The organism is Erwinia sp. SLM-02 (assembly GCF_037450285.1).
GTDB lineage: Bacteria > Pseudomonadota > Gammaproteobacteria > Enterobacterales > Enterobacteriaceae > Erwinia.
In genome coordinates, this window is sequence record NZ_JAQISN010000001.1 from 567,151 (window position 1) to 797,836 (window position 230,686).

General features: G+C 56.0%; 209 protein-coding genes and 5 tRNA genes (2 of these 214 running past the window's edge). 116 read left to right on the forward strand and 98 right to left on the reverse strand.

Going from position 1 to position 230,686, the window contains the following annotated elements; genetic code table 11:
- Positions 1-487 carry the 3' portion of an isopentenyl-diphosphate Delta-isomerase gene (idi, locus tag PGH32_RS02740; RefSeq protein WP_337893117.1) on the forward strand. It extends 71 nt beyond the left edge of the window, so only the last 487 of its 558 coding nucleotides appear in the window; its start codon lies off the left edge, out of view; the stop codon is at positions 485-487.
- Between the two features lie 10 nt (positions 488-497).
- On the opposite strand, the gene PGH32_RS02745 is transcribed toward idi, so the two are convergent.
- The 3 genes from PGH32_RS02745 to PGH32_RS02755 all read right to left on the reverse strand — a co-directional run bounded on the left by PGH32_RS02745 (position 498) and on the right by PGH32_RS02755 (position 3,059).
- The gene (locus PGH32_RS02745) at positions 498-1,979 is read right to left on the reverse strand and encodes an MFS transporter (protein WP_337893118.1); all 1,482 of its coding nucleotides are present in this window, start codon (positions 1,977-1,979) and stop codon (positions 498-500) included.
- 145 nt (positions 1,980-2,124) lie between these two features.
- Positions 2,125-2,232: a protein YohO gene (locus tag PGH32_RS02750; protein WP_123332295.1), complete on the reverse strand. Its 108-nt coding sequence runs from the start codon at positions 2,230-2,232 to the stop codon at positions 2,125-2,127.
- A 77-nt stretch (positions 2,233-2,309) separates the two neighbouring features.
- Positions 2,310-3,059, reverse strand: a complete 750-nt coding sequence (locus PGH32_RS02755) for a MerR family transcriptional regulator (protein WP_337893119.1) — start codon at positions 3,057-3,059, stop codon at positions 2,310-2,312.
- 146 nt (positions 3,060-3,205) lie between these two features.
- On the opposite strand from PGH32_RS02755, the gene PGH32_RS02760 reads away from it, so the two are divergent.
- The 4 genes from PGH32_RS02760 to ybiB all read left to right on the forward strand — a co-directional run bounded on the left by PGH32_RS02760 (position 3,206) and on the right by ybiB (position 7,564).
- Entirely contained in the window at positions 3,206-3,769 is a 564-nt protein-coding gene (locus tag PGH32_RS02760; RefSeq protein ID WP_337893120.1) for a helix-turn-helix domain-containing protein, read from the forward strand.
- On the forward strand, positions 3,766-4,284 hold the full coding sequence (locus PGH32_RS02765; RefSeq protein WP_314419996.1) for a GNAT family N-acetyltransferase: 519 nt from the start codon (positions 3,766-3,768) through the stop codon (positions 4,282-4,284). The genes PGH32_RS02760 and PGH32_RS02765 overlap by 4 nt, the downstream gene beginning before the upstream one ends.
- Before the next feature lie 124 nt (positions 4,285-4,408).
- Positions 4,409-6,571, forward strand: a complete 2,163-nt coding sequence (gene dinG, locus PGH32_RS02770; protein ID WP_314419994.1) for an ATP-dependent DNA helicase DinG — start codon at positions 4,409-4,411, stop codon at positions 6,569-6,571.
- A gap of 21 nt (positions 6,572-6,592) precedes the next feature.
- Positions 6,593-7,564 (forward strand): DNA-binding protein YbiB, encoded by a 972-nt coding sequence (ybiB, locus tag PGH32_RS02775; protein WP_337893121.1) that lies wholly within the window; start codon positions 6,593-6,595, stop codon positions 7,562-7,564.
- Between the two features lie 280 nt (positions 7,565-7,844).
- Here ybiB and PGH32_RS02780 read toward each other — a convergent pair whose 3' ends face one another.
- Positions 7,845-8,102: a hypothetical protein gene (locus tag PGH32_RS02780; protein WP_337893122.1), complete on the reverse strand. Its 258-nt coding sequence runs from the start codon at positions 8,100-8,102 to the stop codon at positions 7,845-7,847.
- Positions 8,103-8,373: 271 nt separating this feature from the next.
- Between PGH32_RS02780 and PGH32_RS02785 the strand changes: the two genes are divergently transcribed.
- Positions 8,374-8,901 (forward strand): lipocalin family protein, encoded by a 528-nt coding sequence (locus tag PGH32_RS02785; RefSeq protein ID WP_314419989.1) that lies wholly within the window; start codon positions 8,374-8,376, stop codon positions 8,899-8,901.
- Positions 8,902-9,042: 141 nt separating this feature from the next.
- On the opposite strand, the gene PGH32_RS02790 is transcribed toward PGH32_RS02785, so the two are convergent.
- The 3 genes from PGH32_RS02790 to hutH form a co-directional block, all read right to left on the reverse strand.
- The gene (locus tag PGH32_RS02790; protein WP_337893123.1) at positions 9,043-10,200 is read right to left on the reverse strand and encodes a M20 aminoacylase family protein; all 1,158 of its coding nucleotides are present in this window, start codon (positions 10,198-10,200) and stop codon (positions 9,043-9,045) included.
- 113 nt (positions 10,201-10,313) lie between these two features.
- Positions 10,314-11,999, reverse strand: a complete 1,686-nt coding sequence (gene hutU, locus PGH32_RS02795) for a urocanate hydratase (RefSeq protein ID WP_337893124.1) — start codon at positions 11,997-11,999, stop codon at positions 10,314-10,316.
- Positions 12,000-12,024: 25 nt separating this feature from the next.
- The gene (gene hutH, locus PGH32_RS02800) at positions 12,025-13,569 is read right to left on the reverse strand and encodes a histidine ammonia-lyase (RefSeq protein WP_337893125.1); all 1,545 of its coding nucleotides are present in this window, start codon (positions 13,567-13,569) and stop codon (positions 12,025-12,027) included.
- 275 nt (positions 13,570-13,844) lie between these two features.
- Here hutH and hutC point away from each other — a divergent pair, with 275 nt between their 5' ends.
- Entirely contained in the window at positions 13,845-14,600 is a 756-nt protein-coding gene (gene hutC / locus PGH32_RS02805; RefSeq protein ID WP_123332317.1) for a histidine utilization repressor, read from the forward strand.
- On the opposite strand, the gene PGH32_RS02810 is transcribed toward hutC, so the two are convergent.
- Together PGH32_RS02810 and PGH32_RS02815 are read right to left on the reverse strand one after the other, a co-directional pair.
- Positions 14,584-15,144 carry a HutD/Ves family protein gene (locus PGH32_RS02810; protein ID WP_337893126.1) on the reverse strand — a complete coding sequence of 187 codons (561 nt, stop codon included), beginning with the start codon at positions 15,142-15,144 and terminating at the stop codon, positions 14,584-14,586. The two genes, hutC and PGH32_RS02810, sit on opposite strands and share 17 nt — an antisense overlap.
- Positions 15,141-16,496, reverse strand: coding sequence for a formimidoylglutamate deiminase (locus tag PGH32_RS02815; RefSeq protein ID WP_337893127.1), 1,356 nt, complete (start codon positions 16,494-16,496; stop codon positions 15,141-15,143). The genes PGH32_RS02810 and PGH32_RS02815 overlap by 4 nt, the downstream gene beginning before the upstream one ends.
- An 82-nt stretch (positions 16,497-16,578) precedes the next feature.
- Between PGH32_RS02815 and hutI the strand changes: the two genes are divergently transcribed.
- Positions 16,579-17,796, forward strand: a complete 1,218-nt coding sequence (gene hutI, locus PGH32_RS02820) for an imidazolonepropionase (protein WP_337893128.1) — start codon at positions 16,579-16,581, stop codon at positions 17,794-17,796.
- Positions 17,793-18,581, forward strand: coding sequence for an N-formylglutamate deformylase (gene hutG, locus PGH32_RS02825; protein WP_337893129.1), 789 nt, complete (start codon positions 17,793-17,795; stop codon positions 18,579-18,581). Before hutI ends, hutG begins: the two co-directional genes overlap by 4 nt.
- Positions 18,582-18,748: 167 nt before the next feature.
- On the opposite strand, the gene PGH32_RS02830 is transcribed toward hutG, so the two are convergent.
- Complete coding sequence (locus PGH32_RS02830) at positions 18,749-19,270, reverse strand: 5' nucleotidase, NT5C type (protein WP_314419979.1); 522 nt, start codon at positions 19,268-19,270, stop codon at positions 18,749-18,751.
- 482 nt (positions 19,271-19,752) lie between these two features.
- On the opposite strand from PGH32_RS02830, the gene PGH32_RS02835 reads away from it, so the two are divergent.
- The gene (locus PGH32_RS02835) at positions 19,753-22,050 is read left to right on the forward strand and encodes a TonB-dependent siderophore receptor (protein ID WP_337893130.1); all 2,298 of its coding nucleotides are present in this window, start codon (positions 19,753-19,755) and stop codon (positions 22,048-22,050) included.
- A 1,305-nt stretch (positions 22,051-23,355) separates the two neighbouring features.
- Here the strand turns inward: PGH32_RS02835 and PGH32_RS02840 are convergent.
- The 5 genes from PGH32_RS02840 to PGH32_RS02860 form a co-directional block, all read right to left on the reverse strand.
- Positions 23,356-24,723, reverse strand: coding sequence for an efflux transporter outer membrane subunit (locus PGH32_RS02840; protein WP_314420044.1), 1,368 nt, complete (start codon positions 24,721-24,723; stop codon positions 23,356-23,358).
- Positions 24,724-24,725: 2 nt separating this feature from the next.
- A complete protein-coding gene (locus PGH32_RS02845) occupies positions 24,726-27,830 on the reverse strand; it encodes an efflux RND transporter permease subunit (protein WP_337893131.1) in 3,105 nt (1,034 codons plus the stop codon).
- The gene (locus tag PGH32_RS02850) at positions 27,830-28,951 is read right to left on the reverse strand and encodes an efflux RND transporter periplasmic adaptor subunit (RefSeq protein WP_337893132.1); all 1,122 of its coding nucleotides are present in this window, start codon (positions 28,949-28,951) and stop codon (positions 27,830-27,832) included. Before PGH32_RS02850 ends, PGH32_RS02845 begins: the two co-directional genes overlap by 1 nt.
- Positions 28,952-29,378: 427 nt before the next feature.
- Entirely contained in the window at positions 29,379-29,918 is a 540-nt protein-coding gene (locus PGH32_RS02855; protein WP_314419971.1) for a PadR family transcriptional regulator, read from the reverse strand.
- A 114-nt stretch (positions 29,919-30,032) separates the two neighbouring features.
- Entirely contained in the window at positions 30,033-30,665 is a 633-nt protein-coding gene (locus PGH32_RS02860; RefSeq protein WP_337893133.1) for a flavin reductase family protein, read from the reverse strand.
- A 93-nt stretch (positions 30,666-30,758) separates the two neighbouring features.
- Between PGH32_RS02860 and rlmF the strand changes: the two genes are divergently transcribed.
- The gene (rlmF, locus tag PGH32_RS02865) at positions 30,759-31,688 is read left to right on the forward strand and encodes a 23S rRNA (adenine(1618)-N(6))-methyltransferase RlmF (RefSeq protein ID WP_314419969.1); all 930 of its coding nucleotides are present in this window, start codon (positions 30,759-30,761) and stop codon (positions 31,686-31,688) included.
- A gap of 80 nt (positions 31,689-31,768) precedes the next feature.
- Here the strand turns inward: rlmF and ybiO are convergent, their stop codons facing one another.
- The 6 genes from ybiO to rhtA all read right to left on the reverse strand — a co-directional run bounded on the left by ybiO (position 31,769) and on the right by rhtA (position 38,543).
- Positions 31,769-34,039 (reverse strand): mechanosensitive channel protein, encoded by a 2,271-nt coding sequence (ybiO, locus tag PGH32_RS02870; protein WP_337893134.1) that lies wholly within the window; start codon positions 34,037-34,039, stop codon positions 31,769-31,771.
- 132 nt (positions 34,040-34,171) lie between these two features.
- Positions 34,172-34,894: a glutamine ABC transporter ATP-binding protein GlnQ gene (gene glnQ, locus PGH32_RS02875; protein ID WP_123332347.1), complete on the reverse strand. Its 723-nt coding sequence runs from the start codon at positions 34,892-34,894 to the stop codon at positions 34,172-34,174.
- Positions 34,891-35,550 (reverse strand): glutamine ABC transporter permease GlnP, encoded by a 660-nt coding sequence (glnP, locus tag PGH32_RS02880; RefSeq protein WP_314419965.1) that lies wholly within the window; start codon positions 35,548-35,550, stop codon positions 34,891-34,893. Before glnP ends, glnQ begins: the two co-directional genes overlap by 4 nt.
- 90 nt (positions 35,551-35,640) lie before the next feature.
- Positions 35,641-36,387 (reverse strand): glutamine ABC transporter substrate-binding protein GlnH, encoded by a 747-nt coding sequence (gene glnH, locus PGH32_RS02885; protein WP_314419964.1) that lies wholly within the window; start codon positions 36,385-36,387, stop codon positions 35,641-35,643.
- Between the two features lie 401 nt (positions 36,388-36,788).
- Positions 36,789-37,292 carry a DNA starvation/stationary phase protection protein Dps gene (dps, locus tag PGH32_RS02890; protein WP_314419963.1) on the reverse strand — a complete coding sequence of 168 codons (504 nt, stop codon included), beginning with the start codon at positions 37,290-37,292 and terminating at the stop codon, positions 36,789-36,791.
- A gap of 354 nt (positions 37,293-37,646) precedes the next feature.
- On the reverse strand, positions 37,647-38,543 hold the full coding sequence (rhtA, locus tag PGH32_RS02895) for a threonine/homoserine exporter RhtA (protein ID WP_314419962.1): 897 nt from the start codon (positions 38,541-38,543) through the stop codon (positions 37,647-37,649).
- Positions 38,544-38,907: 364 nt separating this feature from the next.
- On the opposite strand from rhtA, the gene ompX reads away from it, so the two are divergent.
- A complete protein-coding gene (ompX, locus tag PGH32_RS02900; protein WP_105593511.1) occupies positions 38,908-39,417 on the forward strand; it encodes an outer membrane protein OmpX in 510 nt (169 codons plus the stop codon).
- Between the two features lie 74 nt (positions 39,418-39,491).
- On the opposite strand, the gene PGH32_RS02905 is transcribed toward ompX, so the two are convergent.
- Entirely contained in the window at positions 39,492-41,072 is a 1,581-nt protein-coding gene (locus PGH32_RS02905) for a phosphoethanolamine transferase (protein ID WP_337893135.1), read from the reverse strand.
- Between the two features lie 517 nt (positions 41,073-41,589).
- Here PGH32_RS02905 and mntR point away from each other — a divergent pair.
- The 7 genes from mntR (at position 41,590) to PGH32_RS02940 (ending at position 51,336) form a co-directional block, all read left to right on the forward strand.
- Complete coding sequence (mntR, locus tag PGH32_RS02910) at positions 41,590-42,042, forward strand: manganese-binding transcriptional regulator MntR (protein ID WP_314419957.1); 453 nt, start codon at positions 41,590-41,592, stop codon at positions 42,040-42,042.
- Between the two features lie 24 nt (positions 42,043-42,066).
- Positions 42,067-43,182, forward strand: a complete 1,116-nt coding sequence (locus PGH32_RS02915) for an SLC13 family permease (RefSeq protein WP_337893136.1) — start codon at positions 42,067-42,069, stop codon at positions 43,180-43,182.
- 110 nt (positions 43,183-43,292) lie between these two features.
- Complete coding sequence (locus tag PGH32_RS02920; RefSeq protein WP_443112763.1) at positions 43,293-44,432, forward strand: HlyD family secretion protein; 1,140 nt, start codon at positions 43,293-43,295, stop codon at positions 44,430-44,432.
- Positions 44,429-45,997, forward strand: a complete 1,569-nt coding sequence (locus tag PGH32_RS02925; RefSeq protein WP_337893138.1) for a DHA2 family efflux MFS transporter permease subunit — start codon at positions 44,429-44,431, stop codon at positions 45,995-45,997. The genes PGH32_RS02920 and PGH32_RS02925 overlap by 4 nt, the downstream gene beginning before the upstream one ends.
- Before the next feature lies 1 nt (position 45,998).
- Complete coding sequence (locus PGH32_RS02930) at positions 45,999-47,549, forward strand: efflux transporter outer membrane subunit (protein ID WP_337893139.1); 1,551 nt, start codon at positions 45,999-46,001, stop codon at positions 47,547-47,549.
- A gap of 554 nt (positions 47,550-48,103) precedes the next feature.
- On the forward strand, positions 48,104-49,594 hold the full coding sequence (locus PGH32_RS02935) for a sugar porter family MFS transporter (RefSeq protein ID WP_314419949.1): 1,491 nt from the start codon (positions 48,104-48,106) through the stop codon (positions 49,592-49,594).
- 149 nt (positions 49,595-49,743) lie between these two features.
- On the forward strand, positions 49,744-51,336 hold the full coding sequence (locus PGH32_RS02940) for an ABC-F family ATPase (protein ID WP_314419947.1): 1,593 nt from the start codon (positions 49,744-49,746) through the stop codon (positions 51,334-51,336).
- 35 nt (positions 51,337-51,371) lie between these two features.
- On the opposite strand, the gene PGH32_RS02945 is transcribed toward PGH32_RS02940, so the two are convergent.
- The 3 genes from PGH32_RS02945 to moeA all read right to left on the reverse strand — a co-directional run bounded on the left by PGH32_RS02945 (position 51,372) and on the right by moeA (position 55,021).
- Positions 51,372-52,922 (reverse strand): sensor domain-containing diguanylate cyclase, encoded by a 1,551-nt coding sequence (locus PGH32_RS02945; RefSeq protein ID WP_337893140.1) that lies wholly within the window; start codon positions 52,920-52,922, stop codon positions 51,372-51,374.
- Positions 52,923-53,019: 97 nt separating this feature from the next.
- Positions 53,020-53,784 carry a molybdopterin-synthase adenylyltransferase MoeB gene (moeB, locus tag PGH32_RS02950; protein ID WP_337893141.1) on the reverse strand — a complete coding sequence of 255 codons (765 nt, stop codon included), beginning with the start codon at positions 53,782-53,784 and terminating at the stop codon, positions 53,020-53,022.
- A 1-nt stretch (position 53,785) separates the two neighbouring features.
- Positions 53,786-55,021 (reverse strand): molybdopterin molybdotransferase MoeA, encoded by a 1,236-nt coding sequence (gene moeA / locus PGH32_RS02955; protein WP_337893142.1) that lies wholly within the window; start codon positions 55,019-55,021, stop codon positions 53,786-53,788.
- Between the two features lie 268 nt (positions 55,022-55,289).
- On the opposite strand from moeA, the gene PGH32_RS02960 reads away from it, so the two are divergent.
- Genes PGH32_RS02960 through gsiD form a run of 5 tightly spaced genes read left to right on the forward strand, consistent with a single transcriptional unit; the run spans position 55,290 to position 61,551 of the window.
- Positions 55,290-56,246, forward strand: coding sequence for an isoaspartyl peptidase/L-asparaginase (locus PGH32_RS02960; protein WP_337893143.1), 957 nt, complete (start codon positions 55,290-55,292; stop codon positions 56,244-56,246).
- Complete coding sequence (gsiA, locus tag PGH32_RS02965; RefSeq protein WP_314419939.1) at positions 56,246-58,096, forward strand: glutathione ABC transporter ATP-binding protein GsiA; 1,851 nt, start codon at positions 56,246-56,248, stop codon at positions 58,094-58,096. Before PGH32_RS02960 ends, gsiA begins: the two co-directional genes overlap by 1 nt.
- Positions 58,097-58,129: 33 nt before the next feature.
- Positions 58,130-59,668 (forward strand): glutathione ABC transporter substrate-binding protein GsiB, encoded by a 1,539-nt coding sequence (gene gsiB / locus PGH32_RS02970; RefSeq protein ID WP_314419938.1) that lies wholly within the window; start codon positions 58,130-58,132, stop codon positions 59,666-59,668.
- A 47-nt stretch (positions 59,669-59,715) separates the two neighbouring features.
- Positions 59,716-60,636: a glutathione ABC transporter permease GsiC gene (gene gsiC, locus PGH32_RS02975; RefSeq protein ID WP_314419937.1), complete on the forward strand. Its 921-nt coding sequence runs from the start codon at positions 59,716-59,718 to the stop codon at positions 60,634-60,636.
- A gap of 9 nt (positions 60,637-60,645) precedes the next feature.
- Positions 60,646-61,551, forward strand: a complete 906-nt coding sequence (gsiD, locus tag PGH32_RS02980; RefSeq protein WP_314419936.1) for a glutathione ABC transporter permease GsiD — start codon at positions 60,646-60,648, stop codon at positions 61,549-61,551.
- A 136-nt stretch (positions 61,552-61,687) separates the two neighbouring features.
- Here gsiD and PGH32_RS02985 read toward each other — a convergent pair whose 3' ends face one another.
- Positions 61,688-62,554 (reverse strand): permease, encoded by an 867-nt coding sequence (locus tag PGH32_RS02985; protein WP_314419934.1) that lies wholly within the window; start codon positions 62,552-62,554, stop codon positions 61,688-61,690.
- Between the two features lie 205 nt (positions 62,555-62,759).
- Between PGH32_RS02985 and PGH32_RS02990 the strand changes: the two genes are divergently transcribed.
- Positions 62,760-63,428, forward strand: coding sequence for a DUF3313 domain-containing protein (locus tag PGH32_RS02990; protein WP_443112734.1), 669 nt, complete (start codon positions 62,760-62,762; stop codon positions 63,426-63,428).
- A 396-nt stretch (positions 63,429-63,824) separates the two neighbouring features.
- Positions 63,825-64,937, forward strand: coding sequence for a PQQ-dependent sugar dehydrogenase (locus PGH32_RS02995; RefSeq protein WP_337893144.1), 1,113 nt, complete (start codon positions 63,825-63,827; stop codon positions 64,935-64,937).
- A 12-nt stretch (positions 64,938-64,949) separates the two neighbouring features.
- Here PGH32_RS02995 and PGH32_RS03000 read toward each other — a convergent pair whose 3' ends face one another.
- Positions 64,950-65,606 carry an HAD family hydrolase gene (locus PGH32_RS03000; RefSeq protein WP_314420038.1) on the reverse strand — a complete coding sequence of 219 codons (657 nt, stop codon included), beginning with the start codon at positions 65,604-65,606 and terminating at the stop codon, positions 64,950-64,952.
- Between the two features lie 275 nt (positions 65,607-65,881).
- On the opposite strand from PGH32_RS03000, the gene PGH32_RS03005 reads away from it, so the two are divergent.
- Positions 65,882-67,072, forward strand: a complete 1,191-nt coding sequence (locus PGH32_RS03005; RefSeq protein ID WP_314419931.1) for a serine hydrolase — start codon at positions 65,882-65,884, stop codon at positions 67,070-67,072.
- A 66-nt stretch (positions 67,073-67,138) separates the two neighbouring features.
- Here the strand turns inward: PGH32_RS03005 and PGH32_RS03010 are convergent, their stop codons facing one another.
- From PGH32_RS03010 to PGH32_RS03025, 4 genes are all read right to left on the reverse strand, one after another.
- Positions 67,139-68,422, reverse strand: coding sequence for an HAAAP family serine/threonine permease (locus tag PGH32_RS03010; RefSeq protein WP_314419927.1), 1,284 nt, complete (start codon positions 68,420-68,422; stop codon positions 67,139-67,141).
- 524 nt (positions 68,423-68,946) lie between these two features.
- Entirely contained in the window at positions 68,947-69,552 is a 606-nt protein-coding gene (gene ybjG, locus PGH32_RS03015) for an undecaprenyl-diphosphate phosphatase (protein WP_314420034.1), read from the reverse strand.
- 8 nt (positions 69,553-69,560) lie between these two features.
- Positions 69,561-70,295: a phosphatase PAP2 family protein gene (locus PGH32_RS03020; RefSeq protein ID WP_314420033.1), complete on the reverse strand. Its 735-nt coding sequence runs from the start codon at positions 70,293-70,295 to the stop codon at positions 69,561-69,563.
- Between the two features lie 229 nt (positions 70,296-70,524).
- On the reverse strand, positions 70,525-72,210 hold the full coding sequence (locus tag PGH32_RS03025) for an aspartate:alanine antiporter (RefSeq protein WP_123332398.1): 1,686 nt from the start codon (positions 72,208-72,210) through the stop codon (positions 70,525-70,527).
- A 289-nt stretch (positions 72,211-72,499) separates the two neighbouring features.
- On the opposite strand from PGH32_RS03025, the gene ybjM reads away from it, so the two are divergent.
- Positions 72,500-72,883, forward strand: a complete 384-nt coding sequence (gene ybjM / locus PGH32_RS03030) for an inner membrane protein YbjM (protein ID WP_314419924.1) — start codon at positions 72,500-72,502, stop codon at positions 72,881-72,883.
- A gap of 60 nt (positions 72,884-72,943) precedes the next feature.
- Here ybjM and PGH32_RS03035 read toward each other — a convergent pair whose 3' ends face one another.
- Positions 72,944-73,210, reverse strand: a complete 267-nt coding sequence (locus tag PGH32_RS03035; protein WP_314419921.1) for a GrxA family glutaredoxin — start codon at positions 73,208-73,210, stop codon at positions 72,944-72,946.
- 226 nt (positions 73,211-73,436) lie between these two features.
- Here PGH32_RS03035 and PGH32_RS03040 point away from each other — a divergent pair, with 226 nt between their 5' ends.
- The 11 genes from PGH32_RS03040 to rlmC all read left to right on the forward strand — a co-directional run bounded on the left by PGH32_RS03040 (position 73,437) and on the right by rlmC (position 83,700).
- Entirely contained in the window at positions 73,437-73,721 is a 285-nt protein-coding gene (locus PGH32_RS03040) for a YbjC family protein (RefSeq protein WP_314420032.1), read from the forward strand.
- The gene (gene nfsA / locus PGH32_RS03045) at positions 73,705-74,427 is read left to right on the forward strand and encodes an oxygen-insensitive NADPH nitroreductase (RefSeq protein WP_314419919.1); all 723 of its coding nucleotides are present in this window, start codon (positions 73,705-73,707) and stop codon (positions 74,425-74,427) included. Before PGH32_RS03040 ends, nfsA begins: the two co-directional genes overlap by 17 nt.
- Positions 74,428-74,451: 24 nt before the next feature.
- Positions 74,452-75,354 (forward strand): 30S ribosomal protein S6--L-glutamate ligase, encoded by a 903-nt coding sequence (rimK, locus tag PGH32_RS03050; protein ID WP_337893145.1) that lies wholly within the window; start codon positions 74,452-74,454, stop codon positions 75,352-75,354.
- Between the two features lie 86 nt (positions 75,355-75,440).
- Complete coding sequence (locus tag PGH32_RS03055; protein ID WP_314419917.1) at positions 75,441-75,920, forward strand: YbjN domain-containing protein; 480 nt, start codon at positions 75,441-75,443, stop codon at positions 75,918-75,920.
- 441 nt (positions 75,921-76,361) lie between these two features.
- Entirely contained in the window at positions 76,362-77,471 is a 1,110-nt protein-coding gene (potF, locus tag PGH32_RS03060) for a spermidine/putrescine ABC transporter substrate-binding protein PotF (protein ID WP_314419915.1), read from the forward strand.
- A gap of 119 nt (positions 77,472-77,590) precedes the next feature.
- On the forward strand, positions 77,591-78,724 hold the full coding sequence (gene potG / locus PGH32_RS03065; protein ID WP_314420030.1) for a putrescine ABC transporter ATP-binding subunit PotG: 1,134 nt from the start codon (positions 77,591-77,593) through the stop codon (positions 78,722-78,724).
- A 12-nt stretch (positions 78,725-78,736) separates the two neighbouring features.
- Positions 78,737-79,696: a putrescine ABC transporter permease PotH gene (potH, locus tag PGH32_RS03070; RefSeq protein ID WP_337893146.1), complete on the forward strand. Its 960-nt coding sequence runs from the start codon at positions 78,737-78,739 to the stop codon at positions 79,694-79,696.
- Positions 79,693-80,538 carry a putrescine ABC transporter permease PotI gene (gene potI / locus PGH32_RS03075; protein ID WP_337893147.1) on the forward strand — a complete coding sequence of 282 codons (846 nt, stop codon included), beginning with the start codon at positions 79,693-79,695 and terminating at the stop codon, positions 80,536-80,538. Before potH ends, potI begins: the two co-directional genes overlap by 4 nt.
- An 838-nt stretch (positions 80,539-81,376) precedes the next feature.
- The gene (locus PGH32_RS24680; protein WP_443112764.1) at positions 81,377-81,502 is read left to right on the forward strand and encodes a hypothetical protein; all 126 of its coding nucleotides are present in this window, start codon (positions 81,377-81,379) and stop codon (positions 81,500-81,502) included.
- 505 nt (positions 81,503-82,007) lie between these two features.
- Positions 82,008-82,481 (forward strand): YbjO family protein, encoded by a 474-nt coding sequence (locus PGH32_RS03080; RefSeq protein ID WP_337893148.1) that lies wholly within the window; start codon positions 82,008-82,010, stop codon positions 82,479-82,481.
- 88 nt (positions 82,482-82,569) lie between these two features.
- Positions 82,570-83,700 carry a 23S rRNA (uracil(747)-C(5))-methyltransferase RlmC gene (gene rlmC / locus PGH32_RS03085; RefSeq protein WP_337893149.1) on the forward strand — a complete coding sequence of 377 codons (1,131 nt, stop codon included), beginning with the start codon at positions 82,570-82,572 and terminating at the stop codon, positions 83,698-83,700.
- 42 nt (positions 83,701-83,742) lie between these two features.
- On the opposite strand, the gene artJ (PGH32_RS03090) is transcribed toward rlmC, so the two are convergent.
- From artJ (PGH32_RS03090) to PGH32_RS03115, 6 genes are all read right to left on the reverse strand, one after another.
- On the reverse strand, positions 83,743-84,474 hold the full coding sequence (artJ, locus tag PGH32_RS03090; RefSeq protein WP_314419904.1) for an arginine ABC transporter substrate-binding protein: 732 nt from the start codon (positions 84,472-84,474) through the stop codon (positions 83,743-83,745).
- A 31-nt stretch (positions 84,475-84,505) separates the two neighbouring features.
- Complete coding sequence (gene artM, locus PGH32_RS03095; protein WP_314419901.1) at positions 84,506-85,174, reverse strand: arginine ABC transporter permease ArtM; 669 nt, start codon at positions 85,172-85,174, stop codon at positions 84,506-84,508.
- Complete coding sequence (gene artQ / locus PGH32_RS03100; protein ID WP_337893150.1) at positions 85,174-85,890, reverse strand: arginine ABC transporter permease ArtQ; 717 nt, start codon at positions 85,888-85,890, stop codon at positions 85,174-85,176. Before artQ ends, artM begins: the two co-directional genes overlap by 1 nt.
- Positions 85,891-85,893: 3 nt before the next feature.
- Positions 85,894-86,625, reverse strand: coding sequence for an arginine ABC transporter substrate-binding protein (gene artJ / locus PGH32_RS03105; RefSeq protein ID WP_314419897.1), 732 nt, complete (start codon positions 86,623-86,625; stop codon positions 85,894-85,896).
- Between the two features lie 14 nt (positions 86,626-86,639).
- A complete protein-coding gene (gene artP, locus PGH32_RS03110) occupies positions 86,640-87,368 on the reverse strand; it encodes an arginine ABC transporter ATP-binding protein ArtP (protein WP_314419895.1) in 729 nt (242 codons plus the stop codon).
- A 215-nt stretch (positions 87,369-87,583) separates the two neighbouring features.
- Positions 87,584-88,120 (reverse strand): lipoprotein, encoded by a 537-nt coding sequence (locus tag PGH32_RS03115; RefSeq protein ID WP_337893151.1) that lies wholly within the window; start codon positions 88,118-88,120, stop codon positions 87,584-87,586.
- A 96-nt stretch (positions 88,121-88,216) separates the two neighbouring features.
- Here PGH32_RS03115 and PGH32_RS03120 point away from each other — a divergent pair, with 96 nt between their 5' ends.
- Entirely contained in the window at positions 88,217-88,540 is a 324-nt protein-coding gene (locus PGH32_RS03120) for a heavy metal-binding domain-containing protein (RefSeq protein ID WP_337893152.1), read from the forward strand.
- Positions 88,537-89,385 carry an N-acetylmuramoyl-L-alanine amidase gene (locus PGH32_RS03125; protein ID WP_337893153.1) on the forward strand — a complete coding sequence of 283 codons (849 nt, stop codon included), beginning with the start codon at positions 88,537-88,539 and terminating at the stop codon, positions 89,383-89,385. Before PGH32_RS03120 ends, PGH32_RS03125 begins: the two co-directional genes overlap by 4 nt.
- Positions 89,386-89,429: 44 nt before the next feature.
- Here the strand turns inward: PGH32_RS03125 and ltaE are convergent, their stop codons facing one another.
- From ltaE to hcp, 4 genes are all read right to left on the reverse strand, one after another.
- On the reverse strand, positions 89,430-90,434 hold the full coding sequence (gene ltaE / locus PGH32_RS03130) for a low-specificity L-threonine aldolase (protein WP_314419890.1): 1,005 nt from the start codon (positions 90,432-90,434) through the stop codon (positions 89,430-89,432).
- A gap of 62 nt (positions 90,435-90,496) precedes the next feature.
- On the reverse strand, positions 90,497-92,218 hold the full coding sequence (gene poxB, locus PGH32_RS03135) for a ubiquinone-dependent pyruvate dehydrogenase (protein ID WP_337893154.1): 1,722 nt from the start codon (positions 92,216-92,218) through the stop codon (positions 90,497-90,499).
- A gap of 121 nt (positions 92,219-92,339) precedes the next feature.
- Positions 92,340-93,338 carry an NADH oxidoreductase gene (hcr, locus tag PGH32_RS03140; RefSeq protein WP_337893155.1) on the reverse strand — a complete coding sequence of 333 codons (999 nt, stop codon included), beginning with the start codon at positions 93,336-93,338 and terminating at the stop codon, positions 92,340-92,342.
- A 3-nt stretch (positions 93,339-93,341) separates the two neighbouring features.
- Positions 93,342-94,994, reverse strand: a complete 1,653-nt coding sequence (hcp, locus tag PGH32_RS03145) for a hydroxylamine reductase (RefSeq protein WP_337893156.1) — start codon at positions 94,992-94,994, stop codon at positions 93,342-93,344.
- A gap of 207 nt (positions 94,995-95,201) precedes the next feature.
- On the opposite strand from hcp, the gene PGH32_RS03150 reads away from it, so the two are divergent.
- On the forward strand, positions 95,202-96,866 hold the full coding sequence (locus PGH32_RS03150) for an ATP-dependent endonuclease (RefSeq protein WP_337893157.1): 1,665 nt from the start codon (positions 95,202-95,204) through the stop codon (positions 96,864-96,866).
- A 136-nt stretch (positions 96,867-97,002) separates the two neighbouring features.
- On the opposite strand, the gene cspD is transcribed toward PGH32_RS03150, so the two are convergent.
- Entirely contained in the window at positions 97,003-97,230 is a 228-nt protein-coding gene (cspD, locus tag PGH32_RS03155) for a cold shock-like protein CspD (protein ID WP_105593464.1), read from the reverse strand.
- 324 nt (positions 97,231-97,554) lie between these two features.
- On the opposite strand from cspD, the gene clpS reads away from it, so the two are divergent.
- Both clpS and clpA read left to right on the forward strand, forming a co-directional pair.
- Entirely contained in the window at positions 97,555-97,875 is a 321-nt protein-coding gene (gene clpS, locus PGH32_RS03160) for an ATP-dependent Clp protease adapter ClpS (RefSeq protein ID WP_314419884.1), read from the forward strand.
- Positions 97,876-97,903: 28 nt separating this feature from the next.
- On the forward strand, positions 97,904-100,180 hold the full coding sequence (clpA, locus tag PGH32_RS03165) for an ATP-dependent Clp protease ATP-binding subunit ClpA (RefSeq protein ID WP_314419882.1): 2,277 nt from the start codon (positions 97,904-97,906) through the stop codon (positions 100,178-100,180).
- A 96-nt stretch (positions 100,181-100,276) separates the two neighbouring features.
- On the opposite strand, the gene infA is transcribed toward clpA, so the two are convergent.
- The 5 genes from infA to trxB all read right to left on the reverse strand — a co-directional run bounded on the left by infA (position 100,277) and on the right by trxB (position 106,191).
- Positions 100,277-100,495 (reverse strand): translation initiation factor IF-1, encoded by a 219-nt coding sequence (gene infA, locus PGH32_RS03170; RefSeq protein WP_002211347.1) that lies wholly within the window; start codon positions 100,493-100,495, stop codon positions 100,277-100,279.
- Between the two features lie 346 nt (positions 100,496-100,841).
- On the reverse strand, positions 100,842-101,546 hold the full coding sequence (gene aat, locus PGH32_RS03175; protein ID WP_337893158.1) for a leucyl/phenylalanyl-tRNA--protein transferase: 705 nt from the start codon (positions 101,544-101,546) through the stop codon (positions 100,842-100,844).
- A gap of 31 nt (positions 101,547-101,577) precedes the next feature.
- Complete coding sequence (gene cydC / locus PGH32_RS03180) at positions 101,578-103,308, reverse strand: heme ABC transporter ATP-binding protein/permease CydC (protein WP_337893159.1); 1,731 nt, start codon at positions 103,306-103,308, stop codon at positions 101,578-101,580.
- Complete coding sequence (cydD, locus tag PGH32_RS03185) at positions 103,305-105,074, reverse strand: heme ABC transporter permease/ATP-binding protein CydD (protein WP_337893160.1); 1,770 nt, start codon at positions 105,072-105,074, stop codon at positions 103,305-103,307. Before cydD ends, cydC begins: the two co-directional genes overlap by 4 nt.
- 148 nt (positions 105,075-105,222) lie before the next feature.
- Positions 105,223-106,191, reverse strand: a complete 969-nt coding sequence (gene trxB / locus PGH32_RS03190; RefSeq protein ID WP_314419871.1) for a thioredoxin-disulfide reductase — start codon at positions 106,189-106,191, stop codon at positions 105,223-105,225.
- A 523-nt stretch (positions 106,192-106,714) separates the two neighbouring features.
- Here trxB and lrp point away from each other — a divergent pair.
- The 6 genes from lrp to PGH32_RS03220 all read left to right on the forward strand — a co-directional run bounded on the left by lrp (position 106,715) and on the right by PGH32_RS03220 (position 115,880).
- Entirely contained in the window at positions 106,715-107,209 is a 495-nt protein-coding gene (gene lrp / locus PGH32_RS03195; RefSeq protein WP_006118610.1) for a leucine-responsive transcriptional regulator Lrp, read from the forward strand.
- 120 nt (positions 107,210-107,329) lie between these two features.
- Entirely contained in the window at positions 107,330-111,004 is a 3,675-nt protein-coding gene (locus tag PGH32_RS03200; protein ID WP_337893161.1) for a DNA translocase FtsK 4TM domain-containing protein, read from the forward strand.
- Positions 111,005-111,069: 65 nt separating this feature from the next.
- Positions 111,070-111,681, forward strand: coding sequence for an outer membrane lipoprotein chaperone LolA (gene lolA / locus PGH32_RS03205; protein WP_123332462.1), 612 nt, complete (start codon positions 111,070-111,072; stop codon positions 111,679-111,681).
- A gap of 7 nt (positions 111,682-111,688) precedes the next feature.
- Positions 111,689-113,032 carry a replication-associated recombination protein A gene (locus PGH32_RS03210; RefSeq protein WP_314419865.1) on the forward strand — a complete coding sequence of 448 codons (1,344 nt, stop codon included), beginning with the start codon at positions 111,689-111,691 and terminating at the stop codon, positions 113,030-113,032.
- A gap of 96 nt (positions 113,033-113,128) precedes the next feature.
- Complete coding sequence (gene serS / locus PGH32_RS03215) at positions 113,129-114,421, forward strand: serine--tRNA ligase (protein ID WP_314419864.1); 1,293 nt, start codon at positions 113,129-113,131, stop codon at positions 114,419-114,421.
- Positions 114,422-114,722: 301 nt separating this feature from the next.
- Positions 114,723-115,880: an MFS transporter gene (locus PGH32_RS03220; protein ID WP_314419861.1), complete on the forward strand. Its 1,158-nt coding sequence runs from the start codon at positions 114,723-114,725 to the stop codon at positions 115,878-115,880.
- Positions 115,881-116,018: 138 nt separating this feature from the next.
- On the opposite strand, the gene pflA is transcribed toward PGH32_RS03220, so the two are convergent.
- The 4 genes from pflA to ycaO all read right to left on the reverse strand — a co-directional run bounded on the left by pflA (position 116,019) and on the right by ycaO (position 122,233).
- Positions 116,019-116,759 (reverse strand): pyruvate formate lyase 1-activating protein, encoded by a 741-nt coding sequence (gene pflA, locus PGH32_RS03225; protein ID WP_314419860.1) that lies wholly within the window; start codon positions 116,757-116,759, stop codon positions 116,019-116,021.
- 129 nt (positions 116,760-116,888) lie between these two features.
- Positions 116,889-119,171, reverse strand: coding sequence for a formate C-acetyltransferase (gene pflB, locus PGH32_RS03230; protein WP_314419858.1), 2,283 nt, complete (start codon positions 119,169-119,171; stop codon positions 116,889-116,891).
- A 90-nt stretch (positions 119,172-119,261) separates the two neighbouring features.
- Positions 119,262-120,119 (reverse strand): formate transporter FocA, encoded by an 858-nt coding sequence (gene focA, locus PGH32_RS03235; RefSeq protein ID WP_314419857.1) that lies wholly within the window; start codon positions 120,117-120,119, stop codon positions 119,262-119,264.
- Between the two features lie 356 nt (positions 120,120-120,475).
- Positions 120,476-122,233: a 30S ribosomal protein S12 methylthiotransferase accessory factor YcaO gene (ycaO, locus tag PGH32_RS03240; RefSeq protein WP_337893162.1), complete on the reverse strand. Its 1,758-nt coding sequence runs from the start codon at positions 122,231-122,233 to the stop codon at positions 120,476-120,478.
- A 309-nt stretch (positions 122,234-122,542) separates the two neighbouring features.
- Here ycaO and serC point away from each other — a divergent pair, with 309 nt between their 5' ends.
- From serC to PGH32_RS03300, 12 genes are all read left to right on the forward strand, one after another.
- A complete protein-coding gene (gene serC / locus PGH32_RS03245; RefSeq protein ID WP_314419853.1) occupies positions 122,543-123,628 on the forward strand; it encodes a 3-phosphoserine/phosphohydroxythreonine transaminase in 1,086 nt (361 codons plus the stop codon).
- Positions 123,629-123,715: 87 nt separating this feature from the next.
- Positions 123,716-125,002: a 3-phosphoshikimate 1-carboxyvinyltransferase gene (aroA, locus tag PGH32_RS03250; protein WP_337893163.1), complete on the forward strand. Its 1,287-nt coding sequence runs from the start codon at positions 123,716-123,718 to the stop codon at positions 125,000-125,002.
- Between the two features lie 208 nt (positions 125,003-125,210).
- Positions 125,211-125,894 carry a (d)CMP kinase gene (gene cmk, locus PGH32_RS03255; protein ID WP_314419852.1) on the forward strand — a complete coding sequence of 228 codons (684 nt, stop codon included), beginning with the start codon at positions 125,211-125,213 and terminating at the stop codon, positions 125,892-125,894.
- Between the two features lie 151 nt (positions 125,895-126,045).
- Positions 126,046-127,719 carry a 30S ribosomal protein S1 gene (rpsA, locus tag PGH32_RS03260; protein ID WP_123332483.1) on the forward strand — a complete coding sequence of 558 codons (1,674 nt, stop codon included), beginning with the start codon at positions 126,046-126,048 and terminating at the stop codon, positions 127,717-127,719.
- Positions 127,720-127,803: 84 nt separating this feature from the next.
- Positions 127,804-128,091, forward strand: a complete 288-nt coding sequence (ihfB, locus tag PGH32_RS03265) for an integration host factor subunit beta (RefSeq protein WP_105593444.1) — start codon at positions 127,804-127,806, stop codon at positions 128,089-128,091.
- A gap of 214 nt (positions 128,092-128,305) precedes the next feature.
- Positions 128,306-130,570 carry a ComEC family protein gene (locus PGH32_RS03270; RefSeq protein ID WP_337893164.1) on the forward strand — a complete coding sequence of 755 codons (2,265 nt, stop codon included), beginning with the start codon at positions 128,306-128,308 and terminating at the stop codon, positions 130,568-130,570.
- Positions 130,571-130,605: 35 nt separating this feature from the next.
- A complete protein-coding gene (gene msbA, locus PGH32_RS03275; RefSeq protein ID WP_337893165.1) occupies positions 130,606-132,354 on the forward strand; it encodes a lipid A ABC transporter ATP-binding protein/permease MsbA in 1,749 nt (582 codons plus the stop codon).
- Positions 132,351-133,325 (forward strand): tetraacyldisaccharide 4'-kinase, encoded by a 975-nt coding sequence (gene lpxK, locus PGH32_RS03280; RefSeq protein WP_337893166.1) that lies wholly within the window; start codon positions 132,351-132,353, stop codon positions 133,323-133,325. The genes msbA and lpxK overlap by 4 nt, the downstream gene beginning before the upstream one ends.
- 63 nt (positions 133,326-133,388) lie before the next feature.
- Positions 133,389-134,606 carry a winged helix-turn-helix domain-containing protein gene (locus tag PGH32_RS03285; RefSeq protein ID WP_337893167.1) on the forward strand — a complete coding sequence of 406 codons (1,218 nt, stop codon included), beginning with the start codon at positions 133,389-133,391 and terminating at the stop codon, positions 134,604-134,606.
- Positions 134,607-134,690: 84 nt separating this feature from the next.
- Positions 134,691-134,873, forward strand: coding sequence for a Trm112 family protein (locus PGH32_RS03290; protein ID WP_105593439.1), 183 nt, complete (start codon positions 134,691-134,693; stop codon positions 134,871-134,873).
- Positions 134,870-135,616: a 3-deoxy-manno-octulosonate cytidylyltransferase gene (kdsB, locus tag PGH32_RS03295; protein ID WP_314419844.1), complete on the forward strand. Its 747-nt coding sequence runs from the start codon at positions 134,870-134,872 to the stop codon at positions 135,614-135,616. The genes PGH32_RS03290 and kdsB overlap by 4 nt, the downstream gene beginning before the upstream one ends.
- 137 nt (positions 135,617-135,753) lie before the next feature.
- The gene (locus tag PGH32_RS03300; protein ID WP_314419842.1) at positions 135,754-136,647 is read left to right on the forward strand and encodes a YcbJ family phosphotransferase; all 894 of its coding nucleotides are present in this window, start codon (positions 135,754-135,756) and stop codon (positions 136,645-136,647) included.
- On the opposite strand, the gene elyC is transcribed toward PGH32_RS03300, so the two are convergent.
- On the reverse strand, positions 136,624-137,412 hold the full coding sequence (elyC, locus tag PGH32_RS03305) for an envelope biogenesis factor ElyC (RefSeq protein WP_337893168.1): 789 nt from the start codon (positions 137,410-137,412) through the stop codon (positions 136,624-136,626). The two genes, PGH32_RS03300 and elyC, sit on opposite strands and share 24 nt — an antisense overlap.
- Before the next feature lie 126 nt (positions 137,413-137,538).
- Here elyC and cmoM point away from each other — a divergent pair, with 126 nt between their 5' ends.
- The 7 genes from cmoM to PGH32_RS03340 all read left to right on the forward strand — a co-directional run bounded on the left by cmoM (position 137,539) and on the right by PGH32_RS03340 (position 148,225).
- Positions 137,539-138,324, forward strand: a complete 786-nt coding sequence (gene cmoM, locus PGH32_RS03310) for a tRNA uridine 5-oxyacetic acid(34) methyltransferase CmoM (protein ID WP_337893169.1) — start codon at positions 137,539-137,541, stop codon at positions 138,322-138,324.
- Positions 138,321-139,643 carry a chromosome partition protein MukF gene (mukF, locus tag PGH32_RS03315; protein ID WP_314419835.1) on the forward strand — a complete coding sequence of 441 codons (1,323 nt, stop codon included), beginning with the start codon at positions 138,321-138,323 and terminating at the stop codon, positions 139,641-139,643. The genes cmoM and mukF overlap by 4 nt, the downstream gene beginning before the upstream one ends.
- Positions 139,624-140,343, forward strand: a complete 720-nt coding sequence (mukE, locus tag PGH32_RS03320; protein WP_314419833.1) for a chromosome partition protein MukE — start codon at positions 139,624-139,626, stop codon at positions 140,341-140,343. The genes mukF and mukE overlap by 20 nt, the downstream gene beginning before the upstream one ends.
- The gene (gene mukB / locus PGH32_RS03325; protein ID WP_314419831.1) at positions 140,344-144,801 is read left to right on the forward strand and encodes a chromosome partition protein MukB; all 4,458 of its coding nucleotides are present in this window, start codon (positions 140,344-140,346) and stop codon (positions 144,799-144,801) included. It abuts the gene before it with no gap.
- 163 nt (positions 144,802-144,964) lie between these two features.
- Positions 144,965-146,818, forward strand: a complete 1,854-nt coding sequence (gene ldtD / locus PGH32_RS03330) for a L,D-transpeptidase (protein ID WP_314419830.1) — start codon at positions 144,965-144,967, stop codon at positions 146,816-146,818.
- Positions 146,819-147,004: 186 nt separating this feature from the next.
- Entirely contained in the window at positions 147,005-147,553 is a 549-nt protein-coding gene (locus PGH32_RS03335) for a YcbK family protein (RefSeq protein WP_314419828.1), read from the forward strand.
- 42 nt (positions 147,554-147,595) lie between these two features.
- On the forward strand, positions 147,596-148,225 hold the full coding sequence (locus PGH32_RS03340; protein ID WP_337893170.1) for an MBL fold metallo-hydrolase: 630 nt from the start codon (positions 147,596-147,598) through the stop codon (positions 148,223-148,225).
- 47 nt (positions 148,226-148,272) lie between these two features.
- On the opposite strand, the gene PGH32_RS03345 is transcribed toward PGH32_RS03340, so the two are convergent.
- The 5 genes from PGH32_RS03345 to pncB all read right to left on the reverse strand — a co-directional run bounded on the left by PGH32_RS03345 (position 148,273) and on the right by pncB (position 154,259).
- Positions 148,273-149,463, reverse strand: a complete 1,191-nt coding sequence (locus PGH32_RS03345; RefSeq protein ID WP_337893171.1) for an amino acid aminotransferase — start codon at positions 149,461-149,463, stop codon at positions 148,273-148,275.
- A 111-nt stretch (positions 149,464-149,574) separates the two neighbouring features.
- Positions 149,575-149,844: a hypothetical protein gene (locus PGH32_RS03350; RefSeq protein ID WP_337893172.1), complete on the reverse strand. Its 270-nt coding sequence runs from the start codon at positions 149,842-149,844 to the stop codon at positions 149,575-149,577.
- A gap of 225 nt (positions 149,845-150,069) precedes the next feature.
- The gene (gene ompC, locus PGH32_RS03355) at positions 150,070-151,188 is read right to left on the reverse strand and encodes a porin OmpC (RefSeq protein WP_337893173.1); all 1,119 of its coding nucleotides are present in this window, start codon (positions 151,186-151,188) and stop codon (positions 150,070-150,072) included.
- A gap of 298 nt (positions 151,189-151,486) precedes the next feature.
- On the reverse strand, positions 151,487-152,887 hold the full coding sequence (gene asnS, locus PGH32_RS03360; RefSeq protein WP_337893174.1) for an asparagine--tRNA ligase: 1,401 nt from the start codon (positions 152,885-152,887) through the stop codon (positions 151,487-151,489).
- Between the two features lie 166 nt (positions 152,888-153,053).
- Entirely contained in the window at positions 153,054-154,259 is a 1,206-nt protein-coding gene (pncB, locus tag PGH32_RS03365; protein ID WP_337893175.1) for a nicotinate phosphoribosyltransferase, read from the reverse strand.
- Between the two features lie 262 nt (positions 154,260-154,521).
- Here pncB and pepN point away from each other — a divergent pair, with 262 nt between their 5' ends.
- The gene (pepN, locus tag PGH32_RS03370; protein ID WP_337893176.1) at positions 154,522-157,137 is read left to right on the forward strand and encodes an aminopeptidase N; all 2,616 of its coding nucleotides are present in this window, start codon (positions 154,522-154,524) and stop codon (positions 157,135-157,137) included.
- A 51-nt stretch (positions 157,138-157,188) separates the two neighbouring features.
- Here pepN and ssuB read toward each other — a convergent pair whose 3' ends face one another.
- The 4 genes from ssuB to ssuE form a co-directional block, all read right to left on the reverse strand.
- Positions 157,189-157,977 (reverse strand): aliphatic sulfonates ABC transporter ATP-binding protein, encoded by a 789-nt coding sequence (gene ssuB, locus PGH32_RS03375; protein ID WP_337893177.1) that lies wholly within the window; start codon positions 157,975-157,977, stop codon positions 157,189-157,191.
- Positions 157,974-158,765: an aliphatic sulfonate ABC transporter permease SsuC gene (ssuC, locus tag PGH32_RS03380; RefSeq protein ID WP_314419813.1), complete on the reverse strand. Its 792-nt coding sequence runs from the start codon at positions 158,763-158,765 to the stop codon at positions 157,974-157,976. The genes ssuB and ssuC overlap by 4 nt, the downstream gene beginning before the upstream one ends.
- Positions 158,766-158,838: 73 nt before the next feature.
- Complete coding sequence (gene ssuD, locus PGH32_RS03385) at positions 158,839-159,984, reverse strand: FMNH2-dependent alkanesulfonate monooxygenase (protein WP_337893178.1); 1,146 nt, start codon at positions 159,982-159,984, stop codon at positions 158,839-158,841.
- A gap of 72 nt (positions 159,985-160,056) precedes the next feature.
- Positions 160,057-160,608 (reverse strand): NADPH-dependent FMN reductase, encoded by a 552-nt coding sequence (gene ssuE, locus PGH32_RS03390; RefSeq protein ID WP_314419809.1) that lies wholly within the window; start codon positions 160,606-160,608, stop codon positions 160,057-160,059.
- Between the two features lie 257 nt (positions 160,609-160,865).
- On the opposite strand from ssuE, the gene pyrD reads away from it, so the two are divergent.
- Both pyrD and PGH32_RS03400 read left to right on the forward strand, forming a co-directional pair.
- Positions 160,866-161,876, forward strand: a complete 1,011-nt coding sequence (pyrD, locus tag PGH32_RS03395; RefSeq protein ID WP_314419806.1) for a quinone-dependent dihydroorotate dehydrogenase — start codon at positions 160,866-160,868, stop codon at positions 161,874-161,876.
- A 173-nt stretch (positions 161,877-162,049) separates the two neighbouring features.
- Positions 162,050-162,595 (forward strand): cell division protein ZapC, encoded by a 546-nt coding sequence (locus tag PGH32_RS03400; RefSeq protein ID WP_314419804.1) that lies wholly within the window; start codon positions 162,050-162,052, stop codon positions 162,593-162,595.
- A gap of 18 nt (positions 162,596-162,613) precedes the next feature.
- On the opposite strand, the gene PGH32_RS03405 is transcribed toward PGH32_RS03400, so the two are convergent.
- Positions 162,614-163,723, reverse strand: coding sequence for a YcbX family protein (locus PGH32_RS03405; protein ID WP_337893179.1), 1,110 nt, complete (start codon positions 163,721-163,723; stop codon positions 162,614-162,616).
- A 136-nt stretch (positions 163,724-163,859) separates the two neighbouring features.
- On the opposite strand from PGH32_RS03405, the gene rlmKL reads away from it, so the two are divergent.
- The 6 genes from rlmKL to rmf all read left to right on the forward strand — a co-directional run bounded on the left by rlmKL (position 163,860) and on the right by rmf (position 171,823).
- On the forward strand, positions 163,860-165,977 hold the full coding sequence (rlmKL, locus tag PGH32_RS03410; protein WP_314420028.1) for a bifunctional 23S rRNA (guanine(2069)-N(7))-methyltransferase RlmK/23S rRNA (guanine(2445)-N(2))-methyltransferase RlmL: 2,118 nt from the start codon (positions 163,860-163,862) through the stop codon (positions 165,975-165,977).
- A 6-nt stretch (positions 165,978-165,983) separates the two neighbouring features.
- Positions 165,984-167,897 (forward strand): ABC transporter ATP-binding protein, encoded by a 1,914-nt coding sequence (locus tag PGH32_RS03415; protein ID WP_337893180.1) that lies wholly within the window; start codon positions 165,984-165,986, stop codon positions 167,895-167,897.
- 18 nt (positions 167,898-167,915) lie between these two features.
- The gene (gene pqiA, locus PGH32_RS03420; RefSeq protein ID WP_314419798.1) at positions 167,916-169,190 is read left to right on the forward strand and encodes a membrane integrity-associated transporter subunit PqiA; all 1,275 of its coding nucleotides are present in this window, start codon (positions 167,916-167,918) and stop codon (positions 169,188-169,190) included.
- Positions 169,177-170,817, forward strand: coding sequence for an intermembrane transport protein PqiB (gene pqiB / locus PGH32_RS03425; protein WP_314419796.1), 1,641 nt, complete (start codon positions 169,177-169,179; stop codon positions 170,815-170,817). Before pqiA ends, pqiB begins: the two co-directional genes overlap by 14 nt.
- Complete coding sequence (pqiC, locus tag PGH32_RS03430; protein ID WP_337893181.1) at positions 170,817-171,377, forward strand: membrane integrity-associated transporter subunit PqiC; 561 nt, start codon at positions 170,817-170,819, stop codon at positions 171,375-171,377. The genes pqiB and pqiC overlap by 1 nt, the downstream gene beginning before the upstream one ends.
- 278 nt (positions 171,378-171,655) lie before the next feature.
- Positions 171,656-171,823: a ribosome modulation factor gene (gene rmf, locus PGH32_RS03435; protein WP_123332543.1), complete on the forward strand. Its 168-nt coding sequence runs from the start codon at positions 171,656-171,658 to the stop codon at positions 171,821-171,823.
- Between the two features lie 89 nt (positions 171,824-171,912).
- Here rmf and fabA read toward each other — a convergent pair whose 3' ends face one another.
- Entirely contained in the window at positions 171,913-172,431 is a 519-nt protein-coding gene (gene fabA / locus PGH32_RS03440) for a bifunctional 3-hydroxydecanoyl-ACP dehydratase/trans-2-decenoyl-ACP isomerase (protein ID WP_314419787.1), read from the reverse strand.
- Between the two features lie 68 nt (positions 172,432-172,499).
- Positions 172,500-174,269 carry a Lon protease family protein gene (locus tag PGH32_RS03445; RefSeq protein WP_337893182.1) on the reverse strand — a complete coding sequence of 590 codons (1,770 nt, stop codon included), beginning with the start codon at positions 174,267-174,269 and terminating at the stop codon, positions 172,500-172,502.
- A 185-nt stretch (positions 174,270-174,454) separates the two neighbouring features.
- Between PGH32_RS03445 and matP the strand changes: the two genes are divergently transcribed.
- Positions 174,455-174,910 carry a macrodomain Ter protein MatP gene (gene matP, locus PGH32_RS03450; protein ID WP_314419781.1) on the forward strand — a complete coding sequence of 152 codons (456 nt, stop codon included), beginning with the start codon at positions 174,455-174,457 and terminating at the stop codon, positions 174,908-174,910.
- A gap of 89 nt (positions 174,911-174,999) precedes the next feature.
- On the opposite strand, the gene ompA is transcribed toward matP, so the two are convergent.
- Positions 175,000-176,070 (reverse strand): porin OmpA, encoded by a 1,071-nt coding sequence (gene ompA, locus PGH32_RS03455; RefSeq protein ID WP_314419779.1) that lies wholly within the window; start codon positions 176,068-176,070, stop codon positions 175,000-175,002.
- A 349-nt stretch (positions 176,071-176,419) separates the two neighbouring features.
- Positions 176,420-176,932 carry an SOS-induced cell division inhibitor SulA gene (gene sulA / locus PGH32_RS03460; protein ID WP_314419777.1) on the reverse strand — a complete coding sequence of 171 codons (513 nt, stop codon included), beginning with the start codon at positions 176,930-176,932 and terminating at the stop codon, positions 176,420-176,422.
- A gap of 214 nt (positions 176,933-177,146) precedes the next feature.
- On the opposite strand from sulA, the gene PGH32_RS03465 reads away from it, so the two are divergent.
- Positions 177,147-177,755: a TfoX/Sxy family DNA transformation protein gene (locus PGH32_RS03465; protein WP_314419775.1), complete on the forward strand. Its 609-nt coding sequence runs from the start codon at positions 177,147-177,149 to the stop codon at positions 177,753-177,755.
- 14 nt (positions 177,756-177,769) lie between these two features.
- Here PGH32_RS03465 and yccS read toward each other — a convergent pair whose 3' ends face one another.
- Complete coding sequence (gene yccS, locus PGH32_RS03470; RefSeq protein ID WP_337893183.1) at positions 177,770-179,917, reverse strand: YccS family putative transporter; 2,148 nt, start codon at positions 179,915-179,917, stop codon at positions 177,770-177,772.
- 8 nt (positions 179,918-179,925) lie between these two features.
- Positions 179,926-180,372: a YccF domain-containing protein gene (locus tag PGH32_RS03475; protein ID WP_314419772.1), complete on the reverse strand. Its 447-nt coding sequence runs from the start codon at positions 180,370-180,372 to the stop codon at positions 179,926-179,928.
- A gap of 135 nt (positions 180,373-180,507) precedes the next feature.
- Here PGH32_RS03475 and helD point away from each other — a divergent pair, with 135 nt between their 5' ends.
- A complete protein-coding gene (helD, locus tag PGH32_RS03480) occupies positions 180,508-182,562 on the forward strand; it encodes a DNA helicase IV (RefSeq protein WP_337893184.1) in 2,055 nt (684 codons plus the stop codon).
- A 12-nt stretch (positions 182,563-182,574) separates the two neighbouring features.
- Here the strand turns inward: helD and PGH32_RS03485 are convergent, their stop codons facing one another.
- Positions 182,575-183,033 (reverse strand): methylglyoxal synthase, encoded by a 459-nt coding sequence (locus tag PGH32_RS03485; RefSeq protein ID WP_314419767.1) that lies wholly within the window; start codon positions 183,031-183,033, stop codon positions 182,575-182,577.
- Positions 183,034-183,115: 82 nt separating this feature from the next.
- Complete coding sequence (locus tag PGH32_RS03490) at positions 183,116-183,760, reverse strand: YccT family protein (RefSeq protein ID WP_337893185.1); 645 nt, start codon at positions 183,758-183,760, stop codon at positions 183,116-183,118.
- 188 nt (positions 183,761-183,948) lie between these two features.
- Here PGH32_RS03490 and PGH32_RS03495 point away from each other — a divergent pair, with 188 nt between their 5' ends.
- Entirely contained in the window at positions 183,949-184,368 is a 420-nt protein-coding gene (locus PGH32_RS03495; protein ID WP_314419764.1) for a CoA-binding protein, read from the forward strand.
- Positions 184,369-184,395: 27 nt separating this feature from the next.
- Here the strand turns inward: PGH32_RS03495 and hspQ are convergent, their stop codons facing one another.
- The gene (hspQ, locus tag PGH32_RS03500) at positions 184,396-184,713 is read right to left on the reverse strand and encodes a heat shock protein HspQ (protein WP_314419762.1); all 318 of its coding nucleotides are present in this window, start codon (positions 184,711-184,713) and stop codon (positions 184,396-184,398) included.
- A gap of 63 nt (positions 184,714-184,776) precedes the next feature.
- Positions 184,777-185,967, reverse strand: coding sequence for a 23S rRNA (cytosine(1962)-C(5))-methyltransferase RlmI (gene rlmI / locus PGH32_RS03505; protein ID WP_337893186.1), 1,191 nt, complete (start codon positions 185,965-185,967; stop codon positions 184,777-184,779).
- Positions 185,968-186,056: 89 nt separating this feature from the next.
- Between rlmI and yccX the strand changes: the two genes are divergently transcribed.
- A complete protein-coding gene (yccX, locus tag PGH32_RS03510; RefSeq protein ID WP_314419759.1) occupies positions 186,057-186,335 on the forward strand; it encodes an acylphosphatase in 279 nt (92 codons plus the stop codon).
- A 3-nt stretch (positions 186,336-186,338) separates the two neighbouring features.
- On the opposite strand, the gene tusE is transcribed toward yccX, so the two are convergent.
- Complete coding sequence (gene tusE / locus PGH32_RS03515; protein ID WP_337893187.1) at positions 186,339-186,665, reverse strand: sulfurtransferase TusE; 327 nt, start codon at positions 186,663-186,665, stop codon at positions 186,339-186,341.
- Between the two features lie 109 nt (positions 186,666-186,774).
- Entirely contained in the window at positions 186,775-187,431 is a 657-nt protein-coding gene (gene yccA / locus PGH32_RS03520; protein WP_105593393.1) for an FtsH protease modulator YccA, read from the reverse strand.
- Positions 187,432-187,647: 216 nt separating this feature from the next.
- Here yccA and PGH32_RS03525 point away from each other — a divergent pair.
- Both PGH32_RS03525 and PGH32_RS03530 read left to right on the forward strand, forming a co-directional pair.
- Positions 187,648-187,735, forward strand: a tRNA-Ser gene (locus PGH32_RS03525).
- A 341-nt stretch (positions 187,736-188,076) separates the two neighbouring features.
- Positions 188,077-188,164, forward strand: a tRNA-Ser gene (locus PGH32_RS03530).
- A 44-nt stretch (positions 188,165-188,208) separates the two neighbouring features.
- Here PGH32_RS03530 and PGH32_RS03535 read toward each other — a convergent pair.
- Positions 188,209-189,060: a hypothetical protein gene (locus PGH32_RS03535; RefSeq protein ID WP_314419757.1), complete on the reverse strand. Its 852-nt coding sequence runs from the start codon at positions 189,058-189,060 to the stop codon at positions 188,209-188,211.
- Positions 189,061-189,361: 301 nt separating this feature from the next.
- On the opposite strand from PGH32_RS03535, the gene PGH32_RS03540 reads away from it, so the two are divergent.
- The 9 genes from PGH32_RS03540 (at position 189,362) to agp (ending at position 198,422) form a co-directional block, all read left to right on the forward strand.
- Positions 189,362-189,889: a fimbrial protein gene (locus tag PGH32_RS03540; RefSeq protein WP_314419756.1), complete on the forward strand. Its 528-nt coding sequence runs from the start codon at positions 189,362-189,364 to the stop codon at positions 189,887-189,889.
- Positions 189,890-190,085: 196 nt separating this feature from the next.
- A complete protein-coding gene (locus PGH32_RS03545) occupies positions 190,086-192,611 on the forward strand; it encodes an outer membrane usher protein (protein ID WP_337893188.1) in 2,526 nt (841 codons plus the stop codon).
- A gap of 2 nt (positions 192,612-192,613) precedes the next feature.
- On the forward strand, positions 192,614-193,366 hold the full coding sequence (locus PGH32_RS03550) for a fimbria/pilus periplasmic chaperone (RefSeq protein ID WP_337893189.1): 753 nt from the start codon (positions 192,614-192,616) through the stop codon (positions 193,364-193,366).
- A gap of 19 nt (positions 193,367-193,385) precedes the next feature.
- The gene (locus tag PGH32_RS03555) at positions 193,386-194,342 is read left to right on the forward strand and encodes a fimbrial protein (RefSeq protein ID WP_314419750.1); all 957 of its coding nucleotides are present in this window, start codon (positions 193,386-193,388) and stop codon (positions 194,340-194,342) included.
- Between the two features lie 43 nt (positions 194,343-194,385).
- Entirely contained in the window at positions 194,386-194,892 is a 507-nt protein-coding gene (locus PGH32_RS03560; RefSeq protein ID WP_337893190.1) for a fimbrial protein, read from the forward strand.
- A gap of 27 nt (positions 194,893-194,919) precedes the next feature.
- Positions 194,920-195,318: a hypothetical protein gene (locus PGH32_RS03565; protein ID WP_337893191.1), complete on the forward strand. Its 399-nt coding sequence runs from the start codon at positions 194,920-194,922 to the stop codon at positions 195,316-195,318.
- A complete protein-coding gene (locus tag PGH32_RS03570; RefSeq protein ID WP_337893192.1) occupies positions 195,315-196,451 on the forward strand; it encodes an FKBP-type peptidyl-prolyl cis-trans isomerase N-terminal domain-containing protein in 1,137 nt (378 codons plus the stop codon). The genes PGH32_RS03565 and PGH32_RS03570 overlap by 4 nt, the downstream gene beginning before the upstream one ends.
- 25 nt (positions 196,452-196,476) lie before the next feature.
- Positions 196,477-196,749 (forward strand): hypothetical protein, encoded by a 273-nt coding sequence (locus PGH32_RS03575; protein WP_337893193.1) that lies wholly within the window; start codon positions 196,477-196,479, stop codon positions 196,747-196,749.
- Between the two features lie 20 nt (positions 196,750-196,769).
- A complete protein-coding gene (agp, locus tag PGH32_RS03580; protein WP_337893194.1) occupies positions 196,770-198,422 on the forward strand; it encodes a bifunctional glucose-1-phosphatase/inositol phosphatase in 1,653 nt (550 codons plus the stop codon).
- 78 nt (positions 198,423-198,500) lie between these two features.
- Here the strand turns inward: agp and PGH32_RS03585 are convergent, their stop codons facing one another.
- The 3 genes from PGH32_RS03585 to wrbA form a co-directional block, all read right to left on the reverse strand.
- Positions 198,501-199,871, reverse strand: coding sequence for an NAD-dependent succinate-semialdehyde dehydrogenase (locus tag PGH32_RS03585; protein WP_337893195.1), 1,371 nt, complete (start codon positions 199,869-199,871; stop codon positions 198,501-198,503).
- Positions 199,872-200,018: 147 nt separating this feature from the next.
- Positions 200,019-200,249 (reverse strand): YccJ family protein, encoded by a 231-nt coding sequence (locus PGH32_RS03590; protein WP_314419740.1) that lies wholly within the window; start codon positions 200,247-200,249, stop codon positions 200,019-200,021.
- A gap of 17 nt (positions 200,250-200,266) precedes the next feature.
- Complete coding sequence (gene wrbA, locus PGH32_RS03595) at positions 200,267-200,866, reverse strand: NAD(P)H:quinone oxidoreductase (protein WP_314419738.1); 600 nt, start codon at positions 200,864-200,866, stop codon at positions 200,267-200,269.
- Between the two features lie 256 nt (positions 200,867-201,122).
- Here wrbA and PGH32_RS03600 point away from each other — a divergent pair, with 256 nt between their 5' ends.
- Entirely contained in the window at positions 201,123-202,049 is a 927-nt protein-coding gene (locus tag PGH32_RS03600; RefSeq protein WP_337893196.1) for a DMT family transporter, read from the forward strand.
- On the opposite strand, the gene rutG is transcribed toward PGH32_RS03600, so the two are convergent.
- The 6 genes from rutG to rutA form a co-directional block, all read right to left on the reverse strand.
- Positions 202,046-203,371, reverse strand: coding sequence for a pyrimidine utilization transport protein G (gene rutG / locus PGH32_RS03605; RefSeq protein ID WP_337893197.1), 1,326 nt, complete (start codon positions 203,369-203,371; stop codon positions 202,046-202,048). The two genes, PGH32_RS03600 and rutG, sit on opposite strands and share 4 nt — an antisense overlap.
- A gap of 93 nt (positions 203,372-203,464) precedes the next feature.
- A complete protein-coding gene (rutF, locus tag PGH32_RS03610) occupies positions 203,465-203,977 on the reverse strand; it encodes an NADH-dependent FMN reductase RutF (protein WP_337893198.1) in 513 nt (170 codons plus the stop codon).
- Complete coding sequence (rutD, locus tag PGH32_RS03615) at positions 203,962-204,786, reverse strand: pyrimidine utilization protein D (RefSeq protein ID WP_337893199.1); 825 nt, start codon at positions 204,784-204,786, stop codon at positions 203,962-203,964. The genes rutF and rutD overlap by 16 nt, the downstream gene beginning before the upstream one ends.
- A 12-nt stretch (positions 204,787-204,798) precedes the next feature.
- Positions 204,799-205,185, reverse strand: coding sequence for a pyrimidine utilization protein C (gene rutC / locus PGH32_RS03620; protein WP_314419730.1), 387 nt, complete (start codon positions 205,183-205,185; stop codon positions 204,799-204,801).
- Positions 205,186-205,212: 27 nt separating this feature from the next.
- Entirely contained in the window at positions 205,213-205,959 is a 747-nt protein-coding gene (gene rutB, locus PGH32_RS03625) for a pyrimidine utilization protein B (RefSeq protein ID WP_314419728.1), read from the reverse strand.
- A complete protein-coding gene (gene rutA, locus PGH32_RS03630; protein WP_314419726.1) occupies positions 205,959-207,050 on the reverse strand; it encodes a pyrimidine utilization protein A in 1,092 nt (363 codons plus the stop codon). Before rutA ends, rutB begins: the two co-directional genes overlap by 1 nt.
- Before the next feature lie 291 nt (positions 207,051-207,341).
- Between rutA and rutR the strand changes: the two genes are divergently transcribed.
- Entirely contained in the window at positions 207,342-208,007 is a 666-nt protein-coding gene (rutR, locus tag PGH32_RS03635) for an HTH-type transcriptional regulator RutR (RefSeq protein ID WP_314419725.1), read from the forward strand.
- A 58-nt stretch (positions 208,008-208,065) separates the two neighbouring features.
- Here rutR and cycA read toward each other — a convergent pair whose 3' ends face one another.
- Positions 208,066-209,460 carry a D-serine/D-alanine/glycine transporter gene (gene cycA, locus PGH32_RS03640; protein ID WP_205065200.1) on the reverse strand — a complete coding sequence of 465 codons (1,395 nt, stop codon included), beginning with the start codon at positions 209,458-209,460 and terminating at the stop codon, positions 208,066-208,068.
- A gap of 813 nt (positions 209,461-210,273) precedes the next feature.
- Here cycA and sdiA point away from each other — a divergent pair.
- The gene (gene sdiA / locus PGH32_RS03645; RefSeq protein ID WP_314419719.1) at positions 210,274-210,996 is read left to right on the forward strand and encodes a transcriptional regulator SdiA; all 723 of its coding nucleotides are present in this window, start codon (positions 210,274-210,276) and stop codon (positions 210,994-210,996) included.
- Positions 210,997-211,125: 129 nt separating this feature from the next.
- Positions 211,126-211,749: a GNAT family N-acyltransferase gene (locus PGH32_RS03650; RefSeq protein WP_314419716.1), complete on the forward strand. Its 624-nt coding sequence runs from the start codon at positions 211,126-211,128 to the stop codon at positions 211,747-211,749.
- On the opposite strand, the gene PGH32_RS03655 is transcribed toward PGH32_RS03650, so the two are convergent.
- Both PGH32_RS03655 and PGH32_RS03660 read right to left on the reverse strand, forming a co-directional pair.
- Positions 211,746-212,084: a GlpM family protein gene (locus PGH32_RS03655; RefSeq protein WP_314419715.1), complete on the reverse strand. Its 339-nt coding sequence runs from the start codon at positions 212,082-212,084 to the stop codon at positions 211,746-211,748. The genes PGH32_RS03650 and PGH32_RS03655 overlap by 4 nt on opposite strands.
- A gap of 138 nt (positions 212,085-212,222) precedes the next feature.
- The gene (locus PGH32_RS03660; protein WP_314419714.1) at positions 212,223-212,447 is read right to left on the reverse strand and encodes a DUF2594 family protein; all 225 of its coding nucleotides are present in this window, start codon (positions 212,445-212,447) and stop codon (positions 212,223-212,225) included.
- 526 nt (positions 212,448-212,973) lie between these two features.
- Between PGH32_RS03660 and uvrY the strand changes: the two genes are divergently transcribed.
- The 6 genes from uvrY (at position 212,974) to PGH32_RS03690 (ending at position 216,544) form a co-directional block, all read left to right on the forward strand.
- The gene (uvrY, locus tag PGH32_RS03665; RefSeq protein WP_314419712.1) at positions 212,974-213,630 is read left to right on the forward strand and encodes a UvrY/SirA/GacA family response regulator transcription factor; all 657 of its coding nucleotides are present in this window, start codon (positions 212,974-212,976) and stop codon (positions 213,628-213,630) included.
- A 1-nt stretch (position 213,631) separates the two neighbouring features.
- Positions 213,632-215,458 carry an excinuclease ABC subunit UvrC gene (gene uvrC / locus PGH32_RS03670; protein WP_337893200.1) on the forward strand — a complete coding sequence of 609 codons (1,827 nt, stop codon included), beginning with the start codon at positions 213,632-213,634 and terminating at the stop codon, positions 215,456-215,458.
- 71 nt (positions 215,459-215,529) lie between these two features.
- Complete coding sequence (gene pgsA, locus PGH32_RS03675; RefSeq protein WP_105593373.1) at positions 215,530-216,078, forward strand: CDP-diacylglycerol--glycerol-3-phosphate 3-phosphatidyltransferase; 549 nt, start codon at positions 215,530-215,532, stop codon at positions 216,076-216,078.
- 173 nt (positions 216,079-216,251) lie between these two features.
- Positions 216,252-216,327: transfer RNA gene (locus PGH32_RS03680), tRNA-Gly, on the forward strand.
- 44 nt (positions 216,328-216,371) lie between these two features.
- Positions 216,372-216,445, forward strand: a tRNA-Cys gene (locus PGH32_RS03685).
- A gap of 13 nt (positions 216,446-216,458) precedes the next feature.
- A tRNA-Leu gene (locus tag PGH32_RS03690) sits at positions 216,459-216,544 on the forward strand.
- Positions 216,545-216,660: 116 nt separating this feature from the next.
- Here the strand turns inward: PGH32_RS03690 and PGH32_RS03695 are convergent.
- From PGH32_RS03695 to PGH32_RS03735, 9 genes are all read right to left on the reverse strand, one after another.
- Complete coding sequence (locus PGH32_RS03695) at positions 216,661-217,683, reverse strand: phage integrase central domain-containing protein (protein ID WP_337893201.1); 1,023 nt, start codon at positions 217,681-217,683, stop codon at positions 216,661-216,663.
- Positions 217,683-217,928 carry a DUF4224 domain-containing protein gene (locus tag PGH32_RS03700; protein ID WP_337893202.1) on the reverse strand — a complete coding sequence of 82 codons (246 nt, stop codon included), beginning with the start codon at positions 217,926-217,928 and terminating at the stop codon, positions 217,683-217,685. The genes PGH32_RS03695 and PGH32_RS03700 overlap by 1 nt, the downstream gene beginning before the upstream one ends.
- Before the next feature lie 70 nt (positions 217,929-217,998).
- The gene (locus PGH32_RS03705; protein ID WP_337893203.1) at positions 217,999-218,268 is read right to left on the reverse strand and encodes a hypothetical protein; all 270 of its coding nucleotides are present in this window, start codon (positions 218,266-218,268) and stop codon (positions 217,999-218,001) included.
- A gap of 53 nt (positions 218,269-218,321) precedes the next feature.
- Positions 218,322-218,762, reverse strand: coding sequence for a hypothetical protein (locus PGH32_RS03710; RefSeq protein WP_337893204.1), 441 nt, complete (start codon positions 218,760-218,762; stop codon positions 218,322-218,324).
- Positions 218,759-219,397, reverse strand: coding sequence for a hypothetical protein (locus PGH32_RS03715; RefSeq protein ID WP_337893205.1), 639 nt, complete (start codon positions 219,395-219,397; stop codon positions 218,759-218,761). The genes PGH32_RS03710 and PGH32_RS03715 overlap by 4 nt, the downstream gene beginning before the upstream one ends.
- Positions 219,397-219,873, reverse strand: a complete 477-nt coding sequence (locus tag PGH32_RS03720) for a hypothetical protein (protein WP_337893206.1) — start codon at positions 219,871-219,873, stop codon at positions 219,397-219,399. The genes PGH32_RS03715 and PGH32_RS03720 overlap by 1 nt, the downstream gene beginning before the upstream one ends.
- Positions 219,866-220,546, reverse strand: a complete 681-nt coding sequence (locus PGH32_RS03725; protein ID WP_337893207.1) for a hypothetical protein — start codon at positions 220,544-220,546, stop codon at positions 219,866-219,868. Before PGH32_RS03725 ends, PGH32_RS03720 begins: the two co-directional genes overlap by 8 nt.
- On the reverse strand, positions 220,546-221,115 hold the full coding sequence (locus PGH32_RS03730; protein ID WP_337893208.1) for a 3'-5' exonuclease: 570 nt from the start codon (positions 221,113-221,115) through the stop codon (positions 220,546-220,548). The genes PGH32_RS03725 and PGH32_RS03730 overlap by 1 nt, the downstream gene beginning before the upstream one ends.
- A gap of 871 nt (positions 221,116-221,986) precedes the next feature.
- Positions 221,987-222,646, reverse strand: coding sequence for a LexA family protein (locus tag PGH32_RS03735; protein ID WP_337894253.1), 660 nt, complete (start codon positions 222,644-222,646; stop codon positions 221,987-221,989).
- Positions 222,647-222,738: 92 nt separating this feature from the next.
- Between PGH32_RS03735 and PGH32_RS03740 the strand changes: the two genes are divergently transcribed.
- The 12 genes from PGH32_RS03740 to PGH32_RS03795 all read left to right on the forward strand — a co-directional run bounded on the left by PGH32_RS03740 (position 222,739) and on the right by PGH32_RS03795 (position 230,293).
- Positions 222,739-222,936, forward strand: coding sequence for a Cro/CI family transcriptional regulator (locus tag PGH32_RS03740; RefSeq protein WP_337893209.1), 198 nt, complete (start codon positions 222,739-222,741; stop codon positions 222,934-222,936).
- 28 nt (positions 222,937-222,964) lie between these two features.
- On the forward strand, positions 222,965-223,489 hold the full coding sequence (locus PGH32_RS03745) for a YmfL family putative regulatory protein (protein WP_337893210.1): 525 nt from the start codon (positions 222,965-222,967) through the stop codon (positions 223,487-223,489).
- A 17-nt stretch (positions 223,490-223,506) separates the two neighbouring features.
- Positions 223,507-223,701 (forward strand): hypothetical protein, encoded by a 195-nt coding sequence (locus tag PGH32_RS03750; RefSeq protein WP_337893211.1) that lies wholly within the window; start codon positions 223,507-223,509, stop codon positions 223,699-223,701.
- Complete coding sequence (locus PGH32_RS03755; RefSeq protein ID WP_337893212.1) at positions 223,698-223,874, forward strand: DUF4222 domain-containing protein; 177 nt, start codon at positions 223,698-223,700, stop codon at positions 223,872-223,874. The genes PGH32_RS03750 and PGH32_RS03755 overlap by 4 nt, the downstream gene beginning before the upstream one ends.
- A complete protein-coding gene (locus PGH32_RS03760; protein ID WP_337893213.1) occupies positions 223,871-224,932 on the forward strand; it encodes a conserved phage C-terminal domain-containing protein in 1,062 nt (353 codons plus the stop codon). The genes PGH32_RS03755 and PGH32_RS03760 overlap by 4 nt, the downstream gene beginning before the upstream one ends.
- Positions 224,929-225,378, forward strand: a complete 450-nt coding sequence (locus tag PGH32_RS03765) for a PerC family transcriptional regulator (RefSeq protein WP_337893214.1) — start codon at positions 224,929-224,931, stop codon at positions 225,376-225,378. Before PGH32_RS03760 ends, PGH32_RS03765 begins: the two co-directional genes overlap by 4 nt.
- Positions 225,379-225,439: 61 nt before the next feature.
- Positions 225,440-226,795, forward strand: coding sequence for a chromosome partitioning protein ParB (locus tag PGH32_RS03770; RefSeq protein WP_337893215.1), 1,356 nt, complete (start codon positions 225,440-225,442; stop codon positions 226,793-226,795).
- Positions 226,788-227,621, forward strand: coding sequence for a DNA adenine methylase (locus tag PGH32_RS03775; protein WP_337893216.1), 834 nt, complete (start codon positions 226,788-226,790; stop codon positions 227,619-227,621). The genes PGH32_RS03770 and PGH32_RS03775 overlap by 8 nt, the downstream gene beginning before the upstream one ends.
- Entirely contained in the window at positions 227,618-227,974 is a 357-nt protein-coding gene (locus PGH32_RS03780) for a RusA family crossover junction endodeoxyribonuclease (protein WP_337893217.1), read from the forward strand. Before PGH32_RS03775 ends, PGH32_RS03780 begins: the two co-directional genes overlap by 4 nt.
- Positions 227,975-228,079: 105 nt before the next feature.
- A complete protein-coding gene (locus PGH32_RS03785) occupies positions 228,080-228,898 on the forward strand; it encodes a KilA-N domain-containing protein (protein ID WP_337893218.1) in 819 nt (272 codons plus the stop codon).
- On the forward strand, positions 228,895-229,938 hold the full coding sequence (locus PGH32_RS03790; RefSeq protein ID WP_337893219.1) for a DUF968 domain-containing protein: 1,044 nt from the start codon (positions 228,895-228,897) through the stop codon (positions 229,936-229,938). Before PGH32_RS03785 ends, PGH32_RS03790 begins: the two co-directional genes overlap by 4 nt.
- Positions 229,931-230,293 (forward strand): antiterminator Q family protein, encoded by a 363-nt coding sequence (locus PGH32_RS03795; RefSeq protein WP_337893220.1) that lies wholly within the window; start codon positions 229,931-229,933, stop codon positions 230,291-230,293. Before PGH32_RS03790 ends, PGH32_RS03795 begins: the two co-directional genes overlap by 8 nt.
- Before the next feature lie 15 nt (positions 230,294-230,308).
- Here PGH32_RS03795 and PGH32_RS03800 read toward each other — a convergent pair whose 3' ends face one another.
- Positions 230,309-230,686: the 3' portion of a hypothetical protein gene (locus tag PGH32_RS03800; RefSeq protein ID WP_337893221.1), read on the reverse strand. The gene runs 132 nt beyond the window's last position; only the last 378 of its 510 coding nucleotides appear in the window; its start codon lies beyond the right edge, outside the window; the stop codon is at positions 230,309-230,311.

Genomic DNA, 230,686 nt, shown 5'->3' on the forward strand with positions numbered 1-230,686 from the left:
ACATGAAAAAGGATTACTGCATCGCGCGGTAACCGTTTATGTCTTTAACTCCAGCCACCAGCTGCTGTTGCAGCAGCGCGCCAGCGGCAAATATCACTGCGGCGGCCTGTGGAGTAATACCACCTGTGGTCATCCCTATCCGCAGGAGTCAACGCGCCATGCCGCCGAGCGACGGCTGTATGAAGAAATGGGCATGCGGCTGACGCTGCAGCCGGTTTTTGAGCTGAGCTACAATTTGCCCCTGAGCAACGGCCTGACCGAGCATGAGTACGGCCACGTCTATTTCACCATCAGCGATGAGCAACCGCAGCTTAATCCCGAAGAGGCCGATGCCTGGCGCTACGCTTCTCTGGCGGAGGTTCAGGCGGAAATGCAGCAGGAGCCTGAGCGTTTTACGCCCTGGTTCCTGCACACTTTTTCCCGTATTCCGGATGAGTTGACGCGCTTTATGGGCAGGGCGCATGCTCCGCTGACCAGCGATGCCTGATGTCTGGCAATTATTTGCCGTTCAGCGCGAAATCTTCCGCATCAACATCGTACCCTGACGGTTCCCAGCGGATCGCCAGCAGCGCCAGCAGGCCGACAATCGGGGCCAGCGCAATCACCCAGAACACATTCGTGCTCAGCGCTGCCGCCAGTACCGGGAACAGGAACAGCGAGGCGGTAGAGCTGGCGCGCACCATCATCTGATTAAAGCCGACGCCCACGCCGCGCAGCGAGGTAGGATAGCTCAGCGATGCGTAGGTCATGGTGTGTGCCCCCGGGCCAAAGCCCTGACCCAGCAGGAACAGCGCCAGCATGGCGACCGAAATCGCCGCCTGATGGCCGTCTTCCGGCCGGCCGACCAGCGCCAGGCCCAGCAGTGCGGTAATCTGGCAGAGATAGCCCAGCGTCATCATTTTCCATGCGCCAAAGCGCGGCACCAGCCGGACGGCAAGGATACCGCCGGTAAAGGCAAACAGCAGGTTCAGCGCCAGCGACAACAGAATGGTGGTCAGCATCGACTGCGCCAGGAAGCTGGAAATGATCACCGGCAGGCCGAAGGCCACGGCGTTATAGGCAAACGGCGAAACGATCGAGGTGACGGTGGCCAGCGTGGTGCGCCTGAGGTAAACACCTTTAAACAGCGCACCGTAGTTGCCCCAGCTGGCGCGACGCACCGGGCGGGCAGGTGTTAAATCCGCATCCTTCGCCACGTGGGCGTTGATGCCGTAGGAATTTCGCAGGATAGCGGCGGCACCGTGCAGATCGCCCTGATTCGCCGCCCAGATTGGCGATTCGCTCATGTATTTGCTGCGGATGGCGATAATAATCAGCGCCGGAATGGCCCCGAATCCGAGAATAATACGCCACATCCAGTCGCTGTGGCTTTCCGGCAGCACCGACCAGAAGAACAATACCAGCAGGTAAGACACCGAGATCGCGGCGTACCAGGTCGGGCACCACATGGCAATGCTGGCCGCTTTGTTACCGCGCCCTTTTAATTTCGAAAACTCCGCCAGGAACGCCATCGCCACCGGCAGATCGATACCGATGCCCATTCCCATCACAAATCTTGCTCCGGCGAGCACATACTCATTGGGCGCAAACGCGCAGGCCAGCGCGGCAAAAACGAAGAAGAACATATCCGCCATAAAGACGCGATAGCGGCCGATTTTATCCGTCAGATAGCCGCCAATCAGCGCGCCAACGATTGCGCCGAGGGTAATTGCTGAGGCAATCATCCCCGCTCCGGAAGGCGAAAGGCCAAACTCGCGCGTCACATCCTTCATGCCGAAGGCCAGCGCACCGAGGTCGTAGGCATCGAGGAACACGCCGCCGAGGGCGATGCCGATAACAATGCGGGCATTGCTGCGTGAACTGTCGCTGTTATTAACCAGTTGAGAGACATCCGCCGCGCGGTGGATAGTGACTGCTGCGCCGGTGGGCGCATTCCCTGCCTGCGCAACGTGCGCTGAAGAGGTGATGAGATCGGTCATGATGTTTTATAGGTCTTTTTGGAATAAACCCAGAGCATAACCAGCCCGGCTGGCGGAGTTAAATTCCAGCTGGTTATAAGATAAAACAAAAAGTTACAAAAAGGAGAGGAGCGGCAGAAAATGCCGCCTGGTGAGCAAAAGGGGGTTATTTCGAATGGAGGATCAGGGTATAGCCAGTCAGCATCACGCCGCCAATTCCACCCAAAGCCATCAGCAGAAAGATAAAGACCACACCAATTTTTTGCCAGTTCATAACGTAACCCGTTTTCTCAAAGGAAGGCGGATTATAGCGCCTTCGCTTGAGATTATTAAACCAAAGAGTGGTTTTTCTTACTCCTCATCGACCCTGTCGCCGTCGTGTGCGATAACCGTGAACCCCTGCTCCTGCCAGTGCGCCAGCTGTTCCTGCTGACGTCGGGTCAGTGCTTTGCCGGTGTAAACGAAAATTTTCTGACCGGGAAACAGCTCCGGGCGCGGCTGATCCAGCGGTTCAGCCAGCACATCAATGCGCCAGCCCTGCTGCGAAAGCCGCCAGGCCTCAAGCCACAGTCGGGTACGATCCTCATTGCCCCAGCCGATGAGCAGTGCATCCTTGCCCGCTTTTTTACGGGAGCCGGTCAGGCAGAAGGCCACGTAGTCGATCAGCGCGCCGTCCAGCAGGCTGCACATTGCGCGGGCGGTGGTCTGGTCCAGGTTCAGCCGCTGGCGAATCGGCAGAAATACGTGGTCGATCAGCGCCCCGGCCGGATTCTCACGGCCAATCGTGGCGATTTTCGCTCTCAGCTTCGACGGGCGAACGTGGCGCAGCACGTTCATCATCTCTTCCTGCAGGGTAATCCAGCCGTCGTGGATCTCGATGTTCTCGCCTTCCAGCAGCGCTTTCACTTTTCCGACCGGCACGCCGGTACTCATCCAGCGCTTAATTTCTTCAATTCGCAGAATATCGTCTTCATCAAACAGGCGGTGACCGCCCTCGGTTCTTTGAGGCTTTAACAGGCCATAGCGGCGCTGCCAGGCGCGCAGGGTTACCGGATTGATCCCGCAGCGTTCAGCAACATCACCAATGCTGTACAACGTCATTTCTCACCTCATTCACTCTCGGGCCTGATTTAACCGTATTCAATAATAGCATGCTGTACAAATAATTTGTCAGTGTACAACTTGATCTGAGCGGCGCGATGCGGTAGATCTCATATATGAGATTATTTCCCATTAATGAGAATGTCATGGATCTGGATTATACCGAGCAACGCCTGGCCCAGCGGCTGGCCGATTTGAGAATTGAACAGGGGTGGTCGCTGGAAACGCTGGCGGAGATGACCGGCATCAGCCGTGCATCGCTGTCGCGTATTGAACGCGGAGAGAGCAGCCCGACCGCCGCGCTGCTGAACCGGCTGTGCAGCGCCTATGGGCTGACCATGTCCCGCTTACTCAGTGACGTGGAGCAAAACGGCCCGCAACATCTGCGGCCGCCGCAGCAGAACGTCTGGCGTGACGCCAGCAGCGGTTATCTGCGGCGCAGCGTGTCCCCGCCCGCGCAGGCGTTTCACGCCGAACTGGTGGAGGCGCAGCTGGAACAGGGCGCGCTGATTGAGTACGACCTGCCGCCGCTCGCCGGGCTGGAGCAGCATATCTGGATGCTGGACGGCGTGCTGATTTTCCGCATGAATGATCAGCAGTGGCGGCTGGAGAAGGGCGACTGCCTGCGCTTTCATCTGTTTGGCCGCACGTCATTCAGCGCGCCGGAAGCCGGAGGCGCACGCTATGCGCTGGTGGTGGCACGCCCATGAACCAGATTGAATACGAATGGCTAAACGCGCAGCAGGCGCGTGATGAGCTTCCGGCACTGTGCCGGGTGCTGAACGGCTGCGTTGCGCAGGGCGCCAGCGTCGGCTTTGTGGACTGCGATCCGCAGACTTTCAGCCGCTTCTGGCAGGATGTGGTGTTCAGTCTGGCCTGTGGCGATAAAACGCTGCTGGTTGCCAGGCTGGCGGACCGCATAGTGGCGACGGTGATGGTGGTGCTGGCCATGCCGCCGAACGGTGCGCACCGCGCCGAGGTGATCAAGCTGCTGGTGCATCCCGATGCGCGTCGGCGGGGGATCGCCCGGGAACTGATGCTGAGAGCGGAAGCCCGCGCCAGAGAGGCGGGCCGAACGCTGCTGGTGCTTGATACCCGCAGCGGCGACGTGGCGGAACCGCTCTATCGCTCGCTGGGCTGGCAGGTGGCGGGGGAAATTCCGCACTACGCCTGCTCCACAGAAGGCGTACTGGATGCCACCACGCTGATGTACAAACGATGCTGACCCGCGCCGTGCCGCTGGATAAAGGCTGAGCGGCACGACTTTCCTGGCGGGATCCGCATCCTCAGGCTGACGCCGGCGCGATACTGTGTAAAAATACAGCCCTGATTTTTTGGTAAGGGTTGTCATGGCGTTAACTGCGGCGTTAAAAGCGCAAATTGCCGGGTGGTATAAAGCCCTGCAACAGCAAGTCCCCGATTTTATTCCGCGCGCACCGCAGCGGCAGATGATTGCTGAAGTGGCGAAAACGCTGTCGGGTGAAGAGGGACGCCATCTGGCTATTGAAGCACCGACCGGCGTAGGGAAAACCCTCTCCTACCTGATCCCCGGCATCGCGGTCAGCCGCGCGGAGGAAAAGCCGCTGGTGGTCAGCACCGCCAACGTGGCGCTGCAGGATCAGATTTACAGCAAAGATCTGCCGCTGCTGAAGAAAATCATTCCCGACCTGACCTTTACCGCAGCGTTTGGCCGTGGGCGCTACGTCTGCCCGCGCAATCTGTCGGCGTTGGCTACCGATGAGGAGAAGCAGGGCGATCTGCTGCTGTTTCTGGACGATGATATGACCGCCAGCAAGGCGGAGCGGGCGATCTGCTGCGAGCTGGAAAAAGCGTTAAATCGTTACGAATGGGACGGCCTGCGCGATCACTGCAAGGACAACATCGAAGACTCTCTCTGGCAGCGCATCAGCACCGATAAGGCCAACTGTCTCGGCAGCAACTGTCACTGGTTTCGTGAATGCCCGTTTTACGTTGCGCGCCGCGAAATCGAAAACGCCGACGTGGTGGTGGCTAACCATGCGCTGGTGATGGCGGCGCTGGAAACAGAATCCGTACTGCCGCCGCCGAAGCACCTGCTGCTGGTGCTGGATGAAGGTCATCATCTGCCCGACGTGGCGCGTGACGCGCTGGAAATGAGCGGCGAAATAACGCCCGGCTGGAATACGCTGCAGCTCGATCTGTTTGGCCGGCTGGTTGAGCAGTGTATGGCGCAGTTCAGGCCGAAACGTCCGCCGCCGCTGGCGAACCCGGACCGCCTGAAGGAACACTGTGAAGAGGTGCGCGAACAGCTGCAAATGCTGTCGCAGATCCTCGGGCTTTATTTACCGCCGGACGGGCAGGAGGGGGAGTACCGTTTTGAGATGGGGCTGCTGCCGGAGGAGGTAATGACCCTCTGCGGCAGGCTGTTCAAGCTCTGCGATGCGCTGCGCGGGCTGGCGGAAGGACTGGTTAACGATCTCAGTGAGAAAAGCGGGCAGTACGACGTGGTGCGCCTGCACCGAACCCTGCTGCAGATGAACCGCGCGCTGGGCTGGTTTGAAGCCAGCAGCAAGCTGTGGCGGCTGGCGGCGCTGGAACAGACGTCCGGCGCGCCGGTGTCGAAGTGGGTCACCCGCGAGCTGCGCGAGGGTAACGTTCACCTGATGCTGCACTGTGCGGGGATCCGCGTCAGCGATCAGCTGGAGAAGCTGCTGTGGCGTAAAATCCCCCACGTGGTGCTGACCTCCGCGACCCTGCGTTCGCTGAACAGCTTCCAGCGACTGCAGGAGATGTCCGGCCTGAGCGAAAAGGCGGACGACCGTTTTGTTGCGCTGGACTCGCCGTTTAATCACGTGGAACAGGGCAAACTGGTTATTCCGCAGATGCAGCACGAGCCGCTGCTGGCCAACGAGGTGGCGCATCTTGCCGAAATGGCCCATTTCTTCCGCCATCAGATAAAGCTGGCGCAGCATAAGGGGCTGCTGGTGCTGTTCGCCAGCAACCGGGCGATGCAGCAGTTTATTGCTTACCTGCCCGAGCTGCGGTTAATGATGCTGGTTCAGGGCGACAAACCGCGCCCGGCGCTGGTGGCGCTGCATCGTCAGCGCGTAGAGCGCGGGGAAACCAGCGTGCTGGTCGGCTTGCAGTCCTTTGCGGAGGGGCTGGATTTGAAAGGCGCGCTGCTTTCTCAGGTCCATATTCATAAAATCGCTTTCCCCCCGGTGGACAGTCCGGTTATTTTGACCGAGGGCGAATGGCTGAAAAGCCTGAAGCGTTATCCTTTTGAGGTGCAGAGTCTGCCCAGCGCCTCGTTTAATCTTATCCAACAGGTGGGAAGGCTGATCCGTAGCCACGACTGCTTCGGTGAGATTGTGATTTACGACCGGCGGCTGTTAAGCAAAAGCTACGGCGCGCGTTTGCTGGGAGCACTGCCGGTGTTTCCCATCGAACAGCCGCCGATGCCGGAAGGCGAGCTGCCCAGGGCCGTCAGCCCGCCAACGAAAAAAAGAGTGCCGCCGCGCCGCAGGCGTTAACCTTATTCAGTGAGCAAACGCATGGAACTTAACAAGATTATTAAAGAGATCGGGCGCGGTAAAAACCATGCCCGGGATATTGATATTGACAGCGCGCGTGGGCTTTACCGCCGTATGCTGGCGGGCGACGTGCCGGACCTCGAACTCGGGGCGATCCTGATTGCGTTGCGTATTAAAGGGGAAGGCGAAGAGGAGATGCTGGGCTTCTATCAGGCGATGCAGGAGCAGATGCCACGCCTGACGCCCCCCGGCGGGTTACCGATGCCGATCGTCATCCCCAGCTATAACGGTGCGCGGCGGCAGGGGAATCTGACCCCGCTGCTGGCGCTGCTGCTGAGCCGCCTCGGTTTCCCGGTTCTGGTTCACGGGGTCAGTGACGATCCCACGCGCATCACCAGCGAAGCGGTGTTCCAGGCGCTGGGCGTGCCGGCCTCGCTGACGCCGGCGGAAGCCCAGAGCAGGCTGGACGCGGGGGAAGCGGTGTTTATCACCATCGGTCAGCTGTGTGAACCGATGGAGCACCAGCTGGCAATGCGCTGGCGCATGGGCGTGCGCAACAGTGCGCATACGCTGGCCAAGCTGGCAACGCCGTTTGCCGAAGACGCGGCGCTGCGGCTGGCCAGCGTCTCGCACCCGGAATATATCCCAAAGGTTGGCAAATTCTTCAGTGATATTGGCGGTCGCGGCCTGCTGCTTAACGGCACCGAGGGCGAAGTGTATGCCAGCCCGCAGCGCTGCCCGTCAATCAGCCTGATCCACGGTGAAGAACCGCGGGTGCTGCTGGCGCGCCAGGAGGAGGTATCATTTGCCCCGGGCGAACTGCCGGAAGCGAAAGATGCGGCCACCACCGCAGCCTGGATCCACCGCTGTCTTAATCGTGAAGTGGCGGTCCCCCAATCGCTGCGTTTGCAAATCGCCTGCTGCTATGTGGCAACGGGAAGGGCACAGACGATGGAAGCGGCGCTGAGTGAGATTGAGCAAGCGGGATACTGAAGCAGGCTGTCGAAGGCTGATAAGGCGGTTGGCGTAGTTTACCGGCGATGAATCCACAGCGGCCTTGAACGGATGCGGTTTAGTCAGGATTAAATCAGGGACGGTTGATTCAGGGGCGAATGGCAACAGCCCTGGTGAATTAGTATTACCAGACTATTCAGTATTACGATCCCGAAGCCACACCGATCCCCAATAAAAAATGCGCCAGATGGCGCATTTTTAATAAATTAAACGGGTGCATCAGCGATTAAACGGGTGCATCAGCGCGGGGAATTAAGCGCTAGGCGGCCGTCTTATTGACCAGAATTTCAATATCGGCAATCGAGGCTTCCACCTCGTCATGCAGCTTGCCCTGGGCATTCAGCAGTGAATCAATTTTCCCTGCCAGTTCTTTATCTTTAAACTCACCGGAGTCAAAGGCAAGCCACTGTGCGGAAAGGGTTTCCGTATTGCTTTTCGCGTAGTGGCGAATCTCTTTAAGCTGAGAAAGCACGTCATTAATATAGTCATCTTTCGTTTTAGTTTCGATGTCAGCCATGATGAGATGTTTCCTTCTTCTGAGTTAGAAATTCAGTTTAAGCTTGGTTGAGATCGTTGGTTTTATCTCTAAGAATAATCGTAATATGTCCAGGAGGCTAAATTTCCCGCTGATTCATCCGCTGGCTGAAATAGTGATGCGTGAGCGTTCGCCCTCAGAAATATTATCCCTGACGGATAATTACCCCCTGTTTACCGGCCGGCTGGTGGCCTGATAAGAGGGGTGTACTACACTTTCATTTGCTGATAATGATGCGATTAAAGGAGCAAGTATGAAGCTGTGGCCCGTTCTTACCGGGGTGGTACTGTCACTGGGTCTGGTGGCCTGTAAATCCCCGACGCCGCCAAAAGGCGTTACGCCGATTAACGGCTTTGATGCCGGTCGCTATCTGGGCAAATGGTATGAGGTCGCCCGGCTGGAAAACCGCTTCGAGCGTGGGCTGGAGAAGGTCACCGCCACCTACGGCAAACGCAGCGATGGCGGAATATCCGTGCTTAATCGTGGCTACGATCCGGCAAAAGGACGCTGGAAAGAGAGTGAAGGGCGTGCCTACTTTACCGGTGCGCAATCCACTGCGGCGCTGAAGGTGTCGTTCTTTGGTCCGTTTTACGGTGGTTATAACGTTATTGCTCTGGATGACGACTATCGCTATGCGCTGGTCAGCGGCCCGAATCGTGATTACCTGTGGATATTGTCGCGAACGCCGCAGATCCCGGAGAGCGTTAAGCAGAACTATCTGGCAATCGCCCGCGGGCTGAATTTCCCGGTGGATAAACTGCTGTGGGTGAATCAGGGATAATTCGCTACTGGAATTGTCCTGCTTTGCGGCTGTGAGGATCGTAAAAGCAGTGTTTCAGAATGGGAAAGCCGTACAAGGTAGTTGGCCCCGTGAGGGGCCATAGAACGGTGTGATCGATGGTTGTGGTCAGGTGAATATCAATCAGCCGCGCGGCAGCAGCTGCTCAACCAGCGCGGTCCACAGCGCAATGCCGGGTGCGATCAGCTCATCGTTAAAATCATAGTTGGCGTTGTGCAGCGGCCGTGACGGCGTCTCCCCGTCAGCGCCGATCCAGAAGTACGCGCCCGGGCAGTGTTCCAGCATGCAGGCAAAATCTTCAGAGGCCATCGACGGGCTGACGTTCCAGTGCACCTTTTCTGCGGGCAGCAGCGTCAGCGCGCAGTCGCGAATTTTCGCGGCTTCGGCGGCGTGATTCATGGTCACCGGATAGTCGCCCTGGTACTCAATACTGCCCTCGATCCCCATCGGTGCGGTAAACGAGGTCACGAACTCATTGATCATCTGTTTTACCCGGTTGCGCACGTCCGCCTGCAGACAGCGCAGTGTACCGCGCAGCACCACATTTTCCGGGATGACGTTAATCGCTTCACCGCCGTTGATCTGGGTAATGCTGACCACCGCAGACGCCAGCGGCGACAGGCGGCGGGCCGGAATAGTTTGCAGCGCCATAATTAACTGGGCGGCGGCAACAATCGGATCCGCGCCGTTTTCCGGCATGGCGGCGTGACAGCTGCGGCCGCGCAGGGTGATTTCAAAGGAGTCCAGCGAGGCCATCATCGCCCCTTCATTGACGGCAACTTCACCGGCGGGCAGCCCCGGCCAGTTGTGCATGCCGTAGATGGCATCCATCGGGAACAGGGTAAACAGCCCGTCTTCCACCATGCGGCGCGCCCCGCCGAGGTTTTCCTCCGCGGGCTGGAAGACAAAATGCAGCGTTCCGCTGAAGCGGCGGGTCGTGCTCAGATGCTTTGCCACCGCCAGCAGAATGGCCGTGTGACCGTCATGCCCACAGGCGTGCATCACGCCCGGAGTCGTGGAGCGGTGGGGCGGATTGCTCAGCTCGGTAATCGGCAGTGCATCCATATCAGCGCGTAACCCGATAACCGGTCCGGGGCCGTTTTCCAGCGTTCCGACCACGCCGGTGCCTGCCAGGCCACGGTGAACCTGCAGGCCAAAGGCTTCCAGCTGCCCGGCAACCAGCTGTGACGTATGGTGCTCCTGATATCCCAGTTCAGGGCGGGCGTGCAGGGCTCTGCGCCAGCCGGTGGCTTCTTCAATCAGCGAAACGGGAACGGTCATTCAGTACTTCTCCTGTGCAGGGTTACGCGCAGAAACAAGGTAGCATAAATCGGGGGAGGAAGAAGCGGGTTGCGGGGAAGAAAACAGGCCGGTAATACCGGCCTGGATAACGCTTAATCGATCATTGGCAGATTCAGCTCGTGCTTCGCAGCACAGGCTTTCGCTACCTCATATCCGGCATCAGCATGACGCATCACGCCGGTAGCCGGATCGTTCCACAAGACGCGGCCCAGGCGTTTATCGGCCTCGGCGCTGCCGTCGGCAACGATCACTACACCCGCGTGCTGCGAGAAGCCCATGCCGACGCCGCCGCCGTGATGCAGGCTGACCCAGGTCGCGCCGCCTGCGGTGTTCAGCAGGGCATTGAGCAGCGGCCAGTCGGATACCGCATCCGATCCGTCGCGCATCGCTTCGGTTTCGCGGTTAGGGGAGGCCACGGAGCCGCAGTCGAGGTGATCGCGACCGATCACTACCGGTGCTTTCAGCTCACCGTTGCGCACCATTTCGTTAAACGCCAGCCCGGCCAGATGGCGCTCGCCCAGACCCAGCCAGCAGATTCGCGCGGGCAGACCCTGGAACGCGATCCGCTCCTGAGCCATATCCAGCCAGCGGTGCAGGTTGGTATGGTCCGGGAACAGTTCTTTCAGTTTGGCATCGGTACGGTAGATGTCCTCCGGATCGCCGGACAGGGCGACCCAGCGGAACGGACCTTTACCTTCACAGAACAGCGGACGGATATAGGCCGGCACAAAGCCCGGGAAGTCGAACGCGTTAGTCACGCCTTCTTCCAGCGCCACCTGGCGAATATTGTTACCGTAATCGACGGTAGGAATGCCCATATGGCAGAAGTCGAGCATGGCCTGCACGTGGACCGCCATTGAGGCGCGGGCGGCTTTCTCAACGGATTTCGGATCGCTGCGGCGGGCCTCTTCCCAGCGTTCAACGGACCAGCCCTGTGGCAGATAGCCGTTGATCGGGTCGTGAGCGGAGGTCTGGTCGGTGACGATATCCGGCTTCATGCCGCCCGCTTTCGCCCGTTTCACCAGCTCCGGCAGGATATCTGCGGCGTTGCCGAGCAGCCCGACGGAAATGGCGCGTTTCTCTTTGTTTGCCTGTTCTATCATCGCCAGCGCGTCGTCAAGGGTGTCGGCGCGGTAATCGACGTAGCGGGTGCGCAGGCGGAAGTCGATGCGCGAAGACTGGCACTCAACGGCCAGCACGGAGGCACCGGCCAGCACGCCCGCCAGCGGCTGCGCGCCGCCCATGCCGCCCAGCCCGGCGGTGAGGATCCATTTGCCGCTCAGATCGCCGTTATAGTGCTGGCGACCGGCTTCGGCGAAGGTTTCAAAAGTCCCCTGCACGATGCCCTGCGCGCCGATGTAGATCCAGGATCCGGCGGTCATCTGGCCGTACATCATCAGCCCGGCTTTATCGAGCTTGTTAAAGTGATCCCAGTTGGCCCAGTGCGGGACCAGGTTGGAGTTGGCAATCAGCACGCGTGGCGCATCGGCGTGGGTGCGGAAAACCCCAACCGGCTTACCGGACTGAACCAGCAGGGTTTCTTCCGGCTGCAGCGCCTGCAGCGAACGCAGGATCTGCTCAAAGCACTCCCAGTTACGGGCGGCTTTACCAATACCGCCGTACACCACTAAATCTTCCGGGCGCTCGGCAACGTCCGGGTCCAGATTGTTCTGGATCATGCGGTAAGCGGCTTCAATCAGCCAGTTGGCACAGTGCAGCGTGTCGCCGTGGGGAGCGCGAATGGTACGGGCAACGGCCTTGCTTACGGACTCAGTCATGGTTGTTTTCCTTATCGGTATTCGCTTAGTGGGCGCGTGCAGGCAGCAGCGCAGCAATCATTTCCGGCCAGCTGTCGCCAGCGGCCCATAAACGCATTTGTTCGATATCCGGTGCCATCAGGCGGTCTTTATCGAGGTAGGCGACCTTCTGCCGGATAGTGCTCATCACTTCTTCAAGCTGAGGTGAGCTTTGCAGCGGGCGATGGAAGTCGATCCCCTGGGCGGCGGCCATCGCTTCAATGCCCACCACCGCGGCGGTGTTGAAACACATGGCTCCCAGACGGCGGGCGGCATAGGTGGCCATCGAGACGTGATCCTCCTGATTGGCGGAGGTTGGCAGGCTGTCAACGCTGCCCGGATGCGCCAGCGATTTGTTTTCCGACGCCAGCGCGGCGGCGGTCACCTGGGCTATCATAAATCCGGAGTTCACCCCGCCGTCGTTGACCAGGAACGGCGGCAGGCCGGAAAGGCCGGTATCCAGCAACAGCGCCAGACGGCGTTCGGAGATGGCACCGATTTCCGCCACGGCCAGCGCGATAATATCGGCGGCGAACGCGACAGGCTCGGCATGGAAGTTTCCGCCGGAAATCACTTCGCCGGTATCGGTAAACACCAGCGGGTTATCGGACGCGGCGTTGGCTTCAATTTGCAGCACGCGCGCGGCGTGATTGAGATTATCCAGGCAGGCACCCATCACCTGCGGCACGCAGCGGATCGAGTAAGGATCCTGTACCCGTCCGCAGTTGACGTGGGAATTCAGGATAATACTGCCTTCCAGCAGGCTGGAAACGGCGGCCGCTACGGCGATTTGCCCCTGCTGGCCGCGGGCTTCATGGATGCGGTGGTCAAACGGTTTCACCGAGCCTTTAATCGCCTCCAGCGACAGCGCACCGGATACCAGCCCGGCGGCGAAGACGTTCTCGGCTTCGAACAGGCCGCGCAGTGCCAGGGCGGTGGACACCTGGGTGCCGTTCAGCAGTGCCAGACCCTCTTTTGGTCCGAGGACAATCGGTTCCAGCCCGACCAGCGCAAGTCCGTCACGAGCGGGCATCAGCTCGCCTTTCACCCGAACTTCACCTTCCCCCAGCAGCATCAGGGAGAGATGTGCCAGCGGCGCTAAATCGCCGGATGCCCCCACGGAGCCTTTTTCCGGAATGCACGGCATTACGCCGGCATTAAACAGGGCGATCAGCGCATCGACCAGCTCAATTCTGATCCCGGAGTGACCGCGGGCCAGGCTGATAATCTTGGTTGCCATCACCAGGCGTACCACGTCGTCGGGTAGCAGATCGCCTAAGCCGACGCTGTGCGACAGCACCAGATTACGCTGCAGTTCGGCCAGCCGCTCTGCCGGTATGGAGGTCTGAGCCAGTTTGCCAAAGCCGGTATTAATGCCGTAGGTCACTTTGCCTTCGCTGACAATGGCTTCGACCGTATCGCGCGCCTGCTGGATGCGGCTGCGTGCCTGCTCGTCCAGCGCCAGCGTTACGCCACCGCGATAAAGGGTTTTCAGCGTGGCAAGATCGACCTTACCCGGCGTCAGTAAGCAGTGGGTCTGAGTCAGTGGCATAGTATACTCCTGTATAGACAACTGGGTGGACAACAAGCTGTATTACGGGTGGAAGCCCCGGCAGATTGTTTAAGGGTTAAATTTCGGTCTGAACTGAGTGAATCACAAACGTATAGTCTTGTCTATACAACCAAAGTAACTTGTCTTGCTGCGATCACAAAAAAGGGGGATGAAGGGGGGGAGTGGAACTGTGCTTCCAGTGGAAAAGTTAACATGTATATACATTTAGAATATTAGCCAGTAAACTGATTTTCCCACTGTTATAAGGATTCGGTATGGCCAGGCAGAGTGCAATTTCTCAACTTTCCGCTGCAATGAGCGATCAGCCTGCACCGATTTACCAGCGGGTGAAGCAGGCGATTATCAGCCAGATCAGCGAAGGCGTCTGGCAGCCAAATCAGCGCGTGCCGTCTGAAAGCGAACTGGTTAACGAGCTTGGCGTCAGCCGGATGACCATTAACCGCGCACTGCGCGAGCTGACCAGCGAAGGCTATCTGATGCGGATGCAGGGCGTGGGCACGTTCGTCGCGGAAGCCAAAGGCTATACCGCGATGATGGAAGTCCACAATATCGCGGAAGAGATAGCCCAGCGCGGCCATCGCCACAGCTGTAAAATTCTGGCGTTTGGCGAGAGCAAAGCCGATGCGGAACAGGCCGCGCTGCTCGGGTTAACCAGCGGCCAGAAACTGTTTCACTCGCTGATGATCCACTATGAGAACGATCAGCCGGTGCAGCTGGAAGATCGCCTGGTCAATCCGCAGATGGCACCGGACTACCTGCTGCAGGATTACACCGAGCAGACGCCCTATACCTATCTGATGCGGGTCGCTCCATTAACCGCCGGTGAGCACGTGGTGGAAGCGGTTCTGCCCGACGCGCGACAGTGCCGCCATCTGGCGATTGACGCGCAGGAGCCCTGCCTGCTGATCCGCCGCCAGACCTGGAGCGATAATAAGATCGTTACCTACGCGCGACTATTGTATCCCGGATCGCGCTATAAGCTGATGGGGCGCTTCAAAGGCCATGGTTAAAGCTCGGTAGCAGCGTGCCCCACAGCAGCAGGGCATCGTTTGACAGCGGCAGAAAACGCCCCCCCTGATTTTCCCACCAGGCCCCCTGGCCGGCCGCCAGCAGCGTTTGTCCGTGCTGCCACTGGCCGCCAATGACCATGACCACGCCAGCCGCCTCCACCGGGGGAAAAAATGCCGCCGTGGTGGTGCCCGCCGCGGGCACATAATGTCCCCGCCGGGCCATGATATTGAAGTCGTGGCTCGCCCCTGCGGGCAGCCGGGCACTGATGCGGTCCTCTCCCCGAAACGAATAGGGTTGATTCACGCTCAGACGCTGTCGCAGCCGGTCGTCGCTGTACAGCTCTACCTCTCCATCCAGCAGGGTAATAATACGGTCGATGCCGGGGAACGCCGAAAACTCACCGTCTGCGGCGATGGTGGCGATACTGATGCGCCAGTCAAATTCGGCTTCCCCTGGCGGATAACTGACGATCTCCCGCGTTTCCCCGCCGCCGTTGCGCCAGCGGCTGATGGGCAGGCTGGCGCTGTTAAATAAGTGGATCATCGCAGCGCCTCCAGCACCTGACGGAACTCAGCGTCAATCGACTCCTGCTCTGCGTGCCGGCCGTGTCTGATGCGCTGCACGCCCGCCACGAACACGTCGTGGATCTGCCCGCGATGCCCGGCAAACAGCCAGCGGTTGAGCAGGGAGTCATCCCCGGTTGCACCCAGTAGCGCGTCATCATTCAACACCAGCCAGTCGGCGCGATAGCCGGTTTGCAGGCTGCCGGTTTTGACTCCGCAGGCCTGCGCGCCACCCGCCAGCGCCTGCCGGTAAAGCAGATCGCCCACCGACGGCTGATTGGCGGTAACAATACGGTTGCGGCGGCGGTCGCGCAGCCGTTGGGCATACTCCAGCCAGCGCAGTTCTTCCACCACGTCCAGCGACACGTGGCTGTCCGATCCAATGCCCCAGCGGCCACCCCGGGCGATATACTCGGTGGCCGGGAAGATGCCGTCGCCGAGGTTGGCTTCGGTGGTCGGGCAAAGGCCGGCCACCGCCCGGCTCGCTGCGAGGCGTGAAATCTCGCTGTCGTCCAGATGGGTGGCGTGGATCAGGCACCAGCGCTGGTCCACCTGGAAACGGTCCAGCAGCCAGCTGACCGGGCGTTCTCCGCTCCACGCCAGAGAATCGTTGACCTCTTTTTCCTGCTCGGCGACGTGCAGATGCACCGGCAGATGGGCCGGGCTGGCCGCCAGCACCTCGCGCATTTGCGGCTCACTGACCGCCCGCAGGGAGTGGAAACACAGGCCGTGGTTAATCAGCGGCTTGCCGTCAATCAGCTTCGCCAGGCGCTGCTGCTGAGCGAGATAGGCGGCGGTGTCCTGAATAAAGCGCTTCTGCCCGGGCTGCGCGGGCTGGCTGCCGAATCCGGCGTAGCTGTAGAGCACCGGCAGCATTGTCTGGCCGATGCCGCTGCGCCCGGCGGCGGCAATCAGCTCAACCAGCATCTCATCCTGCGCATAGGGCTGACCGTCCGGCTGGTGGTGCAGATAGTGAAACTCCGCCACCTGGCAATACCCGCCCTTGAGCATCTCAACATAAAGCGCTGCCGCAACCGCGCCCACCTGCTTTGGCGTCAGGCGCTGCACCATGCGGTACATCAGATCGCGCCAGGTCCAGAAGCTGTCCTGCGGATCGCCCGCCACTTCGGCCAGCCCGGCCATTGCGCGTTGAAATGCATGCGAGTGCAAATTCGCCATGGCCGGTACGACAATACCCTCCAGGCGCTGTGCATCCTGCGGCTGGCTGTTGGCGGTGAGAGAGGCGATTGTGCCCTGGCTGTCGACGTCAATCAGTACGTTGTGCTGCCAGCCATCTGCAAGCAGGGCGCGGGGCGCAAAATAGCGAGTCATCGGTTGCTTCCTGTACGTTGAGGTTGTATATACATATACATACTTATAGAAGTTCAGTAAAGCACACAACGTGGGAGAGGTGATGGAGCAGCAACGCAACTGTGAGCATTTGTGGTACGGTGCCGATATCGTCACCATGCGTGACGGCCAGTACAACCTCATCAAAAACGGCGCGATTGCCGTTGACGGTCAGCAGATCGTCTGGGTCGGGCCGTATCAGGAGGCCGGGCACTTTACTCCGCAACGGACCACCGATTTCGGTGGCGGCATCGTGACTCCCGGGCTGGTGGATTGCCATACGCACCTGGTGTTTGGCGGCGATCGCAGCCACGAATTTGAGCAGCGCCTGAACGGCGTCAGCTACAGCGAGATTGCCGCCGCAGGGGGAGGGATCCTCTCTACCGTTCGCGCCACGCGGGAATCCTCACTGGCGCAGCTGGTCAGCAGCGCCCGTCATCGGCTTGACGTACTGCTGGCGGAAGGCGTGACCACCGTGGAAATCAAGTCCGGCTACGGCCTGGAGATTGCCAGCGAACTGCGGATGCTGCAGGCGATTCGCCAGCTCGGTCAGCAGGTTCCGGCGCAAATCAAAGCCACCTGCCTGGCCGCGCACGCGGTGCCGCCGGAGTATAAGCAAACGCCGGACGAGTGGGTGGAGGTGATTTGCCGTGAGCTGCTGCCGCAGGTGGCCGCCGGACAGCTGGCGGATGCGGTGGATGCGTTCTGCGAATATCTGGCGTTTACCCCCGCGCAGGTTGATAAGGTGTTCAACGCCGCGCAGCAGCTGGGCCTGCCGGTCAAACTGCATGCCGAGCAGCTGTCATCGCTGGGCGGCGCTGCGCTGGCCGCCCGATTTAACGCGCTGTCGGCGGATCATCTGGAATACGCCACCGAAAGTGACGTTGCGGCAATGGCGCAGAGCGGCACGGTTGCGGTGCTGCTGCCGGGCGCTTTCTATCTGCTGCGGGAAACCCAGCGGCCGCCGGTGGCGCTGTTCCGTCAGTACGGCGTGCCGATGGCGCTTGCCAGCGATGCCAATCCGGGTACGTCTCCGGCCCTGTCGCTGCGGCTGATGTTGAATATGGGCTGTACGCTGTTTGGGATGACGCCGGAAGAAGCGCTGGCCGGCGTTACGCTTCACGGTGCGCGGGCGCTGGGCCTGGCCGACACTCAGGGGTCGCTGGAGGCAGGCAAACTGGCAGATTTTGTTCACTGGCCGCTGGAACGCCCGGCGGAGCTGGTTTACTGGCTTGGCGGGCAGCTGCCCTGCCGGGTTATTTTCCGAGGAGAAGAACGATGAACGCTTTTGAGTTTCACGCCGGTAAGCTTCCGCTGCTGCTGAGTATTCCCCACGCCGGTACGTTACTGACGCCGGAAGTGAAGGCCGGGCTGAGCGATGCGGCGAAAGGATTGCCGGATACCGACTGGCATATCCCGCAGCTGTACAAATTTGCCCGTGAAATGGGTGCCAGCGTGCTGGTCGGCAACTATTCGCGTTTTGTGATTGACCTGAATCGCCCGCCGGATAACCAGGCGCTGTACACCACCGCGACCACCGGGCTGTATCCGGAAACGCTGTTTGACGGCACGCCAACCTTTAAGCCGGGAATGACCCCGACGGCGGCACAGCGGGCGGGCTATCTGCAAAACATCTGGCAGCCGTATCATGACCAGATCCGCCTGGAACTGGCGCGCATCCGCCGCCAGTTTGGCTATGCACTGCTGTTTGATGCGCATTCCATCGCTTCACGGGTGCCGCGACTGTTTGAAGGCCAGCTGCCGGACCTGAATCTGGGCACCAATGACGGGGCGAGCTGCAGCCCGGAGATTGCGGCGCATCTTACGGCCGTCTGTGATGACCAGTCTCGCTTCAGCTGGGTGATCAACGGTCGATTCAAGGGCGGATACATTACCCGCGCCTACGGTAAACCGGCGGAGAATCAGCATGCGGTACAGCTGGAGCTGGCGCAGTGTAACTATATGGATGAGCGGCCGCCGTTTGCCTGGCGAGGTGATAAAGCCCAGCATTTACAGGTGGTGCTGAAGCAGATTGTCGATACGCTATTGCGTGAAGGTAAACAGTAATCCCGTCTGGCCGGTTTGCAGGAGATTCTAAAGGGGATTTTTTAGCCGGCCAAATTGTGAAACACCGCCGCATGGATATGTGGCGGTACACTTCCGTTCTGCCGCCACGGATTATTCGGTTCTTTCACGTCCGAATCCTGATGAGCAGTAGAAACATTTATCTTTAACTACAGCAGCAGCGCTTCAATATCGCGCCAGCTGTCCACCCGACGATAGCCGGTGACATGCCGGTTGTGTGGGGCGGTGTAGAGAATGCCTTCTCCGCAAAAATCGACGAAATTAATCGCGTTATCATCAATCATATAGTCGGCATTGATGATGCTTTTATTTCCGCAGAACACAATATGGCTGGGTTTGATAGCCGGGAAGTGCGTATTCAGCCAGCGGAATTTCGCATTGAATGACGCGGGTACCTGCATCGCGGCGGTGGTAATAAAAATCTCATAGTGCTTGCTGAGACTGGCAATAACGCGCTGACTGTCGGGGATCACCGCCAGGTCGGCAAAAAAATCCGGATGCCCGGCCAGTTCGAAGATCTCTTCCAGCTTTTCCGGATCGTCCTGATGCAGGTCAAAGAGGTTCAGTTCTTCAGGCGTGAGCTCCTGGGAGAAATGGCGGTTCCAGGTAAGCAGGATTTTAGAATGAAAGTCAGCGATAACCTCATCCATATCAATAGCAATGCGTTTCATAATCACTCCATGATGGTTTAAACGCCTAGCATATCAAAAAAAAGCCAGAAGCAGGGCTTCTGGCTAAAAAAGACTCAGGTACGGTCAGGAGGGTAATTTCGCAGTGTTCCTGCCGTGACGCCATCATACGCGGGCGTGGAAAAGAGAAAACCGCATAAGCTTGATGAAGACCTTCAAAAAATATGATGGATATCACCGCGAAACCCTCATTTTGATTGTGCCTGACTCCAATCACAGCCCAACTCACCGCCCTGTCATTTCGCCAACGCCGTCATCCTTTTGAAATATTTGCACACATCTATTTCCCTTTTTTTACTTAACCACCCCGAGATTTGGTCCCGGAAATTTGCTGCAATATTTAGTCGTAAGTGATAATCATTATTATTGTCTTTCTCTTTTCGTTTACAGGCGATGCAAATGAATTTTTACTTATAAAACAATAAGTAATTTCAAAAAAGAAAATAGGGCATTAAGGGATGAGTATGGAATTCTACAGTAGAAGATTGAGCCTTATCAGTATCGCTGTCGGCATTGCACTGCTGCCGCTGAAGGGCTTTTCAGCAGAAGCTACCGCCGCAGATGCGCAGCAAACCAGCGATAGCGCTGAGGCAAACACCAGCAAAAAAACCGAAAAAGATGCGGCATCCGGCGAGCAGTCCATGGTGGTTACCGCGCGGGTACAGACCTTACAGGCACCCGGCGTTTCCACTATTAATGCGGAAGAAATCAAAAAGCATCCCCCCGAGCGCGACGTTTCCGAACTGATCCGCACGATGCCGGGCGTAAACCTGACCGGCAACTCCACCAGCGGCCAGCGCGGTAACAACCGGCAGGTTGATATTCGTGGTATGGGTCCGGAAAATACCCTGATTTTGATCGACGGTATGCCGGTATCCAGCAAGAACTCGGTGCGCTACGGCTGGCGCGGCGAGCGTGATTCCCGCGGCGATACCGCGTGGGTTCCACCGGAAATGATTGAACGCATTGATGTCCTGCGCGGCCCGGCTGCGGCGCTGTACGGCAGCGGCGCGGCGGGCGGGGTGGTCAATATCATCACCAAACCGGCGACCAAAGACTGGCACGGCAGTTTTAACACCTACTACAACGTCCCGGAGCACAAAGCGGAAGGGGCCACGCGCCGCTTTAACGGCAGCCTGGCCGGTGAGCTGGCGGATAACCTGACCTTCAAGCTGTACGGCGGCTGGGCGAAAACCCAGGCCGATGCGCAGTATATTAACGCCGGGCATGAAGCGCAGCGCACCGGAGCCTATATTGGCAGCGTACCGTCCGGACGCGAAGGGGTGAAAAACGAAGATATCAACGGCTCGCTGCGCTGGGAATTTATTCCGGGACAGGCGCTGGAGCTGGGTGCCGGATTTAGTCGTCAGGGCAACATTTACGCCGGCGATACGCAAAATACCAACACCAACACGCTGGTACAGAAGTACTACGGTAAAGAAACCAATATTCTGTATCGCCAGAACGTCAGCCTGAAGCACACCGGTGCCTGGGATAACGGCGTGACCACCACCAACTACATTCAGTACGAGCGCACGCGCAATACCCGTCTGAATGAAGGCCTGGCAGGGGGAACGGAAGGGATCTTTAATACCACCGATGAAGGCTTCTCCACCATTAATCTGGCGGATACCAACGCGCATACCGAGTTTAACGTGCCGCTGGACCTGCTATTCCAGCAGACGCTGACTCTGGGCGGAGAATGGAACCATCAGCAGATGAAGGATCCGACCTCGAACACGCAGAATGCCGCCACGGCGGGCAGCGTCGAGGGTGTTTCCGCCACCGGCCGCAGCGTTTACAGCTCAGCGGATCTCTACTCGCTGTTTGCCGACGATAATATTGAGCTGACCGAGACCACGATCCTGACGCCGGGTATTCGCTTTAACTACCATTCGATTACCGGCAGCAACTTCAGCCCGTCGCTGAACCTGTCACAGGAACTGGGCAACGACTTTACCCTGAAAATGGGTATTGCCCGCGCCTACAAGGCACCGAACCTGTATCAGACCAACCCGAACTATATCCTGTACAGCAACGGCCAGGGCTGCTACGCCAGCGCCGCCGCCTGTTACCTGCAGGGTAATGACGATCTGAAGGCGGAAACCAGCATCAATAAAGAGATCGGGCTGGAATACCATCACGACGATTATCAGGCGGGCCTGACCTACTTCCACAACGATTATCGCAACAAGATCGAAGCGGGTTATGCGTCGGAATACAGCGTCGGTACGACCGATGTGTATAAGTGGGAGAACGTGCCGCGCGCGCTGATCCAGGGTCTGGAAGGTACGCTGAACTTCCCGATTACCGACAGCGTCTCAATGAAGAATAACTTCACCTATATCATTGAGAACAAGAACAAGAAAACCGGCGATTATCTGTCGATTATTCCAGAGTACACCATCAACTCTACGCTGGAGTGGCAGGCGATGAACGATCTGTCCCTGCGTGGCACCATGGCCTGGTACGGCGTGCAGAAGCCGAAGAAGTACAACTACAAGGGCGTGGCAGCAACGGGTAGCGAAACCAACGAGCTGAGTCCGTATGCGCTGTTTGGTCTGAGCGCGACCTATACCGTCAATAAGTATGTGGATGTGACTGCGGGGATTGATAACCTGCTGGATAAACGCCACTACCGTGCGGGTAATGCGTCGACTACCGGTAATGCGACGACCGGTGCATATCTGTATGGTGCGGGTGCTGAGACGTATAACGAGTCGGGCAGAACTTACTTTATGTCGTTGAATACGCACTTCTGATAACAGCGGTGGGCGAGGGTATCTCGTTCGCTGGTTGTGTGTGATAAGGCCGCTATCCGTTTGGATGGCGGTTTTTTTTCGATTGCGCTGTGGCGGAGTTTGTCGCCCAGCCTCTGCGGCTGCTTGGTGATTCTCGTGCCTGATGGCGTTTGCAACAGTTGTGTTTTTCGCTGGCTGGCTGTTCCCCTGCCCGGACGGTCCTCGCGCCGCTTTGCGGTCCCTTCACTTCGTTCGTCAGCCTGTCGGACCGCCACAGACGCGCGTCCTGCGCGGCTGTGCCTTTCGTCCACTTCCCTGTGGCCGAATCCTGGCTTCCTCTCTACGTTCAGCGCTGCGGATTATCCGGGCAGGGGAACAGCCAGCCTGCTGTATAACTTCGGAGTGATATGCAGCATACCCGGCAGCCTCAGAGGCTGGGCGACCGCTAATGACAGCGCTCGCTGTTTTGAATCATTGAATGAGATAAAGAAATGCAACGGGATTGAGGAGTGATGCATCGGATATTGTCGCCCACCCTCTGCGGTTGCCGGGCGGTCCTCGCGCCGCTTTGCGGTCCCTTCACTTCGTGCGTCAGCCTGTCGGACCGGCTCAGACGGCACATCCGTGTGCCGACCGAGCCTTGCGCCCGCGTCCTGCGGGCTTATCCTGGCTTCCTTTCTCCGTTCAGCGCTGCGGATTACCCGGCAACCGCAGAGGTTGGGCGACCGCTAACGACAGCGCTCGCTGTTTTGAATCATCGAATACTACGAAGAAGCCGATTTAGACAAGAGATCGTTAAGCAGTTTTTTTAGACAGGTAACTCAATGATTAACTCACAAACTGGTGGCTTCCCCGATTGTGAAATCCACCGCGCGGAGTGAAGGAAGGGAGTCAATATTTAACGGCAATGCAAGGTTAGTGCGACTCACCACGATTGTGGTTCAAAGCAGCCGAACGAAAAAACAATCGATTGAAGAAATGTTTTAAACAGGCAACACAATGATTAACCAGCAGACTGGCGGCTTCCCCGATTGGGCAATCCACAGCGCTGAACGAAGAAAGGAAAGCCAGGATTCTCCAGCAGGGAAGCTGGAGAAAGGTGCAGCCGGGCCATGGAGGGCCCGTCTGCACCGGTCCGACGGGCTGGCCGTCGTAGTGAAGGTATCGCGAAGCGACGCGAGGACCGCCCGAGCGGGGAAGCCGCCAGTCAGCGCAATCACCGCGCTGACAGCAACCACAGCAATCACCTTAGCTGCAGGCAACCCTAAACAACAGTCACTAAACCCGCAGAACATCCCCAGCCAGCTTTACCCGACCAGGGCGCGATCAGCTCCCGCCCCCCAGCGACTGCCACAGCGTAATCCGGTTATCGTAATCCGTTTGCTGTAGCGCAATCAGCTCCAGCTGCGCCGACCACAGCGTACGCTGATTGGTCAGAACGGTCAGATAATCCCCGCTGCCGGCCTGATAACCGTGCAGTGACAAATCCACACTGCGCTGCGCTGCCGCCACGTACTCGCGCTGCGCATCCATCTGCTCACTCAGTGTGGCTCGGCGCGCCAGCGCATCGGCGACATCTTTAAACCCGCTCTGAATCGCCTTCTCGTAAGCTGCAATCAGCCCCTGCTTCTCCGCTTCGGCATATTTCAGCGCCGCTGCGTTGGCACCACCGGCAAACAGCGGCAGCGACAGGCTCGGTGCAAACGACCAGACGTTGGCGCCGTGGCTGAACAGGCTGGAAAGCGAACCGCTCGCCACGCCCGCACTGGACGTCAGCGACAGGCTGGGGAAGAAGTTAGCGCGCGCGGCACCGATATCCGCATTGGCGCTCTTCAGGCTGTGCTCGGCTTCCTGCACGTCGGGACGGCGCAGCAGCAGCGAAGAAGATAGCCCCGCGGGCACCAGGGCCACCGCATTCTCTGTCAACTTATCCAGCGGACCGGGCAGCAGCGAATCCGGCAGGCTTTCACCCGCCAGCAGCGTCAGGGCGTTACGATCCTGGGCCACCAGTGTCTGATAGCTGGCCACGCTGGCGCGCGCCGACTGATAAACGGTCATCGCTTCGTTCATATCCGTGCCGTCCGCCACCCCGGCAGCCTGGCGTCGCTGGGTGATCTCCAGCGTTTTACCGGCGCTGGCCATCGTTTCCTGCGCAAGCTGCAGGTTGCTGTTATCCGCCGCCAGCGTAATCCAGGCCGTGGCGGTTTCAGCAATCAGCGTCAGCCGCGTATTCTGCGCGGTGAACTCACTGGCCAGCCAGGTCTCTTTGGCCGCCCGGCTCAGGCTGCGGTTGTGGCCAAACAGATCGATCTCGAAGCTGCTGACGCTGCCGCTGGCCTCCGCGCTGCCGGTCACGCCCGCATCGGTGGTCCGGCTACGGGTGCTGGTCAGCCCGGCATTCAGCGTCGGGAACAGGCTGGCGCGCTCTTCGCCGTACAGCGCCTTCGCCTGCTCGATATCGCTGATCGCCTTGCGCAGATCGCGGTTGCTGGCCAGGGCGCGGGCAACCACGGCTTTCAGCCGGCTGTCGCCCATCACCTGCTGCCAGTTACTGAGCACGGCCGGTGCGCTGCCGTCCGCATTCTGCCCCGGCCAGGTGGCCGGAACCGGCGCGGCGGGGCGCTGGTAATCGGGATCGAGAGACAGACAGCCCGCCAGCATCATCGACAGGGCTATCACGCTAATTCGGTACATCATTATTTACTCCCGTGGCGTGAGGTGAACAGATGCTTCACCAGCACAAAGAACAGCGGTACAAAGAAAATCGCCAGAATGGTCGCGGCCAGCGTCCCGCCGATAATCCCGGTACCAATCGCAATGCGGCTGTTGGCTCCGGCCCCGGTCGCCACCGCCAGCGGCAGCACCCCGGCAATAAACGCCAGCGAGGTCATAATAATGGGACGCAGGCGGATACGGGCCGCAGAAATCGCCGCCGCGCTCAGCGAACTCCCCTGTTTCAGCGCCGCTTCAGCGAACTCGACGATCAGGATGGCGTTCTTCGCCGACAGCCCGATGGTGGTCAGCAGGGCAACCTGGAAGTAGATATCGTTGCTCAGCCCGCGCAGGCTGGCGGCCAGCGCGGCACCGAAGATACCGAGAGGGATAACCAGCAGCACCGAGAACGGCACCGACCAGCTCTCATACAGCGCTGCCAGGCAGAGGAACACCACCAGAATCGAGATGGCATACAGGCTCATGGCCTGGCCGCTGGCGAGTTTTTCCTGCAGCGACAGGCCGCTCCATGCCCAGCTGGAACCCGGTGCCAGCTGATTAGCCAGCTCTTCCATTTTGTCCATCGCCGCACCCGAGCTGTAGCCCGCGCTGTTTTCACCGGCGATTTCAAACGCGGCCGAGCCGTTATAGCGGGCGAGGCTTTCCGGACCGTAAATCCAGTGCGTGGTGGCAAAGGCGGAGAACGGCGTCATGCTGCTGTCGCTGCCGCGGACAAACCACTTCGCCAGGTCTTCCGGCTTCGAGCGGAACTGGCTGTCGCCTTCGATGTAGACCTCTTTCACCCTGCCGCGGTCGATAAAGTCGTTCACGTAGGTGCCGCCCCACGCGCTGCTCAGCGTGTCGGTCACGTCGGAGAGCGACAGGCCGAGTGCCACCGCTTTGTTATTGTCGATATCCACCTGCAGCTGCGGCATCTGGGGCAGATCGCTGGCGCGCACCGATTGCAGCTCCGGGCTGCTGTTCGCCGCTTTCAGCAGATCGCTGCGCAGCTTCAGCAGGGTGTTACGGTCGGTTGCACCGCTGGCCAGTAGCTCAAAGGTAAAGCCGTTGCTTTGCCCCAGCCCCTGCACCGACGGCGGAGTCATGGCGAAAACTTTCGCGTCGCGAATATCCCCCAGCGCCGCCATGGCTTCGCGGGCGATACCCTGCGCGCTGTTTTTCTCGCCGGCGCGCTGGCTCCAGTCTTTCAGCGAAACGAAGGCCATCCCGGCATTCTGGCCGCTGCCGCTGAAGTTAAAACCGTTAACGGTGAAGATAACGTTGGTGTTGTCCTTTTGCTGGTTAAGGAACCAGTCGGTCACGCGTTTGTTCACCGCGTCGGTTCGGCTGATAGTGGCCCCGGCGGGCAGGGTATACTGCACCATGATTTCGCCCTGGTCCTCTTCCGGCAGGAAGCTGCCCGGCAGACGCCACAGCAGCAGCGCCATCAGTCCGGCAAACACGGCGTAAACCAGCATCAGCCGCACCGGTCGGCCAAGAAGCCACAGTACGCGTTTGCGATAGCGCTTCTCGCCGTTCTGATACAGGCGGTTAAAACGCGCAAAGAAGCCGCGCTGCGGAGGCTGGCTGTGCTTGAGCAGCATGCCGCACAGCGCCGGGGTCAGCGTCAGCGCCACAACGACCGACAGCATCATGGCGGCGATAATCGTCACCGAGAACTGGCGGTAAATCACCCCGGTGGATCCGCCGAAGAAGGCCATCGGCAGAAATACCGCCGACAGTACCAGCGCAATCGCCACCAGCGCGCCGGCGATTTCACCCATCGATTTCTCGGTGGCTTCACGGGCGTTCAGCCCTTCATTGCGCATGATGCGCTCGACGTTTTCCACCACCACAATGGCGTCATCCACCAGCAGCCCGATGGCCAGCACCATGGCAAACAGCGTCAGGGTATTGATCGAGTAACCGAACAGCGCCAGCACGCCAAAGGTGCCGAGCAGCACGACCGGCACCGCCAGCGCGGGGATCAGCGTGGCGCGCAGGTTTTGCAGGAACAGCATCATCACCGTCACCACCAGCACAATGGCGATCAGCAGGGTTTCAATCACATCCTGTACCGAGATTTTAATAAACTCGGTGCTGTCCTTCGGATAGGCAATCTCATAGCCCGCAGGCATGTTGTGGTGATATTCCTCAATTTTCGCCTTCACCAGGCTGGCGGTATCCAGCGCGTTGGAGCCGGGAGCCAGCATTACCGCGACGCCCGCCGCCGGATGGCCGTTCAGTTTTGAGCTGGCGTTGTAGTCTTCGCTGCCCATTTCCACGCGCGCGACGTCGCCGATGCGCACCACGGCACCGCCGGTGGCGCTTTTAATGATGATATTGCGGAACTGCTCGACGGTTTGCAGGCGCGACTGCGCGCGCACCGTGGCCGTCAGCTGCTGATCGCCGGCGGCGGGCAGGGCACCGAGTTTACCGGCGGTCACCTGCACGTTCTGTGCTTCAATCGCGCTCTGTACGTCCGACGGCATCAGGCTGTAGGAGGCGAGTTTGGCGGGATCGAGCCAGATGCGCATGGCGTATTCAGCACCGAAAACCTGCAGGCTGCCGACGCCGCTGACGCGGGCCAGCGGATCCTGCAGGTTGCTCACCAGCCAGTCGGCGATATCGGAGCTGCTGGCGCGGTCGTTGCTGTCGTACAGCGCCATAATCAGCAGGAAGTTGGACTGCGTTTTGGTGACGGTAATGCCGGCGCTTTGTACCTCGCTCGGCAGGCGGGACTCGGCCTGCTGCACCTTATTCTGCACCTGCACCTGTGCGGTATCCGGGTCGGTCCCCTGCTGGAAGGTGACGTTGATATCCACCGAACCGTCCGAGCTGCTGGACGAGGTGAAGTAGAGCAGGTTATCCAGGCCGGTCATCTGCTGTTCGATCACCTGGGTCACGCTGTTTTCCAGCGTTTCCGCCGAAGCACCGGTATATGTGGCTTTAATCTTGATCGACGGCGGAGCGACGTCGGGGTACTGGGCCACCGGCAGGGTGCGGATCGCCATAATCCCCGCCAGCATAATCAGAATCGCAATCACCCAGGCAAACACCGGGCGGCGAACAAAGAAACGCGAAAACATCAGTTCGCTCCTTCGCTGCGGGTGACTTCAACCGGCTTCACGCTGTCGCCGGCGGCGACTTTATCGCTGCCTTCAACCAGCAGGCGGTCGCCCGCCTGCAGGCCTTTCTCGATCAGCCAGCTTGTGCCGGTTGCGTCGGCGGTGACCACGTCGCGCTGTTCGACTTTGTTCTCTGCGTTCACGACCAGCGCGGTGGCGTTGCCTTTGGCATCGCGGGTAATGCCCTGCTGCGGCGCGAGAAGGGCGTTTTCCAGCACGCCTTCATCCACCAGGGCATGAACGAACATGCCCGGCAGCAGAACGTGATTTGGATTCGGGAACACGGCGCGCAGCGTGACCGAGCCGGTGGCTTCATCCACCGCCACTTCGGTCAGTTCCAGCCGGCCTTTTTCCGGGTAGGTGGTGCCGTCTTCCAGCGTCAGGGTCACGTTAAGCGTGTTGCCATCGCTGGCCAGCGCGCGCTTGCGCAGATTGAGCAGCTCTACGCTGGAGCGGGTCAGGTCTACGTACATGCTGTCGAGGCTGCGGATGGTCGCCAGCACCGTGTCCTGCCCGGCGGTGACTAGTGCACCCGGCGTCACGGCGGAAATACCGATGCGGCCCGCGATGGGGGCGGTGACGGTGGTCCAGTCGAGGTTAACGCGCGCGCTGTCCAGCGCCGCCTTTTTTTCCGCCACGCTGGCGCGATCCTGGTCGCAGGTGGATTGCGCATCGTCGGCATCCTGCTGTGATACCCCCTGATACTGCACCAGTCCGGCATAGCGTTTGGCTTTCTGGCAGTCGCTAATGACCAGCGCCTGAGCGCTTTTCAGCGCGGCGGCAGCCTGTTGCCAGGTGGCTTTATAGCTGGCGGCGTCGATCTGATACAGCGCCTGTCCGGCTTTCACTTCCGCCCCTTCGGTGAACAGGCGCTTCTGGATAAGCCCACCCACCTGCGGTCTGACTTCTGCCGTCTGGGTGGCGGTGGTGCGCCCGGTCAGGTCGCTGGTCAGGGTAAAGCGGGTGGCTTTCAGCGTGACGACTCCGACTTCGGTCACACCGGGGGCAGGGGCACTGGAGGTGACATTATCGCAGCCGGCCAGGCAAAAAAGGGTCAGCAGCGAGACTATGCGTAATTGCATATGGCTATTCCACTCAAATTAAAAAAAGAAAATGGCACATCGGCGAGCCATCATTATTTAGCAATGGCTCAGGATACGTTTAATAACATTTAGGTACTGCTGTTAATCGGTAAAGTAATCGCAATGAAATCGTTTTGATGATTGCGAAGCGTGTTGCCACCTTCACGTTATCGTCAATATTTATAAAATAAGACGGCTAAGAAGCGTCTCATTACTCGGGCATTTGCGGTCGATTCTGCCTGCCTGTTCCCTGTGCGGTGCGGCTTCAGGCCGGGTTGGTGTAAAGTTTTGTCGTCATGTCTACATTAAATCGAAAGAAACCCGTCCGTTAATGACAACCCCGATCTCCGCAGGGGTTAATTAATTACCCTGACGGCAGGATTTATTATTACGGCATGCCGGCATGCAGGTTATCCGCTCAGGTTTTTTATATTCGCCGTATTTTTTCGCTGGCTTCAATAATCGCCGCAACAATCGCCGCACGCTCGTCGGTGTTAATGGTTCTGTTTGTTGTCAGCGTGCGCAGGCTGAATTTCAGCTTTTCAAACGCCTCTTCAATCAGCGGGTCTTTCTGCGTCTGGCTGACCACCAGCTTTTTCATTTTTATCAGCGTGTCGCGCAGCGCCTCATGATGCCGGGCGAGAAACGCTTCGCCCGCATCGGTCAGAGAATACTGCTTTTTACCGCCGCCGCTCTCAATGGTCGTGGCATATTTCTCATCTTCAATCGAGGTCAGAATCGGGTAGATGACGCCGGGGCTGGGACGGTATACGCCCTGCGAGTAGTCCCTGATCGAGGTGATCACTTCATATCCGTGCGTCGGATTCAGTCGTATCAAATGCAGTACCAGCAGGACCAGTTCCGTGCGGGTAAAGGCCTTGCCGCGGCGAACCTGATTTTTGCCGACGTCGCTCCCCTTTTTTGACTCATCGACGTTTAATTCAGTGGGATGAAGTCTCTCTTTCATGGTGACATTGCAGGTTAGTGGCTGACCAAAATAAGATATATCTTGAGCAATAAAGTCATCAAGATATATCTTGAGAGGATTCCGCCAGCAAAGAGTAAAAGTTTCGTTAAGACCCTACTTCACGCGTGCATCGGGGCGGAAGAGGTCAAATCGCTGCGCATCGCTGATGCCGTAATACGCGCTGGGGCCACCGGCGCGCAGGATCGGTTCTGCGCGGGCGGTCTGGTAGATGCCGTTGTCCAGCAGGTCACTGTCGATGTGAATGGCGATGGCTTCCCCCAGCACCAGCCAGCTGTCCAGCAGCCCGCCCTGCGCGTCCTGCAGCTGGATGCACTGGGTGAGCCTGCACTCGAAGTTGACCGGGCTTTCCGCCACCATGCTGACGTTGACCCGGGTGCCGGGCAGGGCGGTCAGCCCGGCGTGGATGAACTCATCTTCCCCACGCGGCAGCGAGGCCGAGCTTTCATTCATCGCCTCTGCCAGCGATCGCGTGGCCAGATTCCAGACAAATTCGCCGGTTTCAACGATGTTTGCCACGCTGTCTTTCCAGCCGCTGCTGGCAAAGCCGATAATCGGCGGCCGGTAGCTGAAACAGTTAAAGAAGCTGTACGGTGCGAGGTTGCGCTGCCCGGCGGCATTCTGCGAGCTGATCCAGCCGATCGGGCGCGGGCCGATAATGGCATTCAGCGGGTCGTGGGGCAGACCGTGCCCCTGTTCCGGCCGGTAAGAATGGCGTGATCGTGACATAAATCGTCCTTATGAAGAGTAAAGTCAGCGGGAAATGTTTACCATTAATAGCACAGAGGGTATCTTACGCCGCTGCTGACAAGAGAGTTACTGATGAAAACCCCTGCCGAGAAAAATGTTCTCCACCCGCGTAACCGCCACCGCGGACGCTATGATTTCGCTGCGCTGATCGCCTGTCATCCGGCGCTGGCGCAGTTTGTTGCCGTGAATAACTGGGGCAGCGAGTCGATTGATTTCGCCAACCCGGAAGCGGTGAAAACCCTGAACCAGGCGCTGCTGCACCATTTCTACGGGCTGGCCCACTGGGATATTCCGGAAGGCTTCCTCTGCCCGCCGGTGCCGGGCCGCGCGGACTATGTTCACCATCTGGCCGACCTGCTGGCGGAAGATAACCAGCGCGCGGTGCCGCGTGAAATCAACGTGCTGGATATCGGCTGCGGGGCTAACCTGATCTATCCGATTATCGGCCACAGCGAGTATCAGTGGCGCTTTACCGGCACCGAGGTCAACCCGCAGGCGATGAGCGCTGCCAACGGCATTATCGCGGCAAACCCGGGCCTGAACCGCGCCATTCGTCTGCGTCGTCAGAAGGACAGTTCGACGATCTTCGGCGGTATTATTCATAAAAATGAGCTGTATCACGCCACAATGTGTAACCCACCGTTCCACGCCTCCGCCGCCGACGCGCGCGAAGGCAGCCAGCGCAAGCTGCGTAATCTGGGGCTGGACCGCAATGCGCCGCTGAACTTCGGCGGGCAGCAGGATGAGCTGTGGTGTGAGGGCGGTGAAAAGGCGTTTATTGGCCGGATGATCGCGGAAAGCGCTGATTTCGCCCGCCAGTGCATCTGGTTCACCTCGCTGGTTTCCCGCCGTGAGAACCTGCCGGAGCTGTGGCGCGCGCTGGAAGAGGCCGACGTGGCCGCCGTGCGCACCATCGATATGGCCCAGGGTCAAAAGCAAAGCCGCTTTATCGCCTGGAGCTTTATGGAACAGCCACAGCGCACGCGCCTGCTGGGCAAGTAAGCTGACTGTGGCTGCGCTGCACACTCTGCCCCGGCGTTTTTTATCCGGTGCAGAGTGCAGGATAGATTGATTTCACTGGTCTACTCCGGAGCGGGCAGCGCCGCCTGTACGCCCGCGGCCCCGGCGACATCGTTGCCGCTCTGCATCACCTGCACCGTCTGGTAAGGCACTTTGATCCCAGCGGCATCGAAGTGCTTTTTCACCATGCCGTCCAGCGCGAATCGCACCGTCCACTGCTTCAGCGGCTGGGTGGTGAACGACACGCGCACGGTAAACGCCTGATTGGTTAAGCCGACCAGCCCGGCAAACGACGGTTCGCCGATCACCATCCCGCGAATGGTTTTATCCTCCAGCAGCTCCCTGACCGCCGCCTGCAGCGTGGCGTTGACCCGATCGGTATCCTCGCGCCGGTCCACGTCGTAGTTCGCCACGAACGAGCCGATACCGCGCACGAAGTTGGCAAAGGTGGTGATCGAAGACCACGGAATAATGTGGTAGGCCCCGGTATCCTGACGGACGCCGACGGAACGAATCGACATCCTTTCCACCGTGCCGGTAATTGGCCCAATCGTCACCAGATCCCCGGTATTCATGCCGTTTTCAAACTGGATAAACACGCCGGTAATAATATCTTTGACCAGCGTTTGCGAACCGAAGGACACCGCCAGCCCCAGCGCCCCGGCACCGGCCAGCAGCGGGGCGATATTGACGCCGATCTCAGACAGCACAATCATAATGGTGATGGTGCTGATGACCACCGCCAGCGCGTTACGGAACAGCGTCAGCAGGGTGCGGGTCCGCGCGCTGGGCATTGGCCTGCCGTGGGAATCCGAGGCCAGCCGGCTCTCAATCAGGCTGGCGAGCAGCGTCCAGCCTACCGCAGAGAAGAACAGGATCACCACGATGCGGATCAGAATATCGACCAGCTTTTCGCCCGCCCCCACGGTGAGCCAGTGCCAGAGGTCGAACAGGTGCCAGGCATTCAGCAGCATCAGCGTGACGGCAAACACGCTGATCACCCGCGCCAGTTTGAGCATCGCCGACAGCCAGCCGTTAACCCGCTGCTGAAGTTCGGGATAGTTACGGCGGAGTTCGGGGGAAAGCACCACGGTTTTATTGATCCAGCGGGTCAGCATGCCGGAAACCAGCGCGCCGATGGCGATGATTGCCAGCGATCGCACGCTGGCGGACATCATAAACTTCAGGCTGTTGCCGGGGTCGAACAGGGAAAACAGGAACAGGGCGATAAAGTAGGCGCTGGCCAGCCAGTGCCACACCAGCGCAAAGGCGCGAATAAAAAATGCGAAAAAGGCCAGCGAGCGATCCGCCAGCCGCGTCAGCTCCAGCTGGATGTTGCGACGGTTGTGGAAAATCAGATAGAGCGCCCACACCGTCACCAGCCCCATGACCAGCACGTTGATCACCGCGCCGACCTGCACATTCACCTGGTTCGAGACGATTGGCACAATCACCAGCAGGCCGTAGCCGATCAGGCCACTCAGCCAGCTGATGCGGGTGCTCCAGTAGATGGCGCGGTCGTCGGTAAGATGGAAAAAGCGCAGCTGGGGAAAACGCGGGCAGAACATCAGCCGCAGCACGGCCTTAAAGAACTCAACCAGGGCAAAGGCGTTCAGAAACAGTCCCTGCTGGTAGGCAATCGTGCGGCTGCCGGCGTTCATGTTGTCGCTGAGTATCTGCCCGACGAACAGCGCCAGCGCCAGCAGCAGCAGATCGATGACAAAGGCCCCGGCGATCATCGCGGGCAGATGCAGCCAGCTGGTCCGTTCGCTGTTCTTACGGCGTCCCCATGCCCCCATCCGCCGGTACAGCGGAGATGCCGCCCAGCGCGTCAGCCAGTAAAAGGCGAACAGCGCGGCTGCCAGCATGGCAAAGTGGCTGAGCGCGTTGAAAAAGGTCTGCTGATTAAACGGCTTGTGGGGGGCATCGACGATATTGCGCTGCAGGGTTTGCAGCCGGGAGGCGAACTCACCGCCGAACTGGCGGCTGACGTCGGTGACGCTCTGCAGGACGGTTTTATCTTCCTCTTCTTCCGGCGGCGTCAGGACCGGGTCGGCGGGGGCTGCCGGGGGTTCTGATGCTTTGCGCAGCTGTTCTATCAGCTGCTGGCGCGACTGGTCGTTATCCAGAATATTGGCCAGTGCGGCCCACGCGGCGCGCTTTTCATCCGCATCAGGCGGCGCGGTTTCTGCGGCGGTTGTCGTCTGCTGCGACTGGGCGGCGACGGCAGCGGCGGGCAGGGTCACGGCGTGGCCTGCTGACAGAAACGTGCTGCAGACCATCAGCAGCAAAGCCTGTAACAGATAGCGCAGTGGGGAAGTGAGTCCGGGCATCCTGTTCTCCTGTTGTGGCACCAGCTTCAGCGGCAACAGAGAAGTATAGACGCCAGCCTCGGGGGCAGCGGGTCATTAGCGGGTTTTTAGGAATCAGACGAAAGCGGGGCGGCGGACGCCGCCCCGGCAGGATCACGAGACGTGCTGCAGGAACTCGCGCAGGCGGGCACTCGGCGGGTTGCTGATCAACTCGTCCGGGTTGCCGTCTTCGGCGATGCGGCCCTTATCGATAAAGATCAGGCGTGAAGCCACCTTCTGGGCGAAACCGACTTCGTGGGTGACGATAACCATGGTCATGCCTTCTTCCGCCAGATCCTGCATCACTTTCAGCACTTCGTGACGCAGTTCCGGGTCAAGGGCGGAGGTGGGCTCATCAAACAGCATCATCTTCGGCTTCACCGCCAGCGCACGGGCGATGGCCACGCGCTGCTGCTGTCCACCGGACAGCTCGGAAGGGAAGTGGTTCGCGCGCTCGGCGAGGCCCACTTTGCTCAGCAGCTCTTTTGCCAGGCGGTGAGCATCGGCTTTCTTCGCACCGCGTACGCGGATCGGACCAAAGGCCACGTTGTCCAGCGCGCTCATCTGCGGGAACAGATGGAACTGCTGGAATACCATGCCGGCTTCCTGGCGGATCAGGCGGTCGTCGACTTTCGGGTCGTTAACCTTCAGGCCGTCAACGATCAGCTCGCCGCTGGTGATCTCTTCCAGCTTGTTGATGCAGCGCAGCAGGGTGGACTTACCGGAACCGGATGGGCCGATAATCACCACCACTTCGCCTTTTTCGATCTTCAGGTCGATATCGTGCAGTACCTGAGTCGCACCGAAGTGCTTGGAAACGTTCTTAAATTCAATCACAGGATTTTCATCCTTTTCTCAATGCGACGCAGAACAAAGCTCAGCACCAGCGTAATAATCAGATAGATAACGGCAACGGCGCTCCAGATTTCCAGCGCGCGGAAGTTACCGGCAATAATTTCCTGCCCCTGGCGGGTCAGTTCGGCCACGCCGATGACGATAAACAGGGAGGTGTCCTTGATGCTGACAATCCACTGGTTACCCAGCGGCGGCAGCATACGGCGCAGCGCCAGCGGCATAATCACGTAGCGCAGCGTCTCGCGGCTGGACAAGCCCAGCGCCAGACCGGCTTCACGGAAGCCGCGGTTAATCGACAGCACCGCACCACGGGTGATTTCGGCGATATAGGCACCGGAGTTGATGATGATAGTGACCACGGCCGCGCTGAACGGGTCGATCCGCAGATCGTTAAACGCCATGGGCAGAGCAAAGTAGATGAACATCACCTGCACCACGATTGGGGTGCCGCGAATCAGTTCGATGAAAACCAGCGCGATGTTGCGTGACAGCCAGCCGCCGTAGGCGCGGGCAAAACCGGCAACGAGGCCGATTATCACACCGCCAACCAGGCCCAGGACCGAAATCCACAGGGTCAGCTTGGCACCTTCAAGCAGGATTGGAATAGCAGGCCAGATGGCGCTCCAGTCAAACTGCATGTTTATTCTCCGGATCTAAAACCATTTTTGTTGATGTGGAAAAATGCGGGAACAATCGTTCCCGCATTAAGTACAGCCGTTCGACTCTTATTATTTAGGTTCGCTGCCGAACCATTTTTTGTACAGCGTGTTGTAAGTTCCGTTCTCTTTCAGCGTTTTCAGCGCGCCGTTCACTTTTTCACGCAGGTCGTCGCTGCCTTTCGGGAAGGCAATGCCGTACTGCTGAGCTTCAACCGGCTCGCCTACCGCTTTAAACTGGCCTTTGCCAGCGGTATGGATGAAGTACAGGATGTTTGGCGTGTCGTGCAGCACGGCGTCAGCACGGTTGGTGCCAAGCTCCATGTAGGCGTTATCGATGTTCGGGAACTGGCGCAGATCTTTGGTTTTGATGTGCTCTTTCGCGTAGTCCACGGAACCGGTGCCGCTCTTCACTGCCACCACTTTGCCGTTCAGGTCTTCAATACCCTTCACGCTGTCGTTGTTGGCTTTCACCATCACCTGCAGGCCGCTTTTGTAGTAGCCGTCAGAGAATTCAATCGCTTTCTTACGCTCGTCGGTAATCGTGATACCGGCCAGTGCCAGATCGATATTACGCGTCTGCAGCGCAGGGATGATACCGGCGAAATCCATCGGTTTCAGGGTGTATTCAAGATTCAGTTGTTTTGCAATTGCATCCCACAGGTCGATGTCGAAGCCGACATATTTATCACCCTGTTTGAATTCGAAAGGAACAAAAGCGGTATCTGTTGCGACGATCAGTTTCTTATCTGCAGCTGTGGAAGACACGGCGAACGCCATGGTCAGCGCAGCCAGAGTGACCTTAAAAATTGACTTCATCATTTTATCCTTATCGCTTCCCGGAACGTCTTTCCCGGTTAAATGCCAGCAGCCCTATGAAAGAATCATGCCAGGTTTGCAATGGTATGGAAAACAGCGGGTTAAATGCGAGTTTTCCGAAAGGTGCTGACACGATACAGTGTGTTGCACTATTCTGGGGCGTCATTTTGGTGCATCTCGTCCAGTGTGGTGCAATGGGTCGCCCGACTAGCATTAGCAGTTGTAGCAAATTGCCGGATAAAAACAACAGATAGTGTCGTAGGGGATTAATTTATTGCCAGTGGGCTCTGATTTTTTGGGGGAATAGCGTGGGGTGTGCGCTGAAGTGCAGGATAAAAAAAGAGCAGATGGCGGGGCCATCTGCTCAGTTGTGGTGAATGCGTCAGATTAACGCAGCGGGTTTATTCGATGTTGGACTCGATAAACCACAGGAATTTATCCAGATCGCGGGAAGCCGCGGTGAAGATGTCGGCGCTGTCTTCATCAGACACTTCGCTGATAGCTTTGCGGACATCGTTGGCCACCACCGCGTAGCGGTCGGCCAGCGCTTTCAGGTGTTCCTGTACGCTGTGAATGTTCAGCGGATAGCTTTTCAGCGGCGTTCTGTCGTTAACAATCTGCGTGGTGCCGAGTGCAACGCCGCCCAGCTGAACCACACGCTCAGCAATCGTATCCTGGTGGTCGGTAATCGCGGTGCGGAATCCATCCAGCATTTCATGTACGGCAATGAAGTTAGCGCCGCGCATGTTCCAGTGTGCCTGCTTGGTGATCAGGGACAGGTCGATGAATTCGGTAACCAGACGATTAAGCACCTCAATGGTGGCTTTTTTATCGTCTTCAGCCACATCGTTACGGGTGTAAATCAGATCAGAAGATTTTGCTTTAACCAGTTTAGCGGTACTCATCATTAATATCCTCTTGATGGTCAGGTTGTCCTGTTAAATTACGGAAATAAGTATAGCACCGTTTTTTAAACCTGCAGTAACGGTGGTGCCTATTGCTTTAATAGCGTGCGATGAGTTGATTTAGCAGGTGTTTATTTGTTTTTTTTCGATTTCGGAAATATTAACAAGAATGATTTTTATTTTCGATAATTAGCCATGGCGTTGAATTATATCAATGTTTTAATTTCAGGGTGAAAATCGACTTACTCTGTAAGTAATAATTAACGATTGTTGCCATGTTAATTTATTGTTACTGCATAAAATAATAAACCGAGGACTTTCCCGCTCCGTTCAGGCGAAGCGGGAAGGCGTGCGTTATTCCCGACTCTCGTTGACCGGCACGATTTTCGTCTTTGCCGGACGTAACGTCATGGTGGAACCGGCAGACGCCACGATGATTGCCAGCAGCGCCAGCCACTGTACCAGGCTCAGCACCTCGCCGAGGAAAAGCATGCCGGAGATTGCTGCCATCGCCGGTTCCAGGCTCATCAGGGTGCCGAAGGTCCGCGCGGGCATCCGGGTCAGCGCGACCATTTCAAGAGAATAGGGCAGTGCGCTGGAAAGAACGGCAATCGCCAGGCCAATCGGGATCAGCGACAGCGCCCAGCCGCCGCTGTTAGCAAACGTCACGCCCAGTGGAACAAACACCAGTGCGCCAATCAGCGAGCCCATTGCCGCGGTGGCCGGCCCGTGCTGGCTGCCGGCACGCTTGCCGGTGATGATATACACCGCCCACAGCGCGCCTGCGCCCAGGGCAAGCAGCGCGCCAACGGGATCGACGCTGCTGATGTTCTCGCCAAGCGGCAGCAGAAACAGCAGCCCCAGCAGTGCCAGCACCACCCAGAGGAAATCCAGCGGACGGCGCGAACTGGCCAGCGCCAGCGCCAGCGGTCCGGTAAACTCCAGCGCGACCGCTATGCCGAGTGGCACCGTGCGGATCGATAAGTAAAACAGATAGTTCATCCCGCCCAGCGACAGGCCGTAAATAATCAGCGGCAGGATTTGGCTGCGATGAAAGCGCAGACGCCAGGGTTTAAACACGATGCAGAGGATCAGCGTGCCCAGCCCGAGGCGCAGGGCGGTAATGCCCGGCGCGCCCACCAGTGGGAAAAGCGATTTAGCCAGCGCTGCGCCACCCTGTATTGACGTCATGGCAATCAGCAAGAGCAGCACGGGAAGCCAGACGGCATTTTTTAACTGTTGAGCGGACATCCTTTATCTCAATCCTTATGTTCCGTTGTTAACGTAAGTCGCTATTCAGTCTACTTGAACGGAGACGGAAATCTCAGCGTGTCGCGCTAAAAAATAAACGGAAGCTAAAGAAAACAAAAGAGTTAGGTAAAGAACTGTCAGGTTTCAATTAGGATTACTCTCAATGAACCTTTTTTTACATGGCCTAAAATAGCGAGTGATGTCGCATAAATATAAGAAAAATGAATAACATATAAACTTCCATTAACTTTCTGTTACACCAAATATTTCGTTAGACAATGAAAATAGGGCGGAGTTTCCCACTATATTTTGTTATATTTTTAGCGTTGTCAGGATAGAAGTACTTTTTACATTTGAGGTGGTTATGAAAAAAATTGCATGTCTTTCAGCACTGGCTTGCGTTCTGGCAGTTTCTGCTGGTTCAGCAATGGCACAAAGCACCGTTACCGCTGGTTATGCGCAGAGCGACTACCAGGGAATTGCTAACAAAGCTAACGGCTTCAACCTGAAATATCGTTACGAAAACGGTAGCGATCCACTGGGCTGGATTGGTTCTTTCACCTACACCGAGAAAGATCGTACTGACGCAGGCGATTACATCAAGGGCCAGTACTACGGCTTCACCGGTGGTCCTGCTTACCGTCTGAACGACTGGGCGAGCATCTACGGCGTTGTGGGTATCGGCTACGGTAAATACCAGTACAACGAACCAAATCGTGAAAAATATGACTCCAGCGACGTAGGCTTCTCCTACGGTGCAGGTCTGCAGTTCAACCCAATCCAGAACGTTGCTCTGGACGTGGGCTACGAGCAGAGCCGTATCCGCAGCGTTGACGTGGGTACCTGGACTGCTGGCGTAGGCTACAGCTTCTAAGTTGCCTGTGCCCGGTTCGCATCTGCGAATCTGCGCTGATAAATCCGCCCTTCGGGGCGGATTTTTTTTGGCCGTTACTTAGCGAAAGGATCCTGCCCGAGCTGGCTGAACGGCAGACGCTTCAGGGCAAAGTTGGTGACCTGAATCGCCGGGCCCTTATCGTTTGAGACAAAACGGTAGGTGGGATTAATCTCTCTGGCGCGGATGCCGGTCCACTGCGAAAACAGCAGTAAAAAGTCATTGGCGGAACGCGGCTGGGTCATCATCTGATGGCGACTGTCGTTGCTGGAGCTGATAAACATCGGCACCTCGAAGTTCTGACGATACTTGTCGTCGTGAGTCAGATACTCGTTGCGCGTGCCTTTTTCCTTAAAAGCCAGCCCGTGGTCGGAGAAATACATCAAAGAATAACTCAGCCCGCTACCGTGCAGCTGCTGCCACAGCTGGTTGAGGAAGCCGTCGGTTTGCGTAATGCTGTAAAGATAGCAGGAGGTTTCGCTGGAGTGAAGGTGCTCAACGAAGCGCCCGCGGGTGCGATCGCAGGCTTTTGGATGCGACCCCACCAGGTGATACACCAGCAGGCGCGGTTTTTCCACCGGCCTGGCCAGCGCCGCTGCGGTAAAGCCCAGCAGATCTTCATCCCGCGTGTTTTTATCCGCTTCAAAATCGCCCTGCTTGAGGAAATGCACCGTCTTCGCGCGGCGGGCGATGCTGGCAATCGGCGTATCAAACTGCCCAATCTGCCCCTGATTCGACAGCCACCAGGTATCAAAGCCCGCGCGGTTCGCAAGGCTGATAATATTGTTCTGGTACTGCGGCTGGCCGTTAATGACCTGGTTCAGCGTCAGGCCCAGTGATTTCTGGGTGGAGGAGGCTGCCGAGGTGTACTGGCTGAAAAACTGGCCGCTGAGCTGGCTGGCAAACGGGGTATTATCCCAGCGCCCCCCAAAAGCGCCCATCGCGTCACGGCGTGCGCTTTCACCGATCACAATGACGTAAACCTGCCGATCGGGTTTGACGCTGAGCAGGTGCCAGTCATCCTGCAGCGTGGCAAGCTGGTTCATGCGGTCGATCTCTTTATCCACCGACACTTTACTTTCAACCGTATCCTTCACGAAGCGCACCAGCGGATAACCGGCATCTTTCAGATTGAACACGCCGCCGGTGAGCTGATTCAGCACCGGCTGGGTGAGCCAGGCCACCACGACGAAAGCCAGACAGGCGCTTTCACGATGCCCCCACTTTGTTTTTGGCTCGGGTTTGCGCCTCAGCGACAGTAAACCGGCGGCGATAATCGCCAGGCCAATGGCATAGTCGTGCAGCGGAAAAATCATCAGCACCTCGCTGGCTTCTTCCGCATTGGTGGCGTGCAAAGCAAGCAGGGTGTTGAAATTGGGCGGGCCATAAACCTGACCAAAGGGATAATAGAAACCGGCAATCAGCGTGGTCAGTACCAGCAGGGCTTTTTGCCCCTTCGGCAGCACGCGGGCGAGCAGCATCAATAGCGCCGTAAAGGCCAGAAGATAAAGCCATTCCAGAACGTAGCCAAATGCCTGGTTAATCATAAAAGAAAGCAGCAAATACAGCCCGGTATACGGGCTCAGCCAGCCACGGTAACGGCTTACCGAAGCGGTTTTCAGTAGGGTCAGGTTCATACTCAATTCTTTTAGAAAATGCTATAGCTCACCGCTTCAGCTTGACTGAAGTGGCAGACCGCCTGATACAGCTCGTCAGAAATGGGGGGGCTGGGGAAGGGAGGGACCCGATCGGCCTGCATTCTTTACGAAAGGCTGGGAAGATAGTCGTTGTTTTGGCGGAAGGCAACCAGCAATATGAATAAGTTATGTGAAGCAGTATACAAAATGAATACGGACGGGGCAGGGTTTAAGAGGCCGGGGTTGCCGGCCTGTTATTCAGCAGCATTTCAAGCAGCATCAGCCGCAGGGTAAACGGAGAACGACAGAGCAGTTTCAACAGTAATGGTACTCTCATGTTAAGCCCCTCCAACAGTCAGGGTATGAACGAATTATCAACAGATATAGCACAGGCTATATCCCATAGCCAGAGCTAATACGCTAAATTTTGTGCTTCTTTGAGCTTCGTTTACAATGTCAGTCGAACAGACCGCTGCACGCTGTTAAAAAGCAGGGGTTGATAATAAGAGGAAGCTGAATGAGTCGTCGCGCAAAAGTAGCAGTGCCCGCGCCACTGAAAGATATTGAAGAGCATGTCGAAGGCTTCCGCCAGGTACGTGAAGCCCATCGCCGTGAATTAATCGATGACTATGTTGAGCTGATTTCCGATCTGATCCGCGAGTTCGGTGAGGCGCGGCAGGTTGATATGGCTGCCCGTCTTGGGGTTTCACAGCCAACGGTGGCAAAAATGTTAAAGCGCCTGGCAACCGCAGGTCTGGTGGAGCAGGTGCCCTATCGTGGCGTCTTCCTGACCCCGGAAGGCGAAACGCTGGCGGAACAGAGCCGTGAACGTCACCACATCGTTGAGACATTCCTGCTGGCGTTAGGTATCAGCCCGGATACCGCCCGCCGCGATGCCGAAGGCATTGAGCATCACGTCAGCGATGAGACGTTGGCTATTTTCCAGAAGTTCAGTGAAAGCCGTCAGTAATCTACTCCAACTCTGCGAGCCAGCATGACAACCCTGCTCAGGCCTTTTTTGCACGATCGTTTTCTGCATCTGTTAGTGGTTCTGGGCCTGTTGCTGGCCTGCTTTGTTCCTTTCTCCCTGGCCGAACTGCCCCGAGCGGTTGACTGGCCGACGATGATCACCCTGTGTGGCCTGTTAATGCTGACCAAAGGCATTGAGGCCAGCGGCTATTTCGATGCGCTGGGCCGTCGCCTGGTGCAGGGCTTTCACCATCAGCGCCAGCTGGCGCTGTTCCTGGTGGCCGCCGCCGCGCTGCTGTCGACGTTCCTGACCAATGATGTGGCGCTGTTTATCCTCGTGCCCCTGACGCTTTCGCTGCGGAAATATTCGGCGCTGCCGATTGCGCGGCTGATTATCTTTGAAGCGCTGGCGGTGAATGCGGGATCGCTGCTGACCCCGATCGGCAATCCACAAAATATTCTGCTGTGGCGTCACGGCGATCTGGGCTTCGGCGGGTTTATCTGGCAGATGCTGCCGCTGGCGGTGCTGATGCTGGTGAGTCTGCTGCTGCTGACCGTCTGTTGCTTTCCCGCCCGGCCGATTGAACGCCATCAGCATGAGGAGGAGCCCCGCTGGCAGCGGCCTCTGCTGATCGTCAGCGCGCTGCTTTATGCGCTGTTTATTGCGGCGCTGGAACAGGATCTGGCGATCTGGGGATTAGGCCTGGTGTTTGTCGTCTTCCTGCTGATGGCCCGGCGTATTCTGCTGACCATCGACTGGAGCCTGCTGGTGGTGTTTATCGCCATGTTTGTCGACGTGTTTTTGCTGACCCGGCTCCCGGTTCTGCAGTCCTCCCTGCACGCCGTCGGCCAGCTGCCGCAGCTGGGGCAGTTTCTGCTGGCGGCGGGCCTGTCGCAGATTATCAGCAATGTCCCCACGACCATCCTGCTGCTGAGCAGCCTGCCGCCTTCGGCGCTGCTGGCCTGGGCGGTGAATATCGGCGGTTTCGGTTTATTACCGGGTTCGCTGGCTAACCTTATCGCGCTGAGAATGGCGAAAGATCGCCGCATCTGGTGGCATTTCCATCTTTATTCCGTGCCGATGCTGCTGTGGGCGCTGGTCAGCGGCTGGATCCTTCTTTTGATTATTCGTGCTGCCTGAACCCCGGGCAGCCTGGTTTCGTCAAGAAAGCCTGGTAATTGTCAATTTACGCTTTATGTTTAAATCAGACTGACTCATTGCGACTTAATTTTGAGTGCACCTTCTGATTGATGGGAACTATGGCTAATCAAACGACTTCAGCATCGACTGATGAGACCGCTCATCAGCACGACCAGCAATCCCCGAACCACGATGACAACGACACTCCCCGCAAACGGCCCGGCAAAAAACCGCTGATTATCCTCGCGATAGTGGTGGTGGTGATGCTGGTGATTGCGCTGTGGTTCTGGCTGACTACCCGTAATATTGAAACCACCGATGACGCCTTTACCGAGGCGGACGCCGTGACTATCTCACCGAAAACCTCAGGCTATGTGACCGAGCTCAGGGTGAAAGACAACCAGCGGGTGAAGAAGGGCGATCTGCTGGTGGTGATCGATCCGCGCGATACCACCGCACAGCAGGCGCAGGCGCAGGCACAGCTCAGTCTGGCCCAGGCTCAGCTGCATCAGGCCCAGGCGCAGCTCAGCCTGGCGAAGGTGCAGTATCCGGCGCAAAAAGATCAGGCGCTGGCGCAGCAGGCACGCGCAGAGGCCAACTATGTCAATGCGCTGTCTGACGATAAACGTCAGCGTAACGTCGATCCGCGCGCCACCTCGCAGCGCAATATTGATTCTGCCAGCGCCCAGCTGCGATCCGCGAAAGCGGAGCTGGAAAATGCCAAAGCGCAGGTGGAAGTGGCCTCGCAGGTGGCTCTGCAAATTCGCCAGCAGGAGACCAACGTTGAAGCCCGCCAGAGCCAGGTTGAACAGGCGCAGGCGCAGCTCAACGTGGCCAATCTGAATCTCTCATACACCGAAGTGCGCGCGCCGTACGATGGCTTTGTCACCAAGCGTAATGTGCAGGTGGGCACGCTGGTGCAGGCGGGATCCTCACTGTTCTCGCTGGTGTCGCCGGAGGTGTGGATCGTCGCTAACTTTAAAGAGTCGCAGCTGCGGCGCATGAAGCCGGGCGATAAGGTGGAAATCGGCGTGGATGCGTGGCCGGATCTGAAGCTTGAAGGGCACGTCGACAGCGTGCAGATGGGTTCCGGTTCCCGCTTCTCGGCCTTCCCGTCGGAAAACGCCACCGGTAACTATGTGAAAATCGTGCAGCGCGTTCCGGTTAAAATCGTTATCGACAGGGGGCTGGATCCGAATCACCCGCTGCCGATTGGCCTCTCCGTTGAGCCGAAGGTGACGGTGGAATGACCCCCGGCCAGAGCTGGAAGCCGTCCAGTAACCCCTGGCTGGTGGCCATGACGGTCACGCTGGCGGTATTCATGGAAATCCTGGATACCACCATCGTCAACGTGGCCCTGCCGCACGTGGCGGGCTCGCTCTCAGCCAGCTATGACGAATCCACCTGGGTGCTGACCTCGTACCTGGTGGCCAACGGCATCGTGCTGCCGATTTCTGCCTTCCTCAGCCGCCTGCTGGGGCGCAAGCAGTTCTTCCTGATCTGTATTGTGATGTTCACCGTCTGTTCGTTCCTTTGCGGCATTGCCACCGAACTGTGGCAAATCATTCTGTTTCGTGTGATGCAGGGCTTCTTTGGCGGTGGCCTTCAGCCGGTGCAGCAGTCGGTGCTGCTGGATTATTTCAAACCGGAAGATCGCGGCAAAGCGTTCGGCCTCTCTTCCATCGCGGTGATCGTCGCACCGGTCATGGGCCCGACGCTGGGGGGCTGGATCACCGACAACTACAGCTGGCGCTGGGTGTTCTTTATCAATATCCCGGTGGGGATCCTCAGCGTGCTGGCGATTTATCAGCTGCTGGAAGATCCGCCGTGGGAGCGCAAGTGGGCGAAGGGCAAACTGCGCGTGGACTATATCGGCATCAGCCTGATTACCCTTGGGCTGGGCTGCCTGCAGGTAATGATGGATCGCGGTGAAGATGAAGACTGGTTCAACTCCAGCTTTATCGTCACCTTTGGTCTGCTGGCGCTGACCGGTATTGTTGGCGCGATCTACTGGCTGCTGTATGCCAAAAAACCGGTGGTCGATCTGCACGTGCTGAAGGACCGTAACTTTGCGGTGGCGGGGCTGCTGATGGCCGGAATGGCGGCGATACTCTACGGCAGTTCGGTGGTGATCCCCCAACTGGCGCAGCAGGATCTGGGCTATACCGCCACGCTTTCCGGCCTGGTACTGTCGCCGGGGGCGGTGCTGATCGTGCTGTCGATCCCGCTGGTGCTGAAGCTGATGCCGCTGATACAGACCCGGCTGATTATCGCCTTCGGCTTCACGCTGCTGATGCTGTCGTTTATCTATTCGGCCACGCTGACCCCGGATATCGACTTCACCACGCTGGTGATGATGCGCAGCGCGCAAACCATCGGGCTGGGCTTCCTGTTTGTGCCGCTGACTACCATTGCGTTCGTCACTATCCCGCAGCGGCTCAACGCCGACGCCTCGGCGCTGTTTACCATGTTCCGTAACGTGGCCGGTTCCATCGGTATTTCGCTGTCCACGGCGATGATAACCGAGCGAACCCAGGCGCGGAGCGCGGAGATGGTGCACAACATGACGCCGCTCAACGAGCCGTTCAATCTTGCCGTAGAGCGCTGGGCGCAGGGCGTGCGCGACTTTGTCCATATGGCGGGCGATCCCATCACCATTGCAACCGGGCAGCTCTACCAGCAGATGATCGTGCAGGCGAGGTTCCTCGCCTATATTGACGTCTTTATGGGCCTGAGCATTGTGGCCCTGATCCTGATTCCATTTTGTCTATTGCTGTCGCCGATTAAGAGCGAAGGCAGTGCGGGAGCACACTGAGATGCACGTTTATTTCCCTCCGGCCCGTTCGCGAACGGCAGCGCTGGTGGCCGCAGTGCTGGCGCTGAGCGCCTGTGCCGTTGGCCCTGATTATCAGGTTCCCAAACCCACCACGCCGGCCAGCTTTAACAGCATGCAGTCGGGCAGCGCATCGCGCCCGCAGGCGACGGCGGTGAACGCCAGCTGGTGGAAATCCTTTAACGATCCGCAGCTGGACAGCCTGATTGAGCGGGCGATTGCCGGCAATCTGTCGCTGCAGCAGGCGGTACTGCGCATTGCCGGCGCGCGCCAGCAGCTGAGCCAGGCGCGCGGTGCCTGGGCACCCTCGGTTAACGGCAACGCCAGATTTACCCGGCAGCAGCTAGGCATCAAGGGCGAGCTGGAATCCGAAGGGGCCTACGATCGCCTGGATCAGGTTGATACCGACACTGACCTGAAACCGGTGCTGGACAGCCTGTCTAAACCCGTTGGCCTCTACCAGGGCAGCTTTGATGCCTCCTGGGAGCTGGATATGTGGGGTAAAGTCCGCCGTCAGGTCGAAATGGCCGGCGCGCAGCAGCAGCAGTCGATAGAAAACCGCAATGACGCGCTGGTGTCGCTGGAGGCGGAAGTGGCCAGGGCCTATCTGCAGCTGCGCGGCGCGCAGGCGATCACCGCGACGCTGGAAACGCAGATTGCCGTGGCGCAGCAGACGCTGGAGCTGACCCAGAGCCAGCAGCGCAACGGGCTGGCACCGCAGACCAACGTGGAGAACGCTCGTGCCCAGTACAACCTGCTGCGCTCCCAGCTGCCGCAGTATCAGGCGCAGATCCATCAGGCGATGAACGGCCTGGCGGTGCTGACCGGGCGGGTGCCCGGCGCGCTGGATGGTGAACTGGCGGCCAGCAAAGCGTTCCCTGCGCTGCCGCAGGTGGTGCCGGTCGGTATCCCTGCCACGCTGGCCCGTCGCCGCCCTGATGTCCGCGAGGCGGAAGCCAGTCTGCACGCCGCTACGGCGAATATCGGCGTGTCGGTGGCCGAACTGTTCCCGAGCGTGTCGCTGACCGGCCAGTTTGGCATGCGCAACAGCGATGCCAGCTACCTGGACAACTGGAGCAGCCACTTCTACAGCTACGGCCCGTCCGTCTCTATCCCGATATTCCAGGGAGGGCGGCTGGTATCCAGCGTGAAAGTGGCGCGTGCGCAGCAGGCCAGCGCCGCGCTGGGCTACCGGCAGACGGTGCTGACCGCGCTGCAGGATGTGGAAAACGCGCTGGTCAGCTACCGCAGCGATCAGCAGCAGGTGGTCGGGCTGGATGAAACGGTGAAGGCGCAGCAGTCGGCGTTCAATCTGGCCAGCGACAGCTATCGACAGGGGATTTCTTCGTTTATTGAAGCGCTCGACGCCCAGCGCCAGCTGGCGCAGGCGCAGCAGCAGGCCGAGCAGGCGAGGGTGCAGACCGGGCTGGACCTGGTGGCGCTGTATAAAGCGCTGGGCGGCGGCTGGGAGAATTATCAGGATGTCACCCTGCCGGAATATTCCGTATTTGGCCCGGCGGAAACCCCGCAGTAATATCGCTTTTGCCGAGCCTCCATTCGGGGGCTCACTCCTCTTCGTACTACGCCATTCCCGATGCCGCTTCCTCAATGTTTATCACCCGGCAGATTTACCCCCTGTATTAACTCCGGTTATCTATCGCAACGCTCACCCGGATGGATAACGATGAGAGCGATGATGATGTAATGATAAATAAAACATCATTAGCATAACGTATTGATTTTAAGGTTTTTTAAATCTATTTTGGCTGGGATTTAAATGAATGCCTGAATGATAGATAGCTATCATGGATATTATTTATGAAATTTAAATTCTCTTTTTTCATGATATGAAATGAAACGGCAGGCATATTACCTCACCAGTTCAACCCTGAAAGCGAATTAATGAGTCTTGCGTCACAAAATAAAGGGAGTAATGAGATCGCTGCCTCAAAATTTAATTTTCATTGTTAATAAAAATGAAAAAAATGATCTAAATTGGTCATGCAGGCGGTTGTTGTTAAAACAAGGTTGAGTTTTTCCGCTCTGTCCCCTTACCAACCAGGTCGTTAAGAGGTCTTTGTAGTCACTATGGCAAAAGAACAATATATAAGCGCTAACCGGGCATCAGGTCCCAATAGCAACACCAAAACGGAACCCCTCGTGAAAGTGATTGCCGCCATCGCTACGCTTGGTGGCCTGCTGTTTGGCTATGACACCGGCGTTATTTCCGGCGCCCTGCTGTTTATGGGCGACGAGTTACACCTTACTCCCTTCACTACCGGACTGGTCACCAGCTCACTGCTGTTTGGTGCGGCGTTTGGCGCACTGTTCTCCGGTCATTTCGCCGCCGCGGTCGGGCGCAGAAAGATCATCATCACCCTGGCGATAATCTTCGCGATGGGTTCGATCGGCACCTCGCTGGCCCCTGACGTGGAGTGGATGATCTTCTTCCGCGTGGTGCTGGGCGTTGCCGTCGGCGGCGCGTCGGCAACCGTACCGGTTTATATCGCGGAAATTGCGCCCGCCAACAAGCGTGGGCAGTTGGTGACGATCCAGGAGCTGATGATCGTTTCCGGTCAGATGCTGGCCTACATCTCCAACGCCGGGTTTAACGCGGCCTGGGGCGGGCATGATACCTGGCGCTGGATGCTGTTCGTTGCCACGGTTCCCGCGGTGCTGCTGTGGTTTGGCATGATGTTTATGCCGGACACGCCGCGCTGGTACGCGATGCAAGGGCGGCTGGCCGAAGCACGTAAGGTGCTGGAGCGCACGCGTGCGAAGGAAGACGTGGAGTGGGAGCTGGAGGAGATTACCGAAACGCTGGAAGAAGAGGACCGCCAGCAAACGCGCTCCAGCGTCCGCGAGCTGAAAAAGCCCTGGCTGTTTAAGCTGTTTCTGATCGGCGTGGGCATTGCCGTTATTCAGCAAACGTCGGGCGTGAACACCATCATGTACTACGCGCCGACCATGCTGAAAGCGGTGGGCATGAGCACCGACGCCGCGCTGTTCGCCACTATTGCCAACGGCGCTATCTCGGTGCTGATGACCTTTGTTGGCATCTGGCTGCTGGGGCGTCTTGGCCGCCGCACGCTGGTGAAAATCGGCCAGTTTGGCTGCACCGCCTGCCTGTTCTTTATCGGCGCGGTCAGCTATTTCATGCCGGAAACCCTCAATGGTGAAGTGGATGTTCTGCGCAGTTACATGGTGCTGCTGGGCATGCTGATGTTTTTAAGCTTCCAGCAGGGGGCGCTGTCTCCGGTGACCTGGCTGCTGCTATCTGAAATCTTCCCGACCCGCCTGCGCGGCGTCTTTATGGGCGGTGCGGTGTTCGCGATGTGGATTGCCAACTTCCTTATTTCACTCGCTTTCCCGCTGCTGCTGGCAAGCGTGGGCCTTTCCGGCGCTTTCTTTATTTTCGGTCTGATTGGCGTCTGCGGTGCGCTGTTCGTGATTAAATGCGTGCCGGAAACCCGTAACCGCAGCCTGGAGCAGATTGAACATTATCTGCACGACTGGCTGAGTAAAGAGGATGAGGCCGCAACGCCGGCCCCGGCAAAGAACAAAGCGGAAAGCCACTAAGCTTCCGGCCGGGCAATCGCCCGGCCTTTTTACGCCCTCAACGTGATGACCTCTGCCGCCTGCCGCACCAGCGCACTGTATTCGCCGCGCCGTTTTTGGCATAATGCGCGCTGACTCACATCCTCACTACGTAAAATAAAGGCTATCCTGTGCTAGTTTCCAGCAACGTCACCATGCAGTTTGGCAGTAAGCCGCTGTTCGAAAACATTTCTGTCAAATTCGGCGGCGGCAACCGCTACGGTCTGATCGGTGCCAACGGCAGCGGTAAGTCCACCTTTATGAAAATTCTTGGTAGCGATCTGGTGCCTTCTGCCGGTAACGTCTCCATCGATCCGAACGAACGTATCGGTAAGCTGCGCCAGGATCAATTCGCCTTCGAGCAGTATTCCGTGCTGGATACGGTGATCATGGGCCACGGTGAACTGTGGGCGGTGAAGGAAGAGCGTGATGCTATTTATGCGCTGCCGGAAATGAGCGAGGAAGATGGCTATAAGGTCGCCGACCTCGAAGAGCAGTACGGCGAAATGGACGGTTACACCGCGGAAGCGCGCGCCGGTGAACTGCTGCTGGGCGTGGGTATTCCGCTGGAGCAGCATTACGGCCCGATGAGCGAAGTAGCACCCGGCTGGAAGCTGCGCGTATTGCTGGCGCAGGCGCTGTTCTCTAACCCGGAAATCCTGCTGCTTGACGAACCGACGAACAACCTGGACATCGATACCATTCGCTGGCTGGAGCAGGTGCTGAACGAGCGTAACAGTACCATGATTATTATCTCGCACGACCGTCACTTCCTGAATATGGTCTGCACGCATATGGCCGATCTGGACTACGGTGAACTGCGCGTTTATCCGGGCAACTACGACGAATATATGACGGCCGCCACCCAGGCGCGTGAACGTCTGCTGTCGGATAACGCCAAGAAAAAGGCGCAGATCAATGAACTGCAGTCCTTCGTCAGCCGCTTCAGCGCCAACGCCTCGAAATCCCGTCAGGCAACCTCTCGCGCCAAGCAGATTGATAAAATCAAGCTGGATGAAGTGAAAGCGTCCAGCCGCCAGAACCCGTTTATCCGCTTTGAGCAGGATAAAAAGCTGTTCCGTAACGCGCTGACCCTTGAAGCCGTGACCAAAGGTTTCGACAACGGTCCGCTGTTTAAAAACCTGAACGCGCTGCTGGAAGTCGGTGAGAAGCTGGCGATCATTGGGCCGAACGGTATCGGTAAAACCACCCTGCTGAAAACGCTGGTCGGCGAGCTGACTCCGGATTCCGGAACCGTTAAATGGTCTGAAAACGCGCAGATTGGCTATTATGCGCAGGACCATGCTCATGACTTCAGCGACAATCTCACCGTGTTTGACTGGATGAGCCAGTGGATGCAGGAAGGGGACGACGAGCAGGCAGTACGCAGCATCCTCGGCCGTCTGCTGTTCAGCCAGGACGACATCAAGAAGCCTGCTAAAGTGCTTTCCGGTGGGGAAAAGGGTCGTATGCTGTTCGGTAAGCTGATGATGCAGAAACCGAATATCCTGATTATGGATGAACCAACCAACCACCTGGATATGGAATCCATCGAAGCGCTGAATATGGCGCTGGAAATGTACGAAGGAACGCTGATCTTCGTTTCTCACGACCGTGAGTTCGTCAGCTCGCTGGCAACCCGCGTGATTGATATGTCTCCGGGCAAGCTCACCGACTTTACCGGCAACTACGAAGATTACCTGCGCAGCCAGGGCATCGTCTAACGTGCTTTCGTGGGCCAGATGCTTCTGGCCCACGCCTAATTGTTCTCCGCCACCCGATTTTTCCCCGCATTTTTCGCCGCGTATAGCGCGCGATCCGCCCCGGCAATTAACGCCTGCGGCGACAGCGCCTGATTTTCCTGCGTCATCACATGCAGCCCAACGCTGACCGAGACCGCCTGCTGGCCACCGCTGTTGTGCTGATGAGGAATGTTCAGCGCGGTAATCGCCTCAAGCGCCTGCTGGGCGAAACGATAGGCCATATCGCGATCGCAGCCGGGCAGAATAATCGCAAACTCTTCACCGCCGTAGCGGGCGACCAGATTATCCGGCCGGTGGGGCAGGTGGGCCAGCGCGTCGGCGATTTTCCTCAGGCAGTCGTCGCCTGCCGGATGGCCGTAAGTATCGTTAAATGCCTTAAACGCGTCGACGTCAATCATCAGCAGCGCGAGCGGGACCTGTAATTTGTTCGCCCGATCGATACTGTGCTGCAGATAGAGATCGAACTGACGCCGGTTAGCCAGCCCGGTCAGGCCGTCAACCAGCGCCAGGGTCTGCAGCGTCCGGTTCATGGCGGTTAGCCGGTCGCGCACGGCGGCCAGCTCCTGCTGGTTTTTCAGGTTCAGGCTGATATGCCGCAGCACCAGCATGCCCAGCAGGAAAATCACCAGCAGCAGAATGGTACAAAGCGCAATATAGACGCTCAGCGTGGAGAACCAGCCGCGCATCAGCTGCCTTTTATCATAGCCGGCGACGGTGACCAGCGAATATCGCTGCAGGGCCGAGTAGCCGAAGACCCGCTCTTTACCGTCCAGCGCGGATTTGTATACGGCGGTGCCGCTGGAGGCGTTTTTCAGCAGGGTAGTGAACAGCGGACTGTCGGAGATATTGCGGTTGATTGCGCTCTCAATGTAGGGGCGCAGATAGAGGATCGTGCCGTCGCTGAGCATCAGGGCCAGCACGTTATGACGGCCGAGATTGTAGTAGCCGTAGACGGTTTTAAAAAAACTGAGATTCACCGATGCCAGCAGAATGCCGCGGAAAGAACCATCGCTGTTATTCAGGCGTAATGAAACCGGGATCACCAGATCGCCGGTCGCACGGCTGCGGATCACCTTGCCAATATGCACCCGGGCGTCGTTGTGGGTCTGGTGATAGCGGAAGTATTCCCGATCGCTGTTATTAATCTGCCTGGGGATATTGCCCTTTGACGTGACCAGCCAGTTACCCTGCGCATCATAAATGGCCATGCCGTTAAGCTGCGGTAACGAATCGGTGCGTGAGCTGAGCAACTCGCGCAGATAGCCGTGCTGTTCCTGATTAAGCCCGATCAGCGAGATACGGTCGCTGACGTCCTGCAGCGTCAGGTCCACCTGCAGGAAGGTGTCTTCCGCCTGTCGTGAGAGTGACTGTGAAAGATTGTGCGCGTCATCCTGCGCTGAGGTGATGGTCCGCTGCCATGAATTCCAGATTAGCCAGCCGTTGATCAGGATCACCACGCTCACAATCGCCAGCAAAAAAATAATCATCAGCTGACGTAACGAAAGCTTACTGGAGTGAGAGGTCACAGCGTGCTGGTCTGCAATCATTTACGTCATCCTTCCTGCCACCGGGGCGGTCATGCTTTATTATAGGTTCTGCCAGCCGAAACGCTTGTTTTTACTCCGTAAAAATAACGAAAAGCGTCTACGTCGGTGTGCGATTTGCGCAGACTTCACAGTGGGGATCCCGGGCGACTTTCATCGTGCGAAACTGCAGGGTCATGGCATCGTACAGCAGTAGCTGACCGGCGACCGGGCTGCCGTAGTCGGTCAGTGCGCGCAGGGCTTCCATCGCCTGCAGCGACCCGATCACCCCGACCAGCGGGGCCATCACCCCGGCCTCCACGCAGCTCAGCGTTGCCGCGCCAAACAGCCGGCTGATGCAGCGATAGCATGGCTCGCTGTCGCCCCAGCGAAACACGCTGATTTGGCCCTCCATGCGAATCGCCGCGCCGGACACCAGCGGCGTTTTGCTGGCAAAGCACAGGCGGTTAAGCTGTTCACGCGTGGCGACATTATCGCAGCAGTCGACCACCAGCTGGTGTTCGCTAATCAGCTGAGCCAGTTCGCGATCGTCAAGCTGCGCATTCATGGTGCGGTAGCGGATTTGAGAGTTAATGGCTTCCAGCCGTGCACGGGCGGATTCGACTTTCGCCATGCCCAGCTGTGCCTCGCCGTGCAGCACCTGCCGCTGCAGGTTCGACAGGGAAACATGGTCGAAGTCGAGCAGGGTCAGATGACCAACGCCCGCGGCGGCGAGATACTGGCTGGCCGCGCAGCCCAGCCCGCCCAGGCCGACCACCAGCACGCTGGCCGCCTTTAACCGTTCCTGGCCTTCAAAATCAAAACCGCGCAGCACAATCTGGCGGTTGTAGCGCAGCATCTCTTCGTCGCTGAGTTCTGGATGCATATCAGCCTTCCAGCAGCGCGTTAAACGGCTCGACCTCAACCCATTCACCGGGCTGCACGCTGCCGCGTTCGCGCTCAAGTACGATAAAGCAGTTGGCCTGATGCCAGGAGCTGAACACGTGGGAACCCTGATGCCCGGTCGATTTCACCTCCAGTTCTCCCTGCGCGTTACGCAACAGGACGCCACGCTGGAAGTCGAGGCGGCCGGGAGATTTCTTCAGGGCATCGGCGCAGCGCACCCGCTGGCGCGGCGGCAGAGCAGGGCCGCTCTGCCCGGTCAGTTTAGCCAGCAGCGGCTGCACCAGCTGGTAAAAGGTCAGCATGGCGGACACCGGGTTACCCGGCAGGCCGCAGAACCAGCTGTTTTTCAGCCGACCAAAGGCGAACGGTTTCCCCGGCTTAATCGCCAGCTTCCAGAAGGTCACTTCGCCCAGCTCTTCCAGCATCCGCTGGGTGTAATCGGCTTCGCCGACGGAGACGCCGCCGCTGCTGATCACCACATCGGCGCGGGCATCGGCCTCATTAAAGGCGGCCCGCAGCGCATCGCGATCGTCGCGAATAATGCCCAGGTCTATAACCTCGCAGCCCAGCTTGTTGAGCATCAGATGCACGGCAAAGCGGTTGGTATCGTAAATCTGCCCCGCGGCGAGCGGCTGGCCCGGTGACTGGAGTTCATCACCGGTAGAGAAAATTGCCACGCGAAGCGGCCGCAGCACCTGCACGCTGGCAATGCCCAGCGAGGCCAGCAGCGGCAGTTCGGCAGCACCGAGCCGGACGCCGGCGGCCAGCACGTCACTTCCGTTGCGGATATCTTCCCCGGCCCGGCGGATGTTTTGCCCGGCGCTGACCCCGGCGGTGATGACCACGCCATCCCCGCGCTGCTCGGTCTGTTCCTGCATGACCACCGCCTCGCACCCTGCGGGTACCGGCGCACCGGTCATAATGCGGATGCAGCTCCCGGCCGGCCAGTCACCGCTGAACGGCGATCCGGCAAAGGCTTTACCGGCCACGGGCAGCGGTGCACCGGAGGCCAGATCGGCCAGGCGAACGGCATAGCCATCCATGGCAGAATTATCAAAAGGGGGAACGGCCATGGGTGAAATGACCGGCGCTGCGCTGATGCGTCCTGCCGCCTGCGGCAGCGGTAAATATTCACTTTCAGTAATGGGGGTAATGCGGCTCAGCATAGTGCTCAGAGCATCGTCGAGGGAGATCAGTCCCGATGTAAACGCTTCCATATAGTTTCCTCGGTTCGTGCCGCGTGGAGCGGGCCGAAATGCTTATGGCGGTATTATGGCGCGATTCAGCAACAGGGTCACGCACGGTGAAATCGGAGATGTAAAAGTCAGAAATGAAGCTAAGTTAGAACCATTGGTTATTATCAGGGTGCGAACTTTCCGCTTTACAACCTCAGGTATGCTACCTATAGTCAAAACGGTATTTTCTCAAAAAATACCAGCTAACCCGGTGTTTTTCATGCTGATTTAACAGACAGGATAAATAATCATGGTCAGAGCGACGATAGCCATCCACGGTGGTGCAGGCACGATAACTCGCACCAGTATGGATGCTAAAGCCGAGCAGCGCTATCGTCAGGCGCTGACGCAGATTGTCGCCCGCGCTCAGGCTATGCTGGCCAGCGGGGCGTCCGCGCTGGACGCGGTCACCGAAGCGGTTCGTCTGTTGGAAGAGTGCCCGATGTTTAATGCCGGGGTTGGATCGGTCTTTACCCATCAGGCGACTCACGAGCTTGACGCCTGCGTGATGGACGGCCGCACGCTGGAGGCCGGAGCCGTGGCGGGCGTTTCCCACATTCGTAATCCGGTACTGGCGGCGCGCGCGGTGCTGGAACACAGCCCACACGTGCTGTTTACCGGCGCGGGTGCGGAATCGTTTGCGGCCGCACAGGGGCTGGAAATGGTGGCCGCCGACTTTTTCTCTACGCCCGGCCGCCGTAAGCAGCTTGAGCGTGCCCAGAACCAGCAGAAAGTGGTGCTGGATCACGATGAGGCGCGTTCGGGTGAACCGCTCGATCCCGACCGCAAAATGGGTACCGTCGGTGCCGTGGCGCTGGATTCCGCGGGCAATCTCGCTGCGGCCACCTCTACCGGCGGAATGACCAATAAGCAGGTTGGCCGGGTGGGCGATTCCCCACTGCCGGGCGCGGGCTGCTATGCCAGCGACACGGTGGCGGTTTCCTGCACCGGCACCGGCGAAGTGTTTATCCGCACGCTGGCGGCCTATGACGTTGCCGCGCAAATGAACTACGGCGGCCTGACGCTGCAGCAGGCGGCGGAACACATCGTGATGGAAAAAATCCCGCAGCTCGGCGGCAGCGGTGGGATGATTGCCGTCGATCGCGAGGGAAATGTGGTGCTGCCGTTTAACAGCGAAGGCATGTATCGCGGTTTCGGCGTGGTCGGCGAACCGCCGGTGGTGGCCATTTTTCGTGAGGAGTCCTGATGAGCGCGCTTCACCAGCATCATGAGCGGGTGCTGACGGTCAGCGACCTCAGCGTCAGTTTTCAGCAGGAAGACAGGCGCATTCAGGCGGTGAATAATCTCTCGTTAACGGTTCACGAAGGCGAAACGCTGGCGATAGTCGGCGAGTCCGGCTCCGGTAAATCCGTCACCTCGCTGGCGCTGATGCGGCTGGTGGAGCAGGGCGGAGGCAGTATCGACAGCGGCAGCATCCTCCTGCGCCGCCGCAACCAGCAGCGGGTCGATCTGGCCACGCTTTCTCCCCGACAGCTGCGTGAAATCCGCGGGGCGGATATCGCGATGATCTTCCAGGAGCCGATGACCTCGCTGAATCCGGTGTTTCCGGTCGGCGAGCAGATTGCGGAATCTATTCGCCTGCATCAGGGCAAGGATCACCAGCAGGCGCTGGCGGAAGCGAAGCGTATGCTGGATCTGGTACGTATTCCCGAAGCGAAAAATATCCTGTCCCGCTATCCGCATCAGCTGTCCGGCGGTATGCGTCAGCGGGTGATGATCGCTATGGCGCTCTCCTGCCGTCCGGCATTGCTGATTGCAGACGAACCCACCACCGCGCTGGACGTGACCATTCAGGCACAGATCCTGCAGCTGATCCGCGTACTGCAAAAAGAGATGCAGATGGGGGTGATTTTTATCACGCACGATATGGGCGTGGTGGCGGAGATGGCCGATCGGGTGCAGGTGATGTATCGCGGCAACGTGGTGGAAACCGGTGAGGTGACCACGCTGTTCTCCGCACCGAAGGAACCCTATACCCGGGCGCTGCTGGCGGCGGTGCCTAAACTGGGCGCAATGACGGGTCGCCCCTTTCCGCAGAAGTTTCCCCTGCTGGGCGAAGAAGATTCCGTGGCCGAACTGCCGCAGGATACCGTGCGAAAAGAGGGTTCGCCGCTGCTGCAGGTCCGCGATCTCGTTACCCGCTTTGATATCCGCAGCGGCATCTTCAACCGCGTTACCCGGCGGGTGCACGCGGTGGAAAAAGTCAGCTTCGATCTCCATCACGGCGAAACGCTGGCGCTGGTCGGGGAATCCGGCTGTGGTAAATCCACCACCGGGCGATCCCTGCTGCGGCTGGTTGAAAGCCAGGGCGGCTCGATTACCTTCGACGGCCGGCGTATAGATTTGCTCAAGGGCAGCGCGCTGTCACACCTGCGCCGCGATATTCAGTTTATTTTTCAGGATCCTTACGCTTCTCTCGACCCCCGCCTGACGGTAGGATTCTCAATTATGGAGCCGCTGCTGGTCCACGGCATCGCCCGCGGGCAGGAAGCCGAGCAGCGGGTCGCCAGCCTGCTGGAACGTGTCGGGCTGCTGCCGGAACATGCGCAGCGCTATCCGCACGAGTTTTCAGGCGGCCAGCGGCAGCGTATCTGCATCGCACGGGCGCTGGCGCTGAACCCCAAGGTGGTGATTGCCGACGAATCGGTGTCCGCGCTGGACGTGTCGATTCAGGCGCAGATTATTAACCTGATGCTCGACCTCCAGCGCGAGTACGGCATTGCGTTTCTGTTTATTTCCCATGATATGGCGGTGGTTGAACGCATCAGCCACCGGGTTGCGGTGATGTATCTGGGGCAGATCGTTGAAATCGGCCCGCGCCAGGCCGTCTTTGAACATCCGCAGCATCCTTATACCCGTAAGCTGATGGCGGCCGTACCGGTCGCCCAGCCCGGGCAACGCCGCCGCGAGCGTGCGCTGCTTGTTGATGAAATTCCCAGCCCGATCCGTGCCCTCGGCGATGAACCGCTGGTGGCCCCGCTGGTTGAGGTCAGTGCCGGGCACTTTGTCGCCCGCCATGCGATCAACCGCGCCTGATTTGATAATGAAAATAAGAGACAGGAGATTGAGATGATGGTTCTGAAAACGCGTAAGCTGTTATTAACCGCCGGGCTGCTGGGCAGTTTTGCCGCTCTGCCTGCCTGGGCGGCGAAGGATGTGACGATCGCCGTCGCCTCTAATTTCACCACCCTCGACCCGTATGATGCGAACGATACGCTGTCGCAGGCGGTGGCAAAATCCTTCTATCAGGGCCTGTTCGGTTTTGATAAGGATATGAAGCTGCAGAACGTGCTGGCCGAAAGTTATCAGGTCAGCCCCGACGGTCTGAACTACACCATTAAGCTGCGCAGCGGCGTGAAGTTCCAGGATGGGACGGAATTCAACGCGGCGGCGGTGAAGGCTAACCTCGATCGCGCCAGCAACCCTGACAATCATCTCAAGCGCTTTAACCTGTTTAAAATGGTATCGGCAACGGAAGTTATCGACCCGACCACGGTCAGGATCACTCTTTCGCAGCCGTTCTCCGCCTTTATCAATACCCTGGCCAGCCCGGTCGCGGCGATGATCTCGCCGGAGGCGCTGAAAAAATACGGCAAGGATATCGGCTTCCACCCGGTGGGGACCGGCCCGTATGAATTTGTCACCTGGAATCAGACCGATTTTGTTAAGGTGAAGAAGTTTGCCGGCTACTGGAAGCCGGGCTATCCGAAGCTGGATTCGATTACCTGGCGTCCGGTCGTGGACAACAATACCCGCTCGGCGATGCTGCAAACCGGCGAGGCGAACTTTGCCTTCCCGATCCCCTTTGAGCAGGCCAAACTACTGGAAAAAAACAGCAAGCTCGATCTGGTCACCTCGCCATCGATCATGCAGCGCTACATCAGCCTGAACGTTACCCAGAAACCGTTCGATAATCCGAAAGTGCGTGAGGCGATTAACTACGCGATTAACCGCGAAGCGCTGGCGAAAGTGGCCTTCGCCGGTTACGCCACGCCGGCGACGGGTATCGTTCCGCCGTCGATTCAATATTCGCAGAGCTACCCGGCACCGGAGTACAACCCGGCGAAGGCGCGCGAACTGCTGAAAGAGGCGGGCTATCCTGACGGCTTCACCACCGCGCTGTGGTCCTCCCATAACCACAGCACCGCGCAGAAGGTGCTGCAGTTTACCCAGCAGCAGCTGGCGCAGGTGGGCATCAAGGTGCAGCTGACGGCGATGGATGCCGGCCAGCGTGCAGCGCAGGTCGAGGATAAAGGCCAGAAAGAGAGCGGCGTGCGGATGTTCTATACCGGCTGGTCGGCTTCAACCGGTGAAGCCAACTGGGCGCTGACGCCGCTGTTTGCCACCCAGTCCTGGCCGCCGACCATCTTCAATACCGCGTTCTACAGCAATCCGCAGGTTGATAAAGATCTGACCGAAGCGCTGAATACCACCGACGGCGAGAAGAAATCCGCACTGTATAAAGATGCTCAGGATCGCATCTGGAAAGATCAGCCGTGGGTGCCGCTGGTGGTAGAGAAACTGGTTTCGGCCAACACCAAAAACCTGACCGGTTTCTACGTGATGCCGGATACCTCGTTCAGCTTTGACGATGCTGACCTGAAGTAACGCCCGAACCAGAAAACGCCCCCTGAACGGGGGGCGTAGGAAGATCGATGCTTAACTATTTTATTAAACGCCTGCTGGGTCTGATCCCGACGCTGCTGATTGTGGCGGTGCTGGTGTTTCTGTTTGTCCATCTTTTACCGGGCGATCCCGCACGGCTGATTGCCGGACGCGAAGCGGATGCCGAAGTGGTGGCGATGGTTCGCCAACAGCTGGGGCTGGATCTGCCGCTGCCGCAGCAGTTCTGGCGCTATATCACCCATGCCCTGCAGGGGGATTTTGGCCTGTCGATGGTGTCGAAACGCCCGGTTTCTGAAGAGATTGCGCTGCGCTTTATGCCCACCTTCTGGCTGACGCTCAGCAGCATGGCGTGGTCGGTTGTTTTCGGCATGGCGATAGGGATTGTTTCCGCCGTGTGGCGTAACCGCTGGCCCGACCGTCTGGGAATGACGCTGGCGGTATCCGGTATTTCCTTCCCGGCTTTTGCGCTGGGGATCCTGCTGATGCAGGTATTTTCCGTTGAGCTGGGCTGGCTGCCCACCGTTGGGGCCGACAGCTGGCAGCACTATATTTTACCCTCTATTACTCTGGGCGCTGCCGTGGCGGCGGTGATGGCCCGCTTTACCCGCGCGTCATTCGTCGAGGTGATGCAGGAAGACTATATGCGCACCGCGCGCGCCAAAGGGGTGCGTGAATCGCTGGTTGTGGTGAAGCACGGCCTGCGCAATGCGATGATCCCGGTGGTGACCATGATGGGGCTGCAGTTTGGTTTTCTGCTCGGCGGTTCGATCGTGGTGGAAGTGGTGTTCAACTGGCCCGGGCTGGGGCGCCTGCTCGTTGATTCCGTGGAGATGCGTGACTATCCGGTGATACAGGCCGAAGTGCTGCTGTTCTCACTGGAGTTTATCCTGATTAATTTGATGGTCGATATGCTCTACGCAGCGATCAATCCGGCAATTCGCTACAAGTAAGGATGGTTGATGCTTAACTGGCGACGCAAAGCTGCGCTATCCACGCTGCCGACAATCAGCCCCGACCGTGTGCGCACCCCGTGGCGCGAGTTCTGGCGGCGTTTTCGCCGGCAGCATCTGGCGATGGCGGCGGGCATATTCATCGTACTGCTGGTGGTGGTGGCCGCGTTTGCCCCCGTGCTGGCCCCGTTCGATGCGGAAAATTATTTTGACTACGACCGGCTCAACGAGGGGCCGTCGCTGCTGCACTGGTTCGGCGTGGATGCGCTGGGCCGCGACATTTTCAGCCGCGTGCTGCTTGGCGCAAGGCTGTCGCTGGTTGCCGGGGTCTTTTCGGTGGCGGTCGGGGCTGCAATCGGCACCCTGCTGGGTTTACTGGCCGGCTATTACGAGGGCTGGTGGGACCGTATTATTATGCGCATCTGCGATGTGCTGTTCGCCTTTCCCGGCATTCTGCTGGCGATAGCGGTGGTGGCGGTGCTGGGTAACGGGATGTCCAACGTCATCCTCGCCGTGGCGATCTTCAGCATTCCTGCTTTTGCCCGACTGGTGCGCGGCAATACGCTGGTGCTGAAGCATCAGACCTATATCGAATCCGCACGCAGTATCGGCGCGCCGGACTGGGTGATTATCCTGCGGCATATTCTGCCGGGGACGCTCTCATCCATCGTGGTGTATTTCACCATGCGTATCGGCACATCGATTATTTCTGCCGCCAGCCTGTCGTTCCTGGGGCTGGGCGCTCAGCCGCCGACGCCGGAGTGGGGCGCGATGTTGAATGCGGCGCAGGCGGATATGGTGATGGCCCCGCACGTGGCGATATTTCCGAGCCTGGCGATTTTCCTGACGGTGCTGGCTTTCAATCTGCTGGGTGACGGTCTGCGCGATGCGCTGGATCCCAAACTGAAACACTGACAGGACTTTGAGCGTGCAGCGGCCGCTGCGCGCTCAAACCATCCGGTTGACATTACCCAATGCACACCTTGCGGTTCACGGTATCCAGCTCAGATGATTTAACTTACATCATCCTTCTCAGGCTACATCATTCAACTTACATCATGCGGCTCAGCACAATCGCGGCAGCGTAAATCGCGATGGCAACAATGCTGATGCAGGTTCCGCAGGAAATCGCCCGCGCCGAGCGGCCAGTGCCGAGGTAGTGGGTTTCCAGCACGATAATATTGGCGGCGGGCGGCAGCAGGCAGAACAGGTACAGCGCGGCCGCGTTGTCGGTGAGCGTCTGAAAACCACTAAGATGCGCAACGAGCAGCATCGCGCTGACCAGCAGGAAAATGACCCCGCCGCGCAGTAAAAATGGACGCAGCTCTTCACGGAAATCCGCCGCCGTTACCCGAACTTTCCCCAGCCAGATCCCAAGGATAGCCATCCCCAGCAGGCTCATCAGGAATTTGGCGATATCGTAAAGTCCTTCACCGAACTGGGCAATCTGCTCACCGAAGGGGATCAGCACGATCCCCGCGCCCAGCGCCAGCACCGGCGGCGTTTTCACCAGGCCTTTCAGATCCAGACCCGCGCCGGAGAGCATGCCTGCGCCAATGGAGTTGCCAAAAATCGAACTGCCGACGTAGGCGGCGATCACGATCACCACCGCCTGCGCGGAGAACAGGGCGCTGACGATCGGCAGACCCAGCCAGCCGATATTGAGATAGCAAAAGCAAAGATGCTGTACCGGATCGCGGCTAAGACGGCGACCAATACTGAGTAAAATCAGCATCAACAGCGCGGTGACGACAATGATGCCGCTCATGGCATGAAAATGGCTGGAGACGTTATAGATGATGACCAGTGGAATGATAAGCCGGGTTAACAACAGGGAAGCCAGCGCTTTGATATCCCAACGGGTATGGCCCATTGCGTAGCCCGCCAGCAGGTAAATCAGCGGTAAAAAAATGGTCATCAACGATCCTCTGCGTTCTTTCCGGCTGAAAGATATAGCATTTTTGTTAATGAATTGTCATTGGCTAATTCGCTGGCAAGAATAAACCGCCTGATATCTCACCGTTATAAAAGATTTTTTCAGCTGGCGTAGAGGAAATCAGCATCCCTGCATATGATGAAAAAGACATCAATTCGCGCTGTTTTCCTCTACAAGGAACTTCACCATGTTAACGATGCACTGGAAAGGGTCTGTCGGGCTGGTCATGCTGAGTGTCGTGCTGGCGGGCTGTTCTTCTAAAGTGGCTGAACCCACCCAATTTTCAGGATTTTTATCCGACTACTCACAGCTAAAACCCACCAGCTCCCCAAGCGGCCATCAGACTCTGCGCTGGATTTCACCCACCTTTAAGTCAGCGGATTACACAGGCATTTATTATACGCCGGTGGTTTACTATCCTGCCGCCAGGCCGACTGCCCGTATCAGCCAGCAGACGCTTGACCAGGTGCGTGGTTACGTTGATACCCAACTTCAGCAGGCCGCAGCCCGCCATAAGCCGTTGGTCAGCAAACCGGAGCCGGGCACGTTGATTTTGAAAACCGCCATTACCTCGGTGAATGCTGAAAATCAGGATATGAAATTCTATGAAGTGGTGCCGGTCGCGGCGGTCGTCGCCAGTACGATGGCGGCTTCCGGGCACCGCACGCAGAACAGCGTTCTGTTCCTTGAGCTGGAATTGCTGGATGCGCGAACCGGGGAGCCGGTGGTGAAGGTGGTGCGTAAGGCCTACGGTAAATCCGTTGCCAATAACAGCGCGCCGATTACCTTCGACGAGTTGCGCAGCGGTATTGATGAGATGGTGCAGGATGCGGCGGCGTTTCCGGCGTTGCAATAGCGGGGGCACAGCCAGCCTGCTGTCAAAATTTCGTGTTGCCTGAAAATATTAAAGCGATGAAAAGATTGAAAGGGTCAGCCTCTGCTGCTGCGTAAGGGCATCCGCAGCGCTGAGGTGGAGCCGTTGAGCCAGGAGACGACAACAAGGATGTTGGCGTCAGGCCGGGTTTGAACAGGGACGTTCAATCCTGGCCGGTCCGGCCGGCTCAATGGCGTAACCGAAGGCACCGTGCCACGCACGGCGCGAGGACCGCCCTGGAGCAGCAGCAGAGACTGAACCCCTGATAACCATTCCCCAGCGCCATCTTTATTCCTCATTAAGGTTTTGTAAAAAGCCCGCCGCTTTAACCGCATTTCGCTACGGTTATCTGACACATCCCGTTACGGAGAGAAAATCATGTTCAAACCTCTGGCCGCAGTTAGCCTGCTTGCACTTCTGCTCAGCCCGGCGGCGCTGGCGGAAAAAGTCACGGTTGAAGAGCTGCAGGATGGCCTTAACCATCCCTGGGCACTGGCGTTTTTACCGGATAATCAGGGAATGTTAATCACTGAGCGATCCGGTGAACTCCGGCGCTGGCAGGCGGGAAAAGGGCTGTCTGCCCCGCTGAAAGGCGTACCCGAGGTCTGGACCCGTAGCCAGGGCGGCTTGCTTGACGTGGTGCTGGCCCCCGACTTTGCCGAGAGCCGACGCGTCTGGCTGAGCTATACGCGGGGAGAAGCGGATGGTCGCGGCGGTGCTGCCGTGGGCTACGGGCGGCTCAGTGAGGATTACCAGCAGCTGAGTGATTTTCGCGAGGTGATTCGTCAGCAGCCGGGCCTTTCCGGCGGCGCCAACCTGGGTACCCGAATGGCGTTCGATCGCAATGGCGATCTGTTTATCGCCTTTGGGGATAACTTCCAGGCGGAAAAAGCGCAGGACCTGAATGCGCTACAGGGAAAAATCGTGCGGCTGAAGGCGGATGGTTCGGTACCGCCGGATAATCCGCTGGTGGGTAAAGCAGGAGCGCGCCCGGAAATCTGGACGTGGGGAATGCGCAATCCGCAAGGGCTGGCACTCAACCCCTGGACTCACCAGATGTGGGAGAGCGAGCATGGCCCGCGCGGCGGCGATGAAGTGAACATCTTAACGAAGGGGGCGAACTACGGCTGGCCGCTGGCGACCTGGGGCATTGATTACAGCGGAGCGAAGGTGCCAGGCTCTAAAGGCGGCGAGGTTGCGGGAACGCTGCAGCCGATCTGGTACTGGAAAGTCTCTCCCGCCATCAGCGGCATGGCCTTTTATAACAGTGCCCGCTTCCCGCAGTGGAAGAATTCACTGTTTATCGGCGCGCTGAAGGAAAAGAACCTGATCCGCCTGAGCCTGAACGGCGAGCGGGTGGTCGATCAGCAGCGCCTGCTTGAGGATCGCGCTGAGCGAATCAGAGACGTCCGTATGGGGCCGGACGGCTGGCTGTATCTGCTCACCGATGAGTCCGACGGTAAGCTGCTACGGGTGGGGCTGGCACCCTGACCTGATAAGCGATTAACGCACCCAGTGACACACTTCCCAGCCGCGGTCCTGCGCCAGCGTGAGCAGGGCATCGGCCGGGTTGACCACGTGCGGGCGATCGGCGTTTTCCAGCATCGGCAGATCGTTTATCGAGTCGCTGTACGCCCAGGTTTTATCGAACTGCCGGGCGCTGCTCTGCGCCAGCCAGCGGTTAACGCACTCCACCTTGCCTTCTTTATAGGTGAGCGGGCCGAAAATCTTCCCGCTGTAGCGGCTGTCTACCACCTCAACGCCAATCGCCAGTGCGCAATCGGCACCGAGCCGTTGCGCAATAGGGGCCACCAGATGCTCGCCGCTGGCGGAAATAATCATGACCGTATCGCCACGATGCTGATGCCAGCGGATACGCTCGCGCGCTGCCGGATAGACGCGGGGCACAATATCGCGCTGGATAAAGCGCCGGATCCAGCCGCTGACCGTGGCGGTAGCCAGGCCCGTCAGCGGGGCCAGCGTGGTATCCATATACGCTTCCATTGAGAGGTTACCCTGATAGTACTGGTCCATCAGCGCCTGCTCCTGCTGCAGGATCTCCGCCGGGGCAAAGCCCTGAGAGACCAGCCAGTGCAGCCACAGTCCTGTACTGTCTTCGGAAATAACCGTTTCATCAAGGTCGAACAGCGCTAAATCCATCATTATTACTCCTCAGCAGACTGCTGCCAGAGTAGCGAATTTTTGTGACAGCCTTAACTGTTTAGCCACAATTCAGAATTTATCCTGGCGTTATCCGCTTATCGCTGGCGATTATTTATGCGTCACGACGGGCAAGGTTAAGATTTATCTAATAAACTCTAGAAAACTTTACGGTTTGAAGGTTCTTTTCATTGATGTTACGTCTTAGTGTAGGGTGGTTAAGTGCCCGATTGCGCTTCGAATACCTGTCTTTAAAATGGATATCTGGTCACGCCATGAAGAAAAAACTCCTCTCTGCCAGCGTTATTACGCTGGTTACTGCCTCAACGGTGTTACTGACACTGCCCGCTGCGTTTGCTGAACAGGCGCCTGCAGCGCCACAGATCGATGCTAAAGCCTGGATCCTGATGGATTACAACAGCGGTAAAGTGCTGACGGAACATCAGGCGGACGATCGCCTCGATCCGGCCAGCCTGACCAAAATGATGGCCAGCTATGTTATCGGCCAGGCGCTGAAATCCGGCAAGATTAACAAAGATGATATGGTCACCGTGGGTAAGGATGCCTGGGCGACCGGCAACCCGGTCCTGCAGGGGTCGTCGCTGATGTTCCTTAAGCCGGGGGATCGCATTCCGGTTTCCGAGCTGAACAAGGGCATTATTATTCAGTCCGGCAATGATGCCAGTATCGCCCTGGCGGACTATGTTGCGGGCAGCCAGGACTCTTTCGTGGGCCTGATGAACAACTATGTTAAGGCGCTGGGCTTACAGAACACCCATTTTAAAACCGTACACGGGCTGGATTCCGACGGGCAGTACAGCACCGCGCGCGATATGGCGCTGATTGGTCAGGCGCTGATCCGCGATGTGCCCGATGAGTACGCGATTCACAAAGAGAAAGAGTTCACCTTCAATAAAATCCGTCAGTACAACCGTAACCGTCTGCTGTGGAGCACCAATTTACAGGTGGACGGCATTAAAACCGGCCATACCTCCGGCGCGGGAAATAATCTGGTGGCCTCGGCGGTGGATGGCGATCAGCGCCTGATTTCCGTCGTGCTGGGGACGGCAACCGATGCGATTCGCATCCGCGAAAGCGAGAAGCTGCTGACCTGGGGCTTCCGCTTCTATGAAACCGTGACGCCGATTAAGGCCGGTAAACCTTTTGCCACACAGCGCGTCTGGTACGGCGAGCGCAGCGAGGTCAACCTGGGCGTGGCCAAAGATGCGGCGATTACCGTGCCGAAAGGGCAAATGAAGAATCTGAAAGCCAGCTTTACCCTGACTCAGCCGCAGCTCACCGCGCCGCTGGCTAAAAATCAGGTGGTCGGCACCATCGATTTCCAGCTGGATGGAAAATCTATCGATCAGCGTCCGCTGGTGGTACTGGATGAAGTGAAGGAGGCGGGATTCTTTGGCCGTATCTGGGACTTTATCGTGATGAAAATCACCGGGCTGTTCAGCTAACGCTATTTTTCAGTTCTTCCCATCAGGAAGCAGGGGCGGACCGGCCGGTCCGCCCGCTGGGGAACATCAGATTAAATCGTAAACCACGGCGGAAATCGCCACCAGGCCTACCAGCACCACAAATACGTTGCTCAGCTTGCCGCTGTACTGACGCATTGCCGGCACTTTATTGATGGCGTACATCGGCATCAGGAACAGCAGCACGGCGATGATCGGGCCACCCAGGCTTTCGATCAGACCGAGGATACTCGGGTTCAGCGTGGCAACGATCCAGGTAGTTACCAGCATAAACAGCGCGGTAAAGCGGTTCAGTTTGCTTTCGGCAATGGTTTTACCGCGGCTGCGCAGCATCTTATTGACCGTGCCGTTAAAGCCTTCCCGCGCGCCCAGGTAGTGGCCGAGGAACGATTTGGTGATCGCCACGATGGCAATCATCGGGGCCAGCCACGCCATCAGCGGGGTGCTGAAGTGGTTCGCCAGATAGGACAGAATAGAGATGTTTTGCGCTTTCGCTTCCGCCAGATTTTCCGGTGACAGGCTCAGCACGCAGCTGAACACAAAGAACATCACCGTAATCACCATCATGATGTGGCTGCGGGCCAGGATACGTGAGCATTTTTTCTCGGCCATGTCGCCGTATTCACCGCGCTTGGCGACGGCGAAGGCGGAAATAATCGGCGAGTGGTTGAAGGAAAAGACCATCACCGGGATCGCCAGCCACAGCGTCATCAGCAGGCCGCTGCCGCTTCCGCTCAGGCTTACGTTGTCGAAAATTGAGCTGTTCCAGTGTGGGATCAGATACAGCGCCAGCGCCATCAGCACCACCACGAACGGATAAACCAGCATGCTCATGGTTTTGACGATAATGTCCTTACCAAAACGCACAATGGTCATCAGACCGACGATCAGCACCAGCGACAGCAGCGCACGGGGCGGAGCCTGCATCTGCAACTGATGGGTCATGAAGCTTTCAACGGTGTTGGTGATCGCCACGCTGTAAACCAGCAGGATAGGGTAGATAGCGAAGAAATAGAGCAGGGTGATAAGCTTACCGGCACCCACGCCAAAATGCTCTTCCACCACTTCGGTAATATCGCCATCCGGCTTGCTTCCTGAGAGTACGAAGCGACACAGTCCGCGGTGGGCAAAGTACGTCATCGGGAAGGCCAGCAGCGCCATAATAATCAGTGGGATCAGGCCACCAATACCGGCATTAATCGGCAGGAACAGCACGCCTGCACCAATGGCCGTACCGTACAGGCCGAGCATCCACATGGTGTCGGTTTTGCGCCATGTACTGGCATCCTGAGGGGCTACGGGATTGAGCACCGCTGTTTGGGATGAGTCCATCACTTTCTCCAGTGTTTAAAAACAATTAATTAAATCGCTTAACATCCGCACAGCAATTTTTAATTACCGATAACGGATTTAATTAATCACTCTGATTTTTATGGCGCACACTCTACCATCAGAAAAAATAGATGAAAGCACTGGATGATCTATTACCGGTGATCGCAGTCACAATTCCATGACCTTTTTTGGAGTGAATATCTGCCTTGCCTTCTTTTGCAGGGATTATCTACCAGGTAATCGCTTGGTTAACAGGTATTTAAACTGAATTTAAGGTTTTTTAAATGGTTAAATAGTCGTCTTGTTGCGCGTTTTTTGTCAGGGGGCTGTTTTTAAGTTGTTTAAAAACAATGAGTTATTTCTTTTTAATGAGGCGAGGTGTTGTCGGTTTAATCACTTGCGCAACGGCAGAGGGAAATACGGCATTTAATTCCGGCTTATTGCGCAATAAACAAGGGGAATGAAGGGGGAGCAACGGCGCGGGGCCGCGCGTGCGGGCCGGAGAATTCCGACCCCGTAAATAATTAGTGGCGGACCCAGCCTTTACTGATGGGAAACGCAAACACCGTCCGATAAACGGAAGAGAGCAGGGGCAACAGTCGGTTACCGAACATCAGCCAGAAAATTTGTGCAAACAGGCAGGACAAAAGGCCGACCAGCAGTCCGCCCAGCATATCCATCGGCCAGTGAACGCCGAGATAGATACGCGACCAGGCGATCGCCGTACCGGTAGCGAGCAGTACGGCGCCGGACCACATGCGATGCCAGGCGATAAACGCCAGCGCAAAGGTAAAAATGACCGTGCCGTGATCGCTGGGATAGGAGTCGTCAGGGGCATGGGCAAGATACTGATGGCCAAGCCCGATGGCGAAGGGGCGAGGATGCGGGAAAAGATGGCCGAGGCTCCAGGATATCGCCAGCGCATACAGCAGCGCCACGCCGGTTTTCACCACCAGAACGCGCTGCGAGGTCAGCTGGCTGCGCGGCCCCCACAGCCACAGCACGACGATCATCAGCGGAACGATGGCGATAACGTCGCGGGCAATGAACGTTGCCAGTGTAATCAGCCAGTCCGGTGAGTCGCCGTTGGCGTTAATCCAGAGAAACAGCGAACGGTTAATCTCTTCCATCATTGTATTTATTTCCTCTTTATCTCAAACAGATACGTTACGCATCCGAAAATTGCACACTGCGTCAGCCACACCCACCACGCGGCCCAGAGGTTGTGGGACATAAAGTGTGCGCCACGCATAATCTGACCAAAACCCATGACCGTTCCCAGAGCCAGCGCTGCCCACCAGCAGCACCACGCAAGGCGCGGGCGACGGGGCCAGAACAGGAAAAACAGCGCCATCGCGCTGAACCCGCTGGAGGCATGGCCGCCCGGGAAGCAGCGTCCGGGTCCGCTGTTTTCCGGAATGGCACCCAGCAGCGGATAGGAAACCGCATGGCCACCAAACTGCACCAGATCCCACGGGCAGGAATGGGCGCTGCTGCTTTTCAGCAGGCCAACCACCAGCGGTCCGAGGCCCATCAGCAGCGCCACCAGCACCCAGCGCCACTGACGGCGCACGATTCCCGCAATCAGCAACAGCGCGCCACCGACGATGACCAGGTCTTTGAACAGTCGGTGATTAATCACATCCAGCCAGACGTTATCCTGCCACGGGAACCGCTGGGTCAGCGGGTCATACCACATCTGGCTGATGGCCATATCCCAGCTTTCACTGCGCGACAGCCAAATCAGAAACAGGGCGCTGAGTAGTAACAGCACGGATTGCTTAAAATAAAAGTCAGCCGGAAGTGGGTAAAGGGCTTCGCTCCTAATTCCGCGCTTCGTTTCGGGTTTGTTGAGAATTGATGACATTTTTATGACGCTTTGGCGATAAGTACAGGGAGTCTACGATGCCTGAAAGCCCTTAAGGCAACATTAAGAGCGGAAGGAAGAAGAACGGCAGAAGTGCCGGAGCAGAAAAGAAAAAAACCCGCTAAACATAATGTTTAACGGGCTCCTCAATTTGGGGATTTCAAAGAAAAGCAGTGGCATTAATTCAGACTGCACCCCGCCATAAAAGTTCTCTGAAGTCCTTAAAAATTTTCATTCAGCCGAAAATTGGCCAGATTACCACAATCAGCGTACCGGCGAGCGTAAGCAAAACGTTAGCAATCGCATAAGTTCCTGCATAGCCCAGTGCCGGGATATTGCTGCGCGCCGTATCGCTGATAATCTCCATCGCCGGGGCGCAGGTACGGGCACCCATAATGGCACCGAACAGCAGCGCGCGGTTCATCTTCAGCACCAGCGCACCAAACAGGAAGCAGATCACCACCGGCAGCAGGCTGACAATCAGCCCGGCGGCCAGCATCAGCAGACCGGTTTCACCCAGCCCCTGATTAATGCCGCTGCCCGCGCTCAGCCCGACCCCGGCCATAAATACCATCAGACCAAACTCTTTCACCATCGTCAGTGCGCCCTGCGGGATATAACCAAACGTCGGATGGTTAGCCCGCAGGAAGCCGAGCATGATCCCGGCAAACAGCAGCCCGGCGGCGTTACCAATGCCGAAGTTGAAGCTGCTGAACTGGAAGTTAATCATGCCGATCATCAGGCCAATGATAAAGAAGGAGCAGAAGGCCAGCAGGTCGGTTACCTGGCTGTGAATTGAAATAAAGCCGATGCGGTCGGCCACGGACTTCACGCGTTTCGCTTCGCCGCTGATGTGCAGCACGTCACCTTTATTCAGGATGATGCTGTCGTCGATCGGCATTTCAATCTGGCTGCGGATAACCCGGTTAAGGAAGCAGCCATGATCGGTCAGCTTGAGCTGGCTGAGGCGTTTGTTGACCGCATTGTTATTTTTAACCACGATCTCTTCGTTAACGATGCGCATATCCAGCAGGTCGCGGTCGAAGACCTCTTTGCCGTTGCGGAAGCTGGGGTCGAGGCGTGAATGGGCATCCGGGTAACCGACCAGCGAGATTTCATCGCCGGGCTGCAATACCGCATCACCGTCGGGATTTGCCAGTATGCCGTTACGGCGAATACGTTCAATGTAACAGCCGGTCTGGCGATAAATTCCCAGCTCGCGCAGATTCTTGCCGTCGCTCCATGCCACCAGTTCGGGGCCAACGCGGTAGGCGCGGATCACCGGCAGGTACACTTTACGCTTGCTGTCCGGGTCCAGGCCGCGTTCGCGGGCGATCTGCTGTGCGCTGGTCGGCAGATCCTGATGCTGCAGCTTGGGGAGATAGCGGGCGGCGACAATCAGACTGACGAGACCAACCAGATAGGTCAGGGCGTAGCCGAGGCTGAGGTGATCCTGGGCCTGGCTGAGGCTTCCGCTCTCGGTCATCATTTGCCGCAGGGTATCCCCCGCGCCCACCAGCACCGGCGTCGAGGTCATTGACCCCGCCAGCATCCCGGCGGTCAGTCCGATATCCCAGCCGAACAGTTTGCCCAGCCCCAGCGCAAGGATCATCGCGCTGGTGACCATCACAATCGCCAGCATCAGATAGTTTTTTCCGTCCCGGAAAAAGATAGAAAAAAAGTTCGGACCGGCTTCCACACCCACGCAAAAAATAAATAACATAAAGCCAAGATTAAGGGCTTCGGTATTAATTGAAAAATGCTGTTGGCCAAGGAGTAAAGAAACCACTAAAACGCCAATGGAATTACCCAGTTGAATCGAACCCAGCCGCAGTTTTCCTAAACACAGGCCCAATGATAAAACGACAAATAATAACAGTATGTAATTTCTACTTAACAAGTCTGCGACGTTTATATTCACGGTTTAACTTCTTGTTTACCATTAACCTATTGATGAAAGGGCATTTATGCGCTAAATTTTACCCGCTGCAGCCGGTGAGAGGATGACCGCTGTGTGCTTATCCTGCCGGATTGATTTTACGGATAAATCGACGATTATTTTAATCGTTATACTGCCCTACGGCCAGCATCTGCCTGGTTTATTTTTTAGCAATATCAAGATAATTAAATTTGTTGTTGTATAACAATCACACGCTCATTTCTTTTTTTTGAATTGATGTTGGGTTAAAAATAACCTGGAGAAGATTCTGATGTGGGTTAAAGCCTTCAACTGGTCTGGCGTTATTGCCTGCAGCTCTCTGTATGGCTTGCTCTTCCTTGCCGTGCGTTACCTGATTGCGATCGGTGGGATGAATCACGTCCAGTTTGGCCTGCTGCTGTTTATGATCCCCGGCGCACTGGCGGCACTGATGTCACGAGATGCCCCCTTTACCGTGCTGCTGCTGGCCATGCTGCTGGCATCGCCCCCCTGCCTGGCACTGATGCAGTTACGTACCTTCCACAGCGTGGGCCTGGGCCAGGAGATTGCGATTATCGCCAGTGCGGTATTCTGGTGCGGGTCTGGCGCGCTGGTGGTGATGCTGTGGCGAACACTGCTGGAGATACATCAGCGTCAGAGCGGTAAGCGAGGGTAGTCAGGGGCAGGGTTACAGCAGCAGGGGGGGCGAAATCGCCTCCCCCTGCAGGAAAAGCCATTAAGACTGGAACAGGCCCAGGTTGGCTTTCGCGTAGGCTTCAAAATCAGTGCAGCCGCCGATGTGATTCTGATCGAGGAAGATCTGCGGCACGGTTTCTACCGGTTTACCGACGGATTTTTCCAGATCGGCCTTGGTGATCCCTTCAGCGTGGATATCCACGTAGCGGAAGTTGAAGTCATCACGCTCTTCAGTCAGTTTCTCAGCCAGCTCTTTAGCACGTACGCAGTAAGGGCAGCCCGGGCGTCCGAAAATCACAGCAAACATAGATGTCTCCTCAAGGGTTGGATTCTTTTATGTGACTCAAGTCACAACTTATTGCTCAATGCCGCCTATGATGCCCGCATCCCCCGCTGAAAGAAAGAAGGAATTACCTGTTGGTATGATTCGTACAGGCTATACCGCTTGCGCTTTTCTGCTCTTTTCAGGCAGAGTGAGGCGGCGTGAAACCCGGGTTTATGGCCTTTGATAACCGAGCGAAAGGAGAAACATGATGCGTGCTTTTACTCAGTTACCCCGGCCGGTCCTTGTTCTGGAAGCGCTGGGGGGAATCGTGGTGGTACTTGCCCTGCTGACGCTGCATGAAATGCTTCCTTTACCTCCCCCTTTCACCGGTAAGCTGGCCGCTACCCTCATGATTTTCTTCGGGATTGCTCTGATGCTGCCCGCCGCGATCGTTATGATGTGGCGCACGGCAAAAGCCATGGCCCCGGACTTGTTTAACACGCGCCGTTCGCTTACTAAGAAAAAAGGAGATTCCCATGACGCCGACCATTGATCTGCTCTGCGCCCATCGTTCCATTCGTGCATTTACCGAGCGGAAGATTACCCAGGAGCAGCGCGCTGCCATTCTTGCCGCCGCGCAGTCGGCCTCCAGCTCCAGTTTTTTGCAGTGTACCTCTATCGTACGCATCAGCGATCCGGCACTGAGAGAGACGCTGGTGACGCTGAGCGGTGGGCAGAAATACGTTGCCGCAGCCGCAGAGTTTTGGGTGTTCTGCGCCGATTTTAATCGCCTGCAGCAGATATGTCCGGATGCGCAGCTGGGGCTGGCTGAGCAGCTGCTGCTGGGCTGCGTTGATACCGCGCTGATGGCGCAGAACGCCATAACCGCCGCGGAATCCCTCGGTTTTGGCGGCGTCTTTATCGGTGGCATTCGCAATAATATTGCCGCGGTGACCGAACAGCTGGCACTGCCGAAATTCGTGCTGCCGCTGTTTGGCCTGTGCCTGGGCGAACCGGCACAGGATCCGGTCTTTAAGCCGCGTATGCCCGCCGCGATGCTGGTCCATGAAAACCAGTACCGGGCGCTGGATCCGGCAATGCTGGAGCAATACGACCACCAGCTGGAGAATTACTACCAGAGCCGTGACAGCAACCGCCGGATTGAAAGCTGGAGTGACCATATCCGCAAGACGCTGGTAAAAGAAAGCCGTCCGTTTATGCTCGACTACCTGCACCAGCAGGGATGGGCCACGCGCTGATTGTTCCGCTTCCGGAGGTAACTGTTGAAAATTGCCGTTCTTTCCCGCGATGGTTCGCTCTATTCCTGCCAGCGTCTGGTTGAGGCTGCGCGCGCGCGCGGCCACAGCGTGGAGGTGATCGATCCGCTCTCCTGCTATATGAACATCAACCCCGGCTCCTCGGCGATTCACTATCGTGGTCGTCAGCTGGAGCACTATGATGCGGTGATCCCCCGTATTGGCCCCTCGACCACCTTCTACGGTATGGCGGTGCTGCGCCAGTTCGAGATGTGCGGCAGCTATCCGCTTAACGAGTCGCTGGCGATTGCCCGCGCGCGTGACAAGCTGCGCTCGTTACAGCTTTTGGCCAGGGCCGGGATTGCCATGCCGGTCACCGGATTCGCCCATTCGCCGGACGATACCAGGGACCTGATCAAGATGGTCGGTGGCGCGCCGCTGGTGGTAAAGCTACTGGAAGGCACGCAGGGGATTGGCGTGGTGCTGGCGGAAACCCGGCAGGCGGCGGAAAGCGTGATTGATGCTTTTCGCGGGCTGAATGCGCACATCCTGGTTCAGGAATTTATTAAAGAGGCGCAGGGGCGCGATATACGCTGCCTGGTCATCGGCGGTGAAGTGGTCGCCGCGATTGAGCGGGTGGCGAAAGAGGGCGAGTTTCGCTCCAATCTGCATCGCGGCGGCAGCGCGCGGCGCGTGGTGATTGACGATCGCGAGCGGGAAATTGCGGTTCGCGCGGCGCTAACGCTCGGTCTGGATGTCGCCGGGGTGGATATTTTACGCGCCGAGCGCGGTCCGCTGGTGATGGAAGTCAACGCGTCTCCGGGGCTGGAAGGTATTGAAAAAACGACCGGTCTGAACATTGCCGCGATGATGATCGGCTGGATCGAAGAACAGGCGCGTCCAGGCTTCAGCCTGAAAACGGGTGGCTGATGTCTTATTTCTGTCGTAAACATGGTTTTTGCTAACGAATTTCCGTAAGCTAGTGCGCAATTTTATCGCGGCAAGAGACAACTCATATGGATTCACTCATCGTCCCGGATCTCGACGTATTACGGCGTTGGCTGGATCAGCAAAGCATCACCTGGTTCGAGTGTGACTCCTGCCAGGCTCTTCATCTGCCGCATATGCAGAATTTTGACGGGATATTTGATGCCAAACTGGATCTGGTCGATAACGTGATCCTGTTTTCAGCGCTGGCCGAGGTGAAACCCACCGCGCTGATCCCATTAGTCGGCGATCTGTCGCAGATTAACGCCAGCTCGCTGACGGTGAAGGCGTTCCTGGATATCCAGGATGATAACCTGCCGAAGCTGATCGTCTGCCAGTCACTCAGCGTGAGTGCAGGCGTAACGCATGCCCAGTTCGATCATTTTATGAAGCAGAGTGAAGAACAGATTTCAATGATCGTGATGGAAGCCTTTGCGAATCATTTACTGGTGATCGGTGAAGATGAAGAGCGTACACCGATGATTAGCGGGCACTCCATGCTGCACTAAGTTTTTTCTCCTGCCCGGGGCAGTATCTGATACTGCCCGACTTTCCATCACTCTGCATAATTATCTGCCCCGACTCTGTTTTCTCTCTCTCTTTTCCGGTCCGTCCCACCACTTTTTATTCTGCATTTTGCCCTTAATTGCCAGATATCTATCGCTGTTTATGCCGCGAATGGCATATCACGTAGAGGAAACATGCATAGAAAATCGATAAAAGGCGTTTTTTACGCTAAGGTCTGGTCTGGACCAGTGAGTGGGGCTATTCTTGCGTTGCTGCATTAAGCGTGCAACGTCGCTACAACTATAGGTTTTTTCTATTAACGGCGCAGTGAATAATGATTCATTGTGAACCTGTATTTTGCCGCAGGCGCTCACCGGTTCGCTTGCTGGAGAAATGTACCTCTCGGGTACGGCTGTGATTATCCCTGTTCAGGAGAATGGAAGATGTTCAACCAACGCAAAAAATGGTTGTCAGGTGTGGTTGCGGGTGCGCTGATGGCGATCTCCGCTGGCTCTCTGGCGGAAGATAAAACGCTGCACGTTTATAACTGGTCTGATTATATTGCGCCAAACACCGTGGCCGATTTTGAAAAGCAAACCGGCATCAAAGTCGTTTATGACGTGTTTGACTCTAACGAAGTGCTGGAAGGCAAACTTATGGCCGGCAGCACGGGCTATGATGTGGTGGTGCCATCTTCCAGCTTCCTGGCGCGCCAGCTGCAGTCCGGCGTGTTTCAGCCGCTGGATCGCAGCAAGCTGCCGAACTATAAAAACCTCGACCCCGATCTGATGAAAAAGCTGGAACAGCACGATCCGGGTAACAAATACGCCATTCCTTACCTGTGGGCCACCACCGGTATCGGCTATAACGTCGATAAAGTGAAGGCCGCGCTGGGTAAAGATGCGCCGGTGGACAGCTGGGATCTGGTACTGAAACCGGAAAACCTTGAGAAGCTGAAAAGCTGCGGCGTGTCATTCCTTGATGCCCCTGAAGAAATCTTTGCCACCGTACTGAACTACCTCGGTAAAGATCCGAACAGCAGCGATGCGAAAGATTACTCGGGAGCGGCGACCGATCTGCTGCTGAAGCTGCGTCCAAGCATTCGTTACTTCCACTCTTCTCAGTACATTAACGACCTGGCGAATGGCAACACCTGTGTGGCCATCGGCTGGGCGGGCGACATTCTGCAGGCGAAAAAACGTGCTGAAGATGCGAAGAACGGCGTGAACATTGCCTACAGCATTCCTAAAGAGGGCGCTCTGGCGTTCTTCGATATGCTGGCTATCCCGAAAGATGCGAAAAACACCGATGCGGCCTATCAGTTCATCAACTATCTGATGGAGCCGAAAGTGATGGCGCAGATTTCTAACACCATCTTCTATGCCAGCGGTGTAAAAGCTTCAATTCCGTTTGTTGATGAAGCGATCCGCAATAACCCGGGCATTTACCCAACACCAGAAATCATGGCGAAACTGTTTACGCTTAAGCTGCAGGATCCGAAACTTGATCGTGTGCGTACCCGTGCATGGACTAAAGTTAAAAGTGGTAAATAACTGAGTAGTGAGTCTGACTCACTCTTGCTAAGCAGCAGAGGCCGGTTATCGGCCTCTGTTTGTTATTTTTGGGCCTGTCCCACCGCGGGAAGGTTCTTTAGCGCCGGAGAGTAATGGTAGTGAACGACGCGATCCCCCGTCCCCAAAGCAAGGCTGGCAGGGCGTTAACGCCGCTGCTGGAAATCCGTAATCTGACCAAGTCGTTCGATGGTCAGCACGCGGTTGATGATGTCAACCTCACCATCTACAAAGGCGAAATCTTCGCCCTGCTGGGTGCCTCCGGCTGCGGTAAGTCCACGTTGCTGCGCATGCTGGCCGGATTCGAAAGCCCGACTCATGGGCAGATCCTGCTGGATGGCCAGGATCTCTCCCACGTGCCGCCCTATCAACGCCCAATCAACATGATGTTTCAGTCCTACGCGCTGTTCCCCCATATGACGGTGGAGCAGAATATCGCCTTTGGCCTGAAGCAGGATCGCCTGCCCAAGGCGGAAATCGCCAGCCGCGTGGCCGAAATGCTGACCCTGGTGCACATGCAGGAATATGCTAAGCGTAAGCCGCACCAGCTTTCCGGCGGTCAGCGTCAGCGCGTGGCGCTGGCACGTAGCCTGGCGAAGCGGCCAAAACTGCTGCTGCTGGATGAACCGATGGGCGCGCTGGATAAAAAGCTGCGCGACCGCATGCAGCTGGAAGTGGTCGATATTCTTGAGCGCGTGGGGGCCACCTGCGTGATGGTGACGCACGATCAGGAAGAAGCGATGACCATGGCGGGCCGTATTGCCATCATGAACCGCGGCAAGTTTGTGCAGATTGGCGAGCCGGAAGAGATCTACGAGCATCCGACGACCCGCTTCAGCGCTGAGTTCATCGGTTCGGTCAACGTCTTTGAGGGGCTGCTGCGTGAGCGCCAGGAAGATGGGCTGATTATTGACAGTCCGGGGCTGGTGCATCCGCTGAAAGTGGCGAGCGATGTGTCGGTGCTGGACGGCGTGCCGGTTTACGTGGCGCTGCGCCCGGAAAAAGTGCTGCTGTGTGATGATGTCCCGGCCGACGGCTTTAACTTTGCCGTGGGTGAGGTGGTGCATATTGCCTATCTGGGCGACCTGTCTATCTATCACGTGCGCCTGCGCAGTGGCCAGATGATCAGCGCTCAGCTGCAAAACGGCCATCGTTTCCGCAACGGTACGCCGACCTGGGGCGATGAAGTTCGCCTGTGTTGGGATGCCGATAGCTGTGTGGTTCTGACGGTATAAGCAGGGGGGATGATGAGCCAATTTTCTGAACGTACCACCAAACCACCGAGCGTGCGGCGCATCGGCGTTTCGCTGCTGACCCGGCTGCAGATGGCCCACGGCCGCAGGCTGGTGATAGCACTGCCCTACATCTGGCTGTCGCTGCTGTTTTTACTGCCGTTCCTTATCGTACTGAAAATCAGTTTTGCTGATATAGCGCGTGCCATTCCGCCTTATACGGAACTGCTGACCTGGGCCGACGGCCAGCTGAGTATGGTGCTGAATCTCGGCAACTATTTCACGCTGACCGACGATCCGCTCTATATCGATGCCTACCTGCATTCGCTACAGGTTGCCGCAGTCTCAACGGCTATCTGCCTGCTGATCGGCTACCCGCTGGCGTGGGCGGTGGCACATGCCTCACCCTCAACGCGCAATATCCTGCTGCTGCTGGTGATCCTGCCGTCCTGGACCTCGTTCCTGGTCAGGGTGTATGCGTGGATGGGGATCCTTAACGATAACGGTATCTTAAACCGCTTCCTGATGTGGACCGGGGTTATCGACCACCCGATCGCCATCCTGTACACCAATATGGCGGTGTATATCGGTATCGTTTACTGCTACCTGCCGTTTATGGTGCTGCCCATCTATACCGCGCTGACCCGCATTGATTATTCGCTGGTGGAAGCGTCTCTCGACCTCGGCGCGCGTCCTCTGAAGACCTTCTTCAGCGTGATTGTGCCGCTGACTAAAGGCGGCATTATTGCCGGTTCGATGCTGGTCTTTATCCCTGCGGTTGGCGAGTACGTGATCCCGGAACTGCTGGGCGGTCCGGACAGTATTATGATTGGTCGCGTGCTGTGGCAGGAGTTCTTCAATAACCGCGACTGGCCGGTGGCTTCTGCGCTGGCGGTGATTATTCTGCTGATCCTGATCATGCCGATCGTCTGGTTCCATAAGCATCAGAACAAAGAGATGGGGGATAAGGCATGAACAGTTTGCCGACCATTCGCTCGAAGTGGCGCACGGCGATCCTCGCTGTCTGTTTCTTCTTCCTCTATGCGCCGATGCTGCTGCTGGTGATCTATTCGTTCAACTCGTCGCAGCTGGCCGCGTGGGAGAGCTTCTCGTTCCACTGGTATAACGTGCTGTTCCACGATGATGCGATGATTAGCGCCGTGACGCTCAGCCTGTCGATTGCCGCGCTGTCGGCGACGGCGGCGGTGATCCTCGGTACGATTGCCGCCGTCATTATTGTGCGTTTCGGCCGTTTTAAGGGATCGACCGGCTTTGCCTTTATGCTGACGGCTCCGCTTGTAATGCCCGATGTGATCACCGGCCTTTCGCTGCTGCTGCTGTTTGTGGCGATGGCGAACGCCTTTGGCTGGCCTGCAGATCGCGGGATGCTGACTATCTGGCTGGCGCACGTGACGTTCTGTACCGCCTATGTGGCGGTGGTGATCAATTCGCGCCTGCGTGAGCTGGATCGGTCAATCGAAGAGGCGGCGATGGATCTGGGGGCGACGCCGCTGAAGGTGTTCTTTGTGATCACCGTACCGATGATCGCCCCGGCCATCGTCACCGGCTGGCTGCTGGCCTTTACGCTGTCGCTGGATGATTTGGTGATTTCCAGCTTCGTTACCGGGCCGGGTGCTACCACGCTGCCGATGCAGATTTTTGCTACCGTTCGTCGCGGCGTGAATCCGGAAATCAACGCGCTGGCTTCGCTGATTCTGTTTGTGGTTGGGCTGGTGGGCTTTGTCGCCTGGCGCCTGATGGCCCACGAGGAGAAGCAGCGGATTAAGGATATTCAGAAGGCCCGCTCCGGGCACTGAGTAACGTTCTGGCCTGTCGGGTCGTGCAGTGCGATTGGCACCCGATTGTATGAGATTTACCGTGCCGCTATGTATTTTTCATAGCGGCTTTTTTATGCTCGTTACTTGTTACTTGTTACTTGTTACTTGTTACTTGTTACTTGTTGCTGACGGGTGAGTGCTGTGTATCCGGCCTTTGTGGGGGCTGCCGGGCGGTCCTCGCGCCACGCTTTGCGTGGTGCCTTCGTCTACAGCCGCTGGCCGACGGAGCGCTCGGGAGTGGGCTTCCTGCCCACGCCCGATCTGATGGCAGCGTCCCTGCTGCCCTCTCCTGGCCAGCGGCTTTCGCCTCCGCGCTGCGGATTGCCCGTCAGCCCCCACAAAGGCCGTCTACCTCTGGCCATCGTGTGGCTGCCAGTTTGAAAAACTCGGTTTGGGCGATGCGTTATTCACTCATTATCGCGATTGCTGTTTCTTAGAGGCTTTAAAGTCGAGCTTCATCGGATGGGACTGGGGTGGATACATATCCTCAACGGGGGTTAGTTGTACCCGTTGCTATCATTGTCCCCAGTTGGGCGATCGGCTGTTTTCGACATGGTGAGGAGGCGCTGCAACCGGCTGCGGCTTGGAGTGCAGATTCAAGGATAGTGCAGATAAGCGCTGAAATTAAATTCGGCGTTGCTGTTATGCAGATCTTCCGGCGCTATTTTGTACTACCCGCGAGTCTGAGTGCCGTTTTAGAACAGTTCAGGGAAGTGTTGAAGTTGAATACTGTGTTGTTATTATGCATATCGATGTCAGAAAATTTGTACCGCACCGAATTACAAGTGTTTATCCTCAGATATAAGGAGTAACTGTAATTGGGGATTTGACGGTTAAAAAAAACCATAACTTTGTAACTTCATATTCTGCTGTTAGTTTTGAAAGGCGTTATTTAATGACTACCCGCTTTAAAAGCGCTCGCTTCACCAATCCTGAAATTTAATTATCCTACGATAAAAAAATCCCGTGAAAGAAACAGCAACACTCATGCCGCTGAGCAGGCGGGTGGGTGTCCCAAACGGGCAATCCGCAGCGCTGAACGGAGAAAGGAAGCCAGGATGTGCCCGCAGGACGCGGGCGCAAGGCTCGGTCGGCACAGGGATGTGACGTCTGAGCCGGTCCGACTGGCTGACGCACGCAGTGAGGGTACCACGCAGCGCGTGGCACGAGGACCCGCCCGTTTGGGGCCCCCACCCGTCAGCGCCATACCGCTATCAGCGAGGATTTCTTGAGCTGTAAATCCTATTCTGCCGCACAAATAGTCGCTTTGTCTGATTGTCATTGCAAAATAATTAATGACCGAAAATAATTTCATTTCACAGAGTGGAATTATTGGCGCGTATAGGCTAAAAATAGTTGAATTAACCTGTCTGAATACGTGGTACGGGTTAATAACCACACGGCAGCGGTAGGGATTGACGGTATTTAGCGCAGGGCAGGAGAGGGATATGTCAGAAGTGTTCAGAGGTGGCGGTGCATTGTCCGGTGAGCGGTTAGCTATCCCGGTGCCGGTACTTATCGCTGGCAGCGCCGTGATTGCTACCCGGGTGCTTAGCGTGCTGCTTCTGGCCAATGAACTGGGCTACGAAGAGGTGATGAACTTTATTCACCGCAGCGCGCAGTCCTGGGACTCCACCTTAATCTTTATTGCCAGCCAGCTGATCTTCTTCCTTGAATTGCGCTGTGCGATCGCCATGATCCGCGGGCGGAACTGGGGCCGCTGGACGTTCCTCGCCACCCAACTGGTGGTGCTGCTGTATATGATGGTGGCCACGCTGACCGGCATATACCCGGAGATCTTCAGCATTAGCGGTGAAGATAACGTCCGCATTATCAGTTCGCTTATTGCGCAAAAATTCCCGGATATGCTGGTCCTGCTGCTGCTTTTTGTACCGCTAAGCAGCCGAAACTATTATCGCTGAGCCGCGCTGAGTCTGAGGCTGCAACCGGCGCTGATTTGGGTATATACTGTCGCCCTGCATTTCGCATTCCCAATCAACAGGCTTTAACATGCATTGCGCGCTCTACGATGCCGGTCGCTGCCAATCCTGCCAGTGGCTGGAGACGCCGTACCCCCAGCAACTTTCGCAAAAACAGACTCATCTGCAGCAGCTGATGGCTTCGCTGCCGGTAGCAAACTGGCTGGAGCCGGTGATTTCTCCGCCGGAAAAATTCCGTAACAAGGCGAAAATGGTGGTCAGCGGCAGCGTCGAACGCCCGCTGCTAGGTATGCTGCATCGTGACGGTACGCCCGTCGATCTCTGCGACTGCCCGCTTTATCCCGACAGTTTTACCGATGTGTTTGCCGCGCTGCGCCCGTTTATCGCCCGTGCCGGGCTGACGCCGTATAACGTGGCGCGTCGTCGCGGCGAGCTGAAGTTTATTCTGCTGACGGAAAGCCGCTACAGCGGCGAACTGATGCTGCGCTTTGTGCTGCGTTCAACCACCAAGCTCGCGCAGCTGAAGGCGGCGCTGCCGGAGCTGCAGCGCACGTTACCGCAGCTGGCGGCGATCTCTGCCAATATTCAGCCGGTGCCGATGGCGATTCTGGAAGGGGACGAAGAGATCCCGCTGACGGATAATCAGGCGCTGGCCGAGCAGCTGAATGACGTTCCGCTGTGGATCCGCCCGCAGAGCTTTTTCCAGACTAACCCGGAAGTGGCGGCATCGCTGTATGCCACCGCGCGCCGCTGGGTGGGCGAACTGGGCGTTAGCAGCATGTGGGATCTGTTCTGCGGAGTGGGGGGCTTTGGCCTGCACTGCGCCACGCCGGATATGCAGCTGACCGGCATTGAGATCAGCAAAGAGGCGATTGCCTGTGCGAAACGGTCTGCCGAACTGATGGGGTTAACCCGGGTGAACTTCGCCGCGCTGGACTCTACGGCGTTTGCCACCGGTGAAGGCAGCGTGCCGGAACTGGTGCTGGTGAACCCGCCACGACGGGGTATCGGTGCCGAACTGTGCGATTACCTGACCCGAATGGCGCCGCCGTGGATTCTGTATTCCAGCTGTAATGCGGTGACGATGGCGACGGATATTGCGCGGTTAAAGGATTATCGTATCGTCCAGGTGCAGCTGTTTGATATGTTCCCGCACACCGCGCATTACGAAGTGCTGACGCTGCTACAGCGGAAAGCGTAAACACCAGGCGGGCCGCGAGAATATCACCGCCCGCCGGGTTAATTACTCCGGGAACCAGCGCTGATTGATCTTCTCAATGGTGCCGTTCGCCCGCAGCGTATCCAGCGCGGTATTCAATTTTGCCAGTAGTTCCGCGTTATCCTTGCGAACCGCAATGCCCAGGCCGGTGCCAAAATAGCTGCTGTCGGTAACGTGCGCACCAACGGTACCCAGATTCGGGTTAGACTTCAGCCACTGGTTCACTACCGCGCTGTCGCCGAAAATCCCGTCCAGGCGGTTATTTTTCAGGTCCAGAATGGCGTTCTGATAGCTGTCATAGGCCACGGCGGTAATTTCCGGATGCTGCTCCTGTAAATACTTCTGGTGGGTGGTGCCGTTTTCCATACCCACGCGTTTGCCTTTCAGCTGCGACAGGTCGCTAAATTTGCCTTTTGGCGCAATCAGGATCGCGGAATTGGCGTAGTAAGGTTTGGTGAAGCTCACCTGCTGACTGCGCTCCGGGGTGATATCCATCCCGGAAATCACCGCGTCGTAACGACGGAATTTCAGGGCCGGGACCAGGCTGTCAAACGGGTTATTGGTGAAGGTACAGTCTGCCTTCATCTCTTCACACAGCGCCTTAGCCAGATCGATATCAAAGCCAACAATCTGATTGTCGCTGTCCAGCGATTCAAACGGTGGATAGGTGGCAGAGGAAGCAAAACGGATCTTGTCTGCCGCAACCGCCCCAAAGGCCATGCTGGCCAGAACCGTGGCCAGAATAATTTTTTTCATGTTATTAGTTCCTTGCTTAAAAATCTCAGTCTCAGCTGCGCTGTTCAAAGGCTAATGCCCGGCGTTCAATCAGCCGCATCAGCAGGGTCAGCAATCCGTTGACGACGAGATAAATCACCCCGGCGGCAGCAAATACCGTCACGTCATAGGTCCGGCCATACAGCAGCTGCCCGTGCCCCATCACTTCCATCAGCGTGATGGTGTAGGCCAGTGAGGTACTTTTAAACACCAGCACCACCTCATTGGAATACGAGGAGAGGGCGCGCTTAAAGGCGTACGGCAGTAAAATCCGCAGCGTATCTTTCCGGTTCATGCCCAGCGCCGCACAGGACTGCCACTGCCCGGCGGGAATGGCCCGCACCGCGCCGTGGAACAGCAGGGCGGTATAGGCGGCGCTGTTCAGCGACAGCGCCAGCAGGGCACACAGCCACGGCTGCGACAGTAAATGCCAGAGCCAGGAGATGTTTTGAATGGAAGGAAACTGGCCGGGGCCGTAGTAAATCAGGAAGATCTGCACCAGCAGCGGAGTGCCGGTAAACAGCGTGATGTAACCGCGGGTAATCTGGCTGAGAACCGGGACTTTCAGGGCCAGGATCACCGTGAAAACCAGCGCCAGCAGCAACGCCAGCAGCAGCGAGGCCACGGTCAGCGTCAGGCTGGTTTGCAGACCTTTCAGCAGTTCGGGGAAGTAACTCAGCATCAGGAACCTCCGCGCTCAAAGCGCGTCGTGCGCAGTTCAATACGCTTCAGCACCTGCTGGCTGAACAGGGTGATCAGCAGATAGATCGCCGCCGCAATAACGTACCAGGTAAAGGGTTCCTGCGTGCGGGTGGCGATGCTTTTAGTCTGCAGCATAATATCGTTAACGCTAATCAGTGAAACCAGCGCGGTGTCTTTCAGCAGCACCAGCCACTGGTTACCGAGACCGGGCAGGGCATGACGCCACATCTGCGGCATAATCAGCCGGAAGAAAATTGCCGATTTTTTCATCCCCAGCGCCTGGCCGGACTCCCACTGGCCTGCAGGAACGGCTTTTAACGCGCCCCTGAGCGTTTGCGAAGCATAGGCCGAATAGAGGATGGCCAGCGCGATAACGCCGCACAGGAACGGGCTGACGTCAAAGTTTTCAATGGTGACCTGAATCGGGATCTTCACGACGCCCAGATTCAGGGTGAATCCGTCGGAGAGGGTCAGCAGCAGCTGCGAGGCACCAAAGTAGATAAACAGCACCACGAGGATTTCCGGCAGCCCGCGAAACAGCGTCACCAGCAGCGTACCCAGCCACGCCAGCGGCCGCCAGCGCGCGGATTCCCACACGGCGAAGACCATCGCGAGCGCCAGCCCGACGATCAGGGCACAAACGGCAAGGCCGACGGTCATCCCGGCGGCGCTGGCAAGAGAATAAAATTCGCTCATTAATTACTGCTGAAACCACTTACTGTAGATAGTTTTATAGGTGCCGTCGGCTTTCACCTTATCCAGCGCCGCGTTGAACTTGCCCTGCAGGTCGGTGTTGCCCTGGCGAACCGCAATGCCTAAACCGGTACCGAAGTAGGACTTGTCGGTCACTTTCTCACCCAGCGCAGCCAGGTTCGGGTTCTGTTTTAACCACTCGTTGACCACGGCGGTGTCACCGAATACCGCATCGATACGGCCATTTTTCAGGTCAAGAATGGCGTTCTGATAGCTGTCGTAAGGCACCAGATTGATGTCAGCCTGTTTTTCGCTGAGGTATTTCTGGTGAGTGGTGCCGTTCTGTACGCCAACGCGCTTGCCTTTCAGGGCGTCAATGCTGGCGACTTTACCTTTCTGCACCACGAACAGGGCGGAGTTGTCATAGTAGGCGTTGGTGAAGAGCACCTGTTTTTCGCGCTCTGGCGTAATGTCCATGCCGGCCATCACCGCATCGAAGCGACGGAATTTCAGGCTGGGGATCAGGCTGTCGAAGGCCTGGTTGCTGAAGGTACATTCCGCGCCAATTTCACGGCACAGGGCGTTAGCCAGATCGACATCAAAGCCCTGGATTTTGTTATCGGCGTCAACGAACTCAAACGGAGGATAGGACGCTTCGGTCGCAAAACGAATGGTCTGGGCAGCGCTGGCCCCCAGGCTGATGCTGGCTAAAAGTGCGGCAAGTACAACTTTTTTCATCATTATGTCCTGCGTTAGTGCGAAAGATAATGTGCAAACGCCTCGGTTTGCGGCTGTGTAAAGCGGCTGGCATCGCCCTGCTCGACGATGTACCCGTTTTCCATGTACACCACACGGCTGGCGGTTTTCCGCGCCACTTCCACTTCGTGGGTCACGATAACCTGAGTAATATTCGTCTGGGCAAGCTCGCGAATAATGCTGACGATCTGGGCGGTAATTTCCGGGTCCAGCGCCGCGGTGGGTTCATCGAACAGCAGTACCGCTGGCTCCATCATCAGCGCACGCGCAATCGCCACGCGCTGCTGCTGGCCGCCGGAAAGATGCAGCGGGAAGCGATCGGCAAAGGGCGTCAGGCGTAGGCGGTCGAGCAGTTTATTTGCCCGTTCATGCGCCTGCTCTTTATTCAGCCCCAGCACGCGGCACGGCGCTTCGATCAGGTTCTGCGTAACGGTCAGATGTGGCCAGAGATTGTACTGCTGGAAAACCATACCCACGTTCTGGCGCAGTTCACGAATAGCACCTTCAGAGGGGGGCTTACTGAAATCGAAGTGGTTACCGGCGATGTCCAGCGTACCGGAACGCGGCATCTCGAGCAGATTCAGCACGCGCAAGAGTGAGCTTTTCCCGGCACCGCTTGGCCCCAGCAGAACCAGCGTTTCGCCCTGTGGGCACGCCAGCTGTATGTCAAATAGCGCCTGGTGGGCACCGTAATAGCAGTTAATACCGTTTAGTTGAATACTCATGCGCAAAAAGTGAATAGCAATTGATGCCGCAAATCTTAACGTCGACAGAATAGTTATGCAATCATCGTGCGTTAAAATTTATAAATGTTGGCGAGGTGATTAAAGCGTAGCACAAGATAGGGCAATGTTGCCGTATAACATCAAAAGCTTCGCTGTTGTTATGCAAATGTGTGAGTGAGATCGTGCCACCGGGTGTGGCGGCACGGTTGAGGTGGTTACTCTTCGAACTGCTGACGCAGTGAACCGCCGGTGATATGGGGCGCGGGGCCGAGATAGCGTATGTCGTCCACGGTCCAGCAGGTGCCTTCCCGCGCCATCAGGATTTCATCCTGCCATTGCAAACCCGGCTGACCGGCGCGAGCGAGGTTAACCCGTAGCGCAATATTTCGGGCATCCGTGTTAGGGATGGTGGAAGAGTCGTTCACGCTGGCGGACGTGGCGCCGGCCGGAAGGCTGCTGAAGATATCACCCCGCAGTGCCGGTTTGGATGACGGCTGCCCGGCCTTGAGCAAATCCTGATACAGCGGGCCGCTAAGCCAGGGCCGGTACTGGGCCAACTGCTGCCCGTCAGGCACGCCCAGAGAAGGATGCTTTAAGCGGAGATCGTAGAATTTCTGCGCCACTTCGTCCGGGCCGCCGCTAATGCAGGGCGCGTTGCGCGAACCGATATCCTTATAAGCGGGTTCGACGGTGGTACAGGCGCTGAGTAACAGAGTCAGGGGAATAACAGCAGCAAAGACTTGGTATTTCATCTTGATTTCCTTATTGTTCAGCTAAGGCAATGTTACCACTGACTGTATTTGTTCCTATTCACAGTTAGAGCGCTGTCATTTTACAAGGAGAGAGGCATGAAGTTTTCCACTACCCCAACGCTGGAAGGGAACCCGGTCGCTGACTATTGTGGTGTTGTTACCTCAGAGGTGATCCTGGGCGTGAATATTTTCCGTGATTTTTTTGCGGGCATTCGCGACATCGTTGGTGGCCGGGTTGGCTCTTACGAGAAAGAACTGGCTAAAGGGCGTAAAATTGCCTTTGAAGACCTGGAAAAACAGGCGAAAGCAATGGGGGCTGACGCCGTGGTTGGCGTCCATATCGGTTATGAAAGCGTCGGTAAGGACAAGATACTGATGGTACTGATTAGCGGCACCGCGGTGAAACTGAGCCGCCCATGACTCCGCTGTCTTTTATTCGCCCGCTGCTGGTGCTGCTGGCGATCTATTTGCTGACCTCAATTACGCCGCAGGGCCTGCATGAACAGCGGGGCTATACGGTGGACAGCCGTCAGGAAGCCTGGGGCGCGCGCCCGCGCATTAAAGTGCTGGTGATCCACTATACGGCAGGCGATTTCTCACCTTCGTTGAATACCCTGACCAACCACTCGGTGAGTGCGCATTATCTGCTGCCAGCTTCACCGCCGAAATTCGACGGGCAACCGCTGGTCTGGCGACTGGTGCCGGAGTCGATGCTGGCGTGGCATGCGGGGATCAGCTACTGGCAGGGCGCGACGCGGATCAACGATACCTCAATCGGCATTGAGCTGGAGAACCCCGGCTGGCGGCGGGTGGGCAAAGAGGCGGTCTTCGCACCGTTCCCTCCCGCGCAGATGGCCGCGCTGCTGCCGCTGGCGCGCGATATCGTGCAGCGCTACGGCATTCGTCCGCAGGATGTCGTTGCGCACAGCGATATTGCGCCAATGCGTAAGCAGGATCCTGGCCCGCTGTTTCCCTGGCAATGGCTGGCGGAGCAGGGCGTGGGTGCCTGGCCCGATGCGGATCGGGTGGCGTTTTATCTCGGCAATCGCTCACCGGCGCAGCGCGTAGATAAAAGTAAACTGCTCGGCCTGCTGGCAGGTTACGGCTATGAGGTCACGCCGCAGATGACGCCGTATCAGCAGCAGGTGCTGATCGCGGCGTTTCAGATGCACTTCCGTCAGAGCGACTATCGCGGATTTGCCGATGCGGAAACCGAAGCTATCGCTGCGGCGCTGGTTGAAAAATACGGGTCGGGTTCGGGTTAATAACGACCCACAGACCGGCATTACTATCGCCGGGCCTGGATCAATCAATGCTGCTTTAAAAAAGCCTGCCATTCATTAACGAGGGTTTGCAGCGCGTTGCGGTCAACGTCCAGATGGGTGACCAGCCGCGTGACCGGACCCGGGCTGAGCAGGATGCCACGCTCGCGCATCCACGGCCCCAGCGTCGCTATTTGTTCTTCCGGCAGGCGCAGGAACAGCATGTTGGTATCGTGACGCGTCACCTCCACGCCGATATCCCGCAGCGCACCGGCCAGCCAGGCGGCATTCTCATGATCTTCCCGCAGGCGTTCGATGTTGTGCTGCAGAGCATAGCGCCCGGCTGCGGCAAGAATACCCGCCTGGCGCAGGCCGCCGCCGGTCATTTTCCGCCAGCGGCGCGCGCGCTGAATAAATTCCGCGCTGCCGCACAGCAGGGAGCCGACCGGCGCGCCCAGCCCTTTCGACAGGCAGATGGTTAACGTGTCGCAGTAGCGGCTGATTTCTTCCAGCGGCACGTTCAGCGCCACGGCCGCATTGAAGATGCGTGCGCCGTCAATATGCAGCGCCAGCCCGCGCTGGCGGGTAAATTCCCACGCCTGCTGCAGATAGCTCAGCGGCAGCACTTTGCCGTTGTGGGTATTTTCCAGGCTCAGCAGGCGGGTCATGGCAAAATGCAGGTCGTCAGGCTTGATGAACTGTGCAACGACATCCAGCGGCAGCGTACCGTCAGCCGCGGCAGAAATAGGCTGTGGCTGGATGCTGCCGAGCACCGCCGCGCCGCCGGCTTCGTATTTGTAGTTATGGGCCAGTTGCCCGACGATGTACTCTTCGCCGCGCTGGCAGTGGCAGAGCAGCGCCACCAGGTTGGCCTGCGTGCCGGTCGGCAGAAACAACGCCGCCTCTTTGCCGCTGAGCGCAGCCGCTTCCGCCTCCAGCAGATTCACCGTCGGGTCATCACCGTAAACGTCATCGCCGGTTTCAGCGGACATCATTGCCGTGAGCATTGCCTGGCTCGGACGTGTTACGGTATCACTACGCAGATCGATCACATTTGCTCTCCTCTACCCATGAAAACGGGCGCCGCAGCGCCCGAAAATAACGACAATTCTTTTTACCTCAGCCAGTTAGTTTTTGCCAGCTCAACCACTTCATCACCCCGGCCATTAATAATCGCCCGCAGCATATACAGACTGAAGCCTTTGGCCTGCTCCATTTTAATTTGCGGAGGCATCGCCAGCTCTTCTTTCGCGGTCACCACATCCACCAGCGCCGGACCATCGTGTGCAAACGCCTGCTGAAGCGCGGCATCAAGATCGGACGCCCGCTCCACGCGGATCCCTTTGACCCCGCAGGCCTCTGCGATGGCGGCAAAGTTGGGATTATGCAGCTCGGTGCCGTCGGTCATGTAGCCACCGGCTTTCATTTCCATGGCGACAAAGCCCAGCACGCTGTTGTTAAACACCACGATTTTTACCGGCAGTTTAAGCTGCGCCAGCGAGAGGAAATCGCCCATCAGCATACTGAAACCGCCGTCCCCGCACAGGGCGATAACCTGCCGCTGAGGATCGATGGCCTGTGCACCGAGCGCTTGGGGCATGGCGTTCGCCATGGATCCGTGGCTGAACGATCCCAGCAGGCGGCGTTTACCGTTCATTTTCAGATAGCGGGCCGCCCACACGGTGGGGGTGCCGACGTCACAGCTGAAAATGGCGTTCTCATCGGCGAACCGGCTGACCTGCTGCGCAAGATACTGAGGATGGATCGCCTGTTTATCATTGGCGGTGGCCAGATCGTCAAGATCCTTACGGGTTTCGGTATAGTGTTTCAGGGCTTTGTCGAGGAACCCACGCTCGTTTTTGAGCGTCAGCTGCGGCAGTAGCTCAGTCAGCGTGGCTTTGATATCACCGACCAGCGCCATATTCACGTGGCTGTGGCTGCCGAGGCTGCCGGGATTAATATCAATCTGAATAATCTGTGCTTCAGGTGGATAAAAAGCACGGTACGGGAACTGGCTGCCGAGTACCACCAGCGTATCGGCGTTCATCATCGCGTGATATCCGGATGAAAAACCGATCAGGCCGGTCATGCCCACGTCATAAGGATTGTCGTACTCAATGTGTTCTTTGCCGCGCAGGGCGTGAACGACAGGCGCTTTCAGCGTTTCGGCCAGCTTCACGACCTCCGCATGCGCACCGGCACAGCCGCTGCCGCACAGCAGGGTAATATTGCTGGCTGCGTTGAGCTGCTCTGCCAGCGCGGAGAGCTGATCGGCAGCCGGACGCACCAGCGGCTGCTGCGGCGGATACCAGGCCTCGCTGGCGCCTTCCGGGGCTGGCTGAAGGGCGACGTCTCCCGGCAGGACCACCACCGAGACACCGCGATTCAGTATTGCTTTACGCATGGCGATGCCCAGTACCTGCGGCAGCTGCTCGGGATTCGACACCAGTTCGCAGTAGTGGCTGCATTCGCGGAACAGCTCCTGGGGATGCGTTTCCTGAAAATAGTTACTGCCAATTTCACTGGAGGGGATATGCGCGGCAATCGCCAGTACAGGAACGTGGTTGCGGTGACAGTCAAACAGACCGTTAATCAAATGCAGGTTTCCAGGACCACAAGAACCGGCACAGACCGCCAGTTCACCGGTCAGATGTGCCTCTGCGCCGGCGGCAAACGCCGCGACCTCTTCATGGCGGGTGGGCATCCAGCGAATGGTTCCCATACGGTTCAGGCTGTCACTCAGTCCATTAAGCGAATCACCGGTCACGCCCCAGATGCGTTTCACACCCGCATTCTCAAGGGTTTTTGCGACCAGTGCCGCAACAGTTTGCTTCATGCATTCCTCCTCGTCAGCACGTTCGATTGATAAATTCCGGGATTAACTGCTGGCAAAAGCATAGTTGAAGGCGGGCAGGATAGGGGAAGCGTGTGCAACAAGCTGTTTCACACGCTCCGGTTTAGCAGAGGACGATATCGCCCTGTGGCTGGCAGCTGCAGGCCAGCACGTAACCCTGCGCAATCTCTTCTTCGGTCAGCGTCAGCGTACTGCTGGTGGTGTAGTTACCGCTGGCGACACGCGTTTTACAGCAGCCGCAGACGCCCGCCCGACATACGGCGGTGACGGGCAGGTGATGGGCTTCCATAGCGGCCAGCAGCGACCAGCCTGCGGGGAATGAAGCGGCCCGGGAAAGTAGCGGACTGCTCAGTGTGAGGGTGGCTTTTGCTTCCGGTGAAGGTTCATCGGGAGGGATGGCGGTACCGGGGGTAAATCGCTCTGTCAGGATTTGCCTGGCACCCAGAACGGCGGCATCATTTTCCATCAGCACCATATAGGGCTGAGGCCCACAGATCATCACCGTTGCGTCAGCGATATCCGGGGCTAATGATGCCAGTCGCATCCGGTCCAGCCGCCCGGGCAGCATCCCCGCTGCGGGCTGATTTTCAGCCAGAATCGTCAGTTTCAGCCAGGGCTGCATGGATGCAAGTTCGCCGGCAAAGATCACATCGTTAGCGGAGCGCACGCTGTAAACCAACCGCACGCCGCATTCCGGGCGGTGCTGCCGCAGCCAGCGGCACATGGACATCACCGGCGTAATACCGCAGCCTGCCGCCAGAAACAGATAATTTGCGGCCGGATACCGTTCGCAGCTGAAATCGCCCTGGGGATCGGACAGCCAGACGTTATCGCCAGGCTTCAGCCGCTGAGTCAGCCAGCCGGAAGCTTTACCGTCGGCAATATGGCGAACGGTCAGCGTAATCAGCTCGCTCTGGCCGGGGGTTGAGGAAAGGGTATAAGCACGGACTTCTTCTCCGCCACCGATGCTGACCAGCGCATACTGCCCCGCCTGCCAGCGGTAAAAGTCATGATTAATTAACGCGATGGTCCAGACGTCCGGCGTTTCCTGATGCAGGTGGTGAACCTGCATCCGCCACTGACACAGGGGATGCATGTTCATAATTTATACTCCTTCGCCCAGAGCAACGGCCATATCCTGTTCAGCGCTGCTCACCGGCAGCAGCCCAAACTGTTCGTTGAGGATGGCCAGCAGATTTTCCGTCAGGAAGGCCGGCACGGTCGGGCCGGTGCGCACGTTTCTCACCCCAAGCGCCAGCAGCGTCAGCAGCACCACAATCGCCTTTTGCTCAAACCAGGAGAGCATCAGCGACAGCGGCAGGTCGTTCACGCCGCAGTTAAGTTTTTCGGCCAGCTTCACCGCCAGCATAATTGCCGAGTAGCTGTCATTGCACTGGCCGACATCCAGCAGGCGCGGTAGTCCTTCAATGGTGCCGAAGTCGAGTTTGTTAAAGCGATATTTTCCGCAGCCGAGCGTCATAATCAGCGCGTCTTTCGGTGCTGCCAGCGCGAGTTCGGTGTAATAACTGCGCTGGTCGCGGCTGCCGTCGCAGCCGCCTATCACAAACACATGGCGTAGCTTTTTACGGCTGACCAGGTCAATAACGCTGTCGCACGCATCCTGTAACACTTTCCGGCCGAAACCGACGGTGATCTCATGCGGAATTTCACTGTAGGGAAATCCCGGCATCGACAGCGCCTGATCAATCACGGCTGTAAAATCATCGCCTGAAACGTGGTTGACGCCCGGCCAGCCGACGATGCTGCGGGTCCAGATGCGCTGCTGATAATCGCCCACGGTGGGATCGATAATACAGTTAGAGGTCATGATGACCGGGCCGGGAAAACGGGCAAACTCGGTCTGCTGATTCTGCCAGCCGCTGCCGTAGTTGCCGACCAGATGCGGGTGTTTTTTCAGTTCCGGATAGCCGTGGGCCGGCAGCATCTCGCCGTGGGTATAGACGTTGATGCCCTTGCCAGCAGTCTGTTCGAGCAGTAGCTGGAGGTCTTTCAGGTCGTGGCCGGAAATCAGAATTGCTTTGCCGGCAACCGGGCGGACATTCACCGTCGTCGGTTGTGGATCGCCGTAGACGCTGGTTTGCGCCTCATCCAGCATGCCCATGATGGTGAAGTTCATTTTGCCGATTTGCATGGCGCAGTCGACCAGTTTCGCACTGTCGTCAGGGTGAGTGCCCAGCCAGGCCATGATCTGGTGATACTGAGCGTAAACATCATTGTCGAAACGGCCGTGGACGTGGGCATGCTCCATGTAGGCCGCGGCCCCCTTCAGGCCGTACAGGCACAGCAGACGTAAGCCGAGGATGTCGGGGTGCGTATTCGCATCGCGCAGGGCAAACTGCGCGGCCTGCTGCTGCAGAACGCTGACGTCGTGGCTTTCCAGTGCCAGATTTGCCAGCGGATGCTGCGGTGCCGCGCGACCGGCAACCTGCTCGCAGCGAAGGCGCAGCGCTTCACGCAGATGAATCGCTTCGAAGGCATAATCAATAATACGTTGGGAATCAAAGTTGACGTTGGTCAGCGTGGAGAAAAAAGCGCGTGGGGAGAAGCTGTCGACCTGATGATCGATGATCCCCAGGCTACGCGCTTCCAGCGCCCATGCCGACAGCCCTTGTAGAACGGCGACCAGCAGATCCTGCAGATCGGAGGTTTCTGCGGTTTTACCACACATGCCCTGTGCATATGCGCAGCCGTCCCCGGCTGGCGTACGCATGGTTTGCTCACATTGAATACAAAACATGGTCTCATCCTTATAAGATGTATTTTAAATGCACCTTATGAAAGATCGTCCTGCGGGTGATTGCAAGCGCTTCGCCTGCTAATCCGATATCGGCTTGATCTGGCTCAATATCATACCTGAATGAAAATAGTAGTAATCTGCATTCAGTTCCTTGACCTGCCGCTTTCCCCCGACCATTCTCATTAAAACGGACGGAGTGAGGCGGATATGATTCTGGAACAGATTGACGTTATGGGCTTTCGTGGCCTGAGTCGCCTGGTGCTACCTCTGGAACAGCATAATGTACTGATTGGCGAAAATGCCTGGGGTAAATCCAGCCTGCTGGACGTGCTGTCCCTGCTGCTGGCGCCGCAGCAGGAGCTGTATCAGTTTACGCCGCATGATTTCTATTATCCGCCGGGGGAGCAGCAAAGCCGCGAACAGCGTCTGTCCGCAATCTTCACCTGGCGTGAGGAGCAGGGAGACGTCGACTCCGGGCGCTATCAGCGTTTTTCTTCTTTATGGCGGAAGGGGGACGATCGTCTGCAACGCATCAGGCTGCGCGTGGAAGGGCGTTTGCAGGCGGATGAGCGCGTGCTGACGCGCCGCCAGTTTATCGATAGTGATGGACTACCGCTGCTGGAAGGCAGCGCCTGCAATGAACGGGTGAAATTACTTATAGAGCTGCACCCCGTGCTGCGCCTGCGGGATGCGCGTTTCAGCCGCCGCCTGCCGCGTGAAGCCCCCGCAGACGTGGGGGAGCGGCAGTTTGGCGAGCTGGTCAGTCAGATCGGTGAACTGACCCGCGACGTGGTTTCCCGGCCGCAGAATCTCACCGACAGCGCCCTGCAGCAGGGGCTGGGTACGCTCCAGCAGCTGCTGGAGCACTATTTTTCCTGGCAGCAATCCGTGGAGGAGGTGCCGCAAAAGCGAGCGCCTCACCACCACCGTGCGTCCCGGCTTGGCTGGCGCCATCTGGCCGAAATTAATCAGCTGATTACTGCCGCCGACAGCCGCAGTCGGCGGCTGATCCTGCTGCAGATGTTTGCGCAGCTGGTGCAGGTGCGCGGCGTACAGCAGCTTGCTCCGCAGGCGCGCCCCCTGCTGCTGCTGGAGGATCCTGAAACGCGGCTGCACCCGATTATGCTGGCGGTGGCGCAGGAGCTGCTGGCGGTGCTGCCGCTGCAGCAGATAGCAACCACGAATTCGGGTGAACTGCTGTCGCAGGTGCCGGTTGAACATATCTGCCGTCTGGTGCGCGACAGCGGACGAGTTGCCGCCTGGCGGCTGGGTGAGAGTGGGCTGAGTAGTGAAGACGCACGGCGTATTGCCTTTCATATCCGCCTCAACCGGCCTTCTGCGCTGTTTGCCCGCTGCTGGCTGCTGGTGGAAGGGGAAACCGAGGTCTGGGTGATGAATGAACTCGCGCGGCAGTGCCATTATCATTTTGCCGCTGAGGGGATCAAAGTCATCGAGTTTGCGCAGTCGGGGTTAAAACCGCTGATTAAGTTTGCCCGACGCATGGGCATTGAGTGGCATGTGCTGACCGACGGCGACGAGGCCGGTAAGAAATATGCCGCCACGGCACGCAGCCAGATATCGGCAGGTGAACCTGAAGCGAACTATCTGACCCAATTACCCGCACTGGATATGGAGCATTTCCTGTACAGGCAGGGATTCTCGGCGGTATATCATCGTATCGCGCGTTTACCCGAAGGCGTGCCGATGAACCTGCGGCGGGTGATTGCCAAAGCCATTTCTCATTCGTCCAAGCCGGACCTGGCGATTGCGGTGGCGGAAGAGGCTGCCGTTCGCGGCACGGAGGCTATCCCGCAGCTACTGCGCAGGATGTTTGCCCGCGTGCAGTGGCTGGCACGAGGGAAAGCGGACTGAAGGGAAAATGGGCCGGGGGTGGTTGAAAAAGCGATTGTCAGCCCAATATCCATACCGTTGTGCAGTCATCGCATAAAAATGCCAGCATCGCTGGCTGGCATTTTGTCGCAGGGTTGTACAGAATGAGTTAATCAGGTCAGGCGCTTACTGCGACTGCCGTTTCTACCGGAACGATCAGGCTGGCATGATTGCCTTTGGGTCCCTGATGCACATCAAACTGGACTTGTTGCCCGGCTTTCAGCGTTCTGTATCCATCCATCTGAATCGTTGAGTAGTGTGCGAAGATATCGTCGCCACCCCCTACCGGGCAGATGAAACCGAAGCCTTTGGCGTTATTAAACCATTTAACAGTACCCGTCTCCATGCTTCTACATCCCTCGCAAGACATTCAAAATTGGTGGGGAGAAATATCAGGCAATGCGCCCGATGGCTGTTTAAAACACATTCAGCCAGTTTGTGTACTGTAGAGAATTAGCCGGGCCGGTCAAGCAAACGAGCGGTGCACTCAGGGACAAAATCATCAAAATTTGAGGTAGTTAACGCTATTGCGAATTTTGTGATGAAGGTCGCGAATGTAACCTTTTGTTCACAATATCAACGATATCGCACAACATTTTGGTCGTGTTAAACATAACCTGAATAGTGTTAATCTGGCAGAAGTAAGCAATGTTGATCACACTGGATATGTATGGGAAAGACTAACGACTGGCTTAATTTTGAACAGCTTGCGGATGACAAAGTTCGCGAGGAACTTAAGCCGCCCTCCATGTATAAGGTCATTCTGCACAATGATGACTATACGCCTATGGAATTTGTTATTGACGTACTGCAAAAGTTCTTTTCTTATGATGTTGAACGTGCAACGCAACTGATGCTTACGGTGCATTACCAGGGGAAGGCTATTTGTGGCGTATTTACCGCCGAAGTTGCCGAAACCAAAGTGGTCCACGTGAACAAGTATGCCAGGGAAAACGAGCATCCGTTGCTATGTACGCTGGAAAAAGCCTGAATAAGGCGATCTATTGGGGGAGGTGCCTATGCTCAATCAAGAACTGGAACTCAGTTTAAATATGGCTTTCGCCAGAGCGCGCGAGCACCGACATGAGTTTATGACCGTCGAGCATTTGTTACTGGCGCTGCTCAGTAACCCGTCGGCCAGAGAGGCACTGGAAGCCTGCAGTGTGGATATCGTGGCGCTCCGTCAGGAGCTTGAAGCCTTTATCGAACAAACCACCCCGGTCCTGCCGGTCAGCGAAGAGGAGCGTGACACACAGCCTACGCTCAGCTTCCAGCGTGTACTGCAGCGTGCAGTATTCCACGTCCAGTCATCAGGCCGTAGCGAAGTGGCTGGCGCTAACGTACTGGTCGCGATTTTCAGCGAGCAGGAGTCGCAGGCAGCTTATCTGCTGCGCAAACATGAAGTCAGCCGCCTTGATGTGGTGAACTTCATCTCTCACGGCACGCGTAAAGATGAGCCAGGCCCGTCATCCAGCGCGGAAAATCCGGTTAACGAAGAGCAAGCAGGCGGGGAGGAACGTATGGAAAACTTCACCACCAACCTTAACCAGCTTGCCCGAGTCGGGGGGATCGATCCTCTGATCGGCCGCGATAAAGAGCTGGAGCGTGCTATCCAGGTACTGTGCCGCCGCCGCAAGAATAACCCGCTGCTGGTGGGTGAATCCGGCGTGGGTAAAACCGCGATCGCCGAAGGTCTGGCATGGCGTATCGTGCAGGGCGACGTGCCGGAAGTGATGAAAGAGTGCACCATCTATTCTCTGGATATCGGTTCACTGCTGGCCGGAACTAAATACCGTGGCGACTTTGAGAAGCGTTTTAAAGCGCTGCTCAAGCAGCTTGAACAGGACACCAGCAGCATTCTGTTTATCGATGAAATCCATACCATCATCGGTGCAGGTGCGGCCTCCGGTGGCCAGGTTGATGCCGCAAACCTGATTAAACCGCTGTTATCAAGCGGCAAGATTCGGGTGATGGGGTCAACCACCTATCAGGAGTTCAGCAATATCTTTGAGAAGGATCGTGCGCTGGCGCGCCGCTTCCAGAAAATTGATATTACCGAGCCTACGGTGGAAGAGACGGTACAGATCCTTAACGGGCTGAAGCCGAAATACGAAGCGCACCACGATGTTCGCTACACGGCGAAAGCCGTGCGTGCGGCGGTGGAGCTGGCGGTGAAATATATCAACGACCGCCACCTGCCGGATAAAGCGATTGACGTGATTGATGAAGCCGGTGCGCGTGCGCGTCTGATGCCGGTGAGTAAACGCAAAAAAACCGTTAACGTCGCGGACATCGAAAGCGTGGTGGCACGTATTGCGCGTATTCCTGAGAAGAGCGTTTCTGCCAGCGATCGCGATTCGCTGAAAACGCTGGGCGATCGCCTGAAAATGCTGGTGTTCGGGCAGGATAACGCCATTGAAGCGCTGACCGAGGCGATCAAGATGAGCCGTGCCGGTCTGGGGCAGGATCGTAAACCGGTGGGGTCGTTCCTGTTTGCCGGGCCTACGGGCGTGGGCAAAACCGAAGTGACGGTTCAGCTGGCCCGTGCGCTGGGTATCGAACTGCTGCGCTTTGATATGTCCGAGTACATGGAACGCCACACCGTCAGTCGCCTGATTGGTGCGCCTCCGGGCTATGTCGGCTTCGATCAGGGCGGCCTGCTGACCGATGCGGTAATTAAGCATCCGCACGCTGTGGTGCTGCTGGATGAAATCGAGAAGGCTCACCCGGACGTCTTCAACCTGCTGCTGCAGGTGATGGACAACGGTATGCTGACCGATAATAACGGCCGCAAGGCGGACTTCCGCAACGTGGTGCTGGTGATGACCACTAACGCCGGGGTGCGGGAAACCGAACGTAAATCGATCGGCCTGATCCAGCAGGATAACAGCACCGATGCGATGGAAGAGATCAAAAAGATCTTTACGCCGGAATTCCGCAACCGCCTTGATAATGTTATCTGGTTCAAACACCTCGATCGCGTGGTGATCCATCAGGTTGTCGATAAGTTTATCGTTGAGCTGCAGGCACAGCTGGATCCGAAAGGCGTATCGCTGGAAGTCAGCGATGAAGCAAGGGAGTGGCTGGCGGATAAAGGCTATGACAAGGCGATGGGTGCCCGTCCAATGGCCCGTGCCGTTCAGGAGAACCTGAAGAAACCGCTGGCGAACGAGCTGCTGTTTGGCTCCCTGGTTGACGGGGGTTCCGTATCGGTTGGTCTGGACAAAGAGAAAAATCAGCTGACCTATCACTTCCTCAGCGCTGAGAAGCGTAAAGCGGAAGGGACCGTGCATTAAGGTTCAGCAGAAAAAACAAAGGCCGGATAATTATCCGGCCTTTTTTTATGGTTGCTGCCAGGCATAACTCTGCGGGCAGGAACGGAATGGGGCTAATCAGCGACTACGGAAGACAATGCGGCCTTTGCTCAGGTCGTACGGGGTCAGCTCTACAGTGACTTTGTCACCCGTCAGGATGCGGATATAGTTTTTGCGCATTTTACCGGAGATATGAGCGGTAACCACGTGACCGTTTTCCAATTCAACGCGGAACATGGTGTTAGGTAACGTATCAAGTACGGTACCCTGCATTTCAATATTGTCTTCTTTGGCCATCGAATCCTCTAGGTGGACTACCTTAGTTTTGAACCGGCAAGATAATGCCGAATTTCACGTATTAAGTAAAGAATTGCAGATGATTTGATCACCCACATCAACTCCTCTCATGCCATTCGGGCACGGAAGCGTTACGAATAAGTCGTATTGAATAGCGTCTGCGTGGGGGAACAGCGGGCTAAGAATCTGTTTAAATCTGCTTTGTCGCACGATGAAAAACAGTTCTGACAGGTGCATTGAGATTCCCAGCCTGGGATTCCGCATCACCATCTTGTACCGGTGAAAGGCGGACGACATACCAAACGCGGGCATTATACCACTGTTATCCGTGCGTTGCTGGAAAACATTAACATCTACGAGTAAAAAGCCTTTGAGGTCGCCAGCATTCGGTTAACAACGCACGCCGCGCGTAATCATCGACGTACTGCAAATAGCCGGCACGGGATATTTCCCGGGCGCCCAATGAGGCGGTATGGGGATTAAGCACCTGACAGTCAATTAATTGCCCGCCCTGCCGGGCAAACCAGCCGCTGAATACCAGCAGGGCCGTTTTGGACGCGTTCTCGCTGCGGCTGAACATCGACTCGCCGCAAAAAATCTGCCCCAGCGCGAGGCCGTACATCCCGCCGACCAGCACATCGTCCTGCCAGACCTCAACCGAATGCGCGTGGCCCTGAGAATGCAAAGTTTGCCAGGCCTGGATCACTTCTGGCGTGATCCAGGTGCCTTCGTCGCGATCGGTCGCACAGCCCGCTATGACCTCTGAAAAACAGTGATTAAGCGTAACGGAATAGGGGGATTTTTGATGGAAGCGCTTCATGCTGCGGCTGAGGTGGAATTCCTCCGGCGGCAGCACCGCACGGGGATCGGGTGACCACCACAGAATCGGATCGCCCGGCGAAAACCACGGGAAAATCCCGTGATGATAGGCATTGAGCAGGCGGGCAGAACTGAGATCGCCGCCCATTGCCAGGAGTCCGTTAGGTTCCCGCAGCGCCATGTCTGGCGGCGGGAAGTTTAACGAGTCGCGCGATAGCTGGATCAAACGCATGATGATGTCCGCAGGGTTCTGGAGCTAAAGACTATAGCGCAAAGCGTTGTAAAAATGTCCAGTAGCGGCCGCGGTCTGCCACTAATTGCTGATGATCGCCCTGCTCGATGATCCTGCCGTTGTCCATGACGCAGATCCGATCGAAGTTTGCCAGGCCGCGCAGGCGGTGGGTCACCATGATCAGGGTTTTACCCTGGGCAACCTTGCGCAGCAGCGCCAGTATTTGCTGCTCCGTTTCGGCATCCAGCCCTTCAGTCGGTTCATCCAGCAGCATCAGGTCGCCGTTGTGCAGCAGCGCGCGGGCCAGGCCCAGACGCCGTAGCTCACCGCCCGACAGCTGACGCCCCCCTTCACCGAGCCATGCATTCAGCCCCCGATCGTTTTCCAGCAGTTTCTCCAGCCCGACCTGATGCAGCGCGTCACACAGCTGCTCGTCGCTGGATCCCGGCGCGGCAAGCAGCAGATTATCACGCAGCGTACTGGTGAACAGGTGAACGCGCTGTGTCACCACGCTGGTGCGGCTACGCAGGTCGGCTTCACCCCAGGCGGGCAGTGGAACGCCATTGAGTAATATTTCGCCCTGCTGCGGATCCCAGGTGCGGGTTAACAGCTGCAGCAGCGTGGATTTACCGCAGCCGGTACGGCCCAGCAGGGCGATGTGCTCGCCGGCGGCGATGTTGAGAGAAACGCCGTCCAACGCCAGCGGATCGCGGCTGGCATAGCGGAAGCTGACGTCCTGCAGAGTGACCGCCGCGCCGCGAGCATTTTGCGTCGCGGTGGCGGAAAAGGTCACCGCCGGTGCCTGTTCGATAATTTGCGTGACCCGCTGTGCGGAGGCGATAACATGGCCAAGGTGCTGGAAGGCGGTTCCCACCGGGCCCAGCGCCTCAAAGGCGGCCAGCGTACAGAAGACAAACAGGGCAATGTAAGCACCCGGATGAGGATCGCCACCAATACCGGCCGCGCTCAGCCACAGCATCAGGGTAACGGCAATGCCGCCCATCAGCATCACCAGCGCCTGCGACAGGCCGGTCAGACTTGCCTGGCGCAGCTGCACGTCAAGCCACCGGCGTTCCGTGCCGTCCAACGCGCTGCGGAACTGGCCGGCAGCGCCGTACAGCCTCAGCTCGGACTGTCCCTGTAACCATCGCGTCAGGCCGCTACGATACTGCCCGCGTAAGCGGGTCAGATCTGCGCCAACAGGCAACCCGGCGCGATAAAATACCGGGGGAAGCAGCAGCAGGGTGAACAGCATCAGCACGGCGAGGGTGAGCGCCAGGCCAACATCCAGCCAGCTCAAACCAACCGTCACCACGGCAATGACCACCAGCGCACCCACCAGCGGGGATATCACCCGCAGATAGAGGTGGTCAAGGGTATCCACATCGGCGACCAGGCGATTGAGCAACTCTCCCTGACGGAAACGGGCAATGCCGGCGGGGGAGAGGGGTAGCAGCTTACTGAAGGTAAATACGCGCAGATGCTGCAGAACGCGGAAGGTGCCGTCGTGGCTGACCAGGCGCTCAACGTAGCGTGCGACGGTGCGGGTGATTGCAGCACCGCGCACGCCGGCCGCCGGCAGCATGTAGTTAAAGCTGTAGATACCCGCCACGCCCGCCAGCGAGGTGGCAGCAAGGAACCAGCCCGACAGCGTTAGTAAGCCGATACTGGCCAACAGCGTAACGGCGGCCAGCAGCATGCCAAACAGCAGGCGCCAGATATGGCGACGATAAAGCTTCAAAAAGGGCAGCAGAGTTTTCATTCTAACGATCCTCCTCGCTGTGCCAGCAGTTCAGCAAATGGCCCGGGCGCGCCGGCCAGGGTTGCCCAGTCTCCCTGCTGCACGATGGTGCCGTTGCGCATCAGCCAGATTTCGTCCCACTGTGCCAGGCGATCGAGCTGGTGGGTAATCAGCAGCGTGCTCTGGGCATGAGAAGCCTGCAGCAGCGCATGATTGACGTGCTGCTCGCTTTGCGTATCAAGGCTGGCATCGGGTTCATCCAGCAGCATAAGCCGGCAGGGCTTCATCAGCGCGCGCGCAACGGCAACGCGCTGCGCCTGCCCCACGGAAAGCCGCGCGGCCTGATCGCCGGTATCCGTGTCCAGACCGGCGGGCAGGCGAGGAAGAAACTCGTTAATCCCGGCCACTTCAAGAACCTGCTGGAGGTGCGCTTCGTCCTGATTACCGCTTAGCAAAATATTTTCGCGCAGCGTATTAGCGGGAAGATGGGGGTTTTGACCGACCCAGGCCAGCTGCGCCTGCCAGCAATCGGGGTCGATATCACACAGTTCCGTACCGTTGACCTGCAGTGAGCCGGTATAGGGCAGGTAGCCGAGCAGCGCATTCATCAGTGACGTTTTACCGGCGCCGCTTTGACCGACCACCGCAATTCGCTGCCCTGACCGCAGCTCGAAGTTCAAAGGGCCAGCCAGCACCGTGCCGTCCGCGGTGGTCACGGTCATTTCGCGCGCGACCAGGCTGAATCCGGCGCTGAGGTCCGGTTTCAGTTCGCCACGCTTAATCGCGGCATCTTCACTCTCTTCAAGGAAGCTTTGCAGGGCATCAGCGCCACCGACGGCCTGGGCTTTGGCATGATAGAACGCGCCCAGATCGCGCAGCGGCTGGTAAAACTCCGGCGCCAGAATCAGCACCAGGAAACCGGCGAACAGCGTCACCGGACCGCTGTAGTGGCCGAAATCGAATACGCCAAGATAGGAGAAGCCGAAATAGACGGCGATCAGCGCGATGGAGATGGAAGCAAAGAACTCCAGCACCGCCGAAGAGAGGAAGGCCATCCGCAGCACTTCCATCGTGCGCTGACGGAACTGCTCCGAGGCGTCACGAATCGTTTCGGTTTCAGCTTCGGCGCGGTTAAACAGGCGCAGCGTTTCCAGCCCGCGCAGGCGATCGAGGAACTGGCCGCTCAGGCGACCCAGTGCGAGGAAGTTACGGCGGTTAGCATCCGCAGCGCCCATTCCGACCATGGCCATAAACAGGGGAATGAGCGGAGCCGTGGCAAGAAGAATAAGCGAGGCGGCCCAGTTCACCGGGAACAGCAGGATCAGCACCATACAGGGGATCACGCCCGCCAGCATCATCTGCGGCAGGTAGCGCGCGTAGTAATCCTGCATCTCCTCAATCTGTTCCAGCAGCAGGGTAGCCCAGCTTCCGGCTGGTTTGCCCTGGATCCATGCCGGGCCGAGATCGGTCAGCCGGTCCAGTACGCGCTGGCGCAGCGCAAGGCGGATGGCCTGTCCGGCTTTAAAGCCCGCCTTTTCCCGCAGCCATGCCAGCAGGGCACGCGCGGCAAAACAGGCCAGCAGTAAGATGAAATCAACCCCCAGGGTCTCGCGGGGCAGGTGGTCGATAATCAGCGCCTGCAGCAGGGAGGCAAGGAACCACGCCTGAGCCAGAATAAGCAGCGCGCTCAGCGTGCCGAGCAGGGATGAGATCCGCAGCCAGCGATGGCCGTGAACACTTTGACTTTTCAGCCAGCGGGTGAGTTGTTGTTGTCGTGTTTTATTCATGTGTTGCCGAGTTGCCCTGACGTAAACGGTAGTGAGGCAGAAGCCCCCAGGAAGATCGGTGTCAAGCGCGGCAATGTTACAATGCGGAGGATAAAAAGGCGACAATTGCTCGTCGCCTCAGGCAAGATAAGCTCAGAGTTTTAACAACTTACTGATTATTTTTAACTAAACCGTCAAGATAACGTTCTGCATCCAGTGCCGCCATACAGCCGGTGCCCGCGGACGTAATGGCCTGACGATAAATATGATCCATCACATCGCCCGCAGCGAATACGCCAGGAATGCTGCTCTGGGTGGCATTACCATGAATACCGGACTGAACTTTGATATAGCCGTTTTCCAGTTCAAGCTGACCGTTGAAAATGCCGGTGTTAGGGCTGTGGCCGATAGCCACGAACAGACCCGCCACGTGAAGCTCTTCGGTCTGCGTTTCATCATGCGTTGAACGCAGGCGTAACGCGCTGACGCCCATCTGATCGCCGAGGACTTCGTCCAGCGTGCGGTCGGTGTGCAGCACGATATTGCCGTTTTTCACCTTTTCCATCAGCCGGTCAATCAGGATCTTCTCCGCGCGGAAACTGTCGCGACGGTGGATCAGGTGAACCTCAGCGGCGATGTTGGCCAGGTAAAGCGCCTCTTCAACGGCGGTATTACCACCGCCGATGACGGCGACTTTCTGATTGCGATAGAAAAAGCCGTCGCAGGTGGCGCAGGCGGAAACGCCACGGCCCTTAAACTCATCTTCAGACGGCAGACCCAGATAACGTGCGGAAGCACCGGTGGCGATGATCAGCGCATCAGCGGTGTATTCGCCTTCATCGCCGGTCAGACGGAACGGACGATTCTGCAGATCCACACTGTGAATATGGTCAAAAATAATCTCGGTGTTAAATTTCACCGCGTGTTCGTGCATGCGTTCCATCAGCAGCGGACCGGTCAGCTCATTAGCATCTCCCGGCCAGTTTTCAACGTCGGTCGTGGTGGTGAGCTGGCCACCTTTTTCGAGACCGGTAATCAGTACCGGATTCAGGTTGGCCCTGGCCGCATAAACGGCGGCGGTGTAGCCTGCCGGACCCGAACCAAGAATCAGTAACTTACTGTGTTTAGCCGTACCCATGAGATCCTCATTAATTAACTGACGAGCATGGTTGGGATTGTAGGGAATTTAGCGGTGCAAAAAAAGCATTCTGCGATTTTGTTAACGATTAATGAAAAAGGCTAAACCAATCATTGCCGCAGAACGAATACGCTTTGCGCAAAAAAACAGCAATTACTGCTTTTTAACGATGGTGGGTAAGAAAAATTGTCATTGAAAAACAGAGAGCCAGCCTGTTATCTGGAATGTTGTACTGGTTTTGGTTGTTTTACTTTGACAATCGGCTGTTGTTTTGCGAAAACATTATTGGAAGCGGAGAATATTTAAGATAGCGCAGCGGCGATTTTGTCTGTTTTGCGTTCGTCCTCGAATAAACTCAGTCTGTCATTTGGAATGACGCATGGTGTGGACAGACAACATGCGTCATGCAGATGAGGCGTGAAATATCGCAGCAGGCTCTATGTCTTCACTTAGAACGACTCTGTAAACGACTCAGCGTGCAGGGTAGGCAGGTAAAGGGAAGGATTTAAGAGAGACAATAATAATGGTAGACAATAAAAAACGACCGGGTAAAGACCTTGACAGAATCGACCGCAACATCCTGAATGAATTACAGAAGGATGGGCGTATTTCTAACGTTGAATTATCCAAGCGCGTGGGGTTATCTCCTACGCCATGCCTGGAACGCGTACGCCGCCTGGAACGCCAGGGCTTTATTCTTGGCTATACCGCGCAGCTGAATCCGCACTATCTGGACGCCTCGCTGCTGGTTTTCGTTGAGATTACTCTGAATCGTGGTGCGCCGGATGTGTTTGAACAATTTAACGCCGCCGTGCAAAAACTTGAGGAAACTCAAGAGTGTCACCTCGTTTCCGGTGATTTCGACTACCTGTTGAAAACCCGTGTACCGGACATGTCCGCCTACCGTAAACTCCTCGGGGAAACGCTGCTGCGCCTGCCGGGAGTGAACGATACGCGTACCTATGTGGTCATGGAAGAAGTGAAACAAAGTAACCGCTTAGTGATTAAGACCCGGTAACACAGGACAGGTGCAAAACCTGGTAGGTTTCGATACACTCCTGTGAATTCATACAGGTTCAGCGTCGGGTTAGCCCCGACGCTGTTGCCTTCATAATTTACAGGCACCTGGAGAGTACTCTTGAGCCAGGAATATACAGAAGATAAAGAAGTTTCGTTACAACCGCTGAGCAGTGGACGTCGTCTGCTGGAAGCGCTACTGATTATTGTTGCTCTTTTCGCCATTTATCTGATGGTCGCACTGGTGAGCTTCAATGCCTCCGATCCGAGCTGGTCGCAAACCGCCTGGCACGAGCCGATCCACAATCTCGGTGGTGGTGTGGGTGCGTGGCTTGCCGATACGCTATTTTTCATTTTTGGCGTGATGGCGTATGCGATCCCTCCCGTTATTTTAGGTCTTTGCTGGATCACCTTCCGCCAGCGTAACTCCCAGGAATACATCGACTATTTTGCCGTCGCATTGCGGCTCATCGGCGTGCTTGCGCTGGTGGTGACCTCCTGCGGCCTGGCGGCGCTGAATGCCGATGATATGGGATACTTCGCCTCCGGCGGCGTGATTGGCAGTCTGCTAAGCAATGCCATGGCTCCGTGGGTGAACGGCCCGGCCGGGACGTTAATCCTGCTGTGCGTCTGGGCGGCAGGTCTGACGCTGTATACCGGCTGGTCCTGGCTGACCATTGCCGAGAAAATTGGCGCGGTGGTGATGGGCGTGCTGACGTTTGCCAGCAATCGCTCCCGTGCGGATGAAAAATGGCATGAAGACGAAGAGTACGAGGAAGACGACGCGCCGGTCATTTCTTCTCGTGCGGCACGTAAAGACGAGGGTGACGACGTTCTGCTGGCAAAACACGCGCTGCCGGAAGTTGCAGACGACGAACACGATCCGCTGCTGGCTGCACCGCTGAAGCAGGCATCAGATGAGACTGAAACATCAGTGGATCCTGCTGCGATAGCCGACGCGCCGTTGGCAGGTCAGGCCGCGGTAGCCAGCGTTGTTGTCGCCGGTACGAACACCCAGGCCGCACAACGTCACGATGCCGCGCAGGAAACACCTCCAGCGCGCCAGGAACCCGTTGCAGCTCAGCCTCAGCAGGCTTCTGCTCTGACGCAGCCCGTTACGCCGTCAGCGCAGCCTGTTGCTGCGCAGGCCGCCACACCGCCGCTTTATCGCTTTGAAGTCCCTCAGGAAGTGCAGACCCCGGCACCGGTTGCGCCTTCTTACCAGGATGAGGATGATGGCCCGCAGATGGGGAACTGGCGTGAAGCCGCTTCTTCACCGTTTGAATTCTCTCCGCAGTCGACGCCGCACGCGGCTGCGACGATAGCGACAGCAGCTGCCGCTATTTCGCAGGGTTCCGGGAATACAATGCCCTTTATGCCGGGTTTCAGCGCGACCAGCGATGAGGACGATAATCCGCAGGTGAAACAGGGTATCGGCCCTGAACTGCCCCGTCCTAAGCCGGTTAAACTGCCAACTCGCCGCGAGCTGGCTTCCTATGGCATTAAACTGCCGTCGCAGCGGATGGCCGAAGAGAAAGCCAGAGAAGAAGAGCTGCGTCAGCAGCAGGAACAGGAGCAGCAGGCAGCAGTGCGATCTGCGTCGCCTGGCTATGCTGCGCCAACCCTCAGCGACGAGCAGGATAACGACGCCGAGGAGGCAAACCTGCGCGCGGCGTTCCTGGCCCAGCAGCAGCAGCGCTATGGCGAAGAGCTCTCCCCTGAGGAAGAAGAACTGGTGCAGCAGGCCGCGTTAGCCAGCCAGTTTGCGCAACAGCAGCAGCAGCGCTACGCGGCTGAAAGCGAACCGACCGCGCCAACCGTGTCGTCCGCGCAGTCTGCATCAGTATCTGCAGCGCCAGCGTTCACTCTGGATACCTCTTCCGCGTTCGACTTCTCACCGATGGATGACCTGGTCGATGACGGTCCTGTCGAGCCTCTGTTTATGCCATCGTCAGTGGCAGAGCCAGAACCCGCTACGCCTCAATGGCAGCAGCCGCAACAGCAGCCGGTAAACACATATCAACAACCGCAGCCTTCAGTTACTGTGCCACAGCAACACGGTCGCGAAGAGCAGGCATCTCAATGGCAGAAAGCCGAACCTGAAGCGCAGTGGCATCCACAGGCCGATACCGTGCATTCATCGCAACAACAACCGGCTGAACCTGCGCCGGCTTCAGCCTGGCGACCGGTCCCTGCGGCTCAGGCCGTGCAGCCCGCGGTAAGTGTTGAACCTGCCGCTCAGGAACCGGACATGGACAGTCTTATCCATCCATTCCTGGTCCGCCATGAGCAGCCAACCTACAAGCCAACGACGCCGTTGCCGAGCCTTGACCTGTTGACGTCTCCGCCAACGGAAACCGAACCGGTCGATCACTTTGCCCTTGAGCAGACCTCTCGTCTGATTGAGGCGCGGCTGGCCGATTACCGCGTTAAAGCGGAGGTGGTTGGGCACTCACCCGGACCGGTGATCACGCGGTTTGAGCTGGATCTGGCTCCCGGCGTGAAAGCGGCGCGCATTTCTAACCTCTCCCGTGATCTGGCGCGTTCGCTCTCTGCCGTCGCCGTGCGCGTGGTGGAAGTGATCCCGGGGCGTCCTTATGTCGGTCTTGAGCTGCCTAATCAGAAACGCCAGACGGTGTATCTGCGTGAGGTGCTGAACTGCCCGGCGTTCCTGGATAATCCGTCTCCGCTGTCGATTGTCCTTGGTAAGGATATTTCCGGCGAGCCGGTGGTAGCCGACCTCGGTAAAATGCCTCACCTGCTGGTTGCCGGTACGACCGGTTCCGGTAAGTCGGTGGGCGTTAACGCCATGATCCTCAGCATTCTGTATAAAGCGACGCCGAAAGAAGTGCGCTTTATCATGATCGATCCGAAAATGCTGGAGCTGTCGGTCTATGAAGGGATCCCGCATCTGTTAACCGACGTGGTTACGGATATGAAAGATGCGGCCAATGCTCTGCGCTGGTGTGTGGTTGAGATGGAGCGTCGCTACAAGCTGATGTCAGCGCTGGGCGTGCGTAACATAGCCGGCTACAACGAAAAAGTGGACCTGGCAGAAGAGATGGGACGTCCGATTCCCGATCCGTTCTGGAAGCCGACCGACAGCATGGACATGACGCCGCCGGTGCTGGAAAAAGAGCCTTATATCGTGGTGATGGTCGATGAGTTCGCCGACCTGATCATGACCGTGGGTAAAAAGGTGGAAGAGCTGATTGCACGCCTGGCGCAGAAAGCCCGTGCGGCCGGTATTCACCTGGTTCTGGCAACCCAGCGTCCTTCGGTGGATGTGATTACCGGTCTGATTAAGGCAAACATCCCGACCCGTATCGCTTTTACCGTATCAAGTAAAATTGACTCCCGGACGATTCTCGATCAGGGCGGTGCGGAATCCCTGCTCGGTATGGGTGACATGCTGTATCTGGCTCCGAACTCTTCGATCCCAGTGCGCGTGCACGGGGCATTTGTTCGCGATCAGGAAGTTCATGCGGTGGTCAAGGACTGGAAGGCACGCGAGCGGCCAAAATATAAAGAGGGTATTCTCAGCGGCGGCGATGACGGTGAATCAGCCGGCGGCGGTATGGAAGGGGACGAAGAACTCGATCAGCTGTTCGACCAGGCGGTTGCTTTCGTGGTGGATAAGCGTCGTGCTTCAATTTCCGGGGTTCAGCGTCAGTTCCGCATTGGCTACAACCGCGCCGCGCGCATCATTGAACAGATGGAAGCGCAGGGGATTGTGTCATCGCCGGGCCACAACGGAAATCGTGAAGTGCTGGCACCGCCGCCGCATGAAATGTGATGGACATTTTTTTAATCAACGCTTTATCTGAAGCGTGACACCAAAGCGTTATTAAGGATGCCGTAATGAAGAAATTTGTAATCTCGTGCTGTCTGCTGGCGGCCTTTACCTCGGCCAGCGTACTGGCCGATGCGTCCAGCGAGCTGAAACAGCGCCTGGATAAAGTAAAAAGTTTCCACGCTACCTTCAGTCAAAAAGTGACCGATGGTAGCGGCGCATCCGTGCAGGACGGCGAAGGGGAAATGTGGGTGCAGCGCCCAAATCTGTTCAACTGGCACATGACGGCGCCCGATGAAAGCACCCTGATTTCCGATGGCAAAACGCTGTGGTTCTACAATCCTTTCGTGGAGCAGGTCAGCGCCAGCTGGCTGAAAGACGCCACCGGCAACACGCCGTTTATGCTGATTGCCCGCAATCAGGCCAGCGACTGGAAGCAGTACAATATCGCGCAGAAAGGGGATAACTTCTCCCTGACGCCAAAATCAATCGATGGCAACCTGAAGCAGTTTGATATTAACGTTTCAACCAACGGTACGATCAACCAGTTCAGCGCTGTTGAGCAGGACGGCCAGCGCAGCAGCTATGCGCTGAAAAGCCAGCAAAACGGCAGCATCTCCGCCGATAAGTTCACGTTTACGCCGCCAAAAGGCGTGACCCTGGACGATCAGCGTCAGTGAGGTCCGCGTGAGTAACCTGTCCCTCGACTTCTCCCGCAACGAGTTTCAACCGCTGGCCGCACGTATGCGGCCACGTAATCTGAATGAATATATCGGCCAGCAGCATCTGCTGGCGGCGGGGAAACCGCTGCCGCGGGCGATTGAAGCCGGCCACCTTCATTCGATGATCCTGTGGGGGCCGCCGGGGACGGGGAAAACGACGCTGGCTGAGATTATCGGCCATTACGGTCAGGCGGACGTTGAGCGTATTTCTGCGGTGACATCCGGCGTGAAAGAGATACGCGAAGCCATCGAACGTGCCAGGCAGAGCCGCAATGCGGGGCGCCGTACTATACTGTTTGTCGATGAGGTGCATCGCTTCAATAAAAGCCAGCAGGATGCCTTTCTGCCGCATATTGAGGACGGCACGATCACCTTTATCGGTGCCACTACCGAAAATCCCTCGTTTGAGCTTAACTCCGCGCTGCTTTCACGCGCGCGCGTCTATCTGCTGAAATCACTGACCAGTGAGGACATTGCTGCGGTACTGGATCAGGCGATGAACGATGGCGAGCGTGGCTACGGCAACGATAACGTCATCCTGCCGGACAATACCCGCAATATGATTGCCGAGCTGGTCAATGGCGATGCGCGTCGGGCGCTTAATACGCTGGAAATGATGGCGGATATGGCCGAGGTGAACGCCGAGGGCAAGCGTGAACTGACGCCGCAGCTGCTGAACGAAGTTTCGGGTGAACGCAGCGCTCGCTTCGACAATAAGGGCGATCGGTTTTACGATCTGATTTCCGCTCTGCACAAGTCCGTACGCGGTTCCGCACCGGATGCGGCGCTGTACTGGTATGCCAGAATTATTACTGCGGGTGGCGATCCCCTGTACGTCGCTCGCCGCCTGCTGGCTATTGCCTCTGAAGATGTGGGTAATGCCGACCCGCGCGGTATGCAGGTTGCCATCGCTGCCTGGGACTGTTTTACCCGGGTCGGTCCGGCGGAAGGCGAACGCGCAATCGCTCAGGCGATCGTGTATCTGGCCTGCGCGCCAAAAAGTAATGCCGTTTACACCGCCTTCAAAGCGGCGATGCGCGATGCGCGTGAAAATCCGGATTACGATGTGCCTGAACACCTGCGTAATGCACCAACGAAGCTGATGAAGGAAATGGGGCTGGGCGCGGAGTATCGCTACGCCCATGACGAACCGAACGCCTATGCGGCCGGTGAGGACTATTTCCCCCCGCAAATGGCCCAGACCCGCTACTATCAGCCGACATCTCGCGGGCTGGAGGGCAAAATCGGTGAAAAGCTCACCTGGCTTGCCACTCAGGATCAAAATAGCCCGACAAAACGCTACCGCTGACCGGGGCGTTGCGGTAAGGTTACCTGCGAATTCAACGCATTCACTCCGGTGGATGCGCCTTTTCTTTTATTCCATCACAACAAGCACAGGACAAGCATGCTCGATCCCAATCTGCTGCGTAATGAGCCAGACGCAGTCGCTGAAAAACTGGCACGCCGGGGTTATAAACTGGACGTTGACACGCTGCGCGCTCACGAAGAGCGTCGTAAAGTGTTGCAGGTAGAAACTGAAAATCTGCAGGCAGAGCGTAACTCGCGATCCAAATCCATCGGGCAGGCCAAAGCACGTGGGGAAGACATCGAACCGTTGCGTCAGGAAGTGAATGCCCTGGGCGAACGCCTGGATGCTGCTAAAGCAGAGCTGGACGCACTGCAAAACGATATTCGTGACTTCTCGCTGGCCATTCCTAATCTGCCTGATGATGTGGTACCACTGGGTAAAGACGACAGTGAAAACCTGGAGATCAGCCGCTGGGGTGAACCGCGTAAGTTTGATTTCGCGGTGCGCGATCACGTTGAACTCGGTGAGATGGCCGCAGGTCTGGACTTTGCTGCAGCGGTTAAGCTGACCGGCTCGCGTTTCATCGTGATGAAAGGGCAGATTGCCCTGATGCACCGTGCGCTGAGCCAGTTTATGCTCGATCTGCACACCGAGCAGCACGGCTACCAGGAAACCTACGTCCCGTATCTGGTGAACCATGCCAGCCTGTACGGTACGGGCCAGCTGCCTAAGTTCGGCGAAGATCTGTTCCATACGCGTCCGCTGGAAGAAGAAGCTTCCAGCAGCAACTATGCGCTGATCCCAACGTCGGAAGTCCCGCTGACCAACCTGGTTCGTGATGAGATCCTGGAAGAAGAGTCACTGCCGCTGAAAATGACCGCGCATACGCCGTGCTTCCGTTCCGAAGCCGGTGCCTATGGACGCGATACCCGCGGCCTGATTCGTATGCACCAGTTCGATAAAGTTGAGATGGTGCATATTACCCGTCCGGAAGACTCCATGGACGCGCTGGAAGAGCTGGTTGGCCACGCAGAGAAAGTGCTGCAGCTGCTTAACCTGCCGTACCGTAAGGTGCTGCTGTGTACCGGTGACATGGGCTTTGGTTCAACCAAAACCTACGATCTGGAAGTGTGGCTGCCGGCGCAGGACACCTACCGCGAAATTTCGTCCTGCTCCAACATGGGCGATTTCCAGGCCCGTCGTATGCAGGCACGCTGCCGTACCAAAACCGAGAAAAAACCGCGTCTGGTACACACGCTGAATGGTTCCGGTCTGGCAGTGGGGCGTACTCTGGTTGCCGTGCTGGAAAACTACCAGCAGGAAGATGGCCGTATTGAAGTGCCGGAAGTGCTGCGTCCCTACATGAAAGGCCTTGAGTATATCGGCTAATATCGCTCGCTCTTCATGTTGAAAAACCGTCTGTGACAGTACGTCACAGGCGGTTTTTTTTCATCGTCATCAAGCAAAATTCGTTATGGATAATTTCGTTATCTTTCGCGTAATTTGATGCAAATTCAACGAGATATTTTACGCGGATAAGCTGGCTCTCACCGCGCTAACTCCTTGTAGATAAAAAAATTAAATCATTTAGCAGCAAATCGTGCTGCGGCCATTCTTTGGTGCTTTTACAAACCTCCGCGCGGTGGCATGATGCGCACAAAATCCTTCCTCATTCTGGTTCTTCACTACTATGTCCATCTGGTCGCGCCCTGTAATAGTGCTGCTTTGCGGTTTGCTGTTGCTGACGATTTCTATTGCCGCGCTGAATACTCTGGTTCCACTGTGGCTGACGCATGATGCGTTACCGACCTGGCAGATTGGCGTCGTCAGTTCTTCTTACTATTGCGGTAATTTGTTGGGCACGCTGATTGCGGGATGGCTGATTAAACGCCTTGGTTTTAACCGCAGCTATTATCTGGCCTCGCTGGTTTTTGCTCTGGCTACCGTTGCTCTGGGCCTGCAGAGTGGATTCTGGATGTGGACCCTGTGGCGATTCGTCGCGGGCGTAGGCTGTGCGCTGATTTGGGTAATTGTTGAGAGTGCGCTGCTGTGTAACGGCACGCTGCGTAACCGTGGCAGACTGCTGGCGGCCTACATGATTGTTTATTACATCGCGACCGTTGCCGGACAGCTGATGGTCAGCCGCGTTTCTACCGAACTGATGCAGGTGCTGCCGTGGGTTAGCGGTCTGATTCTGGCGGCTATTCTGCCGCTGGTATTTACCCGCGTTACCGCCAGCCAGGCGGAAGAAGGTGAGGATGGGGCATCAGGTCGCCTGTGGCCGATGCTGCGCCGCCGCAATGCACGCTTAGGGATTAACGGCTGTATTATTTCCGGTATTGTTCTGGGTTCACTGTACGGTCTGATGCCGCTGTATCTGTCGCATCAGGGAATGAGTGATTCCAACGTGGGCTACTGGATGGCGCTGTTAGTCAGTGCCGGTATTATCGGCCAGTGGCCCATCGGCCGCCTTGCGGATCGCTATGGAAGACTGATGGTGCTGAGGGTGCAGGTATTCGGTGTGATCCTCGGCGCGCTGGCCATGCTGGGCAACGCAGCAATGGGACCGGCTCTGTTTATTCTCGGCTGTGCCGGCTTCACGCTTTATCCCGTTGCCATGTCCTGGGCCTGTGAGAAGGTCGCACATCATGAACTGGTAGCGATGAATCAGGCGTTGCTGCTCAGCTATACCGTGGGCAGCCTTGCCGGCCCGACAATGACGTCGATGCTGATGCAGAATTATTCCGATCGTCTGCTGTTTGTGATGATTGCGGTGGTGGCTTTGATTTATCTCGCCATGCTGCTGCGCAAAGCGGACCACCATATCAATCCGGTGGCGCACGCCTGAGAAGATCGGGCATAGTGAGCCGAATCTTTAACGACTCTGAGTTATCGTTGGACGTGCTCTGACGTTACTGAAGGGGTGTTAAGCGCTGAAGTATGTACGTTAAAAGGGCGGCCCCGAGGGTCGCCCTTTTACTCTGGCTCAGTACATCACGTAGTGGCCGTAGCTTTCGAGGATATGTTTAATCCGCTCCATGGTTTCCGCTTTCGGCGGATGAACGCCGTCCAGCTTGTACTCTTCACCCATCGCTACCCATTTGTGTTTACCCAACTCGTGATAGGGCAGCATCTCAATTTTTTCGACGTTACCCATATCGCGGGTAAACTCACCGAGGCGGTGGGCGGAATCATCATCATCCGTGTAGCCAGGCACCACCACATAGCGGATCCAGGTGCGGATTTTCCGCTTAGCCAGATAGCGGGCAAAATCCAGCGTACGATGGTTGGAAACGCCAACCAGCACCTGATGGATATCATCATTAATCTGTTTCAAATCAAGCATCACCAGGTCGGTGACATCTAACAGTTCATCAATAACCGGATCGTAGCGACGCACGAAGCCATTGGTGTCCAGACAGGTATTAATTCCTTCGGCCTTACAGGCACGAAACCAGTCGCGAACGAATTCAGCCTGCAGGATAGCCTCGCCGCCGGAAGCGGTAACGCCGCCGCCGGAAGCATTCATGAAGTGACGGTAGGAGACCACATCCTTCATCAGTTCCTCAACGGTAATCTCCTTACCGCCGTGGGTGTCCCAGGTATCCCGATTATGGCAGTAGAGGCAGCGCATCAGGCAGCCCTGGAAAAAGGTGATGAAACGAATGCCGGGACCATCGACGGTCCCGCAGGATTCAAATGAGTGAATACGTCCGATAACTGACATTGCGATGAATTCTCCACGTTGACGCAGTCTTGAGCTGCGTTAAGTCTGTTTTGACAGTGCCCTGCAAGAAGCAAAACAGGCCACTGGCGAAACGGACTTGCTGCAGCCCCCAGAGGGGGCTGCGTGGTATTACATGCTTTGCGTAAAGGTACGGGTAATGACGTCCTGCTGCTGCTCTTTGGTCAGTGAGTTAAAGCGCACGGCATAACCGGAAACACGGATGGTCAGCTGCGGATATTTTTCCGGATCTTCCATGGCTTCCAGCAGCATCTCACGGTTCATAACGTTGACGTTAAGGTGCTGACCGCCTTCGATGCTGGCTTCATGGTGGAAGTATCCATCCATCAGGCCTGCGAGGTTGGCTTTACGCACATCATCATTTTTACCCAGCGCATTTGGCACGATGGAGAAGGTATAGGAAATACCATCTTTAGCGTAGGCAAACGGCAGTTTAGCAACGGAGGTCAGTGAAGCCACTGCGCCTTTCTGATCGCGTCCGTGCATTGGGTTCGCACCTGGTCCAAATGGCGCACCGGCGCGACGGCCATCCGGAGTATTACCGGTTTTCTTACCATACACCACGTTTGACGTGATGGTCAGGACAGACTGTGTTGGCACTGCGTTACGGTAAGTCTGCAGTTTCTGAATTTTCTTCATGAAACGTTCAACCAGGTCGCAGGCAATGTCATCAACGCGCGAATCATTGTTACCAAACTGCGGATACTCGCCTTCAATTTTGAAGTCAACCGCCAGACCGTCTTCGTCACGGATGGTGGACACTTTGGCGTATTTGATGGCGGAGAGTGAGTCTGCCGCTACCGACAGTCCTGCAATACCGCATGCCATGGTGCGATAGACATCGCGGTCGTGCAGTGCCATCAGAGAGGCTTCGTAGCTGTACTTATCGTGCATGTAATGGATGACATTCAGTGCGGTGACATACTGCTTGGCCAGCCAGTCCATGAAGTGATCCATACGCGCCATCACTTTTTCATAATCCAGCACTTCATCCATCATCGGTGCTTCTTTCGGACCAACCTGCATTTTCAGTTTTTCATCCACGCCGCCGTTAATCGCGTACAGCATGGTTTTTGCCAGGTTAGCGCGGGCACCGAAGAACTGCATCTGTTTGCCTACGATCATTGGGCTGACGCAGCAGGCGATTGCATAGTCATCGCTGTTGAAATCAGGGCGCATCAGATCGTCATTCTCATACTGCAGAGAAGACGTATCGATCGAGACTTTCGCCGCGAATTTTTTAAAGTTCAGAGGCAGTTTTTCTGACCACAGAATGGTCATGTTAGGCTCTGGTGACGGGCCCATGGTGTAAAGCGTATTCAGGAAGCGGAAGGTGTTTTTGGTCACCAGAGTACGGCCATCAACGCCCATACCCGCCAGGGATTCCGTTGCCCAGATTGGGTCACCTGAGAACAGCTCATCATATTCAGGGGTACGCAGGAAGCGAACCATACGCAGTTTCATGACCAGATGGTCAATCAGCTCCTGCGCTTCTTCTTCGGTAATTTTGCCCGCCTTCAGGTCACGATTGATATAAACATCGAGGAAGGTAGAGACGCGGCCGAAGGACATGGCTGCACCATTCTGCGATTTCACCGCGGCCAGATAGCCAAAGTAGGTCCACTGCACCGCTTCCTGAGCCGTTGTTGCCGGGCCGGAGATATCGAAACCGTGCTTAGCCGCCATTTCTTTAATCTGCTGCAGTGCGCGATGCTGGTCAGCAATTTCTTCACGCAGACGGATAGTGGCTTCAAGGTTAACGCCATTTTCCATATCGCTCTGTAGAGAAGTGAACTGCGCAAACTTGTCTTTCATCAGATAATCAATACCGTACAGCGCAACGCGACGGTAGTCACCGATGATACGACCGCGGCCATAGGCATCCGGCAGGCCGGTCAGCACGCCGGATTTACGGCAGCGCAGGATATCCGGGGTGTAAACATCAAACACGCCCTGGTTATGGGTTTTACGGTATTCGGTGAAGATTTTTTTCAGTGATGGGTCGAGTTCACGGCCGTAAACCTTACAGGAACCCTCTACCATCTTGATGCCGCCGAACGGGATCAGCGCACGTTTCAACGGCGCTTCAGTTTGCAGACCAACAATCTTTTCCAGCGCTTTTTCGATGTAGCCAGCGTCATGCGAGGTAATCGTTGCCGCCAGGTCGGTATCAAAATCAACCGGCGCATGGGTTTTGTTTTCCAGCTTGATGCCTTCCATGACCTTATCCCACAGAGTGGTGGTCGCCTGAGTAGCACCGGCCAGGAATGACTCGTCGCCTTCATAGGGGGTATAGTTTTTCTGGATGAAGTCACGAACGTTGACACCGTTCTGCCATTCACCTGCTGCAAAACTTTCCCAGGCTTTTGCCATGTCTTTATTTAGCTCGGTCATGTGATACCTACCTTTATAACGTGAAGTTCGTTGTACGTTACCGTCAGACGGTGAGCTGCCCGCGGCTGTATAAAATTCTGTTACAGAGACTCAGCGGTGATCGCCATCGCGCAGATAGATCACCCAATACGTCAACCCTACCAGTAAGCCGCCACCGATAATGTTGCCGAGGGTAACGGGGATCAGGTTGTCAGTAACAAAGTTGCTGACGGTAAGGTGTGAAAACTGTTGGGCTGTGGCCCCGGTTGCCTGCCAGAACTCCGGCGAAGCGAAATCTTTGATGACTATTGCCATGGGGATCAGAAACATATTGGCGATGCTGTGTTCGAAGCCGCTGGCTACAAACATGGCAACCGGCAGAACCATGGCGAACATTTTATCCAGCAGGCTGCGGCCGGAATAGCTCATCCACACCGCCATACATACCATCAGATTAGCCAGGATCCCCAGGCATACTGCTTCGATAAAGGTATGGTGCATTTTATGGTCGGCAGTCTGCAGGACGTTTAACCCCCAGGCACCGTTAGCGGTCATATATTGTCCCGCGAACCAGATCAGCGCGACGAAGAAGACGGCGCCGATAAAATTGCCTACGTAAACGTTTATCCAGTTACGCGCCAGTTGAGTCCAGGTGATTCTGCCGCTGGCTTTGGCCACTACGGTGAGAACGGTAGAGGTGAAAAGGTCGGCACCGCAAACAACAACCAGCATCAAGCCGAGAGAAAAGCAGATCCCACCGACCAGTTTTGCCAGCCCCCAGGGAATCGTGCCGGTACCGGTGGTCGCCGTGATGTAAAAGGCGAAGGCGATTGAGATAAATACGCCCGCGTTAATTGCCAGAAAGAAGGTAGTGAAAGGATGTTTCGTTGCTTTATAGACGCCAGCGTCTTCAGCAACTTTAGCCATTTCAGCAGGTAATAATAGATCAAAGAGGTTGCCAGCTTTCACACTAACGTTCTCCAAAAAGTAGTCAGCAAGGAAAGTCTAACAAACGAGTATAGAAGGGAATTTGATATGGATCATAGTGGTCTGGTAATTCAGCCATTCAGATCGGATGAGTGGGGCTATTTTTTAATTAACTTGATGATAAATAACAAATAAAACTTTTTTAATATTTAAAAAAATAATTTAAATTTTATTTTTCAACCTCTTTGGAAGGTTAAAAAATGGCAGCAGTTAATTCCATCTTGTGAAAAACAAAAAGGTAACAGCCCTTAGCCGTTACCTTTTATTAACTTATCGCCCGCAGTGCCTTTTCAGGAAAAAATCACGCACATCTGGCGCTATTCGGTCCGGTCGTGAGCTTATTTCCAGTAACGGCGTTTTGCCGCCTGTAATTTCTCATATGCCGCCAGCAGTGACTGATGTGCAGGGAATGCCAGCAGATCGCTGTCCACATTTTGCAGGCCATAGAATGGCGCTTCACCGCTAATGGCAGCAGAGGCGTTATCAACCGCTTCCTGGCCGTACATACGCACGAAGGCGGTATGATACTGAAGCGGATCGCGCTCATCTTCCTGGCTCAGCAGCAGCAGAGTCTGCAGACAGCGATAGTAGTTCGCACGCGCCGGGCTGAAGATTGACTGATTGAACTCCATCGTCCATTCGGTCCAGATCAGCGCCTGATCGAGGTCACCACCGGCCAGGGCCAGCATGGCCTTGAGCTCACCGATACGCAACGTGTACCAGCCGTTATCTTTGCCGGTCGCCAGACCCAGCAGCTCGCGTACGCGGGTGAAGTCGTCGTGGCCATCTTCATCCAGCTGTTCCAGCAGTGCCAGGTAGTCTTCTTTTTCCCAGCTGCTGTCAGGCAGGTTGAGAAGGGTATCGCGCAGGTATGCACCCATGCTGTTGTTTGCCAGCAGCAGATCTTCCGCAGGATAAATATCTGACATACCCGGCACGATGATACGGCAGGCGTAAACATCAAGATGCTGATAGTCGGCGATGTAAACTTCCTGGCCTTCCGCATCGAAGATGGCCATCAGAGTTGCGAACTCTTCTTCCGTTGTGCCCTTAAAGCTCCAGTCAGCGAACGGATAGTCGGCATCGTCTTTGAACAGATCCCAGGAGATCAGACCGCTGGAATCGATAAAGTGGGTTTCAAGGTTAGCATGTTCGGCAACTTCTTCATCATCAAAGGTCGGCGGCGTGAAGACATCCAGATCCTTGAGTCCGCGGCCCTGCAGCAGTTCGGTAACGGTACGCTCCAGCGCCACGCCGAAATCAGGATGCGCGCCGAAGGAAGCGAAGCAGGTGCCATTTTCCGGGTTAAACAGGACGACGCAGATCACCGGGTATTTTCCGCCCAGAGATGCATCGTAGGAGAAGATTGGGAAGCCCTCGGCTTCGAGACGATCGATAGCTTCAACCACGCCAGGATAGCGGTTAAGCACCTCCTGTGGAATCGTCGGCAGGCTGATGGACTCAGCAATAATGCGATTCTTAATATAGCGCTCAAAGACTTCAGACAGACCCTGCACACGGGCTTCGTTAGCCGTGTTGCCCGCTGACATGCCGTTGGACACATAAAGGTTGCCGATGATGTTCATCGGAATATAGACCGTCTGCTGGTCTGACTGACGCGTGAACGGCAGGCCAACAATACCGCGATCCGCATTACCGGACTGAAGGTCGATAAGGTCGCTGGCGCTCAGTTCGTTTTCCGGGTCGTAAAACTTACGCAGGCGCGCGTCAAGGATGCCTGCCGGCAGCTGATCATCTTCAGGCAGCGGGAACCACTTTTCATTAGGATAGTGAACGAAATCGCCATTTGCGATCTGCTTGCCCAGCCAGAAATCGGCAAAGAAATAGTTGGTAGACAGACGTTCAAAGTATTCACCCAGCGCAGAAGCCAGCGCAGCCTTTTTGCTGGCGCCTTTACCGTTGGTGAAGCACAGTGGGCAGTCGCGATCGCGAATATGCACTGACCAGACATTGGGAACCGGATTCAGCCAGGACGCTTCTTCAATATTGAAGCCCAGATCCTGTAGTTTTTGCTGAAAGCGCGCGATGGAATCTTCCAACGCGGCGTCTTTGCCTGGAATATAAGTTTGAGTCATTTTGCCCACTCGTTATTGATTGTGCGGAAAGCGCGCAATGATACGGGTTTTCCGCTGGATTCGCCATCCGGCAACCAAAAATTCATCTGCTGAAGAATGCCATATTCCGCCGAAACAGTAACAGAGGTGTTTACGACGGCGGAAAACGCCTCACAAAATATCGTTTGCCGTTTCATTTCCCCTACAAGCTGTTGCGGGCGCGGCCTGAAAACTGGTCGGTTGACCGGATAAATCATTGCAGCATTGGGGAGGCAATGATAAAACCGATAAAGGAATCAAAACCGATTGATCTGAAAGTGGTGAGGGGAAATGAGTCAGGTTTTCAATTTTAGCTCTGGCCCGGCAATGCTGCCGGTAGAAGTGCTCCGTCGTGCTGAGCAGGAACTCTGCAACTGGCAGGGGTTAGGAACCTCCGTAATGGAGATCAGCCACCGCAGTAAGGAATTTATTCAGGTGGCGGAAGAGGCAGAAAAAGATTTTCGCGATCTGCTGAAAATCCCCTCCAACTACAAAGTTTTATTCTGCCACGGCGGCGCGCGCGCGCAGTTTGCCGCAGTTCCGATGAACCTGCTGGGTAGCCATAACACCGCAGACTACGTTGACGGTGGTTACTGGGCGGCCAGCGCGGTAAAAGAAGCGCAGAAGTACTGCACGCCAAACGTAATCAATGCGAAAACGACGGTTGATGGCCTGCGCGGAATCACCCCGATGAGCAGCTGGGCACTGTCCGACGATGCGGCCTACGTTCACTACTGCCCGAATGAAACCATTGATGGTATTGCCATCAGTGAAACGCCTGATTTTGGCGATAAGCTGGTTGTTGCCGATCTCTCCTCAACCATCCTGTCTTCACCGATTGACGTCAGCCGCTACGGCGTACTGTATGCCGGTGCTCAGAAAAACATCGGCCCGGCTGGATTAACGCTGGTTGTTGTCCGTGAAGATCTGTTAGGCCAGGCACGCAAAGAGCTGCCTTCCATCCTTGACTACAAGGTGCTGGCAGATAACGATTCGATGTTCAACACGCCACCTACTTTTGCCTGGTATCTTTCTGGCCTGGTCTTCAAATGGCTGAAAGAGCAGGGCGGTGTGGCTGAAATGGACAAGCGTAACCAGCTGAAAGCCGATCTGCTTTATGGCACCATCGATAGCAGCGACTTTTACCGTAATGATGTTGCCTTAGCTAACCGCTCACGCATGAACGTGCCTTTCCAGCTGGCCGATGCCTCACTGGATAAGCTGTTCCTGGAAGAGTCGTTTGCTCAGGGGCTGCACGCACTGAAAGGCCATCGCGTGGTGGGCGGTATGCGTGCTTCAATCTATAATGCTATGCCGCTGGAAGGCATTAAGACGCTGACTGATTTCATGATCGACTTCGAGCGTCGTCACGGTTAAGGATTTAGCCAAAGCAGCAAGTTCTTAATCTGAAACCCCGCCTTGCTGCGGGGTTTCATTGTAATTTATTTGGAGAATATGTTTCACATGCAGGAATCCCTGACGTTACAACCTATCGCCCTGGTCAACGGCACCGTTAACCTCCCTGGTTCCAAGAGCGTATCAAACCGCGCGCTTCTGCTGGCTGCGCTGGCGAATGGCACCACCCGTTTGACTAACCTGCTGGACAGCGATGACGTTCGCCACATGCTCAATGCGCTGCAGCAGCTTGGCGTGCACTACACGCTGTCTGCCGACCGCACGGTGTGTGAAGTGGTAGGTCAGGGTGGGGCACTGAAGGCTGAAGGTGCGCTGGAACTGTTCCTTGGCAATGCCGGTACGGCAATGCGTCCGCTGGCCGCCGCGCTGTGCCTGGGAAGCAATGATATCGTGCTGACCGGTGAGCCGCGTATGAAAGAGCGCCCGATTGGTCATCTGGTTGATGCGCTGCGACAGGGCGGTGCGGTTATTGAGTATCTTGACCAGGAAGACTATCCGCCGCTGCGTCTCAGGGGGGGGTTTAGCGGCGGCGATGTGTCCGTTGATGGCAGCGTATCCAGCCAGTTCCTGACCGCGCTGCTGATGACGGCTCCGCTGGCGGCAAATGACACGCATATCGTCATCAAAGGCGAGCTCGTCTCCAGGCCGTACATTGATATCACCCTCAATCTGATGGCAGCCTTTGGGATTGAGGTTGAGAACGACAGCTATCGCGCTTTCCACATTCGTGGACAGCAGCAGTATCAGGCACCGGGTGACTATCTGGTTGAAGGGGACGCGTCTTCGGCTTCCTACTTCCTGGCCGCGGCGGCCATCAAGGGCGGCACCGTTAAAGTGACCGGCATCGGACGTAAGAGTATGCAGGGTGATATTCGTTTTGCCGACGTGCTGGAGAAAATGGGTGCCAGCATTGAGTGGGGTGATGACTTCATTGCCTGCACCCGCGGCGAGCTGAATGCCATCGATTTGGATATGAATCATATCCCCGATGCGGCGATGACGATTGCCACCGCCGCACTGTTTGCCAACGGCACCACGGTTATGCGTAACATTTATAACTGGCGCGTTAAGGAAACCGACCGCCTGGCGGCAATGGCTACCGAGCTGCGTAAAGTCGGTGCAGAGGTTGAAGAAGGCCACGACTTTATCCGCGTAACGCCTCCTGCTGCTATTCAGTATGCCGAGATTGGTACTTACAACGATCACCGTATGGCCATGTGCTTCTCGCTGGTTGCGCTTTCCAGTACGCCGATTACGATCCTCGATCCGAAATGTACCGCGAAAACTTTCCCGGACTATTTTGAACAGCTTGCCCGCATCAGTCAGCTGGCATAACTGATAATTCCGCCGCACCCCGTGCGGCGGAAAATGCTTTCCTGTCAATGGATCCTGCCTCCTTCCCCACCTTATGATCGAACCTGTCTAAAATTTTGTGGCTGACTATGTTTAAGGGGTAACTATCCCCGTTTTTGCAGCGTATAATGCGCGACGACATTTGTCTGGGCACCGTTAGCCGCAGGCATTCCACCGACAGGAGAACGACATGACGGCAATAGCCCCAGTGATCACCATTGATGGCCCAAGTGGTGCGGGTAAAGGCACATTATGTAAAGCGATGGCCGAAGCATTGCAATGGCACCTGTTGGATTCTGGCGCAATCTATCGCGTGCTGGCGCTTGCAGCGCTGCATCACCAGGTCGATATTACTTCTGAAGAAGCGCTGGTACCGCTGGCTGCACACCTTGATGTGCGTTTTGTCTCCAGTGAAGGTGAGATGGAAGTTATCCTTGAAGGTGAGGATGTGTCAGGGGAGATCCGCACTCAGGACGTCAGTAACACCGCTTCTAAAGTTGCCGCGTTTCCTCGCGTGCGCGAAGCGCTGTTACGCCGCCAGCGTGGTTTTCGTGAACATCCGGGCCTGATCGCCGATGGGCGGGATATGGGGACGGTGGTATTCCCGGATGCGCCGGTTAAAATTTTCCTTGATGCCAGTTCAGAAGAACGTGCGCACCGCCGCATGCTACAGTTGCAGGAAAAGGGCTTTAATGTTAACTTTGAGCGCCTTTTATCCGAGATAAAAGAGCGTGATGAGCGCGATCGTAACCGCGCAATTGCACCTCTGGTGCCGGCTGACGATGCCTTAGTGCTTGATTCGACAACGATGTCTATTGAGCAGGTTATTGAAATCGCGCTAAAATATGCGCGCGAAAAGCTTGCCATCGCGTAATAGGTAATTCCGACGACGGTGCACTATACTGTGCAGCTGTTCGCAAAATTTAATTAACCCTGTGATATGGATGTTATGGGGCATGTGAAACAACCCCACCCGTCAGGATGTCAGGTGGACGTTAAATTGAAGAATCCTGAAGATTATCAATATGACTGAATCTTTTGCTCAACTATTTGAAGAATCACTGAAAACAATCGAAACCCGTCCGGGTTCCATCGTTCGCGGCGTTGTTGTTGCTATCGACAAAGACGTCGTTCTGGTTGATGCGGGCCTGAAATCTGAATCTGCAATTCCTGCAGAGCAGTTCAAAAACGCAGCCGGCGAACTGGAAATCCAGGTTGGCGACGAAGTAGACGTTGCTCTGGATGCAGTGGAAGACGGCTTCGGTGAAACCCTGCTGTCCCGTGAGAAAGCTAAACGTCACGAAGCTTGGATCACGCTGGAAAAAGCTTACGAAGATGCTGAAACTGTTACCGGTATTATCAACGGCAAAGTTAAAGGTGGCTTCACAGTTGAGCTGAACGGTATTCGTGCGTTCCTGCCAGGTTCACTGGTAGACGTTCGTCCAGTGCGTGATACTCTGCACCTGGAAGGCAAAGAGCTTGAGTTCAAAGTAATCAAGCTGGATCAGAAGCGTAACAACGTGGTTGTTTCACGTCGTGCGGTTATCGAATCCGAGAACAGCGCAGAGCGCGATCAGCTGCTGGAAAACCTGCAGGAAGGCATGGAAGTTAAAGGTATCGTTAAGAACCTCACTGACTACGGTGCATTCGTTGATCTGGGCGGCGTTGACGGCCTTCTGCACATCACTGACATGGCCTGGAAACGCGTTAAGCATCCAAGCGAAATCGTCAATGTTGGCGACGAAATCAACGTGAAAGTGCTGAAATTCGACCGCGAGCGTACCCGTGTTTCTCTGGGTCTGAAGCAGCTGGGCGAAGATCCATGGGTTGCTATCGCGAAACGTTACCCAGAAGGCACCAAGCTGACTGGTCGTGTAACCAACCTGACCGACTACGGCTGCTTCGTTGAAATCGAAGAAGGCGTTGAAGGCCTGGTACACGTTTCTGAAATGGACTGGACCAACAAAAACATTCACCCATCTAAAGTTGTTAACGTGGGCGATGTTGTTGAAGTTATGGTTCTGGACATCGACGAAGAACGTCGTCGTATCTCCCTGGGTCTGAAGCAGTGCAAATCTAACCCATGGCAGCAGTTCGCAGAAACCCACAACAAGGGCGACCGCGTTGAAGGTAAAATCAAGTCAATCACTGACTTCGGTATCTTCATCGGCCTGGACGGCGGCATCGACGGCCTGGTTCACCTGTCTGACATCTCCTGGAACGCTACCGGAGAAGAAGCAGTTCGTGAATACAAGAAAGGCGACGAAATCGCAGCTGTGGTTCTGCAGGTTGACGCAGAGCGCGAGCGTATCTCCCTGGGCGTTAAGCAGCTGGCAGAAGATCCGTTCAACAACTACATCTCTCTGAATAAGAAAGGTGCAATTGTTAACGGTAAAGTGACTGCAGTTGACGCTAAAGGTGCTACAGTTGAATTAGCTGACGGCGTTGAAGGTTACCTGCGTGCTTCTGAAGCCTCGCTGGACCGCGTTGAAGACGCAACTCTGGTTCTGAATGTTGGCGACGATGTTGAAGCCAAATTCACCGGCGTTGACCGTAAAAACCGCGTTGTTAGCCTGTCTGTTCGTGCGAAAGACCAGGCTGACGAGAAAGAAGCCATCAATACTGTTAACACCAAACAGGAAGAAGGCAACTTCTCTAACGCTATGGCTGAAGCTTTCAAAGCAGCTAAAGGCGAGTAATCTTCGCTTTAAGGGCAGCGCAAGCTGCCCTGTATCGTCGATAACTGCCAGAGCTATTCCTACAAGGGATTAACCGGAGGTTTTATGACCAAGTCAGAACTTATTGAAAGACTTGCTGGCCAGCACTCTCATATACCGGCGAAAGTCGTTGAGGATGCGGTAAAAGAGATGCTTGAGCATATGGCGACGACCCTGTCGCAGGGCGAACGCATTGAAATCCGGGGATTTGGCAGCTTCTCTTTGCATTATCGTGCACCTCGTACCGGCCGTAACCCGAAAACGGGTGACAAAGTGGAGTTGGAAGGTAAATACGTTCCACACTTCAAGCCAGGTAAAGAACTGCGCGATCGCGCCAATATCTACGGCAGCTGATAGCGACGAAACGATAAAAACGACACTCAAGTGTCGTTTTTTTTTGCCTGCTGCAGGGTAATCAGCTCAGTTAAAAACTGAGCACGTCACGCAATATCCCCTTCCCGTTACTGCAAAAAATAAACAATCTGCGGCCTGTCTCTGAGCTCTGATGTAACGCTAATGCCCACCTCTCCCGTAAAGGACACACTTGGCCCTACATCAGGGAGGGATCATGCGAATAACAGCAACATTGCTGGCGGGCAGTCTTGTGATCGGCACTTTGCCGCTCACGGTCCTGCCGCACTTACCCGGTTATGGTTACGACATAGCGGTACTGCTACTTTTATTCTTATTCATGCGCTGCCCGCGGCGCATTGTGGTCTTTGCCGCGATGGTTTTACTCTCGTCGCTCTGGCCCCTGAATACCGCCCGATCGCTTCAGGGCCAAATTGAGCGACTGACGCAGGGTGTGGTGCAGGCGGAAGTGCAGATTGATACCGTACTCCCCGGCGGGGAGCGGGCCAGAGTGCGGTTGTTCAGGCAGGATGGCCGGATTCTTTTTCCTCCGATCTATGCTTCTTTGAAATTACCGAGCGCTGAACGGTCATTCTGCCAGGGGCAGCGCTGGGACATGGCGCTGGCGCTTCGCCCGCTTCACGCTCAACTGAATGAGGGGGGATTTGACCGCCAGCGATTCTCTCTGGCAAGTAGCATGCCGCTAACGGGCAAAGCTATCGCCGCGAAGGTACGACAACCGCATTGCAGCTGGCGCGCAAGCATTATGGAGGCTGCGCGTAAGCACTACGGCCATTTACCCTGGCAGGCGCTGATTACTGCGCTGGCTTTCGGCGACCGTTCGGAGGTCAGGCGTGAAATCACCCAGCTGTTAAGGGAAACCGGTACGGCACATCTGATGGCCATCGCCGGAATGCAGATTGGACTGGCTGCCGGTTTTGGCTGGCTTGTGGCGAGAGTCATTCAGTTCTTTTTCCCGGCATGGCTGATAACCTATCGCTTTCCTTTGTACTGCAGTCTGCTGGTGGGATTAGTCTACTGCTGGCTCTCCGGCAGCAATCCACCCGCAATGCGGGCTATGCTGGCCCTGCTGATGTGGAGCGCACTCAGGCTGAAAGGGATCAACTGCAGCAGCTGGCAGGTATGGCTGTTTTGCATTGCGCTAATCCTTTTTCTTGAACCGCTCAGCGTTCTTTCAGACAGTTTATGGATGTCGGCACTGGCAGTGGCGGGGTTGCTTATCTGGTATCAATGCTTTGCGCTTCCTTCTCGTTTTCGTAGAGGAAAGTGCTGGCTGCCGCTGCGACTGCTGCATTTGCAACTGGGTATGCTGCTGTTGTTAATGCCGCTGCAGGTCTTTATTTTTCACGGTTTCAGCCTGAGTGCATTAGTCGCTAACCTCTGGGCTGTACCGCTGATATCCCTGGTTACCGTACCGCTGATTCTGACCTCGCTGCTGTGTAATTTCCTGCCGTCGATTGGTCCTTTTATGTGGTGGCTTGCAGACCGTTCACTGGCGCTGGTTTTTTTCCCTCTACAGCAGCTACCTGACGGCTGGTTTTCACTGGCAAGTCACTTTGCCGCAGGCTCGTTTGCCTGCTGGCTGTTTCTGCTGGCATGGCGCTTCAACTGGTGGCGAAGTTCTCCGGCTACCCTTATGGCGTGCGCTTTGTTGCTACTGAGCTGGCGGAATTTTAACGTCAAGCCCGAGTGGCGCGTGGACATGCTTGATGTTGGCCATGGATTAGCCGTGGTGATCTCACAGCGTGGCCAGGCAGTATTATACGATACCGGCAACCGCTGGCCGGGGGGAGATGCCGCCCATAGCCAGATTATTCCGTGGCTGCAATGGCAGGGGTTAACGCTGACCGACGTGGTGATCAGTCATGCTCATCTGGATCACATTGGTGGATTACCGAGTATTCAGTCGGCGTTTCCGGATGCCCGGGTGCATAGCGCCTTAAAGCGTCCGGGGCATTTACCGTGCCACCGGGGAGTAAGCTGGCGCTGGCAGGGGCTGATGTTTAAAGCCCTGTGGCCGCCAAAGGATATGCCCGGAGAGGGCAATAACCAGTCATGCGTAGTGGCGATCGGTGACGGACGCTGGCGCGTGCTGCTCACCGGGGATATTGAGCGTGAGGCCGAACTTCAGCTTGTTACCGGGCAACGTGATGCATTAGGTGCCGATCTACTACAGGTTCCACATCACGGCAGCCGCACCTCATCTTCCCCCCCTCTGCTTCGCGCGGTCGCCCCGAAGGCGGCTATTGCCTCCGCAGCTCGCTACAGCGCGTGGCGGCTACCCGCCACGAAAATAATTACGCGCTATGCTGAAAATCACATAATGTGGCGTGATACCGCACTTTCCGGGCAGATTAGCGCGCGTTTTTTCGTTGATAACTGGCATCTTTTAGGGTTAAGAGAACAAATAATGAACCGTTGGTACCATCAGTGGTTTGGCGTACCCAGGGAATCCAGGTAGAATGAGCGGCTATTTCAACTAAAGCTGGTCAACTAATGCATCTTGATAAAGATTTCTCTACCTGGCAGACATTTCGTCGTCTCTGGCCAATGATTGTGCCTTATAAGGCGGGATTGATTGTGGCCGCTATCGCGCTGATCCTTAACGCGGCGGGCGATACGCTTATGCTGTCACTGCTGAAGCCTTTACTTGATGACGGTTTTGGTAAGGCGGATAGTTCTGTCCTGATATGGATGCCGCTGGCCGTTATTGGTCTGATGCTGATTCGCGGGATCACCAGCTATGCTTCCAGCTACTGCATCTCCTGGGTGTCCGGAAATGTCGTTATGGGCATGCGTCGCAGGCTGTTCAGTCACATGATGGGCATGCCGGTATCGTTTTTCGATCAGCAATCCACCGGAACGCTGCTTTCGCGCATCACCTATGATTCTGAACAGGTCGCGTCTTCCTCTTCCAGCGCGCTGGTCACGGTTGTGCGAGAAGGTGCTTCGATCATCGGCCTGTTTATTATGATGTTCTATTACAGCTGGCAGCTGTCGCTGATCCTGATCGTTCTGGCGCCAATCGTATCCTTCGCTATTCGCAGCGTTTCAAAGCGCTTTCGTAATATCAGCAAGAATATGCAGAACACGATGGGGCAGGTGACCACCAGCGCCGAGCAGATGCTGAAAGGGCACAAAGAAGTGCTGATTTTCGGTGGGCAGCAGATCGAAAGCGAACGTTTCGATCGCGTCAGTAACCGCATGCGCCAGCAGGGCATGAAACTGGTTTCCGCTTCGTCTATCTCCGATCCGATTATTCAGCTGATTGCTTCGCTGGCTCTGGCATTTGTTCTGTATGCAGCAAGCTTCCCAAGCGTCATGGAAACCCTTACTGCGGGTACGATTACCGTTGTCTTCTCCTCAATGATTGCGCTGATGCGTCCGCTTAAGTCCCTGACCAACGTTAACGCGCAGTTCCAGCGCGGTATGGCGGCCTGCCAGACGCTGTTCGCGATTCTGGACAGCGAGCAGGAAAATGACAAGGGCACCCGCAGCGTCGACCGCGTGAAAGGCGATATCGAATTCCGCAATGTCACCTTCGCCTATCCGGGCCGCGAAATTCCCGCGCTGAAGAACATTAACCTTAATATTCCGGCGGGGAAAACCGTTGCTCTGGTCGGGCGTTCGGGTTCAGGTAAGTCAACCATTGCCAGCCTGCTGACGCGCTTCTACGATATTCAGCAGGGTGAAATTCTGATGGATGGCCACGAACTGCGGGAATATACCCTGTCGTCGCTGCGTAATCAGGTGGCGCTGGTTTCGCAGAACGTGCACCTGTTTAACGACACTATCGCTAACAATATCGCCTATGCACGTAGCGAGCAGTACAGTCGCGAAGATATCGAAAAAGCGGCGACAATGGCCCATGCCATGGACTTTATTGGCAAGATGGAACACGGCCTGGATACCGTTATCGGTGAAAACGGCGTGCTGCTTTCGGGCGGACAGCGCCAGCGTATTGCCATTGCGCGAGCGCTGCTGCGCGACTGCCCGGTGCTGATTCTGGATGAGGCCACCTCGGCACTCGATACGGAATCCGAACGCGCAATTCAGGCGGCACTGGACGAGCTGCAGAAAAACCGGACCTCGCTGGTTATCGCTCACCGTCTGTCGACTATCGAAAAAGCCGATGAGATTGTGGTGGTGGAAGACGGTCAGATTGTTGAGCGCGGCAGCCATGAAACGCTGCTGGCTGAACGCGGCGCTTACGCCCAGCTACACAAGATGCAGTTTGGTCAATGATTGAGCGCATTTGGAGCGGTCGTTCAGCGCTGTACGTGCTGCTGCTGCCGCTCAGCCTGCTTTACGGACTTATCAGCAACCTGCTGCGGTTGAGTTATGTCTGGGGCTGGCGTCAGGCGTGGCGCGCGCCGGTGCCTGTCGTGGTCGTGGGTAACCTCACCGCCGGCGGCAATGGCAAAACGCCGGTGGTTATCTGGCTGGTGCAGGCCCTGCAGCAGCGAGGTTTACGGGTTGGTGTAGTCTCACGCGGCTACGGCGGCAAGGCCGTCCGCTATCCCCTGGTGCTGGATCCACAAACCACCACCGCTGAAGCGGGTGACGAACCGGTGCTGATTTATCAGCGCACCGGTGCCGCCGTGGCCGTATCTCCCCGCCGCCGCGAAGCCGTTGAGGCTTTACTGACCAGCGGGCAGATAGATATTGTCGTCACCGACGACGGACTACAGCACTATGCCCTGGCTCGTGATATTGAAATCGTGGTGGTTGACGGCGAGCGTCGTTTTGGTAACGGCTGGTGGCTGCCGGCAGGCCCGATGCGTGAACGCGTCGGCAGGCTGAAGAGCGTAACGGCGGTGATCAATAACGGCGGCGTGACGCACACGGGGGAACTGGCTATGCAGCTGGTGCCTGGCCCGGCAGTTAACCTGCTGACGGGCGAAAAATGTGATGCAGTCACGCTGGATAACGTCGTCGCTATGGCGGGTATTGGCCACCCACCGAGGTTCTTTAATACACTGCGTCAGCTGGGCGTGTCTCCGGTAAAGGAGGTGGCGTTCGCGGACCATCAGGATTACAGCGCAGAGGCGCTCAGCTCGCTGGCTGAACCGCATCAGACGCTGCTGATGACCGAAAAAGACGCGGTGAAAGCCCGTGCTTTTGCCCGTGCGAACTGGTGGTATTTGCCGGTGGATGCCGTGCTGTCGGAAGCCGAGCCGCTGCTGGCACGTATCCAGGCGCTGAACAACGGTTAACCCAAAGTTATTCTTTCGCCGGTCAGCGCTTAATGAAAACGTATCCGTTGACGGGGTAGCGCCATGATTTCCTCAAGTCTTTCTCTGACCCAGGCCCGCCAGATACAGCTGGCGGCGCAGGGGCTTCTGCGCCCGCGCAGCGGCAAAGCGCGCTTCGACGATCTGCTCGCCACCATTCGGCAGATGTCTTTGCTGCAAATCGATACCATCCACGTTGTTGCCCGCAGCCCCTTTCTGGTGCTGTTCAGCCGGCTCGGTGATTATCCCGCAGAATGGCTGGAGCAGGCGCTGGCTCAGCGACAGCTCTTCGAATACTGGGCGCATGAGGCCTGCTTTATTCCCATTGAAGACTATCCCCTGCTGCGCCACCGCATGCTGAACCCGGTGGCGCTCGGCTGGAAATATAATCAGGCATGGATGGACCAGCATCAGCAGGAAATCAGTGAACTGCTGGAGTCGGTTCGTGCAGGTGGCCCGGTCAGGTCTGCCGACTTCGCCGCACCGCCGGGTCAAAAGCCGGGTTGGTGGTCCTGGAAACCGCACAAGCGACATCTGGAGAATCTGTTCAGCGCCGGGGAGCTGATGGTGGCGGAACGGCGGAACTTCCAGCGGGTGTACGACCTCCGGCAAAGGATGATGCCGCAGTGGGACGATCGGTTGCATGCCTTGAGCGAAGAAGATGCCGTGCAGCAGATGCTGGATCGCAGTGCGGGCAGCCTCGGTATCTTTCATCCGTCATGGCTGTCGGACTATTACCGACTGAAGCGCGCGCCGGTAGCCGCCCAGCTTGCACAATGGCTGGAACAGGATCGTGTCCGTGAGGTGAACGTGGAAAAACTCGGGAAACTGTACGTTCATCACACCCGCTACCCGCAGCTGGAGACCCCGCAGGTGGCGACGCACACCGCCGTACTTTCCCCCTTCGACCCGCTGGTCTGGGATCGCAGGCGGGCTCTTGAGCTGTTTGATTTCGATTATCGCCTGGAATGCTATACCCCTGAAGCCAAACGTCGGTACGGCTATTTTGTTCTGCCGATTTTGCATCGGGGCGCCTTAAAGGGCCGGATGGATGCCCGGATGTTGCGCAGGGAGGGTATTTTAGAGGTGAAACAGCTCTGGCTGGAGCCGGGCGTGCGCATCAGCCAGCAGCTGCTTAACGATCTGCAGCGTGCGCTGATCCGCTTTGCCCGCTGGCAGGGGGCCGGGCAGGTGAGAATTGGGAAGATGCCGCAGGCGCTCCGCGGCCACTGGCCCGCCGTCTTCTCAACTTCACAGGATTGATTAATACCCTAAGTAAGCAACAGCACCGGCGGCAGCTATGGTATTCTTTACCTACTGTAATTCCGGGTCCATTACGGAGGAACCATGGATCATCGTTTACTCGAAATCGTTGCTTGCCCTGTCTGTCACGGCAAGCTGTACTTTAATAAAGACCAGCAGGAGTTGATTTGTAAGCCTGACGGTCTGGCCTATCCGGTTCGCGACGGCATCCCTGTTTTACTGGAAGTCGAAGCCCGCTCCCTGACGCTGGAAGAGACTCATCCATGAGTTTCATCGCCATTATTCCTGCCCGCTTTGCATCGACCCGCCTGCCGGGCAAACCGCTGGTTGATATCCACGGCAAGCCGATGGTTGTTCATGTGATGGAACGCGCGCTTGAGTCCGGCGCGGACCGCGTTATTGTGGCCACCGACAACCCGGATGTCGCTCGTGCGGTTGAGGCCGTTGGCGGTGAAGTCTGCATGACGCGCGCGGATCACCAGTCCGGCACGGAGCGTCTGGCGGAAGTGATTGAGAAATACAACTTCCCGGATGATGCGGTGATCGTCAACGTGCAGGGCGATGAACCGATGATCCCGCCGGTGATTATTCGCCAGGTTGCGGACAATCTGGCGAAGAGCTCAGCCGGCATGGCAACCCTGGCGGTACCGATCGCCTCTGCGGAAGAAGCATTCAATCCGAACGCGGTAAAAGTGGTACGCGATGCCAACGGCTACGCGCTCTATTTCTCCCGGGCTACCATTCCCTGGGATCGCGAGCGTTTCAGTACTTCGCGCGAAGAAATTGGCGATCACTTCCTGCGCCACATCGGTATTTATGGCTATCGCGCGGGCTTCATCCGCCGTTACGTTAGCTGGGAAGCCAGCCCGCTGGAACAGATAGAACTGCTCGAGCAGCTGCGCGTGCTGTGGTACGGCGAGAAAATCCACGTCGATGTCGCCAAAGCGATACCCAGCGTGGGTGTTGATACGCCGGAGGATTTACTTCGCGTACGTGAAGCAATGCAGTAATCTCTGCGGGGCCAGCGTCTGGCCCCTGATTCTCCACTGAATTTGATCCCGTAGAGGGCAAATTCCCTACCTCAGCGCCATCATAGATACCCGCATCATCTACAGGGTATGACCTTCTTAACCTGACAGGAGGAGAGATGGAACAACTTCGTAATGAACTGGCCCTGGTACTGGGCGAGTCGGTAAGCCGCGTTGAATGTATCAAACGCCAGCCGGACGCCAGCCTCTATACGCTATACGATGACAACGGCTACTCGCTGCCGATGGTTGCCAAGTATTTCCGCATTAAAGGCATTGCTGCACAGGAGGCACACAAGCTGTCGCTGCTTGCGCGCGAAGGCCAGGTACGCGTGCCGGCAATTTATGGTCTGGTTATCAGCCAGCAGATGCCGCTGCACGAGGTTTTACTGATTGAGCGGATGGGCGGCGTATCCGTGGAAGCCCCGTCCCGCACCCACACCCGCTGGCAGCAGCTACAGCAGCAAATCGTAGAAGGGTTACTCAGCTGGCATAAAACGGACAGCCATGGCCTGGTGGGAACGGTAGACAGCACCCAGCGGAATAACTGGCCTGCCTGGTACATTCAGCGGGTGGAGGTTATCTGGGCAACGCTCAGCTATCTTCGGCCGTCGCTGCTGACGCAGGAGGACCGGCAGATACTGTACCGCAGTCGCGAAAATCTGGCGGCCCTGTTTAACGGTTTTGACGATCCCTGCGTGCTGGTTCACGGTAATCTGACGCTCAGCAGCATCCTGAAAGATGCCCGAGGCGACCAGCTGCTGGCGCTGGTCAGCCCCGGTAACGTGCTCTGGGCACCTCGCGAGTTCGATCTCCATCCGCTCTGCGGCAGCGCCATGGGAGAGCAATTGCTGACCAGCTACCTGCAGCGGGCACCGGTAGCCGAGGAGTTTGTTGCGCGCCGCTGGCTGTATATTCTCTGGGAGGAGATGCAGCACCTGATCTTTACCGCGCAGTTCGATCGCCAGCGGTTTAATCTTGCGGCGACATCACTCCTCCCCTGGCTGCGCTGACGATGCCGCCCCCGGTTTAATTGCCTGCCAGAGTCGCCCGATCCATTCATAGACCGCTCGCTCACTGTGTCCCAGCCATAACGCCGATGGTGTGAACTTATCCCAGTAGCTGATAGGAGAGTCAATGGCCATCTGGTTGGCCGGAGCAGGCCACGGCTGTAAACCCTGACGCTGGAAGAAAACCATCGCCCGCGGCAGGTGGCTGGCCGAGGTCACCAGCGCGAAGGATTTTTTGCCGACAATTTTCGCCACTTCCTGCGCTTCTTCTTCGGTATCCCGCGGCTTATCCAGAGTGATAATGGCCTCCGCCGGAACGCCCAGCGACTGCGCCACGCGCGAACCGACCTCAGCGGTACTCACCGGATTTGTTTTCGCCGCCGCCCCGGTGAAAATCATTTTCGCACCCGGATTTGCCTGCCAGATGCGGATGCCTTCCGTCAGGCGCGGCAGGCTGTTATTCAGCATGTTGGAGCTGGGCGCCCAGTCCGGGTTCCAGGTATAGCCTCCGCCGAGGACAACCACGTATTCAACCGGATGCTGATTCTGCCAGGTAGGCCAGCGGGTTTCCAGCGGCCGAAGCAGGCTGTCTGCGACCGGTTGCAGGCCCAGCAGCATCAACAGTAGCCAGGCAGCGGAGATAAGCGTTTTGCCACTTTTCTGCCATCGTGAGAACCAGAGAAGTAAAATCCCTACTGCCATCAGTAACTGCAGCACCGGTAAAGGAAGCAGCATCCCCCCAATGACTTTTTTTAAGGTAAAAAGCATGAAAACAGGTTCCTTTTGTCCGAAAAAACATCACCCGGAAGCCGCATGATGACTGAAAGGTTTATTATCTGCCAGTGTATGCGAAAATGACCGTCTGAATCACCCCTGAAAGCCGGAGCCGTCAGCATGCAGGATCGCAACTTCGATGATATCGCAGAAAAATTCTCCAAAAATATTTACGGTACGACGAAAGGCCGTATTCGCCAGGCAATTCTCTGGCAGGAGTTGGATGCGCTGCTGACCACCTTTCCTGCCGGTCCCCTGTCCGTGCTGGATGCCGGAGGCGGGGAAGGGCAAACGGGCTGCGGTATTGCCGCACTGGGGCACCGCGTTGTTCTGTGCGATCTCTCAGCCGAAATGCTCAGCCGGGCTCGTCGTCTCGCCGAAGAAAAAGGTGTGAGCGACAACATGCAATTTAAACAAATCAGCGCTCAGCAGGCAGGCCAACATTTGGATACGCCCGTTGATCTGGTATTGTTTCACGCTGTGCTCGAATGGGTGGCAGAACCGCAGCAGGCGCTACGCGCGCTGTACGATGTCCTCAAACCGGGTGGCGTATTGTCACTGATGTTCTATAACATCAATGGTCTGACTATGCAGACAATGGTGTTAGGTAACTTTGGTTATTTGCAGGCGGGGTTGAGTAAGCGCAAACGTAAGACGCTTTCCCCCGACTATCCGCGCGATCCACAGCAGGTTTATGGCTGGCTGGAGGAGTGCGGTTTCACCATTGAGAACAAAACCGGGATTCGGGTATTTCACGATTATCTGCGTGATAAAAACAAACAGAGTGAACGATTTGATGAGGTTCTGGCGCTGGAGAAGCAGTACTGCCACCAGGAGCCATTTTTAAGTTTAGGGCGTTACATCCACGTCACAGCGCGGAAACCCATTCAAAAGGACGAGTTATGAGTGAATTTTCCCAGACTGTACCTGAACTGGTGGCCTGGGCGCGAAAAAATGATTTTTCCGTCTCTTTGCCAACCGAACGTCTGGCATTTTTGCTTGCCGTTGCCGCCTTAAACGGCGAGCGGATGGACGGCGAAATGAGTGAAGGCGAACTGATTGACGCTTTTCGTCACGTCAGTGACGGGTTTGAGCAGACCAGTGAAACCGTTGTCGTACGTGCGAACAATGCCATCAATGACATGGTACGCCAGCGCCTGCTTAACCGCTTTACCAGCGAATTTTCAGAAGGTAATGCCATATATCGCCTGACTCCGTTGGCGATTGGCATCACCGATTACTACATCCGCCAGCGTGAATTCTCTACGCTGCGCCTGTCTATGCAGCTCTCTATCGTGGCGGGTGAACTCAAGCAGGCCGCCGATGCCGCTCAGGAAGACGGCGATGAGTATCACTGGCACCGCAATGTGTTTGCGCCGCTTAAATATTCAGTTGCTGAAATCTTCGACAGCATCGACATTACCCAGCGCATCATGGATGAGCAGCAGCAGACGGTAAAAGACGATATCGCCCAGCTGTTGAACAAAGACTGGCGCGCGGCAATATCCAGCTGTGAGCTGCTGTTAAATGAAACGTCCGGAACGCTGCGCGAACTGCAGGACACGCTGGAAGCGGCGGGGGATAAGCTGCAGGCGAACCTGCTGCGGATCCAGGATGCCATCATGAACAGTCCGGATCTCGGCTTTATCGACAAGCTGGTCTTCGATCTGCAAAACAAACTCGATCGCATCATCAGCTGGGGCCAGCAGGCTATCGACCTGTGGATTGGCTACGATCGCCACGTGCATAAGTTTATCCGTACCGCGATCGATATGGATAAAAACCGCGTCTTTGCCCAGCGCCTCCGTGTTTCAGTACAGAATTATTTCGATATGCCGTGGGCGTTAACCTATGCCAATGCGGATCGTTTGTACGATATGCGCGATGAAGAACTGACGCTGCGTAATGAAGAGGTTACCGGCGAGCTGCCTTCCGAGTTGGAATATGAAGAGTTTAATGAAATTCGCGAGCAGCTTGCCGCGATGATTGAAGAGGCGCTGGCCGTTTACAAAGCGCAGAAGCGACCGCTGGATTTGGGCGCGGTGATGCGTGATTACCTGGCACAGTACCCGCGAGTCCGTCACTTTGACGTGGCGCGTATTGTTGTCGACCAGGCCGTACGCTTAGGCGTGGCCGAAGCAGATTTCTCCGGTCTGTCCGCTGAGTGGCAGGCCATTAATGATTACGGAGCCAAGGTGCAGGCACATGTCATCGACAAATATTGAACAAGTGATGCCGGTTAAACTGGCGCAGGCACTGGCTAACCCGATTTTCCCGGCGCTGGACAGCCAGCTGCGCGCAGGCCGCCATATTGGTATTGAAGAGCTGGATAACCACGCTTTCCTGATGGACTATCAGGAGTTTCTGGAAGAGTTTTATTCGCGCTATAACGTTGAGCTGATCCGCGCGCCGGAAGGTTTTTTCTACCTTCGCCCGCGGTCAACCACGCTGATCCCGCGTTCGGTCCTTTCCGAGCTGGATATGATGGTCGGTAAAATTCTTTGCTATCTCTACCTCAGTCCGGAACGTCTGGCCAATGAAGGGATCTTCAGCCAGCAGGAACTGCATGATGAACTGATGTCTCTGGCGGATGAAGGCAAGCTGCTGAAGCTGGTCAACCAGCGTTCAACCGGTTCTGACCTTGACCGGCAGAAGCTGCAGGAAAAAATGCGTGCGTCACTGAATCGCCTGCGCCGTCTGGGCATGGTGTGGTTTATGGGCAATGACAGCAGCAAGTTCCGCATCACCGAATCGGTATTCCGTTTTGGTGCCGACGTGCGCAGCGGTGATGATGCCCGTGATGCACAGCTGCGGATGATCCGCGATGGCGAAGCGATGCAGCTGGACGGTGGACTGGCGCTGAACGATGAGAATGATGATGGTGAAGCAGACCACAGCGCGCGGGAAAGCGGAGAGGAAGAATAAATGATTGAACGTGGCAAGTTTCGCTCACTAACGCTGATTAACTGGAACGGTTTTTTTGCGCGTACCTTTGACCTTGATGAGCTGGTCACCACGCTTTCCGGCGGTAACGGTGCCGGTAAATCCACCACCATGGCGGCCTTCGTTACCGCGCTGATCCCCGATCTGACGCTGCTGCACTTCCGTAACACCACCGAAGCCGGGGCGACATCCGGTTCTCGCGACAAGGGGCTGCACGGCAAACTGCGCCCTGGCGTGTGCTACGCCGTACTGGACGTGGTGAACTCCCGTCATCAGCGCGTGGTTGTCGGTGTACGCCTGCAGCAGGTGGCAGGCCGCGATCGTAAAGTGGATATCAAACCGTTCAGTATTCACGGACTGCCAACGGCAATCAATCCTACGGAAATTCTGACCGAAACGGTCAATGCCCGTCAGGCGCGCGTGCTGCCGCTCAGCGAACTGAAAGACAAGTTCGAAGCGATGGAAAGCGTGCAGTTCAAACAGTATAACTCGATTACTGACTATCACTCGGTGATGTTTGATCTGGGTATTGTGGCTCGTCGCCTGCGCTCTGCCGCCGACCGCAGCAAATATTATCGTCTGATTGAAGCCTCGCTGTACGGCGGTATCTCCAGCGCAATCACCCGCTCACTGCGCGATTACCTCCTGCCGGAAAACAGCGGCGTGCGTAAGGCATTCCAGGATATGGAAGCCGCGCTGCGGGAAAACCGCATGACGCTGGAAGCGATTCGGGTCACGCAGTCCGACCGCGATTTATTCAAGCACCTGATTTCGGAAGCGACCAGCTACGTGGCGGCAGACTACATGCGTCACGCCAACGAGCGACGCATTCATCTGGACGGCGCCATACAGCTGCGCAGCGAGCTGTTTACCAGCCGTAAACAGCTGGTGGCCGAACAGTTCCGTCACGTGGAAATGGCGCGGGAACTGGCCGAGCAGAACGGCGCGGAAAGCGACCTTGAAACCGACTATCAGGGTGCCAGCGATCATCTCAACCTGGTGCAGACCGCACTGCGTCAGCAGGAAAAAATCGACCGCTATGATGCCGATCTCGAAGAGCTGACCTTCCGTCTGGAAGAGCAGAACGAAGTGGTAGCGGAAGCGCGCGAAGTGCAGGAAGAGAACGAAGCGCGCAGTGAAGCGGCCGAGCTGGAAGTGGACGAACTGAAAAGCCAGCTGGCCGACTATCAGCAGGCGCTGGACGTGCAGCAGACCCGCGCCATTCAGTACCAGCAGGCGCTTCAGGCGCTGCAACGCGCGAAAGCGATCTGCCAGTTGGGCGATCTCAGCGTGGACAATGCCGAAGAGTGGCAGGAAACCTTCCAGGCGAAAGAGCAGGAAGCGACCGAAAAACTGCTGCAGCTGGAACAGAAAATGAGCGTGGCGCAGGCCGCCCACAGCCAGTTTGAGCAGGCTTTTGAGCTGGTGACGCGCATTGCCGGCCCGGTCAGCCGCGCCGACGCATGGCAGGTCGGGCGCGACATGCTGCGCGATGCGGCAAACCAGCGCTATCACGCGGAGCAGCTTCAGCCGCTGCGTTCCCGCCTTTCGGAGCTGGAGCAGCGTCTGCGCGAACAGCAGGACGCTGAACGCCTGCTGAATGAGTTCTGCAAACGCCACGGCAATCGCGTTGAAGCCGACGAACTTGAGGCGCTGCACGGGGAGCTGGAAGCTCAGATTGAGCTGCTCAACGATAGCGTAGCCGATGCCGGTGAGCGCCGTATGACCCTGCGCCAGGAGCTGGAGCAGCTGCGTGAGCGTATTACCCGTCTTACCCGCCAGGCGCCTCAGTGGCTGGCCGCGCAGGAGATCCTGACCCAGCTCAGCGAACAGACCGGGCAGCCGCTGGAAAGCAGCCAGCAGGTGACCGAGTTCATGCAGCAGCTGCTGGAGAGCGAGCGTGAAACGACCGTTGAGCGCGATGAAGTGGCCGCCCGCAAGCGCGACCTCGAACAGCAAATCGAACGGCTGAGCCAGCCGGGCGGGGCGGAAGATAACCGCCTCAATGCCCTGGCTGAACGGTTTGGCGGCGTGCTGCTGTCGGAAATTTATGATGATGTGACCATCGACGACGCGCCTTATTTCTCGGCGTTGTACGGTCCGTCTCGTCATGCGATTGTAGTGCCCGATCTGTCGCTGGTCCGCGATCTGCTGGACGGTCTTGAAGATTGCCCGGAAGATCTCTATCTGATTGAAGGCGATCCGCAGTCGTTTGATGACAGCGTGTTTAACGTTGAGGAGCTGGAAAAGGCGGTGGTGGTGAAAGCCGGAGATCGCCAGTGGCGCTATTCCCGCTTCCCGAAAGTGCCTTTGTTTGGCCGCGCCGCGCGTGAAAATCAGCTGGAGCTGCTGCACGCCGAACGTGAAACGCTCGCCGAGCGCTATGCCACGCTCTCTTTCGACGTGCAGAAAGCGCAGCGTCTGCACCAGTCCTTCAGCCGTTTTGTCGGTAGCCATCTTGGCGTGGCCTTCGAATCCGATCCTGAAGCGGAGATGCGTCAGCTTAATGTCCGCCGCAGTGAAGTAGAACGGGCGCTGAGCAACCATGAAAGTGAAAATCAGCAGCAGCGCCAGCAGTTCGATCAGGCAAAAGAGGGTGTTGCGCAGCTGAATCGCCTGCTGCCACGCGTGAGCCTGCTGCTGGATGAGACGCTGCAGGACCGCTACGACGAAGTGCTTGAGCGTCTTGACGAAGCGCAGGAAGCCGCGCGCTTCCTGCAGCAGCATGCGGCGCAGCTGACCCGACTGGAGCCGATTCTCTCGGTACTGCAAAGCGACCCTGAGCAGCACGAGCAGCTCAAGCTGGACTATCAGCAGGCGCAGCAGCAGCAGCGTGATGCGCGACAGCAGGCCTTTGCGCTGACCGAAGTGGTTCAGCGTCGGGCGCACTTCAGCTACACCGACTCAGCCGGTATGCTCAACGGCACCAGCGATCTGAATGAGAAACTGCGCCAGCGGCTGGAGCAGGCGGAAGGCGAACGCGCGCGCGCGCGTGAACAGCTTCGCCAGCATCAGACCCAGCTGACGCAGTATTCGCAGGTGCTGGCGTCGCTGAAAAGCTCTTATGATGCCAAACGCGATATGCTGAAAGAGCTGCAGCAGGAGATGCAGGATATCGGCGTACAGGCCGATGCCAGCGCCGAAGAGCGTGCGCGCCTGCGTCGTGATGAACTCTACAGCGCGTTAAGTAATAACCGTGCCCGCCGTAACCAGCTGGAAAAACAGATCACCTTCTGTGAAGCCGAAATGGATGCGCTGCAGAAAAAACTGCGTCGCGTTGAGCGTGAGTACCACCAGGGACGTGAACAGGTGGTGAATGCCAAAGCGGGCTGGGTAGCCGTACTGCGCCTGGTGAAAGACAATGGCGTTGAGCGCCGTCTGCACCGGCGTGAACTGGCCTACCTGGGCGGTGATGAACTGCGCTCAATGTCGGATAAGGCGCTGGGGGCACTGCGCCTGGCCGTGGCGGATAACGAACACCTGCGCGATGTGCTGCGTTTATCGGAAGATCCGAAACGTCCTGAGCGTAAGATCCAGTTCTTTATCGCCGTGTATCAGCACCTGCGCGAGCGTATTCGCCAGGATATTATTCGTACCGACGATCCGGTCGAAGCGATCGAACAGATGGAGATTGAACTCAACCGTCTGACCGAAGAGCTGACCGCCCGCGAGCAGATGCTGGCTATCAGCTCACGCAGCGTGGCGAACATTATCCGCAAAACCATCCTGCGCGAGCAAAACCGTATCCGTCAGCTGAATCAGGGGCTGCAGGCGGTGAGCTTTGGGCAGGTGAACAGCGTGAGGCTGAACGTCAATGTTCGTGAAGCGCACTCGACGCTGCTGGACGTGCTTTCAGAAGAGCATGAACAGCATCAGGATCTGTTCAACAGTAATCGCCTGACCTTCTCTGAAGCGCTGGCGAAACTGTATCAGCGCCTGAATCCGCAGATTGATGTGGGGCAGCGTACGCCGCAGACCATCGGTGAAGAGCTGCTGGACTACCGTAACTACCTCGAAATGGAAGTGGAAGTTAACCGTGGTTCCGACGGCTGGCTGCGTGCGGAAAGCGGGGCACTCTCCACCGGCGAAGCGATCGGTACGGGGATGTCGATTCTGGTGATGGTGGTGCAGAGCTGGGAAGAAGAGTCACGCCGTCTGCGCGGTAAGGATATTTCGCCGTGCCGTCTGCTGTTCCTTGATGAAGCCGCCCGTCTGGATGCGAAGTCAATCGCCACGCTGTTTGAACTGTGTGACCGTCTGGAAATGCAGCTGATCATTGCGGCACCGGAAAATATCAGCCCGGAAAAAGGCACAACCTACAAGTTAGTGCGTAAGGTATTCAACAATACCGAGCACGTGCACGTTGTCGGGCTGCGCGGATTCTCCGCGGATACCCCGGCTCCTGCCGGTGGCACGGAGAGCAGCCCGACGGCCAGCTGACGCAGAATTATTCCCGGGCGGAAGTGGTAAAATTCCCCTTAGCGGATTACTCTCAATGACGGCATTTGCAACGTAAGAGGCAAATGCCGTTTTCTGTTTATATACTTAAAATAGATGTTCACTATCGCTCAGTATTATTTGCTGACTTATACAGGGAGCAAGGATGTTGCTGCAGAAATCTTTTATCGCTAAGGCCATTGTGCTCGGCTGTAGCCTGATGTTTGGGCTGGCCTGTGTGTCTCCCTCTCTGGCAGGAATCCCGCCTGTCTCCGCCCCGGTGACTCGTCATGTTTCCGTCGCGCAGAGCCAGGCTGAAATTACCGCTGCGATGTCGCGCTTCGGTTCGCCTTTTTATCTTAAAACGCTGGCTCCGCTTTATGCCAGCCGCGGCATGCAGCCGATGTGGCAGGATCGTCAGGCTATCCAACAGTTCCAGCAGCAGCTCGCTGAAGTGGCGATATCAGGCGTTCAGCCACAGTTTACCCAGTGGGTGAAAATGCTGACTGATTCGCACCTCAGCGGACTGGCGCGTGATGTCGTGCTGTCTGATGCGCTGCTGGGGTATCTGCAGTTCACCTCCAGCGTACCCAGCAAGGGCGAGGTCTGGCTGTACAGTAACGTGCCCTACAAAATGGAAACGCCGCCGCTGTCGGTCATCAATCAGTGGCAGAAATCGCTGACGCACGGCAGCCTGAACGGATTCATTCTCTCGCTGGCGCCTCAGCATCCGCAGTATTCGCGTATGCACGGTGCGCTGAAGACGCTACTCACGGACAGCCGCCCGTGGCCGCAGTTGACGGACCGACAAACCCTCCGCCCGGGGCAGATCAGTAATGATGTGCCCGCGCTGCGCGATATCCTGCAGCGTACCGGGATGATGTCGGCGGCTAATGAGCCGCCTAAGCCTGCCGATGAAGTGGTAGGGGCCGTTGATGCACCGATGGTTCATGACGATGACAACGTACAGGCGGACGTTGGAGCCGGGCAGAATCAGGCCGCTAGCAGCGCCGTTGTCAGTCCATCGGCAACCACCACTACGGATGTGCAGCCTGAAACACCGAATAATATCGGTAATGTGCAGGGTGCCGTGGTGCCGGTTAACAGCGATAATGTTTATACGCCCGATCTGGTGGAAGGGCTGAAGCGTTTTCAGCGCTGGCAGGGGCTGGAGGCGGATGGCTTAATTGGTTTGCGTACCCGTGAATGGCTGAATGTTTCGCCTCAGCTGCGGGCATCGCTGCTGGCGCTGAATATCCAGCGGCTGCGGCTGCTGCCTGATGATATGCACAACGGCATTATGGTCAACATTCCTAATTATTCACTGGCCTATTATGTCAACGGCAATGAGATCCTCTCCTCGCGGGTAATCGTTGGCCGACCGGATCGTAAAACGCCGCTGATGCGCAGCGCACTCAACAACGTAGTGCTCAACCCGCCGTGGAATGTGCCAACCACGCTGGTGCGCAAAGATATCGTGCCTAAGGTCAAGCAGGATCCCAGCTATCTCTACAAGCACAACTATACGCTGCTGTCGGGTTGGAGCGGTGAATCAGAAGTGATCGATCCTTCAATGATCAACTGGAGTATGGTTTCCGCCGCTTCTTTCCCGTATCGCATACGTCAGGCTCCCGGCCCGACGAATTCGCTGGGGCGTTATAAGTTCAACATGCCAAGTTCAGATGCGATCTATCTGCACGATACGCCTAACCACGGCCTGTTCCAGCGGGATATCCGTGCCCTCAGCTCGGGGTGCGTCCGCGTGAATCGGGCTTCCGATCTGGCTAATTTGCTGTTACAGGACGTTGGCTGGAACGATACGCGAATTTCCAGCGCGTTAAAGGAAGGGAGTACCCGGTTTGTCTCTATCCGTCAGCGGATACCGGTCAACCTGTATTACCTCACTGCCTGGGTTGCCGATGACGGACAACCGCAGTTTCGTACAGATATTTACAATTATGACAGCACGGCACGTTCCGGGGCACAGATCCTGGCGCGGGCTGGTCAGTTATTGCTCTAGCAGTTGATTCTTCAGCAGTTCTGTGGTGAGTCGTAAATTCGCCTACGCGTGGTGCAGTGGATGTTGTTACCTTCCCTGCACCACTTTAAGTTTTGTCGGGTTGACGGACCTTTATTACATCGGTAAGGTTTCTGACGGTGTTGTAAAGGCACGATTCTCACTACTTTTTCCAGGTAATACTGATTAATGGACAAATTCGACTCTAACCGCCGTAAATTGCTGGCGTTAGGAGGAGCTGCGTTGGGTATCGCTCTCCTTCCTTCACAGGCATTTGCTTCGCTTTCCACTTCCCGTCCCCGGGTTCTGACGCTGAGCAATCTGAATACCGGTGAAAGCCTGAAAACGGAATTTTTTAATGGCAAAAAATATGACAAAGACGAACTTGTACGTCTGAATCATTTTTTCCGCGATTACCGGGCAAATAAAATAAAGAATATCGATCCGCATCTTTTCGATCAGCTCTTCCGTTTGCAAACTATGCTTGATACCCGCAAACCCGTTCAGCTTATTTCCGGCTACCGTTCACTGGCCACCAATAATTCTCTGCGTTCTCACAGTCGTGGCGTGGCTAAACACAGCTACCACACGCTCGGTCAGGCGATGGACTTCCATATTGAAGGCATTGCATTGAGCAATGTGCGCAAAGCTGCTCTCGCTCTGCGAGCGGGTGGTGTAGGCTATTACCCGAGCAGCAACTTTGTGCATATTGATACCGGCCCTGTCAGGCACTGGTAAAACGGAACGCCGGCGTCATGTGGTCGCCGGCAGTGGAGCGTTATGAACTATCATATTATTCCCGTAACGGCATTCGCACAGAATTGCTCGGTGATTTGGTGCCCGGAAACCCGCGAAGCGGCGCTGGTTGACCCCGGTGGCGATGCTGACAAGATTAAGCGTGAAATTGCCGCCCTGGATGTTGAAATCAGGCTGGTTCTGCTGACCCACGGCCATCTCGATCATGTCGGGGCCGCGGCCGAACTTGCAGAGCACTATGGGGTGAAAATTGTTGGCCCTCATAAGGCGGACCTGTTCTGGCTGGAAGGATTACCGACCCAGAGCCAGATGTTTGGTTTTGACTACTGCGCGCCTTTAACGCCGGATCGCTGGCTGGAAGAGGGCGAGACGGTCGCCGTAGGTAATGTTACGCTGGAAGTCCTGCTTTGCCCTGGCCATACCCCGGGGCATATTGTGTTTTTTGACCGCGCAGGCCGACTGCTGGTTTCTGGTGACGTTATTTTTAACGGTGGTGTCGGACGCTCGGATTTCCCGCAGGGCAGCCACAGTGATTTAATTGCTTCCATTCATAATAAACTTTTACCGCTGGGTGACGACGTGACATTTCTTCCCGGTCATGGTCCTGTCTCAACGTTGGGGCGAGAAAGAATCAGTAATCCCTTTCTGCAATAAATAAAAAAGCCTGCAAACGCAGGCTTTTTTATTTCATCAGAACCGTATTACAGCACGGCGACGATGGCTTCGCACAGTGGCGACATATTATCAGGGGTCATACCCGCCACGTTAACGCGACCGGAGTTTACTGCGTAAACGCCAAACTCTTCGCGCAGGCGCACAACCTGATCTTTTGTCAGCCCGCTAAACGAGAACATGCCGTTCTGGTTGATGATAAAGCTGAAATCACCTTTAGCACCTTTGTCCTGCAGCGTATTCACAAACAGCTGACGCATGCGCTGGATGCGCTGACGCATATCGGCCAGTTCCTGCTCCCACAGGGCACGAAGGGCGCTGTTGCTGAGGATAGTCGCAACCACGGCCGCACCGTGAGACGGTGGGTTAGAGTAGTTCGCCCGAATCGTCGCTTTAACCTGGCTGAATGCGGTATCCGCAACGGTTGCTTCTGCAGCCACCAGCGTGAATGCCCCTACGCGCTCGTTATACAGGCCAAAATTCTTGGAGTAGGAGCTGCAGACAATCAGTTCCTGATGGCTGGCAGCGAAGATACGCAGGCCTTCTGCATCTTCTTCCAGACCGCGTGCAAACCCCTGATAGGCGAAGTCGAACAGCGGCAGCCAGCCTTTACCCAGCGACAGTTTTGCCAGCTCTTCCCACTGCGCCGCAGTCGGGTCGATGCCGGTCGGGTTATGGCAGCAGCCGTGGAACAGCACCACGTCTCCGGCCTGTGCTTCGCTCAGGCTGCTGACCAGTGCATCAAAGTCCAGCGCGTGGTTCGCCGCGTCGTAGTAGGCGTATTCGCAGACTTCCAGGCCAGCGGCAGCGAACACGTTCTTGTGGTTCGGCCAGCTTGGATTACTGACCCAAACGCGCGTAGCGCTGGTCTGGTTAGCAATAAAATCGGCAGCAATACGCAGGGCACCGGTTCCGCCAGGCGTTTGGGCCGTGCGTGCGCGTTTTGCGCTAATGAGGGCGCTGTCGGCTGAAAACAGCAGTTCCTGCGTGCAGCGGCCAAAGTCCGCAATACCGTCAATGCTGAGGTAATTTTTGGTTGTTTCGTTTTCCAGCAGATACTGCTCAGCTTTTTTTACGCTGGTCAGCACCGGCGTTTTGCCGGTTTCATCTTTATACACCCCTATACCGAGGTTGATCTTATTTGGGCGATCGTCAGCACGAAACAGGTCGGCTAAACCAAGAATGGGATCGGCGGGTGCAGCTGCAATACGTTCAAACATAATTGAAGTCCGTTAGCTTAATCTAAAGCGAAGTGAGCAATCAGGTTACCGTCAGAAAGGCGAAATTGCCAACCGTTTGCGCTAAAAAAGCCGGGTGAAGATCAAGCTTCCCTAAAAGAAAACTTTGACGATGGTCATGCAGGTCGCTGCAATAGCGACGGCGGTCCCCATTATCCAGCGAGTCTGGTTAGCCAGCTCTTTATGCATGCCGCCAATTTCTTTATGAATGCCCGCCAGGCTCTGATGCATTTCCGTTCTCAGCTCCGCCAAATCGGTTTTAGTGGCGAATGCCTCAGACCGCGCCGTCAGGCACGCCAAATCGATTTTAATCTGGCCGGTATCTTTTTCAAGCTGCTCAATCCGATCGATCATGATGTCCATGGCGTCTTCCTTATGCCAAATCCCTGTTTAAGCATAAGTCTACGGCAGCTGTTGAAAATATCACCCTATTTGTCACGTCGGGTGCGGGTTTACGGCTGGGTTGGGAAGGGGATCGCAGAGTCGGTGTAAAAAGATGAAACCAGCGGAGAGAGGAAAAACAAAAACGGGGCCGAAGCCCCGTTTGTTGCGAGTTGCGCGGTGGGCAAGCCCACCGGCAAAAGGCAATTAGAACTGGTACTGCAGGCCAACACCAACGGTATCGTCGGTAGATTTGCCAGCTGCACGAGTGTAATCGGTGTCGTCCAGCAGGTTGATACGGTAATCAACATAGGTAGACATGTTTTTGTTGAAGTAGTAGTAGGTACCCACTTCGATGTATTTAACCAGGTCAGCGTCGCCGCCGCCGTAGGTAGAACCGTTACCGCTGAAGCCGTCCAGTTCCTTACCTTTAGACTGCAGGTAAGCGATGGATGGGCGCAGACCGAAGTCGAACTGGTACTGTGCAACCACTTCGAAGTTAGTCGTTTTGTTAGCAGCGATGTTGGTTACAGCCGCGTTGCTTGCACCGTAGTTGGTGGTGTTACGGGATTCACCGTAGAATGCCGCCAGGTATACGTTGTTTGCGTCATATTTCAGACCCAGGCCGTATGCGTCAGCTTTGTCGCCGGTGCCGTCTTCTTTCTGCTCAACGGTACGGTTAGCAGAGAAGTAAGAACCTACTGCGCTGATGCCCATGCCGGTGTCATAAGCTACAGAAGTACCCCAGCCGTCGCCGTTCTGGAACTTGGCTTCACGACCTTCGTTTTTGCCCTGGTACTGTACAGCGAAGCTCAGGCCGTCAACCAGACCGAAGAAGTTGCTGTTACGGTAAGTAGCAACACCTGAAGAACGACCGATCAGGAAGTTATCGTTGTCCTGGTACAGGGTATCATCGCCGAACACTGGCAGCTGGTCAGTGTAAGACATTGCGTCGTAGATCACGCCGTAGTTACGACCGTAGTCGAATGAACCTGCGTCACCGAATTTCAGACCAGCAAAGCCCAGACGGGTTTTGTTACCAGACTGCACGTCAGCGCCGCCTTCAGTGTGGTTAGCCTGAATGTTGTATTCCCACTGGCCGTAACCGGTCAGCTGGTCGTTAATCTGAGTTTCGCCTTTAAAACCGAAACGCACATAAGTTGCATCGCCGTCATCGCCAGCGTTGTCAGAGAAAGTGTGACGCGCATCAACTTTACCGTACAGATCCAGTTTGTTGCCGTCTTTGTTGTAGATTTCTGCTGCGTTGGCTGCACCAGCTGCTAACAGAGCTGGGATAACCACTGCAAGAATGTTGCGCTTCATCATTTTTATTACCCTCATTGGAGTTATTTGGACACCTGCCACTGCCGTCAAGAATTCATTACAGAACTATGATGAGAGTTTGGTGTCTTCCTGTGTCTGCACGCATCTTTCCATTCGTAGCGCGGTTAATCTAGTTGGAAAATGCTACTAATCTCCTATTCTGGTTACAGAAGGAAAATGTGTGTAACAAGATGTAAAAAACAGGGAACTTTGTGAGTGAACTCAAAATTTACAAAAATAAAAAAAGGCCAGCGAGGCTGGCCTTTGTATATATATGAATTTCTTATATTTAATTCTGAAATCAGAAAGAAGCGTTCCGCGGCGTGCGTGGGAAAGCGATAACGTCTCTTACATTTTGTACACCGGTGACATAGGCGATTAAACGTTCGAAACCTAAACCGAAACCTGAATGCGGCACGGTACCGTAACGACGAAGATCGCGATACCACCAGTAATCTTCTTTATTCAGGCCCATTTCTGCCAGACGAGCATCCAGCACATCCAGGCGCTCTTCACGCTGCGAACCACCGATGATTTCGCCGATGCCCGGAGCCAGCACGTCCATCGCCGCCACGGTTTTACCGTCATCGTTCAGGCGCATGTAGAACGCTTTGATGTCTTTCGGATAGTTTTTTACCACCACCGGTGCTTTGAAGTGTTTCTCAGCCAGGTAGCGCTCATGCTCGGAGGAGAGATCGATACCCCATGAAACCGCGTTCTCGAAGGTCTGGCCGGATGCCAGCAGGATCTCGACCGCTTCGGTGTAATCCACCTGGGCGAAATCGGTGGTGACAAACTGCTGCAGACGAGTGATGGCTTCTTTATCTACGCGCTCGGCGAAGAAGGCCATATCATCAGCGCGCTCTTCCAGTACCGCTTTAAAGACGTATTTCAGCATCGCTTCGGCGAGTGCGGCGTTATCTTCCAGATCGGCAAAGGCGATTTCCGGCTCCAGCATCCAGAATTCAGCCAGGTGACGGCTGGTGTTGGAGTTCTCGGCACGGAAGGTTGGACCGAAGGTATAAATTTTAGAAATCGCACTGGCGTAGGTTTCGCCGTTCAGCTGGCCGGAGACGGTCAGGAACGATTCTCTGCCGAAGAAATCTTCTTCGTAATTGACCTTACCTTCCGGCGTACGCGGCAGGTTTTCCAGATCCAGCGTGGACACGCGGAACATCTCTCCGGCACCTTCGGTATCGGAAGCGGTGATCAGCGGTGTGGAAACCCAGAAGAAGCCCTGCTCGTCAAAGAAGCGATGCAGCGCCTGGGCCAGCGTGTGACGCACGCGGGCAACGGCACCAATCAGGTTAGTACGCGGGCGCAGGTGGGCAACCTCTCGCAGATACTCAATGCTGTGGCGTTTAGCCGCCATCGGATAGGTATCCGGGTCATCAACCCAGCCCACCACTTCTACGTGGGTCGCCTGGATCTCAAAGCTCTGTCCTTCACCCGGGGATTCCACGACTTTACCGGTGACGATCACGGAACAGCCGGTGGTCAGACGCAGCACTTCATCCTGATAATTATTCAGAGAATTATTGACCACAGCCTGAACGGGATTAAAGCAGGAACCGTCATAAACGGCGATAAAGGAAATACCGGCTTTTGAATCTCTTCGGGTACGCACCCAGCCACGTACGGTGACTTCGCTGTCAACCGCAACCCGGCCGTGCAGTACATCCGCTACAGGCACAACGCTCATATAAGTCTCTCACTATTGATCTGAAAGGAATGGTTACCCCAAATTTTGGGTCTTGCTATGTTACTTGCCGGGCGAGGAGAAACAAGAGGAATTCAATGAATGTGGGGAGATTTATTCAGTATTAAGGATGTTGCGGGCCAGAAAGCGCCTGGCCCTAAGGGAAGTCTCAACTGGCTTTCTTCACCAGCGGCAGATCGAAGGCTTTACGCAGTGCGCGAACGAAGGCCTGATCCTGGCAAATCGTTTTGCCCGGGCTGTCGGAAAGCTTGGCCACCGGCTTGCCGTTACACTCCACCAGTTTAATGACGATATTTAACGGCTTAACCTGAGGAATATCGCAGGTCAGGCGGGTGCCAATACCGAACGCCACGTTGATACGCTGGCCGAAGTGACGATAAAGCGATACGGCGCTGTCGAGGTCCAGATTGTCGGAGAACACCAGCGTTTTGCTGAGCGGGTCAATGCCCAGCTGCTGATAATGGGCAATCGCTTTCTCCCCCCACTCCTGCGGCTCGCCGGAATCATGGCGCAGTCCCTGATAGGCGCTGGCAAAGTTGCGGCCAAAATCGCGCAGGAAGGCATCCATAGTGATGCAGTCGGTGAGAGCGATACCCAGCTGGTCAGGGTACTCTTCCAGCCAGGCCTGCAGCGCAGCGCGCTGGCTGTTAGCCAGTACCGGGCTGATTTGCTGATGCGCCTGGAACCATTCATGGGCCTGAGTGCCCATCGGCGTGATATCCAGACGGCGGGCGATTTCATAGTTGCTCGATCCCACCAGCCACGGGAAGTCCTGTTTCAGCGTACTGACAATCGCCAGATGCACGTCCCACGAGAAGCGGCGACGCGTGCCGAAATCCATCAGGCGGAAGCGCGACATATCAAGGTCAGCGGTCAAACCCGCAAACTTATCGAGTTTGCTTTTGAGTTTATCCACGGCCATTTCCGCCGTCACCTGCGGTGAACGGTGTCGATGAACGACTTCACTGATCAGCGCAAGCAGTGGGACTTCCCACATAATCACTTCGCGCCACGGGCCGCTGATACGGATATCCAGCTTGCCCAGATTATTGCGCACCTGAACCTGCTGCGGATCGTATCGGAATTCCCTTAGCCAGTTGAGGTAGTCAGCGGTAAAGAAGGGCAGGCTGGAGAGATAGGCGAACTCTTCATCGTTCAGCGCCAGCGTCGCCATCATCTTTATCTGCTGCACAATTTCATCGGCATACAGGCCCAGCATATCGTCACCACGGCAGCGGAACTCAGCTGCAACCGTAACGTCATGATACCGGTGGAAAACCGCCTGCTGCATATGAAGTTTGTAGGCGTCGGTGTCCAGAAGCGTAGTCAAAATCGGGGAAGCGTGTCGTGTCATGGTGCGTTTCAGCATCCTCTGGCGAAGAGCGTTATCCCTGGTTCAAATGGAAAAAAGTCGCAGGAGTATAACCCGAATACTCATTTATTGAACCCGATCACAGCACAATTCAGGCGGGCTGGTCGAGGACATTATGTGCTCATGTTAACAGTATGTATCATTTTCCATCAATCCCGCGTTTGATGTGGAATCAACGTGGCAACCATGCGATAACAGGAATAAACTTGAAAAGTTAAATTAATTATCGACGTGAGAAGGACTTATGACGCAACTGCCGCAAGCTAAGAACCGCCATGATTATCGTGCACCCGATTACACGATTACCGATATCGATCTGACGTTCGATCTTAATGCCAGTACCACAAGGGTCACCGCCGTCAGCCAGATTAAGCGTCTGGCGAGCACCGACGCCGAGCTGCGCCTGGACGGAGAAGATTTGACGCTGGTGTCAATTGCCGTCGATGAACAGCCCTGGGAGCATTACCGGCTGGAGGAGGGGGCGCTGGTTATCAGCCGCCTGCCTGAGGCGTTTACGCTGAAGATTGTTAACGACATTCACCCGGATAAAAATACCGCCCTGGAAGGACTGTACAAATCGGGCGAGGCGCTGTGTACGCAGTGTGAAGCCGAAGGTTTCCGTCATATCACCTGGTATCTGGACCGCCCGGACGTGCTGGCGCGCTTTACGACGACCATTATTGCCGAGCAGGCGCTCTATCCTTATTTACTGTCAAACGGTAACCGTATAGACGGCGGTGAGCTTGAAGGCGGCCGTCACTGGACTAAATGGCAGGATCCGTTCCCGAAACCCTGCTATCTGTTCGCGGTCGTTGCCGGTGATTTCGACGTGCTGCGCGACAGTTTCCGCACCCGTTCCGGGCGCGACGTGGCGCTGGAAATCTTCGTCGATCGCGGCAATCTTGACCGCGCAGACTGGGCGATGACCTCGCTGAAAAACAGCATGAAGTGGGATGAAGAACGCTTCGGGCTGGAATATGACCTGGATATCTTTATGATCGTGGCCGTTGATTTCTTCAACATGGGCGCGATGGAAAACAAAGGCCTGAACGTCTTTAACTCTAAATACGTGCTGGCGAAGGCGGAAACGGCAACCGACAAGGACTACCTCGGTATTGAGGCGGTCATCGGCCACGAATATTTCCATAACTGGACCGGCAACCGCGTGACCTGCCGCGACTGGTTCCAGCTCAGCCTGAAAGAAGGGCTGACCGTGTTCCGCGATCAGGAATTCAGTTCCGATCTGGGTTCCCGCCCGGTGAACCGTATTGATAACGTCCGCGTGATGCGCGGCGCGCAGTTTGCGGAAGATGCCAGCCCGATGGCGCACCCGATTCGCCCTGAGCAGGTGATCGAGATGAATAACTTCTATACGCTGACGGTGTATGAAAAAGGCTCGGAAGTGATTCGTATGCTGCACACGCTGCTGGGTGAAGCGGGCTTCCAGAAAGGGATGCAGCTCTATTTCGAGCGCCATGACGGCAGTGCAGCAACCTGTGATGACTTCGTTCAGGCGATGGAAGATGCCTCAAATGTGGATTTGTCGCAGTTCCGCCGCTGGTACAGTCAGTCGGGTACGCCGGTGATCTCCGTGCGCGATGACTATAACCCCGAGCTTGAACAGTACACGCTGCACGTCACCCAGATGACCCCGCCGACGGCCGATCGCCAGGAGAAGCTGCCGCTGCATATCCCGCTGGATATTGAACTGTATGACAACAAAGGCCAGCCGATCCCGCTACAGCACAACGGTCATCCGGTGCATCACGTGCTGAACGTGACGGAAAGCTTCCAGACGTTTGTCTTTGACGGCGTTTCGACGCAGCCCGTGCCGTCGCTTCTGCGTGAGTTTTCTGCGCCGGTTAAGCTGGACTACAACTGGAGCGACGCCCAGCTGACCTTCCTGATGCGCCACGCCCGTAACGATTTCTCCCGCTGGGATGCGGCGCAGAGTCTGATGGTGAATCATATCCGGCTTAACGTCGCCCGTCATCAGCAGGGCCAGCCGCTTTCTCTGCCGCTGCACGTGGCGGATGCCTTCCGTGCGGTACTGTTGGAAGAGAACAGTGACCCGGCGCTGATGGCGCTGATCCTGACCCTGCCGAGTGAAAATGAAATCGCCGAGCTGTTCGATACAATCGATCCGCAGGCGATAGCCGTCGTGCGGGAAGCGCTGGTGCGCACCCTGGCCGAAGAGCTGACGGATGAGCTGCAGGCGGTGTATCGTGACAATCAGACCGGTGAATACCGTATTGAGCATGCGGATATAGGCCGGCGCGCGCTGAAAAACGTCTGCCTGAGCTATCTGGCCTTCGCCGATGCGACGGCGGCCGATAAGCTGGTCAGCGACCAGTATCACAGCGCCAACAATATGACCGACAGCATTGCCGCGCTGGCCGCCTCCGTCGCGGCACAGCTGCCGTGCCGTTCTGAGCTGCTGGCGGCATTTGACGAGCGCTGGCATCATGACGGTCTGGTAATGGATAAATGGTTTGCTTTGCAGGCGACCAGCCCGGCGGAAGATGTGCTGACCCAGGTCAGATCGCTGCTGAATCACCGCTCCTTCACCCTCGGTAATCCGAACCGGGTTCGCTCACTGGTCGGTGCATTTGCCGCAGCCAACCCGGCGGCGTTCCACGCGCAGGACGGCAGCGGTTATCAGTTCCTCGTTGAAATGCTGACCGATCTCAATACCCGCAACCCGCAGATTGCCGCACGGCTGATCGAACCGTTGATTCGCCTGAAGCGTTACGACGCCCATCGTCAGGCGTTAATGCGCCAGGCCCTGGAACAGCTGAAAGGGCTGGATAAGCTTTCCGGCGACCTGTTTGAGAAGATAGAGAAAGCGCTGAACGCCTGAGTTTTGCGTCAGCGTTGAGTCAAGGGGGCGATCGCATCGCCCCCTTTATCATTAGCGATGTGCGTAGCGGGGTTCGGCGGGCGGTGCCGGGCGCTTCATCACGCGATCGAGCACTTCAGCTTCAAGCTCTGCCAGCCGCAGAGAGCCTTTCCTCCGCGGGCGCGGCAGGTCAATACTCAGATCGAGACCGATATTCCCTTCCTCTATTAACAGCACGCGGTCCGCCATCGCCACCGCTTCGCTCACGTCGTGCGTAACCAGCAGTACGGTGAAGTGATGCTGCTGCCACAGCGATTCAATCAGGTCCTGCATTTCAATACGCGTTAAGGCATCCAGCGCACCGAGCGGTTCATCAAGCAGCAGCAGGCCGGGGCGATGAATCAATGCTCTGGCCAGCGCCACGCGCTGTTTCTGACCGCCGGAAAGGGCAGCGGGCCAGTCCCCGGCGCGATCCGCCAGCCCGACGGCGGTAAGCGCCTCCCGCGCGTTTTGCTTCCAGCCGCGCCCTTTCAGGCCCAGGCCAACGTTATCAATGACGCTTTTCCACGGGAGCAGGCGGGCATCCTGAAACATCAGGCGGATATCTTCACGCGCATCGTTGAGCGGTGCGCTGCCGGCCAGAAGTTCACCGCTGCTGGCTTTTTCCAGCCCGGCCAGCAGCCTGAGCAGGGTACTTTTACCGCAGCCGCTGCGGCCCACCACCGCCACAAACTGCCCGGCGGGAATATGCAGATCGAGGTGGTTCAATACTGTGCGGCCATTGTACCGTTTGCTGGCACCGTTGATGTTTAACGGCGTGCCGGCATTTAAACGCGCCGGGGCGGAGTTGAGCTGGCTCATGCATTCTCCTCTTTCAGTTGATATGCCGGATGCCAGCGCAGCCAGACACGCTCCAGCAGCTGGGCGCCGACGTCAGCCAGTTTTCCCAGCAGGGCGTAAAGAACGATCGCCACAACGACAACATCGGTTTGTAAGAATTCGCGGGCGTTCATCGCCAGATAGCCGATACCGGAATTGGCCGAAATCGTTTCGGCCACAATCAGCGTCAGCCACATCAGGCCGAGGGCAAAGCGAACGCCGACCATGATCGAAGGCAGCGCGCCCGGCAGTACAACCTGTATAAACAGGCTCCAGCCTGACAGGCCATAGCTGCGCGCCATTTCCACCAGGCCACGGTCAACATTGCGAATGCCGTGATAGGTGTTGAGATAGATCGGGAACAGCGTGCCGAGGGCGACCAGAAAGATCTTGGCTGATTCATCAATGCCAAACCACAGGATCACCAGCGGGATCAGCGCCAGATGAGGCACGTTGCGCAGCATTTGAACGGAGGTGTCCAGCAGGCGCTCGCCCAGGCGCGACATGCCGGTTATCAGGCCCAGCAGCAGACCAATCGATCCACCGATGGCGAAGCCCACCATCGCACGCCAGCCGCTGATGGCCAGATGCTGCCACAGCTCCCCGCTGGCGGAAAGACGCCAGAAGGTGATAACCACCGACTCCGGAGAGGGGAGAATGCGCGTCGAGAGCCAGCCGATCTGCGAGGCCAACTGCCAGACGGCGACCAGCAGTACCGGCAGCGCCCACGGCAGCAGGGCATTGGTGATATGTCTTGTTGCTTTACTCATGCCTTCCTCTGAACCATGACGGCGGCTATTGCCGTAGATCGAAATGCCTGCACGTGAGTACGACGAGGCGTTGTTAGCTTTGGGAGACTTTCTGCGGCGCAAAATCATGCGCAACGTGTTCGCCGTGGGCGTGAATTTTCGCGGGCTGCGGCACCTCCGGAATGGCCAGATCGAGATGCGGGAACAGCAGTTCACCCACGCGATAGGCTTCTTCCAGATGCGGATAGCCGGAAAGAATAAAAGTTTCAATGCCAAGATCGGCATACTCCTGCATCCTTGCGGCAACGGTCGGTCCATCGCCCACCAGGGCCGTCCCGGCGCCACCGCGCACCAGGCCTACACCGGCCCACAGATTCGGGGCGATCTCCAGCTTGTCCCGCCTGCCGCCGTGCAGAGCCGCCATCCGCTGCTGGCCGACAGAATCGGTGCGTGCCAGCGCGGCCTGGGCTTTGGCAATGGTGGCATCATCAAGATGGGAGATCAGCCGGTCAGCGGCCTGCCAGGCTTCCTCATTCGTTTCGCGGACGATCACGTGCAGGCGAATACCGAAGCGAACCTTGCGACCCAGCGCAGCGGCTTTCGCCTGCACCCGGGCAATTTTTTCTTTGACCTGCGCGGGCGGTTCACCCCACGTCAGATACACATCGACCTGTTCCGCCGCCAGATCCTGCGCAACCTCGGACGAACCGCCGAACCACAGCGGTGGCCTCGGCTGCTGTACCGGTTTAAACATCAGCCGTGCACCACGGACGTTGACGTGCCTGCCTTCATAATCGACGGTCTCACCTTCCAGCACGCGACGCCAGACGCGGGTAAACTCGGCCGATTCAGCATAGCGTTCGCGATGATTGAGAAACACGCCGTCCCCGGCGAGTTCTTCCGCATCGCCGCCGGTCACCAGGTTAAACAGGGCGCGGCCGTTGGAAAGGCGATCGAGCGTGGCGGCCTGACGTGCGGCGTGGGTGGGCGAGGTGACTCCCGGGCGCAGGGCAACCAGAAAACGCAGGCGCTGGGTCACGGGGATCAGCGAAGCGGCGACCAGCCAGGCGTCTTCACAGGAACGCCCCGTAGGGATCAGCACGCCACCGAATCCCAGCCGGTCGGCGGCCTGAGCGATTTGCTGCAGGTAGGTGTAATCCACCGGGCGCGCACCCTGGTTAGTGCCCAGGTATTGACCATCGCCGTGCGTGGGAAGGAACCAGAAGACGGACAGGCTCATCGTTCAACTCCTTAATTCAGGGCTGTGCTGCGTCAGCAGAACACAGAAACGGATAGTGGCTGGTTTAAAGGTCTACACGGCAGCAGCCAGCGGCTGATGGCGGCGGGCCAGCGCGTGCCAGAAGGTCTCTACCGATTCCTCCAGACGGGCGGCCAGTCCCGGCGCTAATTCCGGCTGACGATCGTAGTGGGCGATCTGGCTGTCATCGGCAAAGACGCCGTGCAGCACTTCCTGCGCTTTCAGCGCGTTCAGTACCGGTTTCAACGCGTAATCAACCGCCAGCAGGTGGGCAACGGTACCGCCGGTGGCGAGTGGCAGAACCACCTTATGTTCCAGCGCGCGCTCCGGCAGCAGATCGAGCAGCGTTTTGAGCGCGCCGGCAAAAGAGGCTTTATACACGGGCGTGGAAACGATCAGTCCGTCGGCTTTTTCCAGGTCTTCCTTAAAAGCCAGCAGCGCGGGTGAGTCAAAGCGTGCATAAAGGAGATCTTCAGGATGGAAGTTATGCAGATTCCAGGGAATGACCTCAACGCCGCGCTGTTCAAGGGCATGCTGACAAACCGTTAACAGTGCGGTGGAGCGAGAGGGAAAGCGGGGGCTCCCCGCCAGAGTAATAACGCGCATAACCACTCCTTATAGCTAAAAGTTATTAATTAAACACATTCAAGAACTGATTGGCTTATCCTGACAGAGCGGGGAGAGGGGCTTAAATGATTTATCCGGCATTTTTTTGCCGTTTTCTTCATATAGGAATGGGGAGGAACGATCGGGCGGCTTACCGGGCGCACTTTTTTTCAGCTTTTACGCCACGGTGTTTCCATTTAATGCCCGAATGCCGGATAATACGACCCCGATTTTCTATCGGGACCTCAGGAGTGACCATGTATTATCCCCTCGTTCGTAAGGCGCTGTTCCAGCTCGATCCTGAGCGCGCGCATGAACTGACTTTGCAGCAGCTGACGCGCCTTTCCGGCACCCCCTTTACCGCCCTGATCCGTCAGTCGTTACCGTTTAAGCCGGTTAACTGCATGGGACTGACGTTTAAAAACCCGCTGGGGCTGGCTGCCGGGCTGGATAAAAACGGCGAATGCATTGATGCCTTTGGCGCAATGGGGTTTGGTTTTATTGAAATTGGTACGGTCACCCCGCGCCCGCAGCCGGGTAACGATAAGCCGCGCATGTTCCGCGTGGTGGAAGCGCAGGGCATCATTAATCGCATGGGGTTTAATAATCTGGGCGTGGACCATCTGGTCGAGAACGTCAAGAAAGCCCATTACGATGGCATTCTCGGCATTAATATCGGTAAGAATAAAGACACACCGGTTGAACAGGGGAAAGAAGATTATTTAACCTGCATGGATAAAATTTATCCGTATGCGGGCTATATCGCCATCAACATTTCTTCCCCCAACACGCCAGGATTACGCAGTCTGCAATACGGCGAGGCGCTGGATGATTTGCTGCAGGCGATTAAAACGCGTCAGGGTGAACTGCAACAGCTTCATCATAAATATGTTCCCGTCGCGGTGAAGATCGCTCCCGATCTTTCTGAAGAAGAATTGATCCAGGTAGCGGACAGTTTGCAGCGCCATAATATTGACGGCGTTATTGCCACCAATACCACGCTCGATCGTTCACTGATTAAAGGGTTAAAACATTGTGATGAAACCGGTGGGCTGAGCGGGCGTCCGGTTCAGTTGCGCAGTACGGAAATTATTCGCCGGCTGTCTTCTGAGCTGAAGGGCAGCATGCCAATTATTGGCGTCGGTGGGATTGATTCCCTGGTTTCTGCACGCGAAAAAATGGAAGCGGGCGCTTCGCTGGTGCAAATATATTCCGGCTTTATTTACAAAGGTCCGCCGCTAATTAAAGAAATTGTGACCCATATTTGAGTAAAAATTGCCAGGGGCTTTATTTTCGCCTCTGGCTCGTTTATATTTTGTGCTGTTAGAACGCTAATAAGTCATTTCAGCGTGTTGCTGTACGTTAAACACAGCCGATTTTTTTCCCGGACCCTGAATTCTTTTCCGGACATCTGTAACCCATTATTACTACAGGACTCATCATGAGGATTAAACCGGACGATAACTGGCGTTGGTTTTTCGACGCAGAACAAGACCGTATGATGCTGGACCTGGCGCGTGAACAGCCGTTTCGCTCACGTTTCCCCCGCAAGATGCTTACGCCGGATGCCTTTGATGTTTCAGGCTTTTGTGTCGATGATGCGGCGCTGTTCTTCACCTTTTCTGAGCGATGCCGCCAGGCCGAACTGGATTCAGATCAGAGTGCAGAACTCGTACTGAACGTGCTGGTGGCGACCCGCTTCCTCAAGCCGCTGATGCCCAAGAGCTGGCATTTTGTCACTCAGACGCACGGGGGATTTCGCCCCGACGAAGGGGATCTGGTTTGTGTTACCGTTGGCGACAGCGGAGAGCAGGCGACGATGATCGTCGTAGAGTCGGGTGAAAACGCCGCACTGTGCCTGCTTGCTCAGCCAGAATTAAAACTCGCCGGGCGCAGTATGATGCTGGGTGATGCCATAAAGATCATGCACGATCGGCTTACGCCTCAGGCTAAACCTGACGCGCTGCACTTTGCCCGCGCGGTGTAACCCACCGCGCAACGCATCTTACCTGATGACCAAATCGCCTGACGGAATACAGCTGCAGCTCAGTATGGTTCCGTCCTGCCGGATTGCCCCTTTTTTCAACGCGCTGACTTCACCGCTGACCAGCGTGACCTTACAGCTGCCGCAGATCCCCGCGCGGCAGGAGTAAGGAATGCGGATCCCCTGCATTTCCAGCTGTTCCAGCAGCACCTGCTGATTATTGCCGCTGAAGGTCTGCCCCTGCCAGCTGAGGGTAAGGTCAGACGGCGGCGCGGTGTCGATCGCCAGGGTTTCCGTGACTTCGCCGCTGCCGTACGCGCGAGCGGCCTGGCGGTTAATGACCTCCAGACGGTCACCGGCGCGGACAACACCGCTGGTGCGGGCGACCAGATTTATTCCGAAGTCGATATCTCCACTCCCGTCCTGTGCGCTGCGGAAGCCCTGCAGTGTCGCCAGCGGTTCGCCGGTGGGATGTTTTCGGCCGCGCTGAGGGCTGATGGTGGTGAACACGCAGCGGCTGCACGGCTTGGGTAAATCGAAAAGCACATCGCCGATCTTCACGGTTGCCCAACCGTCTTCGGCCCAGGCTTCAGCGCCGGTAATCACCAGGTTAGGGCGGAATTGTTCCATTCTCACGCCTGCCGGGCAGCGCTGCTGTAAATCGAACAGTGACGCCTCATTGACCAGCAGATAGGGAAAACCATCGGCAAAGCCCAGAGGAACCTGTTCAAAGTGTTTAACCCGACGGTGCATCTGGGGACCCACCCAGCGCAGCTGCAGCGGCCGGGGGAAAAAGCCGCTCAGCCACTTGTTGATCGTGTCCGGGGCTACGAGGGCGTTAAAATGGCTTCCCCACACTTCGGTAGGCTCGCCGTTGGGAAGAAAATCATCAAACAATACCGTAGCGCTGCTGCCATCCGGTGCGCTGAGCTGCAAACCGCCCATAATTAAAGCCGGCGTGAAGAGCACCATTTCAGGATACTGACGCGCGGTAATAAAGGTGCCATCGGGTTCGGTCAGCATAAAGATACGATCGAAGGCCAGGCCACTTTCTAAAGCCTGAGCATGCGAAATCTGCATGCCACGCATGGATTTTACCGGGTGAATAAATAGCCGTGACAGTGTGATCATGGTGCTGACTCCTTGTGCAGCCGGTATATGCCCCCTGTTAAGCCAGGGTTTCTGCAGCAAAAGAAGCTAACTTTATGACATGACGCCATGATTAGCTATAATGCGCAGCAATTTTCTGATGACGATAAGTGACACTATGAATTCTCTGTTTGCCAGTACGGCGCGTGGGCTCGAAGAGCTGTTAAAAAGTGAACTGGAAGCCCTCGGCGCGCAAAGCTGCCAGGTCGTCCAGGGCGGCGTACATTATCAGGGTGACGATCGTCTGATGTACCAGAGTCTGATGTGGAGTCGTCTGGCCTCGCGTATCCTGCTGCCGCTCACCGAATGCGGCGTGTACAGCGATCTGGACCTCTATCTGGGCGTGCAGGCGATTGACTGGCCGGCCATGTTCGGCAGCGATAAAACCTTCGCCGTACACTTTAGCGGCCTGAACGAAGTGATCCGCAACAGCCAGTATGGTGCGCTGAAGGTGAAAGACGCCATCGTTGACAGCTTCACCCGCAAAGGGCTGACCCGTCCGGATGTCGATCGCGAGCTGCCGGATATCCGCGTTAACGTCTGGCTGAATAAAGATACCGCCAGCATTGCGCTGGATCTCAGCGGTGAAGGCCTGCACATGCGCGGCTATCGTCAGCAAACCGGCCAGGCGCCGCTGAAAGAGACGCTGGCTTCCGCTATCGTGCTGCGTTCCGGCTGGCAGTCGGGCACGCCGCTGGTCGATCCGATGTGTGGTTCCGGCACGCTGCTGCTGGAAGCCGCGATGATCGCCTGCGATCGCGCGCCGGGCCTGCACCGTAACCACTGGGGCTTTACCGGGTGGAGCAAGTTTGATGCGGCGCTGTGGAGTGATGTGAAGCAGGAAGCGCAGGCGCGGGCGAAGAAAGGCCTGCAGGAAAACACCTCACGCTTCTTCGGTTATGACAACGATCCGCGCGTGATTGAAAGCGCACGTGCCAACGCCCGCCGTGCCGGTCTGGCTGAGCGTATCAGTTTCACCGTGCAGGACGTGCTGAAGCTGCAAAACCCGCTGCCGGAAGGGCCAGCCGGTACGGTGCTGAGCAACCCGCCTTACGGCGAGCGTCTGGAAAGTGAACCCGCGCTGATCGCGCTGCACAGCCAGCTCGGTCGCCTGATGAAGGCCCAGTTTGGCGGCTGGCACCTGTCGCTGTTCAGCGCCTCACCGGAACTGCTGAGCTGCCTGCAGCTGCGCGCCGATCGCCAGTTTAAGGCGAAAAACGGCCCGCTGGACTGCGTGCAGAAAAACTACCAGCTGGCCGCAAATCCGTCGGGCGGTGCCGTTGCGCAGCTGGCGGATGACTATGCCAACCGCCTGCGTAAGAATCTGAAGAAGCTCGATAAATGGGCGCGCCAGGAAGGCATTGAATGCTATCGCGTCTATGATGCCGATCTGCCGGATTATAACGTGGCCGTTGACCGCTACGCTGACTGGGTGGTGGTGCAGGAATATGCGCCGCCTAAAACCGTTGAGCCAGCGAAAGCGCGTCAGCGTCTGTTTGATGTGATTGCAGCAACCCTTAACGTCATGGAGCTGCCGACCAACCGGCTGGTGCTGAAAACCCGTGAAAGGCAGAAAGGCAAAAGCCAGTATCAGAAGCTGAGCGAGAAGGGGGATTTTTTCCAGGTCAGCGAATTTAATGCCAAACTGTGGGTCAATCTGACTGACTACCTTGATACCGGTTTGTTCCTCGACCACCGCATTGCCCGTAAAATGCTGGGTCAGATGAGTAAAGGAAAAGACTTCCTCAACCTGTTTGCCTACACCGGCAGCGCCAGCGTTCACGCCGGTCTTGGCGGTGCCCGCAGCACCACCACGGTCGATATGTCGCGGACCTATCTGGAGTGGGCGGAGCGCAACCTGCGGCTCAACGGCTTAACCGGCCGCCAGCACCGACTGATGCAGGCAGACTGCCTGAACTGGATGCGTGAAGCCGATGAACAGTTCGATCTGATCTTTATCGATCCGCCAACGTTCTCCAACTCCAAACGGATGGAGGAGAGTTTTGACGTGCAGCGCGATCATCTGGATCTGATGAAGGATCTTAAACGTCTGCTGAGAGCGGGCGGCACCATTATGTTCTCTAACAATAAACGCGGCTTTAAGATGGACTTCGCCGGGCTGGAAGCACTGGGCCTTGAGGCTCAGGAAATTACCGCCAAAACGCAGTCTCAGGATTTTGCCCGTAACCGTCAAATTCACAACTGCTGGCTGCTGACGCACGCCGGTAAGGAATAAGTTTTTATGTCACTAATCAGTATTCATGGCGCTTATCTTTCATTCAGCGACGCGCCGTTGTTGGATAGCACTGAACTGCACATCGAAGAGAATGAGCGCGTTTGTCTTGTCGGGCGTAACGGGGCGGGTAAATCCACGCTGATGAAAATCATCAACCGTGAACAGCCGCTGGATGACGGTCGTATCATTTACGAACAGGACCTGATCGTTGCGCGTCTGCAGCAGGATCCGCCGCGCAACGTGGCGGGATCGGTGTATGACTTTGTTGCCGAAGGGGTGGAAGAGCAGGCGGAACACCTGAAAGCCTACCATGCGATTTCCCACACGGTGATGGAAGATCCCAGCGACAAAAACCTGAATGAGATGGCGCGTCTGCAGTCCATCCTCGATCACCAGAACCTGTGGCAGCTGGAAAGCCGCATCCATGACGTGCTGGAGAAAATTGGCCTCGACGGTGATGCTGAGCTTTCTTCTCTCTCCGGCGGCTGGCTGCGTAAAGCGGCGCTGGGCCGCGCGCTGGTCAGCAACCCGAAGGTGTTGATGCTCGATGAGCCGACCAACCACCTTGATATCGAAACTATCGACTGGCTGGAAACGTTCCTGAAAACTTTCCAGGGCAGCATTATCTTTATCTCGCACGACCGTTCGTTTATCCGCAATATGGCGACGCGCATTGTCGACCTCGACCGCGGCAAGCTGGTGTCCTGGCCGGGAGATTACGATCAGTATCTGCTGAGCAAAGAAGAAGCCCTGCGCGTTGAAGAGATGCAGAACGCAGAGTTTGACCGCAAGCTGGCGCAGGAAGAAGTGTGGATCCGCCAGGGTATCAAAGCGCGCCGTACGCGTAACGAAGGCCGCGTCCGCGCGCTGAAAGCCCTGCGTCGTGAACGTTCAGAACGCCGTGAAGTGATGGGTAAAGCCAACATGCAGGTGGAGGAGGCGTCGCGCTCAGGCAAGATCGTCTTTGAAATGGAAAACGTTAAGTACGGTATCGCTGGCAAACAGCTGGTTAATGATTTCTCCCGCCAGGTTCAGCGCGGCGATAAAATTGCGCTGATCGGTCCGAACGGCTGCGGTAAAACCACGCTGCTCAAGCTGATGCTGGATCAGCTCAAGCCGGACAGTGGACGCGTGCATATCGGTACGAAACTGGAAGTGGCCTACTTTGACCAGCACCGTGCGGAGCTGGATCCGGACCGCACCGTGATGGATAACCTGGCAGAAGGTAAGCAGGAAGTGATGGTCAACGGCAAGCCGCGCCACGTGCTGGGCTACCTGCAGGAGTTCCTGTTCCATCCGAAACGTGCCATGACGCCGGTGCGTGCGCTTTCCGGCGGGGAGCGTAACCGACTGCTGCTGGCTCGCCTATTCCTTAAGCCCAGCAACCTGTTGATCCTCGATGAACCGACCAACGACCTCGATGTGGAAACTCTCGAACTGCTGGAAGAACTGATCGATGGCTATCAGGGGACGGTACTGCTGGTCAGCCACGACCGTCAGTTCGTGGATAACACCGTAACCGAATGCTGGATCTTTGATGGCAACGGCGAGATCGGTGCCTTTGTGGGGGGCTACCATGATGCCCAGCTTCAGCGCACGGCCTGGAAACAAAACCGGGCGGCGGCGAAAAATACCGTTTCCCAGTCTCGTCAGGAAAACGTCAAAAGTGAAGCGGTGAAAAAGCCGGCTGCCAAGCTGAGCTACAATTTACAGCGCGAACTGGAGCAGCTGCCGCAAAAGATGGAGGCACTGGAAGCACAGCTTGCTGCATATCAGGCACAGGTTGCTGATGTAAACTTCTTCAACCAGCCGCATGATGTCACTCAGCCCGTGCTGGATGCACTGACGAAAGCCGAACAGGAGCTGGAAACGGCGTTTGAACGTTGGGAATACCTTGAGTCGTTAAGTCAAGGCGCGTAATTACACTGAGGAAAAGGTATGTGTTCGTCGCACCACGCACATCAATGGATTTTATGTCCGCAGTGTGACCTGATGACACAGTTGCCCGTGCTCATGCCGGGCAGCAAAGCAAGCTGCCCGCGTTGTCATACCACACTGCACTCCAGCTGGGTTGAGCCACTCCGGCGCCCCGCTGGCTACGCGCTGGCGGCGCTGTTTATGCTGCTGCTGGCCAATCTTTTTCCCTTCGTTAATATGCGGGTGGCAGGGTTAAGCAGCGAAATATCCCTGATGCAAATCCCGCAGGTGATGGTTTCCGAAGACTACAGCAGCCTCGCCACGCTGTTTATGCTGTTTGTTCAGGGCGTGCCTGCGTTTTGTATGACGGCAATATTGCTGCTGGTCAGTCCGTTAAAACTGCCGCTGCCGTTGAAACGGGGGATGACCCGTATCCTGATGCAGCTGCGAAGCTGGGGCATGGCGGAGATTTTCCTCGCCGGGGTTCTGGTGAGCTTCGTTAAGCTGATGGCCTATGGGGATATCGGTATCGGCAGCAGCTTTATCCCGTGGTGCCTGTTCTGCGTGCTGCAGCTGCGGGCATTCCAGTGCATTGAACGACGCGTGCTCTGGGAACGCGTGGCACCGCTGCCGCCGCTGCCTGCAACTCCGGTGGCCGGGATTAGCGGCCTGCGCCAGGGGATGCGTTCCTGCGCCTGCTGCACCGCCGTGCTGGCCAGCGATCGACTCGTGTGTCCGCGCTGCGGCAGTCATGGGCACGCCCGGCGTAAGCACAGCCTGCAGTGGACGCTGGCGCTACTGTTGACCTCTATATTGCTTTATATTCCCGCAAACCTGATGCCGATCATGATCACCGAAGCGCTGGGCAACAAGATGGGCTCGACGATTATGGCCGGGGTTATCCTGCTGTGGAGCGATGGTTCCTATCCGGTCGCGTTAGTGATATTCATTGCCAGTATCATGGTACCGTCACTCAAGATGCTGGCCATCGCCTGGCTTTGCTGGGACGTCAAAGGCGAGAGCCGTCATCACCATGACAGCGAACGGATGCATAAGATTTATGAAATGGTGGAGTTTGTCGGGCGCTGGTCAATGATCGATGTATTTGTTATTGCCGTACTGTCGGCACTGGTGCGAATGGGGCGGCTGATGAGCATTTATCCCGCCACGGGCGCGCTGTTATTTGCCATGGTCGTCATCCTGACGATGTTTGCCGCCATCACGTTCGATCCCCGACTGACCTGGGATCGGGTGAAAGATAAGAGTTCTGAGGAGTCGTTGAGTGACGGACAATAATCACAGCACCGCCAGAGTAGAACACATTAAGCGCTGGTCGCCGGTGTGGATCGTACCGATTGTCACCGTGCTGATCGGCGCATGGATCCTGTTTTATCACTTCAGCCATCAGGGGCCGGAAGTTACCCTGATCACCACCAATGCGGAAGGCATTGAGGGTGGAAAAACCACCATTAAAAGCCGCAGTGTCGATGTCGGCATCGTGGAGAGCGCCGTGTTAACGGACGATCTGCACCACGTTGAAATCAAAGCACGTCTGAATTCCGGCATGGAGAAACTCCTGCGTGAAGACAGCGCTTTCTGGGTGGTCAAACCGACCATTGGCCGCGGTGGCGTCAGCGGTCTGGGAACGTTGCTGTCCGGTGCTTATATTGAACTTCAGCCTGGCGCGAAAGGCGAAAAGGCGAAAGAGTATCAATTGCTGGATGCGCCACCGCTGGCTCCGCCTGATGCCAAAGGGATCCGCATCACTTTGGACAGCCGCAAAGCCGGTCAGCTAAATCCAGGCGATCCGGTCCTGTTCCGCGGTTATCGCGTCGGCTCTGTGGAAACCAGCTCGTTTGATACCGATAAACGTATGATCGGCTATCAGCTGTTTATTGCCGCGCCTTACGATCGGCTTATCACCACCAATGTGCGCTTCTGGAAAGACAGTGGGATTGCGGTAGATATGTCTGCGTCGGGGATGCGGGTTGAAATGGGATCGCTGGCCACGCTGTTAAGCGGTGGGGTGAGCTTTGACGTGCCGGAAGGCTGGGAGCTGGGCAAGCCCGCCGAGAATAAAGCGGAGTATCGGTTATTTGACGATCAGCGCAGCATTCAGGACTCCCTGTACAGCGAGCACAAAGACTTCCTGATGTTCTTTAACGATTCGGTTCGCGGCCTGAACGCCGGTGCGCCGGTTGAGTTCCGTGGTATTCGCCTAGGTACGGTGGCTGAAGTGCCGTTTACCGCCCCGGGTATCGCCCAGCGTCTGAATAACGATTACCGCATACCGGTGCTGATCCGCATTGAGCCTGAGCGTTTCCGTAAGCAGTTAGGCGAAGGGTTCAACTTTGAGCAGCATTTGAAAAGCGGTATCGCCGAGGGACTACGCGCCTCGCTTAAATCCGCCAATCTGTTGACCGGTTCGCTGTACATTGATTTAGACTTTTATAAAAATGCCAAACCGGTTACCGGTTCGTCTAAATTTGGAGATTACGAACTGATCCCAACGGTCAGCGGTGGGCTTGCTCAGATTCAGGAAAAGCTGGTGGAATCGCTGGATAAAATCAACAATCTGCCGCTTAACCCAATGCTGAATGAGGCAACCGGAACGCTGAAAGAGAGCCAGCGCACGCTGCGTGAACTGCAGAAAACGCTGGATAACCTGAATCAGATCACCTCCAGCCAGGCCATGCAGGAGCTCCCGGCTGACATGCAGACTACGCTACGTGAACTGAATCGCAGCATGAAAGGCTTCCAGCCGGGATCGCCTGCCTATAACAAGATGGTGGCGGATATGCAGCGGCTGGATCAGGTTATGCGTGAGCTGCAGCCGGTTCTGAAAACGCTTAATAACAAAAGTAATGCGCTGGTGTTTGAAGCGAAACCCGGCCAGGACCCACAGCCGAAGAGGGCGAAATAATGATGAAATGGATCCCCGTCGCCATGATCCTGGCGTTAACGGCCTGCAGCAGCACGCCGGAAACCCGTTACTACCAGCTGCCAGCAGCAGGCAATAACCCGGTGGTGAGCAGTCAGACTTTTTCGCGTCCGGTCTGGGTGGAATCGGTGTCGATACCGGATTATCTGGCGGGTAACGGGGTGGTTTATCAAAGCAATGACGTTCAGTACGTGATCGCGGCGAATAATCGCTGGGCCAGTCCGCTTGACCAGCAGCTGCAGCAAACGCTGGTCAGCAACCTGAGCAGCGAATTACCCGGCGCAATGATTTCTGCAACGCCGCTCGGGCAGCAGCATGACACACTCAACGTGACCGTAACCGGATTCCACGGCCGCTATGATGGTCAGGCCGTTGTCAGCGGTGTCTGGGTCCTGCAGCGTGAAGGCCGCCTGCAGAAAAGGGCATTTACTCTGACTCTGCCGCAAAGCGAGGACGGGTATGATTCGTTAGTCAGAACGCTGTCTAAGGGTTGGCAACAGATTTCGACCCAGATCGCAAATGCGATAAATCAGCAACGTTAGTTATTATTTTTACAAATGGCCTAAGCCTTTGATTATCGCAAAATGAGACTTTTGCATAATTGAAGGCTTTTTTTATGCTAATCATCGACCTGTGGCCTTTCTGGCTCAATTAAAAATGCAAAATTATGAAAATGCCAGGTCAAAAATATGACATTGGCGTGAAATTTGCGCATTGATCTTTTATTACTGCAGAGGTAGAACTGAATTGTGGCTGCACGTGCTGTAGCCACTGTTTTCTTTCCACCAGATTCCACCAGACAAAATGAGGGAAACGCGGCATGAAGAGACAGAAACGAGATCGCCTGGATCGGGCACATTCACGGGGCTATCAGGCGGGTATTACAGGACGCTCAAAAGAGATGTGTCCATACCAATTGCTGGATGCTCGATCTCACTGGTTGGGAGGTTGGCGACAAGCCATGGAGGACAGGACGGTTACCGCGTAACGCCTGTTCAACGTAAAGGAACAAACCTCCGCTGCTGCGGAGGTTTTCGGTTCTGGAGGTCATGGTTTTTGCAACGATGACCAGAACGATTAGAAAGCGGTCGTATCTTTAAACAGGCCAACTTTCAGGTCAGTCGCGGTGTAAATCACTTTTCCGTCGACCAGCACTTCACCATCTGCAACGCCCATCACCAGCTTACGATTAATGACGCGTTTGAAGTGAATACGGTACGAAACTTTCTTCGCGGTCGGCAGAACCTGACCGGTGAATTTCACTTCGCCAACGCCCAGCGCGCGGCCTTTACCTTCAGCGCCTAACCAGCCCAGGTAAAAACCGACCAGTTGCCACATTGCATCCAGACCCAGACAGCCCGGCATGACCGGGTCGCCGATGAAATGACAGCCGAAGAACCACAGGTCCGGATTAATATCCAGCTCGGCCTCTACGAAGCCTTTACCGTAGTTACCGCCGTCTTCGGTCATTTTGATTACGCGGTCCATCATCAACATATTGCCGGCTGGCAATGGCGGGCCTTCTGCACCGAAAAGTTCACCGCGACCAGAAGCAATCAGGTCTTCTTTTGTATAGGATTCGCGTTTATCTACCATATTCTTAATAAGCCTTATTTTAGTGAATCACGAATTTTAGCTAACACGTGTACGCTGAACAAGTCCGATCAGCGCTGGTTGAACCAGTTTAACCAGCGTAGCGGCCAGGGAAGCTGGCGCGCATCCTGTTGGTTAAACTGAGCAATGCGGTCCTGAATAGAACGCAGCAGGCAAGGATCGTTCTCCTTGTCCCATTCAACACCCGTTAACAACGGCAGGGCTTCATCCACGCTGGATACCGCCCATAAATGAAATTTACCTTCTCGTACCGCATCGACAACTTCTTGTTGTAACGAGAGGTGACGTACGTTGGCCGCCGGGAGAATGACCCCCTGATGGCCATTCAGCGTACGCTGATTACAGATATTGAAGAAGCCTTCAATTTTTTCGTTCAATCCGCCCACAGGCTGAACGCGACCAAACTGATCGACGGAACCGGTAACGGCGATTTGCTGATTGATCGGTTGTAATGCCAGAGCGCTGATGAGTACACACAGCTCGGCCAGCGAAGCGCTGTCGCCATCAACTTCTGAATAAGACTGTTCAAATACCATCGAAGCGGAGAAGGGCAGCTGTTGATCAAGCTCCAGCTCGGCAATGAGCCACGCCTGCATAATCATCATACCCTTGGCGTGGATATTACCGCCGAGTTCCGCTTTACGCTCCACATCGGTGAACTCGCCGTCGCCAACATGTACCACGCAGCTGATGCGCGAAGGCTCGCCAAACGGACGAGGATGACCCGGGAAATCAATTACCGAAAGCGCGTTGATTTGGCCGATCGTTTCGCCTTCGGTTTCGATCAGGATCTGATCGAGCAAAATGTCGTCGCGTACCCGTTCGGAGAGGAAGCTCTCACGCCATTCACGCGTCGTTAGCGCATCGCGTAAATTATCGCCGCTGACGGTTTCGTTCTCGCTGTAAAGTGCGGCATCCTGCAGCTGACGAGCCAGCCAGGTGGGGTCCAGCGGCAGCGTCTCCTGATCGCCGGTATAGCGCGCGGCTTCACGAATCAGCACCGGCCAGAAGTCAGCGGAGGGAGCGGGGTAGCCCAGACTCTGCGCTACACTGAGCACCCACTGGATCCAGTGCGTGAACTCTTCTTCATCGACCAGCTGGATGTTCTCCTCAAACTCACTGTAAAGTGAGAGCGCAACCAGCTCCGGCTCCATATCCTGAAAATCAGCCAGGGCATCACGATCGCCGGTCAGGACCAGACGAAGCTGCATCGGCATTGACGGGACGTCAAGCGGCAGAGGGCGCGTTTCATCCTGCGAATACCAGTCGAAGCGGCGGTTGACCATAATCTGTTTCAGGCGCAGCCAGAGTAAAGGCTGCGCCAGCAGCACGCGCAGGGAGAGGATCAGCACGCCGCCGTTTGCACGGTGAACAAGACCCGGAGTGAGCGTTAGCGTTGAGTTATGAAGACGAACACAGCCAAACAGCTGCTCAGCTTCAATCCAGTCGGCATGATGAATGCCACCGGTGCTGGCAAAATTGTCGAGCGGGCTTTCCGCCGGGCGCCAGACGATCTTTTGCGGTTCAACCAGATAGTGCCCACCGTACAGCAGGTTTGCATCGTCTTCCTCTTCTTCAGATTCCACAAGGGAAGAGAGCACGTTCTGCAGCAAAGCCTGGTATTCAGCGCTTTCGGCGCTTTTAACCAGCATAAGCGGTACTTTAGCCGGGGTTTGCAGAAGCAGGCTGAGGCCGTTGAACAGGCGAGACTGCACGTTAGCAAAACATTCTGTCTCAGTGGTGGCCGCCTGTGAGATGAGATGCTGGAAGCGTTCTGTATCGGGCTGTAGGGCGCGCCACTCTAATCGGTTGTTGGTCAAAGTTATCGTATTTTTCTGAAATGAATAAAAGCGGCATTATACAATAATTCAGCCTGTTAAGCACAGCAGACATGCGGTTCTGTACAACCAGAATTGAGATTCGCGCCCTGGTTCGGGTTTTCTTTGCAGCCAGATTAAAAAAAGCTGTTATTCTTAACTTGTTATAGGGTCAGCATGAGATTCCGATGAAATATCAACAACTGGAAAATCTTGAAAGCGGATGGAAATGGAAATACCTGGTCAAAAAACACCGCGAAGGTGAAGCGATCACGCGCTATATCGAGCTCAGCGCAGCGCAGGCGGTCGTGGATGAGTTGTTGGCGATGGAGAACAACCCCAATCTGGTCTTAGCCTGGATTAGCCAGCATATTAATCCAGCTCTTGAAAATCGGATGAAACAGACGATCCGCGCGCGTCGTAAACGCCATTTTAATGCTGAACATCAGCATACGCGAAAGAAGTCTATCGACCTGGAATATCTGGTGTGGCAGCGTCTTGCAGGACTGGCGCAGCGTCGTAACAGTACGCTTTCAGAAACGGTGGTGCAGCTTATTGAAGACGCCGAGCGTAAAGAACAATATGCCAGCCAGATGTCCTCACTCAAGCAGGATCTCAAGGCGATTCTCGGTAAACCCGAATAGCAGGGTGGGACGCGTCTTTCACTGAAGGTGCCGTAATAAAAGCAAATAAAAAACCCCGCCTTGGCGGGGTTTTTTCATCAAAGTGTCACTTAAGCCTGAGGCTGAGTCACAACGTCTTTGATGCCTTTAACTTCGATTTCTACGCGACGGTCTGGCGCCAGGCAGTCGATCAGAGCCTGACGGCCTTTCACGCTGTCACAGGTGTTGCCAGTAACTGGGTTAGATTTACCCTGGCCACGTGCAGAGATCTTGTTAGCTGGGATACCTTTAGATACCAGGTAATCCACGACTGACTGAGCACGTTTCTCAGACAGTTTCTGGTTGTACTCTTCAGAACCGATGCGGTCGGTGAAGCCCAGTACTACAACAGAGCCATCTTTCGGATCCAGATTGCTCAGCTGAGTGTACAGCTGATCCAGAGCCTGCTGACCTTCTGGTTTCAGAGTGGCTTTGTTGAAGTTGAACAGCACGTCAGATTTCAGAGTGAAACGCTTGGTTTCAACAACTGGAGCCGGAGCTGGTGCTGGAGCTGGTGCTGGTGCAGCAGCTTCTTCCTGACCGAAACGGTAAGAAACACCTACGCTGAACATGGAGTTATCAGGACGCGTACCAACGGTACCTGCATCACCGATGTTGTTCACCCACTGGTAGTCCAGACGGGTTGCCCAGTTCTGAGTCAGTGCATATTCAACACCCACTGCTGCCAGTGGAGAAACACCGGTGTCGTGGTCGCTGATGCGATCGCCGCCAACTACCTGCTGAGTGGAGTCAGCACGCCACACCATACCACCCAGGCGGGTGTAAACGTCCAGGTTGTCCAGAACCGGGTAGCTTAACTTAGCTGCCAGCTGAACGCCCTGCGCTTTGAATGCGCCATTAACCTGGTCGCCTTTGTTAGGCATACGGCCCAGCCAGTCGTAACCCAGTTCGAAGCCCAGGTATGGATTCGCCTGATAACCAAGGAATGCACCAGCACCAAGCTGATTTTCATGGGTTGGGCCGTCGTTATCCTGGTAACCGTTACCGTAGTAACCTTTATCGTGGTACTGAGACCAGCCCAGTTTAGCACCGGTGTACCAGGTGTCATCTTTAGGAGCGGCCTGCGCTACGGTAGCGAAGCCAGCCAGTGCCACTGCAATTGCGATAGCTGTCTTTTTCATTTTTGCGCCTCGTTATCATCCAAATAGGCAATGAGCTTAAATTTAGCTCTTTGGTTAAATCCTTTGCCGGGTTATCACGCTCATTTGTGACTCTTCCAAAAAAAAGGAGGTTATTGAGCACCCTGGCGAGATAAAGTCTACAACGTACTAGCAAATTAACAAGTGTGATATGACGATGGCCGATAAAAAAATGGGGATTTTTACATATTTTTTAACATTCGGAAGGGAATTATGTGTACAAGAAATGGTCTGAGACGCAGCTAAGCTATTGTACAGCCGCGTCATAACATAATCTGGGGCTTAGGGCGTGTACCACGAGAAAAAATCCTGAGAATTATCTCATTTTTACTTAATGATACAAACTTGAATGAATTTTTAACCCGCTAAGTGGTCTGCCCGATTGCAAATTTACCCGATCCGGACGCATGATCAGGCCCAGTGCCTGGCCGCAGTTGGCGGCTGCCAGCAGACGCGCACGATCGCTTTCCGATACCTCCTCATCAAACCACCCGAGCACCACGCTGTAATTACCTGTTTGTAATGCTTTAATCATGGCTTCAACGGTAGTGATTGGCCCTGAATGCGAGGCCTGCATGACTCTATCAAGAGGGAGGCCCGAACGCTGCAGCCAGTCACGGCTCAATTTTTGTTGCGGTGTTAACCACAGCTGCCAGCGGGACTGCTTACCCAACTGCTGAAGCAGAGGAAGCAGCAACAGCTGGGTCATGCCGGGCTGGTTTTCGCTGTAAACTAATTCACTAATCAAACCAGCGGCACAAGCTGGAGCAGATGTCACACGTGATGCAACGTGGAATGCACTATCGCTATTAACAGATTGAGATTTCGGGAAATAGGTACGCATGATGTCTTCGCTCGCAATGTCACTGTATGAATATACAGTATATGGCTGACGAACAAAGATCAACCTTATTTTTTTGACGACGCCTCGCAAATTCACAAGATAACCTGATGCAAGCGGATTTATTCATTGAACCTGTAATGCAGATTGCCTATGTTTCAATATGTTGATTTCTTGGGATTTGTGCGAATTTTCTTAAGCTGAGCAGGGAGTTGCTATGAGTAGTTCAAAACAGAGAATTGAACAGGCTAAACAGCGGTTGGCGTCGTTGGGGCAGGTTGAGTCGCGCACGCAGTTCGGCGGTTACAGTCTTTCCGTAGCAAAAACCGTTTTTGCGGTCGTTGCCGATGGCGAACTGTATCTACGTGCCTGTGAGCAGGTACAGCCCTACATCATTGAAAGGAAAATGCAGCCGCTCCATTTAGTGAAGCGCGGTTTATCCGTTGAGCTGAACTATTACCGGGTTGATGGCGCGCTGTGGACCGATCCCGATCAGCTGCTGGCTCTCTCTTCTTTATGTCTGAATGGCGCGCGGCAGGAGCTGTGGATGCGGCTAATGAACCGGCGCATCAAAGATTTACCCAATATGGGCATTCGCATGGAGGCAATGCTGCGCGATGTGGGCATCTGTTCAATCGCGGTGCTGATAGAGCAGGGGGCAAAACGTAGCTGGCTGAAGCTGCGCGCCAACAATAAGCACCTCGGGCTTTCGGTGCTGCTTGCGCTGGAAGGTGCGATAGTCGGCAGCCACTATCAGGCGCTGCCGACGGATGTTAAGGAAGAATTACGCGACTGGTTCAGACGGAATTCGCCGTGGGATCGTTGAGTCAGGCCGGTAATCTAGTTGACTGAGCGCTGAAATATCTGCTGTTTCAGCCGGGCAATTTCCGGAAGCAATGCCACCAGCAGGCCGACCTGCTGTAATACCAGCGGTTCTTTGGTGGCATTATCGGCTTCAGTTTGCTGTATCCGCTGCGCGAGGCTGGCCATCATACGCTGCGCTTTGGCCTCATCAACAACGTCAATATGCAAAATATCATCAACATAGCAGACAGCATCATCCATTAACTGCAGCAGGCCGTCATTTTCCAGCTTCTCACGATGCGCTCCCAGCGCGGAAATATAGCTGAGGAATGAATGATTGAGGCACAGCAGCCTGAAAGCCGCTTCACGCAGCGCGCCGTCCGCCTTATTTTCTACCGAAATATTCGAAACTACGGCAGCCAGCTCCGCGTCACCGTTGTGGGCGTCACGGCGCGCAATGCGGTAATCCAGACGGTTGTCCTTACCCTGGTGGTACTGCACCAGAACCGCATCCAGATAGCGGCAGTTTGCATTGAGCGTGCGCTCGGCCACCGAAGGCAGCCTCAGGAAACGCCAGTCCGGCCAGATAAAGGCCACCGCCAGCCAGGCGATGGCGCAGCCAAGCAGCGTATCGACAATACGCGGCAGCGCCACTTCAAAGCCTTCGCCCAGCAGATTGAAGCACAGCAATACCAGCAGCGTAATAAACATGGTGGCATGCGCGTACTGGATTGTGCGGAAGAAGAAGAACAGCACGCCGGTGACGACAATCAGCATCAGCTGCCCTTCAATGGAGGGCACCAGCCACAGGAGGGGCAGGCCTAGCGCAATTCCCGCCAGCGTGCCGACAATACGCAACGCCAGGCGCCGACGGGTGGCACTGTAGTTAGGCTGGCAGACAAACAGGCTGGTCAACAGTATCCAGTAACCGTGCTGCAATCCGGTAAACTGAATGAATGCGTAACCGGCGCACAGCAGGAGTGAGAGCCGGACAGCATGGCGAAACAGCGGCGACTCAGCGCTCATATGGCGGCTCAGCCTGAGGCGGATATCGCTCCAGCCGGTCAACCCCTCACGGGAAAGCGACTGATCGTGGTAATAGCCGCCTTCTGCCAGTGCCTGTTCAGACTCGATGGTCGCCAGCTGGGCGTCGATGGCCTTCAAATTGTTCAGCAGGAAGTGCATGGCCTGCACCTCATGGCTCTGCGGCTGCTGCGCCGACAGCCTCTGCAACGCGGCATTAAGATTGGCGAATGCGCGTTCGAAGCGCGCATCATGCTGATAGGTTTCCCGCAGTAAGATAGCGCGTGAAAGCTGCCGGCAGGCCAGAGCCTGCAGCGTTAACAGGCGCTGAAAGCGAAAAAGAATGTCGCTGGATCCCCAGGCTTTACGCAGCGAATGATACTGCACGTGCGATGAACTGGCCCGCTCATGGATATCCTGAGCCACAAAATAGTAATGGAGCGTGCGTCTTGTTCCTCGCTGGCCGCGATCGCCGCGCAGCCGCGACTGTATGGACGCTTTGGCCTGATTAAGTAACGTGACCAGCTGGCTGTTGGCCATGGCGACGTCCACCATGGCCTGCCGGTCATCCTCTTCAAGGTCAGGATCGAACAGGCTGGCTTTCGCTTCCAGGTACTGCGCCAGCTGCGCATAGCAGCGGGAAAGGTTTTCCTGAAGCGGGCGGATAGGGAACAGCAGATGCCCGGAAAGGGTCAGCAGGTTATACCAGATGGCCCCGGTCAGCAGCAGGACAGGCTGCAGGTACCACTGAGGGAACAGACCAATTCCCAGCATGGTGTAAATGGCGATAAGCAGCGCGCCAAAGGCGATAGTTGCATAGCGCGGCCCCAGTGCGCCGAGCAGAATGAACCCCCAGCTGGAGATCGCCAGTCCGATAACAAACAGCCACGGATGTGGAAACAGCAGCTCGACCGAAACGGAAGCAATACAGAAGCAGACCAGGGTAATCAGCAGGTTACGCAGACGACCGCTGAGGCGATCGTCCAGATCGGTGAGCGCGGCGGCAACAACCCCGAGCGTCAGCGGTATTGTCCAGGTGATCTGATCCAGCCACCAGGGGACGGCGGTAGTGCCAATCAACGCCAGCGTAATGCGGATGTTATACAGCCAGCTGCTGTTAAAAGCATAACGGCGAATATTATCGATCAGTGACGTGTGCATGCGGCGACTCACGGGAAGCGGCGGCGCGCATTGGCTTCACGGGCTGCTCGCGCGACCTCAACGGGTACCACGCGGCGTCCTACCGGCCAGAGTGCAATCACGGCTATTTTCAGGTTCGCCACGCCGACCGGAATGCCGATAATCGTCAGGCACTGGGCAATTCCGGCCGTGATGTGCATCAGGCACAGCCACCAGCCGAAAAAAATCACCCACAGAACATTGAGCAGCGTACCGCCTGAATTCATCAGCCTGTTTTTGCCAGCAGGATCCAGCTCGTCGACATGTACGGCTTCATTGCCGAAGGGCAGCAAAGACAGTTTGGTGATTTCCCAGCATGAGCGGGTCAGCGGCAGGGTAAAAATCAGCACGATGCTGACAACGGTAGCCAGCAGCCAGGACAGGGTGGTCAGAAAGCCGCCCAGAATGAAATTGAGGATGTTGAGTACGGCGCGCATCGGTGGTGTCCCCTTTTGCGTCAGGAAAAGTCTGAGTGACAATTCATTGATTGTAACGCGTTTTAACGCTGGAGCGGTAAACTGTCGCCAGCTAAACTAAGAGATGATGAAAATAACCGCAGCAGGGTCGCAGGAATGGAACTGAAAGCAACATCGCTGGGTAAACATCTGGCGCAACATCCTTACAACCGGGTGCGGCTGTTGAATGCTGGCGTTGAAGTCAGCGGTGAAAAACACGAATATCTCATCCCCTTTAATCAGCTGCTATCCATTGCCTGTAAGCGCGGCCTGGTTTGGGGCGAGCTGGAGTTTTCATTACCTGACGATAAAGTCGTCCGCCTGCACGGCACGGAATGGAACGAAACCCAGCGTTTTTATCACTACCTCAGCCTCGCATGGCAGCAGTGGAGCCAGGAGATGAGCGAGGTAGCGGCCGGCGTGTTAAATCAGCAGGCCGAAGCTATTCGAATTGCCGAACAGCAGGACCGCTGGCTGAAACGCAGCGATATCACCTGCTGGCAGCAGGCGATCCGTAAATCCTTTGACGCGCTTCCGCTTCCGGTCTCCCGGCTTGACGAATTTGATAACTGCCGTGAAGCCTGGCGCTACTGCCAGCAGTGGCTGAACGACAGCGACACCCAGCGCGTGCAACGCAATGCGCACTGGACGGATCGCATGCTGGAACAGCATGCCGCCTACTTCGGGCAGGTAGAAAGCTCGCCGCTGAACTCCTCGCAGGCGCGTGCGGTCGTCAACGGCGAAGATTCGGTGCTGGTGCTGGCCGGTGCGGGTAGCGGTAAAACCTCGGTGCTGGTTGCCCGTGCGGGCTGGCTGATGCTGCGCAACCAGGCGACGGCAGAGCAGGTGCTGTTACTCGCCTTTGGCCGTAAAGCGGCGGAAGAGATGAATGAACGCCTGCGTTCGCGTCTGCAGAATGAAAACTTTACGGCGCGCACCTTCCATTCTCTGGCGCTGCACATCATTCGCCAGGGCAGCAATAAATCACCGGTCATTAGCAAACTGGAAAGCGATACGGCGGCGCGCCATGATTTGCTGATTGACGTCTGGCGACAGCAGTGCAGCGAGAAAAAAGCGCACGCCAACGGCTGGCGTCAGTGGCTGAGTGACGAGCTGGAGTGGGAATTAGAGGAGGGCAACTTCTGGCAGGATAACCGCCTGGCGAAGCGACTGGCGTCGCGCCTTGAACGCTGGCTGGGGCTGATGCGTATGCACGGCGGCGCACAGGCGGCCATGATTGAGGGCGCACCGGAGGAGATCCGCGATCTGTTCAGTAAACGTGTCAAGCTGATGGCCCCGCTGCTGAAAGCCTGGAAAACTGCGCTGAAGGAAGAAGGTGCCGTCGATTTCTCCGGCCTGATCCATCAGGCGATAAACATTCTGGATAAAGGCCGCTTTATCAGCCCGTGGAAGCATATCCTGGTGGATGAATTTCAGGATATCTCGCCGCAGCGGGCAGAACTGCTCGCCGCGCTGCGGCGGCAAAATCGGCAGACTGCACTTTTCGCCGTCGGCGATGACTGGCAGGCTATCTACCGGTTCAGCGGTGCCGAAATGACCCTGACCACGGCTTTCCATCACTACTTTGGTGAGGGGGACCGTTGCATTCTGGATACCACCTACCGCTTCAATCAGCGTATTGGTGAAATCGCTAACGCCTTTGTGCAGCGTAATCCCCACCAGTTGAAGAAGACGCTGAACAGCCTGACGAAAGGTACCAAAAAATCGGTGCAGCTGTTGCCGGAAGAGCAGCTGGAAGCGCTGCTGAATAAAATGAGCGGCTACGTTCAGCCGAACGAGCGGATTATGGTGCTGGCCCGCTATCACCATCTTCGCCCGGAGGTCCTGGAGAAAGCGGCAACCCGTTGGCCAAAACTCAATCTGGAATTTATGACCATCCACGCCAGTAAAGGCCAGCAGGCGGAGTACGTTATCGTGCTGGGGCTTTCTCAGGGGGATGAAGGCTTCCCGGCCCCGGCGAGGGAGTCGGTAATGGAAGCGGCGCTGCTGCCGAAAGTCGAAGCGTTTCCCGATGCGGAAGAACGGCGGCTGGCGTATGTTGCCATCACCCGCGCGATTCATCAGGTCTGGCTGCTGTACGATCGCGACGAGCCTTCTGAGTTTGTTGCAGAACTGGGCCGTCAGGGCGTTCCGCAGGTGCGAAAACCCTGACGGCAGTGACGATTATTTCAGGCGCTGCTGCAGGTAGCGTTCGTAATCCGGGATCTGGATTTCAACCTGCTGATCGAATAACGGCGAGTGAATAATAAAATCAGCGGTGGCGCGGTTGGTCGCCACCGGAATATTCCATACGGTAGCCAGGCGCAGCAGGGCTTTCACATCCGGGTCGTGCGGCACGGCGTTCAGCGGATCCCAGAAGAAAATCAGTAGATCGATTTTCCCTTCTGAAATCAACGCACCCACCTGCTGATCGCCGCCCATCGGACCGCTGAGCATGGCGGTAACCGGCAGGCCGGTTGCACGCTGCACGAGATTACCGGTTGTGCCGGTGGCGTAAAGCGTATGGGGCTGCAGTTTTTCTCTGTGGAGGTTAACCCATTCCATCAGGGCGTTTTTACAGTGGTCGTGTGCGACCAGCGCAATGTGTTTTTGCGGCAGTATCTTACGAGTGGTCTGATCCATTCAGATATCCTGGCTATGTAGGGTAACGGCAGAAACGTCAAATAAACAGAAAGTTGAGTGTAACGTTGCGGTTAAACGGATATCAACTGGTATGTAAGGCTTTCATCAGCGTAATAAAACGCTGGCGGGTGGCAGCATCCACCTGCTGATACCACAGATGCAGCATTCTTTCCGCAGGGGAGCGGCGATCGAGAGCCAGATCCTGCGCCTGCGAGCCGTTGAGGGCAGCGTGTTTACCCGGCTGGGCGAAACGCGGGACCGAGGCGCTTTCTCCGTTGAGATTGTAATGAATCATCGCCTGTTCAAAATCGCTGCCGGGCAGCACCGTCAGAAAATCGCGCTGGTTTTGAATCTCCGTACCGTTTTCATCCACTAAGGTAAACTGCGGTTTTTTGTCGAAAATTCTGGTATCGCGCACTGAGGCTAACGGTGGCAGCTGAATCAGCACCGAACGGCTGCGGGCAGTGAAGGTGACAATCTGCGGGGCAGAAACCCAGGTCACCGGGCTGTGGGCGGGGAGATGGAACGATTTCTCAACACGAAACAGCAGCTGATGCTCTCCGCGTTCGAGTTCCAGGCCGTCAGCGCCTTTTAACAGTGAACCTGAAATTTTATTTCCGTCCAGAACCAGAAGGTCAATATCGGCAGAAAGCTTTAGCGTGGTTGCCTGTGCAGCAGAGACAATTAGCAAAATGACCAGTCCGGTTATGACCTTATACAGCTTCATTCTTACTCCAGACGAGCAAACAGTGAGAAAACGTCGAATGTATCAAAGTCTTTCAGTATGGCATCATATTAACATTTAAACACACTTAATCGTGCTATTGATCGTGAATTGCTGAACAGTCAATACTCAGCCAGTTGGATCGGTCATAATCAGAAAATACAGGCTGTTAACCCGAACCGGAGAATAAAATGGATGATAAAAAGATTATCAATGTTCTGACCAGCAGCAAAACCATCGCCCTGGTGGGGGCCACTGATAACGCGCAGCGGCCGGCCCATCACGTCATGGAGTATCTTCTTTCGCAGGGTTATGACGTTATACCGGTCAATCCTAAACTGGCCGGGCAGCAGCTGCTTGGGCAGACGGTTTATGCTGAACTGAAGGATATTCCTGGGCCCGTCGATATGGTGGATGTCTTCCGCAATGCGGAAGCCGCGTGGGGGATCGCCCAGGAAGCCATCGCCATTGGCGCGAAAACGCTCTGGCTGCAGATTGGCGTAATCAATGAACAGGCTGCGGTGCTGGCGGCGGACGCCGGGTTAACCGTGGTGATGGATCGCTGCCCGAAAATAGAAATTCCCCGACTGGGCCTTGAGAAACGCGCATAAAAAACCCTGCTTATGCAGGGCTTTGAATTAGTTTCTCAGGCTTGGAGACTGCAGCTGCTGGCGAATGGACAGCGCCAGCTCGTCTAACGACTGCTGGTCGGGGTGTTCCCCCGGCTGTTCCCAGGAAATCTGCGCTTCCGCCAGATAGGTATGCACCGTCTGGCCATCATCATCTTCCATGACCACATGATACCAGGGCGCGGCCCGCAGCGATTCGCTGCCGCTGATATCTTCGCTGACCGTCTCTTTCAGTGAATACTGGGGATCCACATCGACTATCACGCCCAAAAAACCCAGCAGCTGATGACGTACCTGCTGACCTATACCGAATTTGCTGGCAATCATGGGTGACCTCCTGAAACGTTGCCCTTACCACACTGTATGGAGGCAAAGGCCACGTTTTTCAAGTCACAGCACTCGGCAGGCGAAACCTTTCAGGTAAAGTCCTTCAGGATAGCTGGAGATAACCGGATGGTCGGCGGCCTGGCGGAACTGCTCGATAATCTGTACGTCACGCTTAGCATCGACTGCGGCATCCGCAATCAGCTTCTGGAAGAGTTCGGTCGGCATCAGCCCGGAGCAGGAGAAGGTCATTAACATCCCACCCGGATTCAGCAGCTGCATCGCCAGCATGTTGATGTCTTTATAGCCGCGGCACGCGCCCATCAGCTGATTTTTATTCTCAACAAATTTAGGCGGATCCATCACGATCAGATCGAATTTCTCGCCCTCATCGCGATAGCGGCGCAGCAGTTTGAATACGTCATCGCGCAGGAACTGGGCTTTGCTCAGATCCAGACCGTTCAGTTCAACGTTCTGTTTCGCCACATCCAGTGCCGCCTGCGACGTATCCACGCTGATCACTTCACGGCAATTGCCCATCAGAGCCGATACCGCGAAACCGCCGGTATAAGAGAAGCAGTTCAGCACGCGGCGATCTTCCGCATAGCGGCGGGTCGCCAGGCGACTGTCGCGCTGGTCGAGGTAATAGCCGGTTTTATGACCGGTCTGGATGTCCACCAGCAGCTTCATGCCGTGTTCCGTAATCGGCAGCAGCTCCGGTGGGGTGTCACCCAGCACAACGCCCTGGGTCAGTTCCAGACCTTCTTTTTTACGTACGCTGACGTCGGAACGATCGTAAATCGCGCAGCCCGGGTAGCAGGTTTGCAGGGCGGTGATCAGCGCAGCGCGCTGGTATTCAGCACCGGCAGACAGCAGCTGCAGCACGAGGAAGTTGCCGAAGCGATCGATTGTGATCCCCGGCAGACCGTCGGACTCACCGGCGATCAGGCGGTAGCTGTCCAGATTATCACGCAGTGCCAGCCAGTCGCGCAGCTGTTGGGCGGCCTGCAGACGGCGAACGAAAAAGGCGATATCAATCGATTCGTCCTGCTCCCAGCTCCAGACGCGCGCACGAATCTGCGACTGTGGGGACCAGGCGGCACGCGCGAGCCATTTACCCTGGCTGTCACAGACATCAATAGTTTCACCCGACTGGGCTTTACCTTCCATGCGGGCGATGGCCCCGGAGAACACCCACGGATGGCGACGAAGTAAGGACTTTTCACGCCCTTTAGCAAGAATCAAACGAACAGTCATAGTCAGTTATACTTATACTCAGAGAATCAGGCGATATTGTCCGGTGCTGACTGGGAAAAAGCAATCAGTGGCGGCGATAAGGAGAAGAAATGGCGACTGTTGGCCTGCGGGCATGGGTTCACGGCAGGGTGCAGGGTGTGGGATTTCGTTACAGCACCCAGCGTGAAGCAAAAACACTGGGGCTGACCGGCTATGCCAAAAATCTTGATGACGGCAGCGTCGAGGTACTGATGTGCGGTGAGCCACAGCAGGTGGATGCGCTGCTCGCCTGGCTGAAAGCCGGAGGGCCGCAGAGCGCCAGGGTCGATCGCGTGCTGACGGAACCCTGCCAGCCTCAGACAGGGCAAAAAGGCTTTACCACCGGTTAACGCTCAGAGACACTTCGCGGGTTTCGGTAAACCGGCAATTTTTGTGGCCTGTTTAGCCGGGCCTTTAGGAAACAGCCGGAAAAGATAGCGGCTGTTGCCTTTTTCTTCGCCATACTTCTGCGCCATGGCTTTAACCAGCATGCGTACCGCCGGCGAGGTATTAAACTCCAGATAAAATTCGCGTACAAAACGCACCACTTCCCAGTGCGCATCGCTCAGGTCTATGGCTTCTTCTTCTGCCAGCAGCGGCGCCAGGGCCTCGCTCCAGTCCGCGGTGGATTTCAGATACCCCTGCGCGTCGCGCTCAATCTCTTTACCTTCGAATTGCACTCTGTTGCCTCTGATACTGATTCAGTCTGCGGCGGAGTTTAACAAATTTTTATCGCAGCCAAAAATAAAGCCCCGCATCTGCGAGGCTTTATTCACATCGGGGCCGGGCTTAGTTACTGCGGGACATGCCCAGCAGGCTCAGCAGACTGACAAAGATGTTGTAGATTGACACGTACAGGCTGACGGTAGCGCGAATATAGTTGGTTTCGCCGCCGTTAATAATGTTGCTGGTTTCCCACAGGATGGCACCGGTAGAGAACAGCACAAACAGCACGCTGATTGCCATATGCAGCGCCGGAATGTTCAGGAAGATATTGGCTACAACCGCAATCAGCAGCACAACAAAGCCCGCCATCAGCATACCGGACAGGAAAGACATATCCTTGCGGGTGGTCAGCACGTAGGCAGAACAGCAGAAGAACACCAGCGCGGTACCGCCCAGCGCCAGTCCAATCACATCGCCCATGCCGGCAGACAGGAACGAGTTAAGGATTGGACCCAGGCAGTATCCCAGGAAGCCGGTAAAGGCAAACGCAGCCAGAATACCCGCCGGGCTGTTCGCCAGGCGATAGGTCAGGAACATCAAACCGTAAAAGCCCACCAGCATCAGAATCAGGCCCGGTGATGGCAGAGCAAAAACGGTACTCAGCGTGGCGGTGACCGCGGAAAATGCCAGCGTCAGGCCCAGCAGGAAATAGGTATTGCGTAATACTTTGTGCGTGCTCAACAGTGAGCTTTCGCGTGAGGAATAAACTATGCGATCCATAAAGCACCTCTCAGGGTCACTAAAATACCAGAGAGAATAAAGAGGGAAGGGCGGGTGGGAAAGATGTTTTACCCTTCTTTACTCGCTAAAACGCTGATAAGTTAAGCGGATTGGCGAATTTCGAAGCGAACGAATCGCTTTCGCTGAATTTTCAGGCAAACGCAATAAAACCTGCTTTACAAGCCGTACAGGGATGTTTATAGTGCGCCCCATTGTGGAAGCGTGGCCGAGTGGCTGAAGGCACCGGTCTTGAAAACCGGCGACGGGAAACCGTTCTAGAGTTCGAATCTCTACGCTTCCACCACCTCATTCTACGGGTCAGCGAAAGCTGGCCCGTTTTGCTATGTATAAAATAAACCTTGCCTGGGAAATCAGGTCGCTTAGCTTGCCTCTGCCTCTGCCTCTGCCTCTGCCTCTGCCTCTGCCTCTTTCATTTCTTTCTGACACTGCACCTTCAGCGGTTTGACGGAACAATCGGTCCGTTTTATAACCACTTACCGCCGTATCTGCCTGCAAAACAGCCAAAAGAATTCAAATGTTCACAAAATCAACAAAATAGCGAAAAATAATCTTGGCAAACGAAAAAAGTCCCCCTATACTGCGCTCCATCAGTTACCGGCACTTTTGCCAGAGCTGATACCGTGTGGAAGCGTGGCCGAGTGGCTGAAGGCACCGGTCTTGAAAACCGGCGACGGGAAACCGTTCTAGAGTTCGAATCTCTACGCTTCCACCATCTATTCTGACCCCGAGCTTGAAGAAGCTCGGGGTTTTTTCGTTTCAGCCCATCCCCTTTAAACCGTGTTCAACGGTGGCCAGATAAATACAAAAGTAGTCCTGCACCATCGTCATAAACTCCGGCTTCAGCGAAACCGTATTTTTATCTTCAATAATGGTCAGGAGCTCTCGGTCGGCAGCCGCCTTGAGGCAGCGCCGGATGAGCGAGCGCGACACGCAGCAGGCGAATGATGCCTTCAGCAGATTATATTTCACCTCCAGACTGCCCTGCTTAATGCTTTCCTGAAACAGATTAAACATAATCATATGCCCTCCGTCATGGCTTAAAAATTCGCCACTTCCCGGCACCATGTCATGAATAAACAGGCGGTTGAGCGTTATCTCGCCATAGTTTCGAAAAAAATGCGGGATAAAATCATCCTGGCGGTGGTAGAGATCCGCCCGGCAGTTTTCCGAGAGCAGAGCGTAGGGATGCAGCATGGTATTGATCATTCGCCTGGTTTCATTCAGGGCTTTTTCCGTTGGCTGATAGTTCAGCTTACGTTTGTCCTGTTCATCCCGATATACCTCCAGGCGATGGCTGACCCTGAGAAACAGCAGGAAAGAGTCCAGCGCGTTACTGCTGAACAAATCGTTCGCAATACAAAATCGGCGCACGTCTTTAAACGTGCTGCTGCTCCGGGTGTAATAGATGCCAAGAATAGCCGACCCTACAATAAATCTGTTGGCTTTGAAGAGCGTTTTGAAATATAGCGGATTAGTTAAGTATAATTTATTTAATAAATCATAATGACATTTTATAGCATCGTTAAGGTTGCTTTTCTCCCGAAATTCTCTTGCCCTCTCTCTGATTTCCTTCTCTAACTCTAACTTTCTTCTGCTAATAAACGGCATTTGACCCTTTTAATTTTTAGTGAACTAAGAATTATCTTATTTAAGATAATCTCCACTGTCAACAAAACCAGTGTGGTTAAGCATAAATGGATACGGTTGCTCGGGTGTTTATTAATTAATCTTATGTTTTTACTGGTTTTTAAAAGGTAACAAAAAAGGACAGTGACATATTTAAGCGGATGAATAGTATTGCCGCTGCTGGACGAAGGAATACAGATATTAAACGAGGTTGAATTTTTTAATTTCGTTCTGTTCAAGTGCGTACAAATCTGTTAGCTGAAATTTAAACAAGGATATCAAAATGAAGATGACAAAAGTTGCCATTATTTCACTATTAACTTTGGGTGCGGTGAATATTGCGAATGCCGCTGACCAGGGTAATGGTAAAGTCACATTTAGTGGTTCGATCGTTAATGCACCCTGCTCAATTGCCCCCGGCGCTGACGATCTGAAAGTCTCTCTGGGACAGGTATCGAATACGCTGCTCGCCGGCGGCGGTGAACAAACCGCGGTGCCTTTTACCATTGATTTGCAGAACTGCGACGATGCGACTCGCCATACCGTTACGGCTACGTTCACCGGTAAATCCGGCGCAGACGGGCGTCTGGGCATTACCGGCGAAGCGTCCGGTGCCAGCATTTTGCTGCGTGACGGCAGTGGTAAGAAAGTCGAGCTGGGAACGGCGACCGATGCACAAATCCTGAATGGCACCAGTAACAGCCTGCAGTTCTCCGCGGCGCTTAAAGGGGATGGCACCACGGATGCACCGGTTGCGGTAGGCACCGGGGCTTTCACCTCCGTTGCCAACTTTACTCTGGCCTATCCGTAAGTTTTTCTCCCCCTGAACTCTCCATGCTGTGACGGTTCAGGGTGTGCCAGGCCTCCTGCCGACGCCTGAATCAGGTTGCCCCTGAATTTGACACGTCGGTAGTGAGGCTTACAGCAACAGCCAAACCGCATTTATGCTTCTTCGTCAGTGGAACGAAGAGGAAAGAGCCGCTGCTGACAGGGAGTTCGCTGACGTTATGCCAAGTAGAAAAGCCTCCAGAAAGAAGTACGGAAAAGTGGCATTTCCACTGTGTCTGGCGATGGTATCGATCTCCAGCCACGGTAGCAGCGACGAAATACAGTTCAATACCGATGTCCTGGATGTTCAGGATCGCAAAAATATCGATCTCAGCCGTTTTACCCACAAGGGATACATTATGCCCGGACGCTACACCCTGAATGTGCGTCTGAATCGCGACGATCTGCGGGAACATGAAATCGATTTTTTCCCGGCCGACGATCGCCACGGCAACAGTCTTCCCTGCCTTACCGCCCCTCTGGTGCAGGCCTTTGGCCTTCGCCCTTCCGCCACCGAACATCTTCGCTGGTGGCACGAGGGCCAGTGTCTGGATGTGCGCAGCCTTGAAGGTATGGAAGCGCGCGGTGACCTGGCTTCCGCCACGCTGCAGATCGGCCTGCCCCAGGCCTGGCTGGAGTACCGATCGGAAAACTGGGATCCCCCCTCACGCTGGGATAACGGTATTCCCGGCATTCTGCTGGACTACAACCTCAACAGTCAGGTGCGCTTCAACCAGCGCGGCAGCGACAGTCGCAATCTCAGCGGTACCGGTACCGTGGGTGGCAATGCCGGGGCGTGGCGACTGCGTGCAGACTGGCAGGGGCGTCAGGAAAACAACGGCACGGAAAAGCGCCGGAACTTCGACTGGACGCGCTACTACGCCTATCGTGCGATCCCGCGTCTTGAGGCGAAGCTTATCGTCGGCGAGGACTATCTGGTTTCAGATATCTTCGACAGTTTCCGCTTTGCGGGCGCCAGCGTTCGTACCGATGACAATATGCTGCCGCCCAATCTTCGTGGCTATGCACCGGAGGTGACCGGGGTGGCGCGGACCAATGCCCGGGTGATCGTGATGCATCAGGGGCGCGTTCTGTACGAATCCCGGGTTGCAGCGGGGCCGTTTCGCATTCAGGACATCAATGACGCGGTGCGGGGAGAGCTCAATGTGCGTATTGAGGAGGAAGATGGCTCGGTGCAGACCTTCAGCATGAATACGGCCAGCATTCCTTACCTGACGCGGCCGGGGCGCGTTCGCTACAAGATTGCGCTCGGGCGTCCGGTGAACTGGAATCACACCGCGCAGGGACCTGAATTCGCCAGCGGCGAATTTTCCTGGGGTATCAACAGCGGCTGGTCGCTCTATGGCGGAGCCATCGGCAGCGAGGGTTATCAGGCGCTCGCCGTGGGTGTCGGGCGAGATTTGCTGGCGTTTGGTGCCATGGCACTGGATGTGACTCGTTCAAACGCCCGCCTTCCCGGCGGCGAAACGCTGGCCGGTAACTCCTATCGCCTGAGCTACTCCAAGCGATTCGACGATTATGGCAGCCAGGTCACCTTCGCCGGCTATCGGTTTTCCGAACGCCAGTTTATGTCAATGGGCGACTATGTTGATGCCCGCCAGGATGACAGGGGAAGTGGAAAAACGGGCAACAGCAAAGAGATGTACACCGTCACGCTGGCGCAGGATATCCGCCCGCTATCGACCAGCGTACAGCTGAGCTACAACCGACAAACCTGGTGGGATCGTCCGGACAGCGAGCGCTTCAGCGTGGCGTTTTCCCGTTATTTTGACTTCCTGATGTGGCGCAATCTCAGCCTGTCGGTTTCCGCCTACCGCAATCGCGACAGCGGCAATCGTGACGAGGGCGTTTATCTGTCGCTCTCTGTTCCGCTCGATAACGGCGGGACACTCAGCTACGGCGGTTCGGTAAACAGTGAACGCAGCAGCCACCAGGTGGGTTATTCCAGCCACCTTGAAAACGGCGATAGCTACAGCATCAGCAGCGGCAGAAGCAGAAACGGCCTGGAGGCGGGAGGCTACTACCAGCGTGACGGAAGCCTGGCGCAGCTGACCGCCAGCGCGAACTACCAGCAGAACCAGTACAACACGCTGAGCGGTTCACTGAAAGGCGGTCTGACGGCAACGCCGCAGGGGATTGCCCTGCACAGGCTGAACTCCCCCGGCGGTACGCGCCTGATGCTGGATACGGATGGGGTCAGCGATATCCCGGTCAGCGGCGGCGGCAGTCTGGTGTGGAGTAACCGCGCGGGCAAGCTGGTCATTCCGGATATCAGCAGCTACTACCGTAACCAGGTAAGCATTGATATCAACCGGTTACCAGAGAATGCCGACGTTGCCTCGTCAATTGCGCAGGCCACCCTGACGGAAGGGGCCATTGGCTATCGCCATTTTTCTGTGGTTGCCGGAGAAAAAGCGATGGCGGTGATCCGCCTGGCTAACGGTTCCGTGCCGCCTTTTGGTGCCGAAGTGCGTAATGCCCGGCAGCAGCAGGTTGGGCTGGTTGCCGATAACGGCAGCGTTTATCTCAGCGGCATTCGTGCGGGTGAATCGATGTCCGTGCACTGGGATGGCAGGCAGCAGTGCGTGCTGTCTTTGCCCCAGCAACTGAGCCGCGACGTACTGGCTAATTTATTACTTCCCTGCGGGGATACTTTGCCGATGGCAAAAAAGGAAGAGGAATAAGCATGGCTTTTTGGCAAACAGCGGGGCGACTCTGCCTCACGGGCATGGTGCTCGTTTCAACCGGCGCCCAGGCCGCTATCGCGCTGGACAGAACGAGAGTGATCGTGGACGCGGGCAACCCGTCCGTCAGCCTGGCAGTGGCAAACGAAAATCCGCGCCTGCCTTATCTGGCGCAGGCCTGGATTGAGGATGAGCGCCATAACAAGGTGACAACCCCCCTGATCACCCTGCCGCCGGTACAGCGCATCGAACCGGGGGAAAAAAGCCAGCTTAAGATCCAGGTACTGCCGGCGATCAATCTGCTGGCCCAGGACAAAGAAACGCTGTTCTATTTCAACCTGCGCGAAATCCCCCCGCGCAGCGACAAGCCCAATACGTTGCAAATTGCCCTGCAAACGCGGATCAAGCTGTTCTTCCGTCCGGCTGCGCTGAAAATCTCACCCTCCGGCTACCAGTCGCCGGTTCAGAAGCAACTCACGCTGACTCGCGAGGGGGAACGCTACCGGCTCAATAATCCCACGGGCTACTACGTCACGATTGTTGAAGCGTCTGGCCTGGTGGGTGGTCCACCAATAAAGGGATTTGAGTCGGTGATGGTGGCTCCGCGTGCCGGCGAACGGCTCAGCGCCAGCGTTGCACAGCTGGGAAATACGCCGGTGCTGAAATACATTAACGACTTTGGTGGACGTTCTACGCTGACTTTTCACTGTGAATCGGCAACGTGTCGCGTGACCGATGTTTTAAACAAAGGCTGACGTCGGGCTGGGTAGGGTAATGAATAAAAAGCTGTGTTTACTGCCGTATTTCCTGCTGGCGACGGTCATTCTGCTGTGTTCAGCGCGGAGTGAGGCGTTCTCCTGCATTGATAAACGGGATGGTCGGGCGTTTGATGCTGTTGGCCAGCGCAACATTGATGTGACGGTGAATCTCTCCCCCGAAATTATGATAGGCGATGTGGTGATCTTCGATCTGGCTAACTATTTCCAGTGCCAGAACACGATTCCCAATCGTTATGTCGACTACATGCGCATCAATGCCGGTAGCTATCAGACTTCACTTGACGCCAACTTCAGCAGCGGGCTGGAAGTCCAGGGCGTGCGTCATCTGAACCCAATAACGTCGGCATTGATGGTTTACGAACTGCGTGACGGTAACTGGCACGATCTGCAGGTTAAGGCGTTTTACCAGCTGAAAGACAGCCCGGGTAAGGGCGTTTACATCAAGGCCGGGACGGTTGTCGCCAGCCTGCAACTCTATAAGTGGAGCGCGCCTGCCGGCGGGGTTTTCACCGCAAACTGGCGGGTGCTGGCGGCGAACGATGCCTATTACACCTCCGGTACCTGCGCCATTAATAACAGCCAGGATATCGATGTTAATTTTGGCCTGATAGCCAGGGACCAGGTCACCACCAGTGCCGCCAGCAGCCCGTTTCGCCGAGAGGTCACCGTGCCTTATCAATGTAAAGACACCGGCAACTGGGCGGTCAAAATGACGCTTTCCGCCGATGCCAGCGCCTTCTCTTCTTCCGCCGTGAAAACCAGCAATCCTGATTTAGGCGTCGAAATCTATCATCAGGGCAAATTACTGAAACCGTTTGACAGTATTAACAGCCAGATTGTCAACGGCGTCGGCAGCGATGATTTTACCTTCAGCCTGGTGGGCTCAGGAAAGAGTGAGATAGCAACCGGCCCGTTTACCGGCTCGGCCGTGCTGGTGATGAGCCTGCAATAAGCGCACCGCGCGGTAAGCCAGTCTAATAAGGAGTAAAAATCACGTGCGAGTCTTTCTCTGCATGATGCTGATGCTGACGTATTCGTCAGGGGCGTCAGCCGCTGGAAATAATGGCTACGGCAATATCAGCATTCGTGGGGTGGTGATTGATGCCCCCTGTTCCGTTGCCCCCGGCGACGAGGATCTGCAAGTCAACTTCGGCCAGGTGGCAAGCGCCGCGCTGAGCAACGGCCGCACCTCGGCGGAGCAGAGTTTTAGCATCAGGCTGCTTCGCTGTTCACCCCAGATAAGGGACCAGGTGCGGATTATGTTCAGTGGAAACACCTTCAGCGATGGACTGTATAAGCCCGGCAATACAGACACCTCATTCGGCATTGGCATCCGCGATGCGCAGGGGGGGCCGGTGGTTAACGGTCAGCCTGTCGCCTGGCAGGATCTCGTCGACGGCAATAACGCGCTGCGTTTTAGCGCCTTTCTGAAGGGGCGAGAAAAGACCATCACGCCGGGAGAGTTTCAGGCGCAGGTTCTTTTTTATCTCGAATATCAGTAACAGCAGACAGCGATCGGGGAGTACATCGTGATGAAATTAATAACGCCATACCACAGGACACTAGCGCTACTGCTGCTGTTGAGCGGGCTGGCAGGGTGCCAGGCAAAGAAGCCGCAAACGACGGCTAAGGTCCAGGCAGAAGAGACGCTGGTCGCCAGCAGCAGCGGGCGCGAGCAGATGGATCTGTGTTTTAACCAGCTTGAAGCCCTTAAGGCAATGCATTCTACGCGCTATCCCGCGCTGATGGCCGAGTTTAATCAACTGATGGCGGGTGCGGCAAAGTATGGCAACGTGCGCAAGAAGATCAGCCATTTGAATCAGGACACCGGGGATGCGTTCTATCGCTTCCGCGCCAATGTGGTCTGTTCAAAGATTGACGGCGCCCTGCTGTCCGTATTGAGTGAACAGGCTGGGCCATCGTCATGAGCATCATGGTTCAGATTCTGATTAGCCGATACCGGGCGATAACAGTCTGCGCGTTAACGATTGCCGCCGCGGGTTATCCTGCCACGGAAGGTCGGGCGTCCGATACGGGAGTACCGGCAATACTGCAGTTTGCAGAACAGTACCGTGTGACCACGAAGGAAACGGAAAACAGGGATCCTGCTGCCGGGGCCGCAACACCGCGGCCACAATCGCGGCCGACATCCGCCACGAAGGTCGAAAAACCACCCACCTCAGCATGGCGGCTTAACAACGACAAACAGCTGTTAGCGCTTAACCAGGCGCTGAAGGCCTCACTGCAGAGGCAGGAAGCGCTGGAGCAGGAAAATCAGCGACTGAAGCGGCCTCCTGTGAAAATTGATGTGGCGGGAGCACTGGGCAGGGGATGGGGCGCGCTACAGCAGCAGCTTACCGTGCCACGGCTGCCGGCGGAGCCGATCCGCGCGCTCACCCGGGACGAGCTGAACCAGACGGATATTCGTCAGGATTACGCTGCGGGGATCTCGCTCGGCAGCGAGATCCTCCGCATGCAGTCTGAACATCAGCAGTGGGGAGTGCCTGCCGACAAGCGGACCATTCTGGCCGGCATACGCGATCTGTTCGACGGCCATGCGCGGCTTACCCCTGGCGAGGTTAATGACGCGCTTGCGGCGGTGGATCGTAAAGTGGCCGCCAGCCGTGAAAAAACGCTCGCGCAACAGACCCGGGCTGGCAAAGCGTATCAGGCCACGTTTATGCAGCAGAAAGGGGCTCTCACGGCCGAAATGGGGTACGGATACCGCATTGATTATCGCGGTAAAGGTCAGATAGCGAGCGATGCGGTGGTTGAAGTAGCCGTCAAAGAGATGCGTGTGGACGGTAAGGTGATTCAGGACATGGACGCAGGCGGGGCGCTTTTGTCACAGCGAGTGGATGAATTTCCGCCGGTATTCCGTGATGCGCTGTCGCGCCTGGAGAACCACGGCAGTATCACGCTGCTGGTGCCGCCGGACCTTGCCTATGGTGAGGCGGGCTATCCTCCGGACATCCCGCCCGGTGCTTATATGATCTACCAGATCCGTATCTCAGACGTTTACGACGCCGGGGCGACGACCGTCCGGGGGAAAGCGGGATAAACGCGTGCAGGGCCGCAGGCAATAAATGCAGCGAATAGATGCTGAGGGTATCTTCTGTTTTCCCTCACATCCTGCTATTTTCTTGCTGAAAAGAGCGATTGAGCATTACCGAAAACATCTTGTTTCTTTTCAATCTTCTAATGCCACTAAACCGCCGGGGGCAGAGTCTGCTATATTCTCAATATCGATGACGATTGTGGATTTCTGGACTTTTCTCTGGAGAGCGGTGGTGGTGACTCAGCGTTGTGCGCTGGTGTTCTTCTGTGCTGCACGTTTATCTGCCAGTTATTCACCCTGATGAATCAATGGAATACACCTATGATTAAAAAGTTAAGTCTCTGTGCTCTCGCCGTATGTTCTGCACTTTCCGGCGTCTCTGCATGGGCCGCGGATAGCGATTACCAGCTGGAACAGGTACTGATGATGAGCCGCCACAACCTGCGTGCGCCGCTGGCGGATAACGGCAGCGTGCTGGCTCAGGCAACCAAAAAAGCCTGGCCCAAGTGGGATGTACCTGGCGGTCAGCTGACCACCAAAGGCGGGGTGCTGGAAGTGTATATGGGCCGCTACACCCGTGAATGGCTGGCTCAGCAGGGCCTGCTGAAAGAGGGCGAATGCCCGTCTCCTGACGCGGTCTATGCCTACGCCAATAGCCTGCAGCGCACCGTGGCCACCGCGCAGTTCTTTATCACCGGCGCATTCCCAGGGTGTGATGTGACCGTCTCCCATCAGGATGAAATGGGGGCGATGGACCCAATCTTTAATCCGGTTATCACCAGCAGCAGTGAAGATTTCAACAAGCAGGCGCTGTCGGCGATGAATGCCGAAGGCGAAAAGCTGGCGCTGAAGCCCGCTTTCCAGCGTCTTGAAAAAATCATAGATTACAAAAACTCTGCGGCCTGTAATGGCAAGAAGCAGTGCGATCTTTCCAGCACTAACCAGAACACGTTCAGCGCCGACAACGGCAAAGAGCCCGGGGTTTCCGGTCCGCTGAAGGTGGGTAACTCACTGGTCGATGCGTTCACCCTGCAGTATTACGAAGGCATGCCGCTCGACCAGGTGGCCTGGGGACAGATAAAAACCCCGGAGCAGTGGAAAGAACTGTCGGCCATCAAGAATGGCTATCAGGATACGCTGTTCACTTCGCCGCTGGTTGCCCGCGATGTCGCCGCGCCGCTGGTGGATTATATCCGCAGCATGCTGATCGACCAGGACAAAGAGAGCGCGCCGAAAGTCACGCTGATGGTCGGGCATGATTCCAATATTGCCTCGCTGCTGACCGCACTGGACTTTAAGCCCTATCAACTGGCGGATCAGAACGAGCGCACGCCAATTGGCGGGATGATTCAGTTCCAGCGCTGGCTGGATAAGAAAAACAACCGCGAGCTGGTCAAAGTTGAATACGTTTACCAGAGCACCGAGCAGCTGCGTAATGCGGAGCCGCTGTCGCTGGACAACCCGCCTAAGCGCGTCACCCTGCAAATGGCAGGCTGCCAGACCGACGCGAACGGATTCTGTCCGTGGGACCAGTTCACCGCCGTGCTGAACACCGCGCTGCAGGGAACGTCCATGCAGGTTGCTGAACCGGTCGCCGCTTCGGCCGATGCCGCCGATGTGACGAAAGAAGCGTCGGACAAAGCCGCTGCGGATCAGGCCGCCGCCGAGAAGGCGACGCAGGATAAAGCCGCGACGGAAGCCAAAGATAAAGCCGCCGCTGCGCAGGCAGCGAAAGACAAAGCTGCTCAGGAAAAGGCCGCGAAGGAGAAAGCTGCCGCAGAGAAAGCCGCCGCTGACAAAGCCGCAGCCGAAAAAGCCGCCGCCGAGCAGGCCGCGAAAGAGAAAGCAGCCGCCGAGAAGGCTGCTGCGGACAAAGCCGCCGCTGAGAAAGTAAAGGCTAACGAGTCCAAACCCGCGCAGCCTGACTCCGCAAACAGTGCAGGCAAAACGGCCGAGCCGTCGACGGCCAGCTAACCGCCCCCGCGTTTATCACTAACGTAAAAAGGCCGACACCCGGGTGTCGGCCTTTTTATTGGTCTTTAACTTTAAAGTTTATTTGGCGATCACCACCAGCTTCTGGTTCACAAACTCTTTAATACCCAGGTCTGACAGCTCGCGGCCAAAGCCTGAGCGCTTGACGCCGCCAAACGGCAGCTCCGGCGCGGTGTTGCTGGCCGAGTTGATATAGACCATGCCGGTTTCAATCCGGGAGGCCAGCGCTTTACCGCGTGCGATATCCCCGGTGAACACGGCACCACCCAGACCATAGTGGGAGTCGTTAGCCAGTTTCACCACCTCATCGTCGTTGCGGACGATGTAAATCTGCGCCACCGGCCCAAAGAACTCTTCAAACCAGGCGGGGTTATCCCGGGTAATGCCGGTCAGTATGGTTGGCTGGTAGAAACAGCCAGGCCCGTCCACCGGCTTGCCGCCCAGCACCAGTTTGGCACCTTTTTCAACGGCATTTTTCACCTGTTTCTCCAGGCGGTCGCGCGCCTCAGCGGAGGAGAGTGGGCCGAGGGTGGTGTTGGGATCTAACGGATCGCCAATCTTCACCGCTTCGAAAGCCGCGACAAATTTGGCCATAAACGCGTCAGCGACCTTCTCTTGCACCAGGAAACGTTTGGCGGCGGTACACACCTGGCCACAGTTGCTGAGGCGTGCACCCGCACCGGCCTGCACGGCTTTATCCAGGTCGCAGTCGTCCAGCACCACGAAAACGTCATTCCCGCCCAGTTCAAGGGTGGTTTTTTTAAGGTATTTCCCCGCCTGCTGTGCTACCGCGCTGCCTGCCCGTTCAGAGCCGGTCAGGGCTGCACCCTGGACGCGATCGTCAGCAATCAGTTCCGCAATCTGATCGTTGCTGACGAACAGATTGGTCCATGCCCCTTCCGGCGCGCCCGCTTTGCTGACCAGATCGGCAAACAGCGTGGCGCAGTGCGGGACATTCTGCGCATGTTTTGCCAGAACCGGATTACCGGCGGCGAGGTTAGGGGCCAGCACACGCATCAGCTGGTAGAAAGGGAAATTCCACGGCTCAACGGCAACCAGCACACCGATCGGATGATGTTCCACCCAGGCTTCGCCCAGGTCACTCGGATAGCGCACCGGCGCCAGGAAACGCCCGGCGTTTTCCGCATAGTAGCGGGCGATCTGCGCACAAAGCTCGACTTCACCGCGGCTCTGGCCAATCAGCTTACCCATCTCTTCACTGGCGGCGGTGGCCAGTTCCTCCACGCGCTCCTCAATCAGCGTTGCCAGCTTCTGCAAGACCTGTAAACGCGGTTGAATATCCCCTTTCGACCAGCTGGAATGATATAAGGCATCAGCCGTTGCCAGCGCCTGTTCAACCTGCTCATCGCTGTGGGCGGGCCAGGATTTGATCAGCTTATTACTTGCGGGGTTGATTGTCTGGTAGGACATACTACGCTCCTTGGTCGCGAAACAGCCTGAGTGGGCTGAAGGGTTAACGTGGAATTAAGCGTAGTTGAAACTTTGAGGGGGATGCCAGGTTATCGGACGAGTCTCACGACCCGTCAGTCAAAAGGGCGGGATAACCCGCCCTCCGCGTTAGACGTTTTTACGCTCAACGACTTTGTTATCCCAGGTCAGCATGTCCGCGTCCGTTTTCTTGAAGGCGCGAATCAGCACGTCATCGCTTCCCTGCTGCTCCCAGATTTGTTCAGCAAGGCGTTCATCGTAGTTGGCTACCTCAAAAATAGCTTCGGCAATTTCCAGTGAGGTACGGCGCAGGGTGGCCCATTCTCCTACGTGATGCGCTTTGGATTGTTGTGTTGCCATCATTGTCTCCTGTCCGATTATCCGTTGAGTTTTACTGCCAGTCCGGCAACATATTCGCCCTGATAGCGGGCAATGGCGAGTTCTTCTTCGCTGGGCTGACGGGAACCGTCGCCGCCGGCAATGGTGGTTGCGCCATACGGCGTTCCGCCGCGTACCTGAGAGATATCGAAGAGTTCCTGAGTTCCGTACCCGATGGGAACGATCACCATGCCGTGATGGGCGAGGGTGGTCCAGGTGGAGGTGATGGTCTGCTCCTGACCCCCGCCGGTGCCGGTAGAGGCGAAGACGCTGGCGAGTTTGCCGTAAAGGGCGCCAGACGCCCACAGTCCGCCGGTGCGATCCAGGAAGTTACGCATCTGTCCGGCCATATTGCCGAAGCGGGTGGGCGTGCCAAGCAGGATGGCATCATAGTCCGCCAGTTCTCTCGGATCGGCTTCTGCCGCGGACTGGCCGGTTTTACCGCCGACCTCGGCGAAACGGGCTGCATCCATGGTTTCCGGCACGCGTTTGATGGTCACTTCTGCGCCAGGGACTTTACGGGCACCTTCCGCAACGGCGTGCGCCATTGTCTCAATATGTCCGTACATGGAGTAATAGAGCACTAAAATTTTTGCCATACGCTGCTGAGCTCCTCTAACGCTTAGTTTATTTTTTAACTGATTTTTCAGTATAGAAGATGCCTCTGTACCTGCCTGGTGGCAGATCAATTTTGTATTAAAAATCATTTCGGGGTGGCCTGCAGGCCGGTGCGGTTCAATTCTGTCAGGGCCAGAAGAGAGTGCTGAAGTCACTGAAAACAGCCCGCACCGCGCGGTGCTTGACCGGCTATCGTTAACCCCGCAAACTGACGCCAAAATTACAGTAGAGTGCGTTATGTCTGGTTTACTTTCCCGTTATAAATTTTCCATTAACACCAGTGAGCTGGTGCTTATTCTAATCACCATGGTGTGGGGTGGGACGTTTCTGGCCGTGCATCACGCGATGACCGTCAGCGGCCCGTTCTTCTTTATCGGCGTGCGGTTTGCCGTCGCGGCGCTGCTGCTCGGACTGGTTTCATGGCGCGTTATGCGCAAGGTGACCTGGTTTGAGATCAAAGCGGGCGCGCTGATTGGCCTGGCGATCGGCTTTGGATACGGCCTGCAGACGTACGGTATGCAAACCATCTCCAGCAGCAAGTCAGCCTTTATTACCGCGATGTACGTTCCGCTGGTTCCACTGATGCAATGGGTGTTTCTGCGTAAAATGCCGGGACTGATGTCGTGGGTCGGCATCGCGCTGGCGTTCAGCGGACTGCTTCTGCTGGCGGGGCCGGAGGGGGGAGAGGTGGCGTTTAACGTCGGTGAGATTGCCACGCTGCTCAGCACGCTCGCCATTGCGGCAGAAATCCTGCTGATCGGAACCAGCGCGGGGAAAGTCGATGTGCGACGCGTGACCGTCATCCAGCTGGCCGCCGCCTCGATTTTTGGCTTCCTGATGATGGCCCCGAACGGGGAGTCCGTTCCGGCCTGGAGCCCGTACCTGCTGTACAGCGCGGTGGGGCTGGGCATCGCCAGCGCGATCATTCAGGTGACGATGAACTGGGCGCAGCGCAGCGTTTCACCGACCCGCGCGACCGTGATTTATGCCGGTGAACCGGTATGGGCGGGGGTCGTCGGGCGTATTGCCGGCGAGCGTCTGCCGGCGATTGCCCTGCTGGGCGGTGCGCTGATCGTGATGGGCGTGCTGGTGAGTGAACTGAAGCTCAGGCGCAAAAAAAAGGCGAAGGGGTCCCCTTCGCCCGCAGAGTGTAATAACGGCTAACCGTCCTGGCGCAGCGCGCTGCTGCTCAGGGCGGCGGCGCGTTTATGGCTCAGGATCGCGTTGAGCAGGATCGCGCCAAACGTCGCCGTACCGATGCCGCCGAGCGTAAAGCTGCCGATTTTAAGCGCGAAGTCTCCCGCGCCCAGCACCAGCGTCACCGCCACCATAATCAGGTTGCCGTTGTGGCTGAGATCGACGCTGTTCTGCACCCATATCCGCGCTCCGGCTACCGCAATCAGGCCAAAGACCACGATCGACGCCCCGCCGATCACCGGACCTGGGATCGTGTGGATCAGTGCGCCAAACTTGGGCGAAAAGCCCAGCACCATCGCAATCAGCGCCGCCGCAACGAAGACCAGCGTCGAATAAACTTTGGTGACGGCCATGACCCCGATATTTTCCGCGTAGGTGGTGACGCCCGTTCCGCCCGCGCTGCCGGAAATCATCGTCGCCAGACCGTCGCCCACGAACGCGCGGCCCATCCACGGATCGAGGTTACGCCCGGTCATTCCGGCCACGGCTTTGATATGTCCAAGGTTTTCCGCCACCAGAATCACCGCCACCGGCGCGATCATCACAATAGCCTGAGTGCTGAACGTCGGCGACGTAGTCTGCGGCATACCGAACCAGGCAGCCGCGGCCAGCGGACTGAAGTCCACCGGCGTGCCAAAACCCAGCACGTTGGTCATCAGCGCATAAAGGGCCCACGCGACAATCAGCCCGACCAGGATCAACAGCCGCTGTACCATGCCGCGGGTAAAAACCGCCACCACGCCGATGCACATCACGGTCATCACCGCCATCCAGCTGTCGAACATTGAGGCCGATACGCCACGCACCGCAATCGGCGCCAGGTTCAGACCGATGGCCATCACCACCGCCCCGGTGACCACCGGCGGCATCAGCTTTTCTATCCAGCGGGTTCCGGCTTTCATCACCACAAAGCCAATCAGCGTGTACAGTGCGCCGCAGGCAATAATTCCGCCCAGGGCAACGCTGATGTTCGGATTGATACCCTGTCCGTTGAATCCGGTAGCGGCGATTACCACGCCGACGAACGCCGCACTGGACCCGAGGTAGCTGGGGATACGTCCGCCGGTCACCAGGAAGAACAGCAGGGTGCCGATGCCCGACATCAGGATCGACAGGTTGGGATCAAACCCCATCAGTAGCGGCATCAGCACGGTGGCGCCAAACATTGCCACCGCGTGCTGCAGGCCCATGATCAGGGTTTGCCCGACGGGCAGGGCTTCATCGGGCGCAACAATATCCTGCGCTGACGCCGTTTTTTTTGACCATTGAGGAAACCAGGAACTCGCCATCGTCTTCTCCAGAGTGTCATAACCGCATTGACCGGCCGCGTTGCCGCTGAATGAGCCAGTCGGTAGGCGGACCGGGTGGCCCGCGAAGAAAAATCAGAAGCTGTGCTCGCCCACCGGATGATAGCGGCGATCGAAATAGATCAGGCCGCGGCGGCCGTCGCCAAAGACCAGCGCGCGGGTTTCGCAAACCAGAATGTCATGCGTGCCGACGCTGACAATCTGGCTGACGATGCAGTCGAATGAGGCCAGCGCGCCGCTGAGGATCGGCGATCCTGTCACCTGAGTCGTCCAGTCGGCGGCCACAAAGCGTTCGGCCATCGGCGTTTTACCGCCGAACAGACCAGACAGCGATTCATGACCGGCGGCCAGCGTATTGACGCAGAGCTGCATGTTCTCCCGGAATACCTCGTACACCGAGGCGGAGCGGTTCAGGCACACCAGCAGCGTGGGCGGGGAATCGGTCACGCTGCAGACCGCCGAGGCGGTGAACCCCGCGCGCCCTGCGGGGCCGTCGGTAGTGATAATATTGACGGCGGCGCCCAGGCGAGACATGGCATCGCGAAACTGCTGTTTTTCTACCGTGGGATCGTTCAGGGTTTCAGCCATATCAGCTCCATATCAACGGTGTCAGGGCTGCGTTCGGTGTGCTGCAGCCAGGTGAGTAAATGGTGGTTAAAGGTGGCACTGTCGGTGACGCTCATGGCATGGCCCCCCCAGTTCATGTACTGCAGTGTGGCATTGGGCAGGGCGGCCTGCAGGCGTTCGGAACAGGTCCAGGGAACCAGCAGATCGTCGCGTGAGCAAAGCAGCAGCACCGGCTGGGTGATACGCGCCGCCTGCGCGCTGTAGTCACAGGCCATCAGCGCATGCAGTCGCTTAAGCAGATTCTCCATCCCCTGAAAATGGGCGGCATGCAGCGCATCTTCGGCTTCAAGGCGCTCCTGATTTGCTGACAGCCAGTCGGCGGGGTAGAGAAACAGCGGCTGGGCGCGGACATAAGCCTCCACGCCCGAGTTCAGCAGCAGATCCTGACGCACGCGAAAGCAGCGGCGGGTATGGGGATCCAGCTGAAGCCAGCCGTTGACCAGGACTATCCTGGCCACGCGCTCCGGGTAGTCGAGCGCCAGCTGCATCGCGATCATCCCGCCCAGCGCGTGGCCGATAACGTCGAAGCGCTCAATCCCATGGCGATCAAGCTGTGCGATCAGTTCGTCGGCCATATCCTGCATGCTGTAACCGTCAGGCAGGTTGTCCGCGCTGCGGCCGGTACCGCGCTGGTCATACACCACCACGCGATACGCCGCGCGGAGGGCGTTCATCTGCGGCAGCCAGAAGTTCCCCAGCCCCCCCAGTCCGGCGGACAGCACGAGGGTTCGGGCATCGGGATCGCTGCGGCCTGAGAGTTCAATATGCATCAGGACACCCCCTTATCGACCGATGTGCGCCACGCTGGCGATTTCAACCAGCGCGTCCGGCTTCACCAGCCCGCACTGAATGCAGAAGCGTGCAGGTTTTTCGCCGGGGAAGTAGTCGGCATAAACCGCATTCACCGCCGCGTAGTTGCTCCAGTCGGTAATGAAAATGGAGTTAAAGGTCACGTCATCCATCGTGCCGCCCGCCGTTTCGATCACGCTTTTAATCGTTTCCAACACGTGCCGGGTCTGCGCCGCCGCATCGCCGACGTGGACAACGTTATTATCCTTATCAAACGGCAGCGTGCCGGAGACATACACGATGCCGTCGGCCAGCGTACCGGGAACAAACGGTGCAATCGGAACGCCGGTGCCGGGTGGGGTGATAATGGTTTTAGGCATGATGGTTCATCCTCAATACGGTGATAGTTATGCCGTTTGCGGCAGCGCGTTTTGCCCGGCCGTCAGCGTGGCGCAGAAGCTGTCAACGTTGGACACCCAGCCGAAAAAGGTTTCGATATTGAAGATCGCCGCCTGCTGGGCAAATAACGGACCGGCCTGATAGGTGGCGTCTTCCAGCACGATGCCGAAGTATTCGAGGAAGAAGCCGTCGCGCAGGGTCGACTCAACGCAGACGTTGGTGGCGATGCCGGTGAACACCAGATGGCGGATCCCGCGGCTGCGCAGCATGCTGTCGAGGGCGGTATTAAAGAAGCCGCTGTAGCGGGGCTTGGGCAGCACGATGTCGCCGGGCTGCGGGGTAAGCTGATCGACCAGCTGATAGTCCCAGGTGCCTTTAGCCAGCAGCGTGCCCTCTAGTTCCGGGCGCTGGCGCATGGTTTTCAGCGCGTTGGATTTATGCCAGTTAGGTGAGCCGGGGCCGCCGGCCTCAACGTAGTTATCGTCCCAGCCGTTCTGGAACCAGATAATCTGTATGCCGGCCTGGCGCGCGGCGTTCACCGCAATGTTAATCCGTTCGATGACCGGTCGGGTGGCTGAAACATCAAATCCCGCCAGGTCCAGATAGCCGCCGGGGGTGGCGTAGGCATTCTGCATATCCACCACGATCAGCGCGGTCTGCTCCAGCGGGAAAACGATATCCTCCGGCCGGGCGGGGAGGGTGACCGCCTGCGCGGTGGAGGCGGTGGTACAGACGACGGCGCGTTTCGCGTTCATTATGCTACCTCTTTTGCGATATCAGTCAGGTCGGCGCGGCTGTGCATCAGTGGCTGGATGCGTTCGCCGAAATCTTCAATTCCCTGCAGGAAATCATCAAACGTCAGCAATATGCCCTGGGTACCGGCAACGGTGGCGGCCTCATCCAGCATGCGGGCAACGCTGGACCATGAACCCACCAGGGTGCCCATATTGATATTGACCGCTGAAGTCGGGTCGGCCATCTGGCGGACGTTGGTGTCGCTGCCGGAGCGTTTATCCTGCTGGCTCTGGGTGGTCAGCCAGGCGAGGGCTTGTTCATCGGCACCGTCCTTGTAGTGTTCCCATCTGGCGCGCGCGGCCTCGTCGGTTTCGGCGGCAATAATCATAAACAGCACGTAGGAACCGACGTCGCGGCCGGCGGCATCGGCGGCGGCTTTCATACGTGCGGCGGTAGGCGCAAAGGCGGTCGGCGTGTTGACGCCCTTACCGAAGCAGAAGTTGTAGTCCGCATGCTGCGCCGAGAAAGCCATGCCGGCCTCGCTCTGGGCGGCACAAATGACTTTCATCGGGCGCTGCGGCTGCGGGCTGAGGCGGCAGTCGTTCATGGTGAAAAATTCACCTTTCAGATCGGATTTACCGGTACCCCACAGATCGCGCAGTACGTTGACGTACTCGGTCAGATAGTCGTAGCGGCGGGAAAAATACTCATCTCCCGGCCACAGGCCCATCTGGTCGTATTCGGGTTTCTGCCAGCCGGTGACCAGATTCACGCCAAAGCGGCCGCCGGAGATGGAGTCGATCGTTGAGGCCATACGCGCCACGATAGCGGGGGGCAGCGTCAGGGTGGCGGCGGTGGCATAAATCTCGATGCGCGACGTCACGGCGGCCAGGCCCGCCATCAGGGTAAAGGATTCCAGATTGTGGTCCCAGAACTCCGTTTCGCCGCCAAAACCGCGCAGCTTAATCATCGACAGGGCAAAGTCGAAGTGGTAAGCCTCGGCTTTCTGCACAATAGCTTTATTCAGCTCGAAGGTGGGCATGTACTGCGGCGCGTTGCGGGAAATCAGCCAGCCGTTGTTACCGATAGGAATAAAAACACCGATTTTCATATGGAACCCTCTGATTAAGTGAAAGATTTAATCCCGGCGCTGCGATGCATCCTGCGGTTTCCATTAAAGCGGCGCGTTGCAGGAAAGACTGCAAAGGTTATGCCAGAATTAAAATTGTTAATTAAAGCAATGGGTTGTTTTTACTCTGTGAAATCGTGGGTGGAGCATCCGGTCAAAACGGACCATTTGATAAAAAATAGCTGCACAAAAAACTGGCAGGGGTGCGCAATAAAAGTGCAGCGTTGCGATTAGGTGTGAATCCGGTGATTTGGTATTATCCCCGCAACCCCTATGGATCACGGAGTCACGGTGAATTCGACAGATAAACAACCGGCCAAAGCCCCAACGCGGCGTTCCCGCGCGGTGGCGGCGAAGCGTTCCGCTATTCTTGCGGCGGCGCTGGAGTATTTTTCACAGTTTGGCATCCACGGCACCAGCCTGGATAAAGTGGCCGAACGCGCCGATGTCTCCAAGACCAATCTGCTGTATTACTTCCCCTCTAAAGAAGAGCTGTACATTGCGGTGTTAAAAGATCTGCTGGACGTCTGGCTGGCACCGCTGCGTGCGCTGCGCGCCGACCAGCATCCGCTGGAGGCGATTCGCCACTATATCCGGCTGAAACTGGAGGTCTCGCGCGATCATCCTCAGGCCTCAAGACTGTTCTGTCTGGAGATGCTGCAGGGCGCACCGCTGCTGAAGGCCGAGCTGGCAGGGGATCTGCGTCATCTGGTTGAAGATAAGGCGGCGATTATTGAGCAGTGGGTGAGTGAAGGGAAACTGGCAGAGGTTCAGCCGCATCATTTGATTTTCATGCTGTGGGCGACCACGCAGCACTATGCTGATTTTGCCACTCAGGTTGAAGCCGTGACCGGCCGGACGCTGAGCGATGAAGCCTTCTTTAATCAGACGGTGGAAAACGTGCAGAAAATGGTGATTGAGGGGATACGCGTTCGTTAGGCCAGACAGGCCGGTAAAGCAGGGCAGTCCAGTGAGGGACTGCCCCGTTCGGCAAGGCTTAGGCCTTTTTACGGCTGCGCAGGAACCAGCCCACGGCCAGCATCAGGAACCACAGCGGCGTCACCATCAGCGCCTGACGAGTGTCTTCTTCCAGCGTTAACAACACCAGCACGAAGGCGAAGAACGCCATGCACACCCAGCACATAAACTTGCCCAACGGCATTTTATAGCTGGACTCCGCGTGGCGCTGCGGATGCTTTTTGCGGTATGCGAGGTAGGAGCACAGAATAATCGTCCAGACGAACATAAACAGAATGGCGGATACCGTGGTAACCAGGGTAAATACCGTCATCACGTTCGGGATCAGATAAATCAGCGCCACGCCGCCCAGCAGGCAGAAGCAGGAGAAGAACAGACCGGTTGTCGGCACCGCGCGGCTTGACAGCACACCGAAACGACGATGCGCAACGCCCTGCTGCGACAGGCCGTACAGCATACGGCTGGTGGAGAAAATGCCGCTGTTGGCAGATGATGCCGCAGAGGTCAGCACCACGAAGTTCACAATGCTCGCCGCAGCCGGCAGGCCAATCAGCACGAACATTTCAACAAACGGGCTGCGGTCGGCGACGACCTGATTCCACGGCGTCACCGCCATGATCACCATCAGCGCCAGCACGTAGAACATAATGATACGCAGCGGAATGGCGTTAATGGCGCGCGGCAGTACCTTTTTCGGGTCGTGGGTTTCCGCCGCCGCGGTGCCCACCAGTTCGATACCGACGAAGGCAAATACGGCAATCTGGAAGCCGGCAAAGAAGCCGCTCAGCCCTTTCGGGAACATACCGCCGTGATCCCAGATATTGCTCAGGGATGCGGTGCCGCCGCCCGGCGAGGGATAATGCATGGCGACCAGGACGATACCGGTGGCGATCAGCGCAACAATCGCGACGATTTTAATAATCGCAAACCAGAATTCCATTTCGCCAAACAGCTTCACGGTGGCCACATTAAGCGATAAGAACACCACGATGCACAGCAGGGCGCTCATCCAGATGGAGAAATCAGGGAACCACAGCTGGAAGTAGGAACTGATGGCCACCACATCGGCAATACCGGTCACCACCCAACAGAACCAGTAGGTCCAGCCGGTAAAATAGCCGGCCCACGGGCCAAGCAGGTCCGCTGCAAAATCGCTGAAGGATTTGTACTCAAGATTGGAGAGCAGCAGCTCACCCATCGCTCGCATAACGAAAAACAGCATAAAACCGATGATCATATAAACGAAAATGATCGACGGTCCGGCCAGGCTGATGGTTTTACCCGACCCCATGAATAAGCCGGTGCCGATGGCCCCACCGATAGCGATGAGCTGGATATGCCGGTTGTGCAGGTTACGCCGCAGCGTATCCGGGCCTTCCTCTGAAAGCGTTGCCTCTTTTGATTGGTCAACCATTAAGGTTCTCCTGTCGTGTTCTGTCCTGTGTAAATGAGTAAAGCTCTGATGGCTTTTATTTCATTCGGTCCTGCCATGATTAGCTGGCATAAGATAGTGTAATAACGAGTTAAACGGGTAATTCTTTTCGGTAATAGTGACGACGATCGAAACGAACGATCCCGGTTGACATCACTGGAAGAGCAGCTTAACGCAAAACCGCAGGAATAAAGCAGAAAAAACAGAGACATTGAGGCTCGCGGATCTTATTCGCTCAAAAATCCAGCGCTGCCGTTGGCGGGAAGGGGGGAAGAAATGGGCGGCGACCCGATGTTTTTTTCCTTTAACGGCCGGCAGCCCGATTTTGAACGGAAAAAGGTGGGTTTTAGGGTAGAGTGAAAATTTATTTAAATATGATTTAAATCATATGGATAGTGTTTATCCTGCGCCGGTTTAAGGCCCCCGGAACGGTGGTCAGGCTACAAGATGCAGAACCATGGGAAAAAAGCGGAAAGTTACTGTATGCTGATGAGATAAATCCCATGATAAGAGTGATATCTGCTGCTCGAATGACCGCTACCAAGGGTTAACTTCGATTGTTAACGTGATAATAACATACGGTATTGTTATAGATTGGCGTTACGCCGGATTTATTTCGGTGAAAAAATAGCTACACTAATAAAAATGAGCTGGCGATTCTATAATTTACTCACGAAAGCATTACAAAAAAAACCATTTAGCCTGGTCACATTTAATGTCTAATTACACAGCAATATTTACAATGAATATTATAGTTAATGCGAGTGGGATCCCTTACGTTCCATTGGGGAAATAATGGCTGCTGACACTTATTTCAGCTGGCGAGACGACGTTCAATTCGATTTCAGTAAAAAAACTGAGGTTGAGCAGGTGACGCTGTTAATTGAACAGCAGGCAAAGCGACTCGGATTCGATTTTTATGTGCTTTTCATCAAGCATCCCGTCCCTTTTACGCGTCCCAAGACCTTTTATTACTGTAATCTGCCGGAAGAATGGATAAGTTTCTATTTTCGGGAAAACTATTTGGTCGTGGATCCGATAATCAGGAACTGCCATTTCCCCGGCAGTTTGTGGGTATGGGATGATGAAACCGCCGGCGAAGGCGCGGTCATGATGCAGGCCGCGCGACGGCACGGGATTTACCATGGTATTTCAACCTCGGCCATCGCCCATAACAGAGCAACGGGAATATTATCTTTTGCCTCATCAGATCCGTCCAATAATGTGAAGTTAACTACCGAGTTGGAACTGAAACTCCAGTATCTGGTGGAACTGTCTCTGGCGGCATTGACCCGCCTGGAGGCTATTTCCATGGTCTCTGTAAAACTGGAATTAAGTGAGCGGGAGCGTGAAATCCTTAAGTGGACCGCTGAAGGAAAAACGTCGGCTGAAATATCGCTGATACTTTCTATTTCTCAACACACGGTTAATTTTCATCAAAAAAACATGCAAAAACGATTAAATGCGCCGAACAAAACGCAAATTGCTTCTTACGCGGCCGCAATCGGTTTGATCTGAAAGAGGACGCAACTACTAATTTTGGTAGTTTCGTATTACTTACGGGTTGTCTACCCTTCGCAAGGGTAACAACCCTGCGCGGGCCCGCCCGGGGCGGTTTTAGCGCGGGAGTGCAACGGGGATTTATAAATGAAAATTATCCAGACCAAACTGAAGGATATGCCTTCCTCGTTGCTGGCTGAATTGGGAAGCTACCGTTACAGTGTTTTTGCCAGAGAAGAAGGCTGGTCAATTCCGTCACGGCTCAGCACCCCTGGCCAGGAGTACGATCGTTTCGATCGTTCAGATGTCTGCTGGTTGATTGCCTGGCATGCGCAGCACGGTATTTGCGGCTGTGCAAGATTAATGAAATGGCAGTGCCCTGAAGGCAGTGATTTGACTGACGCCGAGCGTGAAAGCCTTAACGGCAGCCCTGTTTGGGAGATGTCTCGCTTTTCAGCGCGCCTGGAAATAGACACCGAACTGCCGTTAAATATTTTATGGCACGCGCTGCAGCTGGCGGAGCAGTCCGGGGTCGGTCATTTATTCAGCGCGGCTACGCCGATGCTGGAGAAAATGTTCGCCCGCTACCAGGTCAGTTATCAGCCACTACCGGCGGGTGTGATTCAGTCGGAAGATAATCTGTTCGCGGTTAAAATACCGGTATTACAGCCTGAGCTGGCAAGCCGTTTCCATGGTTCAAGGCGCTTTAAACCTGAAGAAGTCCTGCCGTCACTCGGCGTATCAATCAGTTGGGGAATGCGCGCGCGTTAAGCGTGCCATTTTGACCACAGCGTAATCAGCAGCCATGCCGCCGCGGACCAGCAGGCTACCGCGGCCATCAGTGCAGGCACCAGCCGCATCATATTGATGAAATACCACAGCGACAGCAAATAGACGAAGTACGGCAGAATCGCCCACATCCCAAACAGGATGGTCGCGCGCAGCGCTTCTACTCCGCGTTCACTCCCGACGATATAATGTGCAATCAGGGCAAAGGTTGGAAACAGAGGGATCAGTCCGGCAAGATAGTAGTTGCGCGTTTTAGCGAGAATACCGATCAGTAATACAACAACAGCGCCAAGTATCGCTTTTATTAGTAAGGCCATTATCTCATCAACGGGTGGTTAACTGTCATTCTGAGAGCTGATGCATCGCACGGCTGCTTAACACATCGCCGGTATCAGCGGAAAAGGGTTTTTGGCACCGGCGCAGGTAAACTGTCTGCGACCGGTGCCCGTCAGGCACTACTGGCGGAAGGCGTATTTGATTTGCTTGACGGTATTGCTGAACACTTCAGCCTGCTGTTCATCTTCCAGGCCCGCAATGTAACGTTCCATATTGATGATCACTTTACCGGCATCGGCCTGGCCAATCGATTTCAGCATCAGCGTAACCAGTGCCTTCATGCAGGTGACCTCGTTGGCTAACGCCTGCACGTCTTCACGGGTTGAAAAGTCAATCTGACTCATGATCTCTCCTGATAAATGATAAAAAACATGCCCCTGAGCCGCAGTACAGGGCGCGAAAAATTGTTAAAAGTATATCATACAACGCGTAAAAAAAATCAGTTACCTACTCGTTACACGTTCCCGGTATTGCGGAGAAAAGTGTGATAAGTGATACGAACGGGCAATACGATTTGATACTGGCGTAATGCTGAGCAATATTAATACTCGCGATTAGGCCAGGGGTCCGTACATTTTACTGACGCTAACACCGCTTCGGCTTTTTTTCGTATAACTTTATGTAAATGCTGATTATTGTATTTTCTTGTATTCTTTTTCGTAACTATTGATTGCCATTGCGCGCTTTATTTCATCGCATCTGGCTTAGTCATTTTCTTAAGCGCTAAAATTTATTTTGCATTATGATTTAAGAAACGAAATTGTTAGCCGCTGTGTTAAATATGTTCTACCGATGAAAAAAAAGTAGTAGAATAATGACCCTGCAATTATTGCTAATCTTCACCCGCCTCAGCCATTTAGGGAGTTCCGTTTGATAAGCGTTTTTCTCGTCGATGACCACGAACTGGTGCGTACAGGGATCCGTCGCATACTGGAAGATATCAAAGGTATCCAGGTTGTAGGTGAAGCCAACTGTGGTGAGGATGCAGTGAAATGGTGCCGCAGCAACAATGTTGATGTGGTGCTGATGGACATGAATATGCCGGGCATTGGCGGTCTGGAGGCCACGCGTAAAATCGTGCGCTACACGCCGGATGCTAAAGTGATTATGCTGACAATTCATACCGAGAGCCCGCTGCCGGCGAAGGTCATGCAGGCCGGGGCCGCGGGTTATCTCAGCAAGGGGGCCGCGCCGCAGGAGGTGGTTAACGCCATCCGCTCTGTAAACGCTGGTCAGCGCTACATCGCGTCGGACATTGCCCAGCAAATGGCGCTGAGCCAGATCCAGCCCCAGGCAGAATCCCCGTTCAGCTGTTTGTCAGAACGCGAACTGCAGATTATGCTGATGATTACCAAAGGTCAGAAAGTGACTGAGATTTCCGAGCAGCTGAACCTCAGCCCTAAGACGGTGAACAGCTACCGTTACCGGATGTTCAGCAAGCTTAATATCAGTGGTGATGTAGAATTAACCCATCTGGCCATTCGCTATGGCCTGTTTAATTCGGAACCGTTAATCAGCAGTGAGTAGTATGGTATTTGATGCCCGTTCCTTCCTGAAAACCGTCACCAGCCAGCCTGGCGTCTATCGAATGTATGATGCCAGCGAAACGGTTATCTATGTTGGCAAAGCTAAGGACCTGAAAAAGCGCCTCGCCAGCTATTTTCGTGGCAATCTCGCCAGCCGCAAAACAGAAGCGCTGGTGGCGCTGATCCAGCAAATTGATGTGACCGTCACGCATACCGAGACGGAAGCCCTGCTGCTGGAGCATAACTACATTAAGCTTTACCAGCCGCGCTACAACGTTTTGCTGCGCGATGATAAATCCTATCCCTATATTTTTCTTAGCGCCGACACGCATCCCCGTCTTGCCAGCCATCGCGGTGCCAAACACGCCAAAGGGGAGTACTTCGGTCCGTTCCCGAACGGCTACGCGGTGCGGGAAACATTGTCGCTGCTGCAGAAAGTGTTTCCCGTACGCCAGTGTGAAAACAGCGTCTATCGCAACCGTACCCGCCCGTGCCTGCAGTATCAGATTGGCCGCTGCCTGGGGCCGTGCGTCAGCGGGCTGGTGAGCGAAGAGGAATATGCCGAGCAGATTAACTACGTGCGGCTGTTTCTCTCCGGCAAAGACGATCAGGTGCTCAACCAGCTGGTCAGCCGGATGGAAACGGCGGCGATGGATCTGCGTTTTGAAGAGGCCGCGCGCCTGCGCGATCAGATTCAGGCGGTGCGCCGCGTAACGGAAAAACAGTTCGTCTCCAATCAGGGCGACGATATGGACGTTATCGGCGTTGCCTTCGACGGCGGCCTGGCCTGCCTGCACGTGCTGTTTATCCGCCAGGGCAAGGTGCTGGGCAGCCGCAGCTATTACCCTAAAGTCCCCGCAGGCACGGACCAGGCCGAAGTGGTGCAAACCTTCGTCGGACAGTTCTATCTTCAGGGTAGCCAGGCCAGAACGCTGCCTTCTGATATCCTGCTGGACTTCACGCTGCCGGAGAAAGATCTGCTGGCCGATTCTTTGACGGAGCTTGCCGGGCGTCGGGTAACGATCCAGAGCAAGCCGCGCGGCGATCGCGCCCGTTATCTCAAGCTGGCCAGAACGAATGCCGCCACGGCGCTGGCGACCCGGCTGGCCCAGCACTCTACCGTGCGTCAGCGGTTATCCGAGCTGGCACAGGTTCTGGAGCTGCCGGAAATCAATCGCATGGAGTGTTTTGACATCAGCCACACGATGGGGGAGCAGACCGTGGCCTCCTGCGTGGTTTTTGATGCAAATGGCCCGGTGCGCAGCGAATACCGGCGTTATAATATCAGCGGTATCACGCCCGGGGATGACTACGCGGCGATGAATCAGGTGCTGCGTCGCCGCTATGGCAAAGAGCTGGAAGAGAGTAAAATACCTGACGTCATTCTTATCGACGGCGGCAAAGGGCAGCTGGGGCAGGCTAAAACTGTTTTTGCTGAACTGGACGTCACGTGGGATAAACATCATCCTTTACTGTTAGGGATAGCCAAAGGCACCGATCGCAAGGCGGGGCTGGAAACGCTGTTCTTTGAACCGGAGGGGGAGGGGTTTTCTCTGCCGCCGGATTCCGCTGCGCTACATGTTTTACAGCATATTCGTGATGACTCTCACAATCATGCAATTACGGGTCATCGCAATAAACGGGCGAAAGTGAAAAATACCAGCGCGCTGGAAACGATAGAAGGCATAGGCCCTAAACGTCGACAGATGCTGCTGAAGTACATGGGAGGCCTGCAACCGCTGATAAATGCTTCAGTGGAGGAGATTGCCAAAGTACCGGGGATTTCGCATGCACTGGCCGAAAAAATCTTCTATGCGCTGAAACACTAAGCATTGCAACACCCGTAGCAATGTAGGAACATAGAGACAAATTCTACTCTGTCCAAACAGTTAGCATAATTATGCCATTTAATATCCCGACCTTACTGACCCTGTTTCGCGTAGTCTTAATTCCATTTTTCGTGCTGGCGTTTTACCTGCCGTTTGAATGGGCTCCGCTGCTTTGTGCGCTGATCTTTGTCGTTGCTGCGGTAACGGACTGGTTTGACGGTTTCCTTGCCCGTCGCTGGAAGCAAACCACCCGTTTTGGTGCCTTCCTCGACCCGGTTGCCGATAAGGTGATGGTTGCCATGGCGCTGGTGCTGGTGGCGGAATACTTCCATGCCTGGTGGATCACGCTGCCTGCTGCGACCATGATCGCCCGCGAGATCATTATTTCCGCGCTGCGCGAGTGGATGGCGGAAATCGGCAAACGCAGCAGCGTGGCCGTCTCCTGGATCGGTAAAGTGAAAACCACGGCGCAGATGCTGGCGCTTTTTGCCCTGCTGTGGCGTCCAAACTCCATCGTTGAGGGGATTGGCGTGGCCGCGCTGTACATCGCCGCCGTCCTGACTTTCTGGTCAATGTTCCAATATTTGAGCGCTGCGCGCGGCGATCTGCTCGAACGTTGATCGAAGCGATTTAAAAAGCAGCAAACGGACGCATTGTACGGATAATTTGATTGACTCATTGCTCCATGTCAGTAGAATGCAACGCATCGAAAGGCAGCAGGGTCTGCCAGAAGATAAAGCAAATCAGCAGCTTCTGAGTTTCACTCAAACAAAGCAGCAGCGTTGATAGCTCAGCGGGAATAGCTCAGTTGGTAGAGCACGACCTTGCCAAGGTCGGGGTCGCGAGTTCGAGTCTCGTTTCCCGCTCCAGTTTAAGTCAGCAGAGAATTTCTCTGAAGGCAAAAAAGAATAAAGGCGCGTTGGCAGAGTGGCCATGCTACGGATTGCAAATCCGTCTACCTCGGTTCGACTCCGGGACGCGCCTCCAATCTTACATCCAGGCCCGGATGGTGAAATCGGTAGACACAAGGGATTTAAAATCCCTCGGCTTATGGCTGTGTGGGTTCAAGTCCCACTCCGGGCACCATATTCGAAGTACCGATTAAAACGAATAAAATCAAAGCAATATGTAGTAATGTCGTGACCGCCCAAGGGCGGTTTTTTTGTTTCCGCCCCCTACATTCCTAATACCCTTTCCTAATATTATTCTGCTTTCTTCTGCCCACCGACTACCGGAACCACAACAATCTTCCTGTCATAGCGTGCAGTTTGTTCCACGTTTTTGTGGCCAGAAATCGCCTGCTTTTCATATAAACTGCCGGACAGATCAGAAATGCCTTTTGCTTTCAGATCGTGAAAAGTGAAGTTGAAGTCCATTTCAGGGAATGCGGCTTTGGCATCCTGTTTAGCTTTCAACCAGCGGCTATTAAAACCATCCCGCGTATATTTGCTGCCTGATGGCTGGTGGATGACATAGATAGTGCTCATGCCTGATTTAAGCGGCAGGGTGCTGCAAGCCTTTATTACATTCTCAAGCCTTGGGCTCCAGGCTTTTATCTGTGCAACACTCGTTTTGCTCTGCTTGATCAGGATGCCTTCCTCGATCAATTGGCCTTTCTTCATTTCCAGAACGTCAGCCTGGCGTGCGCAGCAAAGGTAAGCCAGTTCCATAGCAACCTGGACTACGGGTGGTGAAACACTGTAAAGGGCAGAGTATTCAGCGTTAGTAATATAACGGTCACGCGCGACTTCTTTGAACTGTTTAACGCCTTTGGTGGGGTTACCCTTTACCATTCCACGCTCATAGCCCCACCGGAACACGCGGGAGATAAAAGCTTTTTCGCGGTTAGCCTGCGTCCTGCTTTTAAGCCCTCGCTTATCCATATACTTGCGTATGTGCTCTGGCTTGATTGCATCAGGTGGCATCTTGCCGAAAACAGAAAGCACTTTAACTGAGTATTTTCTGTAGTCTTTCTGGGTTTCGAAGGACAATTCAAAGAAATCAGCGGAAGAGAAAAAGCTTTCTGTAAGCCCTTCAAAGAAATCCTCATTCTTGCGATCGTTAATGAGCGCTTCGTATGCGGTCCATACTTCAGCCTGGGTTGAGTCAAAGCCACATAAGCGTATGGCGCCACCATTTTTTGGGTGAAACTCATATGCTGATCTGCCCCGATATGTCCGGGGCGGCATCCATAAATCTGCTTTATTTGCCCGTGGTCGTGCCATTAATCCAATGCTCCAAAGTTTGGCTGGCAACCGTCATCAGTTTTAACTTTCCTCTGTGAAAGGGGATCGTTAAAGTGCCGCCATGTTGTGCGCGGTCGGCCGTCTCGCCGGATAATGAAAAATATCCCAGCTTCACGGAGGCTTTCGCATTGCTTTGAGGGGATTTTATAGCCGGTCAAAGCAAAAATATCGGCATCCGAAATGATGTCGTTATCTCCGTGTACTGCTGAAACGCTTTGGCTCATGGTTGTCTCCCAATCCTGCTGCAACAGGTTAAAAATCATCGTGACGTGTCACGCAGTTAATTTAAGCCGATCACTCTGGTAATCGCTGGGCCACCTGATTGTGGATTTCCCACAGGCTGATTCCACAGCTCTCGCAGAAACCAGCGAGGTAATCCAGCCCTGACCACTCGCGGATACCGCCACGCGCAGCCTCAACAAAAACCGCGATGTTTTTATCTCGCCATACTCCGAACAATCGCCAGCCACCACCGTCAGCGTTTTTAACCGCCACAATGCGCGTCAGCACACCTGTCTGATGCAACTCAGCAAAAGCAGTCTTCTTCCTGGTTATCATTCGCATAAATACAAACCTGTGATTTGTTACTTACAAATGTGACGTTTGCGTTTTTATTTTTACCCAATCTCAGGCAGCAGCACTGCGGCAGGCTGACGCCCCAGCGCTTTGACGTCTGCAAGCGCCTGATTGTAAACGTCAGCGAGCAACTGGTATCCATTCCCGCAGTGCGGGTTGCCGAAACGCATCGCTTCTGCTGGTGTTATCTCCGGCGGCAGCACTGCGGCAGGGGCGGAGGCGTAGAGCGGGCGAACTTCGCAGCCCTCTTTAATCGCTTGGTTTTTCCCATCCTCGCCAATAAGCCCCAGCCAATCGCCATTTATTGATTTAAACTGCCATCCAGCAGGCTCCTGCGCATCCCGGCGCACCAACTCCAGTTGCTCAACCACGATGATTAATGAAGTGAAAAACGCATGGTTTTTCTTATCGGCAGGGTCTTTATAGAACTCCTGCCATTCTTCCAGTTCATCTTTCAGCTCAACTAGGTCGATATCGATCATGGCTGCTCTCCCTCTATGCGTTTGAACTCAATGACCCACACCCACGGGTTAGCCTGCCAGTTGTCAGCGCCGTAGATGGATTCCCATAGCAGTTGGAAAGCACGAACAGGATGCTGCGCATTAACCAAACCAGGAATACCAAAATCAGCATGGGATAAAGTAGTCAGGTTTTGAATTCCCTCACGCATTGCCTCTACATCCGTGACTTGCTGCAGCCGTTCAACCCGAACGCCGGTAATCTCCAGCGTTATACGGCTGGCCCAGCGCGGCATGTGAATTGATGGGGTCCATTTCTCAGCAGACACTGGTTTATTGCACTCCGAGATAGGTACTCGGTGAGTTTGTTGCGTCCAGCTCTGACGTTCGCTTGCCTTGTAGACGAGTGTTGCCACATCTGTGGCGCGGCTGTGAACGCGATAAGTCTCACGCACCCATAGGCGATCACCCGGTTGACCGATCTGGCTGTTACGGAAGTTGCCGCCGTTAATTTCGCCCGCGATTTCGTTGCCGGACAGCTCACACATGGCGTCACGGTCAATGATTGGAAGTTTGACGATACGTCGCGTCTGAGTCTTACGCCCGTCGAGGATTGCCTTTACCATCTCAGAATTAAAAATTATTCCGCGTTCACGCATCACCATTCCCCCCAGCTGTATTGAGCCGCTTCCGGCCCTTTTGCGCCAACTATGGTGGAGTTAGGGACGCTGGTAACGGTGCGGCTGTATGCCAGAACCTCACCGTCAACGACCTGAAGCCCCTGGATATGCCCGGCGCTGGATAGCGCAGCCAGGCAAAGCGAAACCTTCTCAACCGTGAGTTTTATGCGGCTAAGCTGGTAAGCCTTTCTGTAGGTGAAGGCAGCAAGTGCTTCTTCGCGCGTCAGATGGTACTTCGAGCGTGAAGCGCCTTTCAGGCAGCGTTTAACGTTTCGGTTACCGGATCGGCTGTGATATGCCTGCATTTTCTCAAGCGTCATGTAAGGCAAATCCCTGCAGTACCAGAACGTTTTTTCGGTTTCACGGAGGATTACGCACTGGTCCAGCTCAATCACTGCCCGGCCCTCGCTGTCGTGTCGATCGACATAGCGATAGCAGTATTTTTTTTCAGGCATTCTGCACCTCACGAATAGCAGCGTGAACCGGCAGGAACGACAGGAAGGTGTCCATTCCCCGCGCTACCAATTTTTGGTTGTTGTAGCGCTCGATGCCCCACGCGATGGCGTAGCAAATCCACAGGTAATGATGGCTGTGTTTCTGCAAACTCCCCATTCCGTCCAGGATGTCCCAACTACTAACGTCGTTGGGGAAGTAGGCATCATCTACAGCCTGACCAGCCATCCATGCGTTGCGGTACCCATTACTAAGCAGTTCAGACACTGCATCTTTCGCCATTTCACGATCGTGCTCGTCTTCACAGCCTTCAAGGTAAGCTGAAAGCCAATCATTCAGGCTCTTTTCGAAAGCCCCTTCATCGAACTCAAAGCAAGGACTGTCATAGCGTGAACCGCCCGCGCCAGACTCGAATTTCTCTGACCAGTAGCCGGGGTTAATGTAGAAGCTTTCGCGAGCGCCCCCAAAGAAATCGAACATGTCAGCTATACGGCTGAACGTCCACGTACCCATATCGCCAGTGACAGTCAGATAGCCAGGCCAGGTGACGATATCGAAGTAATAAGCATTGGTGCTAGGGCGAGAAAAACGCAGATGACGATACAAGCCATCATCACGGATAACACTCAGCTGGTGGCTGCTTACATCACGGATAAAGCGAATTAGAGAAGACATTAGTTAACCCCCTCGCTGGTGGTCGGAATTAACTTCTGCCAGATAACGGAAACGTATTGCGCCTGATGGATGGCATCATCCAGTGCGTTATGACGATCACCGGGGAAGGGCATATCACGCTTTGGGTCGATACCCAGCTGGCGACCGAGTTCAACCATCGTGCGCACATCGCGGTCATTCCAGAATGGCCAGAACGCGGGTAACTGTGTGCGCTGGTATGCCGACCGCAGAATGACGTTGTCGAACGTCGCGCCATTACCCCACACCTGAACATTGTTTGCAGAGCGACCTTCGATTACGAAGCGGCTCAAATCAGTCAGCACTGCAGCGATGGGGAATGAAGAAGAGACGATAGCTGCACGGGCCTCGCTGGATTGCTGTAACCACCACATGATCGTCTCGGCATCCAGCGATGCGCCTAATTCAGTTTCGCTCTCCAGTTGAACGCTTGAAGAGAATTGAGGGCCGATTTTTCCGGTGGCCGGCTCAAAGAAAACAGCGCCAATGGATACGATTGCGGCATTAGGCTTATTGCCCATAGTTTCGAGGTCGATCATTAAGTGGTTCATGTGATTTCCCGTTTTCAGGCTGCACGAATCCCTTGCCGAGCTGGCAATAATTCAGCAAACCGAATTTATTAATTAATGGCTGGTGGGCGCTGCAACGCACCACATCAGCCGGTGAGTCTCCCGAAGATTGCGTGGCAGGAGTTGAACCTGCGCCAGGGGGATTAGACCTGACCATCACCGGATGCAACACAACAGGAATGCCACTCGTTTGGCAGGATGAAGATTGGGTTATGAGCCCGTTTCACCCGAATGGCATTGCTGTTGTGAGCAAAAAATTATCAATCCTGCAATAACTTGACACTTCATAACAAATCTTTGCGTTTTGGGCTATTCGACCCCCTGATCTCCTAGCGTATTTTGGATTTAGGTGCGCACCTAAACTCATATTCAACTAGCCATTTACAGGGTATTGAAAATGCAAACTTTCATAGATTCGTTCGACCTACTACAACAGGTAGGTATCTTCATCCAGAAAGGAACACCAGAGAGTTTTTGGCAGATGCTGGGTTATGCAACTGCTTTTACTCTCCCGTTTCTGATGTTCAATAAACGCAGTAATTAATTAAATTCCCCGGTAGGAGCCGGGGATACTTCTGCAATCTACGGCTTAGAAGGCCGGTGCTCTTTCCTGCTGTGCTAATGACGCCTAAAAAGGGCGGTTAACAGGGCTGGAAACTATCTACCCTGGGTGGCAATAACCTGCCAACCGCCAAGACTACACACAGCATTCGCACTGCATTCAGCATTGAAAGTAACACTGGTTAACCTTACTACGTGGTTAAAGGTAATTTAAGGTACATTTGGTGTCAATAGGTAAGGTAACAAAAGTTACCTTCGGGGGTAAAAAAACACCCGCATTAGCGGGCGGGAGTTAAACCTCTTGGAGCACCTGTACGACTTTACCTAAAATTCTGCAGGTATTATCGCACTGGATAGGTTTGAAAAGAGGATTAAGGGGCATCAAGTATCTGTAAGGGCCATCCATCACCAATCTTTTCACTGTCGCTTCAGAACTGCCATCAGTTATTGCTACTACTATCTTGCCATTCAAATCATCGAACGAACCATAATGAGGCTCAACAATAACGGTTGAGCCCTCAGGAATGCTGGGGTAACCATTTGGATTTGTCATAGATTCGCCTCGAACATCCAAGGCAAAAGAGTCATCTGAAACCTTCACAGTAGTAGAGCACCATCTGATTACATCACTCAACCGCGCTGCAGCATATGAATCAGTCCATGCACCCGCCTGAACTGAAGATATCACTGGTACCGAAGTCAGCGGTGGAGAGACTGGTTTGAGCTTGGTGTCATCCTTAACCTGATCCCCTGTTCCGTAGAGTATCCATTCTGGGCTGCATGAAAGAGCGAGTGCCAATTGGTGGAGATTCTCGCCTGCAGGTTTAACGCTTCCATTCTCCCATTTGGTTACAGATACACGGCTAACGCCCAGCTGTTTAGCCAGCTGTAGCTGCGTGAGCTCCAACTGTGTGCGCCTCTGCCTGATTCGATCATTCATTTCGGTTTTCATGTAACCAATGTTACCTGAATCCAACGTAAAAGATGTTTGCTTCGTTAGGTAACTTTTGTTACCTTCATCAAAATTAAAAAGAGGAGCCATAAATGTTCAAAAGCCTTGTCGTTCAGCATTTCGGTGGCGTCGTAAAAACCGCAGATGCCTTAGGTATTAGGCACCCGGCCATATCCCGTTGGGGTGACGTCATTCCCGAAAAACAGGCCATGCGCCTTGAACGCATAACAAAGGGTGTATTGCGTTATGACCCGTCGCTTTATCAAAACAAACATAACCAAAAGTCTTAACTCACATAACTACCAAAACGGGATTGAGATGGTGGATATCAAAGAGACAGTAAAAGCGATGTGTAAGGAAGTTGCTGGTGGCCGTTCCGCTATGGCCGCTGCTCTTGGCATGAACATCGATCAGTTCAACAACAGCCTTTACGAAAAAAACAAATGCCGGTTCTTTTCGCATTCCGATCTTGAGTTGATGGAAGACCTGTCAGGCACCTGCCTGCTGGCTGAGTATCAGGCATCTCGTCGTGGCCTCATGACATTCAAGCGTCCTGCACTTGGTGAGATAGACAACGTCGATCTCTACAGCAGCCAGATGCGTGCCGATGCGGCGCGCGGACAGGTCGCACAAGCAAAACTCGACGCCGAAGAAGACGGCATTGTCGATCGACAAGAGTTCAAACACGTTGGCGGTAAGTTCATGGAATACATGCGTCACTCAGCCATTGGCTTCATAGCCTGGTCAAGTTTGTTTGGTTTTCAGTCGGATGCGATTGAGTTGATTAACAGCAGAAAGGTTGAGGGCTACCAGTTTGCAGCTAGTAGCCCTCGGTGCGAATGATCTTGGGAGAACATCACATGAACAGTTTACTCATAAACGCAGGCATTCCGCAATTACGTTGTGTTTTCGCTGGTGGCCGTTTCGTCTATGTCGAAAAGGTATCCGTATCAACGGCAGCTGGCAACTACCAGCACGCTGTCGCAGTGGTAGATGAATTGAAAGTCGCTGAGATTTTCCGGCAGGTAAACGCGCTTGCTGAGGTGAGGGTATGACCGAAGACAGTCAGAACCTTGACCGAACTTATCGCGACCCGCGCGGCGTTCTTGTCCGTGTTGTGCGCTGGGATGCAGAAAAGCAGCAGGTTATTTATCGGCGGGACGGCTACGAGCATGAGTGCATGCAGCCGCTGGAATTGTTCCGCAAGAAATTCACGAGGGTTTTATGAGCGTTAAATTATCTGCATTTGTCTGGGATGGTTGCGCTGCGGCCGGAATGAAGATCACCAGCGTGGCAATCATGGCTCGGCTGGCTGACTTTTCCAATGATGAAGGCGTTTGCTGGCCATCTGTAGCAACGATCGCCCGTCAGATTGGTGCGGGTCCGAGCACTGTGCGCACCGCGCTTGGAAAGCTGGAGCAGGATGGCTGGATAAGCAGGACAGCCCGCCGCAAGGGTAATCGCAACGGTTCGAACCTGTATCAGATCAACGTTAAGAAACTGCGCGATGCTGCAATTTTCCACCTGTCAGAATCTGACACGTCAAATCCTGACACATCAAAATCTGACGCATCAGAATCTGACCGTTCAAAATCCGATGCATCAAAATTTGACCCGTCAGAAAACTCGGCCAGAGCAGGTTTTCACCCTCCAGAATCTGGGGGCGATCCGTCAGTAACTTCAACACATGATCCGTCAGATAAAAAAACTCTTTGTCAGGCTCCTGCAGAGCCCGACCCCGAAGTCGTTTTGACTGACTCTGCGAAACAGGTACTCACACACCTGAATCAGGTTACCGTCTCACGCTATCAGGTCGGTAAAACCTCACTCGAAAACATCCGTGCTCGCCTGGGTGAAGAGTTCACCACTGACGAGCTGATCCTGACCGTGGATTACCTGAATGCCAAATGGTCCGGCGATTTGAAGATGGCTGAGTATCTGCGACCAGCCACGATGTTCCAGCCCACTAAATTCCCAGGCTACCTGTCTGGCGCTCAGAAATGGGCTGAAGCTGGCCGTCCGAAGTGTGTGAACGGGAAGTGGGTCAAAGCGGGCGGTGAAGTTATTGGTGGTGACAACGTGGACGTGACGGAGCGTGACGCGGCTTACCGTCGGTTTATCGGCAGCAGTAACCCCCTTAAAAACCCAAGTCAACTGGAGCAGACCGTCAAGGCCGAGGCCAGCAAAGCAGGTGTTCGTGGGATGCGTGCAGATTTCGCAGTAAGCCGCTGGAACAGCATCTGGAAAGACTGCGCAGGGCGCGTGTCGGGAGGAAAAGCAGCATGAATATTCGTGAAAAAGCCGTTGAGTTCGTACGCAGTCACCCTGACAGCTCCGCAAAACAGATTGCCGATGGTGCCGGGATACCACGACGAATTATTCAAACGGTACTGGCCGAACTGCTGATGAGTGACGTGCTGCATCGCCACTTAGTGAACAGCAGAGTGTATTCATATCGCCTGGTTCAGGAAGAAGAATTTACCGAATCAAACCAGAAGTACCGCGCTCTGCGTGAAAAGGCGATGTCTCGCGAGCAAGCGGGGCTATGGCGTCGTGCTGCTCACTTCTGGCTGTTAGCTATGGACGCGGCCAGAGACGAGGAAACAAGGGGTCGTGCAGCTGCCCGCCGTGAGCATTGCATCAGCTGTGGCGGCGCACTTCGGACGCATTCAGAGGGCAGCAGCGTTAGCTCGGTATCAGTTCCACACCTGGACCTCTGGAGAGACTTTTGAAAAGCAAAATTAAGGCTCACTTCAGCCGCAACGAGATTTTTTATCACAGCATCCGGACGGCATGCGTTCTGATTTTCCTGCTCTTACTGGCACTGGTAATGGAGATGGTAAGCAAATGACAACCCTTTCGCAGATGTATAAACAAAAGGCCAAAAGTGGCAGCGAAATCACAACCAAGAAAACCTACATGGTTCCTTACAGTGAGTTGTATCTGGAGCCAGGCGACAACATCCGTCCACTGAATCAGGAATGGGCCGAGCACATGCGTGATCTGTGGATTGCGGGTGCTGATCTTCCACCGCTGTCTGTAACCGTCACGGAGAAGGGCGTCAGGGTTGATGATGGCCAGCATCGCTATGTTGGTGCAGGTATGGCTATCGAGGCCGGAACCAATATCATCCGCATCGAGTGCCGGGATTTTATCGGCACTGAGCTGGAACGTCTCGCACATCAGGCCGGTAGTAATGACAGTCTGCCAATCACGCCCATTCAGCGTGCGCAGCAATATAACCGAGCCAGAAAGCAGGGTTATGAAATTGCCGAAATATCAAGAGCCTTTCACCGGTCTGTATCTGACATTGAGAGTCACCTGCAGCTTCTGTCATCCGGCGAAGTGCTAATCGGCATGGTTGAGGCTGGAGAGGTTGCACCAACTACTGCAGTGGCGCTGTCACGCGAACATGGCCCTAAAGCTGGCGCAGTAGCAGAACAGAAACTGGCCGAGGCTAAAGCATCTGGCAAGAAGAAACTGACCAAATCCGCAGCTATGCCGCAGTTCAGCGCAGTTAAGGCTCGTCGGCTGGTGGAGTTGCTTGCCGCATTTGATTTCACTGATGACGGCTACACCGCGCCAGATGATGTGTATCTGGAAGCAATGGGAATACTGGCTGAGTATCGTGAAAAGCACGGACAGCGTGGACAGCCACAGCCAGCAGTTAAACCGTCAGAACCCGAAGCAAACGACGAATACCTGCCACTGAACAAGCAGGAGATTATCGATCACAGCGGTGTGGCGGTGTGGGCATGTGCTGCAGCTGCGTTCGGCGAGAAGGATGAATACACCTTCAACGAATCAAAATACGCCCACACATGGGCTGCTGATTCAGTTGAAGCTCCGCAGGTTGTGACTATTCCCGCCGATGCCATTCAGAGAGCGTTAGGCCTGATCGAACAGCACGACAGTTCCAGCGCTTTGCGTGAGTGGGTTGATAAGACATACACCGACGAAGGCCAGCGCGAGGACATGTTTGATCGCTTCCTGACGGTATACCAGGAGAATCGGGCTGCAATCAAATCCGTACCGGCATACCTGAGCCTGCTGCAATGTACCCTCAGCGTCAGCTGGACAAACATCCGCTCACTGCGTGCAGCGGTACAGCAGGCAATCGCCGAACTGGCAAGGAAAGCCAATGACTGAGACTGCCACTCAGAGCAGGCAGCGCCCGTTCCTGAAATGGGCGGGCGGTAAATACTCCCTGCTCGATGAACTGGATAAACACCTGCCCTCCGGGGGCAGGTTAATTGAGCCGTTCGTTGGTGGCGGCTCGGTCTTCCTGAACTCCAGTAAACACGCTGAATTCCTCCTGGGTGATACAAACGCCGACTTAATTAATCTCTATCAGATGCTGGCCGTGGTTCCCGGAGATGTAGCCAGACACGCGCGCTTTATGTTTGAGCACATGGGCGACGCAGAGAGCTTTGCTGCAATCCGTACACAGTTCAACAACCAGCACATGGACGGGCCTGAGCGTGCCGCGGCGTTCCTGTATCTAAACCGGCATTGCTTCAACGGCCTGTGCCGGTACAGCCTCAGCAATAAGTTTAACGTGCCATATGGCAAGTATCGCGCACCGTATTACCCGGAACAGGAGCTAAAGGCATTCACCGCAATGGCCCACAACTGCGTGTTTATGAATGCCGGGTTCCGCCGGACGCTGGCACTGGCTGGTGCCGGTGATGTTGTGTACTGCGATCCACCATATGAGCCACTTCCCGGCACTGCCGGTTTCACATCGTATTCCGCTGGTGGATTTGCATGGGAAGAGCAGGTAGCTCTGGCAGAGCATTGCGTTGCTGCACATCAGCGCGGCGCACGCATCGTCATATCCAATTCAGGCGCACCCAAAATCATTGAGCTTTATCACCAGCACGGATTCGTGATCCACGAAGTTAACGGGCGTCGCTCTATTTCCAGCAAGGGCAGTACACGCACTGCCGCAAAAGACGTGGTGGCCACACTATGAAGCTGATCCTGCCATTCCCCCCAAGCGTAAACGGATACTGGCGCTCTACTGGCAAGGGCGCGTTAATCAGCGAACGCGGCCGGAAATATCGCGTTGGTGCGATTGCCGCTGTTTATGAGCAGTTGCGCCGACGACCTCAGGCGATAACTCACGATGTAGAAGTACACGTAATTCTATACCCACCGAACCGGATGAAGCGCGATTTGGATAACTTCCAGAAAGCACTATTCGACGGACTCACTCACGCTGGCGTTTGGGCTGATGACAGCCAGATAAAACGGATGGTAGTGGAGTGGGGTAGCGTGACATGTCACGGCAAGGCGGAGGTAACGATCAATGAATTTCATCGATAGCTCAAGGCATTGCAGTTGTGATAGCAAACCAGAGCATGTACATTTGATCAGTGGTTCCAGTTGTTTGCAGACGCTGGTTCCATTTCACTAAATTGGGAGAAAATCATGAATCAGTTACTCGTAATTGACGGTGTTTCTGTACGCCAGGATAAAGAAGGGCGCTACTGCCTGAACGATCTTCACAGTGCCGCTGGTGGGCTACCAAAACACAGGGCTCAGTACTGGCTCGGCAATGACCAGACCAGAGAGCTTGTACAGGAACTGACCGAGGCCGGAAATCCTGCCTCGGTCGAAAATCAGCCAGTATCCATAATTCGTGGCGGCCTGCAGCAGGGCACTTACGTTTGCAAAGAACTGGTTTACGCTTATGGCATGTGGATCAGTCCCGCTTTTCACCTGAAAGTAATCCGCACCTTTGACGCCACCGTGACCGGTCACGCTCAGTCGCAGCGTTCCGACCAGGTTCAGGCAGGCGTAATCCTGCTTGAATCCGCTGCCAGAATGCTGAACCTCTCCAATTCATCAAAGCTGGGCGCTTATCAGACCCTTCAGACATTTGCCGGTCTGCCGAATATGATGCCCGTTTATGCTATCGACGCACCCGCCGACGCTGTTGATGGTTCAAGCCGTCCGACAACCTCACTCACTACGATGCTGCGCAACAATAAGATCGCTATCAACACGGCAGACGCTTATGTGAGGCTGGAAAAGCTGTCTATTGTGCAGCGCATGTCGCGTCCAAGTAATTCCAGATATGCAGTCAATGGTGTTAAAGGCTTCTGGATGGTTACGAAGAAAGGGCTGATGTATGCCAAGAACGTGACAAATCCGAAAAGCCCGCGCGAGACGCAGCCACACTTCTTCACTTCAAAATCAGCCGAGCTTATTCGGATGATGATGACGGTCGATCAGGAGGGTGAATGAGAGCAATCCTGATGCCGTTTCGGGTCGAACAGCTGGGCACTGTGCTACTTAAACCCGGAAGCGAGGCTATGCCTTTGTTTCAGTCTGGCCGCGTTCTAATAAGCACACTGCCGGAGTTTATGCAGAGCATGCCGTCAGGGCGTATCGTTGATGTCGCTCAACCGCTGCTGGATGATCCTGATGTGGTGATGTTCCTGTCTTCCGACGAGGTCATCAGTGCTGCTGGTGGTCGTGACGCGCTGGTAAACTGGCTAACCTCGCAACATCAACGCCACATCGGCACCGGATGCCAGAATACCGCGCTGGACCACAGTCATGGTGAAACGATACTCCATGTCGGCAAATCAGCTGTACGCCTCTGCTATCAGTGCGACAACCGACTGAGAGAGCAGGAGTCATCCCCGGAACTGGAGGCGACAGCCCGGAGGAATGCAGCGGAGTGGTTGCTATACCGCGTGCAGGCGGGTTTCCAGATGCCGGAGGGGCATCACGTCACGCTGCCTGAAGTCACTCTGTGGGCATCAATGAACGGTGTCGCCGATAAAATGCCGGATGCGCTGGCCCGTCGCGTACTGAAGTTACCGCCATTACCGGCCCCACGCGGAACGATGAAAGAGGCAGACATCCGGCACGAACCAGCTGCCGCCACAGAGCTGGCAGAGAAAGCGGCTCAGATTGTTGAGCTGGCCATCGATCCGGAAACGCCAGAATCATTCATGCTGCGCCCTAAGCGCCGCCGCTGGACGAACGAGAAGTACACCCGCTGGGTGAAGCAGCAACCATGCCTGTGCTGTGGACGGCAGGCAGACGACCCACACCACCTAATCGGCTACGGTCTGGGTGGTATGGCAACAAAGACGCATGACCTGTTCGTGATACCGCTTTGCAGGGCGCATCACGATGAACTTCATGCGGATGTAGGCGCGTTCGAAGAGAAGTATGGCACTCAGCCTGAACTGCTTCTACGCGTTCTGGACAGAGTCCTGGCGATCGGTGTGATTGCTACGGGTAAAAAAATCTTGGGAGAGAAGAATGCGTGATATTCAAATGGTGCTCGAACGCTGGGGTGTATGGTCCCGCCATCGTTATGATACAGATTACTCGCCAATTGCAGCTGGCTTTAAGGGGCTGCTACCGAGCGCGTCCAGTAGTGGTAACAGCTGTACAGACTCTGACGCCCTGATTGTTGATGCATGCGTAGGAAGATTAAAGCTAAAGCGCCCAGATGAGCACGCACTCCTCGAGGAGTATTACATTAAAGGGGTATCAAAACGTCAGATTGCGAAGAAAGCAGGCTGTGACGAGAAACTAATTCGAATCAGATTCCAGCTAGCCGAGGGGTTTGTTGAGGGATGTCTTTCAATGCTAGAGGTGAAATTAGAAATGGATGATTGAATTAAAGAAGGCGGATTAGTCCGCCTTCTTTATACTATCTAACAATTCTCTTTTTTTCTTTTCAGCTTCTGCACGATGAATTAATTTGCTTTTGAAGGACTGTATCTCATCCATTGTTGATTTAATTAAGAAGAATGAATAGAGTGATGATATAAGTAACCCGCCAAAGAAAGAAATCAATACTCTGAAATAACAAGATGCATTTGGTATGCTAAAAAAGCCAATGGAAATAATTGTTGCGGATACTAAGTAATAGATAAAAATAAAAGTTAGCCTTCTTGATTTTATTTTAATTATTGGCTTTAGTCTTCTTAACTCATCAGATGTTAAGGATGGATGTTCATCAGCTTCTGGAAGCTTAAAGAAGGCTTGTGCACAGTAGGTTGAAGGAAA

Bases quoted from the DNA above. Each gene is read 5' to 3' on its own strand.
- PGH32_RS02745 (WP_337893118.1), bottom strand. From the start codon at position 1,979: ATGACCGATCTCATCACCTCTTCAGCGCACGTTGCGCAGGCAGGGAAT.
- PGH32_RS02750 (WP_123332295.1), bottom strand. From the start codon at position 2,232: ATGAACTGGCAAAAAATTGGTGTGGTCTTTATCTTTCTGCTGATGGCT.
- PGH32_RS02755 (WP_337893119.1), bottom strand. From the start codon at position 3,059: ATGACGTTGTACAGCATTGGTGATGTTGCTGAACGCTGCGGGATCAAT.
- PGH32_RS02760 (WP_337893120.1), top strand. From the start codon at position 3,206: ATGGATCTGGATTATACCGAGCAACGCCTGGCCCAGCGGCTGGCCGAT.
- PGH32_RS02765 (WP_314419996.1), top strand. From the start codon at position 3,766: ATGAACCAGATTGAATACGAATGGCTAAACGCGCAGCAGGCGCGTGAT.
- dinG (WP_314419994.1), top strand. From the start codon at position 4,409: ATGGCGTTAACTGCGGCGTTAAAAGCGCAAATTGCCGGGTGGTATAAA.
- ybiB (WP_337893121.1), top strand. From the start codon at position 6,593: ATGGAACTTAACAAGATTATTAAAGAGATCGGGCGCGGTAAAAACCAT.
- PGH32_RS02780 (WP_337893122.1), bottom strand. From the start codon at position 8,102: ATGGCTGACATCGAAACTAAAACGAAAGATGACTATATTAATGACGTG.
- PGH32_RS02785 (WP_314419989.1), top strand. From the start codon at position 8,374: ATGAAGCTGTGGCCCGTTCTTACCGGGGTGGTACTGTCACTGGGTCTG.
- PGH32_RS02790 (WP_337893123.1), bottom strand. From the start codon at position 10,200: ATGACCGTTCCCGTTTCGCTGATTGAAGAAGCCACCGGCTGGCGCAGA.
- hutU (WP_337893124.1), bottom strand. From the start codon at position 11,999: ATGACTGAGTCCGTAAGCAAGGCCGTTGCCCGTACCATTCGCGCTCCC.
- hutH (WP_337893125.1), bottom strand. From the start codon at position 13,569: ATGCCACTGACTCAGACCCACTGCTTACTGACGCCGGGTAAGGTCGAT.
- hutC (WP_123332317.1), top strand. From the start codon at position 13,845: ATGGCCAGGCAGAGTGCAATTTCTCAACTTTCCGCTGCAATGAGCGAT.
- PGH32_RS02810 (WP_337893126.1), bottom strand. From the start codon at position 15,144: ATGATCCACTTATTTAACAGCGCCAGCCTGCCCATCAGCCGCTGGCGC.
- PGH32_RS02815 (WP_337893127.1), bottom strand. From the start codon at position 16,496: ATGACTCGCTATTTTGCGCCCCGCGCCCTGCTTGCAGATGGCTGGCAG.
- hutI (WP_337893128.1), top strand. From the start codon at position 16,579: ATGGAGCAGCAACGCAACTGTGAGCATTTGTGGTACGGTGCCGATATC.
- hutG (WP_337893129.1), top strand. From the start codon at position 17,793: ATGAACGCTTTTGAGTTTCACGCCGGTAAGCTTCCGCTGCTGCTGAGT.
- PGH32_RS02830 (WP_314419979.1), bottom strand. From the start codon at position 19,270: ATGAAACGCATTGCTATTGATATGGATGAGGTTATCGCTGACTTTCAT.
- PGH32_RS02835 (WP_337893130.1), top strand. From the start codon at position 19,753: ATGGAATTCTACAGTAGAAGATTGAGCCTTATCAGTATCGCTGTCGGC.
- PGH32_RS02840 (WP_314420044.1), bottom strand. From the start codon at position 24,723: ATGTACCGAATTAGCGTGATAGCCCTGTCGATGATGCTGGCGGGCTGT.
- PGH32_RS02845 (WP_337893131.1), bottom strand. From the start codon at position 27,830: ATGTTTTCGCGTTTCTTTGTTCGCCGCCCGGTGTTTGCCTGGGTGATT.
- PGH32_RS02850 (WP_337893132.1), bottom strand. From the start codon at position 28,951: ATGCAATTACGCATAGTCTCGCTGCTGACCCTTTTTTGCCTGGCCGGC.
- PGH32_RS02855 (WP_314419971.1), bottom strand. From the start codon at position 29,918: ATGAAAGAGAGACTTCATCCCACTGAATTAAACGTCGATGAGTCAAAA.
- PGH32_RS02860 (WP_337893133.1), bottom strand. From the start codon at position 30,665: ATGTCACGATCACGCCATTCTTACCGGCCGGAACAGGGGCACGGTCTG.
- rlmF (WP_314419969.1), top strand. From the start codon at position 30,759: ATGAAAACCCCTGCCGAGAAAAATGTTCTCCACCCGCGTAACCGCCAC.
- ybiO (WP_337893134.1), bottom strand. From the start codon at position 34,039: ATGCCCGGACTCACTTCCCCACTGCGCTATCTGTTACAGGCTTTGCTG.
- glnP (WP_314419965.1), bottom strand. From the start codon at position 35,550: ATGCAGTTTGACTGGAGCGCCATCTGGCCTGCTATTCCAATCCTGCTT.
- glnH (WP_314419964.1), bottom strand. From the start codon at position 36,387: ATGAAGTCAATTTTTAAGGTCACTCTGGCTGCGCTGACCATGGCGTTC.
- dps (WP_314419963.1), bottom strand. From the start codon at position 37,292: ATGAGTACCGCTAAACTGGTTAAAGCAAAATCTTCTGATCTGATTTAC.
- rhtA (WP_314419962.1), bottom strand. From the start codon at position 38,543: ATGTCCGCTCAACAGTTAAAAAATGCCGTCTGGCTTCCCGTGCTGCTC.
- ompX (WP_105593511.1), top strand. From the start codon at position 38,908: ATGAAAAAAATTGCATGTCTTTCAGCACTGGCTTGCGTTCTGGCAGTT.
- PGH32_RS02905 (WP_337893135.1), bottom strand. From the start codon at position 41,072: ATGAACCTGACCCTACTGAAAACCGCTTCGGTAAGCCGTTACCGTGGC.
- mntR (WP_314419957.1), top strand. From the start codon at position 41,590: ATGAGTCGTCGCGCAAAAGTAGCAGTGCCCGCGCCACTGAAAGATATT.
- PGH32_RS02915 (WP_337893136.1), top strand. From the start codon at position 42,067: ATGACAACCCTGCTCAGGCCTTTTTTGCACGATCGTTTTCTGCATCTG.
- PGH32_RS02920 (WP_443112763.1), top strand. From the start codon at position 43,293: ATGGGAACTATGGCTAATCAAACGACTTCAGCATCGACTGATGAGACC.
- PGH32_RS02925 (WP_337893138.1), top strand. From the start codon at position 44,429: ATGACCCCCGGCCAGAGCTGGAAGCCGTCCAGTAACCCCTGGCTGGTG.
- PGH32_RS02930 (WP_337893139.1), top strand. From the start codon at position 45,999: ATGCACGTTTATTTCCCTCCGGCCCGTTCGCGAACGGCAGCGCTGGTG.
- PGH32_RS02935 (WP_314419949.1), top strand. From the start codon at position 48,104: ATGGCAAAAGAACAATATATAAGCGCTAACCGGGCATCAGGTCCCAAT.
- PGH32_RS02945 (WP_337893140.1), bottom strand. From the start codon at position 52,922: ATGATTGCAGACCAGCACGCTGTGACCTCTCACTCCAGTAAGCTTTCG.
- moeB (WP_337893141.1), bottom strand. From the start codon at position 53,784: ATGCATCCAGAACTCAGCGACGAAGAGATGCTGCGCTACAACCGCCAG.
- moeA (WP_337893142.1), bottom strand. From the start codon at position 55,021: ATGGAAGCGTTTACATCGGGACTGATCTCCCTCGACGATGCTCTGAGC.
- PGH32_RS02960 (WP_337893143.1), top strand. From the start codon at position 55,290: ATGGTCAGAGCGACGATAGCCATCCACGGTGGTGCAGGCACGATAACT.
- gsiA (WP_314419939.1), top strand. From the start codon at position 56,246: ATGAGCGCGCTTCACCAGCATCATGAGCGGGTGCTGACGGTCAGCGAC.
- gsiB (WP_314419938.1), top strand. From the start codon at position 58,130: ATGATGGTTCTGAAAACGCGTAAGCTGTTATTAACCGCCGGGCTGCTG.
- gsiC (WP_314419937.1), top strand. From the start codon at position 59,716: ATGCTTAACTATTTTATTAAACGCCTGCTGGGTCTGATCCCGACGCTG.
- gsiD (WP_314419936.1), top strand. From the start codon at position 60,646: ATGCTTAACTGGCGACGCAAAGCTGCGCTATCCACGCTGCCGACAATC.
- PGH32_RS02985 (WP_314419934.1), bottom strand. From the start codon at position 62,554: ATGACCATTTTTTTACCGCTGATTTACCTGCTGGCGGGCTACGCAATG.
- PGH32_RS02990 (WP_443112734.1), top strand. From the start codon at position 62,760: ATGTTAACGATGCACTGGAAAGGGTCTGTCGGGCTGGTCATGCTGAGT.
- PGH32_RS02995 (WP_337893144.1), top strand. From the start codon at position 63,825: ATGTTCAAACCTCTGGCCGCAGTTAGCCTGCTTGCACTTCTGCTCAGC.
- PGH32_RS03000 (WP_314420038.1), bottom strand. From the start codon at position 65,606: ATGGATTTAGCGCTGTTCGACCTTGATGAAACGGTTATTTCCGAAGAC.
- PGH32_RS03005 (WP_314419931.1), top strand. From the start codon at position 65,882: ATGAAGAAAAAACTCCTCTCTGCCAGCGTTATTACGCTGGTTACTGCC.
- PGH32_RS03010 (WP_314419927.1), bottom strand. From the start codon at position 68,422: ATGGACTCATCCCAAACAGCGGTGCTCAATCCCGTAGCCCCTCAGGAT.
- ybjG (WP_314420034.1), bottom strand. From the start codon at position 69,552: ATGGAAGAGATTAACCGTTCGCTGTTTCTCTGGATTAACGCCAACGGC.
- ybjM (WP_314419924.1), top strand. From the start codon at position 72,500: ATGTGGGTTAAAGCCTTCAACTGGTCTGGCGTTATTGCCTGCAGCTCT.
- PGH32_RS03035 (WP_314419921.1), bottom strand. From the start codon at position 73,210: ATGTTTGCTGTGATTTTCGGACGCCCGGGCTGCCCTTACTGCGTACGT.
- PGH32_RS03040 (WP_314420032.1), top strand. From the start codon at position 73,437: ATGCGTGCTTTTACTCAGTTACCCCGGCCGGTCCTTGTTCTGGAAGCG.
- nfsA (WP_314419919.1), top strand. From the start codon at position 73,705: ATGACGCCGACCATTGATCTGCTCTGCGCCCATCGTTCCATTCGTGCA.
- PGH32_RS03055 (WP_314419917.1), top strand. From the start codon at position 75,441: ATGGATTCACTCATCGTCCCGGATCTCGACGTATTACGGCGTTGGCTG.
- potF (WP_314419915.1), top strand. From the start codon at position 76,362: ATGTTCAACCAACGCAAAAAATGGTTGTCAGGTGTGGTTGCGGGTGCG.
- potH (WP_337893146.1), top strand. From the start codon at position 78,737: ATGAGCCAATTTTCTGAACGTACCACCAAACCACCGAGCGTGCGGCGC.
- potI (WP_337893147.1), top strand. From the start codon at position 79,693: ATGAACAGTTTGCCGACCATTCGCTCGAAGTGGCGCACGGCGATCCTC.
- PGH32_RS03080 (WP_337893148.1), top strand. From the start codon at position 82,008: ATGTCAGAAGTGTTCAGAGGTGGCGGTGCATTGTCCGGTGAGCGGTTA.
- rlmC (WP_337893149.1), top strand. From the start codon at position 82,570: ATGCATTGCGCGCTCTACGATGCCGGTCGCTGCCAATCCTGCCAGTGG.
- artJ (WP_314419904.1), bottom strand. From the start codon at position 84,474: ATGAAAAAAATTATTCTGGCCACGGTTCTGGCCAGCATGGCCTTTGGG.
- artM (WP_314419901.1), bottom strand. From the start codon at position 85,174: ATGCTGAGTTACTTCCCCGAACTGCTGAAAGGTCTGCAAACCAGCCTG.
- artQ (WP_337893150.1), bottom strand. From the start codon at position 85,890: ATGAGCGAATTTTATTCTCTTGCCAGCGCCGCCGGGATGACCGTCGGC.
- artJ (WP_314419897.1), bottom strand. From the start codon at position 86,625: ATGAAAAAAGTTGTACTTGCCGCACTTTTAGCCAGCATCAGCCTGGGG.
- artP (WP_314419895.1), bottom strand. From the start codon at position 87,368: ATGAGTATTCAACTAAACGGTATTAACTGCTATTACGGTGCCCACCAG.
- PGH32_RS03115 (WP_337893151.1), bottom strand. From the start codon at position 88,120: ATGAAATACCAAGTCTTTGCTGCTGTTATTCCCCTGACTCTGTTACTC.
- PGH32_RS03120 (WP_337893152.1), top strand. From the start codon at position 88,217: ATGAAGTTTTCCACTACCCCAACGCTGGAAGGGAACCCGGTCGCTGAC.
- PGH32_RS03125 (WP_337893153.1), top strand. From the start codon at position 88,537: ATGACTCCGCTGTCTTTTATTCGCCCGCTGCTGGTGCTGCTGGCGATC.
- poxB (WP_337893154.1), bottom strand. From the start codon at position 92,218: ATGAAGCAAACTGTTGCGGCACTGGTCGCAAAAACCCTTGAGAATGCG.
- hcr (WP_337893155.1), bottom strand. From the start codon at position 93,338: ATGAACATGCATCCCCTGTGTCAGTGGCGGATGCAGGTTCACCACCTG.
- hcp (WP_337893156.1), bottom strand. From the start codon at position 94,994: ATGTTTTGTATTCAATGTGAGCAAACCATGCGTACGCCAGCCGGGGAC.
- PGH32_RS03150 (WP_337893157.1), top strand. From the start codon at position 95,202: ATGATTCTGGAACAGATTGACGTTATGGGCTTTCGTGGCCTGAGTCGC.
- cspD (WP_105593464.1), bottom strand. From the start codon at position 97,230: ATGGAGACGGGTACTGTTAAATGGTTTAATAACGCCAAAGGCTTCGGT.
- clpS (WP_314419884.1), top strand. From the start codon at position 97,555: ATGGGAAAGACTAACGACTGGCTTAATTTTGAACAGCTTGCGGATGAC.
- clpA (WP_314419882.1), top strand. From the start codon at position 97,904: ATGCTCAATCAAGAACTGGAACTCAGTTTAAATATGGCTTTCGCCAGA.
- infA (WP_002211347.1), bottom strand. From the start codon at position 100,495: ATGGCCAAAGAAGACAATATTGAAATGCAGGGTACCGTACTTGATACG.
- aat (WP_337893158.1), bottom strand. From the start codon at position 101,546: ATGCGTTTGATCCAGCTATCGCGCGACTCGTTAAACTTCCCGCCGCCA.
- cydC (WP_337893159.1), bottom strand. From the start codon at position 103,308: ATGAAAACTCTGCTGCCCTTTTTGAAGCTTTATCGTCGCCATATCTGG.
- cydD (WP_337893160.1), bottom strand. From the start codon at position 105,074: ATGAATAAAACACGACAACAACAACTCACCCGCTGGCTGAAAAGTCAA.
- trxB (WP_314419871.1), bottom strand. From the start codon at position 106,191: ATGGGTACGGCTAAACACAGTAAGTTACTGATTCTTGGTTCGGGTCCG.
- lrp (WP_006118610.1), top strand. From the start codon at position 106,715: ATGGTAGACAATAAAAAACGACCGGGTAAAGACCTTGACAGAATCGAC.
- lolA (WP_123332462.1), top strand. From the start codon at position 111,070: ATGAAGAAATTTGTAATCTCGTGCTGTCTGCTGGCGGCCTTTACCTCG.
- serS (WP_314419864.1), top strand. From the start codon at position 113,129: ATGCTCGATCCCAATCTGCTGCGTAATGAGCCAGACGCAGTCGCTGAA.
- PGH32_RS03220 (WP_314419861.1), top strand. From the start codon at position 114,723: ATGTCCATCTGGTCGCGCCCTGTAATAGTGCTGCTTTGCGGTTTGCTG.
- pflA (WP_314419860.1), bottom strand. From the start codon at position 116,759: ATGTCAGTTATCGGACGTATTCACTCATTTGAATCCTGCGGGACCGTC.
- pflB (WP_314419858.1), bottom strand. From the start codon at position 119,171: ATGACCGAGCTAAATAAAGACATGGCAAAAGCCTGGGAAAGTTTTGCA.
- ycaO (WP_337893162.1), bottom strand. From the start codon at position 122,233: ATGACTCAAACTTATATTCCAGGCAAAGACGCCGCGTTGGAAGATTCC.
- serC (WP_314419853.1), top strand. From the start codon at position 122,543: ATGAGTCAGGTTTTCAATTTTAGCTCTGGCCCGGCAATGCTGCCGGTA.
- aroA (WP_337893163.1), top strand. From the start codon at position 123,716: ATGCAGGAATCCCTGACGTTACAACCTATCGCCCTGGTCAACGGCACC.
- cmk (WP_314419852.1), top strand. From the start codon at position 125,211: ATGACGGCAATAGCCCCAGTGATCACCATTGATGGCCCAAGTGGTGCG.
- rpsA (WP_123332483.1), top strand. From the start codon at position 126,046: ATGACTGAATCTTTTGCTCAACTATTTGAAGAATCACTGAAAACAATC.
- ihfB (WP_105593444.1), top strand. From the start codon at position 127,804: ATGACCAAGTCAGAACTTATTGAAAGACTTGCTGGCCAGCACTCTCAT.
- PGH32_RS03270 (WP_337893164.1), top strand. From the start codon at position 128,306: ATGCGAATAACAGCAACATTGCTGGCGGGCAGTCTTGTGATCGGCACT.
- msbA (WP_337893165.1), top strand. From the start codon at position 130,606: ATGCATCTTGATAAAGATTTCTCTACCTGGCAGACATTTCGTCGTCTC.
- lpxK (WP_337893166.1), top strand. From the start codon at position 132,351: ATGATTGAGCGCATTTGGAGCGGTCGTTCAGCGCTGTACGTGCTGCTG.
- PGH32_RS03285 (WP_337893167.1), top strand. From the start codon at position 133,389: ATGATTTCCTCAAGTCTTTCTCTGACCCAGGCCCGCCAGATACAGCTG.
- PGH32_RS03290 (WP_105593439.1), top strand. From the start codon at position 134,691: ATGGATCATCGTTTACTCGAAATCGTTGCTTGCCCTGTCTGTCACGGC.
- kdsB (WP_314419844.1), top strand. From the start codon at position 134,870: ATGAGTTTCATCGCCATTATTCCTGCCCGCTTTGCATCGACCCGCCTG.
- PGH32_RS03300 (WP_314419842.1), top strand. From the start codon at position 135,754: ATGGAACAACTTCGTAATGAACTGGCCCTGGTACTGGGCGAGTCGGTA.
- elyC (WP_337893168.1), bottom strand. From the start codon at position 137,412: ATGCTTTTTACCTTAAAAAAAGTCATTGGGGGGATGCTGCTTCCTTTA.
- cmoM (WP_337893169.1), top strand. From the start codon at position 137,539: ATGCAGGATCGCAACTTCGATGATATCGCAGAAAAATTCTCCAAAAAT.
- mukF (WP_314419835.1), top strand. From the start codon at position 138,321: ATGAGTGAATTTTCCCAGACTGTACCTGAACTGGTGGCCTGGGCGCGA.
- mukE (WP_314419833.1), top strand. From the start codon at position 139,624: ATGTCATCGACAAATATTGAACAAGTGATGCCGGTTAAACTGGCGCAG.
- mukB (WP_314419831.1), top strand. From the start codon at position 140,344: ATGATTGAACGTGGCAAGTTTCGCTCACTAACGCTGATTAACTGGAAC.
- ldtD (WP_314419830.1), top strand. From the start codon at position 144,965: ATGTTGCTGCAGAAATCTTTTATCGCTAAGGCCATTGTGCTCGGCTGT.
- PGH32_RS03335 (WP_314419828.1), top strand. From the start codon at position 147,005: ATGGACAAATTCGACTCTAACCGCCGTAAATTGCTGGCGTTAGGAGGA.
- PGH32_RS03340 (WP_337893170.1), top strand. From the start codon at position 147,596: ATGAACTATCATATTATTCCCGTAACGGCATTCGCACAGAATTGCTCG.
- PGH32_RS03345 (WP_337893171.1), bottom strand. From the start codon at position 149,463: ATGTTTGAACGTATTGCAGCTGCACCCGCCGATCCCATTCTTGGTTTA.
- PGH32_RS03350 (WP_337893172.1), bottom strand. From the start codon at position 149,844: ATGGACATCATGATCGATCGGATTGAGCAGCTTGAAAAAGATACCGGC.
- ompC (WP_337893173.1), bottom strand. From the start codon at position 151,188: ATGATGAAGCGCAACATTCTTGCAGTGGTTATCCCAGCTCTGTTAGCA.
- asnS (WP_337893174.1), bottom strand. From the start codon at position 152,887: ATGAGCGTTGTGCCTGTAGCGGATGTACTGCACGGCCGGGTTGCGGTT.
- pncB (WP_337893175.1), bottom strand. From the start codon at position 154,259: ATGACACGACACGCTTCCCCGATTTTGACTACGCTTCTGGACACCGAC.
- pepN (WP_337893176.1), top strand. From the start codon at position 154,522: ATGACGCAACTGCCGCAAGCTAAGAACCGCCATGATTATCGTGCACCC.
- ssuB (WP_337893177.1), bottom strand. From the start codon at position 157,977: ATGAGCCAGCTCAACTCCGCCCCGGCGCGTTTAAATGCCGGCACGCCG.
- ssuC (WP_314419813.1), bottom strand. From the start codon at position 158,765: ATGAGTAAAGCAACAAGACATATCACCAATGCCCTGCTGCCGTGGGCG.
- ssuD (WP_337893178.1), bottom strand. From the start codon at position 159,984: ATGAGCCTGTCCGTCTTCTGGTTCCTTCCCACGCACGGCGATGGTCAA.
- ssuE (WP_314419809.1), bottom strand. From the start codon at position 160,608: ATGCGCGTTATTACTCTGGCGGGGAGCCCCCGCTTTCCCTCTCGCTCC.
- pyrD (WP_314419806.1), top strand. From the start codon at position 160,866: ATGTATTATCCCCTCGTTCGTAAGGCGCTGTTCCAGCTCGATCCTGAG.
- PGH32_RS03400 (WP_314419804.1), top strand. From the start codon at position 162,050: ATGAGGATTAAACCGGACGATAACTGGCGTTGGTTTTTCGACGCAGAA.
- PGH32_RS03405 (WP_337893179.1), bottom strand. From the start codon at position 163,723: ATGATCACACTGTCACGGCTATTTATTCACCCGGTAAAATCCATGCGT.
- rlmKL (WP_314420028.1), top strand. From the start codon at position 163,860: ATGAATTCTCTGTTTGCCAGTACGGCGCGTGGGCTCGAAGAGCTGTTA.
- PGH32_RS03415 (WP_337893180.1), top strand. From the start codon at position 165,984: ATGTCACTAATCAGTATTCATGGCGCTTATCTTTCATTCAGCGACGCG.
- pqiA (WP_314419798.1), top strand. From the start codon at position 167,916: ATGTGTTCGTCGCACCACGCACATCAATGGATTTTATGTCCGCAGTGT.
- pqiC (WP_337893181.1), top strand. From the start codon at position 170,817: ATGATGAAATGGATCCCCGTCGCCATGATCCTGGCGTTAACGGCCTGC.
- rmf (WP_123332543.1), top strand. From the start codon at position 171,656: ATGAAGAGACAGAAACGAGATCGCCTGGATCGGGCACATTCACGGGGC.
- fabA (WP_314419787.1), bottom strand. From the start codon at position 172,431: ATGGTAGATAAACGCGAATCCTATACAAAAGAAGACCTGATTGCTTCT.
- matP (WP_314419781.1), top strand. From the start codon at position 174,455: ATGAAATATCAACAACTGGAAAATCTTGAAAGCGGATGGAAATGGAAA.
- ompA (WP_314419779.1), bottom strand. From the start codon at position 176,070: ATGAAAAAGACAGCTATCGCAATTGCAGTGGCACTGGCTGGCTTCGCT.
- sulA (WP_314419777.1), bottom strand. From the start codon at position 176,932: ATGCGTACCTATTTCCCGAAATCTCAATCTGTTAATAGCGATAGTGCA.
- PGH32_RS03465 (WP_314419775.1), top strand. From the start codon at position 177,147: ATGAGTAGTTCAAAACAGAGAATTGAACAGGCTAAACAGCGGTTGGCG.
- yccS (WP_337893183.1), bottom strand. From the start codon at position 179,917: ATGCACACGTCACTGATCGATAATATTCGCCGTTATGCTTTTAACAGC.
- PGH32_RS03475 (WP_314419772.1), bottom strand. From the start codon at position 180,372: ATGCGCGCCGTACTCAACATCCTCAATTTCATTCTGGGCGGCTTTCTG.
- helD (WP_337893184.1), top strand. From the start codon at position 180,508: ATGGAACTGAAAGCAACATCGCTGGGTAAACATCTGGCGCAACATCCT.
- PGH32_RS03485 (WP_314419767.1), bottom strand. From the start codon at position 183,033: ATGGATCAGACCACTCGTAAGATACTGCCGCAAAAACACATTGCGCTG.
- PGH32_RS03490 (WP_337893185.1), bottom strand. From the start codon at position 183,760: ATGAAGCTGTATAAGGTCATAACCGGACTGGTCATTTTGCTAATTGTC.
- PGH32_RS03495 (WP_314419764.1), top strand. From the start codon at position 183,949: ATGGATGATAAAAAGATTATCAATGTTCTGACCAGCAGCAAAACCATC.
- hspQ (WP_314419762.1), bottom strand. From the start codon at position 184,713: ATGATTGCCAGCAAATTCGGTATAGGTCAGCAGGTACGTCATCAGCTG.
- rlmI (WP_337893186.1), bottom strand. From the start codon at position 185,967: ATGACTGTTCGTTTGATTCTTGCTAAAGGGCGTGAAAAGTCCTTACTT.
- yccX (WP_314419759.1), top strand. From the start codon at position 186,057: ATGGCGACTGTTGGCCTGCGGGCATGGGTTCACGGCAGGGTGCAGGGT.
- yccA (WP_105593393.1), bottom strand. From the start codon at position 187,431: ATGGATCGCATAGTTTATTCCTCACGCGAAAGCTCACTGTTGAGCACG.
- PGH32_RS03535 (WP_314419757.1), bottom strand. From the start codon at position 189,060: ATGCCGTTTATTAGCAGAAGAAAGTTAGAGTTAGAGAAGGAAATCAGA.
- PGH32_RS03540 (WP_314419756.1), top strand. From the start codon at position 189,362: ATGAAGATGACAAAAGTTGCCATTATTTCACTATTAACTTTGGGTGCG.
- PGH32_RS03545 (WP_337893188.1), top strand. From the start codon at position 190,086: ATGCCAAGTAGAAAAGCCTCCAGAAAGAAGTACGGAAAAGTGGCATTT.
- PGH32_RS03550 (WP_337893189.1), top strand. From the start codon at position 192,614: ATGGCTTTTTGGCAAACAGCGGGGCGACTCTGCCTCACGGGCATGGTG.
- PGH32_RS03555 (WP_314419750.1), top strand. From the start codon at position 193,386: ATGAATAAAAAGCTGTGTTTACTGCCGTATTTCCTGCTGGCGACGGTC.
- PGH32_RS03570 (WP_337893192.1), top strand. From the start codon at position 195,315: ATGAGCATCATGGTTCAGATTCTGATTAGCCGATACCGGGCGATAACA.
- PGH32_RS03575 (WP_337893193.1), top strand. From the start codon at position 196,477: ATGCAGCGAATAGATGCTGAGGGTATCTTCTGTTTTCCCTCACATCCT.
- agp (WP_337893194.1), top strand. From the start codon at position 196,770: ATGATTAAAAAGTTAAGTCTCTGTGCTCTCGCCGTATGTTCTGCACTT.
- PGH32_RS03585 (WP_337893195.1), bottom strand. From the start codon at position 199,871: ATGTCCTACCAGACAATCAACCCCGCAAGTAATAAGCTGATCAAATCC.
- PGH32_RS03590 (WP_314419740.1), bottom strand. From the start codon at position 200,249: ATGGCAACACAACAATCCAAAGCGCATCACGTAGGAGAATGGGCCACC.
- wrbA (WP_314419738.1), bottom strand. From the start codon at position 200,866: ATGGCAAAAATTTTAGTGCTCTATTACTCCATGTACGGACATATTGAG.
- PGH32_RS03600 (WP_337893196.1), top strand. From the start codon at position 201,123: ATGTCTGGTTTACTTTCCCGTTATAAATTTTCCATTAACACCAGTGAG.
- rutG (WP_337893197.1), bottom strand. From the start codon at position 203,371: ATGGCGAGTTCCTGGTTTCCTCAATGGTCAAAAAAAACGGCGTCAGCG.
- rutF (WP_337893198.1), bottom strand. From the start codon at position 203,977: ATGGCTGAAACCCTGAACGATCCCACGGTAGAAAAACAGCAGTTTCGC.
- rutD (WP_337893199.1), bottom strand. From the start codon at position 204,786: ATGCATATTGAACTCTCAGGCCGCAGCGATCCCGATGCCCGAACCCTC.
- rutC (WP_314419730.1), bottom strand. From the start codon at position 205,185: ATGCCTAAAACCATTATCACCCCACCCGGCACCGGCGTTCCGATTGCA.
- rutB (WP_314419728.1), bottom strand. From the start codon at position 205,959: ATGAACGCGAAACGCGCCGTCGTCTGTACCACCGCCTCCACCGCGCAG.
- rutA (WP_314419726.1), bottom strand. From the start codon at position 207,050: ATGAAAATCGGTGTTTTTATTCCTATCGGTAACAACGGCTGGCTGATT.
- rutR (WP_314419725.1), top strand. From the start codon at position 207,342: ATGGATCACGGAGTCACGGTGAATTCGACAGATAAACAACCGGCCAAA.
- cycA (WP_205065200.1), bottom strand. From the start codon at position 209,460: ATGGTTGACCAATCAAAAGAGGCAACGCTTTCAGAGGAAGGCCCGGAT.
- sdiA (WP_314419719.1), top strand. From the start codon at position 210,274: ATGGCTGCTGACACTTATTTCAGCTGGCGAGACGACGTTCAATTCGAT.
- PGH32_RS03650 (WP_314419716.1), top strand. From the start codon at position 211,126: ATGAAAATTATCCAGACCAAACTGAAGGATATGCCTTCCTCGTTGCTG.
- PGH32_RS03655 (WP_314419715.1), bottom strand. From the start codon at position 212,084: ATGGCCTTACTAATAAAAGCGATACTTGGCGCTGTTGTTGTATTACTG.
- PGH32_RS03660 (WP_314419714.1), bottom strand. From the start codon at position 212,447: ATGAGTCAGATTGACTTTTCAACCCGTGAAGACGTGCAGGCGTTAGCC.
- uvrC (WP_337893200.1), top strand. From the start codon at position 213,632: ATGGTATTTGATGCCCGTTCCTTCCTGAAAACCGTCACCAGCCAGCCT.
- pgsA (WP_105593373.1), top strand. From the start codon at position 215,530: ATGCCATTTAATATCCCGACCTTACTGACCCTGTTTCGCGTAGTCTTA.
- PGH32_RS03695 (WP_337893201.1), bottom strand. From the start codon at position 217,683: ATGGCACGACCACGGGCAAATAAAGCAGATTTATGGATGCCGCCCCGG.
- PGH32_RS03700 (WP_337893202.1), bottom strand. From the start codon at position 217,928: ATGAGCCAAAGCGTTTCAGCAGTACACGGAGATAACGACATCATTTCG.
- PGH32_RS03705 (WP_337893203.1), bottom strand. From the start codon at position 218,268: ATGCGAATGATAACCAGGAAGAAGACTGCTTTTGCTGAGTTGCATCAG.
- PGH32_RS03710 (WP_337893204.1), bottom strand. From the start codon at position 218,762: ATGATCGATATCGACCTAGTTGAGCTGAAAGATGAACTGGAAGAATGG.
- PGH32_RS03715 (WP_337893205.1), bottom strand. From the start codon at position 219,397: ATGCGTGAACGCGGAATAATTTTTAATTCTGAGATGGTAAAGGCAATC.
- PGH32_RS03720 (WP_337893206.1), bottom strand. From the start codon at position 219,873: ATGCCTGAAAAAAAATACTGCTATCGCTATGTCGATCGACACGACAGC.
- PGH32_RS03725 (WP_337893207.1), bottom strand. From the start codon at position 220,546: ATGTCTTCTCTAATTCGCTTTATCCGTGATGTAAGCAGCCACCAGCTG.
- PGH32_RS03730 (WP_337893208.1), bottom strand. From the start codon at position 221,115: ATGAACCACTTAATGATCGACCTCGAAACTATGGGCAATAAGCCTAAT.
- PGH32_RS03735 (WP_337894253.1), bottom strand. From the start codon at position 222,646: ATGAAAACCGAAATGAATGATCGAATCAGGCAGAGGCGCACACAGTTG.
- PGH32_RS03740 (WP_337893209.1), top strand. From the start codon at position 222,739: ATGTTCAAAAGCCTTGTCGTTCAGCATTTCGGTGGCGTCGTAAAAACC.
- PGH32_RS03745 (WP_337893210.1), top strand. From the start codon at position 222,965: ATGGTGGATATCAAAGAGACAGTAAAAGCGATGTGTAAGGAAGTTGCT.
- PGH32_RS03750 (WP_337893211.1), top strand. From the start codon at position 223,507: ATGAACAGTTTACTCATAAACGCAGGCATTCCGCAATTACGTTGTGTT.
- PGH32_RS03755 (WP_337893212.1), top strand. From the start codon at position 223,698: ATGACCGAAGACAGTCAGAACCTTGACCGAACTTATCGCGACCCGCGC.
- PGH32_RS03760 (WP_337893213.1), top strand. From the start codon at position 223,871: ATGAGCGTTAAATTATCTGCATTTGTCTGGGATGGTTGCGCTGCGGCC.
- PGH32_RS03765 (WP_337893214.1), top strand. From the start codon at position 224,929: ATGAATATTCGTGAAAAAGCCGTTGAGTTCGTACGCAGTCACCCTGAC.
- PGH32_RS03770 (WP_337893215.1), top strand. From the start codon at position 225,440: ATGCGTTCTGATTTTCCTGCTCTTACTGGCACTGGTAATGGAGATGGT.
- PGH32_RS03775 (WP_337893216.1), top strand. From the start codon at position 226,788: ATGACTGAGACTGCCACTCAGAGCAGGCAGCGCCCGTTCCTGAAATGG.
- PGH32_RS03780 (WP_337893217.1), top strand. From the start codon at position 227,618: ATGAAGCTGATCCTGCCATTCCCCCCAAGCGTAAACGGATACTGGCGC.
- PGH32_RS03785 (WP_337893218.1), top strand. From the start codon at position 228,080: ATGAATCAGTTACTCGTAATTGACGGTGTTTCTGTACGCCAGGATAAA.
- PGH32_RS03790 (WP_337893219.1), top strand. From the start codon at position 228,895: ATGAGAGCAATCCTGATGCCGTTTCGGGTCGAACAGCTGGGCACTGTG.
- PGH32_RS03795 (WP_337893220.1), top strand. From the start codon at position 229,931: ATGCGTGATATTCAAATGGTGCTCGAACGCTGGGGTGTATGGTCCCGC.